This is a genomic window from Celeribacter baekdonensis B30, assembly GCF_000299875.1.
Taxonomy (GTDB): Bacteria; Pseudomonadota; Alphaproteobacteria; order Rhodobacterales; family Rhodobacteraceae; genus Celeribacter; species Celeribacter baekdonensis_A.
The window spans coordinates 1-211572 of record NZ_AMRK01000008.1 but is presented as its reverse complement, the minus strand read 5'-3'; the positions used below and the strand labels follow the sequence as shown (position 1 = coordinate 211572).

Below are 211572 nucleotides of genomic sequence, written 5' to 3'. Positions count from 1 at the left end.
CCCACAGGCGTGCGGATATAGTCGCAGATGTAAACGTCTTGCATTACAAATCCTCCGGTACATTCAGCTCAGCCACATCGCCGTCAATATGAAGCGTTGCGCCCGTGACGGCCTGCAATTGCGCCAAGGTGATCCCCGGCACTTTTTCCCGCAGGATGAATTTTCCATCCTCAATATCGACCACGGCGAGCGAGGTGTAGACGCGCGTCACACAGGCCACGCCGGTGAGCGGAAAGGTGCAGGTCTCGACCAATTTCGGTTTGCCATCTTTGGTGACGTGATCGGTGACCACGGCGACGCGTTTCGCACCATGGACCAAATCCATCGCCCCGCCGACCGCAGGCACGCCTTTGGACCCCACGCGCCAATTCGCCAAATCGCCGTTTTGCGCGATCTGATACGCGCCCAGCACGGCGAGATCGAGGTGCCCGCCGCGGACCATGGCGAAACTGTCGGCGTGGTGGAAAAATGACGCGCCCGGATTGAGCGTGATCGCCTTTTTGCCCGCATTGATCAGGTCCCAATCTTCCTCGCCCTCAAGCGGCGCTTTGCCAAAGCCCAACACACCGTTTTCGGTATGATAGGTGACATCGCGGCCTTCGGGTTGGAATTTGGCGATCATCTCGGGAAAGCCGATCCCAAGGTTCACATAGGAGCCATCTTCGATGTCTTGGGCGGCGCGCCAGGCGATTTGGGCGTTGTTCAGCGCCACGTCGGAAATGTTGAAATCGGACATTTAATGGACCACTCCCGTGCGTACGAGCACTTCTTCTTGTTGAGGATGTGCAACTTCGACCACCACGTCGACAAACAGGCCGGGGGTGATGACCTGCTCCGGGTTGATGCCGCCGGGGGCGACGAGTTCGGAGACTTGGGCGATGGTTTTGTTCGCAGCCATGGCCATCAGCGGATTGAAGTTGCGGCCCGCAAGGCGGTAGTTCAGATTGCCGACCGTGTCGCCGATCTGACCTTTGATCAGGGCAAAATCGGCCTTGAGCCAGCGTTCACGGACATACATTTTGCCGTCGAACTCTTCGGTCGGCTTGCCGATCGCAAGTTCGGTGCCAAACGAGGAGGGCGTGTAAAACGCCGGGATGCCCGCGCCGGCCGCGCGGATGCGTTCGGCCAATGTGCCCTGCGGCACCAGTTCCAATTCGATCTCGCCCGCGAGGTATTTCTCGTTGAAGGCTTCGGCGTTGGAGCTGCGCGGGAAGGAACAGATCATTTTAGCGACCATGCCCGCTTTGATCATTGCGGCAATGCCGATGCCGCCATTGCCCGCGTTGTTGTTGATCACGGTCAGGTTTTTCGGGCTACCGGTTTCGCGAAAGCGGTCAATCAGTGCGTGGATCAATTCGATCGGCGCGCCGGAGCCGCCGAAACCGCCGATCATGACCTGTGCACCGTCCGGAATCTCGGCGATGGCCTCGGCCACGGTAGGGATGGTTTTGTCCATGAGACTCTCCTTATTCTGAACGCTGATCTAGCTTTGCCATCGCAAAAGGCCGAGTCCTTTTGTGCGCATATTGACATTTGTTCGCGTTGTGACAATTGTCGTGCGCATGGCGAACAAATCATCCGATACCATCTCTTCTCTGGCCAAGGGCCTGCATGTTCTCGAATGTTTCGGGGCAGAGACGCCGAAACTGTCGATCACCGATGTGTCGAAACAAACCGGGCTGGATCGGGCCACCGCGCGGCGCTGTCTTTTGACGCTGCATGTGGAGGGCTATGCCGAGTATGACGGTAAATTCTTCACGCTGACCCACCGCGCTTTGCGACTTGGGATGGGGGCGATATCCGCCTTGCCGCTGCCGCAAATCGTGCAGCCTTGGTTGGATCAACTGACGGAAAATATTGGCGAAAGCTGTTCGGTGTCGATTTTGGATCGCACCGAAATCGTCTATCTTGCCCGCGCGGCGCAAAAACGGGTGATGTCGATCGGGTTGATGCCCGGATCGCGTCTTCCGGCGCATTGTACCTCGATGGGGCGGGTGCTTTTGGCCGCTTTGCCGCGCGAGGAAGCGAGGGCGGTGGTCGAGGCCTCTGACCTTTCGCCGCGCACGAAATTTAGCGTCACTGACCCCGAAGAGGTCATGGCGCGGGTCGATTTGGTGCGCAGCCAAGGCTATGCGTTGATTGATCAAGAGGTCGAGATCGGGCTGCGCTCCATCGCCGTGCCCTTGGTGAACAGCCATGGTGCAGTCGTGGCGGCGCTCAACACCGGAATGGCCGCCACACAGGCCCGCGTGGACGCCCTGATCCCGATCTATTTGCCGAAATTGTTGAAGGTGCAATCCGGGTTGAAGCGGGTGTTGTAACCCGCCTCAGATCCGAAAGATCGGTTGCAACAGGCGCGGCACAAGCGACAAGAACCGCAATTTTGCGTCGGTCGCGGCCAGACAAATACAGGCCTCTCCTGGCTCTGCAATGGGCGTGTGCTCCAAACTGCCATCGGCAGTCTCAAGATCGCCCACGCCGTACCGCCCGGTTTCATCGCGAAACGCGCCTTGCAACACCAAGGTCAACTCCAACCCGTTGTGGCCATGATCGGGCACGGCCATGCCGCCGGGGATATACAAAAGCCGCACGCTTCCGGCCTTGTCATGCTGCAAAATCGCCTGTTTCGTGCCAAGCCCCATGTGTGTCCACCGCAGTTCAGAGCCACCAAGTGTGGCCATCACCGGGGCCGGGTAGGGGCCTTTGGTTTCATACTCGGGCTCTTCCTCCAAAACGGCGTCGAGTTCGTCAAACAGCCGCGATTTTAATATGCCCGAGACATCAGACACGGCACCCGTGTCCATCACCACGCCACCGGCATGGGCATGGGCCTCAGAGCGTGCGCGACAGTCGTCGCAGAGCGACAGATGGCTGGCGACCACCACCGCATAGGGCTGAGGCAGGTGACCCGACACATAGGCCAAAAGAACATCGTCAGAGACGTGATGGGTGATATGGCTCATGATCGTGCTCCTTTCATGTCGTGTCTGAGTTTTTCCAAGGCGAGGCGGATGCGGGATTTGATGGTTCCAAGCGGCAATCCGGTCGCTTCGCTGATTTCACTGTGGCTCAGTTCGCCCATATAGGCCTGTTCGACCATCTGCCTTTGATCCGGGCTGAGTGCCGCCATCGCGCGTTTGAGGTGCTGAACCTCTTGTTCGAGCGCAATGACGTGGCTGACGTCTGGTTCGGGCAGCTCCGGGGTTTTCAACGCCTCTGGCACAGGCCGCGCGTTTTTGCGGAAATGATCGGTCTGTTGGTTGCGGGCGATTTGATAAATCCACGCCGAGACCTGCGCCCGTTCGGGATCAAACAAATGCGCCTTGCGCCAGACCTTTAACATCACCTCTTGCACCACATCTTCGGCCTGCGCCGAGGAGGCACCAGAACGCATCACCATGCCTTTGAGGCGCGGGGCGAAATGGTCAAACAAGGCAGAAAACGCCGCCTTGTCGCGCTGATCGCGCACCTTGAGCATCCATTGGGTCTGATCCGATGGGGTGTCGGTCGAGGAGGATGTCACGTCGGTCGGCCCTTTCGCGGTGCTCCGTGGGCTGGTCGCGCGCCGTTGAGTGCGGGACGGGCCCGTCTTTTCAATCGGCACCACAAACGCCCCAGCCTCAAAGGAAGCAGTGGGCTCCAGCACGGATGCAAACATATGATGGTCTTGGGTCAACATATCTGGTTTACGCGGCCCGTCGAGGGATGGATCACTTTGGCTCTCCCTTTTTTGCGATTTGTCGCACCACCTCTCCGTTCGGTTCGGTTTGTGATCATCGTTTTGATCCAAAAGCGCACGCGCCGCGTAGTGCTTTGTAACCAAGGAGATATTATATGTCATTTGACGCATCCCCCGCCCCCGTCCAACGGATCGCCATCATCGGCGGCGGCATTTCAGGCCTCGCAGCCGCCTACCGTCTGGCCGGAACGCATCTTGTGACCCTGTTTGAGGCTGAGCCACGTTTGGGAGGCCATGCCCGCACGGTGATGGCCGGGGCCAAGGGCGACAGGCCGGTGGACACTGGGTTTATCGTGTTCAACTACGCCAATTACCCGCATCTCACCGAGATGTTTGCCGCGCTTGGTGTGCCGGTTGAGCCAAGTGACATGAGCTTTGGTGCAACGATTGATGGCGGGCGGGTGGAATATGGGCTGAAATCCCTAGCGGCTTTGGTGGGGCAAAAGCGCAACCTGCTGCGTCCCGGATTCATTCGCATGGTCCGCGACATTTTTCGTTTTAACGCCGGTGCCGAAGCCGCCGCCAAAGATGAGCACATGACCATTGGCGAGATGGTCGAGGATATGAAGCTCGGGGCGTGGTTTCAGCGCTATTACCTGATGCCGATCTGTGGTGCGATCTGGTCGACCTCGCCCGAGGACATCCGCGCCTTTCCGGCCCGCGCCTTGGTGCAATTTTTCCGCAATCACGCGCTGCTCAGCGCAACAGGTCAACACCAATGGTGGACGGTGTCTGGCGGATCGGTCGAATATGTCCGCCGTCTTGAGGCGCATCTTATGGGACGTGGCGCCGATTTGCGCACAGGCGCGCCGATTGCCAAGGTTCGGCGCGACGAAATGGGGGTTGAGATCACGCCTGTCGGGGGCGCGCCCGAGCGGTTTGATCAGGTGATTTTTGCCTGCCATTCCGACACCGCACTCAAACTTCTGGAGACTCCTTCGGCACCTGAAACCGGCGCACTGGCCGATCTGCGTTACCAAGACAACCGGGTCGTGCTGCATCGTGACGCCTCCTTTATGCCAAAGCGCAAAACCTGTTGGTCCTCTTGGGTCTATCAGGCCAAATCAGACGAGAGCCGCACCCAAATCGGCGTCACCTATTGGATGAACCGGCTACAAAATATCCCCGAGCACGACCCGCTTTTCGTCACCCTCAATCCGGCCCATACACCGGACCCGGCCATGGTCTATGACGAAGTGACATTTCGTCATCCGGTGTTTGATCACGCGGCCCTGCGCGCCCAAGGCGAGATCGCAGCGCTTCAGGGTCAAAACCGCACATGGTTTGCGGGGGCTTACCTTGGCAACGGGTTCCATGAGGACGGGTTTGCAAGCGCGGTGCGTGTCGCCGAGGCGCTCACCGCACAGGTTGCTGTGTCCGCGACCGCCGCCACGATTGCGGCACAATGATCGCCCCCGAACATATCGCGGGCCAGACGGTTCATGCCCGGCGCGGGGCGCTCAAACATCGCTTTCGCTATGGCGTTGACTATGTCTTGATCGACCCCGAAAGCCCCCGCCACCCGCGCCTGTTCTCGCGCAATCGCTTTAACCTGTTTGCCGTGCATGACCGCAATCATGGTGGCATTCGCCAGGCCGGGCAGGGTGCGCTTTGGGCGCGGGAGACGTTGGAAAACGCTGGTTTGTCAGAGGGCTACAGTCTACGCCTTTTGACGCAGCCCGCGTTCCTTGGATTCTCATTCAACCCGGTCAGCTTTTGGTTGGCCTGTCGCGAAGATGCGCTTGTCGCGGTGATTGCCGAGGTCAACAACACCTTTGGTGATCGGCACAATTACCTCTGCCACCTGCCGGACTTTGCCCCTATCGCCGCCACGGACGTGATCACCGCCCACAAAGTGTTTCACGTCTCGCCGTTCCAGGAGATCAAAGGCGGCTATCGCTTTAGCTTTGCCATTCACACTGACCGCATCGCTATCCGTATCCTGCATGACAATGGCCAAGAGGGGCTGATTGCCACACTCACCGGCGCGCGGCGCAAACTCACCAATGGATCGATCCTACGGGCCACGCTGCGCCGTCCTTTCGGGGCGTTGCGCACGTTGATTTTGATCTACGCCCAAGCGCTCCGGCTCAAATTCAAAGGCGCACGGTATCGTCCGCGTCCCGAGCCGCCAAAAGACAGTTTGAGCCCGCCCCAAATACCCCTCACATCCTCGGCCAAAAAGGTCCAATCATGAAACTCATCCTCATCGTGCTCGTCGTCATCCTGTTGCTGGCTGTGGTGGTTCTCTGGCGGCCCGGAAATAATTTTCGCGCGCAAAAGCCTGCGGATTATGCCGACACATTGCCGGGGTTTGACCCGCAGGTTCACCTCAACGGACCGATTGAGTCCGAGGGCGTGATCTATGGCCCCGATGGCCGGGTCGCGTCGCGGTTCGTGGCCCGGATGACCGGGACATGGGATGGGCTGAACGGCACATTGCGCGAGGAATTCACCTATGCCCGCGGCGGTCAACAGGTGCGCGAATGGGCGCTATCCTTTGATGACACTGGCGCATTGACCGCCACAGCGCCCGACATCATCGGCACCGCCACCGGGCAATTGTCCGGGGCGACGCTTTCGATGCGCTACAAAATTAAATTGGAAGACGACTCGGGTGGGCATGTGTTGGATGTCACCGATTGGCTCTATCTGGCCCCAAATGGTGTGATCGTGAACCGCTCTGAGATGCGTAAATTCGGCATCAAAGTGGCAGAACTGGTGGCGACGATGCGGCCTGCTGAGGCGGCGAAATGACCTATCTTGGCAAGACCTATTGGATCATTGGCGGCAGCGAAGGATTGGGCCGGGCTTTGGCCGAGGCACTGGACGCGAAAGGCGCGCGGCTGATCCTGTCGGCGCGCTCCGAGGATCGGTTGAAGGAGGTCGCAGCCAGTCTCAACGCCGCCCGCGCCGTGGTGATGGATGTGACCGATGCGGCCTCTGTGGAACAGGCTTACACGGCGGCGGGGGCGGTCGATGGCGTGATCTATGTCGCGGGCACTTACGATCCGATGACGGCGCAACGGTGGCAGGCCAAATCGGTCTCCACCATGTTCGCGGTCAACCTGATGGGGGCGGTCTCCGTGCTCAATCATATCGTGCCGGAGTTTACCAAACGCGACGCCGGTCATATCGTTTTGATCGGCTCGCTGTCGGGGCATCGCGGCCTTCCGGGGGCCATCGGATATGGTGCGAGCAAGGCGGGGCTGATGCATTTGGCCGAGACGCTATACGCCGATTTGCACAAGAGCGGTGTGCGGGTGCAATGCGCCAATCCGGGCTTTATTCGCACCCGGCTGACCGACAAAAATGACTTTGACATGCCGATGTTGATGGAGCCGAAAGAGGCCGCCGCCCACGTCATGCGGGCGATGGACAGTGGCCGGTTCGAAACCAATTTTCCACGGCCCTTTTCATGGCTGTTCTCATTGGCGCATTTTATTCCACGTCGTATTTTCTTGAAAATAACAGGCGCTTGAGGGTCAGTCCTCTAAGGACCGCGCGTGGATCGCCTCTGAGATTTCGTCGGCGGATTTGAGAGTGCGCACAATAATCGGCACGAACAAAGCGGTCATGTTACGCCCCAGTCCGCGCGCACTTTGTGCCTCGCGCACCTCGTCAAAAATGCCGCGCACCATCGGGATAAACCGCCAGACCAAAGACATCGCCAGTGCGATTTTCGCCTTTGGTACCCAAGCGGGCGCATAGGTCAGCGCGGCCAAGATGCCGTCGATGAATTCGCTGGCTTTGGTGGTGAAGGTCACAAGGCTTGCCGCCATTAAAAGACAGGCAAATCGCGCGACGATATAGGCGGCCATGCCGGGGCCTTCGAGCCAAAGCTGCACAGCGAATATGATCACCAAGACGTAAAATGCCGGGCGCACGGCCATCACCGCGTGAGAGGCTTTCAGCCCGGAGAGGCCATAGCCAAGCGCGACCAAAACCGCGCCAATCGCCAACACGCCCGGATGCGGGATCACAAACAACAGGGTGCAATAGACGAACAACAGCCCCAGTTTCAGCGCCGGAGGCGCGAGGTGCAGCGGGCTTTGCCCTACGACGTAGAGTTCGGTCAGCATGTCGAGCGCGCGATATAGGCCGGGATGACCACGTCGGGCACGCCATCAGCGATGATATGGCCGTCCTCGATGTGGAGGATGCGATCAAAACCCGCCAGCAAATCGAGATCATGCGACACCACCACCGCAGGGTGCGGCAGAGCGTCGAGCACGGACATGAAGCGTAGCTTGTTGCGCAGGTCCAACAGTGTGGTCGGCTCGTCAAACACGATGAGATCGGGACGGGTGATAAGCACGCCCGCCAGCGCCACCATCTGCTTTTCCCCGCCCGACAATTGATGGGTCAGGCGTTCACGCAGATGGGTCAGGGACAGTTCGGTGAGCACGGCGTCGATCCGCGTTTTGATCTCGGGTTTCGACAGTTTGCGCGCCTTCAGCCCAAAGGCGAGATCCTCGTCCACCATCGGGAAAACGATTTGATTGTCGGGGTTTTGAAAGACAAAGCCAACATGTTGACGCAGGTCGGTTTTGTCCTCTCCTTTGTAGCGCACGCGCCCCGAGGTCGGGCGTTCCAAGCCATTGAACAGGCGTAGAAATGTGCTTTTTCCGGAGCCATTGTTGCCGATCACGCCAATACGGTGTTCGGGCAAATCAAGGCTGATCTCCGACAGGATCGTGCGACCCTCTTTGGCAACAGTGACCCTGTCGAACTGCATCATCTGAGTGTCTGATCCAGATTACGCCACACGCGCGCCGATGATCGGATAGCTGCGTTTCACAGTGATCATGACACCCGCCGCAATCACGCATTTGACCAGATCGCCGGGAATAAAGGCGATGGAGCCGCCGATCGCCTTGGCCAAGGGCACGCCTGCGGAGAGGGTGATCCACGGAATACCGATCAGATACATCACAACGATGCCGCCAAAGGCGCAAATGAGGGCGGCGTGGATGAAGGACAAACCGTCCCAAAACCGCTCGGTCAGCCAGCCGATGACAAAAGCGGCGACGACCCAACCGGCCAAAAAGCCCGCGGACGGTCCCAGGAAGACGGCCAGACCGCCGCGCCCGCCCGACAAAAGCGGCAGGCCAATCGCGACCAGAACCAAGAGCAGGATGATCGACAAAGCGCCACGTTTTGCACCTAGAACGCCGCCAGCCAACATCACGCCCAGGGATTGCGCGGTGATCGGCACAGACAGGAGCGGCAAGGTGATCGGCGGAAAGATCCCCGCCACGGCGGTGATGGCGGCGAACAGGGCGATGAATACGATGTCGCGTGTGGTCATGGGGTGGGTCCTCTGTCAGGTGCGTTTTTGGTTTTGGCCGTGTTTTTGGTCGTGTTTTAGGTTGTTTTGCTTGGCGGACGAAACGGAGGTCTCGAGAGCCAAAGGTCTTGGCCCCGAGTGTTACCCGGCTGGGGCAGGCGCGGTAAAGCCTTATTTTATGGGATTTTACTCCAAACCGCTTTAGCAGGTCGGGTTTGCAAAAGGGTATTCAAACCCCGGATGGACCTGCCCGGATTGCAGAGAGATTGCAAAGCAGGGTGCTGTGTGGCCCGGATCAACGGGTCAAACGCCGGACCGAGAGAAAGCTCAATCCGGCCATGATCCCCGCTGTCGCCAGACAAAGGGGCAAGCCCCCCGCCTGATAGGAGAGGCCCGACAAAAGCGTGCCCAAAAGCCGCCCCCCGGCATTGGCCATATAATAAAATCCGACATCCATGGTGACGCGTTCGGCACCGGAAAAGGCGAGGATGAGATAGGAATGGACCGAGGAATTGATCGCGAAGACAAAGCCAAAGAGCAAAAGCCCGGCGACCAAAGAGAGCGTGAGCCAGAGCGTGGGGGCGCCAGCGAGCAGGGCCAAAGCCGCGAGGGCGAAAGGGATCGGTGTCAAAAATCCAGCCCAATGCATGGCGGATCGCGTGGTCTGCGTGACGCTATGAGCGGCGGCGTTGAGCAGTTTCGGAGCAAGGCCTTGCACCGCGCCATAGGCGATGATCCACAGGGCCATAAAGCCACCGACGATAAAAAACGCCTCTCGCCCGCCCTCGGGTGTGCCATCCGAGAGCACATCATGGAAATAGATCGGCAGACCGACGACAAACCACACATCACGCGCGCCAAACAGGAACATCCGCGCCAAGGAGAGTTGGTTGATGCGTCTGTCTTTGGAGAAAACGGCGGAGAATTTCGTACCTTTTTTGCCAATGGGCAAGCCTTTAGGCAAGAACAACACCACGGCGATCAGGATCGCCGCCAAGATCGCCGCCATACCCCAAACGGCGGGTTTGAACCCGACCAGAGCCAACAAGGCCGCGCCGATGAAAAAGCCCAGACCTTTGATCGCGTTTTTCGATCCGGTCAGCACCGCAACCCAGTGAAACAGCGCGCCATCATGTGAGGGTGCCAACAGTTTAACCGCTGATTTCGACGACATTTTCGCTAAATCTTTTGCCACGCCGGAGGCGCCCTGAACGGCCATGACATAGACGACAGAGGCGGAGACAGACCATGCCGGATCGAGCCCCGCAAGCGCAATCAGTGCCGCGATTTGGATCGCCAGCCCGGCAAACAAGGTGGCCGCCAAACCAAACCGTGCGGCCAGCCACCCGGCGGTGAGGTTGGTCACAATCCCAGCCACTTCATAGAGTAAAAACAGCCATGCCAATTGGATCGGAGAAAAACCCAACCCATTGAAATGCAACAAAACCAGCATGCGCAGCGCGCCGTCGGAGAGCATGAACGCCCAATAGGAGGCGGTCACCGCCATATAGGCGCGTAAGGGGTTGTGCGCAGGCGTGGTCGGGGTCATCACATGGTCCCCACAACCAAACGCGCGACATCGGCCAAGCGGCAGGCATAGCCCCATTCATTGTCGTACCAGGCATAGATTTTGACCTGTGTGCCGTGAATCACCATGGTCGATTGCGCATCAACAATGCTTGAGCGCGGATCGTTGATATAGTCGCAAGACACCAGCGGGCGGGTCTCATAGCCCAAAATGCCTGCAAGTTCGCCTTCGGATGCGGCTTTGAACAGGGCGTTGACCTCTTCGGCTGTAGTTTCGCGTTCGACCTCAAAGACGCAGTCGGTCAAAGAGGCGTTGAGCAAAGGCACCCGCACCGCATGGCCGTTCAAGCGGCCTTTGAGTTCGGGATAGATTAATGTGATCGCCGTGGCCGAGCCGGTTGTGGTCGGGATCAGGTTCATCATCGCCGAGCGCGCCCGGCGCATGTCTTTGGCGGGACGATCAACGATGGTCTGTGTGTTGGTCACGTCATGGATCGTGGTGATCGACCCATGTTTGATACCGAGGTTTTCGTGGATCACCTTGACCACCGGAGCCAGACAATTGGTGGTACAGGACGCCGCCGTGACCAGATCATGCGTGGCCGGATCGTAGAGGTGATGGTTCACGCCATAGACCAGATTAAGCGCGCCGCCGTCCTTGACCGGGGCAGAGACCACGACTTTTTTCACCCCGGCCGCGTAATAGGGCGCAATCTTGTCAGCGGTTTTGAACACCCCGGTGCAGTCGATCACCAGATCGACGTCGAGTGCGGCCAAAGGCAGGTCTTCGATCCGGGCGTGATGGGTCATCCTCATCTGGGTGCCGTTCACGGTCAGGCTGTCCGCATCATGCGAAATCCGTGCGCCCCAGCGACCATGTACCGAGTCGAACTCCAACAAAAGCGCGTGCTGCTCCGTGTCCCCGGCGAGGTCATTGATCAACACGATATTCTCGCCAAGCCCGCGGTCAAACAGGTCGCGAAGGGCCAGTTTTCCCATCCGGCCAAGGCCATTGAGCGCGATTTTAGGAGCTGAGGTCTGGGTCATGAGAGGGTCCTTTAAGACTCTGAAATTTGGTCGATCTGAGCCTGAAGCGACAGCCGGCTCAGGCCATCAATCCGGCGGTTGTCGTCCAGCGCGACAAAGGCTTTGATCCGATGAAAGAGCTGGCTGTAGGTCTGTGCAAAGGCCAGGGCTTTCTCGGCCTCGGTGCCTGTCACTTTGACCGGGTCAGGCAATCCCCAATGGGCGCTCAACGGCTGGCCAATCCATGGGGCGCACTCTTCGCTTGCGGCCAGGTCGCAGACGGTAAACACGAAATCAAACGCAGGGGTGTCTTCGGTTTGGAATGTGGCAATGTCTTTGGATGTCAGACCCGTGATGTCATGCCCGTTGCGCTCCAAAAGCGCCAGGGTCATCGGGTGGACCGCACCATTGGGGCGGGTTCCGGCCGAATAGGCCACAAATCGGCCTTTGCCCAATGTGTTCAGGATCGATTCGGCCATGATGGAACGCGCGGAATTGCCTGAACACAGGAACAATACGCGGTAAGGGGATGTGTGGGACAAGCTGGCCTCCTGTGGGCAAATTTCGGGACGTCCGCGGCAACAATCGTTGACCAGATAACCGACCAAGCCCTCGCAGGCGGCCAAATCGACCTGATAATACAGCGATCGCCCATCGCGTTTGGCGTGGATCAGCCCGGCCTGCGTCAGATCAGACAGGTAACCGGACAGGGTATTGGCTTTTAGGTCCAGTGCTGCGGCCATTTCGGACGGGCGCACCGGATGTGGCGCAAAGCGCATCAACAGGCGAAACACCGCAAGTCGGCCTTCGTGACCGAGAGCGGCAAAGGCGGTTTGGGCCATGGGTGAGTCGAATGCTATCTTTTCCATAATTCACGAATAGTAGAATTAATAACAAAGCCCAAGTGAAGATTTTGTAACAGTCGTCCTGTTTCGCCCCAAAGGTGAGACACCCCGCCGCAGATTGGCCCCTAGACGGCATCAAAGATTGCGCTGCCTGTCTGAGCATGTCAGCAAAGGCAGATAACAATCAAAAACACCGCTCGGATCACGCGCGCATGACAAAAACGAAAAAAGACAAAACCGTCGCGCCCGAGCGACAGGTACTCGCAGTACTTTTGTCGCGCGAGGCCAAGGGGATCAGAACCGCCTCAAGGCTCACGGCCCTGTCTGCGCTGCTCTGGGTGCCGCAAGCGGCTTTGGTGGCCTCGGTGTTCTCTCGGCTTTTGGTGGGGGCAGGGGGCGTGTCCGTTCTCGTTGGCACGTTGGGCTTTCTGGCCCTCGCCGCGCTGCGCCTTGCGCTCTCATATCTTGCCGAGGGTCTCTTGTTTCGCGCAGGTCAGTCGATTGTGACCCACACCCGCCAAGAGATTTTGGACCGTGAAGCCCAAAGCGTCGGACCCTCTGCCTTTGGCGGTCCCGGCGCGCTGGCCGCGTTGGCTTGTGAAAAACTCGACGCGCTTTTGCCCTATATCACCCGTTACGCCCCGGCGCAGGCGCGAGTCAAAACCGTGCCCTTGGTGATCCTCGCGCTGGCGTTTTGGCATTCATGGGCGGTGGGCGTGGTGCTTTTGATCGCCGGGCCGCTCATTCCGGTGTTCATGGCGCTCGTGGGCTATGCCGCCAAGGAGGCCTCAGAGCGGCACATGTCCGAGATTGGCACGCTCAACGATTTGTTGGTCGATCGGTTGGCAGCCTTGGCGGATATGCGTCTTTTGGGCGCCAGCCCGCGGGTGATCGCGCAATTTGAAATCGCCGCCAATGACCTGCGCGCCCGCACCATGGCCGTGTTGCGCGTGGCCTTCCTGTCCTCGACCGTGCTCGAACTTTTCGCCGCTTTGGGCGTTGCGATGGTGGCGGTCTGGGTCGGGTTTTCGCTTTTGGGCGAACTGTCGTGGGGGACTTACGGCGCAGGGGTGACGCCTTGGGCTGGCATGTTCCTGTTGTTGCTCTCGCCGGATTATTTCCAGCCTTTGCGCGACCTGTCTGCGGCGTGGCATGACAAGGCGGCGGGGTTGGCTGTGGCCAAAGATTTGGCCGCTTGGCAAGAGGCAGACACGACGCCGCTTTTGGGCAAGGGCGCTGCCTCGAAGGCTTTGCCCGGCTCAGCAGAGATCACCCTCGCAGGCGTGTCGGCCCAACGTGGCCGGCGCCTGATCACCTATCCCGATCTCACAATCGCCCCCGGCGCGCGCATCGCGTTGTCCGGCCCGTCCGGGGCGGGGAAAACCACGCTTTTGCGTCTGATCGCCGGGCTTGAACACCCGGCCTCGGGCGAGATCACCGTGGCGGGACAGCCGCTCACCGACGAGAGTGCCGACGCATGGCGCGCCCGTCTTGGCTGGATGCCGCAAGCGCCGATGTTTTTGGGCCGCTCCCTGCGCCACAACATCACGTTTGGCGCGGCTTTGACGCCCAACTTGATCGACACGGCGGCGCTTGCGGACGTGCTCAAAACCCTGCCAAAGGGCGATTTGACCCCGTTGGGTGAGACGGGAGGAGGCTTGTCTGGCGGCGAGGCGCGGCGGGTGATGTTGGCCCGCGCGCTTGCGGCGCAACCGGACGTGGTGCTGGCCGATGAACCCACCGCCGATCTCGACCGCGACACCGCAGATCGCATCACCGAGGGGCTGATGGCACTGGCCGCCCGTGGCGCGACGTTGATTGTCGCCACCCATGATCCGGTGTTTATCGCGCGTATGGATCAGGTCGTTGATATTCAGCCCGAAGATCGCCCCGTTGATGCGGAGGCGGCCCAATGACCGCTTTGTGGCGCATTTTCACCCTCATGGTGCAAGGCGAAACCAAATCGCTGTTGCGGGGCCTGCTACTGTCCGCCCTCGTGCTGATGATGGGCGCGGCCTTGCTGGGCCTGTCGGGGTGGTTCATCACAGCGGCCTCCGCGGCGGGATTGATCGGGGCGGGGGCGGTGTTTGACGTGTTTCGCCCTTCCGCCATGGTGCGGTTTTTGGCGATTGGCCGCACCGCCACGCGCTACGGCGAACGCATTCTCACCCATGACGCCACGTTGCGGGCGCTGACCCGGCTGCGGGTGGCGCTTTTGAGCCGGGTTGCGGCGCGCTCTTATGATTGGCTGATCCGTCTGCGCGGCGCACAAGCACTCAACCGGATCGTTGCCGATGTCGATGCCCTTGATGGCGTGCCTTTGCGGTTGTTTTTGCCGCTGATTGCCGGGGCGGTGACCCAAATCGTGGCCTGTGCGATGATCGCATGGCTGGTTGATCTGCGCGTGGGATTGGCGATTTTCGGGCTGTTCACCATTGGCGGCGCGGCCGTGATGATCTGGGGGATTCGACGGGCGCAAACCCCATCAAAGCGGATGGAAATGGCAGCGCAGGCCTTTCGGTCGCGCCTGATCGATCTGATCAACGGGCGCGAAGATTTGGCGGTTTATGGCCAATTGACCAAACAGACTGAGACCACCCGCGCCGCAGAAATGCGGCGTCAAGGGGCTGCCACGGAGACCGATCGTTTGGAGCGTCAGATTGGCGCGGCCCTTATGGCGGTCAGTGCGCTGGCCGCCGCCTCTGCGCTCTGGATTGGTGGGCATTTGGCCGAAATGGGCGAGATTTCCCCCGCTCGCGCCGCCATTGGATTTTTTGCCGCCCTTGCACTGATGGAAACACTTGTGCCTTTGCGCCGCGCCGTCGCCGAGATCGGCCGGATGATCGGCGCGGCACGGCGGGTGTCGGAGCAGCTTGGCCCGGAGGTCGCATCCATCGTGCATCCTGAGCCGGACGGCCCGGCGGATTTGGTTTTTTCTGACGTCAGCTTTGCCCGCAATGCGGGCACGCGTCGGGTGATTGACGGTTTTGATCTGACGGTTGCCCCCGGCGAATGGGTCGCGCTCAAAGGGCCGTCGGGTGTAGGCAAAACCACGGTGCTTTTGCTTGGAGCAGGGGCGCTTGTGCCCTCGGGGGGACAGGTGCGTCTTGGTGTTCATCCCGTCACGCAATGTTCACCCGGCACTGTCACTTTGGTCGGGCAACGCGCGGCGCTTTTGCGGGGCAGTGTTGCGGAGAATTTGCGGATTGTTGCACCAGAGGCCGATGATGACACGCTTTGGGCGGCGCTTGCGGCGGTGGCTTTGGATGATGTGGTGCGGGACAAAGGCGGATTGTCGATGCGGCTCGGCCCACGCGGCGCGGGCCTGTCGGGGGGCGAAGCGCGTCGTCTTGTGTTGGCGCGGGCCGTATTGCGCCAGCCTTTGGTTTTGCTTTTGGATGAGCCGACCGAAGGGCTGGATCACGTCACGTCCCTTCGGGTTTTGGCCGGGATTCGGGCGGCGTTGCCGAACACGGGCGTGTTGATGGCGGCGCATCGGGCCGAAGAGCAGGGCGCGTCTGATCGGGTTTTGACACTGGGCTAAATTGGGCTGATCCTAAATTTGGGCTGATCGTAGTCCTGATGTCACATGGAATTGAGTGTCAACGGCGTGGGCGCGCGCCCATGTCGCGGTCACAAAAAGATATATCTGTAATATTGCATTTATTGACATGAGTCAAAGTACCGATCTGTGCCGAGATTTATGCTACGTTTTAAATACATATCTGCGAGATATGTTTCTCGCATAATAGGAGCATGAGACAATGGAGTTTGGATTGGTCGAGCTGTCGCGTCTGCAATTTGCATCGACAGCCCTCTTTCACTTTCTCTTTGTGCCGCTGACGCTGGGTCTGTCGATCATCGTCGCGATTATGGAGACGGTGTATGTGATGACGGGCCGCCCGATTTGGCGGCAGATGACGAAATTCTGGGGCACGCTGTTTGGGATCAACTTTGTCCTTGGCGTCGCCACCGGTATCACGATGGAATTTCAGTTCGGGATGAACTGGTCCTATTATTCCCATTATGTCGGTGACATTTTCGGCGCGCCACTGGCGATTGAGGGCCTGATGGCCTTCTTTCTTGAGGCCACATTCGTTGGGTTGTTTTTCTTTGGCTGGGACAAGCTGTCGCGCACCGCACACTTGGTGGTCGCGTGGTTGGTCGCCATCGGGTCGAACTTCTCGGCGCTGTGGATTTTGATTGCCAATGGTTGGATGCAAAACCCGGTGGGGGCCGAATTCAATCCCGACACGATGCGCATGGAAATGACCAATTTCTTCGAGGTCGTGTTTAACGAAGTGGCACAGGCCAAATTCGTTCACACCGTCTCGGCAGGCTATGTCACAGCCTCTGTGTTCGTGCTGGGTGTCTCGGCGTGGTATCTCCTGAAGGGCCGCCATACAGAATTGGCCCGCCGCTCGATTGCCGTTGCTTCGGCCTTTGGTTTGGCGGCCGCCTTGTCCGTGGTGGTTTTGGGAGACGAGTCGGGGTACTCCGCCTCGCACACCCAAAAAATGAAACTCGCAGCGATTGAGGCGATGTGGGAAACCCACGATGCTCCGGCGCCCTTCACCCTGATCGGCTTCCCCGATAAGGAAGCGCGCGAAACCCATTATGCCATTGAAATCCCCTACGTGATGGGACTCATCGGTACGCGGTCTCTGACCGAGGAAATCCCTGGCATCGACCAGCTTGTCGCTGAATCAAAAGACAAAGTGCGCTCTGGCATCATCGCCTATGACGCGCTGATGACGATCCGCTCCGAGCGCGATGCGACTCCGCCGGAGGTGCGCGCCACGTTCGAAGAGCATTCCGAGGATCTGGGCTATGCGCTTTTGCTCAAACGCTATGTCGATGATCCGCGCGACGCCACAGAGGCGCAAATCCAACTGGCCGCCGATGACACAGTGCCGGGGGTTTGGCCGATCTTCTGGGCCTTCCGTATCATGGTCGGACTTGGGTTTAGCTTCATCGCGGTCATGGCATTTTTCTTTTACCGGGCTTCGTTCAAAGGCATGCAATTCCCGCGCTGGGCGCTGCGGTTGGGCGTGATCATCATCCCGACCCCGTGGATTGCCGCCGAGCTTGGTTGGTTCGTCGCCGAATTCGGTCGCCAACCCTGGACAGTGGACGGCATCCTCCCCACCGCGCTCTCGGCCTCGAACCTGTCGATCACCGATCTTTTGATCACGCTGACGGGCTTTGTGGTGTTCTACACTGTGCTCTTCATCGTCGAGATGGGGTTGATGCTCAAATACATCAAAAAAGGTCCCTACATGGATGTTGAAGAAACAGACACATGGATGGAACGCCATTCGCACCGTCTGCGTACCCATGATGGCCAAGGCCCCTTTGCTGAAACCCCTGCGGAGTAAATGACATGATCCTTCACGACTTGATCTCTTTCGACATCCTCCGCGTGATCTGGTGGGCGCTTTTGGGTGTGCTTTTGATCGGCTTTGCCTTGACCGATGGGTTTGATTTGGGCGTGGGTGCCTTGTTGCCCTTCGTTGGCAAATCAGACACCGAACGCCGGGTGATCATCAACACCATCGGCCCGGTTTGGGAAGGCAACCAAGTGTGGTTCATCTTGGGCGGTGGAGCGATTTTTGCCGCTTGGCCGCCGCTTTATGCGGTCTCATTCTCGGGCTTTTATCTTGCGATGTTCCTGGTGCTGGCAGCGCTGATCCTGCGCCCTGTTGGCTTTAAATACCGTTCCAAACGCGAAAGTGCGACATGGCGGACCACTTGGGACTGGGCGTTGTTTGTTGGCGGTGCCGTGCCTGCGCTGATCTTTGGTGTGGCAGTCGGCAACGTGTTGCAAGGTGTGCCGTTCTACCTCACTCCCGACATGTTGATGCCGATGTATGAGGGCAATTCGATCATGAAGCTCCTGGGCCTTTTGAACCCCTATGCGCTCTTGGCCGGTGTCGTCTCGCTCTCCATGTTGTTGATGCATGGCTCAGCATGGCTTGGCCTGAAAACCGAAGGCGTGATTGCCGACCGGGCCCGTCGCATCGGGTCCATTGCCGGGATCGTCGCCGCCCTGTCCTATGCACTCGCGGGGCTTTGGTTGGCTTTCGGCATCGAGGGCTATCAAATCGTGGGTGAAGTGGTCAAAGACGGGCCGTCCAACCCGCTGTTCTCCGAAGTCGTCCGTGGCGGGAGTTGGATGGACGCCTATGCGATCCGGCCCTGGATCGCCGTGGCACCGATCATGGGCTTTGTCGGCATCGCTTTGGCCGTGATGGGGCTGCGCGCAGGCCGTGAAGTGTCCACGCTGTTGTGGTCCAAACTCGCGATCTTTGGCATCATCTCTTCGGTCGGGCTGACCATGTTCCCGTTCATTCTGCCCTCCACCGTCGATCCGTCCAGTTCGCTCACCGTCTGGGACAGCTCCTCCTCGCATCTCACCCTTTTCGTGATGCTGGTCTGTGCCGTGATCTTTATGCCGCTCATCCTTGCCTACACCTCTTGGGTTTACAAAGTCCTCTGGGGCAAAGTGGCCGAAGACGACGTCACCCAAAACTCGCAAAGCTACTGAGAAAGGAAAGACTTATGTGGTATTTCGCTTGGCTCTTAGGCCTCCCGCTCGCCGCCCTTTTCGCTGTGCTCAACGCGATGTGGCTTGAGATGCGCGAAGATGCGCGCCTGATCCGTGAGGCCGACGAAGACACGACCACCTGACCTGCGTCCCGGTCAGGGTCGACCTCCGAGGGCGGCTGCCATTCCCCGCCCTCGGGGCCAATTTTCCAACATGGACCGCCCTTCGGGGCGGATTTCTTACACCAAAAAAATGCATACATATGCATACGACAATGCGGAGACACCCATGAACACCCGTTCTTCACCTACGTTGGATCGGCCGTTGGATCGGCGCGGATTCTTAGGCCTCGCCATCGGTGCCACGGCCCTTGCCGCAAGCTCTGGCACGGTTCAGGCTGCGCCGCTGAAAACAGCCGCCAAAATCGTCATCATCGGCGCGGGCGCGGGCGGCACCGCCCTTGCCAACCGATTGGTCTCCCGGCTTGACGGTGCGCAAATCACCCTCATTGATCCGCGCCAAGAGCATCTCTATCAACCCGGTTTGACATTGGTTGCAGCCGGATTGAAGCCCGCCGGTTACGTCACCTCCAAAACCACCGATTGGTTGCCCAAAGGCGTCACATTGATCGCGCAAAAAGCCGTGGCCATCGACCCCGTCGCGAAAACCGTATCGACCGAAGGTGGTGACACGCTTGGATACGATTTCCTCGTCGTGGCCCCCGGGCTTGTGCTGGACCACGATGCGATCGAAGGGTTTTCCCTTGATATGGTGGGTGAAAATGGCATCGGCGCTTTGTATGCCGGGCCGCAATATGCCGCCGCCACATGGAAAGCCGCCTCTAAATTTATCGAAGAGGGCGGGCATGGCGTGTTCACCCGTCCGGGCACCGAAATGAAATGCGCCGGCGCGCCTTTGAAACACACGTTTTTGATTGATGATCGCCTGCGTCGTGCGGGACACCGAGGCAAAGCCGAAATCACCTACGCAGCTCATGATGGCGCGTTGTTCGGGGTGCCGATTGTGTCGGAAAAGGTCCGTATGCTCTTTGGTGATCGCACCATTGCGCCGGTCTATCATCACGTTCTGAAATCCATCGACCCCGGCAGCAAACGTGCCACCTTCACCACGCCCGAGGGCACGGATGAGATCGACTACGATTACCTCCATGTCATCCCGCCGCAACGCGCGCCTGAGGTGATCCGCCAATCCGGCCTGTCTTGGGCCGACAAATGGACCGACCAAGGTTGGGTCGAATGCGACATGGCCACGTTGCAACACCTGCGCTACCCTGACATTTGGGCCTTGGGTGATGTGGCGGGCGTGCCAAAGGGCAAAACTGCCGCTTCGGTGAAATGGCAAGTGCCGGTGGTTGAGGACCAAATCCTCTCCGCCATCGCGGGTAGGGAACCGACCGAGACCTACAACGGCTATACCTCCTGCCCGATGATCACCAAAATCGGCCGCGCGATGTTGGTGGAATTCGACTACAACAACAACCTCACCCCCTCTTTCCCCGGCATCATCCCCCCGCTCGAAGAGCTGTGGATTTCCTGGTTGATGAAAGAGGTTGCCCTCAAAGCCACCTATAACGCCATGCTGCGTGGCAAAGCGTAAGGAGCGCGTGATATGAAAGATATGACATTCCAAACCCTTCTTGCGGTCTTCGAGGAAATCTTTGGCCGGGGTCTGTTTTGGACCATGGTTATCGCTGCTGTGCTGGTGACTGTCGGCTATGTCTATGTGCTGATCCGGGACCGGTCGGTGAGTTGGCACAAATTTCTTTGGGCGCAACTCTCCATGCCTTTGGGCGCGATTGCGGCCGTCTGGTTCGTGATGGCGATGACCCATTCGGCGCTTTCGGATATTGGCGGGGCCATTGATGTGATCGTGCTGTTGGGGGTGGCCGCTATGGGCGCGGTCGGTATGGCGATTTTGGTCTACACCGTTCAGTCGCTGATCAAAAAGCCGCAAAGCGACCCCTCATCCTGACGGCTGCGAGAGCGACCCGAAGGTCAAGCCCCCCATCTCGTGCGGAGTGGGGGGCTTGTTCATAGGCGGCGCCTCTCCCCCATCCAAAGGGGCTTGCTCTTTACATCAAGGCAGCGCTCCTTTAATCGCACAGCGATGGACCGCGTGAACGGAAAAAGGCTTTGAGTACGAGATATGTGCGACACTTCCATCATCATTCCCGCCCGCAATGAGGCCGAAAACATCGAGGCTTTGCTCGATGGCATTGCGCAAGCCTGTGCCTCCATTGGCCCGTGGGAAGTGATTGTCATCGACGACGCCTCTGATGATGGCATGGCCGACATCCTTGCCCGCCGCATGACGCAGATGTCCGAGCTTCGGGTGATCCGTCACGACCGTTCCGGCGGTCAGTCGGCGGGCGTGCATTCCGGTGTGCGCGCCGCGCGGGGCACCTATATTTGTACCCTTGATGGCGATGGTCAAAACCCACCGTCGGAAATCCCCAATATGTTGGCACCTTTCAAGGGGCCGAACAGTGCGAAGATCGGGCTTGTCGCCGGTCAACGCGTGGCGCGGCAAGACACTTGGTCCAAACGCTACGCTTCGAAATTCGCCAATGCGCTGCGGGCGAAACTTCTCAAAGATGGCACCCGTGACACTGGTTGCGGCCTCAAGGCCTTTCGCCGCGATGATTTTTTGGCGCTGCCCTATTTCGATCACATGCACCGCTATTTGCCTGCGCTGTTTGCCCGCGATGGCTGGACCATCGCCCATGTCGACGTGTCCCATGCGGCGCGCGGCGGCGGGCGCTCGCATTATTCCAACTTTCAGCGCGCGCTTGTCGGTGCGATTGATCTGATCGGGGTGGCATGGCTTTTGAAACGCCGTAAAAAAGCCATGCCCACCGAAGTTACCCGTTCCGAAAATCGAGGCTAACCCTATGCAAATGCTGATGAATATGCTTCATGTCGACAGCGTTGTCGAGCTGTGGTGGGTGGTTTTTGGACTGGCCGCGCAGCTCATGTTCACAGCGCGGTTCTTGTTGCAATGGATCGCCTCAGAGCGCGCCAAAGACAGCGTCATGCCGGTCGCCTTTTGGTACTTTTCCTTGATCGGCGGCGTGATGCTTCTGGCCTATGCGCTCTATCGGCGTGACCCTGTGTTCATTCTGGGGCAGGCCCTCGGCGTCTTTATCTACGCCCGCAACCTTTGGCTGATTTATGCAAAACGACGTGCCCAACCCACCCCGTCTGAATGAGTGGCTTCCAACCGCTCTGATCCTTGTGGTCGTGGCCGTTGGCCTGCGGCTTTTGGCACTTGCCTTTGATCAAACAGACCTGTTCGTGGATGAGGTTCAATATTGGTTTTGGGGCCAAAATCTTGATTTCGGATATTATTCCAAACCGCCTCTGATCGGTTGGGTGATCCGTTTGGTCACCGATCTGGCTGGGTCCGATGCAGCGTTTTGGGTGCGGATGCCCGGCGCGGTGTTGCATGGCATCACGGCTTTGATCTTGGGTGCCTTGGCCGCGCGATTGATCGGACGCGCCGCCGCGCTTTGGACCGTGGCGCTCTATCTCTCGCTGCCCTTTGTCAGCCTCGGTTCGGTGATGATCTCGACCGATACGATCATGGCGCCGTTTTATGCCGCCGCGCTTTTGTTTCTGTTCCGCACCGCCGACACCCGCCGCGCCTCGGATGCGTTGGCGGTCGGCCTGTTCGCAGGGCTGGCCTTTATGGCGAAATATGCCGCCGTTTACATTTTGGCGGGGGCCGGGTTGGCGATGATCTTTGTGCCCATGCTGCGTCCCGGTTGGCGCAATCTTGCGGTGATGATCGCGGGCTTTGCCCTGGTGATTTCTCCCAATGTCATGTGGAACCTGTCGCATGATCTGACCACAGTATCGCACACGATGGACAATGCCGGGTGGGTGCGTCATGGCGCAAAATTCGACCTTGGCTCACTCCTGACGTTCCTTGGCAGCCAGTTCGGAGTCTTTGGTGTGATCACGATGGCGGCGCTGATCTGGGCATATCTGCGCCCGCGCACCCAGGCCCATCGCGCCCTTGTGCTCTTGTCGATCCCCGCTATTTTTGTCGTTTCTGTTCAGGCGCTTATGGACAAAGCCTATGCCAATTGGGCGATTGCCACTTATTTTGCCGGCACAGTTTTGGTGGTGATGGTCTTACCACGTTGGGGCCGCATTGCCGCCCTTGCGCTCAATGGCATTTTGGCTGTGGCGCTCCCGGTCTTACTCATCCTTGCGCCTTGGCCGATGTCAGGGGACAGGCCGCTTTTGAACCGCTATCTTGGCCGTCATGCCCTTTCCGAGAGCATACTTACCTTGGCCGAGCGTGAGGATCTGCCCGTCGTGACTTCAAATCGAGACATCTTGGCCGATCTGTTTTATACGGGCCGCGATCGTGACGTGGCCCTTTATGCCACGCCCGAAACGGGGCGTCCGTCGAGCTATTATGCGCAAAATTTCGCGTTGCCAGAGGATATAGCCGGTCCTGTCTTGGTGGTGTCCTTAGGCGACATCCCCTGTCCGGGGGACGCTTTGGACGGGTTGGTGCGTGACGGCACATGGTCGACCACTGAGCTGCATGCAACCCGTGTGGACGCCGGGTGTTTGTTTGCCAAATAATCGCTGAGGCTTGGGGCGCTCAGTGCCCGGTTTGTTTCAAAACGACCCCGGCCGTGCGCGCGATCAACGCCACATCCGTGCGCAGGCTCAGGCGTTTGTAATACAGATGATCGTAGCGGACGCGATCGGTGAAACTGGTCTCGCCGCGCCCTGAAATTTGCCAAACACCGGTGATGCCGGGTCGCATTTCAAAATAAGCCCAGCCATTGGCCGCCTCATAGAGCATTTGTTGACTGGTCATAAATGGACGCGGGCCGACAAAACTCATGTCACCTTTGATCACGTTCAAAAGCTGCGGCAACTCATCCAAACTTGTGGCGCGAATGAACCGTCCGACTTTGGTGATCCGGGGATCATGTCGCAATTTCTGATATTTATGCCATTCTTCCGCGATCTCGGGGTCCTCACGGCACAACCGTTCCAAAAGCTCATCGGCGTTCTGACGCATCGAGCGCAGTTTATAAAACTGGAATAATTTTCCGTTTCGGCCAACCCGGCGCTGCATATAAAAGGCAGGCCCGCCGTCGAGACGCACCAAAAAGGCGAGCATCAGGATCACCGGCAAAATGAACGGAGTCATTGTGGCGGCGAGCAGCAAATCAAAAGCGCGCTTGCCACCCTTTCGATACAAAATTCCCGACTGAGGAGGCGCGGGACGGACCCCCTTTGAAAACTGCGAATTTCCTTTTGATAAAATGGACATTTCCGCCCCCCGCGACGTGTACAGTAAACATAATATCAACCGTGCCGATGCACGATTCTTTTCACGGGGATAACAGTCCCGCGACTTAGTATCACGGTTTAATGGCATAAGCGTAGATTTATGTGGCATTTTTATTTTTAAGCCGCAAAAAATTGCCGATTTTCAGACGGTTTTACGCGATCATTGGGAAAATGGCGACAGGGCACAAAGCCCTGAGGGGGCTTGCACTTTGGTGCCTGCCAACCATTATGGGGCGAATTTCCGTGACAAGGGGAGAACTGATAGGGATCGGATGAATACGAGGCCTGAGGTCAGTCTTGCTTGGTGTCGGCTGACACGCGGTTGATACAAATGGGGCTGTGGCGATGACGGAGGACAAATGACCGAGCAGGTGGCACATTGGTTCGGCTTGGGCGCTGCGGAATGGCAGGCCGTGGCCCTGTCTCTCAAAGTGGCCTTTTGGGCGGCGCTTCTCAGCCTGCCTTTGGGGGTATTTGTGGCCTATGCTTTGGCGCGGTGGCGGTTTGCGGGGCGCGAAATTCTCAATGGTTTTGTGCATTTGCCGCTGATTCTACCCCCGGTGGTCACCGGCTATCTGTTGTTGATGACCTTTGGTGCGCGCGCGCCGTTTGGCGCGGCGCTCCAAGAGATCGGGATTGTCTTGGCCTTTCGCTGGAGTGGTGCCGCTTTGGCGGCAGCGATTATGGGCTTTCCTTTGATGGTGCGGGCGATCCGCCTGTCCATTGAGGCGGTTGATCCCAAATTGGAAGAGGCCGCCACCTCGCTCGGAGCCTCACCGATCCGGGTGTTTTGGACCGTGACGTTGCCCTTGGCCTTGCCCGGTGTGCTCGCCGGAGTGGTTTTGGCCTTTGCCAAGGCTTTGGGCGAATTTGGCGCGACGATCACCTTTGTCTCCAACATTCCTGGTCAAACCCGCACGCTGCCCTCGGCCATCTACGCGTTCCTACAAGTGCCCGGCGGTGAAAGCGCGGCCCTCAGATTGGTGATGATTTCGATTGTTTTGGCGATGGGGGCGTTGATCCTGTCTGAGTTTTTGGCCCGGCGTATGGCCAAACGGGGGCGTGGCGCATGAGCATTTCGGTTCAGCTCCGTCACCAGTTTCAGGGGTTTGCCCTTGAGGCGCAATTTGATGTGCCCTCGGGTGTGACGGCACTGTTTGGTCGGTCGGGCTCCGGCAAATCCACGGTGATACGCGCGATTGCCGGGCTGTTTGCCCCGGATGAGGCGCGGGTGGTGATCAATGGCCGGGTGTTGTGCGACACCGGGGCGGGGATTTGCTTGCCGCCGCACAAACGTCGGATCGGCACGATTTTCCAAGATGCCCGGTTGTTTCCGCATCTGTCTGTGCGGCAAAATCTCGACTATGGCCGCCGATTTTCCGCCCGCGATGTGCCCGAGGCTGAGGTGGCACAGATGGTCGAGATGCTGGGCATCGGACATTTGTTAGATCGGCGTCCAGCCGGGTTGTCTGGCGGTGAACAGCAACGGGTCGCCATTGGTCGTGCGCTGCTGTCCGGGCCGGATTTGATCTTGGCCGATGAACCTCTGGCCGCACTTGATGAGGCGCGAAAAGACGAAATTCTCCCATATTTTGAACGGCTTCGCGATGAGGTTTCTATCCCGATCCTCTATGTCAGTCACAGCCCCGCCGAGGTCGCGCGTCTGGCGACAACCGTGGTGGCCTTTGAGGCCGGGCGCGTCACGGGGCAGGGCGGGGCAGTTGAAATCCTTGGCGATCCAAACCTCATGCCCGCAGGTGTGCATGGCGCGGGGGCGCTTATTCCGGCGCGGGTGCAGGCGCATCATGCGGATGGTCTGACCGAACTGTCCGCCGGGGGCGTGCCGTTGTTTTTGCCCACATTGGACGCGGTCCTCGGCGCGCAGGTCCGCCTGAGAATTGCGGCGCAGGATGTGATCTTGTCGCCCGCGCGTCCAAAGGGGCTTTCGGCACTCAATATTATGCCCGGAACCATCGCGCAAATCCGCATGGGCGAGGGGCCGGGGGTCATGGTTTCGCTCGCAACACCTGCGGGTGTGGTTTTGGCGCGGGTGACCAAACGTTCCGCCGCCGCTCTTGACCTAAAACAAGGTATGCCTTGTCACGCTGTGATTAAATCCGTCTCGATTGCGCGTCAAACAGTGGCGCGTGGTGCGGTGCCGCTTGGGGCAGGCGAGGTGAGGGACGGAAAATAGAGTAATCCGTGACAGATTGCTTATTTTCTCCTACTCAAAGACCAAGCTGCGCTTGCACATGGCATATGATTTGCTACATATGCAAAAAATTGAATATTATGTGATGACACTCACAGAACCGAAATGAGGACCTTATGCGCCGCACCCTAATGCTCATCTTACCGCTGATGTCCGGAAGTTTTCTGGCCATTGACCCCGCCTTTGGCGAGACTTTGACTGTGACCCCACAGGCGGTCATCGAATGGAAACCGGTTTATGCCGAGGTTGAAACCCGCGATCGCGTCCCCGCCCGCGCCCGGATTGGCGGAACGATTTCCGCGCTCGATGTGACCGAAGGCGATATGGTTGAGGCTGGTCAACGGGTCGCCATCATCGAAGACACCAAACTGTTGTTCCAAATCGAAGGTATCGACGCCCAGCTCGACGCTTTTGGTTCGCAATTGGATCAGGCTCAGGCCGATCTGGAGCGCGGACAATCCCTCTCGGAACGCGGGGTGATTTCCAACCAAAGCCTGCAAGCCTTGCAAACCAACGTGAATGTGCTCGAAAGTCAGATCACCAGCCTGAAATCCGAACGCCAAGTCGTAGCACGTCAGATCGAAGAAGGCGAAGTGCTGGCGCCCGAGGCGGGTTTGGTGCTCTCCGTGCCGGTGTCCAAAGGCGGCGTCGTGTTTGCCGGTGAAGAGGTCGCAACCATCGGCGCAGGCGGTGCGTTCTTACGTCTTGGTGTCTCCGAACGTTACGCCGATACGCTCAAACAGGGCGACACCATCGAAATCACCGAAGCAGGCACCGCCACATCCGGCACGCTTGCCAAAATCTATCCACTGATTGAGGGCGGTCGGGTGCAAGCCGATGTCGAGGTCGAAGACCTTGAGACCACCTTTGTCGGCCGTCGGGTTCAAGTGCGCTTGCCGGTGGGCAGCCACGACGGGCTTTTGGTCCCTGAAACCGCGCTGACCCAATCTGGTGGGCTTGATTTCGTTTCCGTCGAACTGCCATCCGGCCCCTCGGACCGTGTGGTCGTTCCTGGCAATCGGGTTGAAGCAGACGGCATTGTTTGGGTCGAAATTCTAAGCGGGTTGACCGCTGGCGATGTGGTGGTGACGTCTCATGAATAATCCGCACGGTCCCTCGGGTGCGCTCGGCCTCGCCGGGCGTTTGACCCGTACATTCATTCTCTCCCCGCTCACCCCCTTGTTTCTCTTGGCCTCTTTGGCCGTGGGCATGATCGCGCTGGTGTCTTTGCCACGCGAAGAGGAGCCGCAGATCTCCGTACCCATGGTCGACATTCATGTCGATACCTCTGGGCTTAAGGCGCAGGATGCGCTCAAACTCGTGACCGAGCCGTTGGAGACCATCGTCAAAGGCATTGATCAGGTCGAACATGTCTATTCGGACAGCCGCGATGATCACGTTATGGTCTCTGCGCGCTTCATGGTCGGCGTGTCGTCCGACACAGCCATCCTGCGGGTGCGCGATAAAATCATGGCCAATCTCGACCGTATCCCGGTCGGTATTCCCGAACCCTTGGTCGTGGGCCGGGGCATCAATGACGTGGCGATTGTCGCGCTGACCTTTAGCCCTGCTGAAGGGAATGAAGGCATGATGCCTTCTGATCTCACCCGGATCGTCAAAGAGGTTGAAGTGCGCCTCGCCCGGATCGAAAACGTCGGTCTCACCTATGTGATTGGCGGCACCGAAGAGGCGCTTCGTGTTGCCCCCTCGCCGGAAAAACTGGCGCTTTATGGTATTACCTTACAACAGCTTGCAGGCAAAGTGCAGAGCGCAAACGCCTCATCCCCGGCGGGTTTGCTGCGCGATGGTGGCGACCAAATTGGCCTGATTATCGGCAAAACCCTGACCACGCCGGAAGAAATCGGCAACCTCGAACTCACCGCCCGCGATGGCCGCACGGTCTATGTCCGCGATGTGGCTGATGTTGGGTTTGTCTCCGATCTGGACGAAAAACATGTGGCGACCCTGACGCGCGCGGGGGTCGACAGCGGGGTCGAAGGCGGCCATGCCGCGATCGACATGAGCGCCGAGATCGTCCGCCGCCCCGCCGTGACCTTGGCCATTGCCAAGCGCGCGGGGGCCAATGCGGTGACTGTGGCCGAAGAGGTTTTGGCCCGTGTGTCCGAGATGGAAGGCAGCATCATTCCCGACAGCGTCAGCATCGAAGTGACCCGCGATTACGGCGAAACCGCCAATGAAAAAGCCAATGAATTGCTGTTTCACCTGGGGCTTGCGACCGTCTCCATCGTTATTTTGGTGTTGATCGCCATCGGTTGGCGCGAGGCCGTTGTGGTCGCCATCGTGATCCCGGTCACCATCCTTTTGACCCTCTTTGCCGCCTATATCATGGGCTATACGCTCAACCGGGTGTCGCTGTTTGCGCTGATTTTCTCCATCGGGATTTTGGTCGATGACGCCATTGTGGTGATCGAAAACATCGCCCGTCATTGGGGCATGAAAAAGCCGGGTCAGAACCGGTTTGGCGCCGCGGTTGCCGCCGTGGCTGAGGTTGGAAATCCGACCATCGTGGCCACGTTGACGGTGGTCGTGGCGCTGTTGCCGATGCTCTTTGTCTCGGGGTTGATGGGGCCATATATGTCCCCGATCCCGGCCAATGCCTCGGCTGCGATGATCTTTTCCTTTTTCGTGGCGGTGATGATCACGCCTTGGTTGATGTTGAAAATCGCAGGACGCGCGGATCTTCATCACGACGAAGAGGGCGCGTTTCCCGGTGGCACATTGGGCAAGTTTTACGCCTCCATTGCGCGGCCCGTTTTGGCGTCGAAAAAAGTCGCTTGGATGTTTTTGTTGGCAGTGATCGTGCTGTCTTTTGGCTCGCTCGGCGCGCTGTATACCAAAGACGTCACGGTCAAATTGCTGCCCTTTGACAACAAATCCGAACTGGCCATCATGGTCGATTTGCCGGAAGGCGCATCTGTCGAGGCCACGGATGCGATTGTCCAACAGGCGGCGCGCCTCGCCATGGGCCTGCCTGAAGTGATGTCGGCCCAGACCCATGCGGGCACCTCCGCCCCCTTCAACTTCAACGGTCTCGTGCGGCATTACTATTTGCGCGAAAACCCGGAAATGGGCGAGGTGCAACTCAAACTTTTGCCGAAAACCGAACGTGACCGGACCTCGCATGATATCGCGCTCGAACTGCGGGAAATAATCCTTGAGGGTATCACTGTACCGCCTGGCACCGCGATGAAAGTGGTCGAACCTCCGCCTGGACCGCCGGTGATTTCGACGCTTCTGGCCGAAATCTATGGCCCCGATGGCGAAACCCGGCGTGCAGTTGCAGGCAAGGTGCGCGACGCCTTTGAAGATGTCGATTTCATCGTCGATACCGATGATAATTTCGGGGTTCAGGCACGGCGCATCCGGGCCGAAATGCAGCCGTCTGATTTGAACTTTTATCAGGTCAATGAAACCGATGCCGCGCAGACGCTTCAACTTTTGAACAGTTATACCACGGTGGGCTATTCGCACCGGGGCGAAGGCCGCCGCCCGATCCCGATTGTAATCGGACGTGATCGTGCGGATCGGGTTTTGGATGCCGAAACACTGTCCACCCCGGTGCCAGCCAATGCATTGCCCGGTGGGCGTGGCGTGGTGGAGCTGGGCGATGTGGTTCAAATCACCGAGGAACAAACTTCCTTTCCGATTTTCCGTCACAATGGCTACGATGTGGTGATGGTTCAGGCCGAACTCGCCGGTGAATATGAAGCGCCGCTTTATGGCATGATGGCTGTTGCGGATAAGTTGGATGCGATGGACTGGCCGGAGGGGACGAAGCCTGAGATTTCGCTGCATGGTCAACCGTCGCAAACCGAGCATCCGACCTTGTTGTGGGATGGCGAGTGGGAGGTGACTTGGATCACCTTCCGCGACATGGGGGCGGCGTTCGGTGTGGCGCTTTTGGGGATTTACATCCTCGTGGTGGCTCAGTTTGGCTCGTTCCGCTTGCCCTTGGTGATCCTGACGCCGGTGCCATTGACCTTTTTGGGGATCATGATCGGGCACTGGTCGTTTGGGGCGCCGTTTTCGGCCACGTCGATGATTGGCTTCATCGCTTTGGCGGGGATCATTGTGCGAAACTCGATCCTCTTGGTCGATTTCATTCGCAACGCCGATGATCAAGGCAATGTGACGCTTGAAATTCTCATCGAAGCAGGGGCCACGCGGTTCAAGCCGATCCTGTTGACCGCGATTGCCGCGATGATTGGGGCGGCGGTGATTTTGGTGGACCCGATCTTCCAAGGTCTGGCGATTTCGCTCTTGTTTGGGCTGTTGTCTTCGACGGCACTGACCGTGCTGGTTATCCCAGCCATCTATCGCATTTTCAAAATGTGATGGGCGGAACCAGCCCTGCGCGAGGTCACATGGTTCTCAATCAGGAATAGGAAATAAAGAGGGGGCGTAATACGCCCCCTCTTTTGCCTGATACCACGAACGATGTCAGCCTTATGAGCCTCGCCGGAACTGTCCGTGAAACGCGCTACGCGCTACGGGACAACCCAACCTCAAATGGTTTGACACTTGCACTGCTCTGAGTGTCTTGCACCGAGAAAAAGCTGACGTCTTGTTCCATCGCGGCAATGTTGTTTTGCAAGCTGACTGTTGCGGCGTTGGTTTCTTCCGACATGGCGGCGTTTTGTTGTGTGGTTTGGTCAAGCTGGTTGATTGCCGAGCTTAATTCGCCAAGGCCGGTGGCCTGTTCCGTTGTTGAGGTTGCGACCTGCTCGATCCCGTGATTGATTTTCTCGACGGCTTCACGAATACGGCCAAGGGCGGCCCCGGCTTCGCGGACCAAATCAACGCCATTCGCGACCTGACGGTTCGATGTGTCAATGAGCGTTGCGATTTCACGCGCGGCATCTGACGACCTCTGCGCCAAGGCGCGAACTTCCGAGGCAACCACGGCAAAGCCACGCCCCGCATCGCCTGCACGCGCAGCTTCCACACCGGCATTTAGAGCCAAAAGATTGGTTTGAAACGCGATGTCGTCGATGACGGAGGTGATCGAAGCGACTTGTTTCGACGAGTTTTCAATCTCGTCCATTGCATTCACAGCGCGATCCACGACATCGCCGGCTTGGACTGTGTAACCCTGTGCTTCTTTGGATTGACTCTGGACCGTACCGGCAGTGTTTGCCACGCCTGTGACAGAGGCCACCAACTCGTCGAGGGCCGAGGCACTTTCTTCGAGGGTTGCCGCCTGGGCTTCCGTGCGTCGGGCAAGATCATCCGTGGCATGGCCGATGGCGTCGGATTCTGCTTTGATGATTTGCGTGCTGTCAGCCACGCTGCCAATCGTGTGATTGAGTTTCGAGAGGGCAATGTTGAAATTTTTTCGAATGTCATCGAATTCACCCAGATCGGCGTCGAGTTGTACCGCCAGGTTGCCATGTGCCAAGGCATCAAGACCTGCCATGAGGGTTTCAGCGGTGCGGCGGTAGATGGTTGTGTCGACGGCAAATTTGACGACTTTCACAACTTGTCCCGCCGCATTGCGGATCGGATTGTAGCTGGCTTTGATGGTGATGCGTTGGCCGTTTTTGCCAAGACGCGCGTATTCGTCACTGAGCGCTTCGCCCGATCTCAGACGCGCCCAGAATTGTGCATAGTCAGAAGACGCCGCATAGGCCGGGTCGATGAAGAGTCTGTGGTGTTTGCCAATGATTTCGGATTCGTCATAGCCCATGACGTGACAAAAGTTGTCATTGGCGCGGCGGATTGTGCCATCTGGATTGAATTCGATCACGGCCTGAACCTTTTGGATGGCGTCGATTTGACCGCGTGCATCCGCTTCCATGTTTTTGGCTGTTGTGATGTCAAAAGCGTATTTCACCACCTTAAAAGGGCGCCCTTCAGGGTCGATCAGGGTTTCATAGGTGCTTTCAAGCCAGACCACCGAGCCGTCTTTCGCAATGCGTTTCACCGGCCCCTTTTCGGAGGCGCCTTGTCCGAGGCGGGTCCAGAAGTCACGATAGGCCTGAGTATTGACCTCATCCTTTGGCATGAAAATGCTGTGGTGTTGACCCTTCAATTCCTCCATGGAATAGCCGGTCGCAGAGAGAAAATGATCATTCGCGATGAGGATATTGCCCTGAAGGTCAAATTCGATCACCGCCATCGAGCGCTTGATCGCATCCTCTTTGGATCGGTTGTCACGGCGGCGCAGATGCATTTCAGAAATTTCGCGGGCAATGATCGCAATATAAGCAACGGCCCCCTGATCATCTTTGATCGGAACATAGGTGGTATCAAGCCAAACCTCTTCGCCCGAGGCATTGAGGCGCGGCATGATTTGATTGTGCGGCTCATCTTTGGCGAGTTCCGCCCAAAGTGCGGCACATTCGGTGTGATCTTTGTTGCGGACAAGGGTTTTATAGGGGATGCCGACAATCGACGTCTCATCAAATCCCATGCGACGACAGAACTGTGCGTTGGCGGAGAGGATGAATCCGTCTGGCGTACAGTTGAGCATAAAATGGGTTTTGTCGACGGCGGTCAAAAGGGCCGCATCCGTCGGACGAGAGAGTGTCGTAGATTTTGTGCGTTTAAACTTACTGAACATTTGAGCCCTATGCCGTCACTTTATGGCGGGAGTTCGCCACGATCTGACAGCACAGTATCGGCAATCCCTTAAGGAGGGGTTTAAGGCGCCCAAAAACTAAAAAAGGGAGCCAAGATGGCTCCCTTTCTGTTTTAAAACCGCTGCTTAGATCAACCAATGATGGCGTTCAGCGTGGCCGAAGGGCGCATCACAGAGGCGACTTTGGCCGGATCTGCGTGATAATAGCCGCCCAAATCGGCGGGTTCACCTTCGGAGATTTTCAACTCGTCCAGGATGATCTCTTCTTTCTCGACCAACTCTTTGGCAATCGGGGCGAAATGCGCAGCCAGAGCGGCATCGGTGGACTGAGCGGCCAAGGCTTCGGCCCAGTAGCGCGCAAACCAGTAGTGCGATGAGCGGTTGTCGTTTTCACCGACTTTGCGCTCCGGCGACTTGCCATTCAACAACAGCTTTTGGGTCGCCTCTTCGACAGCAGTCGCCAAAACGGCGGCTTTGGCTTTGCCACGCGAGGCGGCCAAGAACGCGTAGCTTTCGCCCAAGGCACAGAATTCGCCAAGGCTGTCCCAGCGCAGGTGGTTTTCTTCGATCACCTGCTGCACGTGTTTCGGCGCAGAGCCGCCAGCCCCGGTTTCAAACATGCCGCCGCCGTTCATCAATTTGACGATGGAGAGCATTTTCGCCGAGGTGCCCAGTTCCAGGATCGGGAACAGATCGGTCAGATAATCGCGCAGCACGTTGCCGGTGATGGTCACAACGTCTTTGCCTTTGCGCATCTCGACAAAGGAGAAACGGGTGGCTTCGCGCGGGGCCATGATCGGGATGTCTTTGCCTGCGGCTTTCAGCGCCGGTTCGACATATTTGATCAGCTCCGCATCATGCGCGCGGTTGGCATCCAACCAGAAGGCACCGGTGCCGGTGGCGTCAAAACGTTCGATGCCGAGTTGAATCCAATCGAGGATCGGCGCTTTTTTCGCGGTACAGGACCGCCAGATGTCGCCCGCTTCAACCGCGTGGGAATGCAGGACATCGCCGTTGTCCAAAACGATCTCGACTTTGCCGTCTGCCTTCATTTCGAAGGTGGTCGGGTGGGAGCCGTATTCTTCGGCCTTTTGCGCCATCAGGCCAACATTGGACACGGCACCACAGGTGGTGACGTCCAGCGTGCCGGTCTCTTTGAAATACTCGACCGTCTCGTCATAGACGCAGGCGTAAGAGTTGTCCGGGATGCAGCATTTGGTGTCAGCCGCTTTGCCGTCCGGGCCCCAACCGATGCCACCGGCTTTGATCACAGCGGGCATGGAGGCGTCGATGATCACGTCGGAGGGCACATGCAGGTTGGTGATGCCCTTGTCAGAATTCACCATGTAAAGTGGCGGACGGGCGTCAAGGGCGGCTTTGAGGTCCGCTTTCATCTCGGCATTGTCCGCGATCAGTTTGTCCAATTCACCGATGCCGTCGTTCGGGTTCCAATCCAGAGAGGCCCCGTGTTTGGCGATGAAATCTTCGAGATAAACCGACACGAAGTGACCGAAGATGATCGGGTCAGAGACCTTCATCATCGTGGCTTTGAGGTGCACGGAGAACAAAACGCCCGGCTCCATGCTTTCGATTTCGGCTTTGATATAGGCGCGCAGCGCCTTGGCGGAAAGGAATGTCGCGTCGACCACTTCGCCTTCGGCATATTTCAAACCGGATTTCAGAACGGTCTCGGTGCCGTCTTTGGCGGTAAACACGATCTTGGCACCGCCGGATTGGGCAGCCGTGATGGTGGCGGCTTTTTCATTGGCGAAAAAGTCGTTGCCCGGCATCGAGGCGACCGTGGTTTTGGATGCGGAGGTCCATTTGCCCATGCGGTGCGGGTTGGCCTTGGCGTATTCTTTCACGGCTTTGGCGGAACGACGGTCGGAGTTGCCTTCGCGCAGAACCGGGTTCACGGCGGAGCCTTTGATCGTGTCGTATTTGGCGCGGATCGCCTTTTCTGCGTCAGTTTGCGGATCGGCGGGGTAGGACGGGATCGGGTAGCCTTGGCCCTGCAATTCTTTGATTGCGGCTTCCAGTTGCGGCACGGAGGCGGAGACGTTCGGCAGCTTGATCACGTTGGCTTCGGGGGTTTTCACCAACTCGCCCAGTTCGGCCAAATCGTCAGACACTTTTTGATCGTCCGAAAGCAGATCCGGGAAGAGCGCGAGGATGCGGGCGGCGACCGAAATATCGCGGGTCTCGACGTTGATCCCTGCGGCTTCGGAGAACGAGGTGATGATCGGCAAAAGCGATCCACGCGCGAGTTCAGGGGCTTCGTCTACGATGGTGTAGATGATATCGGGGGTCTCTTGGGCCATGGGGTCCTCCACTAGTGGGTCTGCCACTTTAAGCGATGCTTTTCAGCGATTCTGCATTGGGGCAATTGCCCTTTTGCGCTTGGGCTTTCGGGTAGCGGAGTATGGGTCTCAAGTCAATGTATCCCGAGGTATACAATGCGGATTGCATGGCGGATTGAGGCGGGAAACGGCGTCTTATGATCCGGTTTGTCAAAGTCTTTTGATTAAAAAATAGGCTAATGCGCATTTCATCACCGTAAAACGCGTGATTCCGATTGTGAAGCGCTCAACCGACCCTCTAAATTCTGAGCATGAGCGACACAAAAATCTTTGACGAAATGTGGGGCCGCAATGAGACCCTGCGCGATCCTTACGCAGGATTTCAAAGCTGGTTTGAAGGCGAAGACCTCAAACGGCTCCGGGCAAAACAACGCGAGGCGGAAGAGGTCTTCCGGCTCACGGGCATCACCTTTAACGTCTACGGACGCTCGGAGGCCGAAGAGCGGTTGATCCCGTTCGACATCATCCCGAGGGTGATCTCCGGGCGTGAATGGCAAAAGCTGTCCAAGGGGATCGAACAGCGGGTCCGTGCGATCAACGCCTTTCTTCACGACATCTATAATCGGCAGGAAATCATCAAAGCGGGCCGTATCCCTCTTGAGATGATCACCCGCAACGAGGCGTTTTTACCGCATATGATGGGGATGTGTCCGCCGGGGGGCATCTATACTCATATTGTGGGCACCGACCTTGTGCGCACCGGCGACGATCAGTTCTATGTCCTCGAAGACAATGCCCGCACCCCCTCCGGCGTCTCCTACATGTTGGAGAACCGCGAGACGATGCTGCAAATGTTCCCTGAACTGTTTTCCAAGAACCGCGTGCAGCCGGTGCAAAACTACCCGTCGGACCTGCGCCGTTCGCTGGCCGCCTGTGCGCCGCCCGCCTGTGATGGGCCGCCAACCGTGGCCGTCTTGACGCCGGGGATTTACAACTCCGCCTATTTTGAACACGCGTTTTTGGCCGATCAAATGGGCGTGGAATTGGTTGAGGGTCATGATCTTCGGGTTGTCGACGGGCGTGTCGCCATGCGCACCACCCGCGGCTATCAACCGATTGATGTGCTCTACCGCCGGATTGACGACGATTTCCTCGATCCGCTGAACTTTAACCCGGAGTCGGCTCTGGGTGTGCCAGGCATCATGGATGTCTACCGCGCGGGCGGCATCACCATCGCCAACGCGCCGGGCACTGGCATCGCCGATGACAAAGCGATCTATAGCTATATGCCGGAGATAGTTGAGTTCTATACTGGCGAGAAAGCGATTTTGGAAAACGTGCCGACATGGCGCTGTTCCGAGCCAGACAGTCTGGCCTATGTGCTCGACAACCTCTCTGAACTGGTGGTCAAAGAGGTGCATGGATCTGGTGGCTACGGCATGTTGATCGGACCGACCTCAAGCAAGAAAGAGATCGAAGCCTTCCGCGCCAAATTGACCTCGCGCCCCTCGAATTATATCGCCCAGCCGACGCTGGCCCTCTCGACTGTGCCGATCTTTACCAAGGCAGGGCTTGCCCCGCGCCACGTCGATCTGCGGCCCTATGTGCTCTGCTCGCCCGAGGGGGTCAACATCACGCCCGGCGGCTTGACCCGTGTGGCGCTGCAAAAAGGCTCCTTGGTGGTGAACTCATCCCAAGGTGGGGGCACCAAAGACACTTGGGTGCTTGAAGATTAAAGGGTAGGGGACAGATATGCTTGGGAAAACCGCAAATGGCCTCTACTGGATGTTTCGCTATCTGGAGCGGGCCGAAAACACCTCACGTCTTGTCGATACGGGGCAGCGCATTGGCCTGACCCGTTTGGGCGATGCCGATGATGAATGGACCTCGGTGATGCAATCGGCGGGCGTTATTGAGGGCTATGACGCCCATTACGATGAGACCAGCAAAGACAGCGCGATTGATTGGATGCTGCGCTCTCGGGACAATCCGTCCTCGGTGCTCTCGACCATCTCGGAGGCGCGCCAAAACGCCCGCCTCGTGCGCACGGCCCTGACCGGCGAGGTCTGGGAGGCCTTGAACGGCTGTTACATGGCCACCCGCGAGGCGTTGAAACGCAAAGTCTCCGAACGCGACCTTCCGGCCGTGCTGGGCCTCATTCGTCAACGCACCGCCTTGGTGCGTGGCGCGACCCATGGCACGATGCTGCGCAATGACATTTATGATTTCGCCCGCATCGGCACGTTTATCGAACGTGCGGATGCCACAGCGCGGATTTTGGACGTGAAATACTATGTGCTTTTGCCGTCGAATTTTTCGGTCGGCTCCTCGATCGACAATGTGCATTGGGAAACCATCCTGCGCTCGGTCTCGGCGCGGGGCGGGTTTCGCATGGCGTACGGCTCGCAAGTCAACGCCCGCGACATTGCGCAGTTCCTTGTGCTCGACAAACGTATGCCGCGTTCGCTGAATTTCTGCGTGTCAAAAATCTATGACAATCTGGCCTATCTTGGGTCAGATTATGGTGCCAAATTTCCCTCGATGGACTTGGCTGAGGCGCTGGTCAATCGGTTCAATGCGCATGATATCGACGCGGTCTTTGAATACGGGCTGCATGAGTATATTCAAAACGTCTTGACGAGTTTGCGCCAGCTTGGTGGCCAAATCGAACAAGACTATCGCTTTTATGAGTGAGGACCTATGCGCCTGACGATCCGCCACACCACCCGATATTCCTTTGCCGATCCTGTGGCTTACGGGCTGCAACAGTTGCGCAAAACGCCAAAATCCGGCCATGGTCAGGAGGTAATCCGCTGGACCACCACCCTGTCTGGGGCCAAAAAGGAACTCGAATATCATGATCATATGAACAATGCGGTCGAGCTGATTTCTTTTGATAAGGACGTCACCGAAGTCACCGTGCGCTCCGAGGGTGAGGTCGAGGTCTCCGACACCACAGGTATCATTGGCGCGCATCGCGGGCCTGCGCCACTGTGGCTGTTTGAAACCGTCACGCCGCTGACCAAACCGGGGCCCGGCGTGCGCGCGTTGATCAAACAGGTGGAGGGCGAGAGCTCGGTCGGCAAGCTGCACGATCTCTCGCGGGTGATCAGCGAGGTCGTGGCCTATGAGGTCGGCACCTCGCAATCCGAGACCCGCGCCGAAGATGCGATTGCCGAAGGCAAAGGTGTGTGCCAGGACCACGCTCATATCTTTATCGCGGCGGCGCGCGAAATGGGATTTCCGGCGCGCTATGTCTCCGGTTATCTGATGATGGATGATCGCATCGAACAGGACGCCACCCATGCCTGGGCCGAGGCGCATGTCGATGGTCTGGGCTGGGTCGGATTTGATGTGTCCAATCAGATTTGCCCGGACACACGTTATGTCCGTGTTGCAACAGGGCTGGACTATCAGGGGGCGGCCCCTGTAACTGGCACACGATACGGCGGGGCGGGAGAGACTCTTTCGGTCGCCATTGAAGTTGCCCAGCAACAATAAAGTTCCCGGAGGGACAGATGACCTATTGCGTCGGCATGATGCTCGATAAGGGCCTTGTGATGATGTCGGACACCCGCACCAATGCAGGCGTCGATAACATTTCCACCTTCAAAAAGATGTTCACATGGGAAGCCCCCGGCGAACGCGTTTTGACGCTGATGACGGCGGGCAATCTGGCAACGACACAGGCTTTGGTTTCCCTGCTCGACGAGCGTACCAAAGCGCCGGAAGAGCGCGAACCTTCGATCCTGGCCGCCCCTTCGATGTTCCAGGTGGCGCGGATCGTGGCCCAGACCCTCAAGGATCTGATCACCACCCATGCCGACGAAGGCCAACGTGCGTCGAGCACGTTCAACGCCACCGTGCTTTTGGGCGGTCAAATCAAAGGCAACCCGCCACGCCTGTTTTTGATCTATCCCGAGGGCAATTTCATCGAGGCGGGGGATGAGACGCCGTTTTTCCAAATCGGTGAAACCAAATACGGCAAACCGATTTTGGTGCGTGCTTATGATCCGGCTATGTCCTTTGAAGATGCGGTCAAATTGACGCTGGTTTCCTTTGACAGCACGGTGAAAGCCAACCTCTCGGTTGGCCTGCCGTTCGATTTGCAAGTGATCGAAACCGATACCTATAAAGTCACACACCAACGCCGCATCACCGCCGATGACGAGTATTTCCAAACGATTTCATCGAGGTGGGGCGAGGCGTTGAAGACCGCGATGGACAGTCTTCCGGGCTTTACCTTTTAAGGCGTCTCGAGGCTGAGATTGGGTTTCGGGAACAGAGCGGGTTGGACGCCGCGCTCGATATAATCCCATGTCGCCATGGCGATCATCGCCGCATTGTCTGTCGCCCATTTCACCGGCGGCAGGCACAGGTTCACCCCGTGTCGCCCGGCCACCTGAGCCATCGCGTCGCGCAATTGCGGCGAGGCGGAGACACCACCGACAATCACCAAAGAGCGCGGTTTGCACTCCGCCAGCGCCCGGTCCGCCTTGGCCACCAAGACGTCGAGACAGGCGGCGACAAAAGACGCCGACATGTCCTCAAGACTAACCTCTGGGTGGTTTTCAATATGGCGCGCGACCGAAGATTTCAGGCCGGAAAACGAGAACTCATAGCCCTCATTTTTCATCGGTCTGGGGAGGCGCAACACCGGTCTGCCCAATGTCGCCGCCCGGTCAATCGCCGGACCGCCCGGCATCCCAAGCCCCAACATTCGCGCCACTTTGTCATAGCTTTCACCAACGGAATCGTCGCGTGTCGTCCCCAAAAGCCGATAAGACCACGGGTCTTTTAAGTCCGCGATCAACGTGTGCCCGCCCGAGACCAACATGATCACGGCGGGGAATTCGGTTTGGCCGTCTTCCAACTCAACCGAGCGGATATGCCCACGCAAATGGTTGACGCCATATGCCGGCACGCCCCATCCCAAGGACAGCGCCTCAGAGGTGGACAGCCCGACCAAAAGCGAGCCGATCAATCCCGGCCCACGGGTCACGCCAATGGCCGTGAGGTCTTTCGGTGTTGCGGAGGCCTCATCCATAACCGACTGAATTGTCGGTAAAATAGCCTCAAGATGCGCCCGCGAGGCCAATTCGGGATAGACCCCGCCAAAGGCCTCATGCACTTCATATTGCGACACGGTTTTGATTGCGGCCACATGGCCCGAACGATCAACAAGCGCCACCGATGTGTCATCACAGGAGGTCTCGATGCCAAGGATCAATCCGCTCATGAGAGTCCCTCTATAATCGTGGCGATGTCTGCCTCAGACACCGCGCCAAGCCGTTCGATCCGGGCCGGGGTGACGCGGCAATTGACGATGGTAGAGGGTGTGGCTTGGTGCCCTGTGCCCGCCACGATCAAATCCGGCGTGCCGTTCAACTGCGCTGCAGCCTCATCAGCCGTGCCCGGTGTCTGTGCCCCGGATCGGTTGGCCGAGGTGACCAAAAGCGGACCGGTTTCGCGCAACACTGCCAAGAGCCACGCGTCATTGGGGATGCGCAAAGCGATCTCGTCGCGCCCGGCAAGCCATTCGGGGGCGCGCGCCGGATCAAGACCAAAGACGATGGTCAATGCGCCCGGCACAAAAGGGCTTGAGAGCAGGGTCTGCGCGCTTGGCGTGATCCGTGCGCCGAGAGTCCCAATCTGATCCGCATTCGCAACCATGATCGGCAGGTTCTTGTCACGTGGGCGGTGTTTGAGCCGATAAAGCCGATCAATCGCCGCCGTATGTTGCGGCGATACCGCCAGCCCAAGCACTGTGTCGGTCGGCAAAAGCACAACGCCGCCATGGCTAAGGCATTGCGCAATCTCTCGCACCTGATCTGTCATGACAGCACCTCGACAATCGGATAGGCGCGGGCGTTTGCGGCGGGTTTTGGGGCGGCATCGACAAGGCTCAGAAGGGTCGCCATCTTTGCGGTGTTGGTTTTTGGCGGCGCGGTGCCCTCAACAGGGATATTGCCCGCAAGGTTGTATTTGTCCAAGTTTTCGAGCTGTTTAAGGGCGTCTTCTTCCAAACAATGTTCGTAATGTATAAGTGTGCCATCACGGAAAATTCCGAAATGCACATAGGGCCGACCCGCACGGCGCAGCAGGGCGACCGGGGTATGACCGTCGAACGCCTCCGCCCCCAGCAGTGCAAAAGCGGGCAGAGCAACGACCGGAATCCCAAGGGTAAAGCCCAACCCATTGGCAAAAGCCGCCGCCGTGCGCGTCACGCCAAGCCCGCCGGGACCGATGTCACAGCCGATGCGGGTGATCTCTTTCAACGTCGCCCCGATCTCAGTAAGCCCGGTTTCCAACATCAGGCGATACTCGCGCGATCCCGCAAGGCTCTCGACCTCTGAACTGTCAAACCGGATCGCGCCATCACGGGCCAGCGCCAAGACCGGCACGCCGTTTGAGGCCTGAATAAGCAATGTCACCTTGCTCATGCCAGCGTCTCCAATGCGTCTAAAACCGTGTCCCATCGCGGGGCAGAGGCGGAGATGGACAACACCCGCGCCGTGTCATCCTCGCCAAAACCAAGGCGGATGGACAGGGCAGTGTCATAGCTTTCCGCTATCCGTTCGCCCCATTCGATCACGGCGATGCCTGTGTCAAAATAGTCTTCCAGTCCAAGGTGATAGAACTCTTGCGCGTTTTTCAGGCGATAGGCATCGACATGCAATACCGTGCCCTTCGGCGTCTCATAGATATTGGCGATGGTGTAGGTCGGGCTGGTCACCGCCTCGTCTGAGCCAAGGGCGCGGACCAAGGCGCGGGTGAAAAACGTCTTTCCCGCCGCTAAACTGCCATCCAGCAAAATCACATCGCTCGGGTGCAACAACGGGGCCAGCGCCGCAGCAACGCGCGCGGTCGCGGCTTCGTCTTTCGCAATCAATGTCACTTTGCGCACCACGGGGTCTGTCCGGTCTTTGAAAACGTCCTGCGCGATTTAGGGCAAATCGGGCCAAAGGTCCATGGTGTCAATCACCGGGTCCATCGGTAGCGCGGTCCGTTCAGAACGACCCAATCACTGATCCGTGTCGAGCCAAATCGTAATCGGACCGTCATTGATCAGGCTCACCTTCATATCTGCACCAAAAATTCCGGTCTCACAGGGGACACCGGTCTGACGCAGAGCATTGGTGAAATGTTCATAGAGCGCGTTCCCAACGTCCGGTGCAGCAGCGGTGGAAAACCCCGGACGATTGCCTTTTGTCTCGGCGGCGAGTGTAAATTGGCTGACCACAAGCGCACTGCCTTGGATGTCACGGACAGACAGGTTCATTTTGCCTGCATCATCTTGAAAAATGCGCAGTTTTGAAATCTTGGCGGCCAGTTTTTCGGCCTGCGCTTCGGTGTCGCCGCGCATCGCACAGACCAAAACCAAAAGCCCCGGCCCGGAGTGCCCAACCACCGCACCATCGACTCGCACGGCGGCTTCAGAAATGCGTTGAACCAGCGCTCTCATAGGTCATGCGCCCATGGTGGATTGGCCCCGGCGCGGCTGACGGTTACGGCGGCGGCCTTGGCCCCAAGGGCAAGTGCCGCGCGCAAGGTGGCCTCATCCAAATCGGCAACATGCGCTTTGGTCAGTTTGCCCGCCCGCTGCAGCCCGGCCAAAAGGCCTGCGTTGAACGTGTCCCCGGCCCCCACTGTGTCCACAACCGTCACTTTTTCGGCGGCCACATGGGTGACATGCCCGGCGGTATAGCCCTTGACCCCATCCCCGCCCATGGTCAGGCAGACAAGCTTTGGCCCCTTGGTCAAAAGCAGTTCGATATGGGCCTCAATCTCACCGTCGCCCATCAGCCACAACAGGTCCTCGTCCGAGACTTTGACAATATCGGCATGGGTCAGCATATGTTCGATTCGTGCACGATAACGGGCCTCATCACGGATAAATCCGGGCCGAATGTTCGGATCGATCATGGTGACGCGGGTTTTGGAGGCCTCAACAAACAACCTCTCATAGGCCGCGCCGCAGGGTTCGACCGGCAAAGAAATCCCACCACAAAACACCGCTTCAATCGTGTCGGGGAGGGGAGGGAGGTCGGCCTCGGTCAACATCCGCCCGGCGGTGTTTTCGTCATAAAACGCATAGGTGGCGTGACCATTGACCAATTTGACAAAGGCCACGGTACAGGGGCGATCCACGGTGAGGGATAGACTGCCATCCACATGGCTTTGAGCAAGGCTTTGTTTCAACAGATCGCCAAAGAAATCCTCTGAGAAGCCACTGAAAAAGCCCACATTCGCGCCAAGCCGCCCCAAAGCGATGGCGGTGTTAAACACAGCGCCGCCGGGGTAGGGCGCATAGGCGTCTTCGCCCAGCGTTGTGGTGCGGGGCAGCATGTCGATGAGGGCTTCGCCTGCGCAAAGGATCATGGGCCTGTCTCCTAGAAAGGGGGTTGCGTCGTTTTAGGGGTGTTAGCGCTATCTGTGCAAGAAAAAAGGCTCAAAACCCGCCTGTGCCCTGCTGATTCATCGCCACCACATAGCCCACGCCCGCCGCAACGATCAGCCCCGCGATCACCGCCAAGGCGATTTTCCATGCCGAATAGGGCCGTTCGCCCTGGACCTTTCCGGTGCGGCCATTGACAACAAAGCGATAGGTCTTACCCCGGTATTTATAGGCCGCCATCCACACCGGCAAAAGGATATGTTTGAACGTCACCTCCGACACCGCCGTCTGGAGGTCATGCACCCTTTGCCGATCCCCGCCGATGTCAAATTTCACATCACGGACAATCACCCGGTCCATGTAGTCGCGCGCGCTCTCATATCCCTCTTCGAGCGGAACGGTATAGGCCGAGGCGCGAAACCCGGCCAAATAATCCGGCACATAGGGTTCCAATTCGGACAGATCCCACGGCGCAAGCCCATCGGTGAACCGCGTCGGCAAAGCCTGTGTGGCCAACACCAGCACATCGTCAAAAAACCGCGACACGCGGCCGGATTTGGCCCGCCAGCGGGTGTGGCGTTCGCGGATGGTTTGGGTTTTGCCATCGCGGGTGATCGTGCGTGTGGTGTAATAGTCATCGCCGCGCTCACCCCGGTATTGCGTCGCCGTTTGCGCATCAAAGGTCCAATAGGGCAGGTACATCCCCGACAATTGCCGCCCCTTGCGGGCATAATCCTTGAGCCCATTTGGGGCAAACCACAAGCGACCAAGCCAATCTGTCATCGCGCTGCGCGCGTGCGCCTCGGTGAGGGCAAAGGGCAGGAGGCCATGCGGTTTGATCTGGCGGTGCACGCCTGTGTCCGTGACCACGGGCGTGGCGCAAAACGGGCATTCAGTGGCATGGATGTCGGCGTCAAATTCCACCTCCGCTCCGCAATTGGGACAGGTTGAAACGCGGGTCTCTTCCATCGCCTGATCCGGCAGGGTCGCGTTCAACGCAGCGCGAAAATCTAACTCTCGCGGGGGCGGGGCATCACCTTTATCAAGCGGTTGATCCGCGCCGCAATGGTCGCATTTGAGCAGCTTGGCCTCCGGGTCAAATCGTAAATCCGCCCCGCAGGCAGAACAGGGAAAGCGATGCTCCTGTGTGCTTTGGTCAGAAAATTTCTCTGAGTTCATGCATGTTTACCCGGTGTTAAGGGCGCAGAGCCCATGCTTCGACACAGCACAACGCGCGTTGATGAATGTGGAGACGGGTCTTGCAAAAGAGGAATGAAGACACCCATGTGCGTGATGCCATTTGCGCTCATGCGTCTTGGACGCGAACGTTTTCGGAGTGTATTGATCACGGTAAACTCGAAAAAACATCACAGGACATCTCCTGTGACGATCAATGCGATTTTGGCAAATGGCTGGCTGGACTGTCGCCCTCTGCCAATGACCCGGCGATGAAGAAATTCAACATGATCAAAGCGATGCACACGCAGTTTCATGTCGAGGCGGGTAAAATTGCAGTTCATGTTGAAAATGGCGATCGCGCCTCGGCGCGCACAGGCTATGAAGCGCCCCATTTCAAACGGATGACCCATTCGTTGATCATCAATCTCAACGATTGGCGCGAAGATTTCCGCAGGTTTTCCTAGTGCGACAAGGCTGCGATGCTGTTTCATGCGGCGTCACGGTGTTCAAAACTCACGGCCTGCCCGACTTGGCGGCAAGACGAGTCGGTGAAGCGGATGACATGGCAAAATACCATGGTCCCAATCCCGTCTCTGGTCAAACGCCCGGAAACGGTGCCCGCTTTGCCATGGCAGACGACCTGATCAATCGAAATGCTTTGCGGCGGCACCTTATTCAGCAGGTGCGCCGTGATTGCATCGCGCCCAAGCACACAGGGCGTCGCGGTTTGATCCCAACTGGCCGTCTCAGAAAACACCCCATGATCCACTTCGACCACACCCATAAGGGCGAGGGCGATCTCGGTCACTTTGGCATTTGTGGCGGACCGGTCGCAATCCGGCGACCGATGCACCCGAGGGGCAAGAGGCATGAGCGTTACGCACCCGGCGGGGGCGGCGGCGGCGCGATGGTGAAAAGCTGTGCCAATTCGCGCACATCTTCGGCCTGCAACCACCCATCCTGACCGGGGGTCCAGACGTAAGAGCTGCGTTTGAGTGTCCCCTTTGCGGCCATCTGCCCCATTTCCGCCTTGGAAAACGGGCCGGTTGTTTCGCCATTCTCGGCGATGTGCCAGACATGTTCGACTGGCGGCGGGGGTGGGGTTTGAGCGGCAGGTGCGGCGGTGGTGGCGGGACGCGCGCCCCATGGTCCTGTTTGTGCGGCCATCGCCATCCCCATACCGGCGCCCATGCCCGCCCCCATCGAAGACGCCATCGCCGAATTCTCCGCGCCCATGGCTTCGGCGGCGTTGAATTTCATATAGCCATCGAGGTTGCCCACGATGCCCATCGAGGTGCGCTTGTCCATCGCGGCCTCGACCGCTTCGGGCAAGCTGATGTTTTCAATGTAAAATTCCGGAATGATCAGGCCGTATTCAGACACCACTTTGGTGATCTCGCTGGCGACCAGTTTGCCCATATCTGCCGTGTTTGCTGCCATGTCCAACACCGGGATGCCAGAGCTTGCGACGATGCGGCTAAAGGCCTGAACGATGATGTTGCGGATTTGGAACGAGATTTCATCCATGGTGAATTCGCCGTCTGTGCCGACGATTTCGGTTAAAAACAGCGCCGGATCAGAGACTTTGACCGTGTAGGTGCCATAGGCGCGGATGCGCACCGGACCGAATTCCGGGTCGCGGCAGATGATCGGGTTTTTCGTGCCCCATTTGAGGTCGGAAAACCGCGTAGTATTGACGAAATAGACCTCGGATTTGAACGGCGATTTAAACCCGTGATCCCAATGGTTCAACGTGGTGAGGATCGGCATGTTGTTGGTTTCCAACATATAAAGTCCCGGCGAAAACACATCCGCCAGCTGCCCCTCATGCACAAACACTGCCGCCTGACCTTCGCGCACGGTCAATTTGGCCCCGTATTTGATTTCATGCGCTTCGCGTTCAAACCGCCACACCATCGTGTCACGGGTGTCATCCGTCCAATGGATGACGTCAATGAATTCGCCAGAGAGAAAATCGAAAATACCCATCGGGGCCTCCTATGGTCGTCAAATATCCTCGCCCATCAATTCGCGTGCAATCACGACAGAGATCGGGCGGGCAACTTCGGGTCTCATGCCGGGCGCCAGACGCGGATCATAGAGCATCCGTAGCAAAAGTTCGTCATGGCGGGTCAGCAACGCAAACTCTTCGTCGTCGTTGAAAATCGACGGCCGTGCGCGCGGGCTGTCATTGGCCAGTCCCAGGCCCTGAGCGATTTCCTCGTGGAAACACGAGCGGCGCAACAGGTCCGGGTTCTCGGCGCGGATGATCGCCACCGCCTTGCGATACGCGCCGTCATTGGCGGGATCAGAGGCGATCACCAAGCAATAGGTCGAGCGCGGCATGTCGATGACAGAGCGGATCGCGTTCGCGCCGATGCCCGGAATGAGCTGGCTCAGACGCGGGCCAATGGCGCGGCGTTCGTCTTCGTTGAGCACCAGAATATTGAAGTTCGGGCGGGAGGACACGCTGATCGCATGGCCCGAGGCACGAGCCAGTTGCCCGGCAAAACTTTCAATCGTCGCGCGGTCCTTTTGACGCTGTTCCACCGGCACAGAGGAGCCGAATTCAATGCCGAGCCGCACGGGCACATCCCAGCGATGCAGATCAGAGGGCGTGGTTTTGGCGATAAACTGCCCACCGACCGAGGTGTATTCGTCATTGAGCGCGATGGCGTCAAAATTCACCGCAAGCTGGCGCGCGGAAAAGGGCGTATCCGGCCCGCCCCCGTCCGTGCGCAACAGGTCATTGGCCAAAAGATCGGCCTGAACCCGTGCGAAATAGGTCTGAAGCAAACGGCTTTCGGTGCTGCGCGGGGTGACGCTGGTGCTGTCTGGACGCAAAACGGGTTGCGATGCGTGGCTGGGCGGGCGCGCGATGGGCGGTGTGCTTGGACCGGGCACACAGGCCGACAGCGCGAGCCCTGCACTCGCGCCGAGGACTGTCAATCTTGCCCGACCCAAGGGACGCATCAGGAACGCACCGATGGCCCGGCGGCGTTGCCGGTGGCTTTGGCGGAGGCCAGAGTGTCGCGCAGATTGGCTTCCATGGTTTTGAGTTCGACCTCGGCCTCGGCGCGCTTGCGTTTGCCCTCGTCGGCGATCTGAAGGCTTTCCTCAATGGTGGCGATCAATTCGGCATTGGCGGTTTTCACGGCCTCGATGTCAAACACGCCGCGTTCCATTTCGGTGCGCACGATTTTGTTGCCCTCGCGCAGGTTTTTAGCATTCGCGGTCAACAACTCGTTGGTCAGATCCGTCGCGGCTTTGATGTCTTTCGCGGCCTCGGTCGAGCGCTGAATGGTCACGGCTTGGGCCAATTGGGTTTCCCAAAGCGGCACGGTGTTGACCAGCGTGGAGTTGATCTTGGTGACCAGGGATTTGTCGTTTTCCTGCACCAAGCGGATTGAGGGCAGAGACTGCATCGTCACTTGGCGAGTCAGTTTCAGATCATGCACCCGGCGTTCCAAATCGTCGCGCGCCGCGCGCAGATCGCGCAATTCCTGCGCTTTGATCACTTGGTCCTGCTCAGGCGCGGCATCGACGGCGGCGGCCAGAGCGGCGATGTCGCTCTCGTCCAATTCCTTGATCTTCAATTCGCCCGCCGCAATGTAAATCGCCAATTCATCATAGAAATTCAGCGTCTTATCATAAAGCATATCGAGCGATTTGATGTCTTTGAGCAGCTTGTGCTCATGCGTCAAAAGATTGTCGGTGATCTTGTCGATCTGGGTTTGAATGGTCTCGTAGCGGGCGATGAATTTTGCCATCGGTGCGGCGCGGCCCAACAGTCTTTCCCACCAGCTGCGTTTGCGGCGCACATCGAGTTCGGACACGGAAAACCCGCGAATGGTGGTGACGATGGAGCGCAAAGAGTCGCCCGCAGGCCCCACATCCTTGTTGCGCACATCTTCCAGCATCGCTTGTGAGATCACTTGCAATTCAGCCTGCGCCCCCGAGCCAAAGCGGACGATCGAATTGGTGTCCCCCATGTTGATCTCGGATTTCGCACGCTCGATTTCCGCGCTCAAAGGTGTGTTTGCCAAAGCCACCGGGTCGATCAACTCGCCCTTTGGCTCTGCGAGGACAACGGCGGTAACGGCTTCGACGTCTTTCAATGCGGCTTCGGCCTTTTGGCGGGTGGTGTCGGACATGGAACGGTTCCCCAGTTAAGAACTTGAAAAGTTTACTTATTTGATGCCTTCGCGGGCAAGACGGTCACGCAGGACCTCAATCTCGATATCAAGATCAGTTTTGCTACCCAAAAGTAACGCCTCATTGCGCGCGGTGAAATTTTGTTCGAGATCATCAAGCAGCGCGAACCAATCTTGACGCGCCTCAGCGTTTTTGGTGCGCGCCCAAAGGTCAGCATATTTGATCGTCGCATCGCGCGCGCCCAGCAAATAAACCCCAAGATATTTGCGCGCAGCGGTCAAGTCGCGCGGGTCTTCCTCGACAGTGCGAAACATATCGCGGGCGGTTTTGATAAAGGCGTCAAGGCGGGTTTCGGCGGCGCGGTCGCCCGACCGCGACAACGCTTCACGCATGGCGTTCAAATGCGCTTCCGCCTCGTCAATCGCTTTGGACACCCGGTCTTGTTGAAACGTGTCAATGTCATCCATGCCTTTGTTTTTCAAAGGATCAAAACCAAAGGCGAGGCTGTGCAGCACGGTGCCGAGACTGGCAAAAATCACCGTCTCGACAGGGCCCCAGCCGAACCAGCCGACAAGGCCAAGCCCGACGCCGGTCAAGACAGAGCCAAAGATTTTGCGCGGGATCGCGGGGCGACGCGAGATTTTGCGCGCCTCATAGGATTCTTCGGCCTTCAACCCTTCACGGGTCAAAAACGCCGCCCCCACAAGACATCCCAGGGCCGCTAAATAGCCTGCCATAACAATGGGTTCGGCGGAAAATGCTTTCCACGACAAGGGCAGACCCGCGTAGAACAATAGGTTTGAGCGCGCGCCGACGCGGGACGGACGTTTGCCATCAAAAGGGCGGTGTTGCGGGGGCGGGGGTGTGCCCGCGCCCTCCGGTTTCGCCGGAGGTTTCGGGCTGCCATCGGGTGAATAGGTCGAACCATACCGTTGGGCCATGGATCACATTCCCTGCGCTTTGATCGTGACGTAAAAGGTCAGCGCGACCAAAAGATAATAGGCCAGTTTTGAAAACGGACTGTCGCTCATGGCCACCCTTTCGATCAAACGCAGTGTTCAGGTCCAGATATAGGAAGAAATTGCGCGCTGCGAAAGAGTTAAGGGGAGCATCTGCCCCCCTTTCCCCGATGTTCTTTTGTTAGGTCTTGCCTCTCGGCGGTTTCCCGCCCGGCTTGCCACCGGGCTTGGTTGCGTGGGATTTGAACCCGGAGGAGCGGGGTTTGCCCTCCGCGCCGCCACCGTGGCTTTTGAAACCTGCGGATTTGAAACCGCCCGGTTTGCCGCCTGGCTTTCCACCCGGTTTGCCAAAGGGCCGACCTGCGGGTTTGCCATCGCGATCGCCACGGGACTCGCCCTTAAAGTCACCCTCACGTTTCTTGAACCCACCCTCGGGCCGCCCGCCACCCGCATCGTCGCGACGTTTGAAGCCGCCGGGTTTGCCACCCGGCTTACCGTCACGATCATCGCGGGATTTAAAGCCGCCTTCGCCGCGCGGTTTGCCGCCAAAGGGACGATCCCCACCCGCATCATCGCGGCGTTTGAAACCGCTCGGTTTGCCGCCCGGTTTGCCACCGGAACGATCATCACGGTCGCCATAGGCCGGTTTGTCTCCAAGCGGCTTGAATGACGCTTTGCCGTCCACGCGGCGATCACCGCCGCCAGAACCTCCACGCGCGTCATTGCGGCCTTTGGTTTCGGTGCGCGGACCGCCGGGCTTGCCGTCACGCGACACTGTCCGTTTCGCGCCTTGTGGTGCGCCGCGTTTGGAAAACCCGCCATCGCCAACCTCAAGATCCATGCCCAACTGATCACGCAGCACACGGGCGCGGACCTCTTCGACCTGACCGGGTTGCAAGGTGCCAAGACGGAACGGACCATAAGACAGCCGGATCAGGCGGTTCACCACCAGTCCGATATGTTCCATCGCACGGCGAATTTCGCGGTTTTTGCCCTCACGCAGACCGACGGTCAGCCAGGCATTGGCGCCCTGTTGCCGATCAAAGGTGACTTCCATGCCCTGAAAGTCCTCGCCGTCAATGGTGATGCCATTGCGCAGCCTGTCCAATGTCGCCTCAGAGGCGGTGCCTTTGACCCGCACCCGGTATTTGCGCAGCCAGCCGGTGTCGGGCAGCTCAAGTTTGCGTTTGACCTCGCCATCGTTGGTCAACAAAAGTAGGCCTTCAGAGTTGATATCCAAACGACCGACAGACATCACCCGCGGCATTTCCACCGGCAATTTGTCAAACACCGTTTCGCGGCCTTTTTCGTCCTTGGCCGTGGTCACAAGGCCCAAAGGCTTGTGATAAAGCCACACGCGCGGCGGTTCGGGTTCGCCCACTTCCTTGCCGTCGACATAAATGCGGTCTTTCGGCATGACGTTGAGCGCGGGGGAGACCACTTTGCGGCCATTGACTGTGACGCGGCCCTCGTTGATCAAGTCTTCGGCTTCGCGGCGCGAGGAAATGCCCGCGCGCGAGAGCACTTTGGCGATGCGGTCGCCCGGATGGGGCTTGTCTGCGCCAACAGAATGATCCGATCCAGGTTTGGAATGCGGTTTGGCGTGGCTTTTGTAGCCGCTGGGTTTGGACGGTTTTTTAGGTGTGTCTTTGGGCGTGTCGTCGGTCATGAAAAGGCCTCTCTTTGGGCCGCTCATACTCTGACATAGCCCCGTTTAAAAGAGCCTTGCTTGGATTGCGCGGTTTTCTGGGGCCTTTGATATAAAAACCGGCCCGCACGGGGGCACGTGCAGGCCGGACCATCATGGATGGGGTGTGAGGCCCCATCCAATCTCTTGAATGAGAGGGCCTCTTAGAACGAGTAAACGTAGGACATCCCGATGACCCAAGGGTCGATTTCGGCTTTGCCAATTTTTGCACCATCGAGTTTGACATCGCTGTCGATGTCAATCCAGCGCACATCGGTCCGGAACGCGCCGTGATCGCTCATTTTGTAGTCAAAACCCGCATGAAGCGCGACGCCCCAAGAATCGCTGAGGTCCAAATCATGGCCTGCGATTGCGCCTTTGGCAGTTTCATCGAAAAACGCAGTGTAGTTGAGGCCAACGCCGACAAAGGGCGAGAACTGTTCGCCACCGTTGAAGTGGTACTGCACTGAGATGACGGGCGGCAGGTGTTTGGTCGAGCCAATGCGACCCAAGCCGGAGGCATCAATGTCATGCATGAAAGGTACGGCGCCGAGCACTTCGATGCCAATGTTATTGGCGACGAAATACTCAAATGTAAGGGTCGGGCGGACGCTGTCCCCAATATCAAGCGTATTGGCCCCGCCCAAAATGGTGCCATTGTCTGATTTTGGCATCACGCCGCCAAGGCCGAAGCCCAGAGACATGGTCCCCGCCTCTTGCGCGGTTGCGCCGGACAGTCCGGCGAGGGTGAGGGCGAGGGCGGTGGCAAAAAGTGTCGTCGTTTTCATGGTGTGTCCTAATGTCGTAACGTCGCGCGTGTGACGGACGCTCTGCCTCGGCCGGGGCAAGAGCTTTGATTTGCATCAAATAGACGGGGGCTGCGTCAATCTGTCGGAGGAGGGGGCGTGTGTGGCCCAACAAGTCACTCTTGCGAAGCGCGCCTTGCCTTGGGCGCGATTCCACGTCAGGAAAGGCCATGACTTTTCGTTCTTATATGGATGATGCGTTCATCGAGGCGGCTTTGGCCGAGGCCCGCGGCGAGGTGCCTGTGGGTGCGGTCGTGGTGTCGCCGCAGGGCGAGATCGTCGGGCGCGGTGGCAACCAAACCCGCGCCGACAATGATCCGACGGCCCATGCCGAGATCGTTGCCATCCGCGCCGCCTGCGCCAAGCTGGGCCAAGAGCGTCTTCCGGGCTATGATCTTTATGTGACGTTGGAACCTTGCCCAATGTGCGCGGCAGCGATGTCAAACGCGCGGATTGCACGGTTGTATTACGGCGCAGAAGACCCGAAATCCGGCGGTGTCGCCCATGGCGCGCGGGTGTTTTCGCACGCCCAATGCCACCACGCCCCCGAGGTCTATGACGGCATCGCGGCCGATCGGGCCGAAGCCATGCTCAAGGCGTTTTTTGCCTCCCGGCGTTAAACCGCGCCCGCCCCATCTCAAAAAATCTGTGTCTGGCGTAGGAGCACCGGTTGGGTGCCGTAATAAGGGTATCGACGTTCTCAAAGGAGAGACAGATGCGACCTTATTATCTCTTGGCCTGCTGAATGCAAAAGAATTGGCACGCGTCGCTGATTTTATGGCCAAGGCCCAAGGTTCGGTCAGAAGACGGAACCGACAGTCGCATTCTGCTCATTTTTAACACTCAAAAGGAAATCACCATGAAGCCTTTCACCTATGCCCTCGCTTTGATGCTGCCTTTGACCTTGGCTGCCCCCGGATTTGCCCAAAATGTCACCGTGACCACCGGAAAGGGCGGTACCATGACCAAGAACCGCAGCTGTATGGTGGACGGGCAAATGGTCATTTGCGACACCATGACCACAGGGACCACCGCAGGGGGGCAAACTGTCTCACGCAACCGTCAGCGCACGGTGGAACAGGGCGGTTCGACCACCACAGTGACCGGGACCGGACCGAGTGGCGAAAGCAACACGCGCACCCGCACGCTTTTGATCACGCGCTAAGGCCTTGTCTCAGCCCGCCCGCGTGGGGTGGGGCGCTAAACTGTGAACAGAGAGCCGGATAAGCGGTGTGTATATGATGACGTGCGAGTGACCCAGAAGACCGGCCCCCAACAAGCTGGACCCGTTTCAAAGGGCCCCGAAGACCAAGCCCAACTGCGGGCAGATGCAAAGGCGGCCATGGCCGCAATGGCCCGGGGCGAACGCGCGGGGTTGGCCCGGTTGATTGCGCTCTATGGTACGGGCATCCGTCGCTATGCCGCACAAATGTTGAGCGTCAGGTCAGAGGCCGAAGTTGTGGCACAGGAGGTGTTTTTGCGGGTGTGGACACGGGCGCACAGCTATGATCCCGACAAGGGGGCCGTGTCATCCTGGTTGTATCGCATCACGGTCAACCTGTGCATTGACCACAACCGACGCTGCGGGTTTCGTCGTTTTGTTGGTCTGGACGCGGCACCGGAGTTTGAAGATGAGATGCCCGGCGTCGAGGCGCAATTGGACGGGCGGCAAAGGCTGGCTCTGGCCCATGCCGCGATCAAGGCGTTGCCCGCGCGGCAACGTCAGGCGATTTTGCTCAAGGTGGCTGGTGCATTGAGCACCGTGGAAATTGCCGAAGCGCTGGGCACCAGCGCGGGGGCAACCGAGCAATTGCTCATACGCGCGCGTGCGGCATTACGGGCGCACATGGATTTGGAGGATGGATGATGACGGATCGACAGACGGTGAAACAGGACGGGAGTGACATGTCAGACGGGGAGTTTGATCGCCAGTTGGGCGCGCTGCTCTCCACCCCCGGCGATGCAGACACCGCCATTCTGTCGCGCGCGGTTCTAAGCCAATTGGCAAAAAACAGCACCTCGGCCTCTGCGCCTTTGGGGGCGGTCCTGTCCGAACCCTTGCCTTGGGGCGCCGGGTTCCTCGGGCTTTTGCTCATCGGCGGTGTGTTTGGCTATTTGGGCTCAACTTGGATTGCGGGTGACGGGCTTTTGACGCTGCTCACACTGGGCGATCCCTTGGCCCTGCTTGGAGGATTTTGATGTCACAGGCTGTGTTGCAAAAACGACGGATCGCTTGGGGGCGGGTGAGTTTGATCGCGATCTTGTGCGTTTCACTTTTGGGCAATGCCGTGGTCATCGGAGCCGTGCTGCGGGCGCATCAACTCAGAGTGGCGGTGTTGGGCGATATGGATATGCGCACGGCCTCCTATCCGCCCGACATTCGCAAAGCCTTGCGCAAAGACATCATGGCGCACAGCGACACGCTTGGCCCCGCGCTTCAGGCCGCAATGGCCGCCCGCGCAGAGGTGATAGCCACCAGCACCACAGAGCCGTTTGATCGCGCGGCGACAGAGGCTGCGATGGCGGCGTTTCGGGTCAAATTGGACGCGGTACTCGATCTCACCCAGGGCGTGGTGCTTGGGGTGATGGAAGAGCGCGCCTCTGAGGGTTGAGGTGCGCCCTCTTGTCTTTGGCGCGGGGATCGGGTAGGCAGGGCACGCGGGGGTTTGGCCCCTGCGCCATCCCAAATCCTTGAAATCACGCCCGTTTTCGGGGCCATCCGCATGGGTTGGCCCTTGCGGGTCTCTGCGCGAGTGCCTGATGATCGAAACCACCCTGTTGCGCCATGAACGGCATCTGAAAAACCTTGCCCTGCTGCTGGGCGTCGCCTCGACGATTGCCATCGTGCAAAACTGGTATCCGCTGAACCTGTTTCTGTCGTTGCCGTTTTGCCTTATTTGGCTGGCGATGGGATGGTTGCATTCCGAGCGGCAGTTGAAATGGATCAACATCCTGTTTGCCGCATTTTACGTTTACGGCATTGGGCGCTATCTGGTGCTCGGGGCGTAGCCGCCATTAAATCTCGATGGCGACAAGCACCTCTGGGACTTGGACCACGCCCTCGTCCAGAGCGTAGACCAGCGGATCACAGCTCTGTGCCAAAAGCGGGAATGTGCCCCAGTGGCACGGGATCACCGTTTTGAAATCAAAGAATTTTTGACAGGCATAGGCGGCGCGGGTCATGTCCATCGTGTAATGGCCCCCAGCGCAGAGAATGCCGATGTCGGGCTGATGCAGATCGGCAAACCACGCCATATCGGCCATGAGATCGGTGTCGCCAGAGACATAGATCGTGTGGCCTTCGCCCGAGATCATAAAGCCCGCCGGGTCGCCCGCATATCGCGGTGCGCCGTCTTTGAAATCAATTGAGGAAGAATGCACCGCGTTCACCATCGTGACCCGCACCGCCGCGTCGCCTTCGCCCAAGGTGCCTTCACCCAAGGTGATCGTGCCGCCCTTGCCAAAGCCCGTGACCTGCGCGCCTTCGGCTCCCAGAATGAGCGACAGTTCATGGATGCAATAGATCATCGCATCCGTGTCGCGTGCCACGGGCAGGGTGGTCGAGGCGTGATCGCCATGGCCGTGGGTGAGAAAGATCGCCGTGGCCCCTGTGGTGGCCTCCGCCGCGCGCTCCTCTGGGAAGGAGGGATTGCCCGCAAGCCACGGATCAATGAGCAAAACCTGATCCGCGATTTCGATGCGAAAACCGGAATGTCCAAGCCAAGTGATTTTCATGCGCCCTCTCCTATATAGTCCTCAAACGTAGCTCAGAAAAAGCTAGCACAGGAGCAGGAAAAATCACATGTGGACAGAGCAATTCGATGGCTATTGTGAGCGGGTGGATTTCACATTTTGGTCAGAGCCCGTCAATGCGCTGACCAATTTGGCCTTTGTGCTGGCGGCGCTTTACGTCTGGCCACGCACCCGTGATGTCCCCTTGGCGCGGGCGATGACGGTGGTCCTGATGTTGATCGGGGTTGGGTCCTTTGCCTTTCACACCACCGCGACACGCTGGGGGGCACTGGCCGACACCGCACCGATCCTGGGTTTTATTCTGCTGTATATTTTCGCGGCCACGCGGGATTTCTTTGGGCTAGAGCGGTGGAAAAGCGTGCTCGTGACCCTGTTGTTTTTCCCCTTTGCCGCTGCGACTATGCTACTGTTTGCCAAGCTCGGGCTTGGATCGTCCTCGGCCTATGCGCCCGTGCCGATGTTGATCTTCATCTACGCTTATCTTCTAAAGGACAAAGCCCGCAAAACCGCGCGCGGCTTGGCGGTGGGGGCGGGGCTGTTGTGCCTCTCCATCGGCTGTCGCATGTTGGATGATCCGATCTGCGCCCTCTGGCCGATGGGCACGCATTTCCTCTGGCATCTGCTCAATGCCGTGGTTCTGGCGCATATGATCGCGGTCTACGCCAACCATATAGGGGTGAAGGAGGCTTGAAGGCCGCGCGCCTGCGCGATAAAGCCATGTCAAAAGCCCTGTGCCAACAGAATAGACGGAGCCCAACCATGTCCATTGACATCGACACCGCACGCCGGGTCGCCAAACTCGCCCGTATCCGGGTCGAGGAAGACGCACTTCCCGCACTGGCCGAAGAGTTCAACGCTGTGCTTGGCTTTATCGAGCAACTCTCCGAAGTGGATGTCGAGGGCGTCGAGCCGATGACCTCGGTCACGCCGCAGCGCCTCAAGCGCCGGGTCGATGAGGTCACCGATGGCAATATGCAGGCGAGCATCCTGAAAAACGCGCCCGATGCGCGCGAAGGCTTTTTTGCGGTTCCGAAGGTGGTGGAATAATGTCTGATCTCAATAAACTCACCCTGTCCGAGGCCCGTGACGGTCTGCGCAAAGGCGATTTTACCTCGGTTGAGGTGACCGAAACCTGTTTGTCCGCGATTGCCGCCTCCGGCGCGCTCAACGCCTTTGTGCACAACACGCCCGAAATCGCGATGGAACAGGCCAAAGCGGCCGATGCCCGGATCGCGTCCGGCGAGGCCCCTGCGATGTGTGGCCTGCCGATCGGGATCAAAGACCTCTTTGCCACCAAAGGCGTCGACACCCAAGCCGGGTCGCGCATCCTGGAAGGCTTCAAACCCGAATATGAGAGCACCATCACCACCAAGCTGTTTGACGCGGGTGCGGTGATGTTGGGCAAGCTCAACATGGACGAATTCGCCATGGGGTCGTCGAATGAAACCTCTGTGTACGGCAATGCGGTCAACCCGTGGCGCCGTGGCAATGAGGACACCCAGCTTACGCCGGGCGGCTCCTCTGGTGGCTCTGCGGCGGCTGTGGCGGCGGACCTGTGTTTGGCCGCAACCGGCACAGACACCGGCGGGTCGATCCGCCAACCGGCGGCTTTCACCGGCATTGTCGGGATCAAACCGACCTACGGGCGCTGTTCACGTTGGGGCGTGGTGGCTTTTGCCTCCTCCTTGGACCAGGCTGGGCCGATGACCAAAACCACCCGCGATGCGGCGATCATGTTGGAAGCCATGTGCGGCCATGATGCGAAAGACAGCACCTCCGCCGATCTGGCCGTGCCGAATTTTGAGGCCATGCTGACCGGCGACATCAAGGGCAAGAAAATCGGTATCCCGAAAGAATACCGCATGGAGGGGATGCCTGAAGAGATCTCCAAACTCTGGGACGACGGTGCAGACATGCTGCGCGCGGCGGGGGCTGAGGTCGTCGAGATTTCGCTGCCCCACACCAAATACGCGCTGCCCGCCTATTATGTGATCGCGCCCGCTGAAGCCTCGTCCAACCTCGCGCGCTATGATGGGGTGCGTTATGGCCACCGCGCCAAATTGGCGGCGGGTGACGGCATCGACGACATGTATGAAAAGACCCGTGCCGAAGGTTTTGGTCACGAGGTTCAGCGCCGGGTGATGGTCGGCACCTATGTGCTCTCGGCTGGGTTCTATGACGCCTATTACAACCGCGCCCGCAAAGTCCGCACCTTGATCAAAAAGGATTTCGAGGACGTGTTTGCGGCCGGCATTGATGCGATCCTGACCCCCGCGACACCGTCGGCGGCCTTTGGTCTGGGTGAAATGTCGGACAGCGATCCGATCCAGATGTATCTCAATGACGTCTTCACCGTGACCGTTAACCTGGCGGGTCTGCCGGGGGTTTCGGTGCCTGCGGGGCTGTCGGCCAAGGGGCTGCCGTTGGGGCTGCAACTCATCGGGCGCCCGTGGGAAGAGGGTGATCTGCTGAATATCGCCCATTCGCTTGAGACGGCTGCGGGCTTTGTTTCCAAGCCGGAAAAATGGTGGTAAGGGACGCCGAACTGACCTCATCCTTGGAGCTTGCCGCCCATGCGCCGCGCCTCTTACGCCTTGATTTCTTTGATTGCCCTTGCGGCTTGCGAAACCCCCGTGCCGGACAGCGGCTCCGGCGTGGGCTTTGGCTCCTATGCGGATTATCAGGCCCAACGTGAGGCCGAGTTGATTGCCAATGGCGATGGGCGGGGTCAAAACGCGGGCGTGAGCACGAACGCAACCACAGGTCTCGACACTCAGGCGATTTCGGCGGAAGCCACCGCAGCGATTGATGCGGCGGAAAACACCGCCGCACCTGTGGGTCCCGCGCCCAAAGCGGTGACCAACGCCATCGGGATTTCTTCGGAAAACAATTTCGATGCGGTTGCCTCCGAGCGGTCGATCGAAGAAGACGCCGCCCGCGTCGCGGCCAACAAAGATTCCTATGTGACCATTCAGCCGACTGCCGTGCCGACCCGCCCAACCAAGGATGCGGCCACAATTGTTGAGTTCGCCTTGTCGACCACCAATCGCGTCGGTGAAGCGCTGTATTCGCGGCTGATCCCCGGCGCGCAGACCCGTGCGGCGCGCGCCTGTGCCAAATACCCGTCGCCCGATCTGGCACAGGAAGATTTCCTCAACAGTGGCGGGCCGGAACGCAACGCCAAAGGGCTTGATCCCGATGGCGATGGCTTTGCCTGTAGCTGGGACCCTGCGCCGTTCCGTTTGGCCGCCAGCGCCCGCTGACTTGTCTGATGTGCTAAATATCGTTGATCATCCGTCGCCCAATTTTGGCGAACGGCGCGGCGGTGTGCGCCCGGATATGGTGGTGTTGCATTACACCGCCATGACCTCCGCCGATGCCGCGTTGGAGCGGCTCTGTTGCCCGGATCACGAGGTCTCCGCCCATTACCTGATTGATGGACGGGGCGTAATTTTGCGCCTCGTTGATGAAGAAAACCGGGCTTGGCACGCGGGGGCGGGGCAATGGGGCCGCGTCACGGATGTGAATTCTCATTCCATCGGGATCGAACTGGCCAACCCCGGCACTGTCCCCTTTGCCGCGGATCAAATGGATGCGTTGGAGCGGCTTTTGACCGACATCATCGAGCGTTGGTTCATGGCGCCCGAACGGGTCATTGCCCATTCCGACATGGCACCCTCGCGCAAAATCGACCCCGGCCCACGTTTTGATTGGCGCAGATTGGCGCTTGGCGGCCTGTCGGTCTGGCCACAGGTTACGCTGGATTTTGAGGCCCGTGAGGATGAGTTTTTGCAAGGTCTCGCGGCGTTTGGCTATCCAGACGCCCCGATCGAGGCGCTGTTGCCGGCCTTTCGCGCCCGCTTTCGTCCCAATCATCACGGCCCCCTTGATGCCATAGATATGGCCATGGCGCATGATCTGGCGACACGCTTTCCCGTTGACCCGGACGACTGGCTCGCCTAAGTCGCTCAGATACGCGGATGGCTGGATAATCGCGGGCTGGGGGCGATCCCTGGCGCGAGGAAAGTCCGGACTCCATCAAGCAACGGTGCCGGGTAACGCCCGGCGGGGGCAACCCTAGGGACAGCGCCACAGAGAACAGACAGCCCTCTCATACGGGGGTCATGGTGAAACGGTGGGGTAAGAGCCCACCGCGGGACTGGCAACAGAACCGGCACGGCAAGCCCCACCGGGAGCAATGCCAAATAGGGACGTCGCGCGGGGACTGTGTGCTTTGCATACCGCCCGCAGGGATGCTTGAGCCCGAGACGTCCGGGTTGGCAGCTTGAGCCTGTTGGTAACAGCAGGCCTAGAGGAATGGTTATCCACGGCGGGTCCGCCCGCTGAGACAGAATCCGGCTTATAGGCCGTCCGCGTATATTTCTTTCATCCATTTTAAATGGGTCATAGCCGACATTGGCGCTCAACGCAGCTAAAGGCAGGAACGAGCCCATCGTAGCTGATGCTGCGTTGTGTAGAAATGTCGGCTATCAGGGCGATTAAACCGCACAGAAAGAAGGTCAGTTGGAATGAGCATTGGCAAGGTTCTTCTTAGTATATTTGCGGTGACTATAACCGTTTTCATCTTGCTCGTGCTCTTTGCCCTCGGCGGTACAAAAGTGGTTTCAGAAGGCTCATACGGTCCTTTCACAATTGGCGAAGATAAGTCGCAGTCAGCAGCTACTCTCGAGCGACTTGGCATGTGGCCCCCAGAGCCGCGTCCGTTCCACGATACGCTGCTTGAAGCCCCGGATATGGCTGAACTTCAGCGCAACTTCTCGGAAGACGACAGTATTGTCGTGTGGTTTGGCCAAGCATTCGGGGTACCTATGCGCTTGGAGTTTGTCGACGATACTCTGGACCGGTCTTGGCCGATTTTCGAACCCAAAACGTGGTCAAATCCGAACCCCAGATATGACGAAATCGATGCCGCCATGTTGGCTTTTCAAGATCAAATCACCATCGGCATGTCTCGAAACGACGTCTATAAGCGGATAGCTGGCAACGAAACCGGGCTGAAGGCATATGTCTCGACCCACGTAGCCCGCGCGGACACCTTCGACACGCAATCCTACGAGCGAAGGCTCGTCGATTCTTCCTACTCTGATTTCGTGCGCGACACTTCTGGTTGGAGATTCACCGGGCTTCATCATCTTGTGTGGTACAGCAGCTTTGTCACTCCGTATTACAGTCGCGTCAGCCTCTTCTTTGAGAATAATCGTCTACAACGAATAGAGCATTTTCACGGGCCAACAGAGTTGCCATGACCGCGGACAGACGCGTTAGTCAGAAATCAAAAGCGGCCATCGGTGTGGAAATGAAGAACGGCAGCTTCGTCCCGCTGAGTTGAACTCCGTGCAAGCTGTTGCGAAGGTCCGACATTCCCCGAGCAGATGAGATAAGGCGGCGGGATTATGATCTTAAATTTAAGATTACATGATAGCAAAACACTTTAGAAACTGATTTCCAAATAGACCAACGCCCTCCTGTGCGAGTGCTGCCCACTGGGTCTTAACGCGCAAAACTCCAGTTGTTGAGGGAGATGGCGGCATTCTCCCCGTTGGCACAAAGGATTTTTGCGCGCAGTATGGGTTTGAGAGAAATCTATAAGGGAGTGTCCCAATGAGTTTTGTACGGACTTTGACAACTTTGGCGATCGGCTTTGCCGCGGCAAAAGGCGTGGAGAAAGTGAAAAAGATGGGCGGGATGGACGGTGTGCGCGAAGCCATGCGTCAATCCGGCAATCCCGGCAGTGTGGCCGATCAAATGGGTCAGATGGCTGAGAAATTCGGCTTTCCGGGTGGCTCTGCTGCGGTGCGTGACATGATGGGCAAATTTGGCAACCAAGCCGCCGATATGTCGGAGGCGACCGAAGCCGGGCTTGGATCATTGTTCTCGGCGATGAGCGGGGCGGCGGCCTCGGGCGCGGCTTCGATGACCGATATGTTTGCCTCGGTGACACAGGGCACGCCGGTCGGCGCGGCTTCTGAAGAAAACGCCAAGCTGATGATCCGGGCGATGATCATGGCGGCCAAGGCGGATGGCGAAATTGACGCCGAAGAGCGCACCAAAATTCTGGATCAACTCAAAGATGCCTCAGACGAAGAAATCGCCTTTGTGCAGGCCGAATTGGACGCGCCTGTCGATCCGATGGCGCTGGCCAAGGATGCGGGCACCTCTGCGAGCGCTCAGGTCTATGCCGCGGCCCTGATGGCCATCTCTGTCGATACCGAGGCGGAAAAGACGTTTTTGATGGGTCTGGCGCAATCCTTGATGATGGACCCGGCGAAACAGGCGGAAATCCATCAATCGATGGGAAAACCGGTTTTGTAAGCTAAGCCTTTGAGGCGAAAGGGCGGCTTTCGGGTCGCCCTTTTGGGGGTGCAGTGAATGGCAGAAAAGAACCCATTTTACCGAATTTCGCCAATGCAAGTGAATATCTTTTAGAGGTTTGGAACAGAAATTATGTATCCTACCAATGTCTGCTCGTTGTCGACTTCAATCTGGCAAATCGCTTCCAGACGAGCACCCGTTCCCCACTCATAATCCCTCATTGGCTCTGCTTCTGTTGGCGGGTAGCAATGGGACCAAACGTCTTCATACCATTCTGGAAGGTCAGATGGTTTCGCAGAACGGTATTTTCGTTCGGGACGGACGTCATCTACATTGGTCATAATGCCTTTTACACCCCCGACAAGAAGTACAAATCCGTCGTCAGGTACATCTGGCATTTTGCTAAAATCGAATTTGAAAAAAAGATGAGCCGAATATGCCACTCCAGCTACCAGTACCGTTAGTAAGACCAATTTTCTCATTTGTTATCTCTTCTCGATCACGCCACCTAGATTTTGGCACTCGCAAGTGGCTTTCGCAACCCTTCCCCATGCATACGACAACTAAACAAAACCGTCTGCCCTGAACAGCGGCGGCCGGTGCATCAGTCGGCGCCAACGGCAACTTCGCCCACACTTCAGACCTCTACCCGGACCGCAATGACGGTCCGGCTTGAATGATGTTGAGCCCAATATGCGCGGCGCGGTGTCGGCGCTCTCAGGCCGCCGCCATCTGCGCAGTCCGGCTTTCTTGCCGCAGCAAATAAAACGACGCCGACAGGATCATCAGTGACCCGATCCACATCGACCCCGGCGGCACAAAGCCAAAGGCGGCCACGCCCAATGCCACATTGAGCGGCAATTTGAGGTGATCGAACGGCTGGAGATAGGCAGCGTCGGCGATGGAATAGGCCTTGGCAATCGCATATTGCGCCAGGGCGGTCAAAACCCCCGCCAACAACACGATCCCGCCCGATAGGCCAAGATCAAGCGCGATGCCGTCGCCCAAAGCGAGGCCGAAATTCACCGGTGTCAGCAAGAGCAGCAGGTAGACGGTGAGGCTTTCGGGCGTCTCGGTCCGGGTCATGCGTTTGGTCAACAATGAGGTCAGCGCCCAAAACGCCGCAGCGCCCACCGGGTAGAGCGCGTAGATCGAAAATCGTTCGGACCAGGGCGCGAGGATGATCATCCCGCCCAGAAACCCAAGCGTGACGGCAAACCAGCGCGCCAATGTGGTCTCTTCGCGCAAGATCAGCCCCGCGCCCAAGGTGACAAAAAACGGTGAGAGCATGATCAAGGCGATGGCCTGCCAGATCGGCACATGCGCCAGCCCTGCGATCCAAAGCTGAACCCCGATGGTGGCCGCCGCCACCCGCATCAAATGTGACCACAGGCTGTTGGTGGCCATGGCGCGCAGCCCGTGACGGATCACCCATGGGGCGGAAAACAGGAAGGCGATGAAATATTGCCAAAACGCCAGTCGCGCGGAGGGCACGCCCTGCATCATCGTGACATATTGGGTGAGGGCGTTGATCACGGCGAACAAAGCGCCGGCGGCGATCATCAAAAGCGCACCGGCGCGCGCGGGGCCGAGCGTGGCCCAAAGGCCGGAGGGGGAACGAGTCATGTGGCGTGTCCTTTCTGTTACCGCACATAACTCAAGGCACAGAAGGACATGGGGGCAGGGGGCAACCCCATCCCGCATCCAACTCTCTTTCATCCGGACTATACCGTCGGCCCCGGATTCACACCGGGTCTGCTGTCCCAGGGTGCCTGTGAAGGTGCCCGTGGCGCTCGCGGGCTTACATCAACGCCTGCGCGCCGTTGCTTACCGCCGGTGGGGAATTTCACCCCGCCCTGAGAGGTTTTGCGGTCCCAATGACCGCGACGCGTAAGCTATGCACAGCGCGGCATCGGCGCAAGTGTCAGACGTGCAGGGGCATTGTGCGAGAAAAGGAATGGACGGCACATGTGGTTTTTTGGCAAAACCCGACCGAACACCATTGACTCGGGGCCGCAAGGGCTTAAAAGGCGGGCTTCAAGGATTCCACGGGTCGGCCCGGACGCCCCCGTTGCATGAGATAACTGGAGTATTCAAAATGGCGAAGCCGACGACGATCAAAATCCGTCTCAACTCGACCGCGGACACGGGCCACTTTTACGTGACCAAAAAGAATGCCCGCACCATGACCGAAAAGATGGTCGTAAAAAAATACGACCCGGTCGCGCGTAAGCACGTCGAGTACAAAGAAGGCAAAATCAAGTAAGCCCTTCCGAAGACACCGAAATGCAAAACCCGCGCGACCCGAGAGACGGTCACGCGGGTTTTCTTTTTTACTATCCCCCGCCTGACTGCCTCACCCCCTGATCCCCAGAGATCCCCATAGAGAGACCTCGGGAGATCACCGTTCGCCGCCAAGCGCGGCCCACAGGAGAGGCCTGAGAGATGTTAGAGTGTGATCCATTAGATGAGAGACCAACGAGCCTGAGCGAAGCTTTGGCGGTGATGGATCGGCGGCCTGAGCTGCCACCCTTTGTGATGCGCCAGGCGATGCCGGCGGACACGATGCAGATTGACGATTTGTTCCGCGCCTCTTACGGCGAGTTGCTCAGAGCCGACTATTCCGAAGCGATTTTGGCAAAGGTTTTGCCGCCCCTCTTGGTGACCTCGCCGCGGCTTTTGAACAGCGGTACGTTCTTTGTCGCTGAAACCGGCGGCGGCGATTTGATCGCGGCGGGGGGATGGACACAGGCCAGCCCCTTTGGCGGTGTGGGCCCGCGCGAGATCGGCCATATGCGGCGCGTGGCGGTGCATCCCGATTATGTCCGGCGTGGGGTTGGCAGTGTGGTCTTGGATCATGTTCTGGCCAATGCACAGCGCACGGGCGTGACACGGATGTGTTGCCTCTCCACCCTGACGGCCCAGCCGTTTTATGAGGCGCATGGCTTTGCCATGTCTGGTGATGTCGATCTGATGCTGCGGCCCGGCGTGGCCCTGCCAGCGGTACAGATGGCGCGGGAGTTGAGCGCGTAAGCTTACGTGGTGGGAGACATAAAAAGGGCCGGTCACAGTGACCGGCCCTTGGCATTTCAAATTCGTCTGCAGATCAGTCGCGGTTGCCCAAAAATTGCAGCAGGAACATGAACAGGTTGATGAAGTCGAGGTAGAGGTTCAGCGCGCCCATGATGGCCGATTTCGCCAACCACTCACCGTCCATCGCATGCGCATGGGCGATATAGTCGGTTTTGATTTTCTGCGTGTCATAGGCGGTCAGGCCCGCAAAGATCAAAACACCAATGCCAGAAATCGCGAACTCAAGCCCGGAAGATTTGAGGAAGATGTTCACAACAGAGGCGATCAAAAGGCCGATCACCCCCATGATGAGGAACGATCCCCAAGCCGAGATGTCTTTTTTGGTGGTGTAACCCCAAAGCGACAGACCGGCAAAGGCTGCGGAGGTCACAAGGAACGTCTGCGCGATAGAGGCGCCGGTGAAGACCAGAAAGATCGAGCTGAGCGACAGGCCCATCAACGCGGCATAGGCGTAGAAATAGGTTTGGGTCGCGGCGGCAGACAAGCGTGACACCACGGCACCAAAGCCAAACACCATCGCCAGCGGCGCAAACATCACCACCCATTTCAAGGGCGTTGCGTAAAGCGCATAGCCAAGGCTGGTGAGATATTCGCCATCTTTCACCATATATTCGGTCGGGGTGGCGCTCACCGCGAGGTTGGACAGCGCCCAAGCGGCCAAAGCGGTGACCAAAAGGCCCACCGACATGGTGCCGTAAACTTTGTTCATATGGGTGCGAAGACCCGCGTCCACCTCAGCAGAGCGGGCACCTGCGCCTGCGTGGACCGTTCTGTAGTCAGCCATGGACTGTACTCCTGTGCGTCAAAATCACTACGCCCCGAAAAATTCGGGATTTCCTCTCTGATATTGGCAGTTTGGGAGGAGATTTCAAGCACATGCGGATCACAAACCGCGTGTTTCTTTTTGGCCCCTATTAATATGTGTCGTGAGGCGAAAAAAATCAAAAAAACCGCGACACTTTTAGATGTCGCGGTTCAAATGGGGGTGGGGCAGGGGCGCTGGCCCGGAGTCTGGCCTGTTTGTCGCATGATCGAACGGCTGTTCAGCGCATCCAATGGCGTGGCGCATCCCAAAGCGGACGCTCTGCCTCGCGCAGGGCCTCAAAACGGGTCAGGCCAATGTCGTCGAGCAAAGCATCATCCAATTGTGCCAAGCTGCGGCGTTGTTTTGAGAGGGCCATGGCAGCGCGCAGGCGAGAGAAAAAGGACGGTGCGCGGCGTGCGCCCGTGGTGCAGGTCGGGGCCAGAGTTTGAGCTTTCGCGAACATCGTCAATCCTTTCTAAATGGTGAACTATGGTGGCTGTGGAATCATTTTCCTTGATCTGTATCGCCGATCATGATCAACAAATAAAATGAATGCTTGTTGCGAAATAGATCACAGGAATTGATATGGCCCGTAATCTCGACATCACCGCCCTGCGCTCCTTTGTCGCCGTTGCCGATTGTGGTGGCGTGACCCGTGCGGCAGGCTATCTCAATCTGACGCAATCGGCAGTGTCGATGCAGCTCAAGCGGTTGGAGGAAAGCCTCGATTCCCATTTGTTGGATCGTTCGGCCCGCACCATCGCGCTGACCGCTTCGGGTGAACAGCTTTTGTCCTATGCCCGCCGGATGTTGGAACTCAATGATGAGGTCTATGGTCGTCTCACCGCGCAGGAATATGAGGGCGAGATCGTTCTCGGCGTGCCGCATGACATCGTTTACCCGTCAATCCCGCAGGTTTTGCAACAGTTTCACGCCAATTTTCCGCGGATGCGGGTCAATCTTGTCTCCTCCTACACGCTCAAACTGAAAGAGATGTTTGCACGCGGCGAGGCGGATTTGATCATGACCACCGAAGACGGGTTGGATGCGGGCGGCGAAACCATTGCCGAACTGCCTTTGGTCTGGATCGGGGCGATTGGTGGCAGCGCTTGGCGGCAACGGCCGCTGCGTCTGGCGTTTGAGCATAAATGCGTGTTCCGCAAAGGCGTCCAGGAAGCGCTGGATCGGGCGGGCATTCCGTGGGAAATGGGCATTGAAAGCGATCAAACCCGCACGATCGAGGCCTCCGTGTCGGCCGATCTTGCGGTGCACGCGATTTTAGAAGGCTCGACCCCGCCGCAGACGGAGCCGATTCATCATGGCGGGGCACTGCCGGAATTGGCCCATAAAAAGATCAACCTCTACGCCTCTGATCTGATGAAGGGCGAGGCGGAGACCACCCTGCGCGATTTGATCCGCAACGCCTATAGCTACCGCACCGGGGCGCGGCTCGCGGCACAGTGAATGGGTTTTGCGCCTCAGGGCGTGACAATCACCTTGCCCGTGGCCTGACGGGATCGGATCATATCCATCGCGTCGTCCACCTGTGAGAGCGGCACGCGGTTTGAAATATGCGGCGTGATCTCGCCGCGCGCCGCCCAGTCGAACAACTGACTCAGCGAGGCCAAAAACGGCTCGGCTTTAAAGCCCAAATAGGCGCCCCAGTAAAAGCCAATCACCGTGATGTTTTTCACCAGCATATGATTGGGTTTGATCTGGGGCAGTCCGCCGCCGGCAAACCCGATCAACAAAATGCGCCCATCCGGGTTGGTGGCGCGAAAGCAGGCCTCATACAAGTCCCCGCTGACCGCGTCATAGACCACATCGGCACCGCCAAGCGCCTTGATCTGGTCGCGGATGTCGTCCGCCTCTGCGTCGATCAGGTAATCCGCCCCGGCCTTTTGTGCGACGGCCAATTTATCGGCCCCGCGCGCGATGGCGATCACCTCCGCGCCCATCCGTTTGCCAATTTCCACCGCGGTTAAACCCACGCCCCCCGCCGCCCCGGTGACGACCAACCGCTCGCCGGGCATCAGCCGCGCCTTATAGCTGAGTGCCATATGCGACGTGCCATAGGCAATTTGCAGGGCGGCGGCGGCGTCATAGCCGAGGCCGTCAGGGATCGGCACACAGCGTGAGGCGGCGAAATTGCCATAGGTCGCCAGACCACCCTGACCGGAAAACACCGCCACGCGCTGACCGATTTTGAGCGCTGTGACGTCCTTGCCAAGCGCCACCACCTCACCGGCCAACTCTAACCCGAGGGTAAAGGGCGGTGTCGGCGTGTCCTGGTAGGTGCCTGTGCACATCAATGTGTCGGCAAAATTGAGGGCGCTTGCGTGGATTTTGACCCGCACTTGATCCGCGTCAAGCGGCTCCAGCGGCATCTCCTTGAGTTCGGGCGGTCGATCAAACGCGGTAACGCGGTATGCTTTGGTTGTCTGTGTCATGGCGCGATTTTGGCCTGCCCGGCGTGGCCTGTCTATGCGATTCAGCGCCTGTACGAGTCGCATTTGCCCCTTTTTACAGGGCGGATACAGTGCGGGATGAGGTCTGTGAGGCGGGAGGCGCGATTTGCAAAATGCAACAAGTGATCAAAAAACACGCGCAGGTTTAGTAAGTGTCTTGCTGACAATTATCTGATTTAGCGATATTTTACCAAGGTACTTAGTTGTATATCCTTTATAATCAATGACTTAGTCTGTATGTTTTCAATCCTATCCAAAAAGACAGGTTGAGCGAAAGGCTCAAGCCTAAGAAACGTGCTATACACGCATAGGTTATTGCGCGCAGCACGAACAAGGAGCGGTTAGTATGAAACATCCCGTGGACGTCCACGTGGGCAAGCGGATTCGCCATCGTCGTTGGATGGTTGGTATGACGCAGCAACAGCTTGCAGAAAAAGTTGGGATCAAATTCCAGCAAATTCAAAAATACGAAACTGGCATGAACCGTGTCTCCGCATCCCGTTTGTGGGATATCGCGGAATCTCTTGGGGTTCCGGTCGCGTTTTTCTTTGATGGCATGGAGGCACATGTGCGCGATATGAAAGACGCCGTCGCCGCACAAGACGCTGTTCCCGCCGATATTCTGGCCGACAAAGAGGCGCTTGAACTGGTACGCTCTTATTATGCGATCCCAGAAAACCAACGTCGCCGTTTGTTTGAACTGGCGCGGGTCCTGTCCGACGTTGCCTAAGCTTTGATCTGCGCAAAGCCAGGCGCACACGAAGCGGTGTGTGTGGCCTTCCTCTCAGCCCCCCAAATGATCGGCCCCCTTGCCTGAATGGCAATTGGGGCCGTTTCTTTTACGCCTCATCCTTTGGCATCTGCGCGGGTCTTTCTTTGTGCGCCGTATTTTGGCCTCGCCGTCGCTTGACCTGACAGGGCCAAGCGGCTACCGCCAAGATCAAAGCCGCTGCAAATGTCCATACCAATGGCCATGCCAAGGAGAAGATGATGAGCGATGTCACAGCCAAATCGGAACAGGGTCTGAGCGAGACAGATCGCACAGAGATCATCGCCACGGCCCATGCCGCAGCCGGGGTGGCACGAGAGGTGACGCTTCAGTATTTTCGCGGTACGGCTCTGGACACCACCTCCAAAAAAGACGCGGGCTTTGATCCGGTGACCGTGGCTGACCGTGGCTCGGAACAGGCGATGCGTGCACTGATCGAGGACCGTCGTCCGCAAGACGGGATTATGGGCGAAGAATTTGGCCCCAAAGCGGGCACATCCGGGTTGACCTGGGTTTTGGACCCGATTGATGGCACGCGCGGGTTTATTTCCGGCACCCCGACATGGGGCGTGTTGATCGCGTTGCGCGATGCCGATCAGGCGCTGTTTGGCATCATTGATCAACCCTATATCGGGGAACGGTTTTTGGGCGGGTTTGGCCTGTCTGAAATGACCGGTCCGCATGGCACACGGGCTTTGGGCGTGCGCACCGGGGTGACGCTTGACGATGCCGTGATTTTCTCGACTTTCCCGGAAGTCGGCTCCGAGGTGGAAGGCCGCGCGTTTCACGATCTTGCCGGGCGCTGCAAACTCACCCGCTACGGCATGGATTGCTACGCCTATGCGCTTTTGGCCGCGGGTCAGATTGATCTGGTGGTCGAGGCCGGGTTGCAATCCTATGACATTCTTGCGCCATTGGCGGTGATCGAAGCCGCAGGTGGCATTGTCACCGATTGGCAGGGTGGGCCGGTGCTTGAGGGCGGGCGGGTTTTGGCCGCGGCCAGCAAAGAGTTGCATGACGCGGCTTTGGCGGTACTGTCGACCTATTGACCCATCTTTGAGGCTCCAAAATGCACCGCTGTTTTCTGATCCGTAATGCCGATGTCATTCTCACCATGGATGACGGACGACAGGAGATCAAAGGCGGTGATATTTTGGTCCGCGATGGTGTGATCGAAGCGGTTGGGCAGGGGCTTTATGACGATGATGCCCAAATCGTCGATGGCCGGGGCTGTCTGGTCACGCCGGGGCTGATCAACACCCACCATCACCTTTACCAAACCCTGACCCGCGCCGTGCCCGCTGCGCAGGACGCGCTGTTGTTTGGCTGGCTCAAAACGCTCTATCCGATCTGGGCTAGGTTCGGACCTGACCATATGCGGGTTTCGGCCATGGTCGGTCTGGCGGAATTGGCACTTTCGGGCTGTTCCACCACCTCCGACCACCTCTATCTCTATCCCAACGGTGCGCGGCTCGACGATACGATTGACGCCGCAAAGGCCATCGGCCTGCGGCTTCACGCCACGCGCGGGGGCATGTCGATTGGCGAAAGTGCCGGGGGATTGCCGCCCGACAGTTTGGTCGAGCGCGAAGAGGATATTCTCGACGATTGCATCCGCGTCATTGACGCCTTTCACGATCCAAATCCCGGTGCGATGATCCGGGTTGGCGTGGCTCCTTGTTCGCCTTTTTCGGTGTCGCGCGACTTGATGCGCGATGCGGCGATTTTGGCGCGGGACAAGGGCGTGATGATGCACACGCATCTGGCCGAAAATGACGAAGACATTGCCTATTCTCTGGAAAAATTCGGCTGTCGCCCCGGCCAATATGCCGAAGATCTCGGCTGGACTGGCCCCGATGTGTGGCACGCCCATTGCGTCAAACTGGATGTGAGCGAGATCGAACTTTTCGCCAAAACCGGCACTGGCGTGGCGCATTGCCCCTGCTCCAATTGTCGACTTGGGTCTGGCGTGGCCCCGGTGCGCGCCATGCGCGATGCGGGGGTGAATGTGGGACTTGGTGTTGATGGCTCGGCGTCCAATGACATCGGCAATCTGGTGGCTGAAGCACGCATGGCGATGTTGTTGCAACGTGTCACCTATGGCGCCGATAAGATGAGCCCGCGTGAGGCCTTGGAAATTGCCACACGTGGCGGGGCCAGGGTTTTGGGCCGCGATGACATTGGCCAAATCGTGCCCGGGATGCGTGCCGATATTGCGATCTGGGATATGTCTGACGTCGAAGCTGCGGGCAGTTGGGACCCGGCGGCGCTGTTGTTGGCCGGGCCGATGGTGGTGAAACATCTGTTTGTGGAAGGGCGGCATGTGGTGTCGGACAGTTGGGTCACCACGATCAACATGGAGACGACGCTTGCATCACAGGCGCGGCTTTTGAAGGGGTTGATGGACGGGTGACGACACCTGTGAGAGACGAGGGAGCGAGACCATGAAGCAACGGACAACCGCCTGTGCCATCGCGGCGGCCTTGATGTTAACGGCCTGCGGCCCAGAAACCGGTGCGGGATTCGATCAAATCACCCCCGTTCAGAGCGAAAACGCCACGTCAAACACCCTGCGCGGGCGTGTCGTGACCGGGGCTGAGGTGGTCAGCCTGATCAACGCCGAACGCACCAGACACGGGCGCGCGGCCCTGACCCTCAATGCCAAGCTGGCGGTGGCCGCACAGCGACATGCCGATGATCTTGTGGCGCAAAACTACTTTTCCCACACGGGCAAAAACGGGCCCACTGTGGGCGATCGTGTGACGGCGGTGGGGTATCGCCATTGCCTCGTGGCCGAAAACCTCTCGGCGCAGTACCCGACGATCCAACAGGCGGTCATGGGGTGGATGGCCTCCCCCGGGCATCGAAAAAACATCCTGCTCAAACAGGCGCAGAGCGTCGGTGTCAGCGACAACATGACCATCGTTGCCGTGTTTGCGAGAGGATGTTGACCGCCGTTGCATGATACCGTTCAAACCCTAATCAAATTGCACATGAATGTTGAGTATGCGCCGAAAATCCGCCCTTAAACCGTCACTTTTCCCATGGAAAAAGGCGACGGTTTCTAAGGGAAGAGCGATGATGAGCCTTATTCGCGGTTTGATCGTGTTTGCGATTGCTGTTGGCGGGTTGGGCGGTCCGGCCCATGCGGCGGATGTGCGCCCGATGCCAAAAGCGACGGTGACGATTGCGGTGGAACAACCAAAGGAGACCGCCCGCGCGCTGATTGCAGCGATCAATGCCCAAAGACGAGCGCGTGGGTTGACCAAGCTGAAGGTGAACACAGCGTTGACCCATGCTGCCCAAGCCCATGCGGACGATCTGATCCGGCGCAACTATTTCGGCCACACGTCGCCTGAGGGGCTTGGGCCGCGCGAGCGCGTGTTGCGGGCCGGGTATCAAAGCTGTCTGGCCGGAGAAACCCTTTCCTACAGTTGGAAAACCGTCGAACAGGCCATGGCCGCATGGATGACGTCCGACGGCCATCGCCGCATTGTTTTGAACACCCAAGTCAAAGACATCGGCATTGGCATCGGGCCAAACAATTTGTTCGTCGCAGTGTTTGCCAAGGGCTGCCGCTGAGGCCCAAAGCAAACCGCGACCTCAACCACGGCGTCAAACCGCGACCCTGTGGCCCATCACATAGGTGGCGATGACCGCGCGGTCGTCGCCCATCATGATGGTCGGAAACACCTCTTCCCAAATCGTTTCGGCCCGGATCGCGCGCTGGGCAATCGCGGGGGTGGAGGCCAGATCGAGCACGGTGAAATCCGCTTCCATCCCCGGCGCAATCGAGCCAATCCGATCTTGCATATGCAATGCATGGGCAGAGCCATAGGTGGCCAACCACAAAAGCTGGGCCGGGTGCAATGCGGTATGGGTCAACTGGCCGATCTCATAAGCGGCGGCCATGGTGCGCAGTAATGAGAACGACGATCCGCCGCCGGTGTCGGTGGCAAGACCCACGCGGTGCCCCTCCGCCTTGCGCGCACCCATGTCAAACAGGCCCGAACCGATAAAAGTGTTCGAGGTCGGGCAGTGGATCAGCGAACAATCATTGGCTCTCAGGTGATCGATCTCGCGCGGTTCCAGATGGATCGCATGACCAAAAAGCGCCCCTTCACGGACCAATCCGAACTGTTCATAGGTGTCCAGATAATCGCGCGCAGTGGGATATAGCCCTTTGACCCATTCGATTTCGTCCAATTGCTCGGACAAATGCGTTTGCATCAAACAGGACGGGTGCTCTGCCCACAGCGCGCCAAGGGCCTCCAACTGTTCTGGTGTCGAGGTTGGCGAAAACCGTGGCGTGATCGCATAGGTGGCGCGGCCCCGTTCATGCCAGCGCTCCAACAAGGCCTTGCTGTCGTCATAGGCGGATTGGGCAGTGTCGCGCAGGCCTTCGGGGGCGGTGTCGCGGTCCATACAGGTTTTGCCCGCCACAATCCGCATTCCGCGCGCCTCGGCCGCCTCAAACAGCGCCTCAACAGAGCCGGGATGTATGGTGCAAAACGAGGTCACCGTGGTGGTGCCATTGGCCAAAAGCAAATCGAGATAGCGTCCGGCAATGTCATCGGCATAGGCCCGATCCGCGAATTTCATCTCTTCGGGAAAGGTGTAGCTGTTCAGCCAATCAATCAGCCGCTTGCCCCAACTCGCGATCATCGCGGTTTGCGGATAATGGGCATGGGCGTCGATGAAGCCGGGTGTGATCAAACCCGGACCATGGTCATGAAACACCGCGTCGGGGTGTTTGGCGCGCATGTGATCGCGCCCGCCGATGGAGACCACTTTGCCGTCCCGGACCAAAATCGCGCCGTCTGATTGAACCTGAACGGCTTCGGTCGGGGGGATCACAAACGGGTCGCCTAAAAATTGGACAACCTGACCGGCGATGAGTGTTTCCATGGGAACCTGCTTTGGTAAAAGGCGTGTAACGTTGGAAACAGATTAAGCACGCAGATCAGGGAGGTAAATCAATCTTGCCTCTGTTTCTCTTGGGCAAGCTGCCTTAAAGTCCCCGGTGACGAACAAGCGGGCACGATATGAGCGAAGATCAGCAGGACATCACCGAAGAGGCGGCGGTCGAAGAGGCCGAAGAGGATGTATATTCGCTGAGTGCGCGTGTGCTCAGTTCAATCCTCTTTGCCGTCGATACAGGCAATCGGACCAAGCTGATTGAACTGATGGAACCGCTGCACGCGGCCGACATCGCCGACTTGCTCGAACAGGTCAACGCCTTTGACCGGCGGCGGCTGATTCTGCTTTATGGTGCTGAGTTTGACGGTGACATCCTCTCAGAACTCGACGAAGGCATCCGCGACGAGGTGATCCACGTCCTGCGGCCCGAAGTTTTGGCCGAAGCCGTCCGCGAACTTGAATCCGATGACGTGGTCGATCTGATCGAAGACCTCGATGAGGAATCGCAAGAGGCGATTCTGTCCTCTCTTGAGGATGCTGATCGGGTTGCCGTCGAAAAATCCCTGTCCTACCCGGAATTCTCCGCCGGTCGTTTGATGCAGCGCGAGGTCGTGATGGGCCCGGAGCATTGGACCGTGGGCGAGGCGATCGATTTCATGCGCGAGGCCGAGGGGCTGCCGGAAGATTTCTACCACATGGTGCTGATTGATCCCAAGCTGCATCCCGTGGGCCATGTCACCCTTGGCAAAATCCTTGGGGCACCGCGCAAACAACCTTTGGTCGAGCTTTTGGAGCCGGGATTTCGCACCTTTCGCGTCGATGAAAGCGAAACCGATGTGGCCTATGCGTTCAACCAGTATCATATGATCGCCGCCCCCGTGGTGGACGAGGACGACCGGGTGGTCGGCGTGATCACCATTGATGACGCGATGAACGTGTTGGACGAAGAACACGAAGAAGACATCATGCGTCTCGCCGGTGTTGGTGAAGGCTCTTTGGCCGACCGGGTGTTTGACACGGTGAAACAACGCCTGCCGTGGTTGGCGGTCAACCTTGTGACCGCGATCATGGCCTCTTTGGTGATTGCGCAATTCGAAGCGACGATCTCGCAATTTGTGGCCCTTGCTGTGTTGATGCCCATCGTGGCCTCAATGGGCGGCAATGCCGGCACACAGGCGCTGACCGTGGCCGTGCGTGCGATTGCCACCCGCGATTTGACCGGCGCGAACGTCTGGCGGGTGATCCGTCGTGAGGTGCTCGTCGGGCTGACCAATGGCATCGTTTTCGCGGTGATCATGGGGATTGTTGGCATCGCTTGGTTCGGCTCGCCCGCGCTGGGCGCCGTCATAGGTGCGGCGATGGTGATCAATCTGGTGATCGCGGGACTGGCCGGGATCGGGGTGCCTGTTGTATTGGAGCGCATCGGGGTTGACCCGGCGCTGGCCTCGGGGGCCTTTGTAACGACCGTGACGGATGTCGTTGGCTTCTTTGCATTTTTAGGTTTGGCGGGTGTGGTTCTTCTGTGACTGTAACGGATGATTTGAAATCGGCACTGCGCGCGCGGGCGCGGGTGGCCCGCGCCAAGGCGCATAAGACCGGCGGGCTTGCGGCCAGTCAGGCGGCGCAATTGCTTTTGGGTTTTTTGACCCCGTTTCGCGGCCAGGTGATCGCGGGCTATCTGCCGATCGACACCGAGATCGACCCGCGCGCGGTGATGATCGCGCTGGCCCGAACGGGTCCGGTTGCCGTGCCCGTGGTCGAAGCCAAGGCCCAGCCTTTGCGCTTTGATCTATGGACACCCGACACGGTGATGGTCAAAGGCGCGTTTGGGACCCTGACCCCGGAACGCTCCATGCCCGTGACCCCGACCGTTTTGATCGTGCCGATGCTGGCGTTTAGCCGTCATGGCCATCGGTTGGGCTATGGCGGTGGGTTTTATGATCGGACCTTGGCGCAACTGCGCGCGCAGGGGCCGGTCTTTGCCGTCGGTCTGGCGTATGGCGCGCAAGAGGCGCCGGATCTTCCGGTCGAAGGCACCGACGCGCCGCTGGATGCGATTGTGACCGAGCGCGAAGTTTTGACCTTTTAGGACCTGTTTTGGAGGCTTCCCTCATGCACATTCCGCACAACCTGTTCAAACGCCGCTTGCACGAGCGGGTGCAACAATTCGGGGCATGGCACACGATGGGCGGCGGGCAACAGGCCGAACTCTTGGCCGCTGCGGGTTATGATTGGGTGCTGATCGACAGCGAACATGGCGCGATGGAGGTGACGGATGTGCTGGCGGTACTGCAGGCGCTGTCTGGATTTGCGAGCTGTGCGCCGGTTGTGCGGATCGCTGAGAATGACACGGCGCTGATCAAACGTCACCTCGATCAAGGCGCGCAGACGCTGATGGTGCCAATGGTGCATTCGGCACAGGCGGCGCGCGCGGCTGTGGCGGCGATGCGCTATGCCCCCGAAGGTGCGCGCGGCATGAATAGCATCACGCGGGCAAGCCGGTTTGGCGCGGTCTCTGACTATGTGGCTCAGGCGGCAAGTGAGCTGTGTCTGATCGTGCAAATCGAAAGTCGCGCCGGGATGGACGCGCTCGAAGAGATCGCGGCTGTCTCCGGCGTCGATGCGATCTTTATCGGCCCGGCCGATTTGGCCGCCGACATGGGATACCCCGGCAATTTGGCGGCACCCGAGGTCGAGGCGGCTGTTTTGGACGGGTTTGCCCGGCTCAAGGCGCTCGATATGCCCTCAGGCATTATCACCCTCGATGAGGCGGCGTTGCGGCGCTATATCGCGGCGGGCTCGCGGTTTACCGCGCTTGGCATTGATGCGGCCTGGTTGATGGCGGCGGCACGGGCCAGTTTGGCGCGGTTTCAGGACATTTGAGCGCGCAATGTGAGTATTTTGCTCACGGTAAAGGCGCATGTCTTGCCACATGTCTTGCCAACGGCCGCGCGGGGGCCTAAGCCTTTTTTCCATGAAAATTCTATTTCTCGGAGACATCGTCGGCAGTGCCGGACGCCAAGCTGTTCTTGAGCGGATCGCGAAACTGCGCGTCGATTGGGGCCTCGATTTCATCGTGGTCAATGGCGAAAACGCGACCAATGGCATGGGGCTTTCGGGTGAACATGCCAAGGGGTTGTTGGAGGCGGGCGTCGATTGTTTGACGTTGGGCGATCATGCTTTTGACCAGAAAGACATGATGCAATATTGCGAACGTGACACGCGGATCATCCGGCCGATCAATTTCGCCAAGGCGGCCCCCGGACGCGGTATGCGGATCTTTGAAGATCGGCGTGGTCGGCGCATTTTGGTCGCGCAAGTGCTGGGGCAAGTGTTCATGAAACGCGCCTTTGACGACCCGTTTTCGGCGTTGGATCAGGTGTTTATGACCCATAAACTGGGCGGGTCTATTCAGGCCGCTTTGATTGATGTCCATTGCGAAGCCACCTCTGAGAAAATGGCGATGGGGCATTTTTGCGATGGCAAGGCCTCGGTCGTTGTCGGCACGCATACCCATGTCTGCACCGGCGATGCACAGATTTTGCCCGGCGGTACGGCCTATCTGACCGATGCGGGCATGTGTGGCGACTACAATTCGGTGATCGGCATGGACAAGGCCGAGCCGCTGCGCCGGTTTGTGACGGGCATGGCGAAAGGTCGGTTTGAACCGGCCAAAGGCGAGGCGACTTTGTCGGGCGTCTATGTTGAGACCGATGACAAAACCGGGCTGGCCACACGGGTGCGCCAAATTCGCCAAGGCGGGCGGTTGGAGCAAAGCCTCCCGTAAGGGAAAATGTTCTGATTTCGGTGGCTTGGCCGCAAGAGTGTTTTGAAACTGCCCTTTATTCGCGCTTGTGAACCGGGGGAGCTACAGGTCATATTGCGCGGGAGATAGTCACTCAGCGCGAGGATGCATGGAGCTTTTTCAATTCAGCCCTATGACAGAGGCGGTGATCGCACTTGTCGTGGTTGGCGCTATGTTCGTGCTGTTTGTGCGCGAGATTTTTCCAACTGAAGTGGTTGCCATAACGGGCGCCGCTCTCATGATCGTTTTGGGCATTTTGCCCTATGATAAAGGCCTCGCGGTCCTGTCAAACCCGGCCCCTTGGACCATCGCGGCGATGTTCATCGTCATGGGGGCGATGGTGCGCACCGGTGCCTTGGAATGGTTCACCCGCCAAGCGGGGCGCTACGCCGAAACCCACCCGCCTGTGGCCATCGCTTTGCTGTTGTTGGTGGTGGTGATCCTGTCGGCTTTTGTCGCCAACACGCCAGTGGTTGTGGTGATGATCCCGGTGTTCATCCAACTGTCGGCCAAGCTCGGGGTGCAGCCATCTAAGTTGCTGATTCCACTCAGCTATTGCGCCATTATGGGTGGGACAATCACGCTTTTGGGCACCTCGACCAACCTCTTGGTCGATGGCGTGGCGCGGACTCAAGGCATGGAGCCGTTCACGATTTTCGAGGTCTCGATTTTGGGTCTGATCATCACCGCTTGGGGGCTGTTTTATCTTTTGGTCATCGGGCGGCATCTTTTGCCAAATCGCGACAGTCTGGCGGCGATGTTATCGTCTGGCCGCTCCAAGATGAAATTTTTCACCGAAGCCGTGGTGCCGCCCGACAGCAACCTGATCGGGCGTGAAGTCACCGGGGTGCAACTGTTCAAACGCGAAGGTGTGCGGTTGATCGACGTCATTCGCGGCGACAAATCCTATCGTCATGAATTGAACGGCTTTCAGCTTCAGGTGGGCGACCGCGTGGTGCTGCGCTCGCAGATCACCGAATTGCTCAGCCTTCAACGCGACAAATCGCTCAAACGTGTGGATCAGGTTTCGGCGGTGGAAACCACCACGATGGAAGTGCTGATCACGCCGGGGTGTAAAATGGTTGGGCGTTCGCTGTCCTCCATGCGGCTACGTCGCCGCTATGGCGTCTATGCGCTTGCGGTACATCGTCGCAACCAAAACCTGGGTCAAAACATTCAGGACCTCGTAGTGCGGGTGGGGGATACGCTTTTGCTCGAAGGTGCGCCCGCCGATATTCAACGGTTGGCCTCCGATATGGACATGGGCGACGTCTCGGTTCCGACCGAACGCGCCTATCACCGTTCGCATGCGCCGATCGCGCTGATCGCGATGTTCTCAATTGTGTTTCTCGCGGCTTTCGGTGTCGCACCGATCCTGATGCTCTCGGTGGTGGCCGTGGCCATCGTTTTGGTCACGCGCTGCATTGACGCCGAAGAAGCGTTCTCCTTTGTCGATGGCCGGCTTTTGGCGATGATCTTTTCGATGCTGGCCATTGGCGCGGCCTTGGAGACTTCGGGGGCGGTGCAATTGATCGTCACCGCACTGACGCCGCATCTGCAGGGCCTGCCGGTGTTTTTCGTGGTCTGGTCGATTTATCTTTTGACCTCGCTTTTGACCGAACTGGTGTCGAACAATGCGGTGGCCGTGGTGGTCACGCCGATTGCCATCGGGTTGGGGCATTCGATGGGGATAGATCCGCGCGGGCTTGTGGTGGCGGTGATGGTGGCGGCGTCTGCGTCCTTCGCCACGCCCATTGGCTATCAAACCAACACCATGGTTTACGGTCCGGGCGGCTATAAATTCACCGATTACATGAAAATTGGCATCCCGTTGAACATCTCGATCGGACTTCTGGCCTCTGCGGTGATCCCGTTTCTTTGGCCGATGTAGGGCGAATTCTTTTGAATTTGCCTGCTTTCCCCCATTGACCCCCGCGCGTGATCTTGCGGGCGGGGGGGCGGATCGCCTATAGAGGCGCGAATGCTGACTTAATTGAATTTGCGGAGGTGCCTCAATGGCAGGCCATTCTAAATGGGCAAACATCCAGCACCGTAAAGGGCGCCAGGATGCGGTGCGGTCCAAACTGTTTTCCAAACTCGCCAAGGAAATCACCGTGGCGGCGAAAATGGGCGACCCTGACCCGGAGAAAAACCCGCGTCTGCGTCTGGCGGTGAAGACGGCGAAAACGGCGTCTTGTCCGAAAGACGTGATTGATCGCGCGATCAAAAAGGCCATGGGCGGCGACGCTGAAAACTATGACGAAATCCGCTATGAGGGCTACGGCCCCTCGGGCATCGCCTTTATCGTCGAAACCATGACCGACAACGTCAACCGCACCGCCTCCAACGTGCGTTCCTATTTCACCAAAGCGGGTGGCAATTTGGGCACCTCTGGTTCGGTGTCCTTCATGTTCGACCGCGTGGGCGAGATCACCTATGACGCCTCTGCGGGCGATGCCGATACGGTGATGATGGCCGCGATTGAAGCGGGCGCTGAGGATGTGGAATCGGACGAAGACGGTCATTGGATCTACACGGCCGACAGCGATCTGTCGGCGGTCTCGGATGCTTTGGAGGCTGTTTTGGGCGAATCCAAAGAGGCCAAACTGATCTGGAAACCGCAAAACCGCACAGAGGTCGATCTTGAGACCGCGCAAAAGCTGATGCGTTTGGTTGAAACCATCGAAGACGATGATGATGTGCAGTCGGTGACGGCCAACTTTGACGTGCCGGACGATGTGGCCGCACAGCTTTAATCGCTGAGGCGACAGATTTCGAAAGCCCCCGCTAAGTGGCGGGGGTTTTTGTTTGGACGAGCTGGGATTTGGCCGTCCCAACGATTGCCTGTGTCACAGGTGCAAGCACACGCGCATTCAACCGCGAGACATGCCAAAACAACGCAATATCGACGGGCTCGGGCGAGAGGCGCAGCAAGGCGCCAGAGACCAGATGCGGTGCCAAAAGTCCCACGGGGTTCAAGCCCCAGCCCAGCCCCAACAGTGCCGCATCGACAAAGCCATGGGTGGACGGAATGCGGTGCGCGGGTAGAGACAGGCGTTGCCCAGTCATCCGCGTGGCCCAAATGTCCTGAAGCCGATCCTTTTCATTATAGATCAACGAGGGCGCATGGGAGAGGGCGGCGGCGGTGATCCCATCCGGGAGATAACGCGCGACAAAGCCGGGAGAGGCTACCGCCTCGTACCGCAGCGCGCCGAGCGGATGAATGTCACAGCCTGCGACCGCTGTGGCTCGCGCCGACACGGCCCCGCTGACGTCACCGCGCTTGAGGGCCTCGGCGGAGTGGTCCTGATCGTCGATCTCCAGTTGGAACAACAGCCCGTCCTGTACCGCAAGCGCTTGCGCCATCGCGGCGCAGAACCATGTGGCGAGACTGTCGGCATTGACCGCAATGCGCAGGGGCCGCTGGGTCACGCGCGCGTTCTGCCCAAGGTCGCGGCTCAATTGCGCCTCTAACAGGCCGACATCCTCCATATGCCGGGCAAGGCGACGTCCCGTTTCGGTGCCGGTACAGGGCGATCCGCGCAGCACCAAAGGCGTGCCCATCCGGTCTTCAAGCGCCTTGATCCTTTGGGAAATCGCCGAGGGGGTGACGTGCAGCGCATGGGCGGCTGCCTCAAAGCTGCCACTGCGCAGAACATGGGTGAGGGCGGTGAGGGCGGGGTAATCGGCGGAAGTAAGCATGTCTAATCTTTAGGTAGTATCTTTAATTTGTCTAACTTAAATTTTGCCCCTATCTCGAGCGGGCAAATCTTTTGGAGTGTCCATGATGTCGATCTTTCTCACCGGCTTTCTCACCGGGCTCAGCCTGATCGTCGCCATTGGGGCGCAAAACGCCTTTGTGCTGCGTCAAGGCATCCGGCGGGCGCATGTGGTGCCCATCGTTTTGGTCTGCGCGCTCTCGGATGCGGTCTTGATTTCGGTCGGGGTGTTTGCCTCGGCGCAGGTCTCCGAGGCCTTTCCGCACGTTCTGCCGCTGATGCGTTGGGGCGGGGCGGCGTTTCTGGCCTTTTATGGCGCGAAAGCCGCAAGGGCTGCGATCAAGGGCGGTGGCCATCTTGAGGCCGCAGCAGGCGGGGCAGGGTCTTTGGTTGCGGCTGTGAGCACGGCGCTGGCGCTGACATGGCTCAACCCGCATGTCTATCTCGATACGGTGGTGCTTTTGGGGGCGGTGTCGGCGCGATTTGCGAGCGCGCAAGAGGCCTTTGCCATCGGCGCGATCACCGCGTCTTTTGCCTTCTTTTTCAGCTTGGGCTTTGGCGCGCGGTTCTTGGCACCACTCTTTGCCCGTGCCACAGCATGGCGGGTGCTGGACGCGTTGATCGCCGGTGTCATGTGGACAATTGCCATCAGTCTTGTGCGCGGCGGCTGAATTGCCATTCGCGGAAAATCCCGCGAGTGTCGCGCCATGGTACAGATCAGCAAACCCGTTCAGGGCATTTTATGGATGCTCGTGACCACGTTGAACTTCGTGATGGTCAACGTCCTGGTCAAATATGTCGGCAGCGGCCTGCCGGTCCTGGAATCGGCGTTCTTGCGGTTCCTATTGGGGCTGGTGTTCCTGATCCCGGCGCTGAAATCGGTGGCCAAGGTCCAGTTCACCCCACGGCTGTGGAAACTCACCTTTGGCCGCGCGATGTGTCACGCCCTTGCCATGACCTGTTGGTTTTTTGCCATGACAAAAATTCCGATGGGCGAAGTCACGGCGATGAATTTTATGAACCCGATCTATGTCTCGATCGGGGCCGTGGTGTTGTTTGGCGAACGCATCGCTTTGCCGCGTATTTTGGCACTGGTCGTGGCGTTCTTGGGTGGGTTGGTGATCCTCAGGCCGGGCTTTCGCGAAATCGACCCCGGCCATGTGGCGATGATCGTCTCCGCCATCGCCTTTGCCGGCTCCTATCTGATCGCAAGCCAATTGACGCGTGAATTGCCGGCCTCTGTCGTGGTGTTTTTGATGTCGGTGACCGTGCCGTTGGTAATCGCGCCTTTCGCGCTCTTGCAGTGGGAGACGCCAACGCTGCATGAGCTGATCCTGTTGTTCTTCACCGCCGCTTTCGCCACCTTTGGCCATTATTCCATGACCCGCGCCTTTGCCTGTGCGCCGCAATCGGTGGTACAGCCGGTGGTGTTCATCCAACTGATCTGGTCGGTGAGCCTTGGGATGCTGTTGTTTGGCGAGGCGTTTGATCCATTTGTGCTGTTGGGCGGAGTGATGATCATCAGCGCGGTGTCCTTTATCACATGGCGCGAAGCGCGGGCGAAACGCTCTGCGCGGGCTGCGGCTGTCGTTGAGAAACCGTAATTTATGTTGATCTTGGTCAAGGTCGCGGGCGTGTGATCCGGTCACACTGACATCAATTCAGGACGCAGACATAAGGAGAAGCGCATGTCCAATACGCCACACCAACTGATCACAGATTTCCCAGATCTTGCGGATAAGATTTCCGCACTGAAACTGGAGGATACACATTTTTCACGCCTGATGGACGACTATAACGAGTTGAACGATCAGGTGCATTTGGCCGAAAGCAATATCAATCCGATGGAAGATCTGGCTTTGACCGAATTGCGTAAAAGACGAATGGCTCTGAAGGATGAGTTGTACGGGATTTTGACCGCGTCGGCGTGAAATCTACCTCTTTTGAGGCGATGAAATCCAGCACAAACAGAGAAGGGGCGCGTTAACCGAAAGGTAACGCGTCCTCTTGTGTTGTGAGAACAAATCATACACAATTAGTGTGTGAGGTTGGGTAAAATACCATATATTGCGGTTCTTTGGGCCGCATTGGGGCTTGGATTCGCCCTGATTCCCCCGAGGACAGCGCAGGCCGTGGGGGAGAGGACGGCTATTGAGGTTCAAGCGGGCGGGCAGGCCGCCAAAGCCCGACAATTCGCCTCAAATACCCCGCCCAAAGCCGCGCAGAAATCCAGCCAGCCCGGATCAATTTACGGCAAAAAACTCCGCGTCGTCGATGGCGACACATTGGTCTTGGGAGAGGTGCGCATCCGCCTGTTTGGCATTGATGCGCCTGAGCTGTCACAGACCTGTGGCGACATGCAAGGCGCGTTTTGGGGCTGTGGTGCATGGTCGAAAGCGGTGTTGGAACGGTTGGCACAACCCGGCCTGTCCTGCGCGCCGAAAGACATCGACCGATACGGGCGCACGGTGGCAGTGTGTTATGATCCAAAGGGCATGGATGTGAATGCCGCAATGGTCGCGGCCGGCGCAGCCTATGCCTATGTCAAATACGCCAAAGATTACGTCGAAACCGAACAAGACGCGCGCGCCGATGGCATCGGATTGTGGCGTGCGGCGGTGACCCCGCCAGCCCAATTTCGCGCCGACAAACGCGCCACACAGCTCGCATCAATGCCAGTTCAAACCCCTCCAGAGGGATGCGCGATCAAAGGCAATATCTCGAAATCCGGCAAGCTTTACCATTTACCCGGCGGGCGCTGGTACGAGGGTACACGGATTTCTCCCGCCTCAGGCGAGCGTTGGTTTTGTTCGGAAGGCGACGCACTGGCCGCCGGATGGCGTCGCGCACAGGGCTGATCCTCGTCAAAGTGCGACAAAGCCGTTTCCCCCCTTGCATGCCCCGAATTTTTCGCCTAAACGCCTCTGCACCGGGTCGTTAGCTCAGTTGGTAGAGCGCTTCGTTTACACCGAAGATGTCGGGAGTTCGAGCCTCTCACGACCCACCATCCCCCTCTACTCTTGGCAAAACGCAGTCTTTGATCTGGCGTGTATTGGCAATTCTGATCCCGGTTTTACGACCGAAGAGTCCAAAGCATCCTTGTCTTTCGCACCTGTCCTTTCGTCCTCTCAAACCGCTCGTGCCTGTGCCATGAACTTTTTTCACCCCTTAGACGCTTTTCCTCGATTCCCCGCTTGACGGGGGCGCGTACCGGCCATAGAACGCCCCTCACGTTCGGGGCTCGGCCCCGGTCGGGTAGCGGGCGGTTGTAGCTCAGTTGGTTAGAGTACCGGCCTGTCACGCCGGGGGTCGCGGGTTCGAGCCCCGTCAACCGCGCCATGCTACCACACCGGAAACGGCACGCGTCTGAAAGGGCGCATAGGAAAGACCTTGCCTCTTTTGGCAATGCGCGGTTGTAGCTCAGTTGGTTAGAGTACCGGCCTGTCACGCCGGGGGTCGCGGGTTCGAGCCCCGTCAACCGCGCCACTTTCTCACTCTGAGATCCATGATGTTCTCTCATACCTGTTACCTTTGACCCTCTTGCGCTTTTGCGCCGGCCCCCTCAGCATGGCCTCTCGCACACCGCGCGCTAGGGGGCATTCATGGGCCGTATCGACATCAAAACCTTCGGCCTCTTGCTGCTGACGCTCCTCGCTTTTGCGGGTAATTCGCTTTTGACCCGCGCCGCGCTGTCGGACCCGGCGCATGCCACAGGTGGCAGCGCCATGGCATTTGCGGCCGTGCGGTTGATGTCTGGGGCGGTGGTTTTGGCCGGTTTGGCAACGTGGCGGCATCAGCCCCTGCGCCCTAGCCGTTCCGATTTGCCGACCATTTTGGCCCTGTTCACCTATGCCGCCGCCTTCTCGCTCGCCTATGTCTCGATGTCGGCGGCCAGTGGGGCTTTGATCCTGTTCGCGATGGTTCAGGTCACCATGTTGGTGCTGGGCTATCTGCGGGGCCACAGGATCGGTGGGCGGGCGATTTTGGGCGTTGTCATCGCCTTGTCTGGCCTTGCATGGCTGCTGTTCCCCGGCTTGACGGCTCCGCCTTTGGGCGCGGCTCTTTTGATGGCGCTCGCGGGGGGCGCTTGGGGCGTTTATAGTCTGCTTGGGCGCGGGGCCTCGGCACCTTTGGCGCGCACGGCGCGCAATTTCGTCGGCACGGTGCCCTTGGCGCTGATCGCATTTTTCCTCAGCCCAATGGCCACGGCGCTCACCGGTTTCGGCTGGCTCATGGCCCTCACCTCCGGCGCTGTGACCTCGGCCTTGGGCTATGCGCTATGGTATGCCGTGCTGCCGCGCCTGCCGCCGTCCTTGGCCGCAAGTGCGCAGCTCTCAGTGCCCGTCATCACGGCCTGTACGGGAGCACTTTTGTTGGCCGAGCCGATGGGGCTGCGCGTGGTGATGGCCTCTGGATTGATCCTTGGTGGGGTTTGGCTCAGCGCGCGCGGCTGATGGGTCAGTCGATCCGGTAGGGCAGGGTGCCACGGTTGTTCGGATCAATTGTCAGACGCCGTTCCAGCGGCGGGATCGAGCGTTGGTGGCAATCGCGCCGCTCGCAAATCCGGCAGGAAATCCCAATCGGTTCAAACGCCGCCGGTTTGGTCACATCCAAGTCATCGGCATACACCATCTCTGAGGCGTGGGTAACCTCGCAGCCCAGTCCAATTGCATAGCGCCGCACAGGCGCATGAAAGGCGCCACCGGGTTTGGACACATCCCGCGCGATCGACAGGTAGCGCACCCCATCCGGCGTTTCCGCCAATTGCCGCAGGAAATGTCCGGGCCGCTCAAAGGCTTGGTGGACATTCCAAAGCGGGCACGCGCCGCCATAGCGGGCAAATTGCAACCGTGTGGCAGAGTGGCGTTTGGTGATGGTTCCGGCCTGATCGACACGGACAAAATAGAACGGAATGCCCTTGGACCCCGGACGCTGAAGCGTCGAAAGCCGATGCGCAACCTGTTCGATGGACGCGCCAAAGCGATCCGACAAAAGTTCAAGATCATGACGCACCTCTTGGGCCGCCGCCAGAAATTCGGTGTAGGGCAAAAGTGCGGCACCTGCGAAATAATTGGCCAAGCCAATGCGGGCGATTTGTCGGGCTTGTTCGGATTGAAACCGCGCCAGATCCAGCGTGGCGTCCAACAATTTGCCTTGGGTCACAAGGGCGAGTTGGTGCAGGATTTGAAAGCTGCGTGTGGCGCCTGAGGCACGGGCCGAAATGGTCAACGTGCCGCTGTCCGGGTCAAACCGGCGCAGGCTATCGCCGGAGGCGCGCAGGGTGATGCCGCTGCGCTCCAATGTGTCAATTGCGGCCTTGACCACATCGCGGCTCTCGCCATGCGGGCGGGCAAAATTTTCCGCCGCGCGGTCCACCGGATCGATGTAATTGTCGCAATAATGAAAGAAATCGCGCACCTCTTCCCAGGCGCTGGGTCGGGCGGGATTGTTTTCGCGATCCAGTGCCTCGTCCATCGAGGCCAACCGTTCGGTGGTCTGACGATAGGCGCGGTGCAGTTCCAAGAACGCCCGTGCGAGTGCGGGCGCGTTTGAAGCGGCGAGGCGCAGATCGGCCAAGGGCGGCGCGCCGTCGGCAAAGACCGGATCGACCAAAGCCTCGCGCATATCGGTGACCATGCGTTCGGCGTCGCCCGAGGAAAGCTCGGTCACGTCAAAGCCAAACTCCTGCGCCAACGCCAGGACCACGCCGGTCGAAACCGGGCGGTTGTTGTTTTCCATCTGGTTGAGATAGGGCAGGGACACGCCGAGTTTTTCGGCAAAGGCACGTTGGGTCAGGCCCAGCCGTGTCCGGGTCTCGCGCAGTTTCGCACCGGCGTAGAGTTTTTGCTGAGCCATGGCTGCCCTCGTGTCTCTGAGTTATTTGCAAAGTAAGGTTTGCCAGTGCAAACCCGCCTTGGCAAGAGGGTTCAGAGCGGGGGTGGTGGCTCAGCTTGCGGCAATCACCCGTTCACGCCGCACCACCCAAATCGCGGCCAGGATCGACGCGCCGGAGGCAGCGGCCATGATATACAAAAGGGGCAGCGCGCCACCTTCGACGGTCAGAACCGAGCCTGCAAAGGCCGCCAAAATTGCCCCGCCGCCGATATACATCGAACCGCCCAGTCCCGCTGCCGTACCCGCAAGATGTGGGCGCACGGAGAGCGATCCGGCGATGGAATTGGGCAATTGCATGCCATTGCCAAGGCCAACAAAGGTGATGAAAAAGAAAAAGCTTTCGGGCGTGGCATGGTCCAAGAGGAACAAAACGAGCGAGCCGAGGATGCCCAACGTGCTGACGCTCGCGCCGATCATGATCATCGTGTTCATGCCGAGGCGTGTGGAAAATTTACCGGCCAGAAAATTGCCAAAGAAATAGCCAACGGCGGGCGCGGCCATGTAGAGGCCAAGCCGATCTTCTGAAAGGCCAAACAACGTCGAGCCGACAAACGGCGCGCCGCCGAGAAAGGCGAAATAGGCCCCTGATGCGGTGGCCGCCGAAAGGGCATAGCCCAGAAAGCGCTGGGATTTAAGCAGTTCCGGAAAGCCGCGCAGCGTGTCCATCATGGACCCTGTGCGCTTTGGCGCGGTTTCGCCAGCATCGAAAAACACCATGGCCAACAGCAACAGACCAACGCCGAACAGCAACCAAAAGCTGCTCTGCCAGCCATAATGTGAGGTCAAAATACCGCCCACGGAGGGCGCAACCATGGGCACAAGCGACATGCCCATGGTGACATAGGCGATCATCTGCGCCGCCTCTTCGCCCGGCACCATGTCGCGCACGATGGCGCGTGACAGCACCATGGCGGTGACGATCCCGGCCTGTGTGGCGCGCAAAACCAAGAACACGCCAGCAGTGGGGGCAAAAATGGCGCCAAGCGTCGCAAGGAGAAAAATCAAGATACCGCCGATCAACACCGGACGGCGACCATAGCGATCAGACAGGGGGCCGACGACAAGTTGCAGCACCGCATTGACGCCAAGGAAAATCGCCACGGACAGCTGCATCACCCGATATTCAGTGCCGAAATAGGCGGTCATTTCGGGCAAGGCGGGCAAAAACACGTTGATGGTCATGGCGGACAATCCGGCCATGAGCACCAAGGTGACGATGTGTGGCGGCGTTGTCCGGTCGAGAAAGCGGACAACGGGCTTTGACGAGATGTTGGGCTTTTGTGTCATGGCGCAACAATAGGCGGCCATGCTCGGCTGTCTATGGCAAACCCATACATGTTTTTGCACAGGGCATTCTCTGCGGATAGAGACTCTCACCGCCCTGCGAGTATGGCGACCTCATTGCCATGCAGCAGGACCAAATCCCCGCTCTCGTTGATTTCAAAGCGGTCGATGGTGGCCAATGTGGCCAAAAAATCATGTTCCTGTTGCATCGCATCCATGGCGCAGGCCATGCGCGTTGTGGCCAGTGGTCCAATGATCACCTGGCCCTCGCCGGTGATCGACATCTGCCCTGTAAAGCGGTTACAGCCTGTCGAACCCGAAAGCTGACCGGAGCCTGTGACGGCAAGGGTGATAGGGTGCGCCGCAAGCGGGGGGTGGCCAGCATGGTCTTTCACCTGCCAGTCCCCTTGCAAAAGCGCCATCGTGTCGCCGCCACAGCCGCGAAACTCAGCCGTCGCGGTGGCGAGGGTGACGGTCTGTGGGTAAGGCCGTCCGCTCATGTCATCGTAGCACATCTTATCCTGCCGGGTGAGAGTGAGGCCAAAGGCCGGGATGGCGTAGATCGTGCGCACCCCGTCCTGAACGGGGTCAGGCTGGCGCAGGTCAAGACGGTCTTCGCCATAATTGAGATCAAAGAGAATCCGCTCTCCCGTGAGTTGAACCCGCCAACCGGGTTCATTGCCCTGCGCCCTCCAGGGGGCGGTGAGGGGCTCAAGGCGGCAATCGATCAGGGGCGTGCCGTTGAGCGTGACCGTCGCTGCGCGGCCCTTGATCCAGACAAGCGTGCTTTCGTCGGCTGTTGCAAATTTCGCCCCGTCTGCGGACGGCACTTGCGGCAAGGTGAAGGTGTCATTGTCTGTCGCGATCACAAGGGCCTCACCCGCGAAGGTGATATCGAAGGCCTCAGAGGCACAGACCATCCGGTAGGACATCGTTTCGGTGCTGCCGCCTGGGGCGGTGTCGCCTGCGAAGCCGGGGCAGGCGAGGGCCATCAGGGCAAAGGTCAGCGCGATGGACGGGGAATAGGGGACTCTATACATATATGCCTCATACAAAGAGATCGTCTTGATCATTGCTGTGAGGGTATCAGTCGTGAGAGGGGAGACCCAAGGGGGTAGATTTTGCGGTCGGCACAAATCTGCCACTCCAATTTTCAGGGCCGAATATTTGCGAATTTGCGATTAGCAAAAAAATTATTTTGCATAGTTTGCAAATCTGCCAGACTCTGCTTTGATGCGGAGCTTTGCCCGCGTAAGGTGCGCCCTGAAATGACGAGGAGGCCCACCCGTGAAAGACATCATCCAAGAACTTCACGATCGCCGCAATGAGGCCCGTCTGGGAGGCGGACAGCGACGCATCGACAGCCAACATGCCAAAGGCAAACTCACCGCACGCGAGCGGGTTGAGCTTTTGCTGGATGAGGACAGCTTTGAAGAGTTTGACATGTTCAAAACCCATCGCTGCACCGATTTTGGCATGGAGGAGAGCAAACCCTACGGCGATGGCGTGATCACCGGCTGGGGCACGATCAATGGCCGCATGGTCTATGTGTTCAGCCAGGATTTCACCGTGTTCGGCGGGTCTCTGTCGGAAACCCACGCGGAAAAGATCGTCAAGATCATGGATATGGCGGTGCAAAACGGCGCGCCTGTGATCGGGCTGAACGACTCGGGTGGGGCGCGCATTCAGGAAGGCGTGGCGTCCCTTGCGGGCTATGCCGAAGTGTTCCAGCGCAATATCATGGCCTCCGGCGTCGTGCCGCAGATCTCCGTGATCATGGGGCCATGCGCGGGGGGCGCGGTCTATTCGCCTGCGATGACCGACTTTATCTTCATGGTCAAAGACACGTCCTATATGTTCGTCACCGGCCCTGACGTGGTGAAAACCGTGACCAACGAAGTGGTGACCGCCGAGGAACTGGGGGGCGCCTCGACCCACACCAAAAAATCCTCGGTCGCCGATGGTGCCTTTGAAAACGACATCGAAGCGCTGACCGAAGTGCGCCGCCTTGTCGATTTCCTGCCGCTCAACAACCGTGAGAAAGCCCCGGTGCGCCCGTTCTTTGATGCGCCGGATCGGATTGATGCCTCGCTCGACACGATCATCCCGGACAATGCCAACACCCCCTATGACATGAAAGAAGTGATCTACAAGATCGCGGATGAGGGTGATTTTTACGAGATTCAGGAAAACCACGCCAAAAACATCATCACCGGGTTCATCCGCCTCGAAGGCCAGACGGTCGGCGTGGTGGCGAACCAGCCGATGGTCTTGGCCGGGTGCCTCGACATCGACAGTTCGAAAAAAGCCGCGCGGTTTGTGCGCTTTTGCGATGCGTTCGAAATCCCTGTTTTGACCCTCGTCGATGTTCCGGGCTTTTTGCCGGGCACCTCTCAGGAATATGGCGGCGTGATCAAGCATGGGGCGAAACTGTTGTTTGCCTATGGCGAAGCGACCGTGCCGAAAGTGACCGTGATCACCCGCAAAGCCTATGGCGGTGCCTATGACGTGATGGCATCCAAGCATCTGCGCGGGGATTTCAACTACGCCTGGCCGACCGCAGAAATCGCGGTGATGGGGGCCAAAGGTGCCACCGAAATCATCCATCGTGCCGATCTGAAGGATGCGGAAAAGATCGCCAATCACACGGCCAATTATGAGAGCCGTTTTGCCAATCCTTTCGTGGCCGCCGAACGGGGCTTCATCGACGAGGTGATCCAACCGCGCTCGACCCGCAAACGCATCACGCGGGCCTTCGCCTCTCTGCGCAATAAAAAGCTCGAGAACCCGTGGAAAAAACACGACAATATCCCGCTCTAAGCGGGGTCGTGAGGACAGATGACCCGCAGTCAGTGGCATATCTCTGAGGCGGATGGCGCGGTGACCTTGTCGCGCCGTCTGCCCGCACAGTTTGATGTTGCGGTGCAAACCGTGATCTCAGGCGGTGCGGGGCTGCGCAAAGTGCGCATCGCTCATCAATTGCGCCAAGACATGTGGCGGGCACTGCAAAATCTGCGCGGGTTCAGCCCGGTGGTGCGCGTCGTGGCGATTGGTTCCGATCTTGAAATCACCGCTGGCGGCACGGTCGCCGGACGGTTCCCGAAGGCGGCCACAGAGGCGCGGTTGAGCGAGGTTCTGGAAAACCCAAATCTGCGCGCCCGTTGGGCCAGATATGCCAAGACCCACACGGCCACCACAGATGATGGCTCAAACACAGATGATGGCTCAAACAAGGAGAGGACCACATGATCACCCGTCTTATGACCCTCTGCCTTGGGGCGTCTTGCGTGGCTTTTGCGGCCGCCGCCGATTTGATGCCGGTCGAGAGCGAAGATCTTTCCGTGCCCTCAGGCCAGCCGGTTGAATTTTATGAGAACCTGATGGATCGCCCGGCGATGGGCCTGACAGCGCGATTTCGCTTTGTTGCGCCTGAATTACGGGCCCGGTTGAGCCAGATGTCCTATGAGGAGCTTGAGGCCGATCTTTCGTATCTTTGCCAAAGCTACGCCTTACCGCGCCTGTCTCAGCCGAAACCTGTGATGGTTGTGATCTCTTTGTCCGAACAGGCGACCGAATTCGGCGCCCCCTCGGAAGACATCCCGCAAGTGTTCGAGGCCTACCGCCCGATGGTCACGCCCGCAGGCGAAGTTTGCGCATGGGAGGCGTTTTAACATGGCCCCGAAATTTCATATGTTCTCCAACGGCCCGCGCCCGGTCGCGCCGTTTTCCCATGCGGTCGAAGATGACGGTTGGGTGATCCTGACCGGGCAAATGCCGACCGACCCGGCCGCGCCTGACGCACCGCTGCCCGAGGGGATCGAGGCGCAGACCCGCCGGGTGATGGACAATCTGTTGTTGATCCTGGCCGAATTGGGCCTTGGCGCGGCGCATATTATGCAATGTCGGTGTTTCCTGACCGAATTCGAGCGCGATTACGCCCTGTTCAATGACACCTACAAAAGCTACTTCCCGCCTGAGAGGCTTCCGGCACGTACCACGGTGGGCGTGACCGCGTTGGCCGTTGGCGCGTTGGTTGAGATCGACCTCATTGCGCGCCGACCAGATCAGGGAGACAGCTGATGGCACGCGACTATATGACCAAACACAAAGGATTTCCGGGCCGGTTTCCGGGAACCGATTTCCAATTCACCATTCGCCGCGCGAACCCCAAAGGGGTGACGCCGCTCAAGGCGCTGGAACGTTACAAAGACCGCAAGGCGCTCGACAAACGGGTCGATGCGGCGTTTTTGATGGCGCTGGTCGAACAGTTTGGCGAGGAGCCGTTTGAGCGCGGCAATTTGGACGCGGGTCGTTTGTCCTGGCTCTTTGGCCGCGAAGTTGTGCCCGCCGATCCCGAGGATTTCGATCCGGCCTCTTATGAGGCGCTTCTGAAGGTCGATATGGGCCGCGCTATGGCCTCCTATCCCGAAATTTTCGCCTCGGAAGAGGATGAAGAAGCCCCGGATTGGGACGAGATGTGGAACGGGGAGCAAGAGGACTGATGCGCGGGTTTTCGCTTGGCACATCGGCATTTGCGCGAACTGCTGCCAGTTTTGGCGGGCGGTTTGGCTATGCTCTTGCGAGCGAAGGCGATGCACCCCATCTTAGTCACAGGACGCAGGTGACCAGCAACACCTCGCCCTGTTCTGAAAACCGTTACCCTTCCCCTTTGGCGAGGTCTGTATGTCCCCCATATGGATCTCGCCGCTCTTCTTTGTGCGTGGGTTTTTCTCGCGCGGATTTTTGCGCACATGGGCTTGGTTTTGCCGATTTCACGGTGAGCCGCATTTGTCGCTTTGCGTGGGCTGCGGGCTGGGATAGAATCACTCCAGTCGTAACATCATCAGAAGCAGAAAAAACATGCGCAAATCCATTCTTGTTCTTGGCCTCATCTCCGTTACAGCCCTTGCCGGTTGTTTGCAGACCGACGGGGAGCGCGCACTTGCAGGTGCCGCAGCGGGCGCTGTCGTCGCAGACGCGACTGACAACAATGTGCTCACCGGGGCCGCTTTGGGCGCGCTTGCGGGCACCTATTGCGACAACGCGGGCGTTTGTAACTAACTTTATTCGTCTGACCGGCCCGCACTCCGCGCGCCCGTTTGACCGATCACAATACAGCTTCCCGGGCGGGGTCCGCCGGGGAAGCTTTTTTGTGGCCAAAACCATACCGACCATCATGACAGAAAGTTCAAAGACCACCCGTGCAACCGCGCGCGTGCTCTGCTGAGATTTGAGAAAAGGGAGAGGGACTGTGGATGTTTGACAAGATCCTGATTGCGAACCGCGGCGAAATTGCTTGCCGTGTGATGAAAACCGCGAAGAAAATGGGGATCAAAACGGTCGCCATCTATTCCGATGCGGATAAAAACGCCCTGCATGTGGCGATGGCGGATGAGGCGGTTCACATCGGCCCGCCGCCCGCAAACCAATCCTATATCGTCATCGACAAGGTGATGGATGCGATCCGCCAGACCGGTGCGCAGGCGGTGCATCCGGGCTATGGGTTCCTCTCCGAGAACTCGAAATTCGCCGAGGCTCTGGCGGCCGAAGGCGTGGCCTTTGTGGGTCCCCCGGTTGGTGCGATTGAGGCCATGGGCGACAAAATCACCTCGAAAAAACTGGCGCAGGAGGCCGGTGTTTCGACCGTTCCGGGCTATATGGGCCTGATCTCGGATGCGGATGAGGCGGTGAAAATCTCCAACCAGATCGGCTATCCGGTGATGATCAAAGCCTCCGCCGGTGGTGGCGGTAAGGGCATGCGCATCGCATGGACGGACGAAGAGGCCCGCGAAGGCTTTCAATCCTCCAAAAACGAAGCCGCAAGCTCCTTTGGCGATGACCGGATTTTCATCGAGAAATTCGTCACCCAACCGCGCCATATCGAAATTCAGGTGCTTTGCGATGCCCATGGCAATGGGATTTATCTGAACGAGCGCGAATGTTCGATCCAACGCCGCAACCAAAAGGTCATCGAAGAAGCCCCGTCGCCTTTCCTTGATCCCGAGACCCGCAAAGCCATGGGCGAACAGGCCGTCGCACTCGCGAAAGCGGTGGATTATGCCTCCGCGGGCACTGTGGAATTCATCGTCGATGGCGACCGCAATTTCTACTTTTTGGAAATGAACACCCGGCTTCAGGTGGAACACCCCGTGACCGAGCTGATCACCGGCATCGACCTGGTCGAACAGATGATCCGGGTTGCCAATGGCGAGCCGCTTTCGATCACCCAAGACGACGTGAAAATCAACGGCTGGGCGATGGAAAGCCGTCTTTACGCCGAAGACCCCTATCGCGGCTTTTTGCCGTCCATCGGGCGCCTGTCGACATACCGCCCACCGGCGGAAATTGTCACCGACACCAATGTCGTGCGCAACGACACGGGCGTTTATGAGGGTGGCGAAATTTCCATGTATTACGACCCGATGATTGCGAAACTTTGCACTTGGGGCCCGGATCGCGCAACCGCGATTGAGAACATGCGCAATGCGCTCGACGGGTTTGAAGTCGAAGGCATCGGTCACAACCTGCCGTTTCTCTCCGCCGTCTACGACCACCCGAAATTCATCGCGGGCGAAATGACCACGGCCTTTATCGAAGAGGAATATCCCGAAGGATTTGAAGGGGTTAATCTGCCATACGCCGATCTGGAACGGATCGCTGCGGCCACGGCGTCGATGTACCGGGTCGCCGAAATTCGCCGCACCCGCGTGTCGGGGCGGATGGACAACCACGAACGTGTGGTGCCCAACGAGTGGGTCGTTCAAATCGGCGATCTCGATTTCCCGCTGACGATTGAGGCGGATAAAACTGGCTCGACCGTGTTGATCAACGACAAGACATTGCGGTGTGAAAGCACATGGGTTCCGGGTCAAAGCCTGGCCGTGATCGACATGGGTGATGACCGTTTGACGCTGAAAGTGGGCAAAACGCCGGGGGGGTTCCGCATCCGCAACCGGGATGCCGATATGAAGGTCTATGTCCGCTCGCCACGTGCCGCCGAACTGTCCAAATTCATGATCGAAAAATTGCCGCCGGACACGTCCAAATTGTTGCTCTGCCCGATGCCGGGTCTGATCGTCAAAGTGAATGTCGAAGAGGGCGATGAGGTCCAGGAAGGCCAAGCGCTGTGTACCGTTGAAGCGATGAAGATGGAAAACATCCTGCGTGCTGAACGCAAAGGCATCGTGTCCAAAATCAACGCAGCGCCGGGCGACAGCTTGGCCGTCGACGAAGTGATCATGGAGTTCGAATAAAGCGATGCTGCGCTGGCTGATCCATTTTGTGTCTTTTCTGTGCTCAGCCAGCGCAGGCCTTTGGGTTTTTATGGTCTCTCAACACCATCTGGGTACGCCTTTACGCAAACTGATGCTGGCACATAGTGCTTTCGTGCTCGACGTTTGGCTGCTGATCTTGAGTGCTGTTGCTTTTGGCCTCGGTTTTGCGGCCTTTTGGTTGCTCTACACTGTTTTGACAAAAGAGATTCGAAACATGGGTGACGTGCAGCGCGCGGCCATTATCGGTGCGACGATCGTGGCGGCGTGTCTGTTTCCCATTCGACTGGGTTGGTTGGCCAACACCGAGAGTTTGACCGCTTTCGTGGTTGCAATGTTTGTGAGCGCTGCAATATTTGGCGCGAAAATGATGCGCAGAGAGGCGGCAGAATGAGCTGGCTTCTTCGCGCGCTTCATACTGGTTTGAGGGACGGAGAGCCTGTACGAGAGCTCCCTTTGTGTTCCAGTCTGGGCACATCACCCCTTTTAAGTTCACCCGAGGATGTCTTTGGGTCTGACACTGTTGGCCCCGATGTTGCGGCTGGCCCCGTGTCGGATGTGCGCGCAGTTGCGGCGCAAGTGCCTCAGCCGCCACCGTGCAGCGCGTTTTGGATTTCCTGTTGCCGCAGTGGCGTTTTGTCAATCGCGCGGGTGATTTCGCGCACATCCCACGGATCGGGTTTGCGCAGCATCACGCGCCCGTCTTTGTCGACGATCACAAGACCAAATCCACGCGGGCGCAGTTCTGTGCGCACCATGCTTCTGGCCGCCGGGTCGGTGTCGGTGATCACCACCACATCGCGCTCCAAAAGCGCCTCCGGGCGCGTGGCCAAAAGGTCCAGTTGTTCGCGAAAACTCGGGTCCAGCGGGCTGTCGGCGAAAACCACCAAGACCCTGTGGGTCCATTTGAACTCGGAGAGCGCGACCTCGCCGGCGTCTTGGATGACAAATTCCACCTCCTGCGCCTGGAGCGCGGGGGATGACATGAGAAAAACGGCAGTCAGTACTGCGGCATAGATATGTTTCATCGGACCTCCCGGATACCCTCTATATAGGGTGCCCAGAGGCCCAAACCAAGCTTAAGCGCCCCCCATATGGGATGCGGTGACAGAAAACGGAGAGGAGCCTGAAATGACGGACAGGAAAAAGTGGGAAGCGCTTGCCGAGAAAGAATTGCGGGGCAAGCCGCTTGAGACGCTTGACTGGGAGACGCTCGAGGGCATCAAGGTCAAGCCGCTCTACGCCGAGGACGATTTGGTCGGCATGGAACACCTTGGCAATACGCCGGGGCAGGCACCGTTCACCCGTGGCGTGAAGGCGACGATGTACGCCGGGCGGCCCTGGACGATCCGCCAATATGCGGGCTTCTCCACCGCTGAAGAATCAAACGCGTTTTACCGCAAAGCCTTGGACGCGGGCCAACAGGGCGTCTCTGTCGCCTTCGATCTGGCCACCCACCGCGGTTATGATTCCGATCACCCGCGTGTTGTGGGCGATGTCGGCAAAGCGGGCGTGGCGATTGATTCTGTCGAGGATATGAAAATACTGTTTGATGGCATTCCGCTTGATAAAGTCTCCGTCTCGATGACGATGAACGGCGCGGTTATTCCGATTTTGGCGTCTTTCATTGTCACCGGCGAAGAGCAGGGCCATGACAAGGCGCTTCTGGCCGGGACCATCCAAAACGACATTCTCAAAGAGTTCATGGTGCGCAACACCTATATTTATCCGCCCGAACCTTCGATGAAAATCATCGCGGATATTATTGAATACACCGCCAATGAAATGCCGAAATTCAACTCGATCTCGATTTCCGGCTACCACATGCAGGAAGCGGGCGCGAACCTGGTGCAGGAGTTGGCGTTTACGCTGGCCGATGGCCGCGAATATGTGCGCACGGCGATCAAGGCCGGGATGGATGTGGACCGGTTCGCGCCGCGCCTTTCGTTCTTCTTTGCGATTGGTATGAATTTCTTCATGGAAGCCGCCAAGCTGCGCGCCGCGCGCTACCTTTGGACCCGCGTGATGGAAGAGTTCGATCCGAAGTCCGACAAATCCAAAATGTTGCGGACGCACTGCCAGACCTCTGGCGTCTCGCTGCAAGAACAAGACCCCTATAACAACGTCATCCGCACCGCCTATGAGGCGATGTCGGCGGCCTTGGGCGGCACGCAGTCGCTGCACACCAATGCGCTCGACGAAGCCATCGCTTTGCCGACCGAATTTTCCGCCCGCATCGCCCGCAACACCCAGTTGATCCTGCAAGAAGAAACCGGCATCACCCATGTCGTCGATCCGCTGGCGGGGTCTTACTATGTTGAAAGTCTGACCAAGGAACTGGCCGACAAAGCCTGGGCTTTGATGGAAGAGATCGAAGAGATGGGCGGCATGACCAAGGCGGTCAATTCCGGCATGCCAAAATTGCGGATTGAGGAAACCGCAGCCCGGCGTCAGGCCCAGATCGACCGGGGGACCGAGGTGATCGTCGGCGTCAACAAATACCGCAAGGACAAAGAAGACCCGATCGACATCTTGGACGTCGACAACGTTGCCGTGCGCGTCAGCCAGGTCAAACGGTTGGAGAGCATCCGCGCCAGCCGTGACGGGGCGGCAGTCGAGGCGACATTGGCCGCACTGGAAGAAGCGGCAAAATCTGGCAAGGGCAACCTGCTTGCGTTGGCGGTGGATGCCGCCCGCGCCCGTGCAACCGTGGGAGAAATCTCGATGGCTATGGAAAAAGTGTTCGGCCGCCACCGCGCCGAAGTGAAAACCTTGGCGGGCGTCTATGGCGCGGCCTATGAGGGCGATGAAGGCTTTGCCCAAATCCAAAAAGATGTGGAAACCTTTGCCGAGAAAGAGGGACGCCGCCCGCGCATGTTGGTGGTGAAAATGGGCCAGGACGGCCATGATCGCGGCGCAAAAGTCATCGCCACGGCCTTTGCCGACATCGGCTTTGACGTCGACGTTGGTCCGCTGTTCCAAACCCCGGAAGAGGCCGCCCAAGACGCCATCGACAACGATGTGCATATCATCGGCATTTCCTCGCAAGCGGCGGGTCACAAGACCCTCGCGCCGAAGCTGATCGAAGCGCTGAAAGAACAAGGCGCCGAAGAGATCATCGTGATCTGTGGCGGCGTGATCCCGCAGCAGGATTATGAGTATCTCTACAAAGCCGGGGTGAAAGCGATCTTTGGCCCGGGCACCAATATCCCGGCGGCTGCGCGTGAGATTTTGGATATTCTGAGCGCGGGTCAGGACTGACCCACGGTTCAGATGCATGTAAAAGGGCCGGGACATATCCCGGCCCTTTCTCGTTCAAACCACAGGTTGCGCTCAGTGAGACGCGTGAACTGCAGGGGAGAGAATCTCGTCTTCTGCGCCCTTGGCATCTTTGGCGGACGGCGCGAGTTTGAGCACGGTAAAGCCGATGATCGCGGAGATCACAGAGCCTGAGAGCACGCCGATGCGCACTTCGTTCATGTGGAACGCATCCTCAAAGGACAGCCCGCCGATAAAGAGCGACATGGTGAAACCGATGCCTGCAAGTGCTGCCACACCGTAAATATGCATCCACGTGGCCCCAAACGGTTTGCGCGCCACGCCGAATTTCACCAGTAGCCAGGTGATGCCAAATACACCGATTTGCTTGCCCAGAATCAGGCCCAAAGCGATGCCCAAAGGCAGCGGCGAAAACACGTCGGCCAAGGTCACACCGGTCAACACCACGCCCGCGTTTGCGAAAGCGAAGATCGGCACGATGACAAAGAAGACATAGGGCGAGAGCGCATGTTCAAGCGCATGAAGCGGCGATTTGCCCCATTTGTCTTTGAGCGGGATAAAGAAGGCGGTGATCACCCCGGCCAAGGTCGCGTGCACCCCGGATTTGAGCACCAGAACCCATAGGATCGTGCCCATAAGAATGAGCGGTGCGATGCGGTGAATGCCCGCCCGGTTCATCAAGAACATGATCAACAGCGGAATCGCGGCCAAGAACAGGTAATCGAGGTGCAGCTCAGAGGTGTAGAAAAACGCGATGATCAGGATCGCGCCCAAATCGTCCAAAATCGCCAGTGTCAGCAAAAAGATTTTCAGCGAGGAGGGGACGCGGTCGCCGACCAGTGCCAAAATGCCCAAAGCAAAGGCAATATCGGTGGCTGCGGGGATCGCCCAGCCGGAGTGAGTCTCGGGCGAGGAGAGGTTGAGCGTGAAATAGATGATCGCCGGCACAAACATGCCACCCACCGCGGCCATGCCGGGCAAAACCACATCGCGTGGATTTTTGAGTTTGCCTTCCAAAAGCTCGCGCTTCAATTCCAACCCAACCAACAGGAAGAATACCGCCATAAGGCCGTCATTAATCCATAGAATCAAAGGTTTGGATAATCCTTCTCCCCCAAGAGTTACGGAGAAATATGAGGAGAGCGCGCCATCATAAAGCGGGTAAAGCGAAGAGTTTGCCACGAACATCGCGGCGACGGCAGCCACCATAAGCACGATGCCACCAGAGGCCTCACTGTCGAAGAATTGTTCCAATTTGCGCAGGAGCATTGTCTTTTTCTATTCTTTCCTGAAGGTTGATCAAAAGGGTGCGTCATCTAGAGATGGGGGCAACCTTGATGATTTCAACAGCGTTTTAGTCAGGACAAACAAAATGCCCTATCGGATTGACCATTTAGTAATTTCTGCTGCCGATTTGCAGCAGGGGAAAGAATGGGCTGAGGGGTTGCTGGATGTCGAATTTGGTCCCCGCGGTGTGCATCCCGATATGGGCACGCAGAATCATCTGGTGGCGATGCGCCCCGACGCCTACCTTGAAGTGATCGCGGCGGATCATGACGCGCTGCGCCCGGATTATCCGCGATGGTTCGATTTGGACAATTTTGGCGGCCCGCCGCGTTTGACCCATTGGGTGGTGTCTTGCCCCGATCTTGAAGAGGCATGGGAGTTGGCCCCGGCCAATGTGGGGCGGATCCTGTCCTTTCGCCGAGGGGATTATGCTTGGCGGATGATTGTTCCGGAAACCGGCATTTTGCCCTTTGATGATTGCTTTCCGGCGCTGATCGAATGGCATTCGACCCGCCCGGTGCACGCCTTGGCGGACGCAGGTCTTTTGATGCGGCGGCTCAAAATTTCCCACCCCGAACCAGACGCGCTACGCGCCGCTTTGTCGCCCTTTGTTGCGGCGATGGAACATGTGCGCATTGTGCAATCGGACACCCCCGGCCTGACCGCCGAAATCAGTACCCCCTCTGGAGAGATTTGGATCGCATGACACACCATCCCCACCTGCGCGACGCCACAGTCGATGATGCGCCCGCCCTCAAAGCCATTATGGCCCCCGTGATTGCGGGCTCGACCGCGTCGTTTTCCTCCGTTGAACGCGATGTGGCCGATTGGGCCGCCATGGTCACCGACCGGCTCGCGCGTGGGCGCGCCTTTTATGTTGCCGAGCTTGAGGGCGAGGTGGTCGGCTATGCCACTTATGATCAGTTTCGCCCCGGCAACAATGGCTACCGCTTTACCATGGAGCATTCGGTCTATCTCAATGACGCGGCGCAGGGGCGGGGGCTTGGCCGGGTGTTGATGTTGATGGTCGAAGAACATGCCCGCGAGGCGGGGCTGCATTCGATGATCGGGGCGATTGATGGTGACAACGCCGCCTCCATCGCCTTTCACAAAGCCCTTGGCTACAAAGAGGCGGGGCGTGTGCCGCAGGCCGGGTTTAAGTTTGAGCGTTGGCTCGATGTTCTGTTTATGCAGAAGTTTTTGTAACATCTGTCACGCAAATGTCGCGGCTGCAGGGTGTTTTGCGGCCTGACAGCGCAGGCGGCACAGGCTAAAGTCATCTCATGTCGATTTGGTCCCTCATCTTGGAGGCGCTGAAAGCGCTTCGCGCCGGCGAAAGTCTGGCCGCGGTCTTTGAACAGTTTCGTTCAGAGCCGGAGCGGCGCGTGGGCTTTGCCATTGGGGTGATCGCCTTGGGCGCGAAAATGGCCAAGGCAGACGGGCGTGTCACCCGCGACGAGGTCACGGCCTTTCGCGAAGTGTTCCAAATCGCCAAAGAGGACGAAGCCGCCGCCGCGCGGGTGTTCAACCTCGCACGTCAAGACGTGGCAGGGTTTGAAGACTACGCCAAGAGCGTGAAGAAAATGTACGGCACGGATTGCCGCCCGTTGATGGATTTGCTCGATGGCCTGTTCCACATCGCCATGGCGGACGGTGAATATCACCCCGGCGAAGACGCATTTTTGGCCCGTGTGGCCGAGATTTTTGACGTCAATGACCGGGCCTTTCGCGCCCTGCGCGCGCGCTATGTGCCAGAGGCATTGCGTGATCCCTATGACGTCTTGGGGGTGACCCCAGATGCGCCGCTCAGTGAGATCAAACTGGCCTATCGCACCCTGGTGCGCGAAACCCATCCTGATCGGATGATCGCCCGTGGCGTGCCCGAAGAAGCGCTGCAATTGGCCAATGACCGGATGAGCGAAATCAACGCCGCTTGGGATGAAATCAGCGCCGAGCGTGCGGCCTGACATGCGCATTGCCACGTATAATGTCGAATGGTTTGATGCGCTGTTTGACACGCATGGGCACCCTTTGGCCGATGACGCATGGTCGGCCCGATACAATGTCACCCGCGCCGCTCAGCTTGAGGCTTTGGGCATTGTCTTCACCGCGATGGACGCCGATGCGGTGATGGTGATCGAGGCCCCGGACACCAACCGGCGCCGCAAAACGGCGCGCGCGCTGGAACACTTTGCCACTTGGGCCGGGCTGCGCACCACCGCCGTGGAAATAGGGTTTGTCAACGAGACCCAGCAAGAGATCGCCTTGATGTATGACCCTAAGGTGCTGCGGGCGCATCACGATCCGATGGGGGCACCGGCGGACCTTGGCACCGGGCTTGAGGTTCCGGCGTTCAATTCGGTGTTTTGGTTGGACCTCGACACTGACCGCGACCGCGAAGAGGTGCGGTTTTCCAAGCCGCCTTTGGAGCTTGCGATGGAGACCTGTGCCGATGGCTTTGCCTTTCGCATGATCGGCGTGCATGTGAAATCCAAAGCCCCGCATGGCGCGCGTAGCCACGAAGACGAAATCCGCATTTCGATTGAAAACCGCCGCAAACAGTTGGCGCAATGCATTTGGCTGCGCGAGCGGGTCGAGGCGCATTTGGCGGCGGGGGAGTCGATCATCGTGTTGGGCGATTTCAACGATGGGCCGGGGCTGGATGCGTATGAAAAACTGTTCGGCCGCTCAGGCGTTGAGGTTGTGATGGGGCGCGAGGACCCGGATGTGGACCAAAATATGCGCCTCTATGATCCGCATGCGATCAAAGCCTTTGCGCGCCGCGGCGGCGAGGCCCTGTCTTCGGCGCGGTTTTATATCCAGCAGGAAAAACGCTATCTGTCGGCCCTGCTGGACTATGTGATGGTCTCGCAGAGCCTGCGTGCCGGGACGACGTGGCGGATTTGGCACCCGTTTGATGATCCGGTCTGTTTCACCACACCGGAGTTGCAACACGCCCTTTTGACCGCCTCGGATCATTTTCCGGTGACGATTGACCTGACCCTGCCACCAAAGGCTGAAATCTCGGAGCAGATCGTGTAGGCTGTCATCATGAAACAGATTGTCGCCCGCACCTCTGTGAGCCTTCTAGTACTCTGCGCCTCCCCGCTCGCGGCGCAGGAGGCGTCTGAGGGCATGGATTTGATGCGCGAAGGGGCGCGCATTTTGCTGGAGCAGTTGTTTCATCAGATGGAGCCCGTGCTCAAAGAGCTGGACGGGGTGATGGATGATATGACGGCCTATGATCCGCCTGTGATCTTGCCCAATGGCGACATCCTGATCCGGCGCAAACCGCCGATCAAAGAGGCCCCCATGCCGGATCAAGAGGCCGCACCTGACGATGCACCAGAGGGGGCAATAGATATTTAAAACTTGGCGTGTTTGATCTCGGCCTGCGCGCCCAAGCTGTTGGCGAGCGACTGAAACCGCGCCTGTGCCACTTCGCCAAACAGGTCTTCGGCCTCGGGGCGTAGAGTCAGGATCAAGACTTTCTTTTTCGGGAAATAGTCGAGTTTGGCCAGCTCATCCGGGGCTTCAAACGCGAACATCGCACCAAATCGCATGGCTTTCCCCAAGACCTCGGCATCGCGGATGTCTTTGTCTGGCAGCATTCCAATCAGATCGGCAAAAGGCGTACCTTCGCGCGAATTTTTGTAACGGTGCAACAGCGCCAGCCCCAGAAAAATCCGCTCGCTATGGGTCAGCCCGCCAAGATTGGCGCGGGTCGCATTGTCAAAACACACCTCGGCGCGGTAGTCGGGGTGTGCCCGCCAGGTCACGTCATGCAACAGGCAGGCGGCGCGGACGATGCGCATTTTCTCATATTGGCGGGCGCGGAACATCGGTTCGATGAAGCGATGCAAGCGCTTGCCAAATCCGGGTGTGCGCGCGTCTTTCATTTCGGAAAACCGGCAGGCTTCGATCAACGGATCGCGGACGCGGATTTGTTCGGGCATTTGCTCATACAAAAGCCCCTCGCGGATGCCGTAAGACGAGATGCAAATCTCTTTTGGATGAAAGGCATGGACCAATTGGCGCAACACTTCCGAGGCGATCGGAACAAGGCTCATCCGCGCCGATGAGGTGCCGGTTTTGGCGCGCAGCTCGTCCATGTTGCTTTTGCGAATGAATTTGATCGTGTCCGTGACCGCCCGGCTCGACATCCGGTATTCATGTAGCACATGCAGCGGGTAATTGCGCCGTTCCATGTCGATCCGCGCAATCGCCCGCCATGAGCCGCCGACCAGGTAAATCCGTTTGTGATCTTTACCCATTTTGGCGACAAGATCGGCCATGATCGGGGCGATATGGTCCTTAAGCCCGGTGCGCCCGCCTTTGAGCCCCTGAAGTTTCAGCGGCCCAAGCGGCGAGGTCAAACGTTTGCCAACGGTGCCGCCGGCGACGACCGCAAGCTCCATAGAGGAGCCGCCGATGTCACAGACCAAACCGTCCGCTTCCGGCCAGCCCAGCAAGACGCCCTGCGCCGAGAGCCGCGCCTCTTCCTCGCCATCAATCACCCAAAGGCTGAGGCCGGTCTCCCGCTCAATCTCCTCCCGAAAAGCAGGACCGTCCTCAGCCTCCCGCACCGCAGCCGTGGCGACGGCTGTGAGCGGGGGGATTCCCATGCCTTGGGCCAATTTTTGAAACCGCCGGATGGCGACCATGGCCCGCAATTTGCCTTCGGGGTTCAATCGACCGGTTTCCCGCAACCCCGCGCCCAATCCACACATGATTTTCTCATTGTAGAAATAGGCCGGACTGCGCGCCGCGCCGTCAAAGACGACAAGGCGTACGGAGTTTGATCCAACATCGACCACGCCCACACGAGACAAGGCCCGCGCCTCTTCGTCGAGAAACAGAGGGCGGCCAAACACGCCCCAATCCTGTTGCTCCGCGCCAGACTGGGCGGCATCCGTCGATGTGGTCAAAGTGTATCCCCTAGCTTCGCTCAAGACAGTGCCAAATGCGATGGGGTCCTGTCAATTGCTTGAAATCTGAGCAGAAAAGAAATCCGGTGCGAATTTAGCGTTCCGGGTCCAAAATTCGCGCCGCCAAGGCGCGTGAAATCGGTTTTCCGGCGCGCAGGGCCTCGCGATCCAAAGCCTCGACAATGTCGCGCACGGCGGCGGCCGAACGTTCCATGCGTTTGACCAGCCATGTGATCAGCTGTTCGGACACGATGAGTTGGCGGTCCTCAAATTGTTTGACCAAAAGCACGGTGAGCAGCATGTCATCGGGCGGCTCGATTTGCGCCACGGGGGTGCCCTGCATCCGCGAGGCCAGATCGGGCAAAGACAGCGCCCAGCGGTTTGGTGCCGTGCATGCGGTCAGCAAAAGCCGTCCGCCCTCGGCCAAGGTCAGGTTGTGCAGGTGAAACAACGCCTCTTCTGCGGCGCGGGCATCGGGCAGATCGGAGATCTGATCGGCATCTTCAACCACGACAAAGCGGCGCGCGGCGAGGGCGGGGATGTCGGCCTCTGCCAACTCCGACGAGGCGAGGATCACGGCATCGCGATCATTGGCCCAGACCTGTGCCATATGGGTTTTCCCCGCGCCTGCCGGGCCGATCAGGACCAGCTTGCCCGAAGGCCATGTCTCAGTCGCGTCCAGAGTGGCCAGCGCCAACATATTGGAGGGCGCAACAAAAAATGCATCCCGTCCCAGCGCTTCGCGGGCTGGTAAATCCAAGGTGAGTTGTTCAGCCATGGCTTAGCTTTCGCCACCGCGTGTGCCGTCAAGTTCAGATTGGTCCTCGGGCATCGGGGCCGCCGCATCGGAGAGGCCCCTATAGAGGCGACCCTCGCGGTATTGATTGGCGGCGAAGCGTGCGACAACGCCAAGGGCGGCGGCGAGTGGCACGGCCACCAACATGCCGACAAAGCCAAACACTGTGCCAAAGGCAGACAGCGCAAAGATCAGCCACACCGGGTGCAAGCCGACGGAGGAGCCGACCAAGTTCGGGGTCAGGATATTGCCCTCAACAAATTGCCCAAAGACAAAAATGCCAACCACGGCGGCGATCCAATACCATTCACCCCAGAACTGAAACAGCGCCAGACCGATGGCCAAAACGCCGCCAACGGCGACGCCGACATAGGGGATAAAGGTCAGGATTCCGGCAATGGCACCGGCGACAAGGCCGAATTTCAACCCCACCAGCATCAGGCTTGCGGCATAAAACGTTCCCAAAATCAGACAGACCGTGCCCTGGCCGCGGATGAACGAGGCCAGTGTGCGGTCGATGTCAGAGGCCAGGCTACGGATCACCGGGGCGTAATCGCGTGGCAAAAGCTTGTCGACTTCGGCGACCATCCGGTCCCAGTCGAGCAACAGGTAAAAGGTGATCACGGGCACCAGCACGAGCAGCACCGCGATATTAAACACGCTCATCGCCGAGGAGAGCACAGAGGACAAAAGCGCGCCGCCTTTTGAGCGTATGGCCTCGCCGATTTGCAATAGGGTTTGGTGCAATTGCGAGTTTTCATCCAGCAAAACCGGGAATTTTGCGGTCAAAAATGTCTGGAGATTGTTGAACAGGTCCGGCGCTGTGTTGACCAGATCGGTCGCTTGGCGCACCAGCGTCGGCAAGACCACCAAGGCGGCCAGCACAAACAGGATGACGGCGGACAGGGTGATCGTCAATGTGGCGGCCACCCGGCTAAACCCCCAAGATTCAAGCCGATCCGCCACCGGGTCCAACATATAGGCCACCGCCATGCCTAAGACGAAGGGCAAAATCACATCGCCGAGCAACCACAACAGCGCAAAGAACCCCGCCGCCGCAAAGCCCCAGTATTTCATCTGATCGCGGACTGGTAACGCCATAGTATCCCTTTGGTGTCGCTTTGCTTTGCTCCCATATCGCCCGTGAAGGGACAGGTTTCAAGGGGAAGAGACGCGATCAAACCCGTCATGGCCCTGTGCCGCAAGGACCGGAACGGTCGGGGAACAGGCGTTTGGTGCTGCTTTGGCTTGTGTGCTCCATGGTGATCGCTTAGACCAAAGCAAACCTGATCATCACTTGAGGGCATCCCCGCATGCGTCTGTCGCGCTATTTTCTCCCGGTTCTGAAAGAAACGCCGTCTGAGGCCCAAATCGTCTCGCACCGTCTGATGTTGCGCGCGGGCATGATCCGCCAACAGGCGGCGGGGATCTATTCCTGGCTGCCTTTGGGCTACAAGGTCCTGAAAAAAGTGGAACAGATCGTCCACGAAGAACAACAGCGCGCGGGTCACATCCCGCTGTTGATGCCGACGCTCCAGTCTGCCGATTTGTGGCGCGAAAGCGGGCGCTATGACGATTATGGCGAAGAGATGCTGCGCATCACCGACCGCCATGGCCGCGATATGCTGTACGGGCCCACCAACGAGGAGATGATCACCGACATCTTTCGTTCTTATGTGCGCAGTTACAAAGACTTGCCGCTCACGCTTTACCACATTCAATGGAAATTCCGCGACGAAGTCCGTCCGCGCTTTGGCGTGATGCGGGGGCGCGAATTCCTGATGAAAGACGGTTATAATTTCGATCTGACCGTTGAGGATGCGCTGCACGCCTACAACCGCCATTTGGTCAGCTATATCCGTACTTATGAACGCATGGGCCTTCAGGCGATTCCGATGCGTGCCGACTCCGGCCCGATCGGCGGCGATGACACTCATGAGTTCCTTGTCTTGGCCGACACCGGCGAATCCGAGGTGTTTTATGATGCCGCAGTCACCGACATCAAACTCGGAAAACGCGAGATTGATTACGACAGTCATGAGGCCTGTCACGCGGTGATGGAAGAGTTCACCTCGCTCTACGCCCGTACCGATGAAACCCATGACGCCGCCTTGTTCGAACAGGTCCCCGAAGAGCGCCGTCGCGTGGCGCGTGGCATCGAAGTCGGTCAGATTTTCTTTTTTGGCACCAAATACTCCGAAGTCATGGGCGCGACCGTACAAGGCCCGGATGGCAAGCCGACCCCGGTACAAATGGGCTCGCACGGCATTGGCGTGTCCCGCCTTTTGGGCGCGTTGATCGAAGCCAATCACGATGACAAAGGCATCATCTGGCCCGAAGGCGTGACGCCCTTTCATGTTGGCATCGTTAACCTGAAACAGGGCGATGCAGAGGCGGATGGGGCCTGTGAGGCGCTGTATAAATCCTTCGAGGCACTTGGGCTTGAGCCTTTGTATGATGACCGCGACGAACGTGCGGGCGGCAAATTTGCAACCATGGACATCATCGGTCTGCCGTGGCGGATCACCGTCGGTCCGCGCGGTTTGAAAAACGGTGTCGTCGAAGTCACCTCGCGGCGCACGGGCGAGAGCGAAGAGTTGACGCCGGAATTGGCCATCGCGAAAATTGCTAAAATTTACGCGGACTTATAAAGCGAAAATTGCTAAAATTTACGCGGAACTGTAAGGCGAAAATTGCTAAAATTTACGCGGAGCTTTGACATGAAAATCGCAAAGATTTACGCGGATTTATAAACGTCGATCTTGGCCGCAATAGGCAAGAAATCGCGGTTTTGACCATCGGGGGCGGGGACATGTTTGTCTTGCGCCCCCGAATCCTTTTACCCTGCGCGCCATGATCCTCACGTCAGATGGGGGCGAGGCAGAGGAGCGCGACATGATCGTCAAAACACTCACACTTGTGGGTGGCCTGTTTGGGGCTGCCATTGTTTCCCAGTTCCCAGAGTTTTCCCAACAATATACCCAAAGGCTCGGCGGTCAGGTGGATGCCCTTGCCGTTGTGATCACGGATTTTGACGCCTCGGCGCAAAAGGCCGATATGACGCGCGAGGCTGCATTGGCCTCGATGGGCGGTTCGGTGTTTTTGGAAAACCGCCGCCGTGATATGCGCATCACTTTCGCCCGCTATGATCGCCTGTCCGAGGACTTGAACATGCTGCGCGATGCCACGCCGCTGGAGCGTCTGACCATGCCACAGCGCATCTCCGATTTTGAATTGGCCCACACCACATGGGACAATTTCGTGCCCGCCATGCCGTTGTCTGTGGCGGGCGGTTTGTCCGCGCTGATCGGGTATTTCGCCGGATGGGGCGGCGTGTTTGCCGTGTTGTGGCTTTTGACCTGGCCGTTCAAGCGCCGCAAATCCAAAGACGGGCTGACCTTCTAAGCCATTACTATAACGCTCTGTTCACGCGTCTGTTTGCTCTAAAAGCCGGGCGGGCGCTTGACCTTTGCCCTGTCAAAGGGAATGGTCTGGCAACTTTGAACGGAGCCCCATCGGACCATGACACAGGCCAAATCAACCAAGCCCTTCTCGCGCTTTGAGTGGAAAATCGCGTGGGCCTACCTGCGGGCCCGACGCGAAGAAGGCGGCGTCTCGGTGATGACCTGGATCTCGTTGATCGGTATCACTTTGGCGGTGGCGGCACTGATCATCACGCTGGCGGTACGCACCGGATTTCGCGATGAATTTGTCGCCACAATTCTTGGCTCCAACGCCCATGTGACGGTCTATTCCTCGATCTATGTCAATGAGGCGGGCCAAACCGCGCGCACCATCCCGGACTACGCGCAATGGGCCAAATCCCTTGCCGCCGTGCCCGGTGTGACCCGCGCCGCACCCTTGGTGAAGGGACAGGTTTTGGCCTCTTATCGTGGCTCCAATGCGGGGGTTGAGATTTACGGCATCGCGCCTGACGACCTGATGACGATCCCCCGCGTGGCGATCACTCCGGACGACCACTGGGGCGATGTCACACGCTTTGCGCAAGGCGTTGCCATCGGTTCCGGTGTGGCGCGTGAGCTGGGGGTGACGGTTGGTGACAAGATCAAATTGATCTCGCCGGACGGGGCCAAAACCGCCTTTGGCACAAGTCCGCGTGTGTCCTCTTTCGAAGTCGTCTATGTCTTTTCCGCGGGCCGTTATGATATTGATAAAACACGGGTTTACCTGCCGTTCTCTGAGGCTCAAACCTATTTCAACCGGGGCGACACCGCCGATGAGATCGAGGTTATGGTGACCCACCCGGAAGCGGTCGATGACATGACCCTTCCCCTACTGCAAGCGGTGGGGGAGCGCGGGCTGGTTTGGACCTGGCGCGATGCGTCGGGGTCATTCCTGCGCGCACTTGATATTGAGGACAATGTGATGTTCGTCATCCTCTCGGTCCTCGTGCTAATTGCGGCGATGAATATCGTGTCCGGCCTGATCATGTTGGTCAAAAACAAAGGCCGCGACATTGGCATTTTGCGCACGATTGGTCTCACGGAGGCCTCCGTGCTGCGGATCTTTTTCATCTGTGGCTCGCTCACCGGTGTGGTTGGCACGCTGTTTGGTGTGCTCATCGGCTCGCTCTTTGCCATCTACATTGATCAGATCATGTCCTTTGTGAATTGGATGAATGGCGGCGGAGCGTGGGACCCGTCGATCCGGGGCATCTATGCGCTTCCGGCCGAACTACGCGCGGCGGATGTGTTTAAGGCCGTGTCGCTCTCGCTTGGCCTGTCCTTTGTGGTCACGATTTTCCCAGCGCGCCGTGCCGCGCGGATGAACCCGGTGGAGGCGCTGCGGTATGAATAATATGTTAGAGATCAAAGGCATCACCAAGACCTACAATGCCGGAAAACCCAATCAGATCGAGGTCCTGCGCGGCATTGATTTGACCCTCAAACGCGGCGAGGTCGTGGCTTTGACCGCGCCGTCGGGGGCGGGGAAATCGACGCTGTTGCACATCGCCGGGCTGTTGGATGTGCCGGATGCCGGGACGGTGACGATTGCCGGTCAGGATATGACGGGTCTGGGCGATCGTCGGCGCACCGCGATGCGGCGCGCGGGGGTGGGGTTTATCTACCAATTTCACCACCTGCTGCCGGAGTTCACCGCGCTTGAAAACGTGGTGCTGCCGCAGCTTGCCAATGCCGTGCCTCAGGCCGAGGCCGAAGCCCGCGCGATGGCGTTATTGGACAAAGTCGGCATCTCCCGCCGCGCCACCCACCGCCCCGCAGCCCTGTCGGGGGGCGAGCAACAACGGGTGGCGTTTTGCCGGGCGCTGGCCAACGGGCCGGGGCTTTTGCTGGCGGATGAGCCGACCGGGAACCTTGATCCAGAGACCTCGGATTTGGTGTTTGACGTGCTGATGGAACTGGTCCGCGACGAGGGCTTGTCTGCGCTGATCGCCACGCACAACCATGAGTTGGCGGCCAAGATGGACCGGGTGGTGAAGCTGGATATGGGACAGGTCGTCCCAGCATGAGATGTCGGTCGCAAGGCGCTGTTTTCATGCAAAATATGCATGATGTGTGTCGGATGAATTCGGGCCGGCCCCGCCCGTGCTGAGGGCCGGCCCCTAAAGGATCAATTCAACAGGTCAGACATAATCCCGATGGCCGAAACCACGATGGCGGCATCGCGGGCGATCTTATAGATTTGCCCGTCATATTGCGCATAGCGGTCGCCGTCCGGGTCGGGCAGGTGATAGCGATCATAATCGCGCAGGATCACATAGCCCTCCGGGAGGCGATCCCCGTAGCCATAGCGCATTTTCTTGGCATGGCCGGGCGGGATGTGACCGACGCCCCAGCCTTTGCCGTTGTTATGGCCATGGTCCGCGAAAGCCGGCGCGGCGGTGAGGGCCATGACAGCGATAAGGAGCGGTTTGGTCAGATTGGACATGCGAGCCTCCAAATGGGTTTTCAGCACTATACCGGAGGCGGCGGGGCAAGGTGACCTGACAGTTTCGTGATGAGCGGAATGGGGCTGATTTTGATTTTTTGGGGGGATCAGGTTTTGAGGCCCTTTGGACCGCTCTTCAATCTTTTTTATTTTTCTTTAGCGCATCGAATTCCGCGGGATCCGATAAAACCAATTTAGAAAAGAAATGAGTTTCAAGACCTCGATTGGATAGTCCTAAATCTTTACGCATTTCTTTTTGTATACGCTCTATGACTTCGAACATTTCAATTAGTTCGCGGTTCTCACCGACTTTTGTGAAATCGCTCAAAGCTCTTAATACTCCTTGAGAACCCCATAAAACTGCTTTGGTACGAACTTTCATAAGTTTAATGACCAGTTCGGATTGATCCACCGGCTTTCCCCCGAGTTCTGGTTTTGCAGCAATGAACAAACTTTCCATTGCCTCAAGAAACTCGAGGTAGATTGCAATTTTGCGTTCTCTGAAAGCAGCATCCGTTTCTCTTTTTCTCAACCGATTTTGAGCAATGAGAGTCGCTGTCAAACCAAGTATTGCAGTGACCATGGTAATAGTCAGTGGCACATAGACTTCGGGCTTTAGTGTTTTAGCGCCTGCATAGATTGCTTTTGAAATATCCCAAACATGAAAGCCTAAAAATATAAAAAGCACACAAGCAATCAAAACAATAACTATCGCGAGAATAATTCTTAAAGTTTTCGTCCGTCCCCCTTCTCGTGAGCCGTGCTCACGAGAAATAATCATACATCCAATTCCTCAACAAACTGCGCATTTTCCTGAATGTACTGATACCGCAACTCCGGCTTTTTCCCCATCAAACGCTCGACCAGATCGGCCGTTTCTCCGGGGAAGTCCTCTTGGATTGTCACCCGGATCAGCTTGCGGGATTTGGGGTCCATTGTGGTCTCTTTCAAATCCTTCGCGTCCATTTCGCCGAGGCCTTTGAACCGCTGCACGTCAATCTTGCCCTTGCCGCCAAGACCCTTTTCCATCCAAAGATTTTTCTCTGCATCATCAGAGACATAAAGCCGTTTCGCGCCTTGGGTCAGGCGGTAGAGTGGCGGGCAGGCCAGATAGAGGTGGCCCTGATCGATCAGCGGGCGCATTTGGGTGTAGAAGAAGGTCATCAACAGCGCGGCAATATGGGCACCATCGACGTCCGCATCGGTCATGATGATGATTTTCTCATAGCGCAGGTCTTCGACGTTAAAGCGCGTGCCCATTTGGACGCCCAAGGCTTCGCAGAGGTCCGAGATTTCCTGGTTGGTGTTGAGCTTGCCCGAGGCTGCGCCCAAGACGTTGAGGATTTTACCCTTGAGCGGCAACAGCGCCTGCGTTTCGCGTTTGCGCGCGCCTTTGGCGGAACCGCCCGCAGAGTCGCCCTCGACAATGAACAATTCGGTGCCGACGCGGTCTTTTGAAGAGCAATCGGTCAGCTTGCCCGGAAGCCGCAGTTTCTTGGTCGCGGTCTTGCGCTGGGTCTCTTTTTCCTGGCGACGGCGCAGGCGTTCCTCGGCGCGCAGCACGAGGAAATCGAGGATCGCGCCTGCGGATTTCGTATCGGCGGCGAGCCAGTTGTCAAAATGGTCGCGCACGGAGTTTTCGACCATGCGCTGCGCCTCGGTGGTGGCCAAACGGTCCTTGGTCTGGCCAACAAATTCCGGCTCGCGGATGAAACAGGACACCAAAGCGCCCGCCCCCGTGGTCAGGTCTTCGCGGGTGATGTTTTGGGCCTTTTTATTGCCAACTAACTCGCCATAAGCCTTGATGCCTTTCAGGATCGCCGCCCAAAACCCGGCCTCGTGGGTGCCGCCCTCGGGGGTGGGCACGGTGTTGCAATAGGACTGGATAAAGCCATCGCGCGCAGGCGTCCAATTGATCGCCCATTCGACCTTGCCGGGGGCTTTGAATTTTTCAAAAGACACGGAGCCCGCAAAGGGTTTGTCGGCATAGGTGGTGGCACCGCCCATGGTCTCTGAGAGGTAATCGGCAAGCCCGCCGGGGAAATGGAATTTTGCCTCAAGCGGGGTGTCACCATCCTTGATCGCGGTTTTCCAACGGATTTCGACGCCGGAAAACAGATAGGCTTTGGAGCGTGCCATGGCAAAAAGGCGGGCGGGTTTGAGTTTGAGCGCGCCGAAAATCTCGGGGTCCGGGTGAAAGGTCACGGAGGTGCCGCGACGGTTCGGCGCCGCGCCGATTTTGGCCAGCTTGCCCTGCGGCACACCGCGGGAAAATTCCATGGCGTAAAGCTCTTTGTTTTGCGCCACTTCGACACGCAAATGATCGGACAGCGCGTTGACCACAGAGGAGCCGACGCCGTGCAGACCGCCGGAGGTCTCATAGCTGTCGCCCGAGAATTTGCCGCCGGCGTTCAGGGTACAGAAAATGATTTCGAGCGCGGATTTTGACGGGTCTTTCGGGTGCGCACCAATCGGGATGCCACGGCCGTTGTCGCGCACCGAGACATGGCCGTTTTCATGCAGCTCGACCTCAATCCAGGATGCGTGTCCGGCGACGGCTTCGTCCATCGAGTTGTCGATGATCTCGGCCACCATGTGATGCAGAGCGCGCTCATCCTTGCCGCCGATATACATGCCGGGGCGCAGCCGGACGTGTTCCATGTCTTCGAGGACTTGAATGGATGAGGCGTCATAGGTGGAGGCTTTGGCTTTGAGATTGGGATCGGGGTGGCCGGATAGGAGATCGTCGGACATGGGCGTGGCGCTCGATTCTTAGAGTTTGCTCGTTGGGCTAGGATTAGACCATTCAGAACCGGGTGACGCAAGCTGTTGAGGCGCGCGGGCGCGGGGGCAGAGAAAACCTTGCCTCAGATCAAGGAAAAAGAAAGAGATTTCATGTAACAGGGGGTGTAACGGATGTAAAAATGGAGAACCGCCTGCATGACGACGACTGTAAAAGCTGTGCCTGCCGCTGTGAAAAATGAACCTGTGGCCGGGCAGGAGGGCGTTGCCGTCGAGACCATGCCTGTGGCGGGGCACGACAGGGTGACGGAACCGGCCACACGCGGTGGACCTAAAACATTTCCAACCGTGACGCCGGACAAAATCCGTGCGGCCTTTGAGACCGGGAAATATCCCTACCGCAAAAAGATGACGCGGGTGGAATATGAGACCACGAAAGTCGCGCTTCAGGCCGAATTGTTGAAGGCCCAGATCTGGGCGCAAGAAACGGGCGAGAAATTCGTGTTGTTGTTTGAGGGCCGCGATGCGGCGGGCAAGGGCGGCACGATCAAACGGTTCATGGAGCATATGAACCCGCGCCACGCCCGTGTGGTGGCGCTGAACAAACCGACCGACGAAGAGCGCGGCCAATGGTTTTTCCAACGCTATGTCGAATATCTGCCGACCTCGGGCGAATTCGTGCTTTATGACCGCTCTTGGTACAACCGCGCGGGGGTGGAGCGGGTGATGGGGTTTTGTAGTCCCAATGATTACCTCGAATTCATGCGTCAGACGCCGGAATTTGAACGGATGCTGACGCGTTCGGGCATCCGGCTTTATAAATACTGGTTCTCGGTGACCCAAGTCGAACAGCAACGTCGCTTTGCCTCGCGCGAAAACGATCCGTTGAAACAGTGGAAACTCTCACCGATTGATAAGGCCTCATTGGACAAATGGGACGATTACACCGAGGCGAAAGAGGCGATGTTTTTCTACACCGATACGGCCGATGCGCCTTGGACGATTGTGAAATCCAACGACAAAAAACGCGCGCGGGTGGAATGTATGAAACATTTCCTGTCCACCATCGACTACCCGGACAAGGATATGGACTTGATCGGCCAGCCGGATCCGTTGATCGTGGGCAATGCGGGCCATGTGGTGCATCGCTCCGAACATATCTTAGGTACGGCATTGCACCCGGACGCGCGGCGCGGACGCAACGGCAAAGTCTAACGGGCGGCTCACCTCAGGCTAGAGTATTTGATCTGCAATGAAGACAAAGGCCCTGTCGGCAAGGAGAGGGCTTTGTGTGTTAGCCGTTGGCGGCGGCGAATTTGCTCATCAGATAGGGGCCGGAGGTGACGGGTTTTGTGGCCGCACCCGACAGCGGGGTGATCTTGGCGTGCCAATTGGGTTGGTGGAAAAACGCCAAGGACATCCGTCGCTTGGTGGCCCAATCGGGCGGAGTGACAACACGGTGCAGCGTCGAGGTCCAGCGCCCAGCCGTCCAAAGCGTCATCAGATCGCCGATGTTGATCACAAACGCGCCGTCAATTGGCGGCACGCCGCGCCAATCGCCCTCGGGCGTGAGGATTTCAAGCCCGCGCGAGCCGGGTTCTGGCAACAGGATGGTCAAAGAGCCGTAATCGGTATGTGCCCCAGCACGCAATTGGTTTTCTTTCGGTGCGCTGTCTTGGGCCGGGTAATTGAGGGCGCGCAGCGCCGAGATCGGCGTGTCGATAAAGGGCGTGAAATGGTCCTGCGGCAGATTGAGGGCGACAGCAAAGACCTCCATGATCCGAACAGCGAGCGCCTCCATTTCAGTATAATAGGCGCACCATGCCGCGCGGAAACCGGGCATGTCTGGCCAAGGCGTGGGCGCATAGCAAAAGGCCAAAGCATCGGGGTCGGTCTCGCCGGGCGGGATGCTCAAAGGCCCGCCATTGAAGCTTTCCTTCAAATCCGGCGGCGTGTCTTCGCCGCGCGATTTTGCCAAAGCCTCGGTGCCCGGACCAAGATAGCCATAGGGCGCACCGGGGACGGGGCCGACCCGGTGTTTCACCTCGGGCGCAAGATCGAAAAAGCCGCGCGCCTTGGCCCAAATCGCGTCGATCACCTGCTGTGGCACGCCATGACCCGTGACGGCAAGAAACCCGGTTTCGACACAGATGCGGTCCACCTCAGCGGCAATTTTGGCCTTGCCGGAGGCATCGGCTGCGGCAAAGGCGGCTAGGTCGAGCAGGGGGAAATCGGGTTGGGACGTGTCTGTTTTGGGCATGGCGGTCTCTTTAAGGTCGGGCATTTGGGACACCGTTTCGCGACCCCGTGCCTCTGTCAACCGGAGCGAGGCCACAGGGACGTGCACAGGGGGTGCGCAAGAACGGGCTCGCCAGAAGGCTGAGGCAAGGTTAGGCTGGGCGGAACCGCAGACAGAGAGACGACAGGACGCGCATGGACGAGATCGTGTTACGCTTCGCGACGCGCGCGGACACAGAGGCGGTGACGTGCTTGGTGGCAGAGGCTTTTGCGATTTACACACCAAAGATCGGTAAACCCCCGGCACCTGTGTTTTATGACTATGGGGCGCTGATTGAGACGGGGTTGGTGAGCGTGGCCATTGCTGGCGCGGAGGTGCTCGGCATGGTCTATCTCTACGCCCAAGACGGCGGCACGGCGATGCTGGATGTTCTGGCGGTGGCTGAGGCGGCGCAGGGGCGCGGGCTGGCGCGGTTGTTGATCACGCGGGCCGAAGAGCAGGCGCGCAGGATGGGGGCGCAGCGTATCGACGTTTATACCAATGTCGTGATGGAGGGACCGCTGGTTTTATATCCCAAACTGGGATTTTCCGAGACCCATCGCGGTGAAAGCGACGGGTATCAGCGGGTGCATTTCAGCAAAGAGCTATAAGGGCGGATCGCTCAGGCGTCGTCGCCAAATCCATTCATCCGTTTGGCCCATTGAAACGCCACGATCATGCCTTTGAACCGCGGCAACAGGAACAGCGACAAGGCAACGGTGCCCGTGGCAAAAATCGCGATCAAGACCAAAGGATCGGGGCGGAATTCGATAAAAGCCCAGCCCAAAAGCGGCGCCATCAGGTGGCCGACAATCAAAATGGTCAGATAGGCGGGGCCGTCATCGGCACGGTGATGAAACAATTCCTCGCCGCAGACCGGACATTCGTCGCGGACTTTCAAATAGCCTTTCATCATCGGACCGCCGCCACAGGAGGGGCAGCGCCGTTTCCAGCCGCGCAAAAGGGCGGGGCGCATTTCGCGTTCGCCTGCACGCGCCGGGGCGGTGTCAGACAGGGAGGAGGGGGTGGCGCTGAGGCCCTGAGTCGTGTCGGTCATGTGCGGTTCGCCTCTTTGCGGATATGGGCGTGAGTTTAAGCGACAAAGTCTTACGCAAACCTGCGCGCTTTGTCCTTGCGTCCCGATGTCGCGTCCGGGGGGGGGGTGAGTGTCTTTCACATTATTTGAGCCGTTTGCGACGGAAGTGCGAGGGTGGCCCGTTTCATAAGTATCAAAGCGCGCTGCATGTAGGTCTCGAAGCGAGGTCGGAGCGGCGCGCAGGAGTAACCCTGTGAAAAGGAAATGAACATGAAACGCAATACATTTGTCTCAGCTCTCGCTTTGCTTGCCGTGCTGGGTGGGTCCGTCGCGGCGTTTGCCGCTGGTGGTCCGAACAATCCCGATCAAATGGGCGGGATGCGCGGCGATATGAAAATGGAACGCGGACAGGGCTTCATGCCGTTTGGGCCGGAGTTTGATTTTGCCACCGTGGACAGCGATGGCGATGGCAAACTGTCCTTGGCCGAGGTCGATGCGTTCAAAGCGGCGCGGTTTGCCGAAGTGGATGCGGATGGCAATGGCACAGTGGATGCGGCTGAATTGCTCGCCCACCAAGAGGCGCAGCGCATGAACCGGATGCAGATGCGCGCCGAAGCCATGATCCAAAACCGCGACACCGATGGCGATGGTGTGTTGAGCGCCGAAGAAATGGGCAACGCCCCGCGCGTGAGCCTGTTTGACCGGCTGGACCGCGACAAGGATGGCACGATCAGCCAAGAAGAACTGGCCCTGATGCAACAGCGGATGCAGGGCCATATGCAAAACGGGCGTTCGGGGATGAAAGTGCCGGGTCAGGGCCGGAACTAAGCGTTGGGAGCGCGGGGAAGGGATTTCTCTTCCCCACCGCCTCACAGTGGACGCCACCAACAGTTTGAGATAGCCATAGCCGGTGATGGATATGCCCTTTGACGCCCTGAGTGATGTCTCTGATGACGCGTTGCTGATTGCCTTTGGCAATGGCGATGCGGCCTCGGCGCGCGCGTTGACGTTGCGTTTGACGCCAAAGGTTCTGGGCTATGCCGCGCGACTGTTGCGTGATCGGGCGGAGGCCGAAGATGTGGCTCAGGAGGCGATGCTCAGGCTGTGGAAAATCGCCCCCGAATGGCGACAGGGCGAGGCCAAGGTTACCACATGGCTCTACCGGGTGGTGACCAACCTGTGCACGGATCGGCTGCGTAAAAAACGCGGCAATGCCTTGGATGAAATTGCCGAGCCCGAGGATGATCGCCCCTCGCAAGAGGCGGTGATGATCCAGCGGGAGCGGATTGATGCGTTGAACGCGGCTTTGGCGACATTGCCAGACCGACAACGCGAAGCGGTGGTGCTGCGCCACATTGAAGGTTTGGGCAATCCTGAGATTGCCGAAGTGTTGGACATTAGCGTCGAGGCGGTGGAAAGTTTGACCGCCCGAGGCAAACGCGCCCTGACGCAGGCATTGGCCGCGCAGCGCGACAGACTGGGGTTCGAAGATGACGCATCGTGATGATAAAATGACAGATGGTCTTTTAGATCAATCGCTTGAGGCGCTGTTTGCCGAGGCGCGCGACGAGGCTGTGATGCCCTCGACTGCGCTTTTGGCCGCGGTCATGGCCGATGCGGAAACCCAAATTGCCACACGCGCCCGCCAAGACGCGACATGTCGCGCGTCCCTGCGCCCGAAACAGCGCCATCCCATGCTGGCGGCCATGGTTGCGGCGCTGGGCGGATGGCGGGCGGTGGCGGGATTGGCCACGGCGGCGGTGACGGGGCTGGCGATTGGATTGGGCGCGCCATCGACGGTGACCAATTTGGCGACGGGCAGCTATAGCGAGAGCGCCACGGTTGAGATGACATCGGCGGGCGATGCGCTTGATGCCTTGGTCCCAAGTTTCTACGATCTCGCTTTGGAAGGATAAGCCATGACGGATGACAGCCAAATGACGCCCGAACACGGCCCCGCCGAGAGCACGCTTAAAAAGCCGTTTCGCTGGAGCCGTGTGGTTTTGGTGGTGTCACTGGCGCTGAACCTTGCGGTGATCGGCACAGTGGCAGGCGCTTTGTTGCGCTGGGATGCGGGCGTGGACCGGGCGCGGGCGATGCAGGTGCGCGATTTTGGCTTTGGCCCCTTCGTTGGCGCGTTGGAAACCAAAGATCGCCGTGATGTCGGGCGCATGTTTATTCGCTCCGCCGGGGACCCGCGCGAGGCACGGGCCGAGGTGAAAGCCATGTTCGCGCAGATGATTACAACGTTGAAGGCCGAGCCGTTTGACCAGCAGGCCTTTGAAACGCTTTTGCTGCATCAGCAACAGAAATTTTCCAGCCGCCAAGAGATCGGCGCACAGATTGTTGTCGATCAAATCGCTCAGATGAGTGCCTCAGATCGTGCCGCCTATGCGACGCGCCTTGAGGACATGCTGAAAAAACCACCACGCTCGCCACATACGGGCGATGGTGTGCGCGATGCTGCGCCGCGCGACGGTCAAAGACAGAATTAAGAGGCGCCCTAAAGGGGGAACCGCATAAAAGAGGCGCCTGCGGGCGCCTTTTATTTTGGCGTGACGCTTTAGGCCGCGTAAGACCCCAGAGCGACCTGATTGCGCCCCTCGGCTTTGGCCCCATAAAGTGCCTGATCGGCGATGGCAATCAGATCGGAGACTTTCGGGGCTTGCCCGCCTATTCCGCCGCCCATGGCCAGACCGATGGAGGCAGAGACGGTGATCGGCGTGCCATCGGCTGAGATCGCGACCGGGCGGGCACAGATCGCCGCACGCAACCGTTCGGCGGCGGCGCGCGCCTCCATCAACGTGGTCATCGGCATACAGACCAAAAACTCTTCGCCGCCAAACCGCGCCACCAAATCCATACCGCGTAGATTGTCGCGCATCCGGTGCGCCACCTCGACCAAAACATCATCCCCGACCGCATGACCATAGCTGTCATTGACCAATTTGAACCGATCAATATCCACCAACATCAAGGCAAAATGTTGCCCGTTTTCATGGGATTCCTTAGCGATTTTCTCAAGATGGGGCAGGGCATAGCGGCGATTGTACAACCCGGTGAGGCTGTCGATTGTTGCCAAACGCAATCCCTCATCAAAGGTTTGTTTGAGTTGATCGGATTCTTTTTTGCGGCGCATTTGCGTGCGTAGGCGCAGGGCCATTTCTTCCGGGTCAGCCCCGCGGGTGATCAGGTCATTGGCACCCAGATCAAGCGCCATCAATGCCTCGCGCCGGTCCTGTTGACCATGCACAACGACGATGCCGCAGGTCCGGGTCGCATCGCGTGCGCGCAGGTCAGAGATCAACCGAATCCCCTCCGCTCCACCACCAAACTGTGCCGAAATCACATAGAGGTCAGAGACATTCCCATTGTAGATCGCCTCCAAAACATGATCCCCCCGCTCGATTACGATCTCATCCGACGTCATGCCGCGCAAACCAGCGCGCCAGGTCATCGCCTCTTCGGTTGTGGCCCCGATGAGAGTGATTTTGCCTGGGGTTTCAAAATGGCTCGCCGGTTCGGAAAACCCAAGCGCATGGGCCGTCTCGTTACGCCGACGCAATTCCTCAGAAGTGGCCGAGGCCCGCATCAACGCGCGCACGCGGGCGGTCAGCGTCAGTTCATCCAGCGGCTTGGTGAGGAACTCATCGGCACCCGCTTTGAGGGCGGCAATCCGCGCGGTCGTGTCATGGGCCGGGGTGATGATGGCGACGGGAATATGGGCGGTGAGCGGGTCTTTTTTGAGCGCGGCACAGACCGCATACCCCGTCATATCGCCCAGATTGCCATCCAGAATGATCAGATTTGGTCGCAACTCACGCGCGCGGGCAAGGGCGTCAGACCCCGTGGCCGCCTGAGACACATCATAAAAGGCAGAAGCGAGTTTCACCTTTAGGATGATGCGATTGGTCGGCACGTTGTCCGCGATCAAAATCCTGCCCGCCATAGGGACCTCTCAGAGAGCCGTGTTATTTTGCCGGCTTTGGGTTTCGTGTGTCGAATGCTGTTGCACCTGTTAGGGAATTTGGTTGAGAAAGGTTAAGAAAGCGTTTCCAACCCCACGGAGTTATCCACAGATGAAGCAGGAATCCGCCGAGGTGATTGCCCTCAAAACCTTGACGTGGCTGGTCGGTGATGAAGAAATTTTGCCTATTTTTCTTGGCTCTAGCGGCATGAGCCCGGAGGAGTTGCGTATGCGCGCCACGGAGATGGACGTGCTCTCTGCGGTTCTTGATTTCGTGACCATGAACGATGAATGGGTTAACGCCTGTGCCATGGCGACCGGTCTTGATCCACATGATCCGATGCGTGCGCGTCAGGCGCTTCCGGGCGGCGCAGACATCCACTGGACCTGAGGATCATCCATGTCACTTATTCCAATGACGCCACAGCAAACCCCGTCCGCGATCTCCGCGATCCTGTTTGATAAAGACGGCACATTGATGGATTTTCAAGGCAGTTGGGGGCCATGGGCGCAGGGCGTGATCCTCGAGATCTGCGGCGGGCCGGGGGAAAAGGCGGAAGCCGTGGCGCTGGCGATGGGATTTGACATGGCACAGGTACGGTTTCACCCCGACAGTGCGCTGATCGCGGGCACGCCCGAAGATGTCTTGGAGGTGTTGCAGCCGCATTTTCCGCAACTCACTCGACAACAGATTTTGGCCCGGCTCGATGCCGATCCCGATCGGTTTCTGCCGATGCCTGTGCCAGGGCTTGGCAACATCTGTGCCGCTCTGACACAGGCGGGGTATGCGCTTGCTGTCGTGACCAATGATTTCGAGGCTTCGGCCCATGATCATCTGCGGCAAATGGATGTGTTGGCGCATTTTTCCGCAGTGGTCGGCTATGATAGTGGCTATGGCGGCAAACCTGCGCCGGGGCCGTGTTTGGGCGCGGCCGAACGGCTTGGCGTCGCCCCTTCGGGCTGTGTGATGGTGGGTGACAGTCTTCACGATCTGGTGGCGGGACGTGCGGCTGGCATGATGACCGTTGCCGTTTTGACGGGGGTCGCGCAGGCCCATGAGCTTGCGCCCCATGCCGATGTGGTTTTGGACAGTGTCGCAGACCTATTTGATTGGCTGTGCCACAGACAGATTTAGGATTTTACCGATATGTGCCCCCGTGACGCGGAAAATCCCGGTGACATTGGTAATTTCTTAAGAGTGCGCACGTAAGACTTTCGCATGTGTAAGTGAGAGGCGTGCCGGTCATGCACGGGATGATAAATCGAGCGATCCAATGTTTTCTGCGTGATACCTACGGGGCGCAGGCGTGGTTGGATATTGCTGAAAATGCGGATCTTGGCTTTGAAAACTTCGAAGCCATGCTGAGCTATCCGGATCAGATCACGTTGGACGTGCTGGGCCGGGCGGCGCGGCATTTGCATAAACCTGTTGAAACCTTTCTTGAGGATCTCGGAACCTATCTGGTGTCGCATCCAAATGTGGAGGCGATCCGCCGATTATTGCGATTTGGCGGCGAAAATTTTACGGAATTTCTATATTCACTCAATGACTTGGAAGGGCGTGCCAAATTGGCACTGCCCGATCTTGAGGTGCCGACGCTTTCGGTCGAATCCTGTGGCGACGGGACATTCCGACTTCGGTGTTCAAGTGCGATGCCGGGGTTTGGCTATGCTATGGTTGGCGTGATGCGGGCGATGGCGGATGACTATGGGGCCTTGGTGTTTCTGGAACATTCGGGATGGATGGATTCGGGCGAAGAAGTGATCACCATCAACTTGCTCGAAGTCGCCTATGCCGAAGGGCGCGCCTTCGATTTGTTCGGGCGGATTGGGGATGGCATATGAAACACGCAACATTTGATCCCACCTCCGTTTGTGCCTTGATGCCCATGGGACTCATTTATGACGATGATGGGATCATCCAATTTGTCGGCCCGACGCTTGGCAAACTGCGCAGGGCCGATACGTTGATTGGCAAAACAATCAGTGAGGTGTTTTCCGTTCGCGACAACGGGCGCGGGACGGGCGATGGGCCTGTGCCATTGTCAACGAAACTCTATCTGAACTTCACGTCCGGTATTTCGACCCCGCTGAAAGGGATGGCCATTGCCATTGACGGCGCCAATCTCAACATTTTGAACCTGTCTTTTGGCATCTCGATCCTCGACGCTGTGGCCGATTATCGACTGACCTCGGGAGATTTTGCTCACACCGACCTGGCGATTGAAATGCTTTATCTGGTTGAGGCGAAATCGGCGGTTCTTGAAGAAACCAAACAGCTCAACGCACGTCTGCAAGGTGCAAAGGTCGCTGCCGAAGAACAGGCCTATACCGATACGCTCACCGGGCTGAAAAATCGACGTGCGATGGACTATGTTCTGGATCGGATGTTGCGCGGCGGTGTCCATTTTGCCCTGATGCACCTTGATCTCGATTACTTCAAATCCGTCAATGACACGCTTGGCCATGCCGCAGGCGATACAGTGTTGCAACGGGTGGCGAAAATTCTATTGGAAGAAACCCGTGGAGACGACATGGTGGCACGGGTGGGAGGCGATGAATTTGTTTTGGTTTTCAATAAGTTTGTTGATCATGACCGGCTGATGCGCACAGCCTCCCGGATTATTGCCCGGCTTGAGGAACCGATCCCATATCAGGATACAGTCTGCCGGATTTCAGGATCTATCGGGATCACAACCACGGAATTCTACGCGTCTCCGAGCGCTGACAAAATGATTCACGATGCGGATCTGGCCCTCTACGGATCAAAACACGACGGCCGCGCCCAAGCGACACTGTACGATCCAGGCAGACATGATGGCGGGATGCCGGATGGACAAGTCGCACCGCAGCGGCGCTAAATGCCGAGTGTTCATATAAGGCGACGGCGCACCGTGGCGCCGCGTCCGGGCAGAGACAGGGTCGCATCGCCACGTGGTGAGCGGGCAATGACCTTGCCCTTGGCAATCACCGCCAAACGCGCGGGCCGCAACCGCAGCGCCTCAATCGGGGAAGCGGCGTCCAGCACCACCAAAGAAGCCAGCGCCCCTTTGCGCAGACCATAGTCCGCAAGCCCCATGATCGCGGCATTGTCCTCGGTCACCATGGTGAAACAGCGCGCCATCTCATCGGGATGGGTCATCTGCGCCACATGCAGTCCCATAAAGGCGACATCCAACATATCGGCGGTGCCCAGCGAATACCATGGATCTAGGACGCAATCCTGCCCCCAGCCAACGCGAATGCCCATGGCCTGCATTTCCTTGACCCGTGTCAAGCCGCGCCGTTTCGGGAATGTGTCATGGCGACCTTGCAGTACGATGTTGATCAATGGGTTTGGGATGGCGGAAATCTCGGCTTCGGCAATCAAAGGCAAAAGTTTCGACACATAATAATTGTCCATCGAATGCATCGAGGTCAAATGACTGCCGGCCACCCGGCCTTGCAAGCCAAGTCGCGTGGTCTCATAGGCCAGCGTTTCAATATGGCGGCTCATCGGATCGTCGGTCTCATCGCAATGGATATCGACGGGCAAGCCGCGTTTGGTGGCAATCTCGCACAGATCGGTCAAAGAGGCTGTGCCATCGGCCATCGTGCGTTCAAAATGCGGGATGCCGCCGACCACATCGACCCCCATATCCAGCGCCCGGATCACATTGTCGCGTCCGGTTTTGGATCGGTACAACCCGTCTTGCGGAAAGGCCACGAGTTGCAAGTCAATGTACTCTTTGACCTTTTCGCGCACCTCCAACATCGCCGTGACGGTGTTGAGATGATCGGGCGTAGTATCGACATGCGAACGGATTGCCAAAAGCCCCATCGAGGCGGCCCAGTCGCAATAGCTCAATGCGCGCTCCACCATGTCGTCCACCGTGGCAACATCGCGCAGCTCGCCCCAAAGGCCGATCCCCTCCAACAGAGTGCCCGAGGCATTCACCCGTGGCGTGCCAAAGGAGAGGGTGGCATCCAGATGAAAATGCGGATCAACAAACGGTGGTGAGACCAAATCTCCCGCGGCGTCGATCACTTTGCGGGCTTCAAATTCGATATTGGGGGCAATCTCGGCAATCCGGTCGCCCCGTATAGCCACATCCGCCACACGCCCATCCGGCAATGTGCCGCCCTTCACAATCAGATCAAACATCGTCTTTCTCCTGTGTTGAACGGCACGATCAGGCGGTGCGGCCCTTGTAACGGCGTGACATAGCGATCTGGGTAAGGATAGAGCGAAAACGCGCAAAATGCAGCAGCTCTTGCATCTGGTGCGTGCTCGGAATGTTTTAGGAAAACCGCAAACTTGTGTTTAAACTGCGTAATCCGGGCTTGAGTTGAGCCCATCAGAGAGTGTCGCCGCAGCGTGAGGGGCGCAAAGGGACAACATAGACCTTTGGGCAATTTGTAATGCGCTAACTGTTTGCTAATCTCGGGTCAGACCCAAACTGAAAGCGGTTTCCCATGATCGAAAAGACTCCCATTCGCGTCGAAGGTGCTTTTCAAACAGCGTTGATTGTTGATGACCACCCGCTGTTTTGCGACGCTTTGTCGATGACCTTGCGGGCGGGGGTCGGGATTGCAACGGTGGCCACCGCGGGCGCGCTGGAGGAAGCCTTGGAACGGCTGTCCGTTGGCGACGCACCGGATGTGATCTTGCTCGACCTGAACCTGCCGGATGTCAACGGGCTGGACGGTTTGGTGCGACTGACCAAAATGTGTCCACAGACGCCGATTGTGATCGTGTCGTCCATGGCCGAACCACGGGTGGTGCGCTCGGCCATTCGGGTGGGAGCGGCGGGGTTTGTGCCCAAACATTCCACCCGCGAAACCTTTCGCAAAGCCTTTGAGCATATCGCAGGTGGCGAGATTTATGCCCCCGAGGGCGCGTTTTCGGAGGGCGATGCCAATATGCCGCTGAGTGCACGCGAAGATGCGCTGATCCGGCTGTCGCATCTGACCCGGCAACAGGCGCGCATTTTGCAATTGATCTGCGAAGGGCAAATGAACAAACAAATCGCCTATGAGCTGACTATCGCGGAAACCACGGTCAAAGCCCATGTCACCGCGATCATGCGCAAACTTGGCGTGCAAAGCCGTACCCAGGCGGTGTTGATCGCGCAGGAAGCGAATTTCAACAGTCTCTTGTCTGGAAGCTGACTTTCCGCCACCCTTGAGAAAGGGATGGAGGTTCCAATGCACACATATGGCCAAACGCCACACATGACCGACCTGTCGGCCGCCCCGCTGGTGCGCCGCGCAGAAGTGGACGCCGATGATCCAGAAGCCGTGCGCAAAATCATCAAAGGGCTTGGACCGGGGCCGTTTTCCATCGTCTTGATGTTTTTCTCACCCGAAACGGACCGGGTGGCGCTGGCGCGCAACCTCAAGGCCGAGATCCCTTGGGGGCGGGTGATGGGGTGCTCGACGGCGGGAGAATTGACCTCGATGGGCTATGACGAGGGCAAAATTGTCGCCATGGCCTTTCCGGTCGAACATTTTGGGGTGGAGACGCTTTTGGTGTCGGATCTCAAAACCTGTACGCCGCATGACCTGATGGGCGGGTTGATCCGCGCCCGGCAGTTGTTGTCGCGCCGCTATCCGCATTTTACCCATGAATTTGCCATGCTTTTGGTTGATGGCCTCTCTGAACGCGAGGATCAATTGACCGCCGCACTGGCCTCGGGGCTTGGCTCGGTGCCGCTGTTTGGCGGATCGGCGGGGGATGGTGCGCGGTTCGAAGAGACCTTTATCATCAATGGCCGGGATATCATTGAAAACGCAGCGATTTTGACGTTTTTCCGCACCGATTGCCCCGTCCGGGTGTTTTCCTACGACCATTTGCGTGCGACCGAAAAACGCATGGTGGTGACGGCGGCGGAACCGAATGCGCGCATCGTCAAGGAGATCAACGCCGAACCTGCGGGGGCGGAGTATGCCCGTCTGATCGGCAGTGATCCGGCGCTTTTGAATGACAATGTCTTTGCTGCACATCCGGTGGTGGTGCGCGTCGGCGGCAAGCAACATGTGCGGGCGATCAAATCGGTCGCGGCCAATGGCGACATGTCGTTTTTTGCCGCGATTGACGAGGGCTTGGTTTTGACGCTGGCCGAACCGATGGATATGGCCACCCATCTCAAAGGCGCTTTGGAGGGGCTGTCGCAAGGCGCGACACCGGAGATGATTTTGGCTTGCGATTGTATTTTTCGCCGCATCGAAGCTCGGAACAGCCAAAAAAGCGCCGAAATTTCTGCGCTTTTGGTCAAACATAACGTGCGCGGGTTTTCGACCTATGGCGAACAGATCGGGTCGATCCATGTCAACCAAACTTTCACGGGCGTGGCGATTTACCCGCCCGGCAGCACCCCAACAACAGGCAAACCCAACATGGTTGAGAGTGAAGAGACACGATGACACAGCTCTCTGAGAACCTGTTGAACCCAGAGGACAGTTCCGAGCGAACCCGCGAGAAGCTGTTGAAAATCGTCGATGTGTTGATGCGCCAAGTCGAACAGCGCTCAAACGAACACGGCGCCGCCTACGCGCAGTTTCAGCGTGCCGCGATGTTGGAGGATCAGGTCCGCCAACGCACGGCGGATTTGGAATATGCGCTGGATTTGCTCAACGTTTCCAATGCGCGACTGGCCGAGGCCAATCGCAAAATGGAGGTGGCACAGCGCAATCTCGCCAATGCCATTGAGACCGTGCGCGAAGGGTTTGCGTTGTTTGATCAAGACGATGTGTTGGTGCTCTACAACTCGCGCTTTGCGATGTTTTTGCCGGACATTGTGCCGCGTTTGAAACAGGGTATCAGCTTTTCGGATTATGCCGAAATGGTCAGCACATCGGAGTATCTCGACCTGACGGGGACGGACAACGCCTATGCCTGGGCCTCGCGCCGGGTTGAGCGGCACCGGGATCGGCATGTGGTGTTTAACGTCCATGTGGTGGGGGATCGCTGGATTCAGATTTCCGAACACCGCACCCCGGATGACGGCACGGTGATCCTTCAGACCGACGTGACCGATCTGGTGCTGACCGAACGCGAAACGCGGGGGCGGATGCTGGACGATCAGGCCCAAATGATCCGCGCCACCTTGGAACATGTGTCCCTTGGGGTGTGTATTTTTGACAAGAATTGTCAGTTGGCCGGGTTCAACCAAAGGCTGGGTTATTTGCTGGGCCTGCCGATGACGCAGTTGCAATTGGGCGCAGGCTTTGAGGCCATGTATCAGCGCGTCAGTGGCGAATTGGCCGTGGGTGGGCAATTGACGCCAGAGGAGCTTTTGGCCTGGGTCTATGGCACGGCACCGCGCGTGCCGATCACCTTTGAGATGCGTCATTTGGATCGCCGGGTTCTTGTCGTCTCGGCGGAGGATTTGCCGGACGGCGGGTTTGTGATGTCGGTGACGGATGTGACCGCGGAACGGCGCGCGATGGCCGAATTGACCCGGACCAACGAGACGTTGGAGGCGCGGGTGATGTCGCGCACGCTCGATCTTGAGGACGCCTTGGCCCGCGCCGAGCGGGCAAACGCGGCGCGCTCGCGCTTTGTCGCGGCGGCCAGTCACGACCTATTGCAACCCTTGTCGGCCGCCAAACTCTTTGTTGCCTCCGCCGAAGATGGCGTGAGCGATGACGACACCCGCAAGGTTCTGGGCAAGGCACAAAACGCGCTGGAGAGTGTCGAAAATATCCTCTCGGCGCTTTTGGACATCTCCAAACTTGAGGCCGGGCGCTCGGCCTTGGACATCATGCCCGTGCCGCTTGCGCCGATGTTGGCGCAGTTGCGCGATGAGTTCATGTTGGCGGCGCAGGCCAAGGGCATTGATTTAAGGGTGGTGCAGACGGATCAGATCGTCGAAAGCGACCCGACCTATCTGCGCCGGATCGTGCAAAACCTGATGTCGAACGCGATCCGTTATACCGACGTCGGACGGGTTTTGGTCGGTGTACGGCGCAAAGGCGCGGGCCGGGTGCGGCTTCAGGTCTGGGACACCGGCCCCGGCATCCCCGAAATCGAACACCAAGCGGTGTTTCAGGAATTTCACCGTCTGGGCGTGTCCGCTTCGGCCTCGGTCGGGATGGGGCTTGGGCTGGCGATTGTGGATCGTGCCTGTGCCCAGCTTGGCCATCCGATCCATCTGGACAGTGTCGTGGGCAAGGGCACGGTGTTTGGCATCGACCTGCCGCCGGCGCGACAATGGGTGGCGAAAAAGACCGGGACCTATCTGCCTGAGCAGACCAGTCTGGAGCATCCTGGCGGGTTGATGGTGCTTTTGGTCGAAAACGACGCCGATGTGCGCCGTGCCGTCACGCTTTTGCTGGAGAAATGGGGCGTGGCTGTGGTCGGTGTTGAAACCGGCGAAGAGGCACTGTCGTTGGTCGAGGAGTTGGATGTCACGCCGGATTTGATGTTGGTGGATTATCAACTGGGCGAGGGGATGAACGGGATCGCCTTTATCGAAGCGTTTTGGGCCAAATACGGCCGCATGCCCACCCGTCTTGTGACCGCCAATCGGTCGCGCGACGTGCGACAGGCCTGTCAGGCGGCGCAGATCAAAATCCTCTATAAACCGATCGCCCCCAAGGATCTTGAGACCTTTGTGATGACGCCGCTCAAAGCGCCTTAGGGCGCCTTAGGCCGACCGCCACCGTGCCGCCGCCCGTTCCCAGCGCTGGATCACCACGACCTCGATGAGCAACATCACGGCCACAAAGCTGAGCGCATAGGCCAAGACATAGGCGGTTTGAAAGTTTTGAAAATGCAGGTGAATTTTAAAGCCTATCCCGCTTGAGCGGCCCAGAAATTCGACCACGAGAACGATTTTCCAAATCATCGCAAGCCCGTTGCGCCCGGCAATGGCAAAATAGGGCGCGAGTTGTGGGCCTAAAACATGCCGCAGGCGCGCGCTGAGTGACATTGTGTAAATCCGCGCCATTTCATCCAATTTCGGATCGCGCGCCCGCGTCCCATCCCGCAAAGTCACCGTCACCTGCGCCAATTTGTTCAGTGTCACAGCAGTGATGGCGGCGATCTCGTTGAGGCCGATCCAGAGATAGCACAACACGATGATCACCAGCGCCGGAAGATTCAAAAACACTGTGATCCACGGCGCAAACGCCCGCTCCAAACGCGGCATCAGCCCAAGTGCGATGCCCAAAACCGTCCCCAATCCCATCGCCAAGCCAAAGGACAAGGCGACGCGGATCATCGTGGCCTGCATCTGCGGCCAGAGCGTACCGGAGGTGATCAGATCGGCCAGGACACGCAGCACGGTCAGGGGCGAGGGCAAAATATCCGGGTCCGCCTTGTGCCACGCGGCCAAAGACCAAAGCCCGATCAGGGCCGCAAGAGACAGTCCAGTGGTCACGCTTTTTGACACGGCCTGTTCGATGATGATCCGTTTCTGTCGCATCCAATCCTCCCGAACCAATCCTAACGCCGCCCGGGTCCTAGGGCGCTCTGGACCTTGGTCGTATTCAACGCCGCCCCATGCGCCGTTAGCGTCATCATATGATGACACGTTACGCCCTCATTCTGGCCTTTCTCTGCGCCGTTCTGGTTGCCCCGATGCACGTTTCGGCGGCGGCCCCCGATCCTTTGCCCCGCGCGGAGGTCGAGGCGATGATCATCCCGCCCTATGCCTTGGGTGAAAGCCTCGCCGATAATGGCGTGTATCAGCTGTTGAATTCGGGTGGTGCGGAGATCGGATATGTGTTCGAAACCGGCCCGCTCGCGCCCTTGCCGGGGTTCTCCGGCGCACCGATCGACATGTTGGTGTTGATGGACACAAGCGGCGTGTTCTTGGATGTGCGGTTGGTGTCGCAACGTGAGCCGGTGTTTGTGTCTGGCCTTGGAGAAGCGCCGTTTCGAGAGTTTATTGAACAATATAAAGGCCTTGCGATCACCCAAAGCCTTGTTGTCGGCGTGCCTTACGGGGCCAGCGGTGGTGGCGGATCGGACCTTGTCTATTTGGATGGCGTGACCAAAGCGACGGCCAGTGTGCGCATCGCCCATGAAAGCCTTTTGGCGGCGGCCCTTTCGGTGGCGCGCGACAAAATGCAAGGTCTGGCACAAACGCCGCCCGCGCGGCCCAAGCCCGACGATGGCGAAACATTGACTTGGCAGGATTTGGTCGATCAGGGCATCGCCAAGCCGTTGCGGGTCAGCAATGTCGAAGTGGACGCCGCCTTTGCCGGGACGGTTTGGGCCGATGATGACCCGGAGGTGCAGGCCGATCCAGAGGGGCTTTATCTGGATCTGTGGCTGGTGGATCTGGGCCCGCCTGCGGTCGCGCGGGCGGTGTTGTCCGACGACTCGCTGAGCGATCTACAGCATTTCCTGGCGGTCTCGCCTGAGGCGGAACCTTTGCTGATGTTGGAGGCGGGACGGCATGGTCTGGTCTCCGAGGATTTCGTGCGCAACACCGCGCCAGACCGGCTATCGGCGGAGCAGGGGGGCTTGCCGGTGGCGCTGCGCGATGCGGATTTGCTGGTCGAATTGGCCCCCGACGTGCCACAGGCCGGGGTGGCGATGATCCTTCGGGCAGACCGGCGTTTGGGCTTTGATCCGATCTCAGAGTGGGAACTGCGGGTGCAAACCGTGCGCGCCCATGGCAGTTTTCAGCCGCGCTTGGGCGACACCCATTTCGCCCTGACCTATGCCGCGCCGGAGCGGTTTTTCGAGGTCTCAAAGCCGCATAAACCGCTGCCCGCCTGGGCCGAAGCGGCGCTTAACCGGCGGGCGGATTTGATCGGTTTGGCCGTGGTTCTGACCGGGCTGTTGCTTTTGGTCGGGCCCGGCATGACCCGTCTTGCGGCGCGGCCCAGTTTCACCGCCATCCGCCTGACGATATTGGCCTTTGTCATCGTTTTCATTGGTTGGTGGGGGCAGGGGCAATTGTCGATTGTCACCGTCCTGGCCAGCCTGCGCGCCGCCGTTGGACAAGGCTCGTTTTCCGTGCTGCTGTATGACCCGTTTTCACTGATGATCTGGGCGGTGGCGATCCTTGGTTTTGTGCTTTGGGGGCGGGGGCTGTTTTGCGGCTGGCTTTGTCCGTTTGGTGCGATGCAGGAGTTGCTCCACCATGTCGGAAAGCGCCTGAATATCCGTCAGATCAAGGTCTCGGACGACTGGGACAACCGGTTGAAAAAATTTAAATATGTGGCGCTCTTTGGGGTCATCGCGGTGACATTCGCCGCCCCCGATTATGCCGAAAAAGCTGCCGAAATAGAGCCGTTCAAAACCGCCATCACCGTCTATTTCGTCCGCGAGTGGTATTACGTCGCCTATGCCGTGTTTTGGCTGGGGCTGAGCCTCGTCTTTTTCAAAGGGTTTTGCCGATATGTCTGCCCTTTGGGGGCGATCATGGCGATTGGCGGCCTGTTGCGTGGGCGCGATTGGATCGCCCGGCGTGAGGCCTGCGGCAGCCCGTGCCAATTGTGCCGGGTCAAATGCCGCTATGGCGCAATCAAAAAGACCGGAGAAATCCAGTATGACGAATGTTTTCAATGCCTTGATTGCGTTAAAATCCATGACGATCCGAACCAGTGCGTGCCGCTGATCTTGGCCGCCAAACGACAGGAGCGTGCCACATGCCCGCCAAATCTCAGCTGACCCGCCGCCGGTTTTTAACCCTCTGCGCCTCGGCCCCGGCGATGGGGCTGGCCAGTGCCGCGCGCGCCTCAACCCAAATCTGGCGAGGGCAGGCTTTCGGGGCTGAGGTCTCGCTGGAACTGTCGAGCGATGCGCTTCAGGTGCAACAGGATTTGGACGCAGTGGTGCAAGAGCTGCGTCAGATCGAAGCGCGGTTTTCGATCTTTTCACCCAGCTCTGAACTGTCGCAACTGAACGCCCGCGGGCGGATTGCGGTGAGCGAGGAGATGCATGAGGTCTTGCGGCTGGCGCGCCGGGTGCATCTGGCCAGTGAGGGCCTGTTTGATCCGACGATTCAGCCGCTTTGGCAGGCCCTTGTCGAGGGGCGTGACACGGCGCAGGCGCGGGCTTTGATCGGCTTTGAGCGGGTCGAGATCGGCAGCAGCCATGTGCGCCTGGCACCTGGCCAAAAGCTCAGCCTCAATGGCATCGCACAGGGCTATGCCACCGACCGGATCACCGCGCTGTTGCGGCGGCGTGGCTACGATCACGCGCTGGTCAATATGGGCGAATTCCGTGCCATGGGCGGGCCTTATCATTTGGGGGTGTCCGACCCTGAGGCGGGACAACTTGGCCGCCTGAGCCTGACGGATGGCGCGGTGGCAAGCTCCAGCCCCGGCGCGATGCGGGTGGGGGATGAAACCCACATTCTGCACCCCAAAGGCGGTGTGCCGCTGTGGTCGACGGTGACGGTTGAGGCGCGGTCTGCCGCGCTTGCGGATGCCGTTTCGACCGCGTTTTGCCTGATGCCGCGCGATCAGATGGCGCGGGTCTGCGAACGGCTTGATCTGGGGCCTGTGATGATGATTGATTTTGAGGGGAACCTTGAAACGCTGTGAGCGTGTTCAAGACCTAACGCTCAGGGGGTAGAAAGCTTAGCCCATGCATGGCAAAAATGGCCGGGATACGCCCATCTGAAAGCGCCTTTTCAACGGCGTAATCAACGGCATAGCCAAGGTCGCGATGCTGTTGGTTGACGGCGACGCCAACGGTCCATGTCGAGCGCACCAGCCCCGGCAGCGGCGGGGTATGGACGGCAAATCCGTTGGTCTCGTCCGCGCTGATCCCGGCTTCGATCACCGCCAAAGGCGCCATGACGGCCATGGTGTCGCCTGCCACCATGGCGGAGACGGCGCGGTCTGAGCTGGGATAGCGGTGGATTGCGTCGGATACGACGCCGCGACCGATGGAGGCGAGGTAGAGGTCCGAAATGCTGTCGTTTTCGACCGCGACGGTGTCATAGCGGAAATAGGCCGGCGTCGGGATGTCATCCGGGTCGGGGTAGTCGGTCAGACTATAGCCGATGGCGAGGGTTTCCGCCGCATATTGTCCAGTAAAAACAGCCTGTTCGACACGGCAGGCGAACTCACTGTCATAGGGCACATGCAACATCACGTCGGAGACGCGCCCGCCGACGGCGGCCCCTTTCCAAACGTAATTGCGCAAATCGCCCTCAAGGGTTTCATCGGCCTGAACAAGGCGAAACCGCGGGGTGACCCCGAGGTCTTCGGCGATGAGCCTGCCGATCTCAACGTCGATGCCCGCGGGTTTTCCGTCCTTGAGAAAGGACCAAGGTGCAAAGTTTTCGTAGAGCGCAAATTCGATCCAACCCTCGTCGATGATGGTGTCGAAATCGCGGCCAATGTCCTGGGCAAAGGTATTTTGTGGCCGCAGTTGCGGCACCACATCCTCACAGCGGGCGAAAACCGGCCCCGCAGAGGCGAGACCGGTCAAAAAGGTCAGAGCAAAGAGGGAATGTTTCATGGAAACAAACCCTTAATGCGCGGCAGACAGGCCAACGGTCAACAGGTCCGCTGTGTGTTTCCAGGTTTCCGGATCATCAGACAGGCTGTTTGAGGCCTTAAAGGCGATGCTGTCGGCGATGGGTGCGCCGGACCCGGTTTCGACTTCGGCAGCAATCATGCCGAGCTCTTCTTTGAGAGCCATCGGATCATCAATATCGCCCGCTAAAAGGTGATCGCGGATTTCGGTCAAACGGGTCATGTGGCTGTCCAACGCGCCATCGTCGGGGCGGGTTTCGATATAGGTGCGGATCGCCCAGGCGGCTTTTTGACCCAGGATTTCGCCAAAGGCGGGCATTTTAGTGATGCCATTTTGGGTCATCCCCAATTGAAACCGTTCCACATACCATTCGTCGCCATATTCGGCAGCTTCAAGATAGCGCAAATCGGGGGCGAGGCCACCGGAGACGGCCCCAAGCCCATGACAGCGGGCACAGTTTTGGTTGAACCCGGAGGAGCCGATTTCGATGGCTTTGAGCCAGACGTCTTCGCCCGCCGCCTCGGCGCGATAGGGATTTTCGATCAACCAATCTTCGCCCTCCACCCCTACATCGGGCAACATATCGGTGTTGATCGCCTGCGGGGTGACATCGCCATGTGCAAAGGCGGATGTGGCGAATGTGGCGACAGTGAGCGCGGCAATCAAAGCAGTACGTTTCATAGGATCCTCCCAAGTTTCCCAATCAATATCGCCGCAGCTGCAACAGGCGCTATTCGACCTTGGTGCAACTGTCGAAACCGTCATGCGACCTTGGTCCCATTTCGGCGGAGCAGAGCCGGAATTTAAGGTGAGAGCACGGGAGGACGACAATGACACATATGCGGCGCACATTTCGCGTGGCGGCTGCCGGATTGCTCTGTGCGCTTTGCGTGCAGACAGGCGGACAGGCGGCTGATCTGGATCTGACGATCGGCTATTTGCGGCTTGAAGAACCCGCGCATCCGGTATTGTCGGGCTTGGACCCGGTGCCCGCGCGGCGTGGTATTGAGGGCGCCGAACTTGGCGTGAAGGACAATCAAACAACGGGCGGGTTTTTGGGCCATTCCTATGCGTTGGATGTGGTCAGCCTTGCGCCTGAGGCCCTCGCGGCCGATGTCGCGGCGGCGGCGCGGGACATGTTGGCCAAGACCCGCGTTGTGGTGTTGGACATGTCCTCTGAGGCGGCGCTGGCTGTGGCGGATTTGGCCGAGGCCAAGGGCGCGATTCTGATCAATGCCGCCAGTGGAGACGCGGCGTTGCGCGGGGCGTCGTGCCGCACAAATCTGCTGCACACGGCCTTGGAAGACAGCATGGCGGCGGATGCGTTGATGCAGGTTTTGCTGAGCAAACGCTGGACGAAGCTGGCGATGATCGTGGGTCCAACCGCCGAGGACAAGGCGCGGGCGCAGAGCTACCGTCAGGCGGCGCAGAAATTTGGCCTCAAGATCGTCTCCGAGACGACATGGACCTTTGACAGCGATCTGCGGCGCGCCGCGAGCCGCGAGGTGCCTTTGCTGACCCAAGGATTCAAATCGCATGACGTGGTGTTGATCGCCGACGCCCATGACGATTTTGCCCGCTACATCGAACACAATACATGGGAACCGCGTCCGGTGGCGGGGGCGGGCGGCTTGACCGCTGTGGCTTGGGCGCCGGTGATCGAGCAATGGGGCGCGGCACAGCTTCAGTCGCGGTTCACCGATATGACCGGGCGCGCGATGACACCGCGCGATTATGCGGCCTGGGCGGCCGTGCGTGCCCTGGGCGAGGCGGTGACGCGGACCGGGACGGCGGAGGCGGGGGCGCTGCACGATTATCTTTTGTCGGATGGGTTTGAATTGGCCGGGTTCCAAGGCCGCCCTTTGAGCTTTCGCAATTGGAACGGCCAGATGCGCCAACCCGTGCCCGTGGTCAACGCCCATGCACAGGTCGCTGCAGCGCCTTTGGAGGGGTTTGAACACCCGCGTAACCCTTTGGACACGTTGGGAACAGATCAGCCGGAAAGTGAATGTCATGCCTTTGGAGAGTAAGATGAGAGTGATATACGCGGGGCTTTTGACCGCCTGTTTGGCACAGCCCGCCTTGGCCGCCGAGATTTGGGTGAGCAACGAAAAGGACGACACGCTGTCGGTGATCGACATCGACACTTTGGAGGTGATCCGCACGCTCAAAACTGGCGAACGCCCGCGTGGGATCACGTTTAATGCCGATTTCACAAGGCTTTACATCTGCGCCTCTGACAGTGATGCGGTGCAGGTGATGGACCCGGAAACGGGGGAGATCCTGTTTGATCTGCCTTCGGGCGAGGACCCGGAGCAATTCGTGTTGCACCCGGACGACCGACACCTGTGGATCGCCAACGAAGACGATGCGGTGACCACGGTGGTCGATGTCGACAGCCGCACGGTGGTGGCGCAAATCAACGTTGGGATTGAACCCGAAGGCATGGCCGTATCGCCCGATGGCAAGACGGTGATCACCACCTCCGAGACCACCAATATGGCGCATTGGATCGACACCGAGAGCCATGAGATTTACGCCAACACCTTGGTCGATTCCCGTCCACGCCACGCTGAATTCGTCAAAGACGGGACCGAGCTTTGGGTGAGCTCGGAGATCGGCGGGACGATTTCGGTGTTTGACACCGGGAATCAGAATGAAATCGGAAAGATCCATTTTGAGATCAAAGGGGTGCATCCTGACTTGATCCAGCCAGTGGGGTTTGAACTGACCCCGGATCAAAAGACCGCCTTTGTCGCCCTTGGGCCGTCCAATCATGTTGCCGTGGTCAACACTGAGACGCTTGAGGTTGAGGGCTATATCCTGACCGGACGGCGGGTCTGGCACATGGCCTTTAGCCCGGATCATCGGCTTTTGTTCACCACAAACGGGGTGAGCGGCGATGTGACGGTGATTGATGTGGCCAAACGCGAGGCAATCAAATCCATCAAGGTTGGGCGGTTTCCTTGGGGGGCCGCCATGCGGCCCTAATCAGATATGCGGGCCGCCATGCGTCCGTGATCGGACCAGTGAGTGGCTTAGAGACGACAACAATACGAAAGAGGAGTTTTACTATGCGTTTCCCAATTTTAGCCGTCGCATTGATCGCAGCCAGTCCCGCCTTTGCCGATGATGACGGCGATGATGACGTAAAATTCGGCATGGCCGGTATCCTGTCGGCGAGCAATTCCGAAACCCTGCCGCCCATCCTTTTGTCCGCAGGCCAACCCTTGGCCGACGCCCCGTTGCATCTTAAATCCGGCACCTATTACGAGATCGAAATCGAAGCCGACGGGTCACAAGAGCTTGGCCTTGAAGGGGCGGGGTTTTTCCGCGCCATCTGGATTGACGAGATTGTCATCGAGGGCTTGGAAATCCGCCCTTTGGGGATTGACAGCGTCGAATTTGACGAGGCGGGGGTGATGGAAATCGGGTTTGTCGCGATCAAGCCGGGGACCTATGATTTGCATGTGCCCAAAGCAACAGGTGATTTGCAACGCCTTGAAATCATAATAGAATAGGGGAAATCATGGCCGGGCTTGTCGTTGATAAAGTCACTCATCTCTACGCCGGACGTTCCGATCATCCGCCCGCTTTGGACCAAGTGAGTTTTTCGGTCGACCCCGGCCAGTTTTGTGCCCTTCTGGGACCAAATGGCGCAGGAAAATCAACGCTTTTTGGCATTCTCACCCGACTTTTCGCGCCCAAATCGGGCCGGGTGGAGGTTGCCGGACATGACATGAGCCGCGCGCCGCTCAAGGCTCTCGCGCGCATGGGTGTGGTGTTTCAGCAGCCGACGCTGGATCTCGATCTGACGGTCTGGCGCAACATGTTGTATTTCGCGGGTCTGCACGGGATCACCGGGCGCGCCGCCAAACTGGCCGCGTCTGAGGCGTTGGATCGGCTGGCGATGGTCGAACGCGGTTCGGAACGGGTGCGCGATCTCAACGGCGGGCATCGGCGGCGGCTGGAAATTGCCCGCGCTTTGATGCATCGGCCCGAAGTCTTGTTGCTGGATGAGCCGACCGTGGGGTTGGATGCGCAGACGCGGGCGGATTTGGTCGCCCATGTGCATCAATTGGCGCGCGACAGCGGGCTCGCCGTACTTTGGGCGACGCATTTGACCGACGAGGTCCACGCGCAGGATGCCTTGGTGGTGCTGCATCGGGGGCGGGTGATCGAGCGCGGTGTGGCCGAGCAGGTCGGGCCGGAGCTGACCCAACATTTCCTCGCACTCACGGGCGGGTTGACTGGCGAGTTGACCGGCGAAAGACAGCCCGCATGAGGCATTATGTCACCGCCCTTATCGCCATTTGCCATCGCGAAGCGCTGCGGTTTTTCGGCCAACGCGCCCGGATGATCGCCGCTTTGGTGCGGCCTTTGATGTGGCTTTTTGTCTTTGCCGCGGGGTTTCGCGCGGCTTTGGGCTTGTCGATCACGCCGCCTTACGAGACCTATATCAGCTATGAAACCTACATCGTGCCGGGGCTCTGCGCGATGATTTTGCTGTTCAACGGCATGCAATCTTCGCTGTCTTTGGTGATGGATCGCGAGATGGGGACGATGCGGCTTTTGCTGACCGCGCCCTTGCCGCGCTGGTGGCTGTTGAGTTGTAAACTGATGGCGGGGGCGGTGATTTCGGTGCTGCAAGCCGTTGTATTCTTGGCAATTTGCGCCCTCTACGGCATCCGCTTTTCGCCAATGGGCTATGTCGCGGCCCTGCCTGCGATGTTTTTATGCGCGCTGATGGTGGGGGCTTTGGGGATTGCGCTCTCTTCGACCATTCGTAGCTTGGAAAATTTTGCGGGGGTGATGAATTTCGTGATTTTCCCGATGTTTTTCCTCTCCACGGCGCTGTACCCGCTTTGGAAAATGGCCGAGGCCTCTGAGCTTTTGTGGTGGATTTGCGCGATCAACCCGTTTTCGCATGGAGTCGAAACGATCCGATTTGCGCTTTATCTCAAGGCCGATCCTTTGGATTGGGCCATCACCGTGGCAGCGGTGGTGGTGTTTATGGCGCTGGCGCTGTGGGGCTATGATCCGGGCAAGCGGACGATGGGGCGCAAGGGTTAAACGCGCGCAGGTTGTAGAAAATCCGCCACTTTGGTCGGATGGGACAAAGCCACGCGCTCTGGCACCATGGGCGCGGGAGGATTTCACATGAAGATTGTAATTTTGGCGATGGCGCTTGCCGCGGCGGCGCCCGTTTTGGCCGAAGATTTAACCCAAGACTTAGCCATGCAGCTTGGCCCGGACACCGAGGTGAACGAGCAGGGCACACTCAACCCGCATGAGATGTCGATGGCGCAGGTGATGGAGAGCATCCGCAATGGCGACACCGGGATGGTGATTTGTTCTCAGGGCTATTTGGTGACCAAATCAGGTCGTCACGAGATGGCGCGCGAGCTGTTTAAAAGCTGTGCCGATCACGGCTGGACCGGGGCGATGACATGGATGAGCCAGCTCGATGATCGAGGTCTGGGCGGGCCACAGGATTTGGAAGCGGCGGCGGACTGGAACCGCAAGGCGGCGGAGGCGGGCGATCCAGTTGGCAAATTCAACCACGGGTTGGATTTGATGCGCGGCTGGGGCGTGGCGCGCGACGAGGCGGCGGGGCGCGCCATGGTCGATGAGGCGGCGCGGGACGGTTTGGACGTGGCGCAGCGACTGCAAAGTGCGGAGTATGATCTGGACGAGGTGACGCCGGATGCGGATGAATGGCGCTATTTGAACCTGTTCTAAGGGGGTACGACCAAAGTCGTAGGTGGACTGCGACCAAGGTCGGGGGGCTTTGTTGATGTACATCAACACCTTGCGCGGTGGAAAGGGCGATCTTGGGCATGAACATGCCATAGGAGTCCGCCATGAAAGCCATCAAAATCGCCATACATCTGATCCCCGCACTCTTTGCCGCCACGCTTGGCACCTCAGCCGTTGCGGGTGAATATGACGCGATCAAAGCCGCCGCCGGGGCAGAGTTTTTTGACAAGGAATGCCACCGCTGCCACTCGGTCGATGCCGACCGCGCCAGCTATGGCCCGTTGTTGACCGGGGTGATCGGCCGCAAAGCCGGTAGCTTTGAGGGTTATCCCTATTCGGACGCCCTGAAAAACGCCAATTTCACCTGGACCGCAGGCGCGATCCGGGCGTGGATGGAAGACAATGATGGCTTGGTGCCGGGCACGAAAATGCGCCATGTCGGTGTTGTGGATGCGACGGTTCAGGATTTCATCGTCACCTATCTGGCGTCGATTTCCGAATGATCCTCGTCGTTTAATCAAGTTGTGAGTTCAGAGAGGTTGGCGGTCTGGACCTGTGCGGGCCGCCCGCCAAGGATCAACACCCGATCGCACAGCCGGGCCGCCTCTTTCGGGTCGTGGGTGACCAGAATTGTCGTGGTGACATGATGCGCGCACAGGGTCTCAAACAGGCGCATCATCTCATCGGCGAGCTGTGGGTCGAGCGACACAAAGGCTTCATCCATCAGCAACAGATCGGGGGCGGCGGCAAAGGCGCGGGCCAAGGCCAAGCGGCGCTGTTGACCCAATGAGAGCTGACCGGGGAACAGATCGGCATGATCCGAAAGACCCACCTGCGCCAACCACTGCCGCGCGTTCGGCGCGTCGATGCGGGTGGTCAGGGTCAGATTGTCCAAGGCGCTGCGCCACGGCAAAAGGGTCGGTTCCTGGAACACGGTGCTGATGCGCTCTGGGCGCTCGCAACTGCCGTCATAATCGGAATGCAGCCCGCAAATCACCCGCAACAGCGTCGATTTTCCCACGCCCGAGGGTCCGACGAGAGCAAGGGAGGCACCGGGCGCGATCGAAAACGAAATCGGCCCGAGAATCTGTTGCCCGCCGGCATGGGCCGAGCGCAGATCAACGCGCACGCCCCCACTGAGAGTAGGGGGCGTGGGGATGGTAATCGGCATCAGCTTCATGTGCCGGGATGGTAGAATGTGCCCTCAGGCAGGGTTGTGGCCTGGCCCACCAAATCCACGCCGCCGAGCTGCGCCATCAGATCGAGCATCTTGGCCGCATCGGCATCAGACACCGGACCCTTTGGCGGAATACCGTCGATCCATCCGGTTTTGAGTGCTGCAAATTGCGCGTCGGTTTTGACATTCATCTCCGGGCGCAGGCGATCCCAAGCGGCGTCATCTGTGGCCAAAAGATCTTTGGCCTGACGTGACGCGGCGGCCAGTCCGGCGACCAGTTCCGGGTGGTTTTTCAACACCTCACCGCGCACAACATAGCCCAAAAGCGGCGTGTCCGGGTTTAACCCTAGCGCCACGGCGGCCTCGGAGGTGGAGGTCAAAAGCCGCATCCCGGCGGCGTCCATTTTGGCCCCAAAATGCCAAAAATTAATCGCGCCGTCCAACTCGCCGGAGAGGGCGGATTTGAAAATCAAAGGCGGTGCGCCGTAGACCTGTTCGGTGTTGGCTGCCAGATCGAGCCCCTCAGTCTGGGCCGCAAAGGCGCGCAGGATCAGCCAGCTTTTGTCATTCGGCCCACCAGCTATGCCGATTTTGCCGCCTGCCAGATCGGCAATGGTTTGGGCAGGGCTGTCCTTGGGCACATAGAGCCCGCCCACGGCTTTGGAATAGGGGACGAAAACGTAATCCTTGCCCTCGGCGCGTTGGGCCGCAACCCAGAGCCAATCGGCGACGATCATATCGACTTCGCCCGCCGCCAGCGCCACACGTGAGGCGGGGGAGCCCGCGACATCAAGCGCCTCAAGGGTAAAGCCCTGAGCGGCGTCAAAGCCGTAATGATGGATGGTGTCCACCTCCCAGGCGACGGTGCCGGACATTTGCAGCGCCGCTTTGAGTTTTGGCAAATCTTCGGCCTTGGATGGCACGGAAAAGGCGGCACTCAAAGCCGCGGCTGTGGCAAGGGCCGCGAGGCCTTTGGTGAATTTGGTCATGGTTGATCCTCCCTGATCTCAGAGTAGGAGCGCGCGGGCGTGGCACAATACGACCAAAGGATGGGAAACGACCCCGGGGTCGCATGCGGCCTACGACCAATGGCCAATTTCGGACAGGGCCTCGCTTTGGTGATCATTGGTCAGGCTTTATCTGCGCGGGTCCAAGAGGGAGCGCGCATCTGGTCATCCATGGGAGGAAAACACATGAACAGGTTTCTATCTGCCGCATCTGCGGCTGTTCTGGCGTTCGGTCTTGCGGGAAGCGCCTGGGCGGGCGTCACCGAAGAGGATCTGCTGAACGACGCCAACACACCGGGCGACATTTTGACCAACGGCATGGGGCGTGATCTGCAACGCTATTCGCCGCTTGAGACGCTCAACAAAGACAACGTGAAAAACCTCGTTCCGGCCTGGGCCTTCAGCCTCGGTGGTGAAAAGCAGCGCGGGCAAGAGACCCAGCCCTTGGTGCATGACGGCATCATGTATGTGACCGGGTCCTATTCGCGCCTTTATGCGATCGACATGACCAACGGCAAAGAAATCTGGCAATATGACGCCCGACTGCCCGAAGGCATTTTGCCCTGCTGTGACGTGATCAACCGTGGCGGTGCGATTTATGGCGACAACATCTATTTCGGCACGTTGGACGCGCGCATCGTGGCGCTGGATCTGAAAACCGGCGATGTGAAATGGAACAAAAAGATCGCCAACTACAAAGAAGGCTATTCCTACACAGCCGCGCCGTTGATCGTGAACGGTCTGGTCATCACCGGTAACTCCGGCGGTGAATTTGGCATCGTCGGCGAAGTACAGGCACGCGATGCGGAAACCGGTGAAATGGTTTGGACGCGTCCGGTGATCGAAGGTCACATGGGCACGCTCAATGGCGAAGAGAGCACCATGACCGGGACGCTGAACGCGACCTGGCCGGGTGATATGTGGAAAACCGGCGGCGGTGCGACCTGGCTTGGCGGCTCTTATGACGCTGACACCAACACATTGGTTTTTGGTACGGGTAACCCGGCGCCGTGGAACTCGCATCTGCGCAACGCGGGCACACCGACCGAGGGCAACAGTGGCGACAACCTGTACGCCGCATCGCGTTTGGGCATTGATCCGGCCACCGGCGAAATCAAATGGCACTTCCAGACCACGCCGCGCGAAGGCTGGGACTTTGACGGGGTGAACGAGGTTGTGGCCTTTACCGACAAAGACGGCAACAAACGGTTCGCCACCGCCGACCGCAACGGTTTCTTCTACGTGTTGAACCGCGAAGACGGCGCGTTTGTGAACGCAACCCCGTTTGTCTCTGACATCACCTGGGCCAAAGGGATTGATGAAACCGGACGTCCGATCTACGTCGAAGAGGCCCGTCCGGGCAACCCACTTGAGGCGGAAAAGGGCGAGATGGTGTTCTCGGTTCCGTCCTTCTTGGGGGGCAAAAACTGGATGCCGATGGCGCACAGCCAAAAGACCGGTCTGTTCTATGTGCCGTCGAACGAATGGGGCATGGACATCTGGAACGAGCCGATTTCCTATAAAAAAGGCGCGGCTTACCTTGGCGCGGGCTTTACCATCAAACCGATCTTTGAAAGCCACATCGGGTCTTTGAAAGCGATCCAGCCGGAAACCGGCGAGATCAAATGGGACTTCCAAAACGAAGCCCCGCTTTGGGGTGGTGTGATGACCACGGCGGGTGGCCTCGTGTTCTTCGGCACGCCTGAAGGGGAATTCATCGCGCTTGACGATGAGACCGGCGAGAAACTTTGGTCGTTCCAAACCGGCTCCGGCATCGTTGGTCAGCCTGTGACCTTTGAAATGGACGGCGAACAATATGTCACCGTTGTCTCCGGCTGGGGTGGTGCGGTTCCGCTTTGGGGCGGTGAAGTGGCCAAAAAGGTCAACTACCTGAACCAAGGTGGCACGGTCTGGACCTTCAAATTGCCGAAACAACTGGCCATGGCGAACTGATCCTATCGCAATAAATCGGTGCTCAGGCACCTCTGGCCCCGCTGCGGTTCTTCCGTGGCGGGGTTTTCTTTGTGCTGATCTGCGTGGGCTTATCTGCCGTTTGGCGGCAGGCCTTTGATCCGTGCCTGATGGGCCAAAAGATCGGTTTGGGTGAGAGGGTGTGTCCGCATGTTTGACGTGTCGAAGGAGGCACCAAAGGCGTCATACTCAAGGTCGATCAAGGCGGGTTGACCTCGGCGGGGACACCACATAGCGCCGCGCAACAGCGCCAAGGACAGTATGACACATCTGAGGGAATAAAGTGGCAGTCCATAGGGGAATCGAACCCCTCTTTCCAGGTTGAAAACCTGGCGTCCTAACCGATAGACGAATGGACCGCGCTTTTGGTAGGCGGCTAATTAGACGGCATGAGAGCGAAGCGCAAGAGGGTTTCGAGACAATTGCGCGATTTTCTTTTGCGACAGAGGACAGGCCAGAAAGATCGGCGGTCACGGGCGGCTTGGGGCGCGCTCTGGCGGAATTTGGCTGAGTAGAATGGGGCTTGACCGAAATCAGTGTCCTGACGCGTGAAACGGGCGAAAATACCCCTAAATTGCGGGCAATCCCGCCTTGAGTGAGTGGAGGATGTGATGCCAAGCCAGATCAAAACGACGACACCCAAAGTCGATGCCCCTCGAAGACCTGCGGCCAAAATCGCTTTGGTTGAGGCGGATGCGACGCGTGACAGCATGGCCACAGTGCCAAGGCTTCCCCACACGCCGCAACGTGACGTAGATCAGGATTTCAGCGTCTACAACGTGATGGACAAGGCGGCCCATGCCGCAATGGCGCGGGTGACCATGGGCATTGCCCCATCCGCATTGGCGGCGGCTTGGGCGGATTGGCTGACCCATCTGGCAACAGCTCCCGGCAAACAATTGGAACTGGTCGAGAAAGCCGGGAAAAAGGCCTCTCGCCAGATGCAATATGCCGGGCGATGCCTGTCGGGGGCTGACGTACAACCCTGTATCGAAAGCCTGCCACAGGACCACCGGTTTCGCGATCCGTCCTGGCAAAAATGGCCGTTCAATATGATGTATCAGTCGTTTTTGCTGCAACAACAATGGTGGCACAACGCGATGACCGATGTGCCGGGCATGACGAAACAGCATGAAAATGTGATGGCGTTTTTGGCGCGTCAGGTGCTCGATATGATGTCGCCGTCAAACTTGCCCCTGACCAACCCCGAAGTCTTGCAGGCGACGCTGGCGCAGGGGGGGATGAACCTTGTGCGTGGGGCGCAAAATTTTGGTGAAGACGTCACGCGCTATGTGACCAAAGAAAAATCGCCCGACCTTGAGGCCTTTCAACTTGGCCGCGATTTGGCGACCCGCCCCGGTCAGGTGGTCTATCGCAACCGCTTGATCGAGCTGATCCAATATGCGCCCACGACGGATCAGGTCCACCCCGAGCCGATCCTGATCGTCCCCGCCTGGATCATGAAATATTACATTTTGGACCTGTCGCCCGAAAATTCGATGGTCAAATTTCTGACCGGGCAGGGGTTTAGCGTGTTCATGATCTCTTGGCTCAACCCGGAGGCCGAGGACCGCGATCTGAGCATGGAGGATTACCGTTCCTTGGGCATCATGGACGCCTTGGACGCCGTTCAGGCGATCACCGGGTCCGATCATGTGCATGGTTTGGGCTATTGTCTTGGCGGTACGCTCTTGGCGATTGCGGCCGCGGCGATGGCGCGCGATGGTGATCCGCGGTTTAAAACGCTGACGTTTTTGGCCGCGCAAACGGATTTCACCGAAGCGGGCGAATTGACCCTGTTCATCAATGACAGTCAGGTCAATTTCCTCGAAGACATGATGTGGGATCAGGGCTATTTGTCGACGGAGCAGATGGGCGGCGCCTTCCGCCTGTTGCGTTCGGCCGATTTGATCTGGTCGCGTAATGTCCATGATTATCTGATGGGCGAGCGGATGAAGATGTTCGATCTTCTGGCGTGGAATGCCGATGGCACGCGGTTGCCCTATACGATGCACGCGCAGTACCTGCGCCAGTTGTTTTTGAACAATGATCTCGCCGAAGGGCGCTATGAGGTGGCGGGCAAACCTGTTGCGATCTCCGACATCCGCGCGCCGATTTTTGCGGTCGGCACCGAGGATGACCATGTGGCCCCGTGGAAATCGGTCTATAAATTCCACCGCTTTGCCGACGCCGATGTGACCTTTGTCCTCACCAATGGCGGGCACAATGCCGGGATCGTCACAGAACCCGGTCATCCGGGCCGCCATTTCCGTATGGCGATCACGGCGTTTGATGCGCCGTTCCGTGATGCGGAGGAATGGCAAGAGGCGGTGCCTGCGCAGGATGGGTCTTGGTGGATCGCCCATGCGCAGTGGCTGAAAGAGCGCTCCGGCCCGCTGGGGGATGTGCCGCCGATGGGGCGTCCCGAGGCGGGCTATGCGCCGATCTGCGCTGCACCGGGGACCTATGTGTTTCAGGCGTGACCTGGAAGGAGAGGGGGCATTTGTCCCCCTCAGGTCTCCGTCTCGCGATCAGGACAGGACAGACAACATAAGACCGACACCGTTCACAGTGCCAGACGTCATTCAGACATATGAGGAGGGGGATAAGTGGCAGTCCATAGGGGAATCGAACCCCTCTTTCCAGGTTGAAAACCTGGCGTCCTAACCGATAGACGAATGGACCGCGCTTGGTGTGAGCGGGTGTTTAGACGGGCAGCCGCGTAGGCGCAAGAGGAATTTTGCGCATTGGCGGCAGAATCTTACAACTTGGTGACAGAGAAGATGCGTCACGCGGGCCTTCACGCCCGCGCCGCGTCCTCAAGGCGCAATTGCACCGATTGCCGCCCGCCCCAAGTGTTGATTTCAAGCCGCCCGGCCAAGTGGAATCGCGCGCCCGCATGCGATTCAAGCGCCGGACCCAGAGGGCCATCATAAGCGCCAAAACAAATCGCCTCCAAACGCGGACCCAGCCCGTCGGAAAAGCTGATTTTCAGATGGCTCTCGCCAATGCGTCGGGCGAAATGGATCGCACAGGACGGAAACGCGAAGCGCGGGGCAGGGGCGGCGGCCCCAAACGGCCCAGCGGCCTCAAGCCGGGTGATCAGGTCAATCGTGGCGGCACCGGGCATCAACATCCCGTCGAGTTTCAAATCCGCCGGCCCGCCGTCGCCCGCCCCCTGTTTGGCAAGCAATTCAGACAGGCGTTCCATCGCGGGTTCCAATGTCTCCCGCATCACGGTCAAACCCGCCGCCATCTTATGCCCGCCGCCTTTGACCAAAAGCCCCTCGGCGGCCAGTTTCTGGATCGACGCGCCCAGATCGACGCCCGAAATAGAGCGGCCAGAGCCTTTGCCCTCATCGCCGTCAAAGCCGATGACAATGGCGGGGCGGTTGGACGATTCTTTCAGGCGGGAGGCAACGATGCCGACCACGCCGGGATGCCAGCCCTCGCCCGCAGCCCAGACCAGCGGACCGTCAAGCCCGCGTGCCTCAGCCTGCGCAATCGCCGCCGCACGCACGGCGTTTTCAATCTCGCGCCGCTCGGTGTTGAGCTGATCCAGCCGTTCGGCCAGCGCTTGAGCTTCATTCGGGTCTTGGGTGGCCAAAAGCCGCGCGCCCAAATCCGCCGCGCCAATCCGGCCGCCGGCGTTGATCCGAGGACCTAACAGAAAACCCAGCGAATAAGAGGTCGGGGCGGTGTCCATCCGGGCCACATCCGCAAGCGCTCGCAACCCGATGCGATGCCGCCCGGCCATGACCTTAAGCCCTTGCCGCACCAGCGCGCGGTTGACACCAATCAGCGGCGCGACATCGGCGACCGTGGCCAGCGCCACAAGATCAAGCGCAGCGATCAGATCGGGGCCTTTTTGTCCCTCGGCACGCATCAAACGGTTGACCTCGACCAGCATCAAAAACACCACGGAGGCGGCACAAAGATGGGCCAGGTCGCCGCTCTCATCTTGGCGGTTCGGGTTCACCACGGCAACACAGTCGGGCAAGGTCTCGCCGCCCAAATGGTGATCCAAAACAATCACATCCGCGTCGATAGCTGCTGCAATCGGACCATGAGAAAGCGTACCGCAATCGACGCACACAATCAGATCGTGGTCCTGTGCCAGCGCCGCCATCGCGGGCTCATTCGGGCCATAGCCCTCATCAATCCGGTCGGGAATGTAAAGCGTCGCCTGATGCCCCATGTCGCGCAACCACGTCAGCAACAGCGCCGCAGAGGTGCCGCCATCGACGTCATAATCGGCAAACACCGCGATGCGTTGGCGGGATTTCAACGCTGCCAAAAACCGCGCGGCGGCTTTGCCCATGTCTTTCAATGTCAGTGGATCGGGCAGCAAGTCCTTGAGCTTCGGGTCCAAAAACCGCTCCGCCTCCTCGGCCGACACGCCCCGGCGCGCCAATGTCTGGCACAGGGCAACGGGCAGGCCGGTGTGCTGGGCCAAGGCCTCCGCCTGACGCATCAGATCATCGGTGGGACCGACCCAGCGGCGGGCGGTCAAGGAGGTTGTGACGTCCAGAAAATCGCTCATCCGCTCTATATGGCGCTTTTGCGCAGGTAGAGCAACGGGGCCTTATGTGGCGATGCCGAGCGCATTGGGGATGATGGGCCTTATGCTCGTTCGGGTTTGCAACCGAGGCATGTATTTGCCTTTGGTGAGGGGGCGAGACAGTGTATCAGACATCACTAAGGTGTTTTCGAGGGAAGTCACCTAAGGCGCGCAGAGGGGAGTTCGGGTATGCCGGACCAATTGGATCACGTTTGGAATAGGCTGACACGCTTTGTTGCTCCGATGTCTGTCATGGTCGCTGTTGCTTGGGCTCTGCCCTGCGCCAGCCTGGCAAAACCGGGGTGGCAAATGTTGCCGAGCGACGGCGCGGTCGACTACCAGTTGGGAGGTGCCTATCCCCCGGAGGATCGCGTGAGCGTGGTTGTGCGTGACAGCACGGCGGAGCCAAGCGCCGGGCGTTATAATATCTGCTACGTGAACGTTTTTCAGACCCAGCCCGGTAGGTTGCAGTGGTGGCTTTCCCATCATCCGAATGCGCTCTTGCGCGATGACGATGGCAATCTTGTTGCCGATCCGGGGTGGCCGGATGAATATGTGCTTGATACCCGAACCGAAGCGACGCGCGCGCAGATCGCGGACGCGGCGCGGGGCACGATAGAGCTATGTGCGGCCAAAGGCTTTGATGCCGTGGAATTCGACAATTTGGACAGTTGGACGCGGTTCGAAACGCTCACCGTCGATGGCAATATCGCCTTGGCAACGACGCTTGTGGATGTGGCGCATGGGCTTGGTCTGGCGGCAGGGCAAAAGAACGCGCCGGATCTGGGCGCGCGTGGGCCGGGAGCGGGCTTTGATTTTGTCATTAGCGAAGAATGTGCGGCCTGGGGCGAATGTGGGGTCTACCGCGACCACTATGGGGCCAATCACATTGATGTGGAATATGACGGGGCATTGGGCAAAGCAGGGTCCTTCGCGGCGCTGTGCAAGCTGCCGGATCAGCCCACTCTGACGGTCCTGCGCGACCACAACCTCGTGGGGCCGGGGCAAGCCGGATATGTTTTCGAGCTTTGTTCTGCAGGATAGAAGGCAAGTCCCGCGGGACAGGCCGGTGGCAGGGGCTCCGATCGGGGCGCGCGACGGCCCCAGCGATGAGCAGCCCGTTTCACATAATGATACAGGTTGGCCTGGACGAACAACAGTCCGCCGATCTGTGTCAGCAGGTGGGGGAGGCCGTGTGCGTAGCTTGGCCCATGAAAATCTGACCCGTGAAAAACTGACCCATGAAAATCCGTCTGTCACATGAAAAGGACGCCAACAGTGCTGTTGACGTCCCCTCGTGCTGATCTTGGCGCGTCTTAAATTTGATGCGCGTTCGAGATCGGGTTGCGGTAGGTCATGTGGCGCACGGAGCCGGTTTTGGACCGCATCAGGATGGTTTCCGTGGTCAAATAGCCCGGCTCGCGTTTGATGCCCGACACGATGGAGCCATCGGTCACGCCGGTGGCGGCAAAGATCACATCGCCGGTGACCAATTCGTCGCGCGAATAGATTTTGTCGAAATCGGTGATGCCGGCTTTGGTGGCGCGGCCGCGTTCGTCATCGTTGCGGAACAAAAGCTGGCCCCACATCTGACCGCCCATGCATTTCAACGCAGAGGCCGCCAAAACGCCCTCGGGTGCGCCGCCGGATCCCATATACATGTCGATGCCGGTTTTGGCCTCGGCACAGTGAATGACACCGGCCACATCGCCATCGGTGATCAGGCGGATCGACGCGCCGGTGGCGCGCAATTCGGCGATCAGGTCTTCGTGGCGGGGACGTTCAAGCACACAGAGGTTGATCTGGTTCGGACGCACGCCTTTGGCCTTGGCCAGTGCTTCGACGCGTTCGGTCGGGGACATGGCGAGGCTGACCACGTCTTTGGCGTAACCCGGCCCAATGGCCAGTTTGTCCATGTAGACATCCGGCGCGTGCAACAAGGTGCCGCGCGGTGCCATGGCGATCACGGTGAGCGCGTTCGGCATGTCTTTGGCGGTCAATGTGGTGCCTTCGAGCGGGTCCAACGCGATGTCCACAGCGGGACCTTCGCCGGTGCCAACCTCTTCGCCGATGTAGAGCATCGGTGCTTCGTCGCGCTCGCCTTCACCGATCACAACAACGCCTTTGATGTCGAGGGAGTTGAGCTGTTCGCGCATGGCGTTCACGGCGGCTTGGTCTGCGGCTTTTTCGTCACCATTGCCGACGAAATCGGCGGAGGCGAGGGCGGCCTGTTCGGCGACGCGGGCGAGACCGAGCGACAGCATGCGGTCATAAAAAGCGATGGGTTTTGACATGGGATGGTCCTTTTTCGACGGACGGATTGGATGGTCTCCCCCTCATGACCATATGTTCATCGGCGGGGCAAGGCGGGCGGGCATCTGTGTGCGCTAACAGGGCGTTGTTTGCGCTAACTTATTGGCAGGACGTAACAAAATTACGTCAACTTGCCGCAATCCGCCACCCAGATAGGCAGTCACCGCGCTGACGTGGCAGGTCTGACGGCAGGGCGCGCCATGCCCCGTGCCATCAGTAAAAAACCGATCATTGCCGCATTCAGGACATGCCACATGAAATGTGTCCCCGTGGGCCATGAGGTGCAAAGCGCCATATCAAAGGTACGGAATGCCATAGAGGCAAGAAAGGTCACGGCGGCGGCCAAGACCCAAGGGGCCTGCGGCAGGCGCAACCAGGCGCAACCGCCATGACGCCGCGGCAAAGATCAGCAAAGCGATCAGCGCAGGGGCATATTGACCCGTGCCATTGAGCGGATCGGCGGCATTCGCGTCGGTGGTTTCACCTGTGGCCATGAGAAACAATACGGTGAGGGTGACGCTTGAAATCAATATGGCAGCAATCACTTTGTAGCGCCGGGATGTGCCGCGTTCCGTGGTCAGGGCCGCATAGACATACAGCCCGACAAAGCTCCAGATCGGCACGGTGTCGGCCCATTCGGACCAACGATTGGCGAAGGTGTGAAACAAAAACGAGCCCAGACCAATCAGCGCGCAGAGGCCAGTCAACACCGTATTCATCCCTGAGATCGGCCCACGCGCCCGCATGACCCGCCAGATCAGAAGGGCGACGAGGGGAAAGGCGGCGTTGGATAAGGCGTTGAGCGGCTCGGACCAAAAGGACGCATCGAGCCGCTCGCAGTAAATATCGACAGGGTTGTTCAAGACCTGCCAGATCGCCATGGATCAGACCGTTTCAATACGGATCGCGACCGGTTCAGAGGCTAAAACGCCAGTTTGCGACATGCCGTCCAGCGCCACGTCCAAGGATTTGCGCGACGTGGCGTCGGTGACGATCAACACGGGCGCGACCTCAGGATTGGCCTCCTGGCCATATTGGCGCATCCGGTCGATGGAGACACCCGCATCGCCCAAAGCGGCGGCGATTTTGGCCAAGGCACCGGGTTTGTCGAGCAAGGACATGCGCAAGTAATAGGGTGCAGGGGTTGCGGCGACGGCGGGGGTGGATTTTTCCAACACATCGGCAGGGACGCCAAAGGTCGGGATGCGTACACCGCGCGCAATGTCGATCACGTCGGACATCACGGCAGAGGCGGTGGGACCCATGCCCGCGCCCGCGCCGCGCAGCACGATCTGACCGACCTCATCGCCCTCAAGCACCACCATGTTGGTGGCGTTTTCCAACTGACCCAAAGGCGAGGTGGCGGGGACAAGGCATGGCGTCATGCGCTGTTCAAGGCCACGTCCGGTCATCTGGGCCACGCCCAAAAGTTTTATGCGAAAGCCCATGTCGGCGGCGTGGTGAATGTCTTCGATGGTGATGCGTTCGATGCCCTCAAGCACCATATTTTCAAAATCGACCTGGGTGCCAAAGCCGATTGCGGCCAGCAAGGCCAGCTTGTGCCCGGCGTCAATGCCGCCCACGTCAAGCGTCGGATCGGCTTCGAGATAACCAAGCGCCTTGGCGGCGGCGAAGACCTCGTCATAGGACAGGCCTTCGTTTTCCATCCGCGTCAGGATGTAATTGCAGGTGCCGTTCATCACGCCGACGATGCGTTCAATGCGGTTGCCCGCAAGGCCTTCGGTCAAGGCTTTGATCACTGGAATGCCGCCCGCGACCGCCGCCTCAAAGCGCAGCACCGCACCCTTGGCTTCGGCGCGCAGGGCAAGATCTTGGCCGTAGAGCGCCAGCATGGCTTTGTTGGCGGTGACCACGTCTTTGCCAGCGGACAAGGCGGCCTCGGTTGCGGCCTTGGCGGGGCCATCGGAGCCGCCCATCAATTCGACAAACACATCCACATCATCGCGCAGGGCAAGGGCGACCGGATCGTCTTCCCAAGCGTAATGGGACATGTCGATGCCGCGATCCTTGTCGCGCGAACGGGCGCAGACGGCGGTGACAACGATGGGGCGGCCGGTGCGTTGGGCCAAAAGATTGGCTTTGCGCTGGATGATTTTGATCACGCCAACGCCAACGGTGCCGAGACCCGCAATCCCGAGGCGCAAGGGGGCGGTTTCAGAAGGGGTTTTCGGCATTGGAGGCTCCGCATCACTAAAGAATATGTGCGCTCTGATAGCGGTGAATGAGCTGAGGTGCAACTGTGATGGCGGTCACCGCGCCATGGGCTTTGCGGAATGGCCGAGCAGGTGCCGACACACCGCGTAGGGCCGTTAAGAGGGGGCGCCTGCGCGGGCGAGAGCGGCCATCAGGCGGGCGCGTTCGGCCTGTGTCAGGACCGGGGTCTTTGACAAGGTACGCCCCCGCGCCGCCAGGGCCGCGGCCCTTCCCGCCAACGCCATGGCGGCCTCTGTGCCAGCCTCGTCCAAGGGAGGGGCGGCACTGATCATCTGCGAACTCAGCAGGTTTGGCCAAGGCTGGGTCGTATCGACGGGGGCCACACGGCCCGACAGGTCTGGACGATCGGCGCAGCCAGAGAGGCCCGCAAGCGCCGCCGTGAGTGGCAAGGTCAGATAAAAACAGCGAAAGGGGCGATGGCGCAACATGATCGGCAGGGTCCGTCCGCAAGAAAAGCTGGGTTTGCTTTACGCGTTGCGACGCGTCGGAACAAGATGGCTTTGCGTTCTGCGGCTTTTGCGCTAAAGCCTTTTGCAATGAACCTGAGGCACAGGTGAATGGCAACAGGCCCATGGCATCGCCAAGGCATCGCAAGATTGTACAGCGTTTGACAGCGCGATTCTGGCGCGACTCTGGTGATGAAACTGCGTCCCAAAGCCCGATAACGCCCCAAATAACGCCCCAACAGGAGCATCCCAAATGTCCGATTTCACCCTCACACCTTCACCCGCCCGACGCGCCAGCGCCGCAATGATGCTGGCCGCATTGGGGGCCTTGCTTGTCTGGATCGCGACGCGGCCCGAGGCGGTTGGGATGGGGTGGATCGCCTTGCTTTTGGCAATGGCTGTGCTGGCCTTTGGCTTTGCCTGGCTGGTGTGGCGGGCGACCGCGCGCGGGTTGGTTTTGACCGAAGAGGCTTTGACCGAAGAGGGAGGGCGGGTTTTGTGCCGGTTGGACGATATTTCCGCCGTCGAGCGCGGCACCTTTGCGTTCAAGCCCTCGAACGGTTTCATGATCCGATTGAAAACCGGACAGGACCGGCCCAAATACCCGCGCGCTTGGGTGCCGGGTCTGTGGTGGCGTTTGGGGCATCGGATCGGTGTCGGGGGTGTGACACCGGCGGGACAGGGCAAAGCGATGGCCGATGTGATTGCGGCACGTCTTTCAGGCGCTGGCCGCATCGAATGATCGACCGTGCCATGTGCTCGCCCTCCCCGTGTAAAATGCGGGGAAGGCCTTTGAACGATCAGTCACTAAGCGTCAGTAATCAGTAATATCTGTTATATCTGCGACCGCCGCTGCCTTGATCCATGTTGGGATCGTCCGTGGTGTCCGTATTCGAGGACCCGGAGGAGGCAGACCCGTCATCAAACAAAACCTGTGTCGCAAATCGGGGTTTGGTTGTGACGGTGTCGGCAAAGGCCAGTTCCGCGAGCCCCACGTCAAACAGTGGCGACCAGGTGCGGACGGTTTCGACCAAAAGCACTTCTTCGCCATTGGCCAAAAGCGGCAAACGGTTTTCGACATCGGACAGGCTGTTTGTGGTCAACGGCGAGAAATCCCCCACGGCATAGGACCACACGAGACTGTAAGAGCCATTGCCATTGCTATCGAGCGAAAACTTGACCTCGGAGACGCGCATGTCGATGTCGCCGGAGTTGTTGAGGAAGCGATAGAGATCTGCGGTCCCGTTGAGAAAGGCCGGGGTGACCGGGTCGGTTTGCCGCGAGAGATAATCGGAGATCGTATAATTGGCTTTGTTGGCCTCGGATTTGGCCTGAAACGCAGTAAAGAACGTATAACAAAACACCAAAGAGAACATGATCAACGGCGCCATGATGACGGCTTCGACGGACCATGTGCCTTGGTCATCGCGCTGGTAGCGACGGGCAAGAGACAGCAAAGGGGCGCGCAGAGAGGTCATGAGCATTCCGATCAGGTGTTGGGTTCGTTGACAAAGCCTGCGGTGGATACCATCGCATAGCCAGAGCCCGGAGTGCCTTCCAAAGCGGCCCCAAGCCAAGTGGTCGGGAAAATCGGATCGACAATCACGCAAGCGCGCACGAGCATCAGTTCATTCTCGCCCCCATCGGTAAAGGTGGTGGCGGGGGTGATGTTCTGGTTCCGGTCAATGCAATCCGCGATATTGGCGGGGCGCACGAAATTGTTTGCATCCACGGGTTCGAGGGCGATGTGCAGGTTTTCTTCGCAATTGCGCACATAGCGGGCATAGGTGCAGACGGCGGTTTTCAGCGTGGGCAACGTGACATTGGAGGCGGTGCCCAGGCGCACATCGCGCACGGCCAGATCAAGGCCACGGTCCAGCATGGAGGCGGAGACCGTATAATAGCCAATCTCATAGCTGCCCATCATCATGAACGCGAACACCGGAAACACGATGACAAATTCGATTGTCGAACTGCCAGCCTCGCCGCGACGATAGCGGCGCGACAGGTATCTTAGGACGGAGAGAACATTCATTCGACCAACCTCAGTTCTGTCACTTTCGTGGCGATGGCGGCAAAAGCGTCCGAGATTTCCAGACCATCCACATCATAGTAATGAGCCGGAGAGGAGGCGCAGGAGATCAGCACTTGTTCGGCGTCGTTTGGGGCTTCAAACCCGATGGTAAAGATCAGAACGCCGTTGTTTTTGGCGGCCGTGCAAATATCGTTCAGGCGTTCGTTTTTGGTTGTGCCGCTCACGCCTGTGCGGGTGGCGCCGGTCCAGAAGTAATAGTCATTGGAGCTGCCGGAGCCATAATAGCGGGCATAGGCATGGCTTTCGACCGTGAAGCGCTGCCACACTTCGGGCCAGGTCAGGCGCGTGGCGTTTGAGCCGCCATAGACCGAGCTGTAGTAATTGCGGCTTTGCGGTTCATACCATTTGGTTTCGTTCCAGCAGGAAAAATAGCTGCATGTTCTTTTGCTGACCGGGAAAGAGACCCTACCGTCTGGTGCAAGATAGATATCCGAATTGCCGGAGCGGTAATTGGAGGGCATGTAATACTGGGTGGTGTTCACACCATCGGTCATCACCACCAACACCTTGAGGGTCGATGCAGAGGCCACAGCCGGGCGGCCCGCCATGGCGGAGGACACTTCTCCCGACGCGATGAGGGCACCGGTCAGCGGGGCTGCGGATGTGTCAAGCAACGCCGCGCCCCATTTCACACCGACATCAATCGACGTGTTGCCGTCGGCGCGCAGGTTGGAGATTTTGCTCTGAACCTCGGATAGCGAATTCGAGAACGGCAAAATCCGATTGTAGCTATGCGGATCGCAGACCTCCAGAATGGTGCCTTGGTTGAAGTCATTGTAATACCACGGGTCAAACGCCAGTGTTTGTTGGTAATATTTCGCCCCGGCATAGTCTTTGGGTTCGATGTTCGTGGTTTCAAAATCGCTTGAGGTGAAGTTCAGGCAATAGGAATTGCTATGCGCATCTGTGACGTTGAATTCCGACAGAATGGTCGGTCCCGCGTTCACCTGCGTGGAATAGGGCACCACCGACATGGAGACGGCATCCGGCGCGGAATTGTCGAAAATGGTTTGGGCAAATTCCTGTCCCGCAATGGACAGGTTGCCAATCCGGTTCGAGCTGTTCATTGAATTCGACACGTCAAGCACAAGCGAGATTTCGAGATTGGCCAAGCCTTGTTCTGCGGCGCCATGGCTTGCCAACGTCAAAGTGTCGACGGCGGCGAATTTCATGAAATAGGTCGGAATGTCTGCGGACACGGTTGCGGTCACACGGCGGCCTTGGCCGGACACTTCGGTTTTGACGTTTGTCAGATATTGCGACAGGCCGGCCTTGGCGAAATAGTCTTCGACCACGACTGTGGGGTCAAAGCTGTTTTCAAGGTTGGCGGCGGCCAGCACAGCACGATCAAGCGTGTTTTGCAGTTCGGTCCGCAGAGTTTCATGGCGTATGATATCGACGCCAATCCCGGCCAGAATCATCACGATGACAAAGGTGAACAGGCCGAACACAGCCAATGACCCCTGTTCCTCTTTGGCATAGAGGGCAGGGTGGGGCAAAGGCAGATGTGAGAGCAGGCTCTCGCGAAGTCCCTTACGCCGCAGCGAAGAAAGGACTTTTTTGCCACGCAGCTCCTGTGCGGCGTCATTTTGCGCCAAGCCAAGAGCCTGTTGTGTGTTCACCAAGTCTACGACGATTTCATCGCCGCGAAAAATACCTAACATGACACCATCTTTTCATCAAAGCGGTGCCCCCATTTCCCAGTTTGATAGCGAAAGGCCGGAATTTTCCGTGCTTTGTTCACTCCCTATCCAGAGCATGTTGATCCGCCATTGACTTGAAGTAAATAGAGGAATGCTTTGCCCTGATAAGGTCATAAATGCGGGATCTCAAAGCGCTTTGGGGGGAGATTTCCGAGGATGATGGAAGGGGGTGGTCAAGATTTCGCCACAATCTGCCTTGGAAGCGCCATATTTGGCACCGTGTTTTGCCACAAAGTGATTCATCGTTGTTAAGGTGGAGTTAAGTTTGTGCGGACCTTTCGGCGGGGCAATGGGTCTTTTGGCCGCCGGGAAAGGTGAAAGTCAGAGCGCAGGCCCGAGGGTGAGCTGCTGACATATCCCCTTGATGCGCGGCCCCTCTGGACCTTGGCCGCAGGACGGAGGATACTGCCGCCCATGTCATTGCCACCCGGATTCTTGGATGAACTGCGCACCCGCCTGTCACTGACCGATGTGGTCGGGCGAAAAGTCATGTGGGATGCGCGCAAATCCAACGCCGGAAAAGGTGATATGTGGGCGCCATGTCCGTTTCACGCCGAAAAATCCGCGTCGTTTCACGTCGATGACAAACAAGGATTTTACTACTGTTTCGGCTGCCACGCCAAAGGCGACGCGATCACGTTTGTGCGCGAGACGGAAAACGTGTCTTTCATCGAGGCGGTTGAAATTTTGGCGCGCGAAGCCGGAATGCCAATGCCTGAACGCGACCCGAGGGCGCAAGAGCAGACCGACAAGCGCAGCGCCTTGGCCGAGGTCAATGAGGCGGCGAACCGGTTCTTCCGGCTGCAGTTGCAACAATCGGGCGGGGCGGAGGCGCGGGCCTATCTCGACAAGCGCGGTATGAAACCCGAGACCCGTGATCGCTTTGAGATCGGTTTTGCTCCCAACGGCAACGCGCTTTTGCGCGCGCTCAAAGATCAGGGCATTTCCGCCGAGCTGGCGATTGAGGCCGGGGTTGCCGCCAAGCCTGACGACGGCCGCGAGCCGTATGATTTCTTTCGCGACCGGATCGTGTTTCCAATCCGCGATGGCCGGGGGCGGCTGATTTCCTTTGGGGGTCGCGCGATGGACCCGAATGCGCGGGCAAAATACCTCAATGGCCCGGAGCGGTTGCTGTTTGATAAGGGGGCGGCGCTTTACAACAACGGTCCGGCGCGCGCCGCCTGTGGCAAGGGGCAGACCTTGGTCGTCTCCGAAGGCTACATGGATGTGATCGCGCTTTCGGAAGCCGGGTTTGAGGCCACGGTTGCGCCACTGGGCACGGCGATCACCGAGCGGCAATTGCAATTGATGTGGCGGATGTCGCCGGAGCCGGTGATCGCGCTGGATGGCGACACAGCCGGGCTGCGTGCCGCCTACCGGGTGATTGATCTGGCGATGCCGCTGCTTCAGGCCGGGCAATCGCTGCGCTTTGCAATCCTGCCCGAGGGCCAGGACCCCGACGATTTGATCAAGACCAAAGGCGCGGGCGCGATGCAAGAGGTGTTGGACGCGGCGGTGCCGATGGTCACGCTGTTGTGGCGGCGTGAAACCGAGGGCAAAGTGTTCGACAGCCCGGAACGGCGCGCCACGTTGGACAAGGCGCTGCGCGATGCGATTAGGCCGATCACCGATGCTTCGATCAAAGGCCATTACGGCGAAATCCTGAAAGAAATGCGCTTTCAACTGTTCCGGCCACAAAGGTCGGGCAATGGTGGGGCGCGTGGCGGGGGCGGCAACGGCGCGCCAAGGCGCGCTTGGGTGCCGGGATCGGGCGGGCAGGGCCGCTATCAGGTTGCCGCAGTCCCCACCGCAGGGCTGAAGGCCTCGATGATCGTCTCGGGCGATGACAACAACGCCGATTTGATGCGCGAAGCGGTGGTTTTGGCCGTGTTGATCTGCAATCCAGGTCTGGCTTTGCAGTTCTTGCCGCAATTGGAAGGGCTTCATACCCGCACCGAGGAGCACGGCGCGTTGCTCCACGCCATCCTGACCCATGCCGAGGAGACAGACGCAGCGGCTTTGCGGCAAAATGTGATCGCCATGATTGGGCAAGAGGCCCTTGATCGGGTGATGTCGCATCCCCATGTTCAAATCGCACCGCCCGTGCGCCGTCCCGATGCGGACACGGCGCAGATGTGCCTGACCGAAGAATTGACCAAGCTCAAAGCCAGGCGCGGCTATCGCGCCGAGTTGGACGAAGGCGTCGAGGCGCTTTTGGCGGCGGATGATGAAAAATTGACCTGGCGGTTGCGACAGGCCGCCGAGGCGCGCAATCGGGCGACCAAGGCGGAGGCAGAGGACCGCACCGAGTTTGATGTGGCTGACAACGGATTGGCCTTGTCGCGCAGTGAACGCGAGGCGTTTCATGCGCTTTTGTCCAAGATCAATCCGCAAAAGTGAGCGCGTTGAGGCGTTCATAGATGTGTGAGAGGTGAATTGAGGCAACTGTGCACTATCTGTTGCGCGAGAGGGTGGCGGCGTTCGGTGGCCTCTGGTGCAGGAATGGTTAAGGAAATATGGGTATTCGGGTAGCGAATCGGCGAATCGCATGACATGATTCGTTTCATCCGAAGATCAGCCCTTGGGACAGGGGTGATTCGCGGGTCAACCACAGGGGGCGTCGGGCCTATCCGATGCGTCTGATGGGGCCCAACAGTGACGTGAAGGGGAGTGCCGTATGGCCGCTAAGGACAACGACGACGCCAAGACCGAAGATCAAGATCAGGATGGCATGCTGGATGTAAGCCAGACCTCGGTCAAAAAGATGATCTCTGAGGCTCGTGAAAAGGGCTACATCACCTACGACCAGCTCAACAAAGTGTTGCCGCCGGAACAGGTGAGTTCTGAGCAGATCGAAGATGTGATGTCGATGCTCTCAGAGATGGGCATCAATATTATTGAAGATGAAGAGGTCGAGGACGAGGACGCAGGCGACGCCAAGGGCGGTGCCTTGGTTCAGGCCACGGGCTCGCGCGATGTCGCGATGGCGGCGTCCGAGACCGAGAAACTGGATCGCACCGACGACCCCGTGCGGATGTATCTGCGCGAAATGGGCTCTGTCGAATTGCTGTCGCGCGAAGGCGAGATCGCGATTGCCAAGCGCATCGAGGCCGGTCGCAACACGATGATCCTGGGGCTATGCGAAAGCCCGCTGACCTTTCAGGCGATCACCATCTGGCACGACGAACTTTTGTCCGAAGACATTCTTTTGCGCGATGTGATCGACCTTGAGGCCACGTTTGGCACGGGCGTGGATGGCGATGACGAAGAAAGCGTTGTCGGCGGTCTGGCCACGAGCAGCCCTTCCTCTGAGGATGAGACCAAAGAGAAGGCGCAAGAATACGACGCCGACGGCAATCCGATCTCCACGGATGATGATGACGACGAGGACGACGACGAACAGGCCAACATGTCATTGGCGGCGATGGAAGCGGCGTTGAAGCCGCAGGTGCTTGAAACCCTCGCGCGCATTTCCGAAGACTTCGCCAACCTGTCCGAGATGCAGGATCAGCGGATGTCGGCCACATTGAACGAGGACAACAGCTTCTCCGACAATGAGGAAGCGATCTATCAGAAACTGCGCTCCGAGATTGTGGTTTTGGTGAACTCGCTTCACCTGCACAACAACCGGATCGAAGCGCTGATTGACCAGCTTTACGGCATCAACAAACGCGTCATGTCGATCGACTCCAACATGGTGAAACTCGCCGATCAGGCGCGGATCAACCGCAAAGAGTTCATCGACGAATATCGCGGCTATGAGTTGGACCCGTCTTGGTTGGATCGCATGGCCGAAAAAGGCGGGCGCGGCTGGCAGATGTTTGTCGAACGCCACACGCCGAAAGTCGAAGAGCTGCGCTCTGAAATGGCCATGGTGGGTCAGTACGTTGGTGTGGATATTTCTGAGTTCCGCCGCATCGTGCAACAGGTGCAAAAGGGCGAAAAAGAGGCCCGTCAGGCCAAGAAGGAAATGGTCGAGGCCAACCTGCGTCTGGTGATTTCCATCGCCAAGAAATACACCAACCGCGGGTTGCAGTTCCTTGATCTCATTCAGGAAGGCAACATTGGCCTGATGAAAGCCGTCGACAAATTCGAATATCGTCGCGGCTATAAATTCTCCACCTATGCGACCTGGTGGATCCGTCAGGCGATCACCCGCTCGATCGCGGATCAGGCCCGCACCATCCGTATCCCTGTGCACATGATCGAAACGATCAACAAACTCGTGCGCACCGGGCGTCAGATGTTGCACGAAATCGGCCGCGAACCGACGCCTGAGGAATTGGCAGAAAAGCTGCAAATGCCTTTGGAAAAAGTCCGCAAAGTGATGAAAATCGCCAAAGAGCCAATCTCTTTGGAAACCCCGATTGGCGACGAAGAAGACAGCCAACTTGGCGATTTCATCGAGGACAAAAACGCGATCCTGCCACTGGACGCGGCGATTCAGGAAAACCTGAAAGAGACCACCACCCGCGTGCTGGCCTCGCTCACCCCGCGCGAAGAACGCGTCCTGCGGATGCGCTTTGGCATCGGGATGAACACGGATCACACGTTGGAAGAAGTCGGCCAACAGTTCAGCGTGACCCGCGAACGCATCCGTCAGATCGAAGCGAAAGCTCTGCGGAAGCTGAAACACCCAAGCCGGTCGCGCAAACTGCGGTCGTTCTTGGATCAGTAAAGTTAGAGGCGCCTCCCGAAAGGGGGGCGGTTCACTTTGGCGAGGTTGAATGGTTAAGAAAGAACAAGAATTTATATTGAAGCAGTATGAAATGATGTCTCAGGAAGTTCTTGAGATACACTCACGCACTGACAGACTTGAGCAATTTTTTGTTGCTGTAATTGGTGCGATTTACGCTTTTGCTTTTCAAAAAGTTACAGGTCTCAATGATCTGATATTTTTTGTTCCGACAATCATTTCATTCTTTGTGTTGGTGCGCCTTGAATTGTTGAGTAAGGTTCGCTCGATATTGCGAGTCAAACTGATTGAATTTGAAAGAGAATTGGGAGCCGAAAATGCTGATGGAGGACAATATCAACATAGCCAAAAGCACTTCTATGGAACAAGTGACGCAAAATTCCGAGAGGCGTTTGCTTGGGAGAAATTATTTCTCGGAAAAGTCTCCGATCGCGCCTTACTATGGAAAGTGAGCTTCTGGGCGACAGGATTGGCTGCATTAGTTGCTAACTGGTCTACTATCCAATCTTTGGTAGATACGCTTTGTTCATCTGGGCGTTAAATGCCTGCGATCCTTCTGCTATTCGCCAGCCCCCGGTCAGGCGAAGCGCGGCTTGCACTCCCCGTCGCCGCCCGTCAAACTGCCTCTCAAACTGGAGGCCCGCATGTCCCTTTTCTCGAAACTCTTCGGTGGCGCGTCAAAGCCCGCCGCCACGTCGCAATCCACCGCAAAGCCCGAGCTTTACGGCAATGACTACCGCATCTTCTCGGAGCCGATGAAGGCCGAGAGCGGCTATCGCATTGCGGCACGGATCGAAAAGGATTTTGGCGGCGAGACCCGCGCCCATATGATGATCCGCGCCGATACGATGAGTGACATCGACGATGCGCGGCGGGAAAGCCTGCGCAAGGCGCAAATCTTTATCGACCAGATGGGCGACGCGATTTTTGACGACTCCCGGATGTGACCCCGACCGCGGACGGTCAGGGTCGTGAGGCGCAGGATCAGAGCGCGGCTTTGATCGTTTCCGCAATCGGTTCGGTCGGGCGACCGATCAGCTTTGAGAGCGTTTTGCTGTCGTCAAACAACGCGCCCTCAGCCGCCTTTGCGTCCGAATCCGCCAAGATCGCGGCAAACCCTGCGGGCAGGCCCGCGCCGACGAGCGCTTCGGTGAATGCCGCCTCTGGCATGTCGGTATAGGTGACTGCTTTGCCGGACAGCTCAGAGACAAGCGCGGCATAGTCTGCCAGCGTGTAGCCCTCATCGCCGGCAAGCTCCAACACCTCCCCATCATGGCCCCCGGCCAAGACAACAGCCGCCGCATCTGCGTAATCCTGACGCGTGGCGGTGGCGAGTTTACCCGCGCCAGCCGCCCCAAAATGTTGTCCTAATTCAAGGTCTTGGTCCAGAGTCATGGTGATGTTTTCGGAATACCAGCCATTGCGCAACAGCGTGTGGGCAATGCCCGAGGCAGCCAACATATCTTCGGTGGCTTTGTGCTCTTCGGCCAGCGCCATGGCGCTGTCTTGGGCATTCAGGATCGAGGTGTAAGCGATGAAGGACACGCCCGCCGCCTTGGCCGCTGCGATGACATTGCCATGCTGCGCGGCGCGTTGACCAATTTCGGAAGAGGAGATCAAAAGCAGGCGATCCACCCCGGCAAAGGCCGCCTCGAGCTTGGCTTTGTCGGTGTAGTCGCCAAAGCGGGTGGCGATGCCTTTGGCGGCATAGTCTTCTGCGGCTTTCTCCGAGCGCACCAAGGCGATGATGTCGCTTTTGGCAACGCGGGCGTCGATGACGCGTTGACCCAATTGGCCGGAGGCGCCGGTGACGAGATAGGTTGTCATGTGTCTTCCCTTTCAGTGCGGAAATGAGTATAGGTCTCACCTAGAGACTTATGTCGGACGTGAAAAGGAGGCACTTTTTCAGTCCCAGGGCACACAGAGGGAACCACATCAGATGCGTGACAGCGCCCAAAGCCGGATAGAGCAATGGAAAGCCGACGGGTTTGACCCGAAAAACTGCCCGGTGCGGCAGGTGTTGGATCATCTGGCGGCCAAATGGACGACACTGATTTTGCTGGAACTGGAGAATGGTGCACAGCGGTTCAATGCGCTGGGGCGGGCCTTGCCGGATATTTCCAAACGGATGCTGACGCAAAGCCTGCGCGATCTCGAACGTGACGGGCTGGTGCGTCGTGAGGTGTTCGACACCAAACCGCCGAGCGTCGCCTATAGCCTGACCGATCTTGGCCGCTCTTTCCTGATGCCGCTGCATGCGATGATAGATTGGGCAGGGCACAACATGCCTGATATTGCGGCGGCGCGGGATCGTTTCACGGCGTCCGAGGGGTAAAATCTAGTTATCCACAAAAAGCTGTGGCGGCGTTTAATCCGAATTAACCTTTGAAGCGTTTCCTCTGTATAGATCCACGGGAGAGCTGTCATGTCCTGGACGACCAAAGCCTTGATTGCCATGACCCTGATCGTTGCCGGGGCCGCGCTTGCCATGACCGATGGGACGGCGCAAACGCCGGCACTTGCCGACCCTGAGACCATTGTCATCACCGAGCTGCCCGAAGACCTCGACCGCTGTGTCGCAACGCTCGAATCTGTGTTTTTCGCCCCTGTCCATGCCGCCACGGTGGTCAGTGCCACGCTCTCATCGGATGCTGCGGGGCCAACCGTGACCTGCGTGGCGCAATAGCGCGAGAGCGCCCATTTCCATTCGCGGCCCACGCGGTTAGATTTGCCGCGAACAGGTTTGTGTAAGGGGCCAAGATGGTGCGATTTTCGATTGGGTTAGGTGTGTTGCCCTTGTGTGCGATGCCTTTTGACGCTGTCGCTCAGGCGGAGCCGCTGTTTCAATGCACCTTTGCAAATGGCAAAACGGTGGTGCTTGAAACCGATGAGACGGGCGTGGTTTACCGTTTTGGCCGCCCCGGTCAGACGCCGGAGTTGACCCTGCATCGCCTATACGATCAGATCGACTTCACGCCTTGGCCCGGTGTCGGCCGCTCAATTTGGGAGGATCTCAGCCTGCACAACGGCGCGGTGACCTATCGCCTGTGGGGCGCGCTGGATCGGATGAGCGAGGAACATGAGCTGTCCGCCGGGCTGATCGTTGAACAGGGCGAGGACGAACTCGCCCGGCTTGAGTGTCTCCCCGACAGTATAAATTACGCGGTGTTCAGCTTTTCGGACGCTTATGAAGCCGCGGGCTATTGCTGGAACTATGAGGATTTCATCTGGCAGGAGGCCTGTGAATGAGCCACCACCTGTTCGAAATTCCAACCCACGGGCCAGGGCTGTATGAGATCACCGCAGATGTGGCGCGCTGGGTCGCGGGGGAGGGACCGATGGAGGCGGCGCTGACTCTGATGGTCCAACACACCTCCGCCTCCCTCGTGATCCAGGAAAACGCCGACCCCGAGGTGCAAACCGATCTTGCCGCATTTTTTCACCGGCTGGTGCCGCCTACGACGGACCCCGCCATGGCCTATTTGACCCATACCTATGAGGGGCCGGACGATATGCCGGCCCATATCAAATCCGCCTTGCTGCCGACAACGATCACAATACCTGTCATCTCGGGGCGAATGACCCTTGGCACATGGCAAGGGCTTTACCTTTTCGAACATCGCGCGCGTCCGCATCTGCGCAAGCTTGTGGCCTTGCTGCGCTAAATGAATGTCGCTACCACATGTCGTGGTTAAAATTTGATCTACCCAAATTCTAGGCTTCCCCCTATAGTGCCTGTGGATAAGTGGGGCAAAGACCCCACAACAACGAGGCAGTGAACAGAAGAGGGGACGCGACATGCGTTGTCCATTTTGCGGAAATGTAGATACCCAAGTGAAAGACAGCCGTCCGGCTGAGGACCATGTCGCCATTCGGCGGCGACGGTTTTGTTCGGCCTGTGGCGGTCGGTTTACCACCTATGAACGCGTGCAACTGCGCGATCTGGTGGTGGTGAAAACCAATGGTCGCCGCGAGGATTTTGATCGTGATAAACTCGAACGCTCGATCCGGATCGCCGCGCAAAAACGCCCGATTGAACCGGAGCGTCTGGATCAGATGATCTCTGGCATCGTGCGGCGTCTTGAGAGCCTGGGCGAGACGGATATCCCATCGAAAACCATCGGTGAGATCGTGATGGAAAGCCTCGCGCGGATTGATACCGTGGCCTATGTGCGCTTTGCGTCGGTTTACAAAAACTTCCAGGCCGCAGACGATTTTGACAAATTTGTCAGTGAGTTGCGCCCGGAAGGCAAGCACGACGAGTAAGCCCCTATGCCCGATGTCGGACCCATGCGGCACGCGCTCTCTCTGGCAGCGCGCGGGCTTGGCCGCACTTGGCCAAACCCGGCTGTTGGCTGTGTGATCATGCGCGAAAGCCGGGTCGTTGGGCGGGGGTGGACCCAGCCCGGCGGTCGTCCCCACGCCGAAACCATGGCTTTGGCGCAAGCGGGCGATGCGGCGCGTGGGGCCACGGCCTATGTCACGCTTGAGCCCTGTTCTCACCATGGCAAAACCCCGCCCTGTGCTGAGGCTCTGATTGCGGCGGGCATCACCCGCGTGGTCGTGGCCCTGGGCGACCCGGACCCACGGGTGAATGGGCGCGGCTTTGCGCTTTTGCAAAGTGCGGGGATAAAATTAACCACGGGTGTCTGCGAAGCGGAAGCCCGCGCGGCGCAAGAAGGTTTCCTGTCCAAGGTGATTTTGGGCCGTCCGATGGTGACACTGAAACTTGCACTCTCGTGGGACGGTCGGATTGCGACGGCGACGGGTGAAAGCCAATGGATCACCGGCCCCTTGGCGCGGCGGCGTGTCCATGCGATGCGCGCCACTCATGATGCGGTTTTGGTCGGCGCGGGCACGGCCCGCGCCGATGATCCAAGCCTGACGGTGCGTGGTCTTGGCGTGTCGCATCAACCTGTGCGCGTGGTGATGTCGCGTCGTCTTGATCTGCCTTTGAGCGGGCAACTGGCGCGCACGGCGCAGGAGGTGCCGGTTTGGATCGTCCATGGCCCCGATGTCTCACCCGAGCTGAAATCTGTCTGGGCCGGGCTCGGCGCGGAGCTGATCGAGGCCCCCGTGGTCTATGGTCAGCTCGATCCCAAAGCGAGCCTTGAGGCGCTTGGCGCGCGCGGTTTAACGCGGGTGTTTTGCGAAGGCGGCGGGGCATTGGCGGCCTCGTTGATGGGCGCGCATTTGCCCGATCATGTGGCACTGTTTACCGCTGGGCTTGCGATTGGCGCGGAAGGGATGCCGGGGCTAGGTGCGCTTGGGATTGACCGATTGCGACAGGCACCACGCTACGCATTGCAGCGCGTTGAGCAGATCGGTCCAGATGCGTTAAGTCATTGGAAACGCGCGCAACCTACCGATTAAAGCCAAGGGTCGCGGCGCGCAATTGGCGCAGCTTGGCCAGCATGGCTTGCACCAAACGGCTGCGGCCTTGGGGCGCTTTTGCCAAAAACTCCAAGGCCTCTTCCGGTGCAATGGCCGCCCCGGTTTTGGGATCAAAGTAACGCGGATAGTCAATCAGAACCGCATGGGCGAGGGCGTTGAGCGACGGGCGCGCGGCGCGTCGAGCGGGCGTGTTGCCAAGGTCACGCGTTAGACCCCATCCAGCATAAAACGGCGCGCCGGTGCAGGTCACAGGAGTACCGCGTAACAGCGCCTCAAACCCGATCAACGAAGTCATGGTCCAGATCTCATCACAGGCCTCAATCAGCGATAAGGGATCGGCAGACTGCGCCACCACATCGGCGATTGCATCGGCATCCGCCACTTTGCCGCGCCGTAGGCCCGCCTCGACATCGGGGTGCGGTTTGTAGACGATCACAGCGCTCGGATGCGCCGTGCGCGCCGCCAAAAGCAGGGCGCGGTTGGTGCAAATCTCGCCCGCGCCAAGGCTGACGGAGGCATCATCTTCGACCTGCCCGGCGACGAGAATGCGGTGACCTTCGGGCAGGGCGGGGGCCCCCGTGCCGACGTTGTATTTACTGAGATTCAGCGCTTTGAGCCGGGTGAGAAACCGTTCAATGCGATGCGCCGCACTGGTAGAAAGAGTGGTGCGCGCAGAGATCAGAGTTTCGAGACGCGAGGGGCGTGTGGGGTCAAAGTACAGACCTTGATCATCCAAAATCAACGACACGGGCCGCACGAGAGCCGCACCAAGACCACGTGAGCGGAGGAACCCGTCCTCCAGCCGTAGTGCCGCTTTGGGATCAGCGCCCCAAGCCAGATGTTTTCGGCCTTGGGCGAGATGGGCGGCGATGCGTTCTGGCTCATCGGTGAAATGGACGCCGTTTGAGCCGAAATATTGACGCAGAAACGGACGTTTCCAGCGTAAAATATGACTGGCGACATAGCCGTTGGCATCCTCGCGACGGGCGCGCCCTGTGGCTTCGAGATGGGCGAGGATGTCCTCAAAAGCACAAGGTGTGCCATGGCGATTTTGCCAGTTTGGAGTGATCAACATCGCGGCGGCAAAGGCTTGGGCGCGGGTGAGGCGGCGATGTTGATGCGGATCGGGAGCCTCATCATGGGTGAGATCAAGGCCGCCATACCACGGCTGGCCAAAGACGCGCGGGCGGTGACCAGCGAAAATGGCGTCAAAGCCAAGGCCGGAACTGTGGGTGTAAACGGCGGTGGCGGAGGCGAAAAGCACCCAAGGGTTGCTTTTGGGATCGGCAAGGGTGATCCGCTCACTTGCCATGTCGGGCTGCGCCACGCCATTTTCGCAAGGCAAGATCACAACGTGGCTGTTCAAATGTTCGGTCTGGGCAAACACCAACATTTCCTGAAAATCGGCCCTAGCGAGGACTGGGTCGGCCTGATCTATAACCAGCACATATGGTGCATTCGGATGTGATACTTTCTCTTGAGCGACCGGGAATTTGCACAATTCAAGTTTGACCAGCCAATCCATCGCATCGCGCGCCCGGTTCAAAAGCGCGGCGTCATCCAAGGGCGCGTCACGCAAGACCGTGGAGAGTTCCATGCCGATGTTTGCCACGGGAGCGGGCAATCCGGCATCCTGTAACAGCTCCATGAGCAGAGGCTGGGCAGAAAAAAGCCGCCCCTGCACTTTAGCAGGGGCGGCCGTCCTGTCAGGGTCGTGAGCGACCATAAGGTTATTGGCCGACGGCAGAACTCAGCGTGTTGGCCGAGGCAGCCGTACCGGTGATTGCCGAAATTGATTTCTGCCACTGGACGAATGGAGCTTCGGTCACATAGACGGTGTCCTCGTCGCGGATCAGGAAATCGCGGGCCAAGAACAACCCGTTCGGTTGGGTCAGATCCAGCACATAGATCAGGCGCTGCGGACCGACGAGGTCGTCGCGGCCCAACACCAGTTTGGAAATCTCTTCAGACTCGTTGCGATAGACAAAGACGCCGGTTGGATCGGCGGCATTGGTTTGCAGACCGCCGACCTGCGCAATGGCTTCAAGCGCGGACAGATTGCGCGATTCGAACGGCACAACGCGTTGCGCACCTGTCGCACCAAGCGCGGTGAAGGAGCGTGGGTCGGCCTCGACAAGGATGCGGTCGCCATCGCGCAGCGGAATATCGAATTTGGGGTTTTGATAGAGGTCCTGGAACCAAATCGTCCCAACACGCGAACCACGGATGACTTTGATCTGTGCCACTTCGGGTTCAACGCCCACGCCTCCCGCACGGGCCAGCATGGCGGTCAAACGACGGGTTGGACGCTCGATCGGATAGACGCCTTGGCCGTTGATCTTGCCGGTGATGGTGACGGTCGCGCCATCGCCCGCAGCACGGGTGACCATAACCTGCGGGTCCGGTGTCTGTGTGTCGAGTTTTTCGGTGATGATGCGGCGAATGGCTTCGGGGCTATTGCCCGCAGCTTTGATCCGACCCGCATAGGGCACGAAAATAAAGCCGCCGCCGTCCACCTGGACCTCGGAGAGCACGGTGGCATTGGCGCCTGCGCCGGCCAAAAGACCGTCATCGACGTTTTCCCAAATGCGCAAGGACAAGACATCGCCGGGGGCGATCGTGTCGGACCCGATCTCGCCCGCGTTCAAGAAGGTGGAGGAAAATCCAAGCTCATTGTTGAGGGCGCTGGCGGCGTTCACACGGTCGTTGACGGTGACGACAAAGGCATCGCCCTCATTAAGGATAGACCCTGCGAAGACTTCGCGTTTGTTCGGACCGGATCTTGGCAGACCACAGGCCGTGAGGCTGGCGAGCACGGCCACAAGCGCAACCGCGCGAGTGGTCCGCGATGTCAAAAATGTCACTAATAAATCTCCTCTGCCCCGATTTTTATTGGGTTTAATCAGAAGGCTAACGAATAGCGAGTCAAAAATCCAGCTTGGCGGTGGTGTGGTTCGTCGACTTTGGCAGTGTGTTGCAGGGAGGCCTCTGCAGTGGCAGGGGATGTGTCGGATTGAAAAATTGTCTCATGATATAGAGGGGCTAGGCGGTGTTTTTGATGTGGTCGCTACTGCGAAACCCAAGTGCGATCCGATCTGAGCCGAACGCGCGCGCTGTCTCCGTTGATGTTCCCGTATCAGGTGACGATGCGCAGAGGTTGGCGAGGATGCGCCGTGCCATGTAACAGCGCCTCATCCGGGGCCTCTTTCGCCAACATCAGATCTACTACAAGGCGCAAAAGCTGTCTGCGACCACGGGCGGAATAAAAGCCGCCCGGAATTTGCGAGGTTTCCAAAAGGAATTGTCGGTAGTCGCGATAGGCGCGGGTGTCGGGCCGCTCCGGGTGGGTGAAAAACGCCTCCAGAGTCTGGTGGGAGACGAATTCCGGCTTGTCATAGACTGCCCGCCCGAACACTTTGAGCGGCAGGCCGAGGGACAGCACCTGTTGCCCCGCCGTGGAATTGACCGTGACGGCAGAGCGGGCGGTGTGCAGCAACCGCTGAAGTTTGCCGCCGCGCACATAATGAACACGGTCCGCAACACCGAATTCGGCAGCGATGCGACGGACCTCATGGGTGAGGTTGCGACGGTCGTTTTCCAAAGGATGGGCCTTGAACACCAGATGGTGGTGGGGGGGGGCACCGGAGGCAAAGCCCGCGATTACATCAGCAATGAATTCGGGCATGGTCGCATAGGGCGAATGGATCTGAAAACTTGTGTCATGTTCGAGTTGCAGCAGTGCGATGTGAAATGGAAAGCCACCCGTCAGCAGTCGCCGCGTGTGCCATGCGCGTGACATGTAATGTTGCGGCATCATGATCAAGCGTTTGAAATAGAGTAAAAACTCCCGCGTGACCGGCAATTCGCGATGGCCGCGATAATGCCGGAAGGCGGAGTTTCGAAACATCACGAACCAATGATAGAGCGCGCCATAAAAGATATGTTGGCGCATGTCGCCCCAATGCGCAGGCGGTTCGATGTTGTCATGGTCAATCGTGTCGAGCGCCTTGCGCATATCCGCAACAGTGAGGGTCATCAGCGAAGAGTTGCCATTGGACCCACCGCGTTCATAGGTGACCCAATAGGGGCGGATATAGCCCTCTTCAAACACATGGATGGTCAGACCCAGCGCCCGGGCGCGTTCAATCGCCAGGGCATGAACGGGTCGGGTGTCGCCATAAAGCACGATGTCGGTGACGTTTTTATCGGCAACGATTTGAGCAAAGTGATCGGGCCAATCATCGGCGAGGCCAGAATAGGGCAGGAAGGTTTTGGTCGAAAACCAAAAGGCGCGATCGCCGGCGTTAAAGCCCACCCGCCACACTGTCGCCCCCGCCGCGCGCAACATCCGTCCAAGCGACCAGAAAAACGGCCCATGTGGTCCCTGAAGCATCAGGAACACCCGTTTGGGGCCGGTTTTGCTGTTTGGTGTGATCCGCATGTTGCTTTCTTGAGGCATATGAGGGGCAATGTCTTTGTTATTTTGACGATTAGATTAAGAATTAGGCGGATTTGTGACCTGAAGGGCGCAGCGCGTGGCCAGATCGCTGGTGAGAAAGAGCAGGGGTCAGTTTGGCGCAAAAAGATGAACAAACCCTCCGCGCCCGTCATGCGGGTGCTTGCAGGGGGGCAAGCGGGGCGTTACCCCTAACGCAACCCAACGATCAACGCGTGGAGGCGGCATGTTTACAGGGATCATCACCGACGTCGGAACAGTGCTTGAATTGGAGCAGCGTGGCGATTTGCGGGCGCGGATCGGCTGTCGCTATGACGTCGATGGGATCGAGATCGGCGCATCCATTGCCTGTGATGGGGTGTGTTTGACGGTGGTGGCGCTTGGCGTGTCGCCGCAAAACTGGTTCGACGTGCAGATCAGCGCGGAATCGGTGTCAAAGACCAACATCGGTGCCTGGGCGGTGGGCAAGCCGGTCAATCTTGAACGCGCCTTGAAGCTGGGCGACGAATTGGGCGGACACATTGTGTCGGGGCACGTTGATGGCGTGGCGGTGATCACGGCGATGGTGGACGAGGGCGAGAGCACGCGGATCAGCTTTGAGGCCCCCGAAGCTCTGGCCAAATTCATCGCGCCCAAAGGCTCGGTGGCGCTCAATGGCACGTCTTTGACGGTCAATGAGGTGGCGGGCTGCAGCTTTGGCATCAATGTGATCCCGCACACCCAGGAGGTGACCACATGGGGCGCGGCCAAGGTCGGTGATCGGGTGAATTTGGAGATCGACACATTGGCGCGCTATGTCGCGCGGCTTCAGGAGTGGCAGGCATGAGCGGCATCGGGCACAACAACGGCCCGGCCTTTGATCGCGGCGTGAGGTTTCGCACCGTGGCTTGGAGCAAAGCGCGCAAGGGCTTGTTGGGAGAGACATTGCCGATCGAAGTGATCCGGATGCGGGTGCGTCGGGCCGCAGAGCTGGGCTTGCCGTATCGGTCTTACGCCTCGATCCGGGCCAGCACCGGGCGCGATGTTTTGGGGTTTCTGTTCTCGTCGAACGCGCTGCGGCTGATCCGGGTCGGGGACGCTTTGCCTGCGCGCTATTCCGACACGCTGGCACAGATCAAAGCCACGCGGATCGCGGCGGTTCACCGGCCCTTGAAACCCGAAACGATTGCCGCACTGGCGGGAATTGATCGCGCAGGGCGCGCGCCTGCGCCCCTTACCGGATGGGGCGCGCAGCGGGCGGCGTTGAATGCCTTGTTTGAGGGGACAAAGCTGCCGCGCGATTCTGTTTTGCTGATCCATGATGCGCCGTTTGAGGCGGAATGGGTTGCAGCCGGGAAATTGGCGGGACTTATCCCGGCGCCCGTGTTTTTCACGGACTGACCTGACGGGGCTTGGAGAATTGCGAAAATGCAGCGCAATTGTGCGCGCATCATTGCCTTTGCCCTGCGCGTTTGACTGGCATTTGCGATCATGACGCTGTACGGAGAGGCACCCTAAGGATCAAGAGGCCGCCCGAGACCATGTCCGACATCACAGAGACTGACAGCTATGACACCGCGATTTCCCCGATTGAGGAAATCATCGAGGATGCCCGCAACGGGCGGATGTTCATCCTGATTGATCACGAAGATCGCGAGAACGAAGGCGATCTGGTGATCCCATCGCAAATGGCCACGCCTGAGGCGATCAATTTCATGGCCACCCACGGGCGCGGTCTGATCTGTGTGACGCTGACCGGGGAACGGATTGACGCGCTGGGCCTGCCGATGATGGCGTCGCACAACTCCTCGCGCCACGAAACCGCATTTACCATTTCGATCGAGGCGAAAGAGGGCGTGTCCACCGGGATTTCCGCCCATGATCGCGCCCGCACAGTGGCCGTGGCGATTGACCCGTCGAAAACGGCTACGGATATTGCCACGCCGGGCCATATTTTCCCGCTGCGTGCGCGTGATGGCGGCGTTCTGGTCCGCGCCGGTCACACCGAAGCCGGTGTCGATGTGGCGCGTCTGGCAGGGCTTCAGCCCAGCTCGGTGATCTGTGAGATCATGAACGAAGACGGCACCATGTCGCGTCTGCCGGATCTCGTTGGATTTGCCCAGAAGCACGGGCTGAAAATCGGCACCATCTCCGATCTGATCGCCTATCGCCGCCGTCACGACAACCTTGTGACCAAAACCGCCCACCGCGAAGTGGTGTCGGAATTTGGCGGTACATGGGACATGACGATCTATTCCGACGTGCTGCAAGGCGCGGAACATATCGTTTTGACCAAGGGTGATATCACCACGCCCGCGCCGGTTCTGACCCGGATGCACGCGCTCAACCCGCTTGAAGACGTATTGGGCATTGGCAAAACCTCGCGCGAAATCGAAGGCGCGATGGATGTGATCGCGGCCGAGGGCCGGGGCGTCGTGGTCTTGCTGCGAGACCTGACGATGAAGGTTCTCGAAGATGAAGCCTCGCCGCACACCCTGCGTCAGTATGGCATCGGCGCACAGATTCTGGCCGCCCTTGGCCTGCATGACCTGATCCTTGTCACTGACAACCCACAGCCGAAAGTGCCGGGGCTTGAGGCCTTTGGCCTGACCATCACCGGCACCCGCAAGATTTCTCAGGAGGGCTAAGACATGGCCGCGAATGAACAGCACCACATCCTCGATCTGCCGACATTCGACAAGCCGGTCAAACTTTTGATCGTGGTCGCGCCTTATTACAAAGACATTGCCGACGAATTGGTCGCAGGCGCCAAGGCCGTGACCGAAGAGGTCGGCGGCACCTGGGATCTGGTCGAGGTGCCCGGCGCTTTGGAAGTGCCGACCGCGATCTCCATTGCGGACAAGATGTCGAACTTTGACGGCTATGTCGCGCTGGGCTGTGTGATCCGCGGCGAGACCACCCATTATGACACGGTCTGCAACGACAGCTCACGGGCTTTGCAACTGATGGGGTTGCAAGGGCTGTGCATCGGCAATGGCATCCTGACGGTCGAAAATCGCGACCAAGCTGTGGTGCGCGCCGAGGCCAAGGGACAAAATAAAGGCGGTGGAGCGGCGGCTGCGGCCTTGCATCTCATCGCGCTTTCGCGCAAATGGGCAAATCCGAGCAAGGGCGTGGGATTTCATTCCGACGCGATCCGTCTCGCCCAAGACACTCAGGCGAGTGAATCCACAGGACCGAAAAACGCATGACCTCTGACAACACCGACCATCTGAAACCGCCCTCAAAGCGCGAAAAGAAATCTGCCGCGCGGCTTTACGCTGTGCAGGCGCTGTTTCAGATGGAAGCCTCTGACATGACGGTCGATAAGGTCCGCCGCCAGTTTTACGATTTCTTCTTTGGTCTGGTGACCGAGGAAGAGGGCGAATTCATCGACGGCGACAGCGATCTGTTCCATGAGATCACCGAAGTGGCGGTCAATGAACAGGCCAAGATCGACCAAATGACCGACCGTGCTTTGGTGGCGAAATGGCCGATTGCACGGATCGATTCGACGCTGCGGGCGATTTTCCGGGCGGCGGGGGCGGAGCTTTTGTCCGGGCTGACGCCGCCGAAAGTGGTGATTGTGGAATTTGTCGACGTGGCGAAAGCGTTTTACCCCGAAGGGCGCGAGTCGAAATTCGTCAACGCGGTGTTGGATCATATGGCCCGCGAAGTGAGGCCCGAGGCGTTTTGAGGCCTGAGGGCGAGCACATCAACAGGTGAGGCGCGTTTTGACGCCTTTTGAACCTTCTCGAAGCAAACGCCCCGCAATCGTCGGGGCGTTGTTGCGTTGAGGGGGGGGGGAGGGGGACGCCGCCTGCGACGAAAGGGAACGTGGAAAATCCATCCCAATATGCTACAGTTTGTGAATGTGTTCTCGCAGAGGAGCGTCGCCATGCCCAAGCTCATCAAACTTTACATCACTCAGGTGCTGATTGGCTTTGCCATCTCGGCGGCCTTCGTTGCTGCGCTGCTCTCTTTCAATGTCGCCAACATGTGGCACCTTGTGACCCATTCCGACATTGGTTGGCTTGCGGTGCTGATTCTATGGCTGGCCAATGGCGTGGTGTTTTCGGGGGTGCAATTCGCAATCACGATCATGCGGATGGCCGGGAAAGACGACGACGATCATGGCGGCAAACGCGATGACATCCCGCTGCGCGTGTTGGAACCGATCCGGGTCGAAAGCACAGATCGCTCTTAAACCACCCAAAGCTCAAACGAAACGCGCCCCAATCGAGGGCGCGTTTCGTGTTTGAAAGTGGCGGGGGACCACAGCATCCGTAGCAGTGCGTTGCTCCCGAAGCCTGAATATTCAGGTGGGCGCCAGATAACCAAACCACGGTCTGGACAGAGCCAGCCCCCTTTCGGTTGCTTAAGGCCACCGGAGTCTTGCACCCATATGTACGAAACGAGCAGATCCCGCCACCGCAGGAGATAGTGGGTCAGCGGGCCGAAGACAAGGGGGCGCTCTGCGACAGGCCCAGAAGGCGGGGCAGGCGGATCAGGTCGAGGCGCGGCGGCTGGGCGGTGGGGGCGGCCAAGGTCCAGCAGATCGAGAGCGCGCATTTGACCGCCGCCCAGTCCAAAAGCCGCTGACGATCCAGACCGGTTTCATGGGCATAGGCCTCGGCCATCCGTGCGAAACGCGCGACGGACAGGGTTTCGTCCTTTGCTCCCTTTGGATTGCGAAAGGCATTGGCGGGTTCGTAATGTGGATCGCCACAAACCGCTTTGGGATCAATCACCGTCCAGTGGCCGGGCGTCCCAATCACATTGTCATGGTGTAAATCGCCATGCATCGGCTGAACCCGTTCTGTGCTGCTCAGCAAAACCTCGATCAAGGCCTTGGCGCGCATCATTGCGACGTGTTCCAAGGCCCGGAGGCGTGAGTCGCCGGCAAAGCGCCTGAGCGCGCGGGTATAGTCAGGTAGGGCGGCAAAGCCTTGGGCCTGTTTTGGGGCGGCGCGCAGAAGAGCGGCGGTCAAACGCGCCAGCTCTGACGTGGCCCGGTCATCCTGACCGCTTCGCGACAGATCGCCCAAAGGCGCGCCCTCGGCCCAGTCGAACAACAGCGCGTCACCTTGGGCGTTGCGCAGCCGGGCGATGAGGCCCGAGGCGCCAAAGGCGCGGTCCCATTGCTCCGCCGCGCGCTCGCTGTCGCCTTTGCCGGGCTGAAACAGTTTGAGCGCGGCGGCTTGTCCTTTTGCGTCCATCACACGCCAGACATGGGCGTGACCCTCTGTCTTGAGCGGGCGCGGCGCATGTAAAGACCAAAGCGTGAGATAGGGGGACGGATCAAGCATGGGTGAACAATAGGGAGACTGCGGAAACGGGAAAGAGTGAATTTTTGCTTTCGATTTCCTCTTGTGATTTGTTTATGTTTTGTTCACCTTTGGGCCATGCACGCCGATGATCCCGCCCTCTCCTCTCGCCAGCCGGTTCACACCCAACCCGGTCAACGTCTCGCCCGCGGGGTCTGTCGGTATTTGCGCACGCTTGATGTCACCTGCCTTGAGGAAATGGTGCCCACACGCGGCTTGCGCGTTGATGTGATGGGGCTGGGACCGAAGGGGGAGGTCTGGGTGGTTGAGTGCAAATCCAGCCGCGCCGATTTTACCTCGGACAGCAAATGGCAGGGCTATCTGCCCTGGTGTGATCGTTATTTCTTTGCGGTGGATCAGGCGTTTCCGGTGGAGATCCTGCCCGAGGAGACCGGGTTGATCATCGCCGATGGCTACGGTGCAGAGATCATCCGGATGCCAGACGAGGTCAAGCTGCCCGCCGCGCGGCGCAAGGCTCTGCATCTGAGTTTCGCCCGCCAAGCCGCGCTGCGGTTGCAAAGCTACCGTGATCCGGGTGTTGCAGCCGTGTTTGGCGGTTGAGACTTATTTCGCCAGTTTACGCGCCTGGGCTGCGGCGGCGCACAGCTCTTCGGCGATTTCTTCGGCCTCTTCGGGTTCAAAATCCATCGGGATTTCAACGCCCTTGGCCTCGATAAACAGGCGCACCATGCCAAGCGAGGTTGGCCCGATTTGCAGGTTTGCTTCGATATCTTGTTCCGAGTTGATGCCCATGCGCTTGGCTCCTTTTCGACCCAAAAGGGAGTACGACTTTGGGCCTTGGATGACAAGAGGCCGCAAGGCCGCGCCCTTGTGGGTGACCCGCGCTACGCTTTTGCTCACACGCCACATTGATTTGCACAGATATTTTCGTAAACTGCCCTTGCATTCAGATGGAGGGACAGGTAAATCCCCCGCCAGTGCCGCCATAGCTCAGTAGGTTAGAGCGCCTGATTGTGGATCAGGAGGTCCCCCGTTCGAGCCGGGGTGGTGGTACCATTAAAATCAATAACTTACACGATTTGGGCGATGATCCCAAAAACTCTGGCTACCACCGGGCTACCACCGTGCAGAATTTCGCGGTGATTTGAGCCTATAGAATCCCCGCGCCCCGGATGGGCATGGGGAGAGGTCGCGTTTGCTGTGATCGTGTTCAAGACATGAAACGGACAGGGCAATCCGGTCGGGGGTGATCCCACTTGGTTGACGGGCCGCGCCGGGTGGCGGCGTTCGAAATTCAGACAGGGGGGATGCGCCTCAGGTCTGACCCTCAGCGGAAAACCAAATCCGGCATGACTAAAACCCCTGTTACTTCTGTTACTCTGTTACTTATTATATAACCTATTGTTATTATTATATTTTATTTGGTGGGGGTGGTAACAAAACCCAATTTAACTTTTGTTACCTCGTTACTTATAACCTATTGAAAACAAACAATAAGTAGTTTTCCCTTGGTCTTTTTTTCCTATTTATGCACCTGCGAAAATAACAGTCCTCTCCCCGGTTCCTAGCTTAAATCCGAGATTTTCAGCATACCCCCCCCATATGGCGTAGAGCGATGCGGCGATGGTCCGATGGCCTGATGGCGCGGGCGGCATGGGCTTTTTTGTCTGGGCCTTGGCCTTTCGCGGCAATCCATGCCGCGCAGTGCTGTGGCCGGGTATTTTGGCGCGACAATGCCACATGCCCTACCGGGGCGCGGGGGATACAGAAAAGGCCCAGAGCGCTTGCCCTAGGCCGTGTTCAATCAAATGGAGAACTTAGACGATACCGCCTTACCCAATGCTGATGGGCATCCGAAGCGCCGCGTTCATATGCTCAAGTTCGCCGTGAACCTGTAGAAGGGCATCCGATACCCGCTCAGACACAAAAATTGCGGCGTCTCTTTCTGGGCCAACGCACCCCAGCGCGTTCCCGTCCTTTTTGATCATCGCGCCCAGCGCGATAGAAAGGTGCAGAGCCTCAAGAAAGCCGCCGCGTTCGTCGGGTTCAATGAGGTCAGAGAGAACCGATATAGCCTCGCGGTTTGCGGCCTCAAGCGATGTGGGGAGAGACGCACGATAGGCCGCTTGCCGTTCCCGCAACCTGTCGATCTGTGCAATCTCAGAGGTGTAAACAACATCAGCGGCCAGAGCCAAACCGTGCGTCTCCTGATTTGCGGTGTATGGGATGGGGCGGAGCTTGGTCATGCGCGTTCCTTTCGTTCGCTTATGGGTTATGCGCCGCCGATCAGGGCGCGGGCTTCATTCCAGATTTGAGTTTGGCCGATGGTCTCAGGCAAGGCGAACAGGCCGAAATTGGTATAGGCGGCAATCTTGCAAAGGAGGTCTCGCGGCGTTTGGCTGGGTGTGTCCATGAGCCTGTCCTCAAGGGCTGTGCGCCCCTTCAAAAGCTGCGCGCAAACCTCGTCGCACTCCCCCGCATCATAGGCCGCTTGTTCCTGTGCAATCGCTGCGCGCCATTCGAGAAAGAGGCGCTGGGCGGGGGTGCCGAGGCCTTGTGCACGTCCGGGCGCGGGCAGGGCGGCGGTCATCCCTGCGGCAGGGAGAGAGATCAAGAGGGTGCGGCGGGTCACACGCTGGGTCATGCGGCGTTCCTTTCATTCGCAAGGGCGGTGCGATACGCCGCGCGTAGGGTGGACAGGCGATAAATGCCGTCAACGCCAAGGCGGCTTTTGTTTTCGAGGCTGAGAATATCCGCGAAGATTACAGCGGCAGGGCGGGCACGTTCGGCCAGATCACGGGCCTTGCTTTCCGCCTCTGCGGCGGCAATTGCGGCGTCCCGTTTTGCGCGCCACCAAACAGATTTGAGCGCGCGGGACAGCAAGCCCCAAAGGGGTTCACCATTGCCCCGAAAGCGCCGGACGATTTTCCATGCTTCGGACATGAGGGTGGAAAGGTTGATTGTCATGGTTGCCTCCTTCACTTGGTGATAACTATCTATCACTAGACTGAGGTGATAACAAGTGTATCAGTGAGAAAAAGTTACCACCAAGGAAGGACGCAATGGATCACATCAAAGCACAAATTAAAGCGGGGCGCGTTCTGGCCGGATTGACCCAAGCCCAGCTCTGCGAAAGCGCGCGCGTCCCGCTCATCACATTGCGGCGTATAGAGGGGAAGCCCGAGCATAAGGGGCTTGTGTCTCTAGAAACCGTTGAAGCCGTCAAAGCTGCGCTAGAGGCGCATGGGGTTCAGTTCCTTGGTGAGGGAGAGCAAGCGCTGGGCGCGGGCGTGGCATTAAAGCTCGATGATGTGAAATGACGCTCGACAATTCAAAATGGTAAAGGCCGCGCTGGACGTAAGGAAGCCGCGCCTCACATAGAGTGTATTTCGAAAATTCTGAAAAAGTTTGCAATCATGGCATAAATGCCTAGTCTTTATAAGATAATTTTTATTCGGCGTGGTCATAGTGCTAACTGTAGAAGCCTCTGAATTTATTGATTGTGCGGAAACTGGCAGGTCACGGCCAATGCTCTGTGCTTGTGATGATGTTGATGGCAATGTGCGCTACGCATACGTCAAATATGAAAATTTTCATGAGGATCTGACAACAGATCATCTTGTGGGGGAGTTAGTTGCTAATCTCTTCGCGTTGGACTTAGGTCTCCCTGCCGCTGAGCCATGCTTGGTCACCATAGAACCGCGTTTTGTTGAAACTCTGCCTGACACAGCAAATGGTCAAAGGCTTCGTGCCGCCCTTCAATATGCGCCGCTCACAGCTTTCGGATCGACGCAGTTTAGCCCTGTTAGGCGGTGGGAAACGTCGGATTTGGTCCACAAAAATCAAAAAAGAGATGCTGCGCTACTCTATCTTTTTGATACTTTGGTTGAGAATACGGACCGAGGTTGCGGAAATCCAAATCTGCTGGTTTCAGGGTTGTCTTTTAAAGTCATAGACTTTGGGCATTCTTTTCAAAGATGTCATCGAAGTGGCGATTACAATGGTTCCATTATGCCATGGGAGTGTGGGGGAATTAGTAACCACTTCCCCGGTACCATGCAGCACATCATGTTTCCAAGCTGCCGTGGATTGGAGGATGATCTCCTAGATGACTTCACAAATACGCTTGAAGCACTTACAGACGGGAAAATCGAAGATTACATATCAAGTGTTCCAGTTAAATGGTGCCAAGACACAGCGTGCGAAATCATCGATTATCTGGTACAAGCCCGTAAGCATGCCGGTGAATTCATCGATCAAGTGAGAGGAGTGCTAAAATGAGCAAGAAATACACGTTTAGCTACTGCCTCTTGCAGTATCGACACAATCCTTGGCTGAAAGAGCGAATGAATATCGGCGTACTTATGTATGCGCGGGAAGCATCTTTTTTAAGGTTGGCAGTGAGAGGATGGGACGGTCGCGTCACTTCAGCTTATCCCGATATAGACAAAGCAGCCTTCACGGAAGATTTGAAGCAAATAACTCGGGCCGTAGACCGGTTTTCCCGTGAGAATGTTATCACCCCAAACCTTCTTAGTGAAACTAGAAGCCGTGAGGCTTGGTCTGGTAAAGCGAATGATGCTATGCACTTAGCTTCGTTAATCGCACATGGTCTCGATTCAAGCTATACTTGGGCCGAAGGTGGTGTGGGGCTATGCACTATTCCTGAAAATCGGCTTGCTGGAATTTTCCAACGGTTTGTTGCTCCCTTTGATCGAGAGAAATCTCCAGTTGCACGAAGTGATGATCAAGTTTGGTCAGGGATTAGCAAGCTGATCGTTGAACGTAAACTAATTGAAAAGATGGAATTCGAGCCGAAAATACAGACTGATTTGGGGCCAATTAAATTTCAAGCAGGCTATCAGAATGGTAGATTCCACGCAATACAGCCATTGTCTTTCGATTTGGCCGATGAAGATAGGATCAGTGCCAAAGCAGGCAAATGGAGTGGCTTTGCAACTGCAGTTAAAGCAGCTTCTGGTAAAAGAGAGGTTGTGACGCAGTTTGTTGTTGGTCGACCGTCGAAGGATAGCCTCCTGCCGACATATCGCTCGACATGTACATTTCTGCGAAGTGTCGTCGGAACAGATAACGTCATTGAGGAACGAAATAGCGGAGATTTTGTTGATAGAATCGAGGATGATATCCGGAATCACCCTATCCAATAATGCCGAGATAGCCTCAGTAAAATGCCGAGCAACTCAAAGGTTTGGCAACGCTTTATGAGTGAGTGATGTACCATTTCACATAGCTCCCCCCAAACGCCCGCCGCTCTGCCTCTTCACGGCTAAACCCGGCGTCAAACTCAAGGATTGCGGCGCGTTCTTCGGCCATGTCGCGGGCAACCTCAGGATCTTGCCGGGGGTCATAGAGCGGCGGTTGCGCTGGGGCGGTTGAGACGGGCGCAAAGACCCGTCTCAGGCGATCCCATTTGTCGGGCGTCATGCTCACGCCACATCCCCCTCAGAGGCGTCTAAATCATCGCCCAGCGCCGCCGCGTTGATTTGGTAAAGGCGGACCTTGCCGCCCGCGTTTGGAACGTGAAAGGTTTTGGTGGGGCCTTTGGTCGGGCCTTGGGCGACAATCACCCCTTGATCCAACAGGCTTGAAACCACGGATTTGAGATCAAGCCCGGTTAGGACGGTTTTCAGGCCGCTACTGGTGAAAAACCAATCATATTCCAGTTTACGCCACCGCCCGACCGCTTCGGCGTCCTCATCCTCTTCCCAGCCTTTGACATAGCCCCAACGGGGCGCAATGACCGCCCGGTCCCGATTGCTCCAATCCTGAAACCGCGCCTGACCATAAATCTCAATCGCCTCCGCAATGCGCCGCCGTGCGTCCGCCACCTCACCCGATCCAATACCGCCCCGCTCAGAAACCCAATCCTTGAAACACCGCAACGCCGCCTCGCGCGCGGCACCAGAGGGCCAGCCCGTCACATCAAACACAGAGGCCATTTCTCCCGCAGCGGCCACCAGTGCAAAGCGATCCGCCACCCGGCGCACCTGACCGTCCGCACCGGGCGGCACGGCATCCGCAAGAAAATCCCGGCGCAACTTTGCCAGTTCGTCACGAAAGCAAGGGAGATCCCCGACCAGTTCCCGCAAGAACGCCCGCGCGGCTGTGCCATAATGTGCCCCGGATGCAGCCTTGAGGCGTTGGGAAAACTCCGCAGGGGTGACGCCGTTGGGCACTTGGTCGAAAAGGCCAAGGCCTGCCCCGGCATCGGCGCGCAGGTCGATCAAGCGCACTTCCATGCCCGCCGCCGTTTTGCTGCCCGCCTCATTGAGCTTATCGGCCAAGGACACCTCGCCGTTGCTCAGGAACAGGGTGCGCCACGTCTGTTCCTTTTTCAGGTTGCCCTCTTTGTTTTGGCGACCTTTACCCGTGCCGTTGCCCAGCATGTAAATGGCCTTGTCCGCCGCTTTGGCATCGACCTGCGAAAGCTCATCAAGGCACAGAAGCGCGCCGTTGTGCATCGCGGCCACGCCCTCAAGAGCGTTGTCTGTCGCGCGCCATGTCTTCTTATAGCCGCCCTGATTGCCGCCACCCCAAACAGACCCGGCCACTTCAAGCGCGGTGGATTTGCCAAGCGATGACCCGCCGCGCAGGTGAAACCCGCCGCTCTCATCCCCCGTGATGGTCAAGAGGGGGGCGGCAAAGGCGGCGGAGATAGCCAGCACAAGCCGGGAATTGCCCAAGGACGGAATCGAGATCGCGTCACGCCATGAGGCAAGGGTGCCCTTTTGGTTGTAGGCGTGTTCAAGGCGCGCCGTGCTTTGCAACACAATCCGCTCTTTGCTCTCGGTATTGGAAAACACCTCATCGGGCAGGACGAAGGTTTCCCCGTGCCAGCCGATCGACCCGACACAGCGCGCCCGCTCTTCGGGGCACGCACAGACCAGGTACTCTGTCAGCCATTCTTTCCATTTGCGACTGCCCAGCGCTGGGCGCATCCCAAGCCGCAAGAGTTCGGCCCGCAAGGCCTCACCAGAGGCGGCAAGGAGCGCCTGAGGCATGGGCCATTCATGTTCCTGCCCGTCAGGGTCCACAACGACCAAGAGAAGGCCCCAATCGTCGCTATCGGGCGATCTGGTGGCGGCTTTGACATGAACCTCAGAGACAAAGGGCAACCACTTTTTGCGGGTGCCGCCGTCCTCTGTGTTTTCGTCGATTTCGTGCCACACAAAGCCCTTTTCGACCTTGAACGGAAAGCGGCCTTTCTTGGTCCGCGTCTGGGCCTTTCCGCACCGCCCAGCGCGTTCTTGTTTCTTGGCTTCGGCCTTTTGTGCGGCCTCTTCGACCAGCCGCGCGATGTCTTTTTCACTCATTGGCCCGCCTCGCTCAAAAGGTCGTTAAAGTCGCTCCCCGGAGTGCGCGGATAGATCACCGACACGGCGCGGCCTTCGCGCTCAAGGCGCTCTGCCGTTTGTTCCGCCGCCGAAATCCCGGCAGGGTCATGGTCCGCCGCAATCACGATCACCTCCGCCACGGGAGGCGGCGGCAGGATCAGCCCTTTTAGGCCAGAGGTGGACAAGGTGGCCCAGACCGTCAGGCGGGAGGCCTGAGACACGGACAGAGCGGTCTCAATACCCTCCGCAAGGGCAATCACCCGATTGTCCGGCCCAAAGCGCACAGCGCCCCCGGAGGACGGCCCAAGCATCATCTTTTGCGGCTCAACATCGGCTTTGCCGCTGCCGTCCGGTTTGAGAAAGGTGCGATGCAGCCCCAACGGTTCGCCCTTGGGGCCGCGGATTTGCGCCAACATCGCCGGGAGACGTTGGCCGGAGGCCCCGTGAAGGGCAGAGGGATGAAAGCGCAGGGTGCGGGCGATCCGGTTGAACCGCATCCCCATAATGCCGCGCCCCTCAAGGTAGGCTTGGGCGGCGGTGCCCTCGCAAGAGACACCTTCCGCGAAAAGATCATGGGCCGTCTTGAGGCGCTTGGTCTCGCGTTTGCGCTCTTCGGCCTTGCGGCGCTGGGCCTCTTCGGGATCATAGGGCGCACGGTCGCGTGGTGTGTCGGTCAAATTGCGGGCTTGCAGGTCCCGCAACACATCGCAGCCGCTCTTATGGCAATGCACCAAGAGCCTCCCAGCGCTGTCAGAGAGAGACAAGCCCCGTTGATCGCGCCGCCCCTCAGGTTGGCAGATCGGGCAGGGCGCAAGGCCAGAGGAGCCGCGCCATTCGCCCCCAAGTGCGCGGGTAATGCGTTCGGCCTCAGTCATGGGATTTGTCCTCCCACTGCGGAAGCCCAAGGCTTTCGTATTTTTGGATAACCGTTTCAACGCGTTCAACGGCTTCAGTGAAAGCCGCAAAGCGGTTGTAAGCCTTGATTACAAACCCCAGCTTTTCCAGCATGGTTTCGTCGTGATTGGTCAGATCAAGCTTGTGAAAGCGAGTTTGATCCGCCCGCCCTAAGCTCAATTGCCCATCCGACCCGATAAAGATTTTAGGAGTTGGGACGCGGGTGGTCATTATTGCACCTCCTGAGAGGTGGACGTGACCTTGCGGGCCTCAATCCATTCGCGCAGATCACCCACACGATAGCGGACAGAGCGACCAATCTTGATCATGGGCGGGCCGTCACCGCGCACAGCGGAGACTTCGAGAAAGCGGCGCGATACGCCAAAATTCAGTTCTACTTCAGAGCGAGAAAGTAGGCGATCAGGTTGCAAGAGTTCAAACATTGCACAACATCCTTTCCATTTGCGTTGCATGGAATGAAACTGTGCAAGTGCGGCACGATTGTCTTTTCCGAAAACCCTGTTCTTTTTACTGAAAAGCTCTTCTGGTTTTCGCGGAAACTATGTCAACCTGTTTAAATTATGAAGTTTTTTAAGTATTCGGAAAGGCGATCAATTGCCGCGCGCTCACTGTTTCCAAATACAATTAGCCCGCTCTTTTCAACCCAAGTGTTATGACTTGGCGTGAAGCCAAATGTCGCCACCAGCCGTTTTGCGCACCCGTGCCGGCTTTTCTCTTCGCCGCGCCGCAGTAGATCCATGGCAAATAATTCCATGCCCACATATCGCCATGCGTATGATGGCCTCCCACCTTTGTTCCTAGGAGGTGGCGCGGTTTCCGTATTTGGTGAAGCGACCTCCTCAGGAGTGGGGCGAATAAGTGTGGGAACTGCAAGGGAACGGCGCATCCGTTCCGCAGTCTCCGCTAAACTATCTGAGAGAGAGGTAAGCGCGGGGGGATTTGGAACAGAAAAGCTGTTTGCGATCTGGTCAGACAAACCCTCTGGCCATTGGATGGTGTTCTTAAGGTCGAAACCTTGAAATTGCGAAGAGAGGCGATTGGCAAAATCCGGTGGGATTGCCTCAGAAAGCCGTGTGTGCATTTGCTCTATAGATTGAGCCGCCCGCGCCATTTCCGCAAATGCGCTGTCGTCAAACATTTTAATTGCTGTGTTCATGTGCCCCCACACTCCCCGTACTCACGCGTTTAGAAGCGGGCGACAATGGCGCGTGAGGTCTGCCATGTTCGGGAGCTACCCTAGCCGCCCACACTGCAATATCTCACACCTGGGGCGGACTTGGGAAGTCTGTGGATAAGTTTCTGTGCGTCGGCGGACCTCATCGCCAAGACACTATATGTTGTGTTTCGTGAAGTCGGAAAAACAGGCGATTTAAGGCGATTTTTGACACCCGCCCAGCGCGGGGCGCTCTTTCATATTCTTGCATCAGGGTGCGCTGGGCGGGTTTGGCGGCTGAAAAAGGTAACAAGTAACAAAACCCAAACTCTTGGTCACAAAAAATAGTTACGATATTTTATATTAAAATCAATAATTTGATGGTAAAGTAACGGGGTAACAAAAGTAACGCGGTTTTTGAGTATGTGCGAGGGCGAAACGGCGTGGGAGCGGCCCCTAGATATTGATTGGCCGGGCAGGTGCCGCCCCCTAGATATGCCGCTCAGATCATCCTCTTTTGGGCAACGGGATCACCTCAGCGCCGCCGTCTCCGCCGCGCATTGCGTCAGAAATCCGGGAGGCGATTTGACCCGCCGCCGCCTTCTGAGGATCGTCCGCAAGGTGAGCGTATCGCTGTGTGGTTTGCGTTTCGCGGTGGCCCAGCAAAGCGCCAATCATCGGCAGTGACATGCCCCCGGTGACCGCGACCGATGCAAAGGCGTGACGCAGATCGTGGAGGCGCACGTCCTCAAGCCCAGCCGCCGTGCGGATCATCAACCAAGGGTCTTTGAGGTTCACTAGAGGGGCCTCAGGGTTTGAGGCGTCACCGCCCCGGATCACAAAGCCTTTGCCGTCTTCGGGCCGCTTTGAGAGGTTCAGAACCTCAAGAGCCGGGGCAGGGAGTTGCAACACCTTTTTTCCGGTCTTTGAGTCCGGCAAGTTTGCGCGGCCTGTTTCGGCGTCGATGTATTCCCAACGGAGGGACAAGATTTCGCCAACACGGGCACCCGTGAAAATCAAGAGGCGGATTGCGCGGATGGCTTCGGGGTTCACTCTAATCAAGCGATCCCGGCCCGCCTTTGTCTGCGTCATGGGTTCGCGTTCTGCCCGCGTCAGGGTCTCCCCCAAGCGCTGGAACTCCGTCGCGCTTAAAAAGCGTTCCCGTGCCTTTTCTTTGAAGCGTTCGACCTTATAGCAGGGATTGGAGTTGTCGGGCCGCATCCCCCAGACTTCGGCAAGGTTGAACGCCTTCGAGAGTGTGGCAAGGGCGCGGTTGGCTTGGTAGGGCGTGGCGGCAAGCGCGTTGTGAAATTTGGCAATGTCCGGGCGGGTCACGTCAGCCACCTTGAGCTTGCCAAGTGCGGGGACGATTATCTTGTCCACCTGCCGCTCAATATCCGCCGCTGTGCTTTCCTTGTTCTTTCTTTTGACGTGATCCCTCACATAGCTTTCCAGAAGCTCTTTGACGGTGGGCGCTTTTCTTGCGTCCGCTTTGTCCGTTGCCGGATCACCGCCCTGCGCCACCTCAGAGGCCCAAACGCGGGCCGCGTCACGCGCTTGCTCAGGGGTTAGGGTTCCATGAGTGCCAATCACAGCCCACCGCACACGGCCCGCACGTCCGCCGCCGATGCGATATTTGAGGACATAGGTTTTCTTACCTGTGGGAGAGACGCGAAGGCCAAAGCCCGCGATCTCACTATCCCAGAGGATATATCGCTTTGGCTGAACCTTGGCGGCGTCAACAGTGCGTTTTGTGAGCTTGGTCATTGTCGGGCCTTTCATGTTCTGGCTACCACCGGGCTACCACGCGGCTACCACCGGGCTACCACGGTGCAAGAAAGTCAGTGCAAGCCCATGTGGTGAAAGTACGACATTAATCTTTATAAAACAATAGACTATGCACCTATATGCAAGACCGCGCATTTTGGAGAAAAGTCGGGACCTAGAGATTGTGGATCAGGAGGTCCCCCGTTCGAGCCGGGGTGGTGGTACCACTTTTACCCATCCGTTTTATGTGACGCATCTCTATGTGACGCATCAGGGCTGTCGTGCTATTCGGCGTTATTTCAGCAACACCGTCTGGCGCAGCGCGCCGGTTTCAGCGCTGTAAATCAAGATCGCATCATCGGTGACAATTGCCACCCAGTCGTCTCCACGGGTGAAGGCGGTGGGGTTCACGCCCTCGGGCAAAGTGATCGTCTCTGGCAGATCAAACGAGATCGCAGGCGTGCTTGGCGTATTCATGTCAGGGAAACGGGTGACAAGCAGTCCAATCAGGACTAGAAACCCGCAAATCATCACGACCAAAAGCCCGGTGACCAGCCGACGCAACAGCGTCAATCCCGCCATGTCTTTTGGGTCCAACTCAATCGGATCACTCATGTCTGTCACCACCGTTGCTTTCGTCATTGCGGACAACCCGCCCAAACGCCTTGATAAGGCGATTGCCCGCGATGTGCCAGAAGAAGCCACGCTGTCGCGCTCGCGCCTGGCAAAATTGCTGGCCGAGGGGGCGATCACCGTCAATGGCGTGGTGGCGACGGACCAGACCGGTAAAATCGCGGCGGGGGATCGGGTTGAGATCACTGTGGAACAGGCTGCCGACGTCGAGATCGTCGCCGAAGACATCGCTTTGGAGGTGATCTATGAGGATGACGATCTGATCGTGATCAACAAACCCGTCGGTATGGTGGTGCATCCCGCGCCGGGCTCGCCGTCGGGCACCTTGGTCAATGCGTTGATGTATCATTTCGGTGACAACCTGTCGGGCATCGGCGGGGAAAAGCGCCCCGGCATCGTGCACCGGATCGACAAGGACACATCGGGGCTTTTGGTCGTTGCCAAATCGGACAAGGCGCATCAAGGCCTTGCCAAACAATTCGAAAAACACACGGTCGAGCGCAAATATTATGCGCTGGTGTATGGCATGCCCGACATCATGGACCCGCGTCTGCGCGGCGTCAAAGGCGTGAGCTTTGAAGGCTCCAATGTGATGCGTATCACCACCATGCTGGGCCGTCACAAGGCCGATCGGCAAAAACAAGCGGTGTCGTTTAGCGAGGGCCGTCACGCCATCACCCGCGCGCGGGTGGTTGAGACCTATGGCACGCCTGTGCAGCTTTGCCTTGTGGAATGCTGGTTGGAAACCGGGCGCACCCACCAAATTCGTGTGCATATGGCCCATGCCGGGCATGGTCTGGTTGGCGATCAAACCTATGGCGGGCGGCGCAAGCTCAATCACAAAGCCCTCTCAGAGGTGGCGCGCGATGCCGTCGCGGCCTTTCCGCGTCAGGCGCTTCATGCGGCCGTGCTGGGCTTTGTGCATCCTGTGACGGGCGAGGACATGCTGTTTGAGGCGCCTCTGCCCGAGGATATGCAGGGGCTTTTGGATCACCTCTAATGCGGTGAAACGACGGCTTGGCTGTGGCGTGAGACCAGCAGCCAGAAGGCGAAAAAACTCTCAGACACCAGGGGAATGGCATAGCTGGGCGCAAGGGTTTCGGCAAAGTTTGAGCCCAAAAGTGCCAGCGTGCTGTTGATTCCATAGATCAGCGCCGAGGCCATGAGCAAAGGGGGCAAGACCCGCTTGGTCATAGGCGACAGCAGACCGGAGTGGCACAAAAGCTGCGCCATCAGTGCCGTGTTGAGCGCAAAGAACAGCAAGCCAAGATCATAGCCATCGGCCTGTGCCGCCATGAGCCAAGCGGCCTGATCCGGGGCGTGAAGAGCGGCCAGTTGCAACATCAAAGATCCGGCAATCACCGCCCCCTGTGTCAGCCGAAACACCATGGCAAACAGCGCTTTTTGCGGATCAACCGCGCGAAACACTGCGTAAAACGTCAACGCGACATAGATGTCCGCGCCAATCATCACGCTGTCCAAAAGCGCACTGATCCGCAAGGCCGAGACCGTCTGTGAGAGTGATGTGGCCGACAGGGCCGTGGCGCGAAACATCATTTCGGAACTCAGTCCGGCGAGGATGATGACCCAATAGGCCATCCCGGCTCGGCGTAGTCGGGCGAAGAGTGCGGGGGAGGGCGTCAACATCGGGGACTCCTTCGGGAACAACATGTGATGCCCTCTCATACCTATGCGTTAATATGTGTCATATTGCCTAAATTTGCCATTATGATATTCATATTTGCATGGATAAGCCAAACGCTCCCCTCACCGACTTTCGCGCCGCCCGCTTTGACTGGACCCATGCGCGCGCCTTTTTGGTCACGGCGGAAACCGGGTCCTTCTCCGCCGCCGCGCGGGCGCTCAACATGAGCCAGCCGACATTGGGGCGACAGGTGGCGGCATTTGAGGCGGAGCTTGGCGTGACGCTGTTTGACCGCGTCCCGCGCGGATTGAGCCTGACCCCGGCGGGGCTGGACTTGTTGCCCCATATCCGCGCCATGGGCGCAGCGGCGACCCAGGCGGCACGGGTGGCCTCGGGGCAGGCCACAACGCTTGAGGGCAGTGTGACCTTGTCCGTGTCGGAAATCGTCGCGGCCTACTACCTTGCGCCCGTGCTCAGCGCTTTGCGCCGCTCAGCGCCCGGGTTGCAAATCGAGGTGCTGGTTTCAAACGAGGCCTCCGACCTGCGTCGTCGCGAAGCCGATGTGGCGATCCGGTCCTTTCGCCCGACCCAACCTGACCTGATCGCGCGCAAACTGCGCTCTGAGGCGGTGTATCTCTATGCCGCCAAAGACTATGCCGCCACGCTGGGGCCGGACTCCGCCCATGCGGACCTCTCACGGGCGGATTTCATCGGCTATGACAGCGGCCCGCGCCTGCGTGCGGCACTCTCAACGCTCGGGCTTGAGGTGGCGGAGCGCCAGTTCATGCGCCTGTCAAATTCGCATCTCGTGGTGGCGGATATGCTGTGTGCGGGGTTTGGGGTTGGAATATTGCCGGAGCGGGTCGCTGCGCAGATGGGCGATCTGGTGCGGGTCGGGTCCTATCCGCCGATTCACTATGATCTCTGGGCGGTGGCGCATAGGGAGCTGCGCACTTCTGCACGAATTCGCGCATTGTTCGACTCTTTGGTGCAATATATAACGGTGTAACAGACGGCACATTGCCGTGAGAGGGATGAAATACCGTGGTGTCACGGCGGAATTTGTTTCACCCTTCGTTAGAATTCTGAATGTAGGACGTCATTGCTGCCATCATGTGCAGCCATAAGGTGCCGCCCTTGAAGGGCGCGTGGTGCGATCCTAAGTCAGGATGCGGCGCTTGATGTTAAGTGTTGTAACATGGCGCGCCCCATGTTAAAGGTCATTACATAAGGCGCAGATGACGCGGGAGAATGTGAACGATGAGCAGCTATACCAATTTGCCAGCCCCAAGCCCGGAACAGGGCCTGAACCGCTACTTGCAGGAAATTCGCAAATTTCCGATGCTGGAGCCGGAGCAGGAATATATGTTGGCCAAACGCTGGGTCGATCATGAAGACAGCTCGGCGGCGCATAAACTTGTGACGTCGCACCTGCGCTTGGCGGCAAAAATCGCCATGGGCTATCGCGGCTACGGTCTGCCGCAGGCCGAAGTGATCTCCGAGGCCAATGTCGGTTTGATGCAGGCGGTCAAACGCTTTGATCCCGAAAAGGGCTTTCGTCTCGCGACCTATGCGATGTGGTGGATTCGCGCCAGCATTCAGGAATATATCCTGCGCTCGTGGTCCTTGGTTAAACTCGGCACCACCTCGGGTCAAAAGAAACTGTTCTTTAACCTGCGCAAAGCCAAAGCCCGCATCGGGGCCTTGGAAGAGGGCGATTTGCATCCTGATAACGTCAAACGCATCGCCACCGATCTGGGCGTGACCGAGGACGAGGTGATTTCGATGAACCGCCGGATGTCCGGGGGCGACGCCTCGCTCAATGCCACGGTCGGCAGTGACGACGAAGGGTCGGGGCAATGGCAGGACTGGCTTGAGGATGAAAACGCCAACACCGCCGCCGATTATGAGGCACGGGACGAGTTGGAAAGCCGTCGTGCGCTCTTGGTTCAGGCGATGGATGTGCTCAATGAGCGCGAAAAAGACATCCTGATGCAACGCCGCCTTGAGGATCAGCCGGTGACGCTTGAGGAACTGTCGGGCCGCTATGACGTGTCGCGCGAACGCATTCGTCAAATCGAAGTGCGCGCCTTTGAAAAGCTGCAAAACCGGATGCGCGAGTTGGCGACTAAGGCAGGTATGGAAACCGGGGTCAGCGAAGACGCCTGATCCTCGCGCAGGGTCACAATTGAAGAGATGAAAAGGGGTGGCCAAGGCCGCCCCTTTTTCTTTGCGTTGGTTTGCGTCATGATCGCGCTAACATCGCATAAGGGAGAGAGACATGAGCAATCCAATCCGGTTTGGCGTTTTGGGCGGGGCGCAATTTGCGCTCAACCACATGGCGCGGGCGATTCATGAGGCTGAGGGCGCGGAATTCACAGCCCTTGCCACCTCCTCCATGGCCAAAGCCGCGCCGTTTCAGGCGTTTTGTCCGGGGCTTAAGGTCTTCACTGACTACGATGCCATGCTCGCCTCTGACGAAATCGACGCGGTCTACATTCCTCTGCCCAACCACATGCATGTCGAATGGAGCCTCAAGGCGCTTGCGGCGGGCAAACATGTACTTTGTGAAAAGCCGATTGCGATGAAAGCCGCCGAGATCGACGCGCTGATCGCCAAACGCGATGAAACCGGGTTGCTGGCGGCGGAGGCGTTCATGATCGTCCATCACCCGCAATGGGCGCGGGTGAAAGAGATGTTGGCAGCGGGCGAGATCGGCGATTTGATCCGTGTCGATGTGGCGTTTTCCTTTGACAATCCGGACCTCGACAACATCCGCAACAAGCCCGGTACAGGCGGTGGCGCGATGGGCGACATTGGCGTTTATGCGATCGGATCGGTGCGCTTTGCCACGGGCCAGGAGCCAGAGGCGATCACCTCCGCCAACATCACCTATGAGAACGGTGTCGATGTGACCTCCGCCTTCACCGCGCGCTTTGCGGGCTTTGACTATAGCGCCTATGTCTCCATGCGAATGTCGCCGTTCCAAGAGGTACGGTTTCATGGTCGCAGAGGCGTGATCACCGTCAAAACGCCGTTTAATGCCGGCACCTATGGCAGTGCAGAGGTGCAGATTCGGGCCGCCAATGGCGTCACCCGGATCGAGACTTTCCCGACCGTGCGGCAGTATGTCGTTCAGGTTGAGAATTTTGTGCACTCTGCGCGCGATGGGGCGGACTACCCTTGGAGTTTGGAGAATGCGCGCGGCACGCAAGCGGTGATTGATGCGGTATTTGATGCGGATCAAGGCTAAGCGAGGCGACTCGCGCTATAGTTAAGATGTTGGAAAGGCAAGGAAAGGAGGGTGACATGAGACTGTCCCGAGGTTCTGGCCAAGACGACACAGGCGATCCGCCCGATATGTGAGGCGGTCCGGGATTCTGGAGGGAAACCGGGCTGCGATCAGGAGAGGATGATCCGCGTGGGATGCCCTTCGTGCGATATCAGGGAGGATTTGGCAGGGAGGATTTGGGGAGGTATATATGTGATGGGCGCCCGTTTGGGCGCCCGTGTTTGTTTTGGGGCGTTGTCGCTTTGGCGCGGCTTACTGCGGCAAAACCTGCCCCAGCACCCGCATCATATTGCCACCCATGACCGCCGCGATGTCTGCATCACTCAAGCCCTCATTCATCAGCGCCTGCGTCACCGCGGCCAATTCTGAGACGTCAAAATGGGTCTCCACCGCACCGTCAAAATCCGATCCCAGCGCGATGTGATCAATCCCCACCACGCCAATCCCGGCTTTGATCGCCCGCGCGATGCCTTGGGGCGTGGCGTCACAGGTCACATCCTCCCAATAGCCAATGCCAATCACCCCGCCCGTCGCCGCAATGGCGCGCATCAGATCGTCCTCGAAATTGCGTTTGACCGCGCAATGGGAATGGATGCCGGAATGCGATACAATCACGGGGATGTTTTGATCCGCGACCATCGCCAAAACATCCTGTGCCATTTGGGGCGAGGCGTGGGCGAGATCAATGATCATATGCTTGTCCATCATCTGCGACACCACCTCGCGGCCAAACGGGGTCAGCCCGGCGTTGCCCTCGCCATGCAGCGAGCCACCCAGCGCGTTGTCAAAGAAATGCGTCAGCCCCATCAGGCGAAATCCGGCGTCATAGATCCGATCCAGATTTTCGATCTCGCCCTCAAGCACATGCCCGCCCTCGGAGCCAAGCAGGGTGCCGACCACTTTGGACCCGCCCGTGCGAGCCTCCAGAACGGCGTCCAAATCCTCTTTGGTCAGGATCATATGGACCTGATCAGGGGCTTGTTCGGCGTAGCCCTCCAACCTGCCGGCCATGTAAAGCCCGCGTTCGGTCAGATCGAACCAGCTTTTGATTGGCCACATCTCCGCCATAGCGAGCAAGGTGATGTTGTCGCGCGCATCCGTTGAATTGTGGTCATAATTCTGCCCAGCCGGGCTTTTGGTCACCGTGGTGAGCACCTGCACCGCCACATTGCCCTCACGCAGACGCGGAAAATCGACCTGACCGCGATCGCCGCGCTTCAATAGATTGCGATTCCACATCAGGCTGTCGGTGTGCAAATCACCGATGATCAGACTGTCATGCAGGGTTTGTGCCTCGGGTGAAATCGCGTAGGGGGTATGGGCCACCACCGGGTTTTGACCCTTTTCAACGATGCCGGGGAGCACCCCGAAAAATACAATCGCCGCCGCGATGAGTAAAAGCCCAATCCCACGTCCAATCCACTTGATCATTTGAAATCCTCCCGTTTGCGCGAGCCTAGGGCTGGGCAGGGGGCAGGGCCAAGCGAAACCTCGCGTCAGTTTGTGCCTCTTTTATAGACTGTTTGTCCCGTGCTGGTGCGAAGCGATTTTTGTCTTCGGCCAAACCCTGTAAACTGTCCGGTGAAACATAAAGGAATCACCCATGGCCGACCCGCATGAATTTGATCACGTCATGCCCAACATGTCCTCGTCCGCGCCCAAACGGTTGGAAGAGGTCCAGGAAAACATGGGCGCGCGCATTCTGTTTTCAGTGCTGATCTGGATGATGATGAGCTTTGCTTCGACCATCATCGGGTTCTTGGCGGTGCTTCAGGCGATTGTGCTTTTAACCACGGGTAAAAAACCAAACGCGCGCATCGCCGGATTTGGCACTGATGTTGGCATCTGGTTTGCCAAAGCGACGCGCTACATCACCGCCGATTCCGAGGAAAAACCGTGGCCCTGGTCCGAGTTGGATTGACTTAAACCTCTTGAGATCAAACATAAAAAAGCCCCCGCGCCAAATGGCCGGGGGCTTTTTCGTGGGGCGATGCCGTTAGTCCATTGCTTCCAATTCATCAATAAAGCCTGAGATCATCGACAGGCCCTTGTCCCAGAATTTGGGATCAGAGGCGTCAAGACCAAAGGGTTTCAACAGCTCGGAATGGTGCTTCGATCCACCCGCTTTGAGCATGTCGAAATACTTGTCCTGAAAGCCCTCGGGGGCCTCTTGATAGGCGGCGTAGAGCGCGTTGACCAAGCCGTCACCGAAGGCATAGGCGTAGACGTAGAACGGCGAGTGGACGAAATGCGGCACATAGGCCCAGAAGGTGTCGTACCCGTCCATGAATTCAAACGCCGGGCCCAGAGATTCACCCTGCACCGACATCCAAAGTTGGCCGATCGCCTCCGGGGTCAATTCGCCGCCTTTGCGCGCCTCGTGGAGTTTGCATTCGAAATCGTAAAAGGCGATTTGGCGCACGACCGTGTTGATCATGTCCTCGACTTTTCCGGCCAAAAGCACCTTGCGTTGTGCCGGGTTGGTGGTGTCGGCCAACAGTTTTTGAAAGGTCAACATTTCCCCAAAGACCGAGGCAGTTTCCGCCAGTGTCAGCGGTGTGTCGGCCAAAAGCTCGCCTTGCTCGGCGGCCAGAACCTGATGCACGCCGTGGCCCAATTCATGCGCCAACGTCATGACATCGCGTTGTTTGCCAAGGTAATTGAGCATCACATAGGGATGCGCATCGGTGACGGTCGGATGGGCAAAAGCCCCCGGTGCCTTGCCCGGTTTCACACCCGCATCAATCCAGCCGCGCTCGAAAAACGGCTTGGCGATCTCGGCCATTTTGGGATCAAATCCGGCGTAGGCATCCATCACCATGGCGCGTGCAGTGTCCCAATCGACCACGCGGGTTTCTTCCATCGGCAGCGGCGCGTTGCGGTCCCAGACCTGCAATTTGTCATAGCCCAACCAACCGCGCTTCAACTCGTAATAGCGGTGCGACAGTTTCGGATAGGCGGCGACCACGGCGTCACGCAGCGCTTGCACGACCTCGGGTTCGACATCGTTGGACAGGTGCCGCCCGGTTTGCGGCGTCGGCATCCTGCGCCAGCGATCCTCGACCTCGCCCATTTTGGCCAAGGTGTTGTGAACACGAGAGAAAATCTTGATGTTCTGGCCCAAGACACGAGCCATTTCGCGGGCTGCCGCCTCACGTTTGTCGCGGTTTTGATCCATCATCAGGGTTGATGTGGCCTCAAGCCCAAGCTCCTTGCCCTCCACGGTAAATTTCAGATCGGCGATGGTTTCGTCAAACAGTTTGTTCCACGCGGAGGCACCGACAATCGACATATCGTGCTCATAGCGCTCCAACTCATCGGAAAGCTGGTGCGGGCGCATTTTGCGCATCCGCTCAAAGATCGGGCGATAGCGCGACAGGCCCTCATGGGTCAGCATCGCCTCAATCGTCTCGTCGGGGATGCGGTTCACTTCAAGCGAGAAAAACACCATTGGCGCGGTGTAGGTCGTCAACTTGTCCTGAATGTCGGAAAAGAACGTCGCGCGCTCGCTGTCGACGGTGTTTTGGTAATACAAAAGCCCGGCGAACGATCCCAAACGCCCCGCGACCTGTGAAATCCGTTCATTGCGCAGGATGCACTCATACATGCCCGCACCGTCGAGACCGGCCAGTTTGCCCTCATAATCGCGGGCAAAGGACAGGCAGGCCTCTTCGATCCAATCGAGATCGCGCTTGACCTCGGGGGCGTCGGGGGCGGGGTAGAGGTCGGTCAGGTCCCATTCCGGCAAGTCTCCAAAGGCCGCGTCACCTCCGGTGGCATTGGCGTCGAAAACCATGTTTTGGGCGAATTGGGGCTGCGTGAACCGCATTGCGTCTCTCCGTTTTGTATCTGTGACACAGAGATAGGCATTCCTGCGCCGCGATGCAAAGGATCAGGCGCTTTGAGCGGCAAAAATCGCGGCCAGACGGTCATAAAACAGGGCGCGCGACGCCGGGGTCTCCATTGGAATCTCGTGGCGGCCATGGGGCACCGGCACCAACTCACAGGACGGCCAGCGCGCAACCAGGTCTTTGACCGCAGCGGTGTTGACGATTTTCTCATCCGTGCCCAAGAAACACAGCACAGGCACATCCGGCAGCGGTTGCTCGCGGGCCCAATCGTTTTCCGCAATCGCTTCGCTCACCCAATGGGTCGAGGGCCCGCCAAGGCCCAGATCGGGCTGGGCGATGATTTGGTCGGTCATATAGCGGTACGTCTCGGCGTCGGAGGTCAAAAGATTGTCCTCAAACGGGTGCCAGAGCATATAGGTCTGGGCTTGCGTGCCCGGTGCACGGCGGTTTTGCAGGCCAAGCGCATGTATCACCGGCGAGAGAAAGCGCAGCATGGCCTTTTGGATCGGGGTCAGGCCAATCCCCCACATCGGCGCGGAGAATCCGGCGGCCAGAAAAGGCTTGCCCTCCACCAGCGCGCGCAAGCCAATCGCCCCGCCCATCGAATGGCCGAGGATAAACCACGGTTTTGGCATGGCTTTTGCCTCTGCCAAGGTGATCACCGCGTCGAGGTCTTTTTGATAATCCGGGAAGGTGCCGACATGGCCGATGTTGCGATCCGCCAAAAGCCGGTCGGCAATGCCCTGACCGCGCCAATCAATCGCCAAAGAGGCAAAGCCGCGGGCGGCCAAATCCGCCGCACCGCGCCCATATTTTTCGATGCACTCGGTCCGCCCCGGCAGGATGAACACCGTGCCTTTGCACGTCCCATCCCCCTGATAGGGCCAAAGCGCCGCGCGAATACGCACCCCATCCAATGTGGTCAGCCAATAGGCCGATCCACCCTCAGGTCCTTCGGCCAGATCTGCGAAATAGGGGGCGATTTCCGTCATAGCGCTTACGACAGAACGGAGCCGAGTTGCATCGCCAGCCCCATGTCGCCATCGACGGACAATTTGCCCTGCATAAATGCGGCGGTCGGGTTCACGTCGCCCTCGATCATACCTTGAAAGGTTTCAAGATTGGCGGTCAGGGTCACGTCGGCCACATCGTCAGAGGCGCGCGCGCCCTCGGCGTCGACGACAATCGCGCCTTCGCCTTCGATGACGAATTTCGCCACGCCGGCGTCGAAACCACCGCCCATTTTTTCATTCAGAGCCTCTACCGCTTTGGTGATGACGTCGCTCATTTGGTCTTCCTCCGAAAAATATTATGGCGCGTTTTGTGTGAACGCGGATTTGTGACTTTGACCACGCGCGCCAGAAAGCTACAATCCCAACTGTTATGAAAGCATTACGACAGTTTCTCAAATGTGCCGTTGCGTCCGGGCTGTTTTTTGTCGGGATCGTTGTTTTTTGCACCAGTTCGGCCGCTTTCGCGGCGGATGCGGTGCGCCTGGATGATCTGTTCGACCAATTGTCGCAGGCCGATCCCAATGAGGCGGGCCGGATCGAACAGGACATCGTCGTTGAAATGTCACGCTCTGGATCAGATGCGATGGATTTGTTGTTGGAGCGGGGCCGTGCGGCCACTCAGGCTGGCGATTTTTCCAGCGCAATCGGTCATCTGACCGCGCTTGTCGATCATGCGCCTGAGTTTCCTGAGGCCTATAACGCCCGTGCCACCGCCTATTTCATGGCGGGGCTGTATGGCCCGGCGCTCAAAGACATCGGTACGGTGCTGACCCGTGAGCCACGCCATTTTGGCGCGCTTTCTGGGCTGGCGGTGATTTTGGAGGAAACCGGAGACGAGGCGGTGGCGTTGGAGGTGCTGTATAAAATCCGCGAGATACATCCGCAGATGGAGGGGCTCAGCGCACGCATTGCCGCTCTGGAACTGGCGCTTGGCGGAACAGCGCTTTAAACATCCCTGACACAGACGCCCATTTGGGGCCAAACAGAAAGACCAAAGCGATGAGCGGCGCGATGGGGACGGGGGGGCGCATCACTGCGGTGCTCGGGCCCACCAACACAGGCAAAACCCACTATGCGATTGAACGCATGTTGGCCTATCGCACCGGCGTGATAGGCCTGCCGCTGCGGCTTTTGGCGCGGGAAGTCTATGACAAGATCGTCGCGCGGCGCGGCCCCTCCGTGGTGGCGTTGGTGACGGGCGAAGAGCGGATTGTCCCCGCACGGGCGCAATATTGGGTCTGTACCGTTGAGGCGATGCCGACGGGAATGGGCGCGGATTTTCTGGCCGTTGATGAAATTCAACTCTGTGCCGATCCCGAGCGCGGTCATGTGTTCACCGACCGGCTTTTGAACGCGCGCGGCCTGCATGAGACGCTGTTTATGGGCAGCGATTCGATGCGCTCGGTGATTGCCAATCTGGTGCCCAAGGCGCAGTTCATGCATCGGGATCGATTCTCTCGGCTCACCTATTCCGGTTCGAAAAAGATCAGCCGCATGCCCGCGCGCGCCGCCATCGTCGGATTCTCCGTCGATGACGTCTATGCCATTGCCGAGCTGCTGCGTCGTCAAAAAGGCGGTGCGGCGGTGGTGATGGGGGCGCTGAGCCCGCGGACACGCAACGCCCAGGTCGAGATGTATCAAAACGGCGAAGTCGATTATTTGGTTGCCACCGATGCGATTGGCATGGGGTTGAATTTGGACGTCACCCATGTGGCGTTTTCTTCCACGATTAAATTCGATGGTCGCCGGATGCGCCACCTCGCCCCCAATGAGTTGGCCCAGATCGCGGGCCGGGCCGGGCGCTATCAAACCGATGGCACATTTGGCGTGACGGGCGAGGCGGAGCCATTTGACGAAGAGGTGACCCTCGCCATCGAAGAACATCGGTTTACCCCAATCAAAAAACTCAATTGGCGCAATTCCCGGCTTGAATTCGGCTCTGTCGATGCCCTCATTCAGTCGCTCGAAAAAATGCCGACCGATCCCGCCTTGGTGCGTGCGCGTGATGCCGATGATCTTTTGTCGCTCAAAACGCTGTCCGATCTCAAATCGGTGCGGCCGCGGGTGCGCACCGGGCGCGATGTGAGACTGTTGTGGGACGTGTGCCGAATCCCCGATTTTCGCGGAATCAGTCACGGCGAACACACCACGTTGCTTGAGCGGATTTATGAATTTTTGCACGAATATGGGCGGGTTCCCGACGATTGGCTGGCCCAGCAGGTCAAACGCATTGACCACACGCAGGGCAATATCGACACTTTATCCAAAAGACTCGCCTATATTCGGACTTGGACCTATGTTGCTCAACGCGAAAACTGGGTTGATGACGAAAGCCATTGGCGCGGCGAGACGCGCGCTGTAGAAGACCGTTTGTCGGATGCGCTCCATGGTGCACTGACGCAGAGATTTGTGGACCGGCGGACGAGTGTGCTCCTTCGGCGGCTCAAACAGAAGGAGGGCCTTGTGGCCGACGTGAACGACAAGGGTGAAGTGACGGTTGAGGGCGAGTTCATCGGCCGTCTTGAAGGGTTCCAGTTTATTCAGGACAAATCCGCAACGCCGGATGAGGCAAAGACGTTGGCACAAGCCGCGTTGGCCGCATTGGCACCGGAATTTAGCCTGCGTGCCGACCGGTTCTATAATGCGCCGGACACAGAGATGGATTTCACCGACCAAGGTGGCCTGATGTGGGGCGAACATGCCGTGGGCAAACTGGTTGCGGGCGATGACATTTTGAAACCGCGCGCGGTGGCATTTGTCGCCGAGGGCGCAAGCACGGATGTGGCTGAAAAGGTCCAACGCCGGTTGCAGCATTTCATCGACCGCAAAATCGCGACCCTGTTTGAACCGCTGTTGAACCTGACCCGCGACGAGACCCTGACCGGGCTGGCGCGTGGCTTTGCCTTCCGTTTGGGCGAAAGCTATGGCGTGATCCCGCGCGATCAGGTGGCAACAGAGGTCAAGGACCTGGACCAAGATGCCCGTGGCGCGCTGCGCAAACATGGTGTGCGCTTTGGTCAGTTCACGATCTTCCTGCCTTTGCTGTTGAAACCTGCACCGACCCGGTTGCGGCTTTTGCTTTGGGCGTTGAACGCGAAATTCGACGAATTCCCTGACAGCCCGCCCGCAGGTCTGGTGACCATTCCGGCGGTTGTTGACGCGCCAGAGGGCTATTACGTGACCTCCGGCTATCGTTTGGCCGGGGCCCGTGCGATCCGCATCGACATGTTGGAACGTCTGGCCGATTTGCTGCGTGGACAAGACAGCCGGGGCGGCTTTGAGGCCAACCCCGACATGCTGTCGATCACTGGCATGACATTGGAGCAATTCGCCGATCTTATGGTGGGTCTGGGCTATAAGGCCGAAAAAGGCGAACGCCCCAAGGTCAAAGCCGTTGTGGCGGCTCCTGTTACAGAAGCCCCAGATGCAGAAACCACTGAAGCTGCCGCGCCGGAAGCGACAGATGCGCCCGTTGCGGATACCGTCGCTGAAACGCCTGTGGCGGAAGACGCCGTTGCCGCCGCGCCAGAGGCGGCGGTCATTGCCGATGCGGAGCCAAGCGCGGCCGAGGCCGTGAGTGATGCCGATGTTGAAGCGCCCGTTGAGATGGAAAGCCCTGAGATGGAGGGCTTTGTGACCTTCACCTGGGGTGGCAATCGCAGTGGAAACCGTGGCGGCAACCGGGGCCAAAATCGTCAGGGCGGGGATCGTCAAGCTGGCGAACGCCAAGGCGGCGAGCGTCCGCAGGGCAAAAAATCCGGTGGCAAGCCGCATGGAAAACCCGAGGGTAAAGGCGGCAAACCGCGCCGTGATGGTGGTCGTGATGGGGGCAAAGGCAAAGACGGCAACAAGCCACAAAGCTTCTCCGCCCGCCCGCCGCGCAAAGAAAAGCCGATCGACATGGACAACCCCTTCGCCGCTGCGCTGATGGGTTTGAAAGACAAAAAGTAAGAGGCCCCAATGTCTACGGTGCGCCTATGATGGAAAAGCGGGACAGCCTTCGCCTCGACAAGTGGCTTTGGTATGCCCGCTTTTTCAAAACCCGCAGCTTGGCGGCCAAGATCGTCACAGGCGGCCATGTGCGGGTCAATTCCAACAAAGTGTCGAAAGCTGCCACCACCGTTGGCGCAGGGGATGTTTTGACCTTTGCGCAGGGCAATCACATCCGCGTCGTCAAGCTGGTCGCCTGTGGCACCCGCCGCGGACCGGCCCCCGAAGCCCAAGCGCTTTACGAGGACCTTAGCCCGCCAGTGGCCCATGTGCCTGGCGATAAGGATTATGTTCCGCCCGCACCGAAATTTGAGGGAAAAGGGCGTCCGACAAAGAAAGATCGTCGCACCGGCCTCCTTTCTCGCCCTGACTGGCTTGAATGATGCGCCCCATCCGGCTAATTGGGTCGGGACTTTAGATTTGGATGAGCCGACATGACCTACGTCGTTATCGAGAACTGTATCGCCTGCAAATACACCGACTGTGTCGAGGTGTGCCCTGTGGATTGTTTCTACGAGGGCGAAAACATGTTGGTGATCCACCCGGACGAATGCATTGACTGTGGCGTCTGCGAACCGGAATGCCCCGCCGATGCGATCCGCCCGGACACCGAGCCGGACATGGAAAAATGGGTCGAGTTCAACCGCAAATACTCCGAAGCCTGGCCGGTCATTTTGGCCAAAAAAGACCCGCTGCCGGGCTATGAAGAAAAAGACGGTGAAAGCGGCAAGATGGAGAAATATTTCTCCGAGGCGCCGGGCGAGGGCTCCTAAGCCCAAGCTATCCACTCTTTGCGGCCCTCAGGAGGGACCGAAAGTGATTCGCGTTTGAAATGGGTCCGATTTCGGGCCCATTTTCGTCTTTAGAGTCGACTCATCCTCTTAAAAACAAGGGGAAGGGGCCTGAAAACCGGGGGGATATCCGGTCCGGACTGCGCGCCGCGCTTTCTTTGGCCCTATTTTTGTGCTATATTGATCAGACCACATCAGGGCATATCAACCTCAACCCCCAAAGCTTGCTTTTCAGGGGATTGGGTTTTTCGCGCCAAATTTAGACCCAAAAGCTCCCTCGGGGCCAGATGGTTCCCGACCTTAGGCTTTTATGTGCGCCGGATTGGGTGAGGCAATGTGAGACCCGTGCCGAGGATAAGCGCCCGATGATGTGCCTAAAAGGTTCCTGCGAGGAAAAAGACTGCAAATGAGCAAGACCAGAAAATTAGACTTCCGCCCCAGTGATTTCGTTGTTTACCCCGCCCATGGCGTGGGTCAGATCGTGTCGATCGAAGAACAGGAAATCGCGGGCATGTCCCTCGAACTTTTCGTCATCTCCTTTGAAAAGGACAAGATGACGCTGCGCGTTCCGACCAACAAAGCGACCGAAGTGGGCATGCGCTCGCTCAGCTCGCCCGATGTGGTCAACGAAGCCATGCGCACGCTGAAAGGCAAGGCCAAGGTCAAACGCGCCATGTGGTCGCGCCGGGCGCAGGAGTATGAGCAAAAAATCAACTCCGGCGACCTGATCGCCATCGCCGAAGTGGTCCGCGACCTGCACCGCACCGACGATCAGCGCGAGCAAAGCTATTCTGAGCGTCAGCTTTACGAAGCCGCCCTTGACCGCCTGACCCGCGAATTCGCGGCCGTGTCCGGCTCGGATGAGACCGAAGCGCAAAAGAAAATCTCTGACGTGCTCGTCGGCCGCGTGGCCGCCGCCTGATCTCGGCTGTGATGTAGACATGATGACCGCCGTAAGGGAGACCTTGCGGCGGTTTTCATGTTGGCGTTGGATGACAGAGTATTTTGAAAGGCTGTTTCTATGGATTTTGATTTCCAAAGTTTGCAGGCGGATACCGTCGCAGTGTTTCAAAAGATTGATGCCGAATACGGCATTCCTGGACGCGCCAAGATTGATTATGCATTGGTTCCCAATGGCGAGGCTGCCGATTGGCAAGCCTGTGAAGATGCATTGAGACGAGCGGGCTATACGGTCAAGAGGTTCGAGGGGGAGGGTTATCTCACGGCGACAACGCAGCCGCTTTCCATGAGTTTGGAAACCGTTTGGTTGCACGAAGAAGAGGTCACTCTTTTGGCGCTGCAATTCGGGTTTTCACCGGATGGATGGGGCTTTACGGGGTTGTCGCCAACAAGTTAAGCCAGCGCCGTAAACACTGTGAGCGCCGCGATCTCGCACAAAACTTGGGTTGCGCCCAAAACATCGCCGGTTTGCCCGCCGATTTTGGACTGCGCGATTTTGGCGGCGACAAAGCTGGTCAGCACGATGGCCGAGGCCGCAATCACGGTCGGAACAAAGCCGACCACAATCCCTGACAGCACCAAAGCCACCATGGCCCCAAGGCTCGCCGCATCGCGTGGCGGACGTCCGGTTTGCACCGAAAGCCCATCGGTGCGGGCATGGGGCAACAGCAGCATCACATAGGGCAGGGAGGCGCGCGACAGCACGGCGGAGGCGATGAGCGCTGTGACGATCACATCCTCATGCGCCAAGACCGAGAGCGCCGAGAACCGCAACAGCAAGGCCAAGCCAAGCGCCAAAACCCCGTAGGTGCCGATACGGCTGTCATGCATGATCTCAAGGCGCTTAAGTCGTTCCCAGCCGCCCCAAAACCCATCGGCGCAATCGGCCAGCCCGTCTTCGTGCATCGCGCCGGTGACGATCACCGCCGCGGCCATGGTGAACCCGGCAATCAACCCCGCGCCCAACTCGAACCAGCCCGCAATCGTTGCCACGGCACCGGGCACAAGCCCGACGGCAAGCCCCGCCACAGGAAAGGCCCATGCCGCCTGTGCCGTGCGGCTGAACCCGGTCTTGACCGGGATGCGCGTCAGGATCGCGAGGCTGGTGGCGATGTCCTCGGCCCGTGGTTTAAAACGCGGTGTAAAACGTGGTGTGTCGGCTTTGGTCATGGACGTCTCCTTTGCGGCAAATCGGTCCTGTCCTTGGTCTGACTCTCGGGATAAAACCCCAGCGACACGAATACAATGCCAGACAAAGACAATGCCCAGACAAAACAATGAGGGAGTGCGGTACATGGCTTTTTCCGATCTTGCCGGATTTGAACGGATTCTGAAACAGGCCCCCGGCCCGGATATGGAGGCGCAAGCCGCAGCGACCGCGCGCAATGCGCAACTGACCAAACCCGCCGGCAGCCTTGGCCGTTTGGAAGAGATCGGCATTTGGTACGCGGCCTGGCGCGGCGAGGGCCGGCCCCGGATTGAAAAGCCACAAGTGGCGATTTTTGCCGGAAATCACGGCGTCACCGCGCGCGGCGTGTCGGCCTTTCCGGTCGAGGTGACCGTGCAAATGGTCGCGAATTTCCAACAGGGCGGAGCCGCGATTAACCAATTGGCGCGCAACGCAGGCGCATCAATGTCTGTGCATGCGCTTGAGCTGGACCGTCCCACCGGGGACTTCACCGAGACCGTGGCGATGTCTGAGGCGGACTGCGTGCGCGCCCTCAAAACCGGCTGGGACGCGGTCGATCCAAAGGCCGATCTTTTGGTCGTCGGCGAAATGGGCATCGGCAACACCACCTCGGCGGCGGCGATGGCCCATGCTTTGTTTGGTGGGCTTGCGGCCGATTGGGTCGGGCGCGGCACGGGCGTGGATGACGCCGGTTTGAAACTCAAAGAAGAGGTCTGTGCGGCGGGCGTGGCCCTGCATGGGGGCAAAGCCCCGCTTGCGATCCTTGCGAGTTTAGGCGGGCGTGAAGTGGCGGCGATGGCGGGTGCGATTGCGCGGGCGCGGGTCTTGCGCATTCCGGTGATTTTGGACGGGTTCATTTGCTGTGTGGCGGCGGCCTGTCTTGAAAAGGCGGTGCCGGGGGCTTTGGACCATTGCATCGCCGGACATCAGTCCGCCGAAGCGGCCCATCGCGCCGTCCTCGAGGCGATCGACAAAGAGCCGTTGGTGTCGCTGGGTCTGCGCCTTGGCGAAGGCTCGGGTGCGGGCTTGGTCATCCCTCTGGTCAAAGGCGCGGTCGAATGCCTGTCGGGCATGGCGACCTTTGCCGAGGCAGGCGTGTCGGCGGGGTAAACGGCGCGTCGGCTGTCACGGCGCGCGGTTTGACGACGCGCGCTCCTGAGGCTCTTTGCTTTTGTCTTTAATTTCCGCACGCTTCTTTTCCAAAAGCGCAATCAATTCCGCCTCAAAATCGGTGGCCAAACTGCGCGAGCGTTCGATATAGGCGGTGTTCTCCGCTGTCGGAATATTCGGGTCCCAAAGCTGTGCCATGATCCGCAACGCCTCGCGGTCATGTTGGTAATAGGCCTGTTCGGTGACTGAGGCGTCGTATTCGGAGAATCCCATCTGTTCCAAGACATAGCGGCCCGCGCGCAGGGAACTGTCGAACATTTCGCGCACGATTTTATCGGCCCCGGCTTGGTATAATTCATAGACATGGATGCGGTCGCGAGCACGGGCGATGATGAACAGATCGGGCCGCTGTTTGCGGGCATAGGCGACCAAATGCACCGCCGCTTTTTGATCATCGAGCGCCACCACCAAAATCTTTGCCGTCTCAAGCCCTGCCGCATGCAAAAGCTCGGGGCGGGTCGGGTCGCCAAAGAAGCCCTTAAAGCCAAATTTGCGCATCAGTTGAATGGTCTTCAGATCGTGATCCAGCACCGTGGTGTGAAAGCCTGAGGCCTGCACCAAGCGGTTCACCACCTGACCAAACCGCCCGATCCCGGCGATGATGATGGAATGTTGTTCGTCGATCTTGTCGGCGGGCTGATCCTCGACCCGGTCGGCCAATTTTTGACGCAGAGCATCATGCAGCATGAAAAACAGCGGCGTGAACATCAAAGACAGCGCAATGACCAGCAACACGCGTTCGGCCAAATAGGTTGATAAGACATGCTGTTGCAGGGCGAAGGTGGTCAAGACCATGCCAAATTCCCCGGCCTGCGCCAGAGAGAGGGCAAAAAGCCATTGCGCCCGTTTGCGCAATGCAAAAATTCGCCCGATGGCAAACAGGATCAGCCCCTTTGACACCATCAACACCACGGTCAGCCCGATGATCAAAATCGGATCGCGAAACAGCACCGTAAAGTTGATGCCGGCACCAACGGCGATGAAAAACAGCCCCAAAAGCAGGCCTTTGAACGGCTCGATCGAGCTTTCCAATTCATGGCGAAACTCGGAGTTGGCCAGGACGACACCAGCCAGAAATGTGCCAAGGGCGGGGGAAAGGCCGACGGAGCTCATCAACAATGCAATGCCGATGACGATGAGCAGGGCCACTGCGGTATAAATCTCGCGCATATTGGCGGCGTGGATGTAGCGAAACACCGGACGGGTCAGAAAGACCCCGGCCAATATGATCGCCGCAACCGCACCCAAAGTCACCAGGGTGACACCCCATGCGGGCAGGCCTTCGACCAAAGACACGCTATGTTCACTGGCCACTTTTGCCAAATCCGATGGACGGCTGATTGAGCCGTCGGGGTTGATGGTCAGGCGCGATCCCGTGGCCAAAAGCGGCATCAGCGCCAACATCGGGATCACCGCGATGTCTTGGGTCAAAAGCACGGAAAACGCCGCGCGCCCACCGCCCGTATGGATCAACTTCTTTTCAGAGAGGGTCTGAAGCACCACGGCGGTTGAGGACAGTGACAAGATCATCCCAAGCGCCAGCCCCGTTTGCCAGTCCAGCCCGGCCCACACCGACGCCCCGGTGATTGCGGCGCCGGTGGCGACGATTTGCAACCCGCCCAGCCCAATCAACCGATTGCGCATCTCCCAAAGGGCGCGCGGGTCAAGCTCAAGCCCAATGAGAAACAACATCATCACCACGCCAAATTCGGCGAAATGCATCAGATCGGTGCTCTGCGAATGCTGCACCAACCCAAGCACTGGCCCAATCATCATCCCGGCAATCAAATAGCCCAACACAGACCCCAGCCCGAGCCTGCGTGCCAAAGGCACGGCGACGACAATGGCAGCGAGGTAAATGACGGCTTGGGCCAACATGCCTTGCATCCGGGGACTCCGATCTGGGGTATCTGTTTGATCTAAGAGGTATAGACCTGCGCGCACACGACAAGAGCACGCGGCTATTTTCCAAAAGATTGTTGCGCTAAGGGCATGCAAAACCACCGCAGCGTCGCCAAAGGCCTGCAATCGGGCAAGCGGCGCTGTGTGCTTTAGCCCGCGACCTCAAGCGTGATGGAGCGGCCGTTTTTCACATAGGTCAGAGAGTCAGAGCCAATGGATTGCACCCGTCCGCCGTCGATCTTGTCGCCGATCTTGACCTTGGCAAAGCGCCCAGATGGCAGACGCACAAGCGCGCGGCGATCCGAACTCGACCCATAGACGCCCATCAGGTTCAAGGCGCGCAGGTTGATCGCATTTTTCACCGTCGCGGCGCGTGCCACGGTGGTGGGGGCACTGGATGGGATTTTGCTGTCGGGCACACGCGCCGTGACTGTCGAGGCAGCGGAGGTTTTCGTTGTGCCCTCATCGGTGGCAATGGCGGC

220 protein-coding genes, 6 tRNA genes, 1 other RNA gene, 1 pseudogene and 1 riboswitch are annotated in these 211572 nt (G+C 58.5%); of the genes and pseudogenes, 137 read left to right on the top strand and 91 right to left on the bottom strand.

Features of this window, described 5'->3' with window-relative positions; genetic code table 11:
- Positions 1-43: 43 nt before the first annotated feature.
- Both B30_RS14830 and B30_RS14825 read right to left on the bottom strand, forming a co-directional pair.
- The gene (locus B30_RS14830) at positions 44-736 is read right to left on the bottom strand and encodes a 3-oxoacid CoA-transferase subunit B (RefSeq protein WP_009572933.1); all 693 of its coding nucleotides are present in this window, start codon (positions 734-736) and stop codon (positions 44-46) included.
- On the bottom strand, positions 737-1456 hold the full coding sequence (locus tag B30_RS14825; RefSeq protein ID WP_009572932.1) for a 3-oxoacid CoA-transferase subunit A: 720 nt from the start codon (positions 1454-1456) through the stop codon (positions 737-739).
- A 106-nt stretch (positions 1457-1562) separates the two neighbouring features.
- Between B30_RS14825 and B30_RS14820 the strand changes: the two genes are divergently transcribed.
- On the top strand, positions 1563-2321 hold the full coding sequence (locus B30_RS14820) for an IclR family transcriptional regulator domain-containing protein (RefSeq protein WP_040402675.1): 759 nt from the start codon (positions 1563-1565) through the stop codon (positions 2319-2321).
- Positions 2322-2327: 6 nt separating this feature from the next.
- Here the strand turns inward: B30_RS14820 and B30_RS14815 are convergent, their stop codons facing one another.
- Both B30_RS14815 and B30_RS22695 read right to left on the bottom strand, forming a co-directional pair.
- The gene (locus tag B30_RS14815; protein ID WP_009572930.1) at positions 2328-2963 is read right to left on the bottom strand and encodes a ChrR family anti-sigma-E factor; all 636 of its coding nucleotides are present in this window, start codon (positions 2961-2963) and stop codon (positions 2328-2330) included.
- A complete protein-coding gene (locus B30_RS22695; RefSeq protein ID WP_009572929.1) occupies positions 2960-3658 on the bottom strand; it encodes a sigma-70 family RNA polymerase sigma factor in 699 nt (232 codons plus the stop codon). Before B30_RS22695 ends, B30_RS14815 begins: the two co-directional genes overlap by 4 nt.
- 176 nt (positions 3659-3834) lie before the next feature.
- Between B30_RS22695 and B30_RS14805 the strand changes: the two genes are divergently transcribed.
- Genes B30_RS14805 through B30_RS14790 form a run of 4 tightly spaced genes read left to right on the top strand, consistent with a single transcriptional unit; the run spans position 3835 to position 7221 of the window.
- Complete coding sequence (locus B30_RS14805; RefSeq protein ID WP_009572928.1) at positions 3835-5148, top strand: NAD(P)/FAD-dependent oxidoreductase; 1314 nt, start codon at positions 3835-3837, stop codon at positions 5146-5148.
- The gene (locus B30_RS14800) at positions 5145-5936 is read left to right on the top strand and encodes a DUF1365 domain-containing protein (protein ID WP_009572927.1); all 792 of its coding nucleotides are present in this window, start codon (positions 5145-5147) and stop codon (positions 5934-5936) included. Before B30_RS14805 ends, B30_RS14800 begins: the two co-directional genes overlap by 4 nt.
- The gene (locus tag B30_RS14795) at positions 5933-6496 is read left to right on the top strand and encodes a DUF3833 family protein (RefSeq protein ID WP_009572926.1); all 564 of its coding nucleotides are present in this window, start codon (positions 5933-5935) and stop codon (positions 6494-6496) included. The genes B30_RS14800 and B30_RS14795 overlap by 4 nt, the downstream gene beginning before the upstream one ends.
- Entirely contained in the window at positions 6493-7221 is a 729-nt protein-coding gene (locus tag B30_RS14790; RefSeq protein ID WP_009572925.1) for an SDR family NAD(P)-dependent oxidoreductase, read from the top strand. The genes B30_RS14795 and B30_RS14790 overlap by 4 nt, the downstream gene beginning before the upstream one ends.
- Before the next feature lie 3 nt (positions 7222-7224).
- Here the strand turns inward: B30_RS14790 and B30_RS14785 are convergent, their stop codons facing one another.
- The 6 genes from B30_RS14785 to B30_RS14760 all read right to left on the bottom strand — a co-directional run bounded on the left by B30_RS14785 (position 7225) and on the right by B30_RS14760 (position 12424).
- Entirely contained in the window at positions 7225-7821 is a 597-nt protein-coding gene (locus B30_RS14785) for an energy-coupling factor transporter transmembrane component T family protein (protein WP_009572924.1), read from the bottom strand.
- Positions 7815-8480 (bottom strand): energy-coupling factor ABC transporter ATP-binding protein, encoded by a 666-nt coding sequence (locus B30_RS14780; protein ID WP_009572923.1) that lies wholly within the window; start codon positions 8478-8480, stop codon positions 7815-7817. The genes B30_RS14785 and B30_RS14780 overlap by 7 nt, the downstream gene beginning before the upstream one ends.
- 18 nt (positions 8481-8498) lie before the next feature.
- Positions 8499-9050 (bottom strand): biotin transporter BioY, encoded by a 552-nt coding sequence (locus B30_RS14775; RefSeq protein ID WP_009572922.1) that lies wholly within the window; start codon positions 9048-9050, stop codon positions 8499-8501.
- A 274-nt stretch (positions 9051-9324) separates the two neighbouring features.
- Complete coding sequence (gene arsJ, locus B30_RS14770) at positions 9325-10578, bottom strand: organoarsenical effux MFS transporter ArsJ (RefSeq protein ID WP_009572921.1); 1254 nt, start codon at positions 10576-10578, stop codon at positions 9325-9327.
- The gene (locus B30_RS14765) at positions 10578-11603 is read right to left on the bottom strand and encodes an ArsJ-associated glyceraldehyde-3-phosphate dehydrogenase (protein WP_009572920.1); all 1026 of its coding nucleotides are present in this window, start codon (positions 11601-11603) and stop codon (positions 10578-10580) included. The genes arsJ and B30_RS14765 overlap by 1 nt, the downstream gene beginning before the upstream one ends.
- Before the next feature lie 11 nt (positions 11604-11614).
- The gene (locus B30_RS14760; protein ID WP_009572919.1) at positions 11615-12424 is read right to left on the bottom strand and encodes an arsenate reductase/protein-tyrosine-phosphatase family protein; all 810 of its coding nucleotides are present in this window, start codon (positions 12422-12424) and stop codon (positions 11615-11617) included.
- Positions 12425-12639: 215 nt separating this feature from the next.
- Between B30_RS14760 and cydD the strand changes: the two genes are divergently transcribed.
- The 10 genes from cydD (at position 12640) to B30_RS14710 (ending at position 23593) form a co-directional block, all read left to right on the top strand.
- On the top strand, positions 12640-14343 hold the full coding sequence (gene cydD, locus B30_RS14755) for a thiol reductant ABC exporter subunit CydD (protein ID WP_100220129.1): 1704 nt from the start codon (positions 12640-12642) through the stop codon (positions 14341-14343).
- Positions 14340-15971 carry a thiol reductant ABC exporter subunit CydC gene (gene cydC, locus B30_RS14750; protein ID WP_009572917.1) on the top strand — a complete coding sequence of 544 codons (1632 nt, stop codon included), beginning with the start codon at positions 14340-14342 and terminating at the stop codon, positions 15969-15971. The genes cydD and cydC overlap by 4 nt, the downstream gene beginning before the upstream one ends.
- 220 nt (positions 15972-16191) lie before the next feature.
- Positions 16192-17805 carry a cytochrome ubiquinol oxidase subunit I gene (locus B30_RS14745; protein WP_009572916.1) on the top strand — a complete coding sequence of 538 codons (1614 nt, stop codon included), beginning with the start codon at positions 16192-16194 and terminating at the stop codon, positions 17803-17805.
- Positions 17806-17810: 5 nt separating this feature from the next.
- On the top strand, positions 17811-18974 hold the full coding sequence (gene cydB / locus B30_RS14740; protein WP_009572915.1) for a cytochrome d ubiquinol oxidase subunit II: 1164 nt from the start codon (positions 17811-17813) through the stop codon (positions 18972-18974).
- Positions 18975-18988: 14 nt separating this feature from the next.
- Positions 18989-19117: a cytochrome bd-I oxidase subunit CydX gene (gene cydX, locus B30_RS14735; protein WP_009572914.1), complete on the top strand. Its 129-nt coding sequence runs from the start codon at positions 18989-18991 to the stop codon at positions 19115-19117.
- Positions 19118-19262: 145 nt separating this feature from the next.
- Positions 19263-20591: an NAD(P)/FAD-dependent oxidoreductase gene (locus B30_RS14730; RefSeq protein WP_100220121.1), complete on the top strand. Its 1329-nt coding sequence runs from the start codon at positions 19263-19265 to the stop codon at positions 20589-20591.
- Positions 20592-20603: 12 nt separating this feature from the next.
- On the top strand, positions 20604-20966 hold the full coding sequence (locus B30_RS14725; protein ID WP_009572912.1) for a DUF5368 domain-containing protein: 363 nt from the start codon (positions 20604-20606) through the stop codon (positions 20964-20966).
- A gap of 174 nt (positions 20967-21140) precedes the next feature.
- On the top strand, positions 21141-21881 hold the full coding sequence (locus tag B30_RS14720; protein ID WP_009572911.1) for a glycosyltransferase family 2 protein: 741 nt from the start codon (positions 21141-21143) through the stop codon (positions 21879-21881).
- Positions 21882-21897: 16 nt separating this feature from the next.
- Positions 21898-22203 carry a lipid-A-disaccharide synthase N-terminal domain-containing protein gene (locus B30_RS14715; protein WP_226946334.1) on the top strand — a complete coding sequence of 102 codons (306 nt, stop codon included), beginning with the start codon at positions 21898-21900 and terminating at the stop codon, positions 22201-22203.
- Entirely contained in the window at positions 22178-23593 is a 1416-nt protein-coding gene (locus B30_RS14710) for an ArnT family glycosyltransferase (RefSeq protein ID WP_009572909.1), read from the top strand. Before B30_RS14715 ends, B30_RS14710 begins: the two co-directional genes overlap by 26 nt.
- Positions 23594-23612: 19 nt before the next feature.
- Here B30_RS14710 and B30_RS14705 read toward each other — a convergent pair whose 3' ends face one another.
- The gene (locus B30_RS14705; RefSeq protein ID WP_081583732.1) at positions 23613-24296 is read right to left on the bottom strand and encodes a sugar transferase; all 684 of its coding nucleotides are present in this window, start codon (positions 24294-24296) and stop codon (positions 23613-23615) included.
- Positions 24297-24675: 379 nt separating this feature from the next.
- On the opposite strand from B30_RS14705, the gene modB reads away from it, so the two are divergent.
- The 4 genes from modB to B30_RS14685 all read left to right on the top strand — a co-directional run bounded on the left by modB (position 24676) and on the right by B30_RS14685 (position 30884).
- Positions 24676-25389, top strand: a complete 714-nt coding sequence (gene modB, locus B30_RS14700) for a molybdate ABC transporter permease subunit (protein ID WP_009572907.1) — start codon at positions 24676-24678, stop codon at positions 25387-25389.
- Positions 25386-26510 carry a molybdenum ABC transporter ATP-binding protein gene (gene modC / locus B30_RS14695; RefSeq protein WP_009572906.1) on the top strand — a complete coding sequence of 375 codons (1125 nt, stop codon included), beginning with the start codon at positions 25386-25388 and terminating at the stop codon, positions 26508-26510. Before modB ends, modC begins: the two co-directional genes overlap by 4 nt.
- A gap of 134 nt (positions 26511-26644) precedes the next feature.
- Complete coding sequence (locus B30_RS14690) at positions 26645-27631, top strand: efflux RND transporter periplasmic adaptor subunit (RefSeq protein ID WP_009572905.1); 987 nt, start codon at positions 26645-26647, stop codon at positions 27629-27631.
- On the top strand, positions 27624-30884 hold the full coding sequence (locus B30_RS14685; protein WP_009572904.1) for an efflux RND transporter permease subunit: 3261 nt from the start codon (positions 27624-27626) through the stop codon (positions 30882-30884). The genes B30_RS14690 and B30_RS14685 overlap by 8 nt, the downstream gene beginning before the upstream one ends.
- A 145-nt stretch (positions 30885-31029) precedes the next feature.
- On the opposite strand, the gene B30_RS14680 is transcribed toward B30_RS14685, so the two are convergent.
- Together B30_RS14680 and B30_RS14675 are read right to left on the bottom strand one after the other, a co-directional pair.
- On the bottom strand, positions 31030-33111 hold the full coding sequence (locus tag B30_RS14680; RefSeq protein WP_009572903.1) for a methyl-accepting chemotaxis protein: 2082 nt from the start codon (positions 33109-33111) through the stop codon (positions 31030-31032).
- A gap of 149 nt (positions 33112-33260) precedes the next feature.
- Positions 33261-35450 (bottom strand): NADP-dependent isocitrate dehydrogenase, encoded by a 2190-nt coding sequence (locus B30_RS14675; RefSeq protein ID WP_009572902.1) that lies wholly within the window; start codon positions 35448-35450, stop codon positions 33261-33263.
- Positions 35451-35740: 290 nt separating this feature from the next.
- Between B30_RS14675 and B30_RS14670 the strand changes: the two genes are divergently transcribed.
- From B30_RS14670 to B30_RS14655, 4 genes are read left to right on the top strand one after another with little or no spacing between them, the layout of a single operon-like run.
- On the top strand, positions 35741-37165 hold the full coding sequence (locus B30_RS14670) for a circularly permuted type 2 ATP-grasp protein (protein ID WP_009572901.1): 1425 nt from the start codon (positions 35741-35743) through the stop codon (positions 37163-37165).
- A 16-nt stretch (positions 37166-37181) separates the two neighbouring features.
- A complete protein-coding gene (locus B30_RS14665; RefSeq protein WP_009572900.1) occupies positions 37182-38123 on the top strand; it encodes an alpha-E domain-containing protein in 942 nt (313 codons plus the stop codon).
- A gap of 6 nt (positions 38124-38129) precedes the next feature.
- Positions 38130-38930 (top strand): transglutaminase family protein, encoded by an 801-nt coding sequence (locus B30_RS14660; protein ID WP_009572899.1) that lies wholly within the window; start codon positions 38130-38132, stop codon positions 38928-38930.
- Between the two features lie 17 nt (positions 38931-38947).
- Positions 38948-39679 (top strand): proteasome-type protease, encoded by a 732-nt coding sequence (locus tag B30_RS14655; RefSeq protein WP_009572898.1) that lies wholly within the window; start codon positions 38948-38950, stop codon positions 39677-39679.
- Here B30_RS14655 and tsaD read toward each other — a convergent pair.
- From tsaD to B30_RS14620, 7 genes are all read right to left on the bottom strand, one after another.
- Positions 39676-40668, bottom strand: coding sequence for a tRNA (adenosine(37)-N6)-threonylcarbamoyltransferase complex transferase subunit TsaD (tsaD, locus tag B30_RS14650; RefSeq protein ID WP_009572897.1), 993 nt, complete (start codon positions 40666-40668; stop codon positions 39676-39678). The genes B30_RS14655 and tsaD overlap by 4 nt on opposite strands.
- The gene (locus B30_RS14645) at positions 40665-41267 is read right to left on the bottom strand and encodes an L-threonylcarbamoyladenylate synthase (RefSeq protein ID WP_009572896.1); all 603 of its coding nucleotides are present in this window, start codon (positions 41265-41267) and stop codon (positions 40665-40667) included. The genes tsaD and B30_RS14645 overlap by 4 nt, the downstream gene beginning before the upstream one ends.
- Positions 41264-41872, bottom strand: coding sequence for a peptidase M22 glycoprotease (locus B30_RS21490; RefSeq protein WP_009572895.1), 609 nt, complete (start codon positions 41870-41872; stop codon positions 41264-41266). The genes B30_RS14645 and B30_RS21490 overlap by 4 nt, the downstream gene beginning before the upstream one ends.
- Positions 41869-42336 carry a tRNA (adenosine(37)-N6)-threonylcarbamoyltransferase complex ATPase subunit type 1 TsaE gene (gene tsaE, locus B30_RS14635; protein WP_157789821.1) on the bottom strand — a complete coding sequence of 156 codons (468 nt, stop codon included), beginning with the start codon at positions 42334-42336 and terminating at the stop codon, positions 41869-41871. Before tsaE ends, B30_RS21490 begins: the two co-directional genes overlap by 4 nt.
- A gap of 117 nt (positions 42337-42453) precedes the next feature.
- On the bottom strand, positions 42454-42894 hold the full coding sequence (dtd, locus tag B30_RS14630; protein WP_009572893.1) for a D-aminoacyl-tRNA deacylase: 441 nt from the start codon (positions 42892-42894) through the stop codon (positions 42454-42456).
- Positions 42891-43811: a carbohydrate kinase family protein gene (locus B30_RS14625; RefSeq protein WP_009572892.1), complete on the bottom strand. Its 921-nt coding sequence runs from the start codon at positions 43809-43811 to the stop codon at positions 42891-42893. Before B30_RS14625 ends, dtd begins: the two co-directional genes overlap by 4 nt.
- 70 nt (positions 43812-43881) lie before the next feature.
- Positions 43882-45006 carry a zinc ribbon domain-containing protein gene (locus tag B30_RS14620; protein WP_009572891.1) on the bottom strand — a complete coding sequence of 375 codons (1125 nt, stop codon included), beginning with the start codon at positions 45004-45006 and terminating at the stop codon, positions 43882-43884.
- Between the two features lie 80 nt (positions 45007-45086).
- On the opposite strand from B30_RS14620, the gene B30_RS14615 reads away from it, so the two are divergent.
- Complete coding sequence (locus B30_RS14615) at positions 45087-45470, top strand: CZB domain-containing protein (RefSeq protein WP_157789820.1); 384 nt, start codon at positions 45087-45089, stop codon at positions 45468-45470.
- Between the two features lie 23 nt (positions 45471-45493).
- Here the strand turns inward: B30_RS14615 and B30_RS14610 are convergent, their stop codons facing one another.
- The 7 genes from B30_RS14610 to B30_RS14580 form a co-directional block, all read right to left on the bottom strand.
- Positions 45494-45877 carry a hypothetical protein gene (locus B30_RS14610; protein WP_009572889.1) on the bottom strand — a complete coding sequence of 128 codons (384 nt, stop codon included), beginning with the start codon at positions 45875-45877 and terminating at the stop codon, positions 45494-45496.
- Positions 45878-45882: 5 nt separating this feature from the next.
- Positions 45883-46995, bottom strand: a complete 1113-nt coding sequence (locus tag B30_RS14605) for an SPFH domain-containing protein (protein ID WP_009572888.1) — start codon at positions 46993-46995, stop codon at positions 45883-45885.
- A gap of 18 nt (positions 46996-47013) precedes the next feature.
- The gene (locus B30_RS14600) at positions 47014-47979 is read right to left on the bottom strand and encodes a DUF2927 domain-containing protein (RefSeq protein ID WP_009572887.1); all 966 of its coding nucleotides are present in this window, start codon (positions 47977-47979) and stop codon (positions 47014-47016) included.
- Positions 47979-49160, bottom strand: coding sequence for a toxic anion resistance protein (locus tag B30_RS14595; RefSeq protein ID WP_009572886.1), 1182 nt, complete (start codon positions 49158-49160; stop codon positions 47979-47981). Before B30_RS14595 ends, B30_RS14600 begins: the two co-directional genes overlap by 1 nt.
- A 36-nt stretch (positions 49161-49196) precedes the next feature.
- Positions 49197-50102 carry a 5-bromo-4-chloroindolyl phosphate hydrolysis family protein gene (locus B30_RS14590; protein WP_009572885.1) on the bottom strand — a complete coding sequence of 302 codons (906 nt, stop codon included), beginning with the start codon at positions 50100-50102 and terminating at the stop codon, positions 49197-49199.
- Positions 50103-50301: 199 nt separating this feature from the next.
- A complete protein-coding gene (locus B30_RS14585) occupies positions 50302-51789 on the bottom strand; it encodes a pseudouridine synthase (protein ID WP_009572884.1) in 1488 nt (495 codons plus the stop codon).
- Between the two features lie 182 nt (positions 51790-51971).
- Positions 51972-52595: an OmpW/AlkL family protein gene (locus tag B30_RS14580; RefSeq protein WP_009572883.1), complete on the bottom strand. Its 624-nt coding sequence runs from the start codon at positions 52593-52595 to the stop codon at positions 51972-51974.
- Between the two features lie 188 nt (positions 52596-52783).
- Here B30_RS14580 and B30_RS14575 point away from each other — a divergent pair, with 188 nt between their 5' ends.
- The 6 genes from B30_RS14575 (at position 52784) to B30_RS14550 (ending at position 55622) form a co-directional block, all read left to right on the top strand.
- Positions 52784-53233: a nucleoside deaminase gene (locus B30_RS14575; RefSeq protein WP_040402586.1), complete on the top strand. Its 450-nt coding sequence runs from the start codon at positions 52784-52786 to the stop codon at positions 53231-53233.
- 239 nt (positions 53234-53472) lie between these two features.
- Positions 53473-53778 (top strand): hypothetical protein, encoded by a 306-nt coding sequence (locus B30_RS14570; protein WP_009572881.1) that lies wholly within the window; start codon positions 53473-53475, stop codon positions 53776-53778.
- Positions 53779-53865: 87 nt separating this feature from the next.
- Positions 53866-54480 (top strand): RNA polymerase sigma factor, encoded by a 615-nt coding sequence (locus B30_RS14565; protein ID WP_157789819.1) that lies wholly within the window; start codon positions 53866-53868, stop codon positions 54478-54480.
- Positions 54480-54812: a hypothetical protein gene (locus B30_RS14560; protein ID WP_009572879.1), complete on the top strand. Its 333-nt coding sequence runs from the start codon at positions 54480-54482 to the stop codon at positions 54810-54812. Before B30_RS14565 ends, B30_RS14560 begins: the two co-directional genes overlap by 1 nt.
- Positions 54812-55225: a periplasmic heavy metal sensor gene (locus tag B30_RS14555; RefSeq protein ID WP_009572878.1), complete on the top strand. Its 414-nt coding sequence runs from the start codon at positions 54812-54814 to the stop codon at positions 55223-55225. Before B30_RS14560 ends, B30_RS14555 begins: the two co-directional genes overlap by 1 nt.
- Positions 55226-55373: 148 nt before the next feature.
- On the top strand, positions 55374-55622 hold the full coding sequence (locus B30_RS14550) for a hypothetical protein (protein ID WP_009572877.1): 249 nt from the start codon (positions 55374-55376) through the stop codon (positions 55620-55622).
- 6 nt (positions 55623-55628) lie between these two features.
- On the opposite strand, the gene B30_RS14545 is transcribed toward B30_RS14550, so the two are convergent.
- Positions 55629-56348, bottom strand: coding sequence for a metal-dependent hydrolase (locus B30_RS14545; RefSeq protein ID WP_009572876.1), 720 nt, complete (start codon positions 56346-56348; stop codon positions 55629-55631).
- 67 nt (positions 56349-56415) lie between these two features.
- On the opposite strand from B30_RS14545, the gene B30_RS14540 reads away from it, so the two are divergent.
- The 8 genes from B30_RS14540 to B30_RS14510 all read left to right on the top strand — a co-directional run bounded on the left by B30_RS14540 (position 56416) and on the right by B30_RS14510 (position 62699).
- Positions 56416-57057, top strand: coding sequence for a ceramidase domain-containing protein (locus B30_RS14540; protein ID WP_009572875.1), 642 nt, complete (start codon positions 56416-56418; stop codon positions 57055-57057).
- Positions 57058-57125: 68 nt separating this feature from the next.
- Positions 57126-57413, top strand: coding sequence for an Asp-tRNA(Asn)/Glu-tRNA(Gln) amidotransferase subunit GatC (gene gatC / locus B30_RS14535; RefSeq protein ID WP_009572874.1), 288 nt, complete (start codon positions 57126-57128; stop codon positions 57411-57413).
- Positions 57413-58900 (top strand): Asp-tRNA(Asn)/Glu-tRNA(Gln) amidotransferase subunit GatA, encoded by a 1488-nt coding sequence (gene gatA / locus B30_RS14530; RefSeq protein ID WP_009572873.1) that lies wholly within the window; start codon positions 57413-57415, stop codon positions 58898-58900. Before gatC ends, gatA begins: the two co-directional genes overlap by 1 nt.
- Before the next feature lie 39 nt (positions 58901-58939).
- Complete coding sequence (locus B30_RS14525; protein WP_009572872.1) at positions 58940-59629, top strand: hypothetical protein; 690 nt, start codon at positions 58940-58942, stop codon at positions 59627-59629.
- Between the two features lie 76 nt (positions 59630-59705).
- Positions 59706-60329: an N-acetylmuramoyl-L-alanine amidase gene (locus B30_RS14520; RefSeq protein WP_051130640.1), complete on the top strand. Its 624-nt coding sequence runs from the start codon at positions 59706-59708 to the stop codon at positions 60327-60329.
- Positions 60330-60342: 13 nt separating this feature from the next.
- An RNA gene (gene rnpB / locus B30_RS21495) (RNase P RNA component class A) lies at positions 60343-60745 on the top strand.
- A gap of 150 nt (positions 60746-60895) precedes the next feature.
- Positions 60896-61633, top strand: a complete 738-nt coding sequence (locus B30_RS14515; RefSeq protein WP_009572870.1) for a hypothetical protein — start codon at positions 60896-60898, stop codon at positions 61631-61633.
- 355 nt (positions 61634-61988) lie between these two features.
- On the top strand, positions 61989-62699 hold the full coding sequence (locus B30_RS14510; RefSeq protein WP_009572869.1) for a DUF533 domain-containing protein: 711 nt from the start codon (positions 61989-61991) through the stop codon (positions 62697-62699).
- Between the two features lie 110 nt (positions 62700-62809).
- On the opposite strand, the gene B30_RS14505 is transcribed toward B30_RS14510, so the two are convergent.
- Complete coding sequence (locus B30_RS14505) at positions 62810-63181, bottom strand: hypothetical protein (protein WP_009572868.1); 372 nt, start codon at positions 63179-63181, stop codon at positions 62810-62812.
- 235 nt (positions 63182-63416) lie between these two features.
- Positions 63417-64325, bottom strand: a complete 909-nt coding sequence (locus tag B30_RS14500) for a DMT family transporter (RefSeq protein WP_009572867.1) — start codon at positions 64323-64325, stop codon at positions 63417-63419.
- Between the two features lie 77 nt (positions 64326-64402).
- Positions 64403-64567: riboswitch (FMN riboswitch) on the bottom strand.
- 230 nt (positions 64568-64797) lie between these two features.
- On the opposite strand from B30_RS14500, the gene rpmG reads away from it, so the two are divergent.
- Positions 64798-64965 carry a 50S ribosomal protein L33 gene (rpmG, locus tag B30_RS14495; protein WP_009572866.1) on the top strand — a complete coding sequence of 56 codons (168 nt, stop codon included), beginning with the start codon at positions 64798-64800 and terminating at the stop codon, positions 64963-64965.
- Between the two features lie 179 nt (positions 64966-65144).
- The gene (locus B30_RS14490; RefSeq protein ID WP_081583729.1) at positions 65145-65732 is read left to right on the top strand and encodes a GNAT family N-acetyltransferase; all 588 of its coding nucleotides are present in this window, start codon (positions 65145-65147) and stop codon (positions 65730-65732) included.
- Between the two features lie 73 nt (positions 65733-65805).
- Here B30_RS14490 and B30_RS14485 read toward each other — a convergent pair whose 3' ends face one another.
- The gene (locus tag B30_RS14485) at positions 65806-66576 is read right to left on the bottom strand and encodes a Bax inhibitor-1/YccA family protein (RefSeq protein ID WP_009572864.1); all 771 of its coding nucleotides are present in this window, start codon (positions 66574-66576) and stop codon (positions 65806-65808) included.
- Between the two features lie 259 nt (positions 66577-66835).
- Positions 66836-67060, bottom strand: coding sequence for a DUF1127 domain-containing protein (locus tag B30_RS14480; protein ID WP_009572863.1), 225 nt, complete (start codon positions 67058-67060; stop codon positions 66836-66838).
- 122 nt (positions 67061-67182) lie between these two features.
- Between B30_RS14480 and B30_RS14475 the strand changes: the two genes are divergently transcribed.
- A complete protein-coding gene (locus tag B30_RS14475; protein ID WP_009572862.1) occupies positions 67183-68061 on the top strand; it encodes a LysR family transcriptional regulator in 879 nt (292 codons plus the stop codon).
- A 14-nt stretch (positions 68062-68075) separates the two neighbouring features.
- Here B30_RS14475 and B30_RS14470 read toward each other — a convergent pair whose 3' ends face one another.
- A complete protein-coding gene (locus B30_RS14470; protein WP_009572861.1) occupies positions 68076-69047 on the bottom strand; it encodes an NADPH:quinone oxidoreductase family protein in 972 nt (323 codons plus the stop codon).
- A 364-nt stretch (positions 69048-69411) separates the two neighbouring features.
- On the opposite strand from B30_RS14470, the gene B30_RS14465 reads away from it, so the two are divergent.
- From B30_RS14465 to B30_RS14445, 5 genes are all read left to right on the top strand, one after another.
- The gene (locus B30_RS14465; RefSeq protein ID WP_009572860.1) at positions 69412-69795 is read left to right on the top strand and encodes a helix-turn-helix domain-containing protein; all 384 of its coding nucleotides are present in this window, start codon (positions 69412-69414) and stop codon (positions 69793-69795) included.
- 260 nt (positions 69796-70055) lie between these two features.
- The gene (locus tag B30_RS14460; protein WP_009572859.1) at positions 70056-70883 is read left to right on the top strand and encodes an inositol monophosphatase family protein; all 828 of its coding nucleotides are present in this window, start codon (positions 70056-70058) and stop codon (positions 70881-70883) included.
- Between the two features lie 20 nt (positions 70884-70903).
- Entirely contained in the window at positions 70904-72247 is a 1344-nt protein-coding gene (locus B30_RS14455) for an 8-oxoguanine deaminase (protein ID WP_009572858.1), read from the top strand.
- 31 nt (positions 72248-72278) lie between these two features.
- Entirely contained in the window at positions 72279-72785 is a 507-nt protein-coding gene (locus tag B30_RS21485; RefSeq protein WP_009572857.1) for a CAP domain-containing protein, read from the top strand.
- A 130-nt stretch (positions 72786-72915) separates the two neighbouring features.
- The gene (locus B30_RS14445) at positions 72916-73416 is read left to right on the top strand and encodes a CAP domain-containing protein (protein ID WP_193217708.1); all 501 of its coding nucleotides are present in this window, start codon (positions 72916-72918) and stop codon (positions 73414-73416) included.
- A 33-nt stretch (positions 73417-73449) separates the two neighbouring features.
- Here the strand turns inward: B30_RS14445 and guaD are convergent, their stop codons facing one another.
- Entirely contained in the window at positions 73450-74742 is a 1293-nt protein-coding gene (gene guaD, locus B30_RS14440) for a guanine deaminase (RefSeq protein WP_009572855.1), read from the bottom strand.
- Positions 74743-74879: 137 nt separating this feature from the next.
- On the opposite strand from guaD, the gene mgtE reads away from it, so the two are divergent.
- The 6 genes from mgtE to B30_RS14410 all read left to right on the top strand — a co-directional run bounded on the left by mgtE (position 74880) and on the right by B30_RS14410 (position 81315).
- Positions 74880-76280 (top strand): magnesium transporter, encoded by a 1401-nt coding sequence (gene mgtE, locus B30_RS14435; protein WP_009572854.1) that lies wholly within the window; start codon positions 74880-74882, stop codon positions 76278-76280.
- The gene (locus B30_RS14430) at positions 76277-76843 is read left to right on the top strand and encodes a 5-formyltetrahydrofolate cyclo-ligase (RefSeq protein WP_040402582.1); all 567 of its coding nucleotides are present in this window, start codon (positions 76277-76279) and stop codon (positions 76841-76843) included. The genes mgtE and B30_RS14430 overlap by 4 nt, the downstream gene beginning before the upstream one ends.
- Before the next feature lie 23 nt (positions 76844-76866).
- Complete coding sequence (locus B30_RS14425) at positions 76867-77637, top strand: HpcH/HpaI aldolase family protein (RefSeq protein ID WP_009572852.1); 771 nt, start codon at positions 76867-76869, stop codon at positions 77635-77637.
- Between the two features lie 91 nt (positions 77638-77728).
- Positions 77729-78541, top strand: a complete 813-nt coding sequence (locus tag B30_RS14420; protein WP_009572851.1) for a TIGR00282 family metallophosphoesterase — start codon at positions 77729-77731, stop codon at positions 78539-78541.
- A gap of 127 nt (positions 78542-78668) precedes the next feature.
- Positions 78669-80450: an SLC13 family permease gene (locus B30_RS14415; RefSeq protein WP_009572850.1), complete on the top strand. Its 1782-nt coding sequence runs from the start codon at positions 78669-78671 to the stop codon at positions 80448-80450.
- A gap of 124 nt (positions 80451-80574) precedes the next feature.
- Complete coding sequence (locus B30_RS14410; protein ID WP_009572849.1) at positions 80575-81315, top strand: YebC/PmpR family DNA-binding transcriptional regulator; 741 nt, start codon at positions 80575-80577, stop codon at positions 81313-81315.
- A gap of 31 nt (positions 81316-81346) precedes the next feature.
- Here the strand turns inward: B30_RS14410 and B30_RS14405 are convergent, their stop codons facing one another.
- The gene (locus B30_RS14405; protein WP_009572848.1) at positions 81347-82261 is read right to left on the bottom strand and encodes a LysR family transcriptional regulator ArgP; all 915 of its coding nucleotides are present in this window, start codon (positions 82259-82261) and stop codon (positions 81347-81349) included.
- Positions 82262-82343: 82 nt separating this feature from the next.
- Between B30_RS14405 and B30_RS14400 the strand changes: the two genes are divergently transcribed.
- The 8 genes from B30_RS14400 to B30_RS14365 all read left to right on the top strand — a co-directional run bounded on the left by B30_RS14400 (position 82344) and on the right by B30_RS14365 (position 86732).
- Positions 82344-82949 (top strand): LysE/ArgO family amino acid transporter, encoded by a 606-nt coding sequence (locus tag B30_RS14400; RefSeq protein WP_009572847.1) that lies wholly within the window; start codon positions 82344-82346, stop codon positions 82947-82949.
- 36 nt (positions 82950-82985) lie between these two features.
- Positions 82986-83882, top strand: coding sequence for a DMT family transporter (locus B30_RS14395; RefSeq protein WP_009572846.1), 897 nt, complete (start codon positions 82986-82988; stop codon positions 83880-83882).
- A gap of 84 nt (positions 83883-83966) precedes the next feature.
- The gene (locus B30_RS14390; protein ID WP_009572845.1) at positions 83967-84209 is read left to right on the top strand and encodes a YdcH family protein; all 243 of its coding nucleotides are present in this window, start codon (positions 83967-83969) and stop codon (positions 84207-84209) included.
- A 201-nt stretch (positions 84210-84410) separates the two neighbouring features.
- Entirely contained in the window at positions 84411-85136 is a 726-nt protein-coding gene (locus tag B30_RS14385) for a thermonuclease family protein (protein ID WP_009572843.1), read from the top strand.
- Positions 85137-85209: 73 nt separating this feature from the next.
- Positions 85210-85285: transfer RNA gene (locus B30_RS14380), tRNA-Val, on the top strand.
- A 255-nt stretch (positions 85286-85540) separates the two neighbouring features.
- A tRNA-Asp gene (locus B30_RS14375) sits at positions 85541-85617 on the top strand.
- Positions 85618-85687: 70 nt separating this feature from the next.
- Positions 85688-85764: transfer RNA gene (locus B30_RS14370), tRNA-Asp, on the top strand.
- Between the two features lie 116 nt (positions 85765-85880).
- Complete coding sequence (locus tag B30_RS14365; RefSeq protein ID WP_009572841.1) at positions 85881-86732, top strand: DMT family transporter; 852 nt, start codon at positions 85881-85883, stop codon at positions 86730-86732.
- 4 nt (positions 86733-86736) lie between these two features.
- On the opposite strand, the gene B30_RS14360 is transcribed toward B30_RS14365, so the two are convergent.
- From B30_RS14360 to B30_RS14350, 3 genes are all read right to left on the bottom strand, one after another.
- Entirely contained in the window at positions 86737-88134 is a 1398-nt protein-coding gene (locus tag B30_RS14360) for a helix-turn-helix domain-containing protein (protein ID WP_009572836.1), read from the bottom strand.
- 90 nt (positions 88135-88224) lie between these two features.
- Complete coding sequence (locus B30_RS14355) at positions 88225-89481, bottom strand: multidrug effflux MFS transporter (protein WP_009572835.1); 1257 nt, start codon at positions 89479-89481, stop codon at positions 88225-88227.
- Between the two features lie 65 nt (positions 89482-89546).
- Positions 89547-90497 carry an META domain-containing protein gene (locus B30_RS14350; RefSeq protein WP_198430620.1) on the bottom strand — a complete coding sequence of 317 codons (951 nt, stop codon included), beginning with the start codon at positions 90495-90497 and terminating at the stop codon, positions 89547-89549.
- 247 nt (positions 90498-90744) lie between these two features.
- Here B30_RS14350 and B30_RS14345 point away from each other — a divergent pair, with 247 nt between their 5' ends.
- From B30_RS14345 to B30_RS14310, 8 genes are all read left to right on the top strand, one after another.
- Complete coding sequence (locus B30_RS14345) at positions 90745-92277, top strand: acyl-CoA carboxylase subunit beta (RefSeq protein ID WP_009572833.1); 1533 nt, start codon at positions 90745-90747, stop codon at positions 92275-92277.
- Positions 92278-92295: 18 nt separating this feature from the next.
- Positions 92296-92706, top strand: a complete 411-nt coding sequence (locus tag B30_RS14340) for a hypothetical protein (protein WP_009572832.1) — start codon at positions 92296-92298, stop codon at positions 92704-92706.
- Positions 92703-93128 carry a DUF6497 family protein gene (locus B30_RS14335; RefSeq protein ID WP_009572831.1) on the top strand — a complete coding sequence of 142 codons (426 nt, stop codon included), beginning with the start codon at positions 92703-92705 and terminating at the stop codon, positions 93126-93128. Before B30_RS14340 ends, B30_RS14335 begins: the two co-directional genes overlap by 4 nt.
- 1 nt (position 93129) lies before the next feature.
- Positions 93130-93537 carry a RidA family protein gene (locus B30_RS14330; RefSeq protein WP_009572830.1) on the top strand — a complete coding sequence of 136 codons (408 nt, stop codon included), beginning with the start codon at positions 93130-93132 and terminating at the stop codon, positions 93535-93537.
- A complete protein-coding gene (locus B30_RS14325) occupies positions 93537-93959 on the top strand; it encodes a hypothetical protein (RefSeq protein ID WP_009572829.1) in 423 nt (140 codons plus the stop codon). The genes B30_RS14330 and B30_RS14325 overlap by 1 nt, the downstream gene beginning before the upstream one ends.
- 358 nt (positions 93960-94317) lie before the next feature.
- Complete coding sequence (locus B30_RS14320) at positions 94318-94518, top strand: glycine zipper 2TM domain-containing protein (protein WP_009572828.1); 201 nt, start codon at positions 94318-94320, stop codon at positions 94516-94518.
- 194 nt (positions 94519-94712) lie between these two features.
- Positions 94713-96710, top strand: a complete 1998-nt coding sequence (locus B30_RS14315; protein WP_009572827.1) for an acetyl-CoA carboxylase biotin carboxylase subunit — start codon at positions 94713-94715, stop codon at positions 96708-96710.
- A 4-nt stretch (positions 96711-96714) separates the two neighbouring features.
- Positions 96715-97122, top strand: a complete 408-nt coding sequence (locus tag B30_RS14310) for a hypothetical protein (protein ID WP_009572826.1) — start codon at positions 96715-96717, stop codon at positions 97120-97122.
- 190 nt (positions 97123-97312) lie between these two features.
- Here the strand turns inward: B30_RS14310 and B30_RS14305 are convergent, their stop codons facing one another.
- A complete protein-coding gene (locus B30_RS14305) occupies positions 97313-97756 on the bottom strand; it encodes a DUF4174 domain-containing protein (RefSeq protein ID WP_009572825.1) in 444 nt (147 codons plus the stop codon).
- Between the two features lie 103 nt (positions 97757-97859).
- Between B30_RS14305 and scpA the strand changes: the two genes are divergently transcribed.
- Positions 97860-99989, top strand: a complete 2130-nt coding sequence (scpA, locus tag B30_RS14300; protein WP_009572824.1) for a methylmalonyl-CoA mutase — start codon at positions 97860-97862, stop codon at positions 99987-99989.
- A 72-nt stretch (positions 99990-100061) separates the two neighbouring features.
- Here scpA and nhaA read toward each other — a convergent pair whose 3' ends face one another.
- Positions 100062-101276: a Na+/H+ antiporter NhaA gene (nhaA, locus tag B30_RS14295; RefSeq protein WP_009572823.1), complete on the bottom strand. Its 1215-nt coding sequence runs from the start codon at positions 101274-101276 to the stop codon at positions 100062-100064.
- A gap of 103 nt (positions 101277-101379) precedes the next feature.
- Here nhaA and B30_RS14290 point away from each other — a divergent pair, with 103 nt between their 5' ends.
- The 5 genes from B30_RS14290 (at position 101380) to B30_RS14270 (ending at position 104663) form a co-directional block, all read left to right on the top strand.
- On the top strand, positions 101380-102000 hold the full coding sequence (locus tag B30_RS14290; protein WP_009572822.1) for a VOC family protein: 621 nt from the start codon (positions 101380-101382) through the stop codon (positions 101998-102000).
- Positions 101997-102500, top strand: a complete 504-nt coding sequence (locus B30_RS14285) for a GNAT family N-acetyltransferase (RefSeq protein WP_009572821.1) — start codon at positions 101997-101999, stop codon at positions 102498-102500. Before B30_RS14290 ends, B30_RS14285 begins: the two co-directional genes overlap by 4 nt.
- Before the next feature lie 77 nt (positions 102501-102577).
- Positions 102578-103261: a molecular chaperone DjiA gene (locus B30_RS14280; protein WP_009572820.1), complete on the top strand. Its 684-nt coding sequence runs from the start codon at positions 102578-102580 to the stop codon at positions 103259-103261.
- 1 nt (position 103262) lies between these two features.
- Entirely contained in the window at positions 103263-104336 is a 1074-nt protein-coding gene (locus tag B30_RS14275; RefSeq protein ID WP_051130639.1) for an endonuclease/exonuclease/phosphatase family protein, read from the top strand.
- Between the two features lie 9 nt (positions 104337-104345).
- On the top strand, positions 104346-104663 hold the full coding sequence (locus B30_RS14270) for a hypothetical protein (RefSeq protein ID WP_009572818.1): 318 nt from the start codon (positions 104346-104348) through the stop codon (positions 104661-104663).
- Here B30_RS14270 and B30_RS14265 read toward each other — a convergent pair.
- The 3 genes from B30_RS14265 to B30_RS14255 form a co-directional block, all read right to left on the bottom strand.
- A complete protein-coding gene (locus B30_RS14265; RefSeq protein WP_009572817.1) occupies positions 104660-106222 on the bottom strand; it encodes a Ppx/GppA family phosphatase in 1563 nt (520 codons plus the stop codon). The genes B30_RS14270 and B30_RS14265 overlap by 4 nt on opposite strands.
- Before the next feature lie 94 nt (positions 106223-106316).
- Positions 106317-107000, bottom strand: coding sequence for a DnaA ATPase domain-containing protein (locus tag B30_RS14260; protein WP_009572816.1), 684 nt, complete (start codon positions 106998-107000; stop codon positions 106317-106319).
- A 3-nt stretch (positions 107001-107003) separates the two neighbouring features.
- Positions 107004-108119, bottom strand: a complete 1116-nt coding sequence (locus B30_RS14255) for an AI-2E family transporter (RefSeq protein ID WP_009572815.1) — start codon at positions 108117-108119, stop codon at positions 107004-107006.
- 212 nt (positions 108120-108331) lie between these two features.
- Here B30_RS14255 and proS point away from each other — a divergent pair, with 212 nt between their 5' ends.
- The 4 genes from proS (at position 108332) to B30_RS14235 (ending at position 112509) form a co-directional block, all read left to right on the top strand.
- Positions 108332-109669, top strand: a complete 1338-nt coding sequence (gene proS, locus B30_RS14250) for a proline--tRNA ligase (RefSeq protein ID WP_009572814.1) — start codon at positions 108332-108334, stop codon at positions 109667-109669.
- A 244-nt stretch (positions 109670-109913) separates the two neighbouring features.
- Positions 109914-110423, top strand: a complete 510-nt coding sequence (locus tag B30_RS14245) for a DUF2937 family protein (protein ID WP_009572813.1) — start codon at positions 109914-109916, stop codon at positions 110421-110423.
- Positions 110424-110540: 117 nt separating this feature from the next.
- Positions 110541-111836, top strand: coding sequence for a lipoprotein-releasing ABC transporter permease subunit (locus tag B30_RS14240; protein WP_009572812.1), 1296 nt, complete (start codon positions 110541-110543; stop codon positions 111834-111836).
- Positions 111829-112509, top strand: coding sequence for an ABC transporter ATP-binding protein (locus B30_RS14235; RefSeq protein ID WP_009572811.1), 681 nt, complete (start codon positions 111829-111831; stop codon positions 112507-112509). Before B30_RS14240 ends, B30_RS14235 begins: the two co-directional genes overlap by 8 nt.
- Before the next feature lie 101 nt (positions 112510-112610).
- Here B30_RS14235 and B30_RS14230 read toward each other — a convergent pair whose 3' ends face one another.
- The 3 genes from B30_RS14230 to parE all read right to left on the bottom strand — a co-directional run bounded on the left by B30_RS14230 (position 112611) and on the right by parE (position 115682).
- Positions 112611-112928, bottom strand: coding sequence for a hypothetical protein (locus tag B30_RS14230; protein ID WP_009572810.1), 318 nt, complete (start codon positions 112926-112928; stop codon positions 112611-112613).
- Positions 112929-113064: 136 nt separating this feature from the next.
- The gene (locus tag B30_RS14225; RefSeq protein WP_009572809.1) at positions 113065-113709 is read right to left on the bottom strand and encodes a hypothetical protein; all 645 of its coding nucleotides are present in this window, start codon (positions 113707-113709) and stop codon (positions 113065-113067) included.
- The gene (parE, locus tag B30_RS14220) at positions 113706-115682 is read right to left on the bottom strand and encodes a DNA topoisomerase IV subunit B (protein WP_009572808.1); all 1977 of its coding nucleotides are present in this window, start codon (positions 115680-115682) and stop codon (positions 113706-113708) included. The genes B30_RS14225 and parE overlap by 4 nt, the downstream gene beginning before the upstream one ends.
- 186 nt (positions 115683-115868) lie before the next feature.
- Here parE and ppk2 point away from each other — a divergent pair, with 186 nt between their 5' ends.
- Positions 115869-116885, top strand: coding sequence for a polyphosphate kinase 2 (gene ppk2 / locus B30_RS14215; RefSeq protein ID WP_009572807.1), 1017 nt, complete (start codon positions 115869-115871; stop codon positions 116883-116885).
- Positions 116886-116964: 79 nt separating this feature from the next.
- On the opposite strand, the gene B30_RS14210 is transcribed toward ppk2, so the two are convergent.
- On the bottom strand, positions 116965-117930 hold the full coding sequence (locus B30_RS14210; RefSeq protein WP_040402579.1) for an isopenicillin N synthase family dioxygenase: 966 nt from the start codon (positions 117928-117930) through the stop codon (positions 116965-116967).
- A gap of 173 nt (positions 117931-118103) precedes the next feature.
- Between B30_RS14210 and B30_RS14205 the strand changes: the two genes are divergently transcribed.
- Positions 118104-118559: a GNAT family N-acetyltransferase gene (locus B30_RS14205; RefSeq protein WP_009572805.1), complete on the top strand. Its 456-nt coding sequence runs from the start codon at positions 118104-118106 to the stop codon at positions 118557-118559.
- A gap of 11 nt (positions 118560-118570) precedes the next feature.
- Here B30_RS14205 and B30_RS14200 read toward each other — a convergent pair whose 3' ends face one another.
- Entirely contained in the window at positions 118571-118924 is a 354-nt protein-coding gene (locus tag B30_RS14200) for a DUF983 domain-containing protein (protein ID WP_051130637.1), read from the bottom strand.
- Between the two features lie 330 nt (positions 118925-119254).
- Here B30_RS14200 and B30_RS14195 point away from each other — a divergent pair, with 330 nt between their 5' ends.
- From B30_RS14195 to B30_RS14180, 4 genes are all read left to right on the top strand, one after another.
- Positions 119255-119812: an EF-hand domain-containing protein gene (locus B30_RS14195; RefSeq protein WP_009572803.1), complete on the top strand. Its 558-nt coding sequence runs from the start codon at positions 119255-119257 to the stop codon at positions 119810-119812.
- A gap of 85 nt (positions 119813-119897) precedes the next feature.
- Positions 119898-120488: an RNA polymerase sigma factor gene (locus B30_RS14190; protein WP_009572802.1), complete on the top strand. Its 591-nt coding sequence runs from the start codon at positions 119898-119900 to the stop codon at positions 120486-120488.
- A complete protein-coding gene (locus B30_RS14185; protein WP_009572801.1) occupies positions 120475-120900 on the top strand; it encodes a hypothetical protein in 426 nt (141 codons plus the stop codon). The genes B30_RS14190 and B30_RS14185 overlap by 14 nt, the downstream gene beginning before the upstream one ends.
- A 3-nt stretch (positions 120901-120903) precedes the next feature.
- Positions 120904-121479: a periplasmic heavy metal sensor gene (locus tag B30_RS14180; RefSeq protein WP_009572800.1), complete on the top strand. Its 576-nt coding sequence runs from the start codon at positions 120904-120906 to the stop codon at positions 121477-121479.
- A gap of 68 nt (positions 121480-121547) precedes the next feature.
- Here the strand turns inward: B30_RS14180 and B30_RS14175 are convergent, their stop codons facing one another.
- Positions 121548-122933 carry a diguanylate cyclase gene (locus B30_RS14175; protein ID WP_009572799.1) on the bottom strand — a complete coding sequence of 462 codons (1386 nt, stop codon included), beginning with the start codon at positions 122931-122933 and terminating at the stop codon, positions 121548-121550.
- Between the two features lie 130 nt (positions 122934-123063).
- On the opposite strand from B30_RS14175, the gene B30_RS14170 reads away from it, so the two are divergent.
- The 4 genes from B30_RS14170 to B30_RS14155 all read left to right on the top strand — a co-directional run bounded on the left by B30_RS14170 (position 123064) and on the right by B30_RS14155 (position 125812).
- Positions 123064-123342: a DUF3572 domain-containing protein gene (locus B30_RS14170; RefSeq protein WP_009572798.1), complete on the top strand. Its 279-nt coding sequence runs from the start codon at positions 123064-123066 to the stop codon at positions 123340-123342.
- Between the two features lie 9 nt (positions 123343-123351).
- On the top strand, positions 123352-124086 hold the full coding sequence (locus B30_RS14165) for an HAD family hydrolase (protein WP_081583725.1): 735 nt from the start codon (positions 123352-123354) through the stop codon (positions 124084-124086).
- A gap of 110 nt (positions 124087-124196) precedes the next feature.
- The gene (locus B30_RS14160) at positions 124197-124796 is read left to right on the top strand and encodes a heme NO-binding domain-containing protein (protein WP_009572796.1); all 600 of its coding nucleotides are present in this window, start codon (positions 124197-124199) and stop codon (positions 124794-124796) included.
- On the top strand, positions 124793-125812 hold the full coding sequence (locus tag B30_RS14155) for a GGDEF domain-containing protein (protein WP_009572795.1): 1020 nt from the start codon (positions 124793-124795) through the stop codon (positions 125810-125812). Before B30_RS14160 ends, B30_RS14155 begins: the two co-directional genes overlap by 4 nt.
- An 11-nt stretch (positions 125813-125823) precedes the next feature.
- Here B30_RS14155 and B30_RS14150 read toward each other — a convergent pair whose 3' ends face one another.
- Positions 125824-127095: an amidohydrolase family protein gene (locus B30_RS14150; protein ID WP_009572794.1), complete on the bottom strand. Its 1272-nt coding sequence runs from the start codon at positions 127093-127095 to the stop codon at positions 125824-125826.
- A gap of 311 nt (positions 127096-127406) precedes the next feature.
- Here B30_RS14150 and B30_RS14145 point away from each other — a divergent pair, with 311 nt between their 5' ends.
- From B30_RS14145 to B30_RS14135, 3 genes are read left to right on the top strand one after another with little or no spacing between them, the layout of a single operon-like run.
- Entirely contained in the window at positions 127407-128102 is a 696-nt protein-coding gene (locus B30_RS14145; RefSeq protein ID WP_009572793.1) for a response regulator, read from the top strand.
- 36 nt (positions 128103-128138) lie between these two features.
- Positions 128139-129356 (top strand): FIST N-terminal domain-containing protein, encoded by a 1218-nt coding sequence (locus B30_RS14140; protein WP_009572792.1) that lies wholly within the window; start codon positions 128139-128141, stop codon positions 129354-129356.
- The gene (locus B30_RS14135; RefSeq protein WP_009572791.1) at positions 129353-131575 is read left to right on the top strand and encodes a hybrid sensor histidine kinase/response regulator; all 2223 of its coding nucleotides are present in this window, start codon (positions 129353-129355) and stop codon (positions 131573-131575) included. The genes B30_RS14140 and B30_RS14135 overlap by 4 nt, the downstream gene beginning before the upstream one ends.
- Positions 131576-131581: 6 nt before the next feature.
- On the opposite strand, the gene B30_RS14130 is transcribed toward B30_RS14135, so the two are convergent.
- The gene (locus B30_RS14130) at positions 131582-132361 is read right to left on the bottom strand and encodes an ABC transporter permease (RefSeq protein ID WP_009572790.1); all 780 of its coding nucleotides are present in this window, start codon (positions 132359-132361) and stop codon (positions 131582-131584) included.
- Positions 132362-132459: 98 nt separating this feature from the next.
- On the opposite strand from B30_RS14130, the gene B30_RS14125 reads away from it, so the two are divergent.
- Both B30_RS14125 and B30_RS14120 read left to right on the top strand, forming a co-directional pair.
- On the top strand, positions 132460-134562 hold the full coding sequence (locus tag B30_RS14125) for a 4Fe-4S binding protein (RefSeq protein ID WP_009572789.1): 2103 nt from the start codon (positions 132460-132462) through the stop codon (positions 134560-134562).
- Positions 134541-135440 carry an FAD:protein FMN transferase gene (locus B30_RS14120; protein ID WP_009572788.1) on the top strand — a complete coding sequence of 300 codons (900 nt, stop codon included), beginning with the start codon at positions 134541-134543 and terminating at the stop codon, positions 135438-135440. The genes B30_RS14125 and B30_RS14120 overlap by 22 nt, the downstream gene beginning before the upstream one ends.
- A 13-nt stretch (positions 135441-135453) precedes the next feature.
- On the opposite strand, the gene B30_RS14115 is transcribed toward B30_RS14120, so the two are convergent.
- Positions 135454-136365, bottom strand: coding sequence for a substrate-binding periplasmic protein (locus B30_RS14115; RefSeq protein WP_009572787.1), 912 nt, complete (start codon positions 136363-136365; stop codon positions 135454-135456).
- 12 nt (positions 136366-136377) lie between these two features.
- The gene (gene pedF, locus B30_RS14110) at positions 136378-137064 is read right to left on the bottom strand and encodes a cytochrome c-550 PedF (protein WP_009572786.1); all 687 of its coding nucleotides are present in this window, start codon (positions 137062-137064) and stop codon (positions 136378-136380) included.
- Between the two features lie 149 nt (positions 137065-137213).
- On the opposite strand from pedF, the gene B30_RS14105 reads away from it, so the two are divergent.
- From B30_RS14105 to B30_RS14075, 7 genes are all read left to right on the top strand, one after another.
- Positions 137214-138413, top strand: coding sequence for an ABC transporter substrate-binding protein (locus B30_RS14105; protein ID WP_009572785.1), 1200 nt, complete (start codon positions 137214-137216; stop codon positions 138411-138413).
- Between the two features lies 1 nt (position 138414).
- Positions 138415-139374 (top strand): YVTN family beta-propeller repeat protein, encoded by a 960-nt coding sequence (locus B30_RS14100; protein ID WP_040402576.1) that lies wholly within the window; start codon positions 138415-138417, stop codon positions 139372-139374.
- Between the two features lie 83 nt (positions 139375-139457).
- Entirely contained in the window at positions 139458-139904 is a 447-nt protein-coding gene (locus B30_RS14095) for a hypothetical protein (protein ID WP_009572783.1), read from the top strand.
- 8 nt (positions 139905-139912) lie between these two features.
- On the top strand, positions 139913-140668 hold the full coding sequence (locus B30_RS14090) for an ABC transporter ATP-binding protein (RefSeq protein WP_009572782.1): 756 nt from the start codon (positions 139913-139915) through the stop codon (positions 140666-140668).
- A complete protein-coding gene (locus tag B30_RS14085) occupies positions 140665-141456 on the top strand; it encodes an ABC transporter permease (RefSeq protein WP_009572781.1) in 792 nt (263 codons plus the stop codon). The genes B30_RS14090 and B30_RS14085 overlap by 4 nt, the downstream gene beginning before the upstream one ends.
- An 87-nt stretch (positions 141457-141543) precedes the next feature.
- Positions 141544-142125 (top strand): tetratricopeptide repeat protein, encoded by a 582-nt coding sequence (locus B30_RS14080; RefSeq protein WP_009572780.1) that lies wholly within the window; start codon positions 141544-141546, stop codon positions 142123-142125.
- A gap of 122 nt (positions 142126-142247) precedes the next feature.
- Complete coding sequence (locus B30_RS14075) at positions 142248-142646, top strand: c-type cytochrome (RefSeq protein ID WP_009572779.1); 399 nt, start codon at positions 142248-142250, stop codon at positions 142644-142646.
- 14 nt (positions 142647-142660) lie between these two features.
- Here B30_RS14075 and B30_RS14070 read toward each other — a convergent pair whose 3' ends face one another.
- Both B30_RS14070 and B30_RS14065 read right to left on the bottom strand, forming a co-directional pair.
- Positions 142661-143314 (bottom strand): ATP-binding cassette domain-containing protein, encoded by a 654-nt coding sequence (locus B30_RS14070; protein WP_100220119.1) that lies wholly within the window; start codon positions 143312-143314, stop codon positions 142661-142663.
- Positions 143315-143319: 5 nt separating this feature from the next.
- The gene (locus B30_RS14065; RefSeq protein WP_009572777.1) at positions 143320-144309 is read right to left on the bottom strand and encodes an ABC transporter substrate-binding protein; all 990 of its coding nucleotides are present in this window, start codon (positions 144307-144309) and stop codon (positions 143320-143322) included.
- A 204-nt stretch (positions 144310-144513) separates the two neighbouring features.
- Between B30_RS14065 and B30_RS14060 the strand changes: the two genes are divergently transcribed.
- Positions 144514-146280, top strand: coding sequence for a PQQ-dependent methanol/ethanol family dehydrogenase (locus tag B30_RS14060; protein WP_009572776.1), 1767 nt, complete (start codon positions 144514-144516; stop codon positions 146278-146280).
- A gap of 89 nt (positions 146281-146369) precedes the next feature.
- Here B30_RS14060 and B30_RS22670 read toward each other — a convergent pair whose 3' ends face one another.
- Positions 146370-146501 (bottom strand): hypothetical protein, encoded by a 132-nt coding sequence (locus tag B30_RS22670; RefSeq protein ID WP_269771048.1) that lies wholly within the window; start codon positions 146499-146501, stop codon positions 146370-146372.
- Between the two features lie 81 nt (positions 146502-146582).
- A tRNA-Glu gene (locus tag B30_RS14050) sits at positions 146583-146657 on the bottom strand.
- A gap of 252 nt (positions 146658-146909) precedes the next feature.
- Here B30_RS14050 and B30_RS14045 point away from each other — a divergent pair.
- Complete coding sequence (locus tag B30_RS14045) at positions 146910-148781, top strand: PHA/PHB synthase family protein (RefSeq protein WP_009572775.1); 1872 nt, start codon at positions 146910-146912, stop codon at positions 148779-148781.
- Positions 148782-148908: 127 nt separating this feature from the next.
- On the opposite strand, the gene B30_RS14040 is transcribed toward B30_RS14045, so the two are convergent.
- Together B30_RS14040 and recJ are read right to left on the bottom strand one after the other, a co-directional pair.
- A tRNA-Glu gene (locus tag B30_RS14040) sits at positions 148909-148983 on the bottom strand.
- 115 nt (positions 148984-149098) lie between these two features.
- Positions 149099-150841: a single-stranded-DNA-specific exonuclease RecJ gene (recJ, locus tag B30_RS14035; RefSeq protein WP_009572774.1), complete on the bottom strand. Its 1743-nt coding sequence runs from the start codon at positions 150839-150841 to the stop codon at positions 149099-149101.
- Between the two features lie 207 nt (positions 150842-151048).
- Here recJ and B30_RS14030 point away from each other — a divergent pair, with 207 nt between their 5' ends.
- Entirely contained in the window at positions 151049-151903 is an 855-nt protein-coding gene (locus tag B30_RS14030; protein ID WP_009572773.1) for an endo alpha-1,4 polygalactosaminidase, read from the top strand.
- Positions 151904-152175: 272 nt separating this feature from the next.
- Here the strand turns inward: B30_RS14030 and glpX are convergent, their stop codons facing one another.
- The 4 genes from glpX to B30_RS14010 form a co-directional block, all read right to left on the bottom strand.
- Positions 152176-153153 (bottom strand): class II fructose-bisphosphatase, encoded by a 978-nt coding sequence (glpX, locus tag B30_RS14025; protein WP_009572772.1) that lies wholly within the window; start codon positions 153151-153153, stop codon positions 152176-152178.
- A gap of 315 nt (positions 153154-153468) precedes the next feature.
- On the bottom strand, positions 153469-154053 hold the full coding sequence (locus tag B30_RS14020; RefSeq protein WP_009572771.1) for a ceramidase domain-containing protein: 585 nt from the start codon (positions 154051-154053) through the stop codon (positions 153469-153471).
- Positions 154054-154056: 3 nt separating this feature from the next.
- Entirely contained in the window at positions 154057-155367 is a 1311-nt protein-coding gene (locus tag B30_RS14015; RefSeq protein ID WP_009572770.1) for a homoserine dehydrogenase, read from the bottom strand.
- A 135-nt stretch (positions 155368-155502) separates the two neighbouring features.
- Entirely contained in the window at positions 155503-155835 is a 333-nt protein-coding gene (locus B30_RS14010; protein WP_009572769.1) for a hypothetical protein, read from the bottom strand.
- A gap of 271 nt (positions 155836-156106) precedes the next feature.
- On the opposite strand from B30_RS14010, the gene B30_RS14005 reads away from it, so the two are divergent.
- Positions 156107-156595 carry a hypothetical protein gene (locus B30_RS14005; RefSeq protein WP_009572768.1) on the top strand — a complete coding sequence of 163 codons (489 nt, stop codon included), beginning with the start codon at positions 156107-156109 and terminating at the stop codon, positions 156593-156595.
- A gap of 79 nt (positions 156596-156674) precedes the next feature.
- Here the strand turns inward: B30_RS14005 and B30_RS14000 are convergent, their stop codons facing one another.
- The 3 genes from B30_RS14000 to B30_RS13990 are packed head-to-tail and all read right to left on the bottom strand — an operon-like array spanning position 156675 to position 159612.
- A complete protein-coding gene (locus tag B30_RS14000; protein WP_157789818.1) occupies positions 156675-157331 on the bottom strand; it encodes a TadE/TadG family type IV pilus assembly protein in 657 nt (218 codons plus the stop codon).
- Between the two features lie 11 nt (positions 157332-157342).
- Positions 157343-157888 carry a TadE/TadG family type IV pilus assembly protein gene (locus B30_RS13995; protein ID WP_009572766.1) on the bottom strand — a complete coding sequence of 182 codons (546 nt, stop codon included), beginning with the start codon at positions 157886-157888 and terminating at the stop codon, positions 157343-157345.
- Positions 157885-159612, bottom strand: a complete 1728-nt coding sequence (locus B30_RS13990) for a Tad domain-containing protein (RefSeq protein ID WP_009572765.1) — start codon at positions 159610-159612, stop codon at positions 157885-157887. The genes B30_RS13995 and B30_RS13990 overlap by 4 nt, the downstream gene beginning before the upstream one ends.
- Before the next feature lie 453 nt (positions 159613-160065).
- On the opposite strand from B30_RS13990, the gene dnaG reads away from it, so the two are divergent.
- The 4 genes from dnaG (at position 160066) to B30_RS13970 (ending at position 165294) form a co-directional block, all read left to right on the top strand.
- Positions 160066-162051 (top strand): DNA primase, encoded by a 1986-nt coding sequence (gene dnaG, locus B30_RS13985; protein WP_009572764.1) that lies wholly within the window; start codon positions 160066-160068, stop codon positions 162049-162051.
- 277 nt (positions 162052-162328) lie between these two features.
- Positions 162329-164329 (top strand): RNA polymerase sigma factor RpoD, encoded by a 2001-nt coding sequence (gene rpoD, locus B30_RS13980; protein ID WP_009572763.1) that lies wholly within the window; start codon positions 162329-162331, stop codon positions 164327-164329.
- A 49-nt stretch (positions 164330-164378) separates the two neighbouring features.
- Positions 164379-164888, top strand: coding sequence for a hypothetical protein (locus tag B30_RS13975; RefSeq protein ID WP_009572762.1), 510 nt, complete (start codon positions 164379-164381; stop codon positions 164886-164888).
- Between the two features lie 103 nt (positions 164889-164991).
- Positions 164992-165294 (top strand): HlyU family transcriptional regulator, encoded by a 303-nt coding sequence (locus B30_RS13970; protein ID WP_009572761.1) that lies wholly within the window; start codon positions 164992-164994, stop codon positions 165292-165294.
- 37 nt (positions 165295-165331) lie between these two features.
- Here the strand turns inward: B30_RS13970 and B30_RS13965 are convergent, their stop codons facing one another.
- Positions 165332-166174: an SDR family oxidoreductase gene (locus B30_RS13965; protein WP_009572760.1), complete on the bottom strand. Its 843-nt coding sequence runs from the start codon at positions 166172-166174 to the stop codon at positions 165332-165334.
- 112 nt (positions 166175-166286) lie between these two features.
- Here B30_RS13965 and B30_RS13960 point away from each other — a divergent pair, with 112 nt between their 5' ends.
- From B30_RS13960 to ribD, 6 genes are all read left to right on the top strand, one after another.
- The gene (locus tag B30_RS13960; protein WP_009572759.1) at positions 166287-166682 is read left to right on the top strand and encodes a winged helix-turn-helix transcriptional regulator; all 396 of its coding nucleotides are present in this window, start codon (positions 166287-166289) and stop codon (positions 166680-166682) included.
- Between the two features lie 90 nt (positions 166683-166772).
- Complete coding sequence (locus B30_RS13955; protein ID WP_009572758.1) at positions 166773-167033, top strand: hypothetical protein; 261 nt, start codon at positions 166773-166775, stop codon at positions 167031-167033.
- A 74-nt stretch (positions 167034-167107) separates the two neighbouring features.
- Positions 167108-167596 carry a hypothetical protein gene (locus tag B30_RS21480; RefSeq protein ID WP_009572757.1) on the top strand — a complete coding sequence of 163 codons (489 nt, stop codon included), beginning with the start codon at positions 167108-167110 and terminating at the stop codon, positions 167594-167596.
- A complete protein-coding gene (locus B30_RS13945; protein WP_009572756.1) occupies positions 167593-168012 on the top strand; it encodes a secondary thiamine-phosphate synthase enzyme YjbQ in 420 nt (139 codons plus the stop codon). Before B30_RS21480 ends, B30_RS13945 begins: the two co-directional genes overlap by 4 nt.
- A 133-nt stretch (positions 168013-168145) precedes the next feature.
- Positions 168146-168613: a transcriptional regulator NrdR gene (nrdR, locus tag B30_RS13940; RefSeq protein WP_009572755.1), complete on the top strand. Its 468-nt coding sequence runs from the start codon at positions 168146-168148 to the stop codon at positions 168611-168613.
- A gap of 6 nt (positions 168614-168619) precedes the next feature.
- Positions 168620-169720, top strand: coding sequence for a bifunctional diaminohydroxyphosphoribosylaminopyrimidine deaminase/5-amino-6-(5-phosphoribosylamino)uracil reductase RibD (gene ribD / locus B30_RS13935; RefSeq protein WP_009572754.1), 1101 nt, complete (start codon positions 168620-168622; stop codon positions 169718-169720).
- Here ribD and B30_RS13930 read toward each other — a convergent pair.
- The 3 genes from B30_RS13930 to B30_RS13920 all read right to left on the bottom strand — a co-directional run bounded on the left by B30_RS13930 (position 169710) and on the right by B30_RS13920 (position 174182).
- Positions 169710-171389 carry a capsular polysaccharide biosynthesis protein gene (locus B30_RS13930; RefSeq protein ID WP_198430619.1) on the bottom strand — a complete coding sequence of 560 codons (1680 nt, stop codon included), beginning with the start codon at positions 171387-171389 and terminating at the stop codon, positions 169710-169712. The genes ribD and B30_RS13930 overlap by 11 nt on opposite strands.
- An 82-nt stretch (positions 171390-171471) precedes the next feature.
- Entirely contained in the window at positions 171472-172605 is a 1134-nt protein-coding gene (locus tag B30_RS13925; RefSeq protein ID WP_009572752.1) for a polysaccharide biosynthesis/export family protein, read from the bottom strand.
- Between the two features lie 272 nt (positions 172606-172877).
- Entirely contained in the window at positions 172878-174182 is a 1305-nt protein-coding gene (locus tag B30_RS13920) for a capsule biosynthesis protein (protein WP_040402595.1), read from the bottom strand.
- A gap of 241 nt (positions 174183-174423) precedes the next feature.
- On the opposite strand from B30_RS13920, the gene B30_RS13910 reads away from it, so the two are divergent.
- The 6 genes from B30_RS13910 (at position 174424) to B30_RS13885 (ending at position 178383) form a co-directional block, all read left to right on the top strand.
- Positions 174424-175023, top strand: coding sequence for a riboflavin synthase (locus tag B30_RS13910; RefSeq protein WP_009572749.1), 600 nt, complete (start codon positions 174424-174426; stop codon positions 175021-175023).
- Positions 175020-175577 (top strand): hypothetical protein, encoded by a 558-nt coding sequence (locus tag B30_RS13905; RefSeq protein WP_009572748.1) that lies wholly within the window; start codon positions 175020-175022, stop codon positions 175575-175577. Before B30_RS13910 ends, B30_RS13905 begins: the two co-directional genes overlap by 4 nt.
- 140 nt (positions 175578-175717) lie before the next feature.
- Positions 175718-176824, top strand: a complete 1107-nt coding sequence (gene ribB / locus B30_RS13900; protein WP_009572747.1) for a 3,4-dihydroxy-2-butanone-4-phosphate synthase — start codon at positions 175718-175720, stop codon at positions 176822-176824.
- Positions 176825-176827: 3 nt separating this feature from the next.
- Positions 176828-177388 carry a 6,7-dimethyl-8-ribityllumazine synthase gene (locus tag B30_RS13895; RefSeq protein WP_009572746.1) on the top strand — a complete coding sequence of 187 codons (561 nt, stop codon included), beginning with the start codon at positions 176828-176830 and terminating at the stop codon, positions 177386-177388.
- Complete coding sequence (gene nusB, locus B30_RS13890; RefSeq protein WP_009572745.1) at positions 177385-177873, top strand: transcription antitermination factor NusB; 489 nt, start codon at positions 177385-177387, stop codon at positions 177871-177873. Before B30_RS13895 ends, nusB begins: the two co-directional genes overlap by 4 nt.
- Before the next feature lie 201 nt (positions 177874-178074).
- Complete coding sequence (locus B30_RS13885; protein WP_009572744.1) at positions 178075-178383, top strand: hypothetical protein; 309 nt, start codon at positions 178075-178077, stop codon at positions 178381-178383.
- 241 nt (positions 178384-178624) lie between these two features.
- On the opposite strand, the gene B30_RS21475 is transcribed toward B30_RS13885, so the two are convergent.
- The gene (locus tag B30_RS21475; RefSeq protein WP_009572743.1) at positions 178625-179485 is read right to left on the bottom strand and encodes an aminoglycoside phosphotransferase family protein; all 861 of its coding nucleotides are present in this window, start codon (positions 179483-179485) and stop codon (positions 178625-178627) included.
- A 96-nt stretch (positions 179486-179581) separates the two neighbouring features.
- On the opposite strand from B30_RS21475, the gene B30_RS13875 reads away from it, so the two are divergent.
- Entirely contained in the window at positions 179582-180064 is a 483-nt protein-coding gene (locus tag B30_RS13875; protein ID WP_051130636.1) for an MmcB family DNA repair protein, read from the top strand.
- A 3-nt stretch (positions 180065-180067) separates the two neighbouring features.
- Here the strand turns inward: B30_RS13875 and B30_RS13870 are convergent, their stop codons facing one another.
- Complete coding sequence (locus tag B30_RS13870) at positions 180068-180256, bottom strand: DUF6324 family protein (protein ID WP_009572740.1); 189 nt, start codon at positions 180254-180256, stop codon at positions 180068-180070.
- Between the two features lie 187 nt (positions 180257-180443).
- On the opposite strand from B30_RS13870, the gene B30_RS13865 reads away from it, so the two are divergent.
- A tRNA-His gene (locus tag B30_RS13865) sits at positions 180444-180520 on the top strand.
- Between the two features lie 776 nt (positions 180521-181296).
- Here B30_RS13865 and B30_RS13860 read toward each other — a convergent pair.
- From B30_RS13860 to B30_RS13850, 3 genes are read right to left on the bottom strand one after another with little or no spacing between them, the layout of a single operon-like run.
- A complete protein-coding gene (locus B30_RS13860) occupies positions 181297-181710 on the bottom strand; it encodes a hypothetical protein (protein ID WP_009572738.1) in 414 nt (137 codons plus the stop codon).
- Positions 181711-181736: 26 nt separating this feature from the next.
- The gene (locus B30_RS13855; RefSeq protein ID WP_009572736.1) at positions 181737-182108 is read right to left on the bottom strand and encodes a hypothetical protein; all 372 of its coding nucleotides are present in this window, start codon (positions 182106-182108) and stop codon (positions 181737-181739) included.
- Positions 182105-182431, bottom strand: coding sequence for a hypothetical protein (locus tag B30_RS13850; protein ID WP_009572734.1), 327 nt, complete (start codon positions 182429-182431; stop codon positions 182105-182107). The genes B30_RS13855 and B30_RS13850 overlap by 4 nt, the downstream gene beginning before the upstream one ends.
- A 95-nt stretch (positions 182432-182526) precedes the next feature.
- Here B30_RS13850 and B30_RS13845 point away from each other — a divergent pair, with 95 nt between their 5' ends.
- The 3 genes from B30_RS13845 to B30_RS13835 all read left to right on the top strand — a co-directional run bounded on the left by B30_RS13845 (position 182527) and on the right by B30_RS13835 (position 184632).
- Complete coding sequence (locus B30_RS13845; RefSeq protein ID WP_009572733.1) at positions 182527-182784, top strand: hypothetical protein; 258 nt, start codon at positions 182527-182529, stop codon at positions 182782-182784.
- A gap of 148 nt (positions 182785-182932) precedes the next feature.
- Positions 182933-183745, top strand: a complete 813-nt coding sequence (locus B30_RS22200; protein ID WP_157789817.1) for a HipA family kinase — start codon at positions 182933-182935, stop codon at positions 183743-183745.
- Positions 183742-184632 (top strand): DUF3037 domain-containing protein, encoded by an 891-nt coding sequence (locus tag B30_RS13835; protein ID WP_009572730.1) that lies wholly within the window; start codon positions 183742-183744, stop codon positions 184630-184632. The genes B30_RS22200 and B30_RS13835 overlap by 4 nt, the downstream gene beginning before the upstream one ends.
- A 52-nt stretch (positions 184633-184684) precedes the next feature.
- Here the strand turns inward: B30_RS13835 and B30_RS13830 are convergent, their stop codons facing one another.
- The 8 genes from B30_RS13830 to B30_RS13795 form a co-directional block, all read right to left on the bottom strand.
- Positions 184685-184915 (bottom strand): hypothetical protein, encoded by a 231-nt coding sequence (locus B30_RS13830; protein WP_157789816.1) that lies wholly within the window; start codon positions 184913-184915, stop codon positions 184685-184687.
- Entirely contained in the window at positions 184912-186798 is a 1887-nt protein-coding gene (locus B30_RS13825; protein ID WP_009572728.1) for a DUF927 domain-containing protein, read from the bottom strand. Before B30_RS13825 ends, B30_RS13830 begins: the two co-directional genes overlap by 4 nt.
- A complete protein-coding gene (locus B30_RS13820; protein WP_009572727.1) occupies positions 186795-187694 on the bottom strand; it encodes a DUF7146 domain-containing protein in 900 nt (299 codons plus the stop codon). The genes B30_RS13825 and B30_RS13820 overlap by 4 nt, the downstream gene beginning before the upstream one ends.
- Positions 187687-187944 (bottom strand): hypothetical protein, encoded by a 258-nt coding sequence (locus B30_RS13815; RefSeq protein WP_009572726.1) that lies wholly within the window; start codon positions 187942-187944, stop codon positions 187687-187689. Before B30_RS13815 ends, B30_RS13820 begins: the two co-directional genes overlap by 8 nt.
- On the bottom strand, positions 187944-188156 hold the full coding sequence (locus B30_RS13810) for a helix-turn-helix transcriptional regulator (protein WP_009572725.1): 213 nt from the start codon (positions 188154-188156) through the stop codon (positions 187944-187946). Before B30_RS13810 ends, B30_RS13815 begins: the two co-directional genes overlap by 1 nt.
- 131 nt (positions 188157-188287) lie before the next feature.
- Positions 188288-188890: a hypothetical protein gene (locus tag B30_RS13805; protein WP_009572724.1), complete on the bottom strand. Its 603-nt coding sequence runs from the start codon at positions 188888-188890 to the stop codon at positions 188288-188290.
- Between the two features lie 504 nt (positions 188891-189394).
- Positions 189395-190654 (bottom strand): site-specific integrase, encoded by a 1260-nt coding sequence (locus B30_RS13800; protein WP_009572723.1) that lies wholly within the window; start codon positions 190652-190654, stop codon positions 189395-189397.
- Positions 190655-190948: 294 nt separating this feature from the next.
- Positions 190949-191269, bottom strand: a complete 321-nt coding sequence (locus tag B30_RS13795; protein ID WP_009572722.1) for a DUF6476 family protein — start codon at positions 191267-191269, stop codon at positions 190949-190951.
- On the opposite strand from B30_RS13795, the gene B30_RS13790 reads away from it, so the two are divergent.
- The gene (locus B30_RS13790) at positions 191268-192287 is read left to right on the top strand and encodes an RluA family pseudouridine synthase (RefSeq protein ID WP_009572721.1); all 1020 of its coding nucleotides are present in this window, start codon (positions 191268-191270) and stop codon (positions 192285-192287) included. The genes B30_RS13795 and B30_RS13790 overlap by 2 nt on opposite strands.
- On the opposite strand, the gene B30_RS13785 is transcribed toward B30_RS13790, so the two are convergent.
- Positions 192284-192934 carry a DUF4386 domain-containing protein gene (locus B30_RS13785; RefSeq protein WP_009572720.1) on the bottom strand — a complete coding sequence of 217 codons (651 nt, stop codon included), beginning with the start codon at positions 192932-192934 and terminating at the stop codon, positions 192284-192286. The genes B30_RS13790 and B30_RS13785 overlap by 4 nt on opposite strands.
- A 98-nt stretch (positions 192935-193032) precedes the next feature.
- Between B30_RS13785 and B30_RS13780 the strand changes: the two genes are divergently transcribed.
- From B30_RS13780 to B30_RS13770, 3 genes are all read left to right on the top strand, one after another.
- Complete coding sequence (locus B30_RS13780) at positions 193033-193941, top strand: LysR family transcriptional regulator (protein WP_009572719.1); 909 nt, start codon at positions 193033-193035, stop codon at positions 193939-193941.
- Positions 193942-194192: 251 nt separating this feature from the next.
- Positions 194193-195101 (top strand): RNA polymerase sigma factor RpoH, encoded by a 909-nt coding sequence (rpoH, locus tag B30_RS13775; protein WP_009572718.1) that lies wholly within the window; start codon positions 194193-194195, stop codon positions 195099-195101.
- A 112-nt stretch (positions 195102-195213) separates the two neighbouring features.
- Complete coding sequence (locus B30_RS13770) at positions 195214-196185, top strand: Gfo/Idh/MocA family protein (RefSeq protein ID WP_009572717.1); 972 nt, start codon at positions 195214-195216, stop codon at positions 196183-196185.
- Between the two features lie 291 nt (positions 196186-196476).
- Here the strand turns inward: B30_RS13770 and B30_RS13765 are convergent, their stop codons facing one another.
- Positions 196477-197655, bottom strand: coding sequence for a dipeptidase (locus tag B30_RS13765; RefSeq protein ID WP_009572716.1), 1179 nt, complete (start codon positions 197653-197655; stop codon positions 196477-196479).
- Positions 197656-197827: 172 nt separating this feature from the next.
- Between B30_RS13765 and B30_RS13760 the strand changes: the two genes are divergently transcribed.
- Positions 197828-198145 (top strand): DUF4389 domain-containing protein, encoded by a 318-nt coding sequence (locus B30_RS13760; RefSeq protein WP_009572715.1) that lies wholly within the window; start codon positions 197828-197830, stop codon positions 198143-198145.
- 75 nt (positions 198146-198220) lie between these two features.
- On the opposite strand, the gene B30_RS13755 is transcribed toward B30_RS13760, so the two are convergent.
- The 3 genes from B30_RS13755 to B30_RS13745 form a co-directional block, all read right to left on the bottom strand.
- The gene (locus B30_RS13755) at positions 198221-200053 is read right to left on the bottom strand and encodes a M3 family oligoendopeptidase (protein ID WP_009572714.1); all 1833 of its coding nucleotides are present in this window, start codon (positions 200051-200053) and stop codon (positions 198221-198223) included.
- A 63-nt stretch (positions 200054-200116) separates the two neighbouring features.
- The gene (locus B30_RS13750) at positions 200117-201067 is read right to left on the bottom strand and encodes an alpha/beta fold hydrolase (RefSeq protein ID WP_009572713.1); all 951 of its coding nucleotides are present in this window, start codon (positions 201065-201067) and stop codon (positions 200117-200119) included.
- 5 nt (positions 201068-201072) lie between these two features.
- Positions 201073-201363, bottom strand: a complete 291-nt coding sequence (locus B30_RS13745) for an SCP2 sterol-binding domain-containing protein (protein ID WP_009572712.1) — start codon at positions 201361-201363, stop codon at positions 201073-201075.
- A 95-nt stretch (positions 201364-201458) separates the two neighbouring features.
- On the opposite strand from B30_RS13745, the gene B30_RS13740 reads away from it, so the two are divergent.
- From B30_RS13740 to B30_RS13715, 6 genes are all read left to right on the top strand, one after another.
- A complete protein-coding gene (locus B30_RS13740; RefSeq protein ID WP_009572711.1) occupies positions 201459-202037 on the top strand; it encodes a tetratricopeptide repeat protein in 579 nt (192 codons plus the stop codon).
- 50 nt (positions 202038-202087) lie between these two features.
- Positions 202088-205039, top strand: coding sequence for a helicase-related protein (locus B30_RS13735; RefSeq protein ID WP_009572710.1), 2952 nt, complete (start codon positions 202088-202090; stop codon positions 205037-205039).
- Positions 205040-205065: 26 nt separating this feature from the next.
- On the top strand, positions 205066-205461 hold the full coding sequence (locus B30_RS13730; protein WP_009572709.1) for an RNA-binding S4 domain-containing protein: 396 nt from the start codon (positions 205066-205068) through the stop codon (positions 205459-205461).
- Positions 205462-205512: 51 nt separating this feature from the next.
- Positions 205513-205851 (top strand): ferredoxin FdxA, encoded by a 339-nt coding sequence (fdxA, locus tag B30_RS13725; protein WP_009572708.1) that lies wholly within the window; start codon positions 205513-205515, stop codon positions 205849-205851.
- A gap of 424 nt (positions 205852-206275) precedes the next feature.
- A complete protein-coding gene (locus B30_RS13720; protein WP_009572707.1) occupies positions 206276-206791 on the top strand; it encodes a CarD family transcriptional regulator in 516 nt (171 codons plus the stop codon).
- Positions 206792-206890: 99 nt separating this feature from the next.
- Positions 206891-207226 (top strand): hypothetical protein, encoded by a 336-nt coding sequence (locus B30_RS13715; protein ID WP_009572706.1) that lies wholly within the window; start codon positions 206891-206893, stop codon positions 207224-207226.
- Here the strand turns inward: B30_RS13715 and cobS are convergent.
- Complete coding sequence (gene cobS / locus B30_RS13710; RefSeq protein ID WP_009572705.1) at positions 207223-207999, bottom strand: adenosylcobinamide-GDP ribazoletransferase; 777 nt, start codon at positions 207997-207999, stop codon at positions 207223-207225. The genes B30_RS13715 and cobS overlap by 4 nt on opposite strands.
- Positions 208000-208123: 124 nt before the next feature.
- On the opposite strand from cobS, the gene cobT reads away from it, so the two are divergent.
- Positions 208124-209128 (top strand): nicotinate-nucleotide--dimethylbenzimidazole phosphoribosyltransferase, encoded by a 1005-nt coding sequence (gene cobT / locus B30_RS13705; protein ID WP_009572704.1) that lies wholly within the window; start codon positions 208124-208126, stop codon positions 209126-209128.
- A gap of 15 nt (positions 209129-209143) precedes the next feature.
- Here cobT and B30_RS13700 read toward each other — a convergent pair whose 3' ends face one another.
- Together B30_RS13700 and B30_RS13695 are read right to left on the bottom strand one after the other, a co-directional pair.
- Entirely contained in the window at positions 209144-211075 is a 1932-nt protein-coding gene (locus B30_RS13700) for a monovalent cation:proton antiporter-2 (CPA2) family protein (RefSeq protein WP_009572703.1), read from the bottom strand.
- Positions 211076-211239: 164 nt separating this feature from the next.
- Positions 211240-211572: pseudogene (locus tag B30_RS13695) on the bottom strand (hypothetical protein); the annotation flags it as partial.

Coding starts and splice junctions, on each gene's coding strand:
- B30_RS14830 (WP_009572933.1), bottom strand. CDS start 736: ATGTCCGATTTCAACATTTCCGACGTGGCGCTGAACAACGCCCAAATC.
- B30_RS14825 (WP_009572932.1), bottom strand. CDS start 1,456: ATGGACAAAACCATCCCTACCGTGGCCGAGGCCATCGCCGAGATTCCG.
- B30_RS14820 (WP_040402675.1), top strand. CDS start 1,563: ATGGCGAACAAATCATCCGATACCATCTCTTCTCTGGCCAAGGGCCTG.
- B30_RS14815 (WP_009572930.1), bottom strand. CDS start 2,963: ATGAGCCATATCACCCATCACGTCTCTGACGATGTTCTTTTGGCCTAT.
- B30_RS22695 (WP_009572929.1), bottom strand. CDS start 3,658: ATGTTTGCATCCGTGCTGGAGCCCACTGCTTCCTTTGAGGCTGGGGCG.
- B30_RS14805 (WP_009572928.1), top strand. CDS start 3,835: ATGTCATTTGACGCATCCCCCGCCCCCGTCCAACGGATCGCCATCATC.
- B30_RS14800 (WP_009572927.1), top strand. CDS start 5,145: ATGATCGCCCCCGAACATATCGCGGGCCAGACGGTTCATGCCCGGCGC.
- B30_RS14795 (WP_009572926.1), top strand. CDS start 5,933: ATGAAACTCATCCTCATCGTGCTCGTCGTCATCCTGTTGCTGGCTGTG.
- B30_RS14790 (WP_009572925.1), top strand. CDS start 6,493: ATGACCTATCTTGGCAAGACCTATTGGATCATTGGCGGCAGCGAAGGA.
- B30_RS14785 (WP_009572924.1), bottom strand. CDS start 7,821: ATGCTGACCGAACTCTACGTCGTAGGGCAAAGCCCGCTGCACCTCGCG.
- B30_RS14780 (WP_009572923.1), bottom strand. CDS start 8,480: ATGATGCAGTTCGACAGGGTCACTGTTGCCAAAGAGGGTCGCACGATC.
- B30_RS14775 (WP_009572922.1), bottom strand. CDS start 9,050: ATGACCACACGCGACATCGTATTCATCGCCCTGTTCGCCGCCATCACC.
- arsJ (WP_009572921.1), bottom strand. CDS start 10,578: ATGACCCCGACCACGCCTGCGCACAACCCCTTACGCGCCTATATGGCG.
- B30_RS14765 (WP_009572920.1), bottom strand. CDS start 11,603: ATGACCCAGACCTCAGCTCCTAAAATCGCGCTCAATGGCCTTGGCCGG.
- B30_RS14760 (WP_009572919.1), bottom strand. CDS start 12,424: ATGGCCCAAACCGCCTTTGCCGCTCTCGGTCACGAAGGCCGACTTGCG.
- cydD (WP_100220129.1), top strand. CDS start 12,640: ATGACAAAAACGAAAAAAGACAAAACCGTCGCGCCCGAGCGACAGGTA.
- cydC (WP_009572917.1), top strand. CDS start 14,340: ATGACCGCTTTGTGGCGCATTTTCACCCTCATGGTGCAAGGCGAAACC.
- B30_RS14745 (WP_009572916.1), top strand. CDS start 16,192: ATGGAGTTTGGATTGGTCGAGCTGTCGCGTCTGCAATTTGCATCGACA.
- cydB (WP_009572915.1), top strand. CDS start 17,811: ATGATCCTTCACGACTTGATCTCTTTCGACATCCTCCGCGTGATCTGG.
- cydX (WP_009572914.1), top strand. CDS start 18,989: ATGTGGTATTTCGCTTGGCTCTTAGGCCTCCCGCTCGCCGCCCTTTTC.
- B30_RS14730 (WP_100220121.1), top strand. CDS start 19,263: ATGAACACCCGTTCTTCACCTACGTTGGATCGGCCGTTGGATCGGCGC.
- B30_RS14725 (WP_009572912.1), top strand. CDS start 20,604: ATGAAAGATATGACATTCCAAACCCTTCTTGCGGTCTTCGAGGAAATC.
- B30_RS14720 (WP_009572911.1), top strand. CDS start 21,141: ATGTGCGACACTTCCATCATCATTCCCGCCCGCAATGAGGCCGAAAAC.
- B30_RS14715 (WP_226946334.1), top strand. CDS start 21,898: ATGAATATGCTTCATGTCGACAGCGTTGTCGAGCTGTGGTGGGTGGTT.
- B30_RS14705 (WP_081583732.1), bottom strand. CDS start 24,296: ATGTCCATTTTATCAAAAGGAAATTCGCAGTTTTCAAAGGGGGTCCGT.
- modB (WP_009572907.1), top strand. CDS start 24,676: ATGACCGAGCAGGTGGCACATTGGTTCGGCTTGGGCGCTGCGGAATGG.
- modC (WP_009572906.1), top strand. CDS start 25,386: ATGAGCATTTCGGTTCAGCTCCGTCACCAGTTTCAGGGGTTTGCCCTT.
- B30_RS14690 (WP_009572905.1), top strand. CDS start 26,645: ATGCGCCGCACCCTAATGCTCATCTTACCGCTGATGTCCGGAAGTTTT.
- B30_RS14685 (WP_009572904.1), top strand. CDS start 27,624: ATGAATAATCCGCACGGTCCCTCGGGTGCGCTCGGCCTCGCCGGGCGT.
- B30_RS14680 (WP_009572903.1), bottom strand. CDS start 33,111: ATGTTCAGTAAGTTTAAACGCACAAAATCTACGACACTCTCTCGTCCG.
- B30_RS14675 (WP_009572902.1), bottom strand. CDS start 35,450: ATGGCCCAAGAGACCCCCGATATCATCTACACCATCGTAGACGAAGCC.
- B30_RS14670 (WP_009572901.1), top strand. CDS start 35,741: ATGAGCGACACAAAAATCTTTGACGAAATGTGGGGCCGCAATGAGACC.
- B30_RS14665 (WP_009572900.1), top strand. CDS start 37,182: ATGCTTGGGAAAACCGCAAATGGCCTCTACTGGATGTTTCGCTATCTG.
- B30_RS14660 (WP_009572899.1), top strand. CDS start 38,130: ATGCGCCTGACGATCCGCCACACCACCCGATATTCCTTTGCCGATCCT.
- B30_RS14655 (WP_009572898.1), top strand. CDS start 38,948: ATGACCTATTGCGTCGGCATGATGCTCGATAAGGGCCTTGTGATGATG.
- tsaD (WP_009572897.1), bottom strand. CDS start 40,668: ATGAGCGGATTGATCCTTGGCATCGAGACCTCCTGTGATGACACATCG.
- B30_RS14645 (WP_009572896.1), bottom strand. CDS start 41,267: ATGACAGATCAGGTGCGAGAGATTGCGCAATGCCTTAGCCATGGCGGC.
- B30_RS21490 (WP_009572895.1), bottom strand. CDS start 41,872: ATGAGCAAGGTGACATTGCTTATTCAGGCCTCAAACGGCGTGCCGGTC.
- dtd (WP_009572893.1), bottom strand. CDS start 42,894: ATGAGAGCGCTGGTTCAACGCATTTCTGAAGCCGCCGTGCGAGTCGAT.
- B30_RS14625 (WP_009572892.1), bottom strand. CDS start 43,811: ATGATCCTTTGCGCAGGCGAAGCCCTCATCGACATGCTGCCCCGCACC.
- B30_RS14620 (WP_009572891.1), bottom strand. CDS start 45,006: ATGAACTCAGAGAAATTTTCTGACCAAAGCACACAGGAGCATCGCTTT.
- B30_RS14610 (WP_009572889.1), bottom strand. CDS start 45,877: ATGCCTCTTGCCCCTCGGGTGCATCGGTCGCCGGATTGCGACCGGTCC.
- B30_RS14605 (WP_009572888.1), bottom strand. CDS start 46,995: ATGGGTATTTTCGATTTTCTCTCTGGCGAATTCATTGACGTCATCCAT.
- B30_RS14600 (WP_009572887.1), bottom strand. CDS start 47,979: ATGCGTCCCTTGGGTCGGGCAAGATTGACAGTCCTCGGCGCGAGTGCA.
- B30_RS14595 (WP_009572886.1), bottom strand. CDS start 49,160: ATGTCCGACACCACCCGCCAAAAGGCCGAAGCCGCATTGAAAGACGTC.
- B30_RS14590 (WP_009572885.1), bottom strand. CDS start 50,102: ATGGCCCAACGGTATGGTTCGACCTATTCACCCGATGGCAGCCCGAAA.
- B30_RS14585 (WP_009572884.1), bottom strand. CDS start 51,789: ATGACCGACGACACGCCCAAAGACACACCTAAAAAACCGTCCAAACCC.
- B30_RS14580 (WP_009572883.1), bottom strand. CDS start 52,595: ATGAAAACGACGACACTTTTTGCCACCGCCCTCGCCCTCACCCTCGCC.
- B30_RS14575 (WP_040402586.1), top strand. CDS start 52,784: ATGACTTTTCGTTCTTATATGGATGATGCGTTCATCGAGGCGGCTTTG.
- B30_RS14570 (WP_009572881.1), top strand. CDS start 53,473: ATGAAGCCTTTCACCTATGCCCTCGCTTTGATGCTGCCTTTGACCTTG.
- B30_RS14560 (WP_009572879.1), top strand. CDS start 54,480: ATGACGGATCGACAGACGGTGAAACAGGACGGGAGTGACATGTCAGAC.
- B30_RS14555 (WP_009572878.1), top strand. CDS start 54,812: ATGTCACAGGCTGTGTTGCAAAAACGACGGATCGCTTGGGGGCGGGTG.
- B30_RS14550 (WP_009572877.1), top strand. CDS start 55,374: ATGATCGAAACCACCCTGTTGCGCCATGAACGGCATCTGAAAAACCTT.
- B30_RS14545 (WP_009572876.1), bottom strand. CDS start 56,348: ATGAAAATCACTTGGCTTGGACATTCCGGTTTTCGCATCGAAATCGCG.
- B30_RS14540 (WP_009572875.1), top strand. CDS start 56,416: ATGTGGACAGAGCAATTCGATGGCTATTGTGAGCGGGTGGATTTCACA.
- gatC (WP_009572874.1), top strand. CDS start 57,126: ATGTCCATTGACATCGACACCGCACGCCGGGTCGCCAAACTCGCCCGT.
- gatA (WP_009572873.1), top strand. CDS start 57,413: ATGTCTGATCTCAATAAACTCACCCTGTCCGAGGCCCGTGACGGTCTG.
- B30_RS14525 (WP_009572872.1), top strand. CDS start 58,940: ATGCGCCGCGCCTCTTACGCCTTGATTTCTTTGATTGCCCTTGCGGCT.
- B30_RS14520 (WP_051130640.1), top strand. CDS start 59,706: ATGGTGGTGTTGCATTACACCGCCATGACCTCCGCCGATGCCGCGTTG.
- B30_RS14515 (WP_009572870.1), top strand. CDS start 60,896: ATGAGCATTGGCAAGGTTCTTCTTAGTATATTTGCGGTGACTATAACC.
- B30_RS14510 (WP_009572869.1), top strand. CDS start 61,989: ATGAGTTTTGTACGGACTTTGACAACTTTGGCGATCGGCTTTGCCGCG.
- B30_RS14505 (WP_009572868.1), bottom strand. CDS start 63,181: ATGAGAAAATTGGTCTTACTAACGGTACTGGTAGCTGGAGTGGCATAT.
- B30_RS14500 (WP_009572867.1), bottom strand. CDS start 64,325: ATGACTCGTTCCCCCTCCGGCCTTTGGGCCACGCTCGGCCCCGCGCGC.
- rpmG (WP_009572866.1), top strand. CDS start 64,798: ATGGCGAAGCCGACGACGATCAAAATCCGTCTCAACTCGACCGCGGAC.
- B30_RS14490 (WP_081583729.1), top strand. CDS start 65,145: ATGTTAGAGTGTGATCCATTAGATGAGAGACCAACGAGCCTGAGCGAA.
- B30_RS14485 (WP_009572864.1), bottom strand. CDS start 66,576: ATGGCTGACTACAGAACGGTCCACGCAGGCGCAGGTGCCCGCTCTGCT.
- B30_RS14480 (WP_009572863.1), bottom strand. CDS start 67,060: ATGTTCGCGAAAGCTCAAACTCTGGCCCCGACCTGCACCACGGGCGCA.
- B30_RS14475 (WP_009572862.1), top strand. CDS start 67,183: ATGGCCCGTAATCTCGACATCACCGCCCTGCGCTCCTTTGTCGCCGTT.
- B30_RS14470 (WP_009572861.1), bottom strand. CDS start 69,047: ATGACACAGACAACCAAAGCATACCGCGTTACCGCGTTTGATCGACCG.
- B30_RS14465 (WP_009572860.1), top strand. CDS start 69,412: ATGAAACATCCCGTGGACGTCCACGTGGGCAAGCGGATTCGCCATCGT.
- B30_RS14460 (WP_009572859.1), top strand. CDS start 70,056: ATGAGCGATGTCACAGCCAAATCGGAACAGGGTCTGAGCGAGACAGAT.
- B30_RS14455 (WP_009572858.1), top strand. CDS start 70,904: ATGCACCGCTGTTTTCTGATCCGTAATGCCGATGTCATTCTCACCATG.
- B30_RS21485 (WP_009572857.1), top strand. CDS start 72,279: ATGAAGCAACGGACAACCGCCTGTGCCATCGCGGCGGCCTTGATGTTA.
- B30_RS14445 (WP_193217708.1), top strand. CDS start 72,916: ATGAGCCTTATTCGCGGTTTGATCGTGTTTGCGATTGCTGTTGGCGGG.
- guaD (WP_009572855.1), bottom strand. CDS start 74,742: ATGGAAACACTCATCGCCGGTCAGGTTGTCCAATTTTTAGGCGACCCG.
- mgtE (WP_009572854.1), top strand. CDS start 74,880: ATGAGCGAAGATCAGCAGGACATCACCGAAGAGGCGGCGGTCGAAGAG.
- B30_RS14425 (WP_009572852.1), top strand. CDS start 76,867: ATGCACATTCCGCACAACCTGTTCAAACGCCGCTTGCACGAGCGGGTG.
- B30_RS14420 (WP_009572851.1), top strand. CDS start 77,729: ATGAAAATTCTATTTCTCGGAGACATCGTCGGCAGTGCCGGACGCCAA.
- B30_RS14415 (WP_009572850.1), top strand. CDS start 78,669: ATGGAGCTTTTTCAATTCAGCCCTATGACAGAGGCGGTGATCGCACTT.
- B30_RS14410 (WP_009572849.1), top strand. CDS start 80,575: ATGGCAGGCCATTCTAAATGGGCAAACATCCAGCACCGTAAAGGGCGC.
- B30_RS14405 (WP_009572848.1), bottom strand. CDS start 82,261: ATGCTTACTTCCGCCGATTACCCCGCCCTCACCGCCCTCACCCATGTT.
- B30_RS14400 (WP_009572847.1), top strand. CDS start 82,344: ATGATGTCGATCTTTCTCACCGGCTTTCTCACCGGGCTCAGCCTGATC.
- B30_RS14395 (WP_009572846.1), top strand. CDS start 82,986: ATGGTACAGATCAGCAAACCCGTTCAGGGCATTTTATGGATGCTCGTG.
- B30_RS14390 (WP_009572845.1), top strand. CDS start 83,967: ATGTCCAATACGCCACACCAACTGATCACAGATTTCCCAGATCTTGCG.
- B30_RS14365 (WP_009572841.1), top strand. CDS start 85,881: ATGGGCCGTATCGACATCAAAACCTTCGGCCTCTTGCTGCTGACGCTC.
- B30_RS14360 (WP_009572836.1), bottom strand. CDS start 88,134: ATGGCTCAGCAAAAACTCTACGCCGGTGCGAAACTGCGCGAGACCCGG.
- B30_RS14355 (WP_009572835.1), bottom strand. CDS start 89,481: ATGGCCGCCTATTGTTGCGCCATGACACAAAAGCCCAACATCTCGTCA.
- B30_RS14350 (WP_198430620.1), bottom strand. CDS start 90,497: ATGTATAGAGTCCCCTATTCCCCGTCCATCGCGCTGACCTTTGCCCTG.
- B30_RS14340 (WP_009572832.1), top strand. CDS start 92,296: ATGACCCGCAGTCAGTGGCATATCTCTGAGGCGGATGGCGCGGTGACC.
- B30_RS14335 (WP_009572831.1), top strand. CDS start 92,703: ATGATCACCCGTCTTATGACCCTCTGCCTTGGGGCGTCTTGCGTGGCT.
- B30_RS14330 (WP_009572830.1), top strand. CDS start 93,130: ATGGCCCCGAAATTTCATATGTTCTCCAACGGCCCGCGCCCGGTCGCG.
- B30_RS14325 (WP_009572829.1), top strand. CDS start 93,537: ATGGCACGCGACTATATGACCAAACACAAAGGATTTCCGGGCCGGTTT.
- B30_RS14320 (WP_009572828.1), top strand. CDS start 94,318: ATGCGCAAATCCATTCTTGTTCTTGGCCTCATCTCCGTTACAGCCCTT.
- B30_RS14315 (WP_009572827.1), top strand. CDS start 94,713: ATGTTTGACAAGATCCTGATTGCGAACCGCGGCGAAATTGCTTGCCGT.
- B30_RS14310 (WP_009572826.1), top strand. CDS start 96,715: ATGCTGCGCTGGCTGATCCATTTTGTGTCTTTTCTGTGCTCAGCCAGC.
- B30_RS14305 (WP_009572825.1), bottom strand. CDS start 97,756: ATGAAACATATCTATGCCGCAGTACTGACTGCCGTTTTTCTCATGTCA.
- scpA (WP_009572824.1), top strand. CDS start 97,860: ATGACGGACAGGAAAAAGTGGGAAGCGCTTGCCGAGAAAGAATTGCGG.
- nhaA (WP_009572823.1), bottom strand. CDS start 101,276: ATGCTCCTGCGCAAATTGGAACAATTCTTCGACAGTGAGGCCTCTGGT.
- B30_RS14290 (WP_009572822.1), top strand. CDS start 101,380: ATGCCCTATCGGATTGACCATTTAGTAATTTCTGCTGCCGATTTGCAG.
- B30_RS14285 (WP_009572821.1), top strand. CDS start 101,997: ATGACACACCATCCCCACCTGCGCGACGCCACAGTCGATGATGCGCCC.
- B30_RS14280 (WP_009572820.1), top strand. CDS start 102,578: ATGTCGATTTGGTCCCTCATCTTGGAGGCGCTGAAAGCGCTTCGCGCC.
- B30_RS14275 (WP_051130639.1), top strand. CDS start 103,263: ATGCGCATTGCCACGTATAATGTCGAATGGTTTGATGCGCTGTTTGAC.
- B30_RS14270 (WP_009572818.1), top strand. CDS start 104,346: ATGAAACAGATTGTCGCCCGCACCTCTGTGAGCCTTCTAGTACTCTGC.
- B30_RS14260 (WP_009572816.1), bottom strand. CDS start 107,000: ATGGCTGAACAACTCACCTTGGATTTACCAGCCCGCGAAGCGCTGGGA.
- B30_RS14255 (WP_009572815.1), bottom strand. CDS start 108,119: ATGGCGTTACCAGTCCGCGATCAGATGAAATACTGGGGCTTTGCGGCG.
- proS (WP_009572814.1), top strand. CDS start 108,332: ATGCGTCTGTCGCGCTATTTTCTCCCGGTTCTGAAAGAAACGCCGTCT.
- B30_RS14245 (WP_009572813.1), top strand. CDS start 109,914: ATGATCGTCAAAACACTCACACTTGTGGGTGGCCTGTTTGGGGCTGCC.
- B30_RS14240 (WP_009572812.1), top strand. CDS start 110,541: ATGACACAGGCCAAATCAACCAAGCCCTTCTCGCGCTTTGAGTGGAAA.
- B30_RS14235 (WP_009572811.1), top strand. CDS start 111,829: ATGAATAATATGTTAGAGATCAAAGGCATCACCAAGACCTACAATGCC.
- B30_RS14230 (WP_009572810.1), bottom strand. CDS start 112,928: ATGTCCAATCTGACCAAACCGCTCCTTATCGCTGTCATGGCCCTCACC.
- B30_RS14225 (WP_009572809.1), bottom strand. CDS start 113,709: ATGATTATTTCTCGTGAGCACGGCTCACGAGAAGGGGGACGGACGAAA.
- parE (WP_009572808.1), bottom strand. CDS start 115,682: ATGTCCGACGATCTCCTATCCGGCCACCCCGATCCCAATCTCAAAGCC.
- ppk2 (WP_009572807.1), top strand. CDS start 115,869: ATGACGACGACTGTAAAAGCTGTGCCTGCCGCTGTGAAAAATGAACCT.
- B30_RS14210 (WP_040402579.1), bottom strand. CDS start 117,930: ATGCCCAAAACAGACACGTCCCAACCCGATTTCCCCCTGCTCGACCTA.
- B30_RS14205 (WP_009572805.1), top strand. CDS start 118,104: ATGGACGAGATCGTGTTACGCTTCGCGACGCGCGCGGACACAGAGGCG.
- B30_RS14200 (WP_051130637.1), bottom strand. CDS start 118,924: ATGCGCCCCGCCCTTTTGCGCGGCTGGAAACGGCGCTGCCCCTCCTGT.
- B30_RS14195 (WP_009572803.1), top strand. CDS start 119,255: ATGAAACGCAATACATTTGTCTCAGCTCTCGCTTTGCTTGCCGTGCTG.
- B30_RS14190 (WP_009572802.1), top strand. CDS start 119,898: ATGGATATGCCCTTTGACGCCCTGAGTGATGTCTCTGATGACGCGTTG.
- B30_RS14185 (WP_009572801.1), top strand. CDS start 120,475: ATGACGCATCGTGATGATAAAATGACAGATGGTCTTTTAGATCAATCG.
- B30_RS14180 (WP_009572800.1), top strand. CDS start 120,904: ATGACGGATGACAGCCAAATGACGCCCGAACACGGCCCCGCCGAGAGC.
- B30_RS14175 (WP_009572799.1), bottom strand. CDS start 122,933: ATGGCGGGCAGGATTTTGATCGCGGACAACGTGCCGACCAATCGCATC.
- B30_RS14170 (WP_009572798.1), top strand. CDS start 123,064: ATGAAGCAGGAATCCGCCGAGGTGATTGCCCTCAAAACCTTGACGTGG.
- B30_RS14165 (WP_081583725.1), top strand. CDS start 123,352: ATGTCACTTATTCCAATGACGCCACAGCAAACCCCGTCCGCGATCTCC.
- B30_RS14160 (WP_009572796.1), top strand. CDS start 124,197: ATGCACGGGATGATAAATCGAGCGATCCAATGTTTTCTGCGTGATACC.
- B30_RS14155 (WP_009572795.1), top strand. CDS start 124,793: ATGAAACACGCAACATTTGATCCCACCTCCGTTTGTGCCTTGATGCCC.
- B30_RS14150 (WP_009572794.1), bottom strand. CDS start 127,095: ATGTTTGATCTGATTGTGAAGGGCGGCACATTGCCGGATGGGCGTGTG.
- B30_RS14145 (WP_009572793.1), top strand. CDS start 127,407: ATGATCGAAAAGACTCCCATTCGCGTCGAAGGTGCTTTTCAAACAGCG.
- B30_RS14140 (WP_009572792.1), top strand. CDS start 128,139: ATGCACACATATGGCCAAACGCCACACATGACCGACCTGTCGGCCGCC.
- B30_RS14135 (WP_009572791.1), top strand. CDS start 129,353: ATGACACAGCTCTCTGAGAACCTGTTGAACCCAGAGGACAGTTCCGAG.
- B30_RS14130 (WP_009572790.1), bottom strand. CDS start 132,361: ATGCGACAGAAACGGATCATCATCGAACAGGCCGTGTCAAAAAGCGTG.
- B30_RS14125 (WP_009572789.1), top strand. CDS start 132,460: ATGATGACACGTTACGCCCTCATTCTGGCCTTTCTCTGCGCCGTTCTG.
- B30_RS14120 (WP_009572788.1), top strand. CDS start 134,541: ATGCCCGCCAAATCTCAGCTGACCCGCCGCCGGTTTTTAACCCTCTGC.
- B30_RS14115 (WP_009572787.1), bottom strand. CDS start 136,365: ATGAAACATTCCCTCTTTGCTCTGACCTTTTTGACCGGTCTCGCCTCT.
- pedF (WP_009572786.1), bottom strand. CDS start 137,064: ATGAAACGTACTGCTTTGATTGCCGCGCTCACTGTCGCCACATTCGCC.
- B30_RS14105 (WP_009572785.1), top strand. CDS start 137,214: ATGACACATATGCGGCGCACATTTCGCGTGGCGGCTGCCGGATTGCTC.
- B30_RS14100 (WP_040402576.1), top strand. CDS start 138,415: ATGAGAGTGATATACGCGGGGCTTTTGACCGCCTGTTTGGCACAGCCC.
- B30_RS14095 (WP_009572783.1), top strand. CDS start 139,458: ATGCGTTTCCCAATTTTAGCCGTCGCATTGATCGCAGCCAGTCCCGCC.
- B30_RS14090 (WP_009572782.1), top strand. CDS start 139,913: ATGGCCGGGCTTGTCGTTGATAAAGTCACTCATCTCTACGCCGGACGT.
- B30_RS14085 (WP_009572781.1), top strand. CDS start 140,665: ATGAGGCATTATGTCACCGCCCTTATCGCCATTTGCCATCGCGAAGCG.
- B30_RS14080 (WP_009572780.1), top strand. CDS start 141,544: ATGAAGATTGTAATTTTGGCGATGGCGCTTGCCGCGGCGGCGCCCGTT.
- B30_RS14075 (WP_009572779.1), top strand. CDS start 142,248: ATGAAAGCCATCAAAATCGCCATACATCTGATCCCCGCACTCTTTGCC.
- B30_RS14070 (WP_100220119.1), bottom strand. CDS start 143,314: ATGCCGATTACCATCCCCACGCCCCCTACTCTCAGTGGGGGCGTGCGC.
- B30_RS14065 (WP_009572777.1), bottom strand. CDS start 144,309: ATGACCAAATTCACCAAAGGCCTCGCGGCCCTTGCCACAGCCGCGGCT.
- B30_RS14060 (WP_009572776.1), top strand. CDS start 144,514: ATGAACAGGTTTCTATCTGCCGCATCTGCGGCTGTTCTGGCGTTCGGT.
- B30_RS14045 (WP_009572775.1), top strand. CDS start 146,910: ATGCCAAGCCAGATCAAAACGACGACACCCAAAGTCGATGCCCCTCGA.
- recJ (WP_009572774.1), bottom strand. CDS start 150,841: ATGAGCGATTTTCTGGACGTCACAACCTCCTTGACCGCCCGCCGCTGG.
- B30_RS14030 (WP_009572773.1), top strand. CDS start 151,049: ATGCCGGACCAATTGGATCACGTTTGGAATAGGCTGACACGCTTTGTT.
- glpX (WP_009572772.1), bottom strand. CDS start 153,153: ATGTCAAAACCCATCGCTTTTTATGACCGCATGCTGTCGCTCGGTCTC.
- B30_RS14020 (WP_009572771.1), bottom strand. CDS start 154,053: ATGGCGATCTGGCAGGTCTTGAACAACCCTGTCGATATTTACTGCGAG.
- B30_RS14015 (WP_009572770.1), bottom strand. CDS start 155,367: ATGCCGAAAACCCCTTCTGAAACCGCCCCCTTGCGCCTCGGGATTGCG.
- B30_RS14010 (WP_009572769.1), bottom strand. CDS start 155,835: ATGTTGCGCCATCGCCCCTTTCGCTGTTTTTATCTGACCTTGCCACTC.
- B30_RS14005 (WP_009572768.1), top strand. CDS start 156,107: ATGTCCGATTTCACCCTCACACCTTCACCCGCCCGACGCGCCAGCGCC.
- B30_RS14000 (WP_157789818.1), bottom strand. CDS start 157,331: ATGACCTCTCTGCGCGCCCCTTTGCTGTCTCTTGCCCGTCGCTACCAG.
- B30_RS13995 (WP_009572766.1), bottom strand. CDS start 157,888: ATGAATGTTCTCTCCGTCCTAAGATACCTGTCGCGCCGCTATCGTCGC.
- B30_RS13990 (WP_009572765.1), bottom strand. CDS start 159,612: ATGTTAGGTATTTTTCGCGGCGATGAAATCGTCGTAGACTTGGTGAAC.
- dnaG (WP_009572764.1), top strand. CDS start 160,066: ATGTCATTGCCACCCGGATTCTTGGATGAACTGCGCACCCGCCTGTCA.
- rpoD (WP_009572763.1), top strand. CDS start 162,329: ATGGCCGCTAAGGACAACGACGACGCCAAGACCGAAGATCAAGATCAG.
- B30_RS13975 (WP_009572762.1), top strand. CDS start 164,379: ATGGTTAAGAAAGAACAAGAATTTATATTGAAGCAGTATGAAATGATG.
- B30_RS13970 (WP_009572761.1), top strand. CDS start 164,992: ATGTCCCTTTTCTCGAAACTCTTCGGTGGCGCGTCAAAGCCCGCCGCC.
- B30_RS13965 (WP_009572760.1), bottom strand. CDS start 166,174: ATGACAACCTATCTCGTCACCGGCGCCTCCGGCCAATTGGGTCAACGC.
- B30_RS13960 (WP_009572759.1), top strand. CDS start 166,287: ATGCGTGACAGCGCCCAAAGCCGGATAGAGCAATGGAAAGCCGACGGG.
- B30_RS13955 (WP_009572758.1), top strand. CDS start 166,773: ATGTCCTGGACGACCAAAGCCTTGATTGCCATGACCCTGATCGTTGCC.
- B30_RS21480 (WP_009572757.1), top strand. CDS start 167,108: ATGGTGCGATTTTCGATTGGGTTAGGTGTGTTGCCCTTGTGTGCGATG.
- B30_RS13945 (WP_009572756.1), top strand. CDS start 167,593: ATGAGCCACCACCTGTTCGAAATTCCAACCCACGGGCCAGGGCTGTAT.
- nrdR (WP_009572755.1), top strand. CDS start 168,146: ATGCGTTGTCCATTTTGCGGAAATGTAGATACCCAAGTGAAAGACAGC.
- ribD (WP_009572754.1), top strand. CDS start 168,620: ATGCCCGATGTCGGACCCATGCGGCACGCGCTCTCTCTGGCAGCGCGC.
- B30_RS13930 (WP_198430619.1), bottom strand. CDS start 171,389: ATGGAGCTGTTACAGGATGCCGGATTGCCCGCTCCCGTGGCAAACATC.
- B30_RS13920 (WP_040402595.1), bottom strand. CDS start 174,182: ATGCGGATCACACCAAACAGCAAAACCGGCCCCAAACGGGTGTTCCTG.
- B30_RS13910 (WP_009572749.1), top strand. CDS start 174,424: ATGTTTACAGGGATCATCACCGACGTCGGAACAGTGCTTGAATTGGAG.
- B30_RS13905 (WP_009572748.1), top strand. CDS start 175,020: ATGAGCGGCATCGGGCACAACAACGGCCCGGCCTTTGATCGCGGCGTG.
- ribB (WP_009572747.1), top strand. CDS start 175,718: ATGTCCGACATCACAGAGACTGACAGCTATGACACCGCGATTTCCCCG.
- B30_RS13895 (WP_009572746.1), top strand. CDS start 176,828: ATGGCCGCGAATGAACAGCACCACATCCTCGATCTGCCGACATTCGAC.
- nusB (WP_009572745.1), top strand. CDS start 177,385: ATGACCTCTGACAACACCGACCATCTGAAACCGCCCTCAAAGCGCGAA.
- B30_RS13885 (WP_009572744.1), top strand. CDS start 178,075: ATGCCCAAGCTCATCAAACTTTACATCACTCAGGTGCTGATTGGCTTT.
- B30_RS21475 (WP_009572743.1), bottom strand. CDS start 179,485: ATGCTTGATCCGTCCCCCTATCTCACGCTTTGGTCTTTACATGCGCCG.
- B30_RS13875 (WP_051130636.1), top strand. CDS start 179,582: ATGCACGCCGATGATCCCGCCCTCTCCTCTCGCCAGCCGGTTCACACC.
- B30_RS13870 (WP_009572740.1), bottom strand. CDS start 180,256: ATGGGCATCAACTCGGAACAAGATATCGAAGCAAACCTGCAAATCGGG.
- B30_RS13860 (WP_009572738.1), bottom strand. CDS start 181,710: ATGACCAAGCTCCGCCCCATCCCATACACCGCAAATCAGGAGACGCAC.
- B30_RS13855 (WP_009572736.1), bottom strand. CDS start 182,108: ATGACCCAGCGTGTGACCCGCCGCACCCTCTTGATCTCTCTCCCTGCC.
- B30_RS13850 (WP_009572734.1), bottom strand. CDS start 182,431: ATGACAATCAACCTTTCCACCCTCATGTCCGAAGCATGGAAAATCGTC.
- B30_RS13845 (WP_009572733.1), top strand. CDS start 182,527: ATGGATCACATCAAAGCACAAATTAAAGCGGGGCGCGTTCTGGCCGGA.
- B30_RS13835 (WP_009572730.1), top strand. CDS start 183,742: ATGAGCAAGAAATACACGTTTAGCTACTGCCTCTTGCAGTATCGACAC.
- B30_RS13825 (WP_009572728.1), bottom strand. CDS start 186,798: ATGAGTGAAAAAGACATCGCGCGGCTGGTCGAAGAGGCCGCACAAAAG.
- B30_RS13820 (WP_009572727.1), bottom strand. CDS start 187,694: ATGACTGAGGCCGAACGCATTACCCGCGCACTTGGGGGCGAATGGCGC.
- B30_RS13815 (WP_009572726.1), bottom strand. CDS start 187,944: ATGACCACCCGCGTCCCAACTCCTAAAATCTTTATCGGGTCGGATGGG.
- B30_RS13810 (WP_009572725.1), bottom strand. CDS start 188,156: ATGTTTGAACTCTTGCAACCTGATCGCCTACTTTCTCGCTCTGAAGTA.
- B30_RS13805 (WP_009572724.1), bottom strand. CDS start 188,890: ATGAACACAGCAATTAAAATGTTTGACGACAGCGCATTTGCGGAAATG.
- B30_RS13800 (WP_009572723.1), bottom strand. CDS start 190,654: ATGACCAAGCTCACAAAACGCACTGTTGACGCCGCCAAGGTTCAGCCA.
- B30_RS13790 (WP_009572721.1), top strand. CDS start 191,268: ATGTCTGTCACCACCGTTGCTTTCGTCATTGCGGACAACCCGCCCAAA.
- B30_RS13795 (WP_009572722.1), bottom strand. CDS start 191,269: ATGAGTGATCCGATTGAGTTGGACCCAAAAGACATGGCGGGATTGACG.
- B30_RS13785 (WP_009572720.1), bottom strand. CDS start 192,934: ATGTTGACGCCCTCCCCCGCACTCTTCGCCCGACTACGCCGAGCCGGG.
- B30_RS13780 (WP_009572719.1), top strand. CDS start 193,033: ATGGATAAGCCAAACGCTCCCCTCACCGACTTTCGCGCCGCCCGCTTT.
- rpoH (WP_009572718.1), top strand. CDS start 194,193: ATGAGCAGCTATACCAATTTGCCAGCCCCAAGCCCGGAACAGGGCCTG.
- B30_RS13770 (WP_009572717.1), top strand. CDS start 195,214: ATGAGCAATCCAATCCGGTTTGGCGTTTTGGGCGGGGCGCAATTTGCG.
- B30_RS13765 (WP_009572716.1), bottom strand. CDS start 197,655: ATGATCAAGTGGATTGGACGTGGGATTGGGCTTTTACTCATCGCGGCG.
- B30_RS13760 (WP_009572715.1), top strand. CDS start 197,828: ATGGCCGACCCGCATGAATTTGATCACGTCATGCCCAACATGTCCTCG.
- B30_RS13755 (WP_009572714.1), bottom strand. CDS start 200,053: ATGCGGTTCACGCAGCCCCAATTCGCCCAAAACATGGTTTTCGACGCC.
- B30_RS13750 (WP_009572713.1), bottom strand. CDS start 201,067: ATGACGGAAATCGCCCCCTATTTCGCAGATCTGGCCGAAGGACCTGAG.
- B30_RS13745 (WP_009572712.1), bottom strand. CDS start 201,363: ATGAGCGACGTCATCACCAAAGCGGTAGAGGCTCTGAATGAAAAAATG.
- B30_RS13740 (WP_009572711.1), top strand. CDS start 201,459: ATGAAAGCATTACGACAGTTTCTCAAATGTGCCGTTGCGTCCGGGCTG.
- B30_RS13735 (WP_009572710.1), top strand. CDS start 202,088: ATGAGCGGCGCGATGGGGACGGGGGGGCGCATCACTGCGGTGCTCGGG.
- B30_RS13730 (WP_009572709.1), top strand. CDS start 205,066: ATGATGGAAAAGCGGGACAGCCTTCGCCTCGACAAGTGGCTTTGGTAT.
- fdxA (WP_009572708.1), top strand. CDS start 205,513: ATGACCTACGTCGTTATCGAGAACTGTATCGCCTGCAAATACACCGAC.
- B30_RS13720 (WP_009572707.1), top strand. CDS start 206,276: ATGAGCAAGACCAGAAAATTAGACTTCCGCCCCAGTGATTTCGTTGTT.
- B30_RS13715 (WP_009572706.1), top strand. CDS start 206,891: ATGGATTTTGATTTCCAAAGTTTGCAGGCGGATACCGTCGCAGTGTTT.
- cobS (WP_009572705.1), bottom strand. CDS start 207,999: ATGACCAAAGCCGACACACCACGTTTTACACCGCGTTTTAAACCACGG.
- cobT (WP_009572704.1), top strand. CDS start 208,124: ATGGCTTTTTCCGATCTTGCCGGATTTGAACGGATTCTGAAACAGGCC.
- B30_RS13700 (WP_009572703.1), bottom strand. CDS start 211,075: ATGCAAGGCATGTTGGCCCAAGCCGTCATTTACCTCGCTGCCATTGTC.